We start from the raw sequence: 229,004 nt of genomic DNA on the forward strand, positions 1-229,004 counted from the left end.
TGCGCCAGCCCGAGCCCGGACAGCCACGCGCGCAGGCCCCGCTCCGAGGCGCCGCGGTGGTCGACCAGGGTGTCGTCCAGGTCGAGGAGCAGGGCCCGGAACGTCATGCGGAGCAGTCTGCCAGCGGCCACCGACACCCTCCGCATCCCCTGACAGCCCCTTCACAGCCCCATCGCGGCCCGGGCGGCGGCCAGCACCGGGGCGGTCACCTGGCGACACCGCTCGGCGCCGCGGCGGTACACCTCGCTCACGTGCACCGGGTCCGCTGCCAGCTCCCGGTACCGATCCTGGAGCGGCGCCAGCTCCGCGACCACTGCGTCGGTGACCGCCGACTTGAGCGCCCCGTAGGAGCCGATCCCGTCGGTCGACCCGCCACAGGCGGTGAGGATCTCGAGCAGGTTGGTCACGCCCGGCTTGGCCGTGCGGTCGGACCGTACCGCCGCCGGCCCGGTGTCGGAGTCGGTGACGGCGCGGGCGACCTTGCGTCGTACGACGTCGGGCGGGTCGAGCAGCGCGATCGATCCGGCGTCGGGCCCGGACTTGCTCATCTTGGCGGTGGGCTCGGACAGGTCCATGACCCGCGCGCCGGCCGCGGGCACGGTGATCTCGGGGATCGTGAACACCTCGCCGTAGGTCGTGTTGAACCGCAGGGCGAGGTCTCGGGTGAGCTCGATGTGCTGGCGCTGGTCGTCGCCGACCGGGACGTGGGTGGGGCGGTAGAGCAGGATGTCGGCGGCCATCAGCACCGGGTAGGTGAACAGCGAGGTCCGCACCGACTCCTGGCGCCGCGACTTCTCCTTGAACTGGATCATCCGGCCCAGCTCGCCGGTGCCGGCGACGCACTCGAGCAGGTACGACAGCTCGGCGTGCGCGGCCACCTGGCTCTGCCGGAACAGGGTGCTCGCGTCGAGACCGGCCGCGAGCAGGAGCGTCGACTGCTCGGTGATCGCGGCCCGCAGGTCGTCGGGGGAGCGGGGCGTGGTCAGGGCATGGAGGTCGGAGATGCCGTAGAAGCAGTCGGCCTCGGCCTGGGCGGCCCGCATCGGGCGCAGCGCGCCGAGGAGGTTGCCGAGGGTCAGCCGACCGCTCGGGGTGAGGAGGGAGAGACGTCGGGGCGGGACGGACATGGCAGGGCTCCTGGGATGAGGCCCACGGGCGCCGGACCGGTCCGGAGAAGCACGACGGCCGCCCGTGGGCGGCCGGTGGTGGGGTGTGTCGAGGCGGCCGCCGTCAGGCGGGCCACCAGGCGAAGGTCATCGAGGTCGACACACCCCGATCATCGCACGCGTCAGTGCACGGCGCGCAACGCGTCGAGGTCCGGGACCACCTGACCGGGCGGGGTCAGCAGCCCGAGCATGGTGGCCGCGATCGCCCGGGCGCCCTGCTCGGCGGCCAGGTCGCCGGCGTAGACGGACGTCGCGGCCGCATGGGTCACCGTGTGCATGGTCGTCACCAGCCAGGAGACCGGGAGGTCGGCGCGGAACCGGCCGGCGTCGCGCCCGCGCTCCAGGAGCCGTTCGACGCGCTCGCGCGGCTCGTCGTGGGCGGCGGCCAGGTCGGCCGCGGGCAGGCTCCTCTCGGCCGCGACCACCAGGGCGCCGTACCGCAGTGTCACCTGCCAGGTCGCCTCGACCAGCCGGACCAGGGCGGCCGCCGGGTCGCCGGACAGGTCGACGCCGCGCAGCGAGGCGTCCGACTCGTGCATGGCACGCGCCACGACGGCCGCCACCAGCCCGCCGCGGTTCTCGAAGTGGCCGTAGAGGGTCACCCGGCCGACCCCGGCCGCCTTCGCGATGTCGTTGACGCTGGCGTCCGGGTCGCGGGCCAGGGTCGCGGTGGCCGCGTCGAGGATGGCCTCGACGTTGCGGCGGGCGTCGGCGCGCAGGGGGCGGGCGGGACTGGTCGTCACGACGCCATCATGGTCGCTGCCCGGTCGTGGCGGTGCGGGTCGTGGCATCCGGCGTACACCTCCCAGCGCCAGGCCATCGCGGCCAGCATCAGCACGAACATCGCCACGTGGCCGACCAGCATCAGGCCGGCGGCGTCGAGGACCCCGGTCCAGTAGAGGGGCAGCGCCACGGCGAACCCGGCGTACATGACGGCGCACATCTCGACGATCGGCGCCCAGCGATGGCCGCGCACGCGCATCCACCCGGCCATCGGCAGCGCCATGGTGGTCGCCATCACGAGCGTCTCGACGCTCTGCGAGCGCAGCCACGACGTGTCGGCGGCGGCGCCCGTGGCGAGTGACCACACCGGCCAGAGCGCCATCATGCCGATCAGCATGGCGGCGACCATCTCGCCGTAGTGGAGCGCGAACCTGCGGATCTGTCGGCCGTTCATCGGTCTCACCTCCGGAACTAAGTCGTACAAGAATGTTCAAGATCATAAGTTGAACATAGGTGTACGACAAGAGGTTCAGGACATCGTCCTCGAAGAAGGGGCGGTCAAGCCGACACGCCGATGCGGGAAAGTTTCAATGGTCCATCTCTTCCCCACGAGTCACATCTGGCCCTATTCTCACGCAAGTGGCGTCCGGCGGATCACAGCTGGGGAAGGCGGTGACCCCGGACGCGGAAAGTTGGTGTGTCATGGCTCCTTCGTCGCGCGAGCGCGCCGAGTCCCTACCGGACCCGAAGTTCCTCACGATCGCCGAGGTCGCCTCGGTCATGCGCGTGTCCAAGATGACCGTCTACCGCCTGGTCCACGGCGGCGAGCTCCCGGCCGTCCGGGTGGGTCGCTCGTTCCGGGTCACCGAGGACGACGTCAACGACTACCTGCGCAAGTCCTTCTACTCCGCCGGCTGACGGCTGCGCCGCCCGCTCGGCGGCGGTGCGATCTTCATCCCATCTCCTGCGCTGATTCACTGCGCTCACGAGGCTCCGGATAGGCTGACCCGGTGCTCCGGGGTCCCCGGGGCGTCGTACGTCACGCCGAGCGCTGCCGCGCCCGGCGCTCTGGAGAGGTTCCACGTGGGTTCTGTCATCAAGAAGCGCCGCAAGCGCATGGCGAAGAAGAAGCACCGCAAGCTGCTGAAGAAGACGCGCGTCCAGCGTCGCAAGCTCGGCAAGTGACCCGAGCCGACCAGTAGCTTCCTGATTCCGAGGAGTCGGTGGAGATGGGTGCCGGACGCACGGTCCTGGTCACGGGGGTCTCGCGAGACCTCGGCCGCACCCTTGCGCGCACCCTGGCCACCGACCCCGGGATCGACCGGGTCATCGGTGTCGACGTCGTCCCCCCGCGGGGCGACCTCGGCGACGTCATGTTCGTGCGCGCCGACATCCGCAACCCGGTCATCGCGAAGGTCATCGCGAAGGAGGACGTCGACACCGTCGTCCACATGAGCGTGATCGCGACCCCCGGCTCCGCCGGTGCCCGCGGCACCATGAAGGAGCTCAACGTCATCGGGACGATGCAGCTCCTCGCCGCCTGCCAGAAGGCCGAGGGGCTGCGCGCCCTGGTCGTGAAGTCCTCGACGACGGCGTACGGCGCCAGCAGCCGCGACCCCGCCATGTTCACCGAGGACATGGAGCCGCGCCGGCCCGCGCGCACCGGGTACGCCAAGGACGTCGTCGAGGTCGAGCAGTACGTCCGCGGCTTCGCGCGCCGGCGTCCCGACGTCACGACCACCCTGCTGCGCTGCGCCAACGTCATCGGCCCGCGCGTGGTGAGCCCGCTGGCGTCGTACTTCCGGCTGCCGGTGATCCCGACCGTCCTCGGCTTCGACCCGCGCCTGCAGTTCCTGCACGAGACCGACCTCAACCGGGTGCTGCGCCACGCCGTCCACGAGGACGTCGGTGGCACCTTCAACGTCGCCGGCGACGGGCTGCTCATGCTCTCCCAGGCGCTGCGCCGCTCCGGACGGCCCAACGTCGCGGTTCCCGGCGTGGCCTTCGGCGGCCTCGGCTCGGTGCTCAGGTCGGTGCGCCGTGCCGACCTGTCGCCCGAGCTGGTCGCCTTCTTGACCTACGGCCGTGGCGTCGACACCACGCGGATGCGCAGCGAGCTCGGGTTCGAGCCGCACTACACGACGGCCTCGGCGTTCGCCGAGTTCGCCTCCTCGCTCCCGCCCGGCTCGCGCCGCACCGACCGGGTGCTCGGCTCGCTCGCCGAGCGCCTCCCTGCGGTCGACGACGACCGTCCCGCCCAGCTCACCCTCGCTGGAGGCACGGATGGCTGACGCCGAGATCATCCCGATCGGCACCCGCGGCCAGCCCGGCCGCGGCACCGGCAAGCGGCCCTCGGCCGCGGCTCGCGGGCTCGCGCCGAAGGGCAGCACCCCGCGCAAGGCGCCGGCGAAGAAGCCCGCCGAGCCGGCTCCGACCGAGGCCCCGGTCGCGGAGCCGCCGGTCGACGAGACCCCCGTGATCGAGACGCCGTCGCTGCTCGATGCGCCGGCCGACGTACCCACTGCGCCGCTGGTGGCGCCGGCACGCACCGAGGAGCGCGGCGCCGGCCCGCTCGCCGGCATCCCGGTCGGCGACTGGCTGGCGGGCTTCCAGGCCGCCAGCAAGGAGCTGTTCGGCGACCAGTGGGAGCCTCAGCTGGCCCGCTTCCTGGCGTTCCTGCGGCGCCGGGTGACCGGCGACTACACGGTCGACGAGTACGGCTTCGACGCCGAGGTCACCGAGCGCTTCTTCATGGCGGCGCTGCGACCTGTGGCGCAGAAGTGGTTCCGGATCGAGGTCCGCGGCGTCGAGAACATCCCGACCGAGGGCGGCGCCCTGGTCGTGTCCAACCACTCCGGCACCATCCCGGTCGACGGCCTGATGACGATGGTGTCGATCCACGACCACACCGGCCGCTTCCTGCGCCCGCTCGGCGCCGATCTGGTGTTCCGGCTGCCCGTGGTCGGCTCCGTGGCCCGCAAGGGCGGCGCGACCCTGGCCTGCAGCGAGGATGCCGAGCGGATGCTGCGCGGCGGCGAGCTGGTCGGCGTGTGGCCTGAGGGCTTCAAGGGCATCGGCAAGCCGTTCTCCGAGCGCTACAAGCTCCAGCGGTTCGGTCGCGGTGGCTTCGTGTCGGCGGCGCTGCGCACCGGCGTTCCGATCGTGCCGCTCTCGGTGGTCGGCGCCGAGGAGATCTACCCCCTCGTCGGCAACATCCCGTCGCTGGCCCGCCTGCTCGGCGTGCCGTACATCCCGATCACGCCGCTGTTCCCGCTGCTCGGGCCGCTCGGCCTGGTTCCGCTGCCGTCCAAGTGGCTGCTCGAGTTCGGCGAGCCGATCCGCACCGACGAGTACGACGACGGCGCGGCCGAGGACCCGATGCTGGTGTTCAACGTGACCGACCAGGTCCGCGAGACCATCCAGCAGACGCTCTACAGCCTGCTCATGCAGCGCGAGTCCGTCTTCCGCTGACGCAGAACTGACGGGGAGCCCGCGCTCGGGCTGCTACTGGCCGCCGAGCAGGCCGCCGAGGATGCCGGTCACCCCGTCGACCAGGTTGGGCACGAGGCCGGGGTCGGTCGTGGTGCCGTCGGTCGTCTGGCTGCCGCCGTCGATGCCGAGGGTTCCGGTGAGACCCTTCGTGACGTTGTCGACGGTCTCGCCCAGCGGCTTCGGGCTCTTCGTCGGGTTCGGCACCGACGGGAGCTCGATCGGAGGCAGCACCGGCGGGACCTGCGGTGCGGTCGCGCCGGGGGTGGCGGTGGTCTGCGGCGCCTTGTCCTTCTTCTTGGTCGTCAGCGGGGCCGCGTCGGTCACCGAGGCGGTCACGTTGCCGCTGAGCACCGCGCTGAGCGGCAGCGTCGCGAAGTCGGGCACCTCGGCCACCGCGCCCTCGGCGCAGCTCGGGCAGGCCTCCCAGGCGGCGGCGTCGATCTGGCGGATCGTCTGGGTCGCGGTGATCAGCAGCGAGCGGCTGTCGGACGGGACGATCGGGCCGAGCGCGGCGAGGGCGTCCATGCTGTCGCCGGCGAAGGCGCGCAGGTCGGCGATCCGGTCGGCCTTGCCGGTGGCCGTGTAGTCGTCGAGCGCGAACTCGGACGCCTGGCGGGCCTGGTCGGTGAAGTCCTGCAGGGTCGCGTTGACCTCGTCGGCGCTCCGGTCGCGCGCGACGAGCGACTGGAGCTCGTCGAGGCGGGCCTCGGCGTGGGAGATGAGGGCGTCGGCCTTGGCCGCGCCGTCGGGCTGCAGGTTGGTCTGGGCGTTCTCGATCGCACGCTTGACCGGGTAGAGCACGTCGCCCGGCAGGGCGTCCTGTGAGGCCATCGCCATCGAGCCGGTCGCGGAGACCACGGCGAAGCCGCCGATGACCGCGGCGAGACGACGCTCGCGGGAGCCACGGCGCTGGCGCGGGGTGAGGTGGACGGCCAGGGCGTGCTCGGCGCGCGCGGGCTCGCGCTCGGCGGCGGCGACCAGCTGGGTGCGCAGCGAGGAGACGAACTCGGGGCGGGCGGTGACCGGGGGGACGGCGCGCAGGGCGGCGACCAGCTCGAGCAGCTCGGCGTGAGCCTCCGAGTCACCGGCGCGGCCGGAGACCAGAGCGTCGAACTCCTCGGCGCCGCGCGACCAGGCGTTCCCGCGCATCACAACGTCCGTCCTCGTGTCGGGAGGGCGCGGGCTCCCGCGGAGCACGCCCTCGTGTTCTCTCGAACATCCAACGACAGGGAGCTGCGGCTGGTTACGGTCCGGAAGGCCACACCGGAGTAGTCCGAAAGGATCATCGGATTCCCTCCGGCATCAGCTTCGCGAGATTGCGCACGCCGCGCAGCTGGAGCTGCTTGATGGCCCCGTCGCTGCGCCCGAGGGCGGCGGCGGTCTCGGCGATGCTCATGCCCTGCAGGAAGCGCATGATCAGGCAGTCGCGCTGCTCGTTGGGGAGCTTGGTGAGCGACTCCAGCAGGATCTCGTTGGTGAGGCTGGCGAGGACGGCGTTCTCGGGGCCCTCGGTCGCGTCGTCGTGCTGGCCCATGTCCTCGGTGGTCAGCTCGAGGCGGGTCCGGCCGGCCTTGAAGTGGTCGGTGGCCAGGTTGCGGGCGATGGTCATCAGCCAGGCGCCGAAGTCCTTGCCCTGCCAGCGGAAGGACGACATGTTGCGCAGGGCCCGGAAGAAGGTCTCCGAGCACAGGTCCTCGGCCACCACGACCGAGCGCGTGCGGTAGTAGAGGAACCGGTAGACCGAGGGCTGGTAGTGGTCATAGAGCTGGCCGAACGCCTCGGCGTCGCCGCCGCGGGCCAGCTCGACGAGCGCGATCAGGCGCTCGCGCGCCTCGGGGGAGTCCTCAGAGGAGGTGGCGAGGGTCGAGTCGCCGAAGCCCGGCGAGCCGTCGCGGTCGAAGCTCTCGGTCTCCGCCTGGGCCTCGCTGAGCAGCCAGTGGTCGGCGGTACGACGTCGGCCGGCGGGCCCGCCCGCGAGCACCGGCTGCGGGGACAGGGCAGCGAGCACGGCCGCGCGCAGGGCCTCCAGCCCTCGCGACAGGTCAGTGCGCTGCCAGGTCATGCGGGTCCCCTCCCTAATGCCCCCGCAGGGGATCCTACGGCGGATCCTTCCGCAGTGGTACCGGAACGCGACAACCGATCGACCGGATCCCGGACCACCCGAACGGGTCAGGTTACCGTCCGGTAGGGACGGGTCAGGACATGTGCCGACGCAGCTGCCGCCGTACGACCGCCCCGGCGATCGCCGCGCCGGTGGCCGCCGATCCGGCGATCAGCCCGGCCCGGGCGGCCTTGCGGCCGGTCCGGTAGTCGCGGATCCGCCAGCCGTTGGCTCGGGCGTGGGCGCGCAGCTTCGCGTCCGGGTTGATGGCGCACGGGTCGCCGACGAGGCTCAGCATCGGCAGGTCGTTGCTGGAGTCGCTGTAGGCCGAGCACAGCGCGAGGTCGAGGCCCTCGCGCTCCGCGAGGGCGGTCACCGCGACCGCCTTGGCCGGGCCGTGCAGCATGTCGCCGACCAGCTTGCCGGTGTAGACGCCGTCGACGTGCTCGGCGACGGTGCCGAGGGCACCGGTGAGGCCGAGGCGGCGGGCGATCAGGCCGGCGATCTCGATCGGTGCCGCGGTCACCAGCCACACCCGCTGGCCCTGGTCGAGGTGCATCTGTGCCAGCGCGCGGGTGCCGGGCCAGATCCGGTGGGCCATCGCCTCGTCGAAGATCTCCTCGCCGATCTCCTCGAGCTCCTGCACGGTGTGCCCGGCGATGAAGGCCAGCGCGGAGTTGCGGGCCTCGGCGACGTGCTCGGGGTCCTCGACGCCGGCGATGCGGAAGTACGCCTGCTTGTACGCCGCCCCGACCAGGTCGCGCGTGGTGAAGAACTTGCGGCGGTACAGCCCCTTGGCCAGGTGGAAGATGCTGGCGCCCTGCATGACCGTGTTGTCGACGTCGAAGAAGGCTGCCGCCTTCGGGTCGACCGGGTGCGCGAGCGCGGTCTCGACCTCCGCGGCGGCGGCCGCGGCCTCGCCGGCGAGGCGCGAGCGCTGCTGCAGGTTGAGCCGGCGGGGGCGGTCGGCGGGCGGCACCATGCGCCCCAGCCTAGAAGAATCAGAGCGACGTAGGATCCCTCCATGTCGTTGCCGGACGCCGCCGCTGCTGTCCCCGACGTGGCCGCCCTCGTCGCGTCAGCCGCCGCCGAGCATCCCGAACGTCTCGCCGTGGTCGAAGCAGGAGGCCGAGGCCTGACCTGGGCCGAGCTCGAGGACGAGGTCGGCCGGATCGCCACCGGTCTGGGCCGCGCCGGCGTCGTCGCTGGTCACCGGGTGCTGCTGGCGCTCGGCAACCGGCTCGAGTTCGTGACCGGCTACCTCGGCGTGCTGCGCGCCCAGGCGGTCGCCGTACCGGTCAACCCGGGGTCGGTGCCCACCGAGCTTGCCGCGATGCTCGTCGACTGCGGTGCGCGGCTGGTCCTCGCCGACGGGCAGACGGCCGCCGCCGTCCGCGAAGCCGTGGCCCGCGCCGAGGTGGTCGCCGCCGCGCAGGACGAGAACCGGCCGGCCCCGCGGGTCGTGCTGGTCGGTGTCGAGGCCGACGAGGTCGGCCCGACCGAGGGCAGGTACGACGACCTGCGGGCCGAGCCCGCCGTCCCCGTCCCGCCGCTGCAGGACCCCGAGAAGCTCGCCGTGCTGCTCTACACGAGCGGCACGTCCGGGCGCCCGCGGGCGGCGATGCTCACCCACCGGGCGCTGCTCGCCAACGTCGACCAGGTCGCCGCCGTGCAACCGCCGATGATCCACTCCGACGACGTCGTGCTGGGCGTGCTGCCGCTCTTCCACGTCTACGGGCTCGGCGCGGTGCTCGGCGGCGTGATCCGGCACCGCGCGAAGCTGGTCCTCGCCGAGCGCTTCGACCCCGAGGGCACCCTGGACCTGGTGGAGGACGAGGCCTGCAGCGTCGTCCCCGTCGCACCGCCGGTGTTCGCGGCCTGGCAGGGCGTCGAGGCGCTCGCCGAGCGCCTCGGGCCGGTGCGGATGATCCTGTCCGGCTCGGCGCCGCTCGCGGCCGAGACGGTCGAGGAGTTCCACGCGCTGGCCCAGGTCCCGATCCACCAGGGCTACGGCCTCACCGAGGCCTCGCCGGTGGTCACCAGCACCCTGCGCTCGGCGCAGGTGAAGCCGGGCTCGGTCGGGGCCGCGCTCGACGGCATCGACCTGCGCCTGGTCGACGAGGAGGGCGTCCCGCTCGACGAGGCCGCCGTCGACGACCCCGGCGAGATCCAGATCCGCGGCCGCAACCTGTTCAGCGGCTACTGGCCCGACGGCCACGACGGACCTGCCGACGACGGCTGGTGGTCCACCGGCGACGTCGGCTTCCTGGACGCCGACGGCGACCTCTTCCTCGTCGACCGGGTCAAGGAGCTGGTCATCGTCTCCGGCTTCAACGTCTACCCGACCGAGGTCGAGGCGGTGCTCGAGGAGGTCGACGGCGTGCGCCAGGCCGCTGTGCTCGGCGTACCCGACGAGCAGACCGGCGAGGCCGTCGTCGCGTACGTCGTCCCCGACGCCGGCGAGGTCACCGGACCCGTCGCCGAGGCCGTCGTGAGCGCGGTGCGCTCCGCGGCCACCGAGCAGCTGGCGCCGTACAAGCGACCGGTGCGGGTCGAGGTCGTCACCGCCCTGCCGCGCACCGTGACCGGCAAGATCCGCAAGGGCGTGCTGCGCGGCGCCGAGCGGCGCAAGGCGCTGGGGATCTTGGAGTGAGCCGGTGAGCACCCCCCGGATCACCCTCTACAGCCGGCCCGGCTGCCACCTGTGCGACGACGCACGTGCGGTCATCGAGGCGGTGTGCGCCGAGCTCGGCGAGAGCTACGAGGAACTGTCGATCGACGACGACCCCGCCCTCGCCGACCGGTTCGCCAACGAGATCCCGGTCACCTTCGTCGACGGTCGCCAGCACGACTTCTGGCGGGTCAGCCCGGACCGCCTGCGGGCCGCCCTGCGCTGACCACGCGTCCCGGTCCGCCGGCGCCTACCACGGGGTGCGCCCGTACCCGATGCGGGGTGCTCCCGTCCATTTTGTTCCCACGTTCACAAACTCCTACAGTGATCGAGCCGCGTGGTCGACGCCTGATCGTGCGGCTGGAAAGTGGAGCTGTGACCACACGGAGTTCGACGGATGCCGCCCGGGTCATCCCGGAGGCCACGGTCGCCCGCCTGCCCGTCTACCTGCGGGCCCTGACGGCGCTGGCCGACAGCGGGATCCGCACCTGCTCGAGCGAGGACCTCGCCAGCGCCGCCGGCGTCAACAGCGCGAAGCTGCGCAAGGACCTCTCCTACCTCGGCAGCTACGGCACCCGCGGCGTCGGGTACGACGTCGACTACCTCCGCTACCAGATCGCCCGCGAGATCGGGGTGACCCAGGACTGGCCCGTCGTCATCGTCGGCATCGGCAACCTGGGGCACGCGCTGGCCAACTACTCCGGCTTCCGCAGCCGCGGCTTCCGGGTCGTCGCGCTGCTCGACGCCGACCCCGGGATCGTCGGGCGTGAGGTGGCGGGCGTCGTCGTCCGCCCGTTCGCCGACCTCGAGGAGATCGTCCGCGAGCACGACGTCGCGATCGGCGTCATCGCCACGCCGGCCGTCGCCGCGCAGGACGTCGCCGACCGGATGGTCGCGATCGGCATCACCAGCATCCTCAACTTCGCGCCGGCCGTGGTCGCGGTGCCCGAGGGCGTCGACGTACGCAAGGTCGACCTGTCGATCGAGCTGCAGATCCTCGCCTACCACGAGCAGCGCAAGGCCAACGGCGCCGACGCCGCCCCGTCGGCCGACGGAGGTGCCGCATGAGCGTGCTGGTGGTGGGCATCTCCCACAACTCCGCGCCCGTCTCCCTGCTCGAGCGGGTCGCGCTCGACCGTGACGGCGTGCAGAAGCTGATCACCGACGCCGCGTCGTGCGAGCACGTCAGCGAGGCGACGGTCATCGCGACCTGCAACCGCCTCGAGATCTACACCGAGGTCGAGCGCTTCCACGGCAGCATCGAGCAGATCTCCCGCCTCCTGGTCGACCGGGCCGGCGAGACGACCGAGGCGATGCTCCCGCACCTCTACGTCCACTACGACGACGGTGCGATCTCCCACCTGTTCCAGGTGGCCGCCGGCCTCGACTCGATGGCGGTCGGCGAGGGCCAGATCCTCGGCCAGACCCGCGAGGCGCTGCGCCGCGGCCAGGAGCTCGGCACCGTGGGTCCCAACCTCAACCTGCTCTTCCAGCAGGCGCTCCGGGTCGGCAAGCGCACCCGCGCCGAGACCGAGATCGACCAGGTCGCGCCGACGCTGGTCAGCGCGGCGCTCGACGAGACGGCCCAGGTCGTCGGTGCGGTCGAGGGCAAGCACGTCGTCGTGGTCGGCGCCGGCGCGATGGCCGGTCTCGCGACCGCCACCGCCAGCCGCCTCGGTGCCGGGCGCCTCTCGATCGTGAACCGGTCCGTGGACCGGGCGGTCCGGTTGGCCGTGCAGTACTCCGGCGAGGCGGTCCGGCTGGCCGACCTCGGCGACGAGCTGGCCAGGGCCGACATCGTGATCAGCTGCACCGGCTCGTCCGGCACGATCATCGACCGGGCGCTGCTGACCCGCGTGCGCGGCGAGGTCGAGCGGCCGCTGGCGCTGATCGACCTCGCGCTGCCCCACGACATCGCGCCCGACGTGGCCGACCTGCCCGGCGTACGACGCGTCGGGCTGGCCGAGCTCGCCGACCTGCTCCACGGCGGCGCCACCGGCCGCGAGGTCCAGGAGGTGCGCCGGATCCTCGGTGAGGAGGTCACCGCCTTCCTCGCCGCCCGCCGGCAGGCCAGCGTCACCCCGACGGTGGTCGCGCTCCGCTCGATGGCCACCAATGTCGTCGACGCCGAGATGACCCGCCTCGAGGGCCGGTTGCCCGAGCTCGACGAGGCGGTCCGCGACGAGATCCGGCAGACCGTGCGCCGGGTCGCCGACAAGCTGCTCCACGAGCCGACCGTCCGGGTCAAGGAGCTCGCCAACGAGCAGGGCGCCGTCTCGTACGCCGCCGCGCTCGCCGAGCTGTTCGCGCTCGACCCCGACGCGGTCGACGCCGTCACCCGTCCCGTCGTCAGCGAGGAGGGCCGGTCATGACGAGACTGCGCATCGGCACCCGCCGCAGCCTGCTGGCCACGACCCAGTCCGGCCACGTCGCCGACGCCCTCGCGGCGCTCGGCACCCCGACCGAGCTGGTCGAGATCACCACCGACGGCGACCGCAGCCAGGCCAGCGGCGTCTCGCTCGTCGGCGCGCCCTCGACCGGGGTCTTCGTCAGCGCACTGCGTGACGCGCTGCTCGCCGGCGAGGTCGACGTCGCCGTCCACTCGCTCAAGGACCTCCCGACGTACGCCACCGAGGGGATCGCGCTGGCCGCCGTACCTCCTCGCGAGGATCCGCGCGACGTCGTCGTCGCCCGCGACGGCCTCACCCTCGGCGAGCTGCCGCAGGGCAGCAAGGTCGCCACCGGCTCCCCGCGCCGGGTCGCGCAGATCGAGGCCCTCGGCCTCGGTGTCGAGCTGGTCGCGGTCCGCGGCAACGTCGACACCCGCATCGGCCGCATCGCCGAGGGCACCTACGACGCCGTGGTGCTCGCCCGCGCCGGCCTGGCCCGGCTCGGCCGGCTCGACGAGGTCACCGAGGTGCTCGACCCGCTGCAGGTGCTGCCGGCCCCCGGGCAGGGTGCGCTGGCGGTCGAGTGCCGGGCCGACGACACCGCGACCCTCGCGCTGCTCGCCCGCCTCGACGATCCCGCCAGCCACGCCGCCGTTGCCGCCGAGCGCACCCTGATGGCCACGCTCGAGGGCGGTTGCGCCGCCCCGATCGGCGCGCTCGCCGAGGTCGCCGAGGGCGAGGACGGACCCGAGCTGTGGCTGCGGGCCGTCGTGCTGTCCGAGGACGGCGCGCTCGCCGTACGTCGCTCCGCGTCGGCCGAGCTCGGCACCGACCCCACGTCCTGGCCCGAAGCCGCCGCCAAGCTCGGCGGCGACCTCGGCGCCGAGATGCTGGCCGACGGTGGCGACGAGCTGATGGCCCAGCTGCGGGACCAGTCCCGCACCCCCGAACCGAACGACCCCCCGTCCGCACGATCTGCAGAGGTGCACAACCCATGACGCGAGCCACGACAGCCAAGGCTGCTTCGACTCCCGCCGCCGCCCAGGTCCACCCCGGAGGCCCCGGCTTCACGGCCTTCGTCGGCACCGGCCCCGGCGACCCCGACCTGCTCACCGTGCGGGCCGTCCGGTTGATCGAGGACGCCGACGTGGTCATCACCGAGGAACCGGGTCATGCCGACCTGGTCGCGGTGGTGCGCGCCCGCGCCGAGCAGGTCGGCGACGAGCCGGCCCCGGACCCGGAGATCATCGACGGCGGCTTCGGCGAGGACGGCCAGCCGCTCACCCACGCCGCCCGCGCGAAGGTCGTCGTGAAGCAGTCCAAGCGCGGCCTGCGCGTGGTCCGCCTCCTCGGCGGCGACCCGTTCCTCTACGCGTCCGGTCCGGAGGAGGCCCAGGCGGTCGCCAAGGCCGGGCTCGCGTTCGAGGTCGTCCCGGGTGTCTCCTCGGTCGGCGCCGTCCCGGCGTACGCCGGCATCCCGCTGACCACCAAGGATCACCGCGAGGTGGCCGTGGTGACCTGTGGCGACAAGGTCGACTGGACCCGGTACGCCGACACCCCGACCCTGGTGCTGCTCTCCGCCGTCGGCCAGATCGGCGACATCGCCAAGCAGCTCATCGCGATCGGCCGCTCGCCGCAGACCCCGGTCGCCATGACCCGGGTCGGCACGACCACCGAGCAGGAGACGATCACCTCCACGCTCGAGCACATCGCCGCCGACGCGCGCGCCGCGCGGATCGCCCCGCCGGCGATCACCGTCATCGGCGCCGTCGTCGACCTGCGCGAGAAGCTGTCCTGGTTCGAGACCAAGCCGCTGTTCGGCTGGCGGGTGCTGGTGCCGCGCACCAAGGAGCAGTCCGCGTCGCTGTCCAACCGGATCCGCGAGTTCGGCGGCGTCCCGGAGGAGGTCCCCACGATCTCCGTCGAGCCGCCGCGCAACCCGCAGCAGATGGACAAGGCCGTCCGCGGACTCGTCGAGGGTCGCTACGAGTGGATCGCGTTCACCTCCGTGAACGCTGTCAAGGCGGTCCGCGAGAAGTTCGAGGAGTACGGCCTCGACGCCCGCGCCTTCTCCGGCCTCAAGATCGCCGCCGTCGGTGAGAAGACCGCCCAGGCGATCGCCGACTGGGGCCTGCGCGCCGACCTCGTCCCCTCGGGCGAGCAGTCCGCCGCCGGTCTCCTCGAGGACTGGCCCGAGTACGACGAGCAGCTGGACCCGATCAACCGGGTGTTCCTGCCGCGCGCCGACATCGCGACCGAGAACCTCGTCGCCGGCCTGATCGACCTCGGCTGGGAGTGCGACGACGTCACGGCGTACCGCACCGTCCGGGCCGCTCCGCCGCCGGCGCCGACCCGCGACGCGATCAAGACCGGCAAGTTCGACGCCGTCGTGTTCACGTCGTCCTCGACGGTGCGCAACCTGGTCGGCATCGCCGGCAAGCCGCACCCGTCGACGATCATCGCGGTGATCGGGCCCGCCACGGCCAAGACCGCCGAGGAGCACGGCCTGCGGGTCGACGTGCTGGCCCCCAAGCCGGACGTCGAGCTGCTCGTCGAGGCGCTCGCCGGCTTCGGCGCCAGCCGCCGGGCCGCGATGCTCGAGGCCGGCGAGCCGGTCACCAAGCCGAGCGACCGCAAGCCCTCGGCTCGTCGTCGCAAGGCCTGACCCGGCCCGAACAGGCTCGAATTTCTCGCCGACCCGGCAGAAAGTGGCTCGTACGCAGGCCACTTTCTGCCGGGTCGGCGCAATTCCGGAGCTACTTTGTGCCGGGTCGGTGCAACCTGGGTGGGTGGTCACCACGTTGGGTGCGTCATGGAGCGGATGACCGATGCGTGACGAGGACGAGTTCGTCGCCTTCGCCCAGGGGGCGCGCGACCGGCTGCGCCGTACGGCGTACCTGCTGTGCGGCGACTGGGACCGGGCGGCGGACCACGTCCAGGACACGCTGATCCGGGTGTACGTCGCGTGGCCGCGGCTGACCCGGGCCGGGCGCGAGTACGCCTATGCCCGCAGGGCGCTGGTCAGCGTGGTGCTCGACCACGCCCGGCGCCGGTCGAGCACGGAGCTGGTGGTCGAGCCCGACCACCAGCGGCCCGACGGCGTCGACGTCGCCGAGCTGGTCAGCGCCCGGGAGACCCTGCTGCAGGTGCTGGCCGGGCTGCCGCCGCGGCAGCGGGCCTGCGTGGTGCTGCGGTACTTCGACGACCTCAGCGTCGCCGACACCGCGAAGGCGCTGGGCTGCAGCGAGGGCACCGTGAAGAGCCAGACCGCGCGTGCGCTGGACCGGCTCCGCTCCGTGTTCGAGGACTCGTCGCTCGGCGAGCTGACCCTGGGAGCTGGAACATGGTGAACGACGTTCGCGCACTGCTGCACGACGCGGCGGCGACCCCGCCGGGTGACGACATCGACCTGGCCGCGGTCCTCGACGGCGGCCGCCGACAGGTACGACGACGCCAGGCCCGGTTCGCGGGCGGGCTCGCCGTGGCGGTGGCCGGTGCCGTCGCCGCCGGCGCCCTGGTGGGCCAGGGGACCGACGGCCGGGACGCGCCGGAGGCGAGCCTGGTGCCGCGCCCCGACGGGCCGGTGGTCCGGCTCTCCGATGCGCGGCCGGCGAAGGAGGGCACCGACTACGAGGTGCTGGCGTCCTACACCAACGAGGACCTCGACGCCGCCAACGGGCAGTACTACGACGGCGTCACCGAGGACGGGAGGCTCCTGTTCCGCGACGGCCCCCACGGGCCCGACAACGCGGTCCGCTACGCGCTCCTCGATCCCGCCACCGGCGCGAAGGACTGGCTGCCGGACTTCCCAGAGCACCAGCAGGTGTTCCCGCTCGAGCTCGGAGCCGACCGGATCGTGCTGCTCACCTTCCGCACCGGGAGCGGCAACGGCGTCCGGGCGTGGACCTACGACCGCACCTCGCGTGCGTGGTCGTCGGTGCAGTGGCCCGGACTGCCGCGCAAGGCGGACGTCTTCCAGGCCGACCTCGGCCCCGACGGCCGGCTGTACCTCGGGGTGCCGGCCACCGCCGGGTCGCCGCCTCCCGGCGGCTGGCCCACGGGCCCCGACGGCGAGGCGGAGGACGCCGGCGCCGAGGGGGAGACCTACGACGTGTGGTCGGTCTCGTTGACCGACCCGGCCGACGTCCGCGACGAGCACCTGCGGGCCGGCGACCTCGCCTTCACCGACGACGCGATGATCTGGACCGCGGCCACCAACGGCATCAACCGGCGCATCCACGTCCGCGACCTCGCCACCGGCGCTGAGCACGACTTCGACCCCCACTCCGGCAAGCGGTGCAACCTGCTCGGCTTCGGCGCGAGCGGCGACCGGATCGTGCTCAGCCAGTACTGCGGCACCTACGACGACGGCCGCGACGACCGGGTCCAGGTGCTCGACCTCGACGGCCGGACGATCACCACCCTCCAGGACGACGACATCGGCGGCGGGGTGAACGGCGACCTGGTCCAGGTGACGTCCTACAAGCGCGATGCGGCCGGGACCTACGTCTACGAGCTCGACAGCGGCCGGTTCCTCCGGGTCAGCGAGGCGGTGTCCTCCTACTCCCTCGGCGGTCCGACGCCGGCGGGCTACGTGTTGTGGGACACCCCTGTCGGTACGGCGAGCGGCCCGCAGGAGCCGATCCCCGGGGCCACCCAGTGGCTGGCGCGCTGGCTTCCCTAGATGAGTAACTCCAAGGGGTCGCACGCTCCGCGACGCTCACCACGCACGCTGGCGGCGTTGCAGACGCTCGACGTGCGCCCAGCATGGCCGCAACCTAGGTCTGAACGAAGTGGCCTTTGCCAGCGCACGCGTCGAGCGCCGCTCGCGTGCACGATCCCTTGGAGTTACTCATCTAGCCCGCTCCTAGACTCGGAGGTGTGAACGAGATCCTGCGCCCCGTCGTCCGTCCCCGTCGCCTGCGGACCTCGGCGGCGATGCGCGACCTCGTCGCCGAGACCACGCTGCGGCCCGAGCAGCTGGTGCTGCCGGCGTTCGTGCGCGAGGGCGCGAGCGAGCCGACGCCGATCAGCTCGATGCCCGGTGTCGTCCAGCACACCCGCGACTCGCTGCGCAAGGCGGCGGCCGAGGCGGCGCAGGCGGGGCTGCGCGGGATCATGCTGTTCGGCGTACCGCAGGTCAAGGACGCCACCGGCTCCGGCGCCACCGACCCCGAGGGGATCCTCAACGTCGCGATCGCCGACGTCGCCAGCGAGGTGGGCGACGCGCTGGTCGTGATGGGCGACCTGTGCCTCGACGAGTTCACCGACCACGGCCACTGCGGGGTCCTCGACGCGGCCGGCCGGGTCGACAATGACGCCACCCTGGTGCGGTACGCCGACATGGCGGTCGTCCAGGCCGAGGCCGGCGCCGGCATGGTCGGCCCCAGCGGCATGATGGACGGCCAGGTCGCGGTGGTCCGCGACGCCCTCGACGCCGCCGGGTTCACCGACACCGGGATCCTCGCCTACTCCGCGAAGTACGCCTCCGCCTTCTTCGGACCCTTCCGCGAGGCGGTCGACAGCTCCCTGCAGGGCGATCGCCGCACCTACCAGCAGGACGGTCGTCGCAACGCCAACGAGGGCGTGCGCGAGGCGCTCCTCGACATCGAGGAGGGGGCCGACGTCGTCATGGTGAAGCCGGCCCTGGCCTACCTCGACGTGCTGCGCCGCGTGGCCGACGCCGCGAGCGAGCTCGGCGTGCCGACGGCGGCGTACAACATCTCGGGGGAGTACTCCATGCTCGAGGCGGCCGCGGCCCACGGCTGGATCGACCGCGAGGCGGCGATCCTCGAGACGCTCACCTCGATCCGGCGCGCCGGTGCGGACATCATCCTCACCTACTGGGCCACCGAGGCCGCCGGCCTGCTGAGCTGACCTTCAGCGCGGCCAGCTCCTCGGCCAGGGCCCGGTTGCGGGCCCGGAGCCGCCGGTTGGCCTTCCGCTTCCTCTCGAGCGCGGCGGAGGCGGCGTCGAACGCCCCGCGGGTCCCCTCGAGGTGGGTCCACAGGTCGGAGATCTGGGTGATGGCGCCCTGGTGGGCCGTCGCGACCTCCCGGGCGTACGTCGTCGTGACGCTCAGGCTGGCCCCCAGCTCGGCGAAGGCGCGGGCGCGGAAGTCGCGCTGGGCAGTGTCCGAGCCGAGCAGCGCGGCGGCGATCCGCCGGTTCTCGGCCGCTCGGTCGGCCAGGTCGACGTCGGTGCGCTCCGCGTCGGGCAGGCTGACGCCCTCGACCGCGTACCGGGTCGCCAGCTGCAGGCCCGGGGTGTCGAGGAAGGCGCGCCACATGTGCAGGTCGCTCCACACGTCGGCGGGGGCGGGCTGCCAGCCGTGGACCAGCCGGCGGTACGCCGCGAGCCGGTAGCCCGCGACGCTCGGCCCGAAGAGGTTGAACCTCTCGGTGCGCATCCGCTCCCGCGTCGCCGGGTCGGCCAGGTCGCCGAGGTGCACCGCGATCTCGCCCTCGGGCGTCAGTCGGACCTGGAGCAGGTTGCCGAAGTCGGCGTCGGCGAGCAGCTGCCGCAGCTCGGCGAGGTGTCCGGGGAACCAGAGGTCGTCGTCGGCGATCTGGGCCACCAGCGGGCGCGTCGCCTCGTCGACCTCCTCCAGCACCCGGTGACGGTGCGCCTCTCCGTGCCGCTCGCCCTTCGGCAGGTCGAGGACGCGGACCCGCGGGTCGCGCTCGGCGTACTCCTGCGCGAAGGCGGCGGTCTCCGGCGGCGCGCCGTCGCAGATCACGACCAGGTCGAGGTCGGTGACGCTCTGCGCCAGCACCGACTCGATCGCCGTCCCCAGCATCACCGGTGGGCGGTGCACCGGGAGCAGGACGGTGAACCCGGTCAACCGCTCGCGCCGGGCAGCCCGGCCATGGTCCGCAGGGTCGCGATGGCCCGGACCACCGCGAGGGCGTCGCTCGCGTCGGACCGGGGCGGCGGGCCGCCGGCCAGGTGGTCCAGGAAGGCCCGCAGCTCGGCCGCCAGGGGGAGCTCGGCGCCCACCGGCCGCTCGCGGGTCTCGGGCGTGATCTCGACCCCGTCGACGGTCCCGGCCAGCACGATCCGGTCGTCCCAGGAGTCGGCCAGCTGGCCGGAGCCGTGCTCGCCGACCACGACGACGGTACGACGGTTGACCGGGTGGTCGGCCGACACCTCGCAGGTGACCAGCGGTCCGTCGTCGTCGCGCAGGACGGCGAGCAGCCCGCTGCCCGAGGCGTCCGCCGCAGCCGCGAACCGCGGCTGCGGGACCCGGCCGAGGATCTCGACCGCGATCGACAGGTCGTGGGGGAGCAGGATCCACACGGCGTCGACGTCGCGGTGCGGGTTGCCCCAGCCCAGCCGGTGGCTGGTGATGCTGCGCAGCGGGCCGAAGGCGCCGCTGCGGGCGAGCCGGGCGAGCTCGAGGATCCCGGGGTGGTAGCGCCACTTGTCCATCACGAAGATCCGCTCGCCGGCGGCTGCGACCAGCTCGGCGGCACTCTCCGCGTCGGCGGTCAGCGGCTTCTCGACGAACATCGGCCGCTCGCGGGGGAGCAGTGCCCGCACGCACTCGGCATGCCGCACCGTGACCGGCGCGATGACGTAGCCGTCGGCATCGGGCAGGTCCGCGGCCGACGCCACCACGGAGGCGGCGCCGCCCCCGAGTGCGGCCTGCCGCGAGGCCTCCGACGGCACCGCGACGTGCACCTCGGCGCCCAGGGCGCGCAGGTCCCGGAAGATGAGCCGTCCCCAGCGGCCGAAGCCGACGAGGCCGACGACGGGTGCGCTCATTGGTGCACCATCCCTTCGGTAGCGGTGATGGATGGTGCGGGATGAGGCTTCCTGACGAACCGCCGGCCGGTGGCTGACCGCCCAGCGCGCTTGTCCCTCGAGGACCAGCGTGAGATCTGCGGCAGCCGCCGGGCCGGGAAGCCACAACCGGCGCTAGGGATATGCGGGTTGGACCGCCACGCAATGAGCATCCGGCACGGCTTCTCGACACCGACGGTGCCACATCCATCATCACCGGAAGGACCGGACGAATGTCCACACATCAAGGCCGGCTGTTCGCTGGCATCGACTGGGCCACCAAGACCCACGCAGTCTGCGTGGTCGACGATCAAGGCGCCATCAAGGTGCGTTTCGAGATCCCCAACACCAACAAGACCTTCACCGGGCTGGTCAAGCGCCTGAGCAAGCTCGATGTCGAAGGAGTCGCCATCGAACGCTGCGACGGGCCCTTGGTCGAGGCGTTCCTCGACGCAGGGCTGCGCGTCGTGGTCATCACCCCACGCCAGGTCAAAGGCCTGCGCAGCCGCTACACCGGCTCCGGCGCCAAGTCCGACGCCGGTGATGCCTACCTGCTGGCAGACGTGCTGCGCACCGACGGCCACCGCCTCACCCCGCTGACCCAAGACAGTGAAGCCACCCAGGTACTGCGATCCCTCTCGCGCACCCGCAAGCAGCTGGTCGAGTCCCGCGTCGGACTGGTCAACCAGCTCCATGCCCAGCTGGAACGCTGCTTCCCCGCAGCGATCGGACTGTTCTCGCGACTCGACAGCGACGTCACCATCGCCTTCCTGCGTCGCTACCCCACCCAGCATGCGGCCAGCCGGCTCACTCCGGCCCGGTTCGCTGCGTTCCTGCGCCGCATCGCCTATTGCGGCCGCAAGCCCGTTGACGAGCTCTACGCCCGCATCGCCGACGCCCCATCCGCAGGCCTGTCCGCGACCGAAGCCGAAGGACGAGCCGTGTGCGTGCTGGCCCTGCTGCGCACCATCGAGACCACCCGCCACGAGGAACGCGAACTCGAGGCCGAGATCATCGAACGCCTCGACGCCCACGCCGACGCGCACATCTTCACGTCCCTGCCCAAAGCCGGACACGGCGTCCGCGCAGCCCTGCTGCTGTCCGAGATCGGCGACGTCCGCGCCCGGTTCCCCGACGAGGAATCCCTCGCCGCCCTGGCCGGCGTCGCGCCCGTCACCAAGGCCAGCGGCAAGCTCCACACCGTCGGGTTCCGCTGGGCCGCGGACAAGAAGCTCCGCAACGCACTCATCGACTTCGCCGACGACTCCCGCAACGCGAGCCCATGGGCCGCGAAGATCTACGCCGACGCCATCGCCCGCGGCAAACGCCACCCCCACGCCGTGCGCATCCTGGCCCGCGCATGGGTCCGCGTGATCTGGCGCTGCTGGCAAGACCACACCGCCTACAACCCCGAACTCCACGGAGGCGCCATGCAACTTCAAGCCGCCTGAGGTTGACCTAGGGAATCTCACGCCTCGACCCCGGAGAGGTACGCCGCGCGCATGGTCGCGAAGTCCGGGGCGCCCCGGTCCCGCTCGGAGAGCAGCGGGTCGGGGTCCAGCCGCCAGTCGAGGCCGAGCGCGGGGTCGTCGTAGCGGCAGCCGAGCTCGTCGGCGACGTCCCAGTAGCTGTCGACGCCGTACAGGTGGACGCTCGGCACCGGGAACCAGAAGCCGTGGCACACGCCGGGCGGGATCGCGACGGCCGTGGGCGCGTCGGCGTCGATCGTCAGCACGGCGGAGCGTCCGGTCGTCGGGCTGTCGGGACGCAGGTCGTGCAGGCCGAGGACCAGGGTGCCGGCGAGGACGGTGAGGTAGTCGTGGTGGGTGACGTGCACGTGGACCCCGCGCAGCACCCCGGCCCGGGAGCGGACGGCGTTCCACTGCACCGGGCGCACGTCGAGCGGCCACTCGTCGCGGAACACCTCCACGAACTGTCCCCGCTCGTCGGCGTGGGCGGTGAGGTCCACGACCCGCACGCCTGCCAGCGCGGTGTCCTCGCCCGTGAGTGCCACGTCTCCTCCTCCGGGCCTCGGTGGAGGCCGCGGGAAACGGTAGTCGCTGGGTGGGCCCACGGCAGGAGAAACACGAGAGCCCCGGACCAGGGGGGCAGTTCCGGGGCTCTCGCGGGTCGTGCGTGGGCTACGGCTTGAGGCCGTAGCTGAGCAGGCAGTTCAGCAGCTGCACCGACTGGGTCAGCTTCGGGTACTCGGCCTGGCAGGCGCTCGCCGCCTGCTGGCTGGTCAGCAGGCCCAGGACGCCGCTGATCAGGTTCGAGGTGACCGCGCCGGCGCCCGTGTCGACGTCGTTGAGCGGGCCGGGCAGCTCCGGGAGGCTCGGCGCGGTGCCGCCGCCGCCGGTGCCGCCGCCACCGGTGCCACCGCCGCCGGTGCCGCCGCCGTTGTTGCCGCCGTTGCCGGCGTCCGCGGGCGGTGCCGGGAGGGTCGGGTCGGCGGACGGGGTGCCGGTGGTGGTGCCCTTGCCGCCCTTGTTGCTCTTGAACTTGCCGGGGCCGCTGACGTCGAAGCTCGGCGGCTCGGGGACGACGTAGCCCGCGGCGGTCGAGTTGTTCGGCACCGAGGTGAAGTCGCCCTCGAGGTAGGCGTTCATGATCTTGAGGACCAGGTCGACGTAGGCCTGGCTGTGGTTGTAGCGGTAGACCGCGGCCCGCTGGCCGACGACCGTGGAGAGGTCGCCGTCGCCGGAGCAGAGGTAGACGGCGGCGGCCAGCGCCGCGTCGTCGATGTCCTGCGGGTTGCGGGCGGCGTCGTCGTCGGCGTCCACGCCGACGACCTGCCAGGTCGAGGGGATGAACTGCATCGGGCCGACCGCGCGGTCCCACTGGGTGTCGTTGTCGTAGACGCCCGCGTCGGTGTCGGAGATGGCCTTGGTGTTGGCCTGGCCGTCGAGCGCCGGGCCGTAGATGCCGGGGGTGGCCACGCCGTCGTTGTCGAGGACGTTGCCGCCGTGGCGACCGTGGTTGGACTCCACGCGGCCGATCGCGGCGATGAGCTGCCAGGTGATGTTGCAGGACTCGTCGGCGGAGTTGATGACCGTCTCGGCGCGCTGGTAGGCGGCCAGGGCGGCGGCCGGGATCGCGTTGGTGGAGGCGGCGGAGACGATGCCCGCCTCGTTGCCGTCCTCGAGTCCCTCGATCGAGGCCGGGTCGGAGAGGCTCGCGGGGTCCTCGATGGACTCCTCCGGGACGCTGGTGCCGTCGGTCACCTGACCGGGCGTCTCGGCGGCCTGGACCGGCGAGCCGATGCCGCCGATGCCGGCGACCGAAGCGGTCCACGCTGCGGACAGCAAGGCGAGCGGGATGATGGTCGCGACGCGTTGCAGTCGCCCCAGACGCTTCCTCGACATGTGTAACTCTCTCCCCTGGCCACGAGTGGCCCCGTTCTCGCGGGCTCTCCCTCAGTGCCCACCTGTGCACCGAGTCAACGAATCGTGACACACCCGCGTTACGGGTGTCACATGATCCCGCACACAACGTCGCGCCCGTGCTATGGGCGCGGTGCACAAAACAGGTGGCCGGGATGAGGGCCATTGGGACCCATCGGCGACAATGGCGCGGTGTCCGCACCCCTGACCTCGACCTCCGAGGCCCTCTTCGCCCGGGCCCGTGAGGTGACCCCCGGCGGCGTCAACTCCCCGGTCCGTGCGTTCAACGCCGTCGGCGGTACGCCGCGGTTCATCCGCTCGGCCTCCGGGCCGTGGCTGACCGACGTCGACGGCAACGAGTACGTCGACCTGATCTGCTCCTGGGGGCCGATGCTCCTGGGCCACGGGCACCCCGCCGTGCTCGACGCCGTCCAGGCGGCGGTGGGCCGCGGGACGTCGTACGGCACGCCCACGGAGGGCGAGGTGGCGCTCGTGGAGGCGATCGTCGCGCGCACCCCGGTCGAGCGGCTGCGCCTGGTCACCTCCGGCACCGAGGCGACCATGTCGGCGATCCGGCTCGCCCGCGGCTTCACCGGCCGCGACGTGGTCGTGAAGTTCGCCGGCTGCTACCACGGCCACGTCGACTCGCTGCTCGCCGCGGCGGGCTCGGGCCTGACCACCTTCTCCATCCCCGGCACCCCGGGCGTGCCGGCCAGCTCCACCGAGCTGACCCTGGTGCTGCCCTACAACGACCGCGAGGCGGTCGCCGCGGTGTTCGCCGAGCACGGCGACCGGATCGCCTGCCTGATCACCGAGGCCGCGCCGGGCAACATGGGCGTCGTACCTCCCGCGCCGGGGTTCAACCGGTTCCTCGCCGAGACCTGCAAGGCTCACGGCGCGCTGTTCATCAGTGACGAGGTGATGACCGGCTTCCGGGTCTCGGAGGCCGGCCAGTGGGGAACCGACGGCGCCGTCGAGGGCTGGGCCCCCGACCTGATGACCTTCGGCAAGGTGATGGGCGGCGGCTTCCCGGCCGCCGCGTTCGGCGGCCGCGCCGACGTGATGGCCCACCTCGCTCCCGAGGGCCCCGTCTACCAGGCCGGCACCCTGGCCGGGAACCCGGTCGCGACCGCCGCCGGCCTCGCCACCCTCACCGCCGCGACCGACGAGGTCTACGCCCGGCTCGACGTCGTCGCCGACGCGCTGCGCGCCGGGGTCGCGGAGTCGTTCACCGCTGCCGGGTTGCCGCACGTCATCCAGTCGACCGGCTCGATGTTCTCGGTGTTCCTCACCGAGGCCCCGGTGACGAACTTCGCGCAGGCGCAGGGCACCAGCGTGCCGGCGTACGCCGCGCTCTTCCACTCGATGCTCGACCAGGGCGTGCACCTGCCGCCGTCGGCCTTCGAGGCGTGGTTCGTGTCCTCGTCCCACGACGACCGGGCCGTCCAGCAGGTCCTCGACGCCCTTCCGGTGGCTGCCCGCGCCGCCGCCACCGCCTTCGGAGCCGCGCTGTGAGCACCCCCGACACGATCGTCCACCTGGTCCGTCACGGCGAGGTCCACAACCCCGAGGGCGTGCTCTACGGCCGCCGCGACGGCTTCCACCTCTCCGACCGCGGGCGCGCGATGGCCGACCGGGTCGCCGAGGCGCTCAAGGGCAACGACATCACGGTGATCCGCTCCTCGCCGCTGGAGCGCGCCCAGGAGACCGCCGCGCCCCTGGCGTCCGCGCTCGGGCTCGAGGTCGGTCGCGAGGCGCGGGTGATCGAGTCCGCCAACCGGTTCGAGGGCCTGACCTTCGGCAAGGGCAACAACGCGCTGCGCAACCCGCTGCTGTGGCGCCACCTCTACAACCCGTTCAAACCGTCGTGGGGCGAGCCCTACCGGGCGATCGTCGAGCGGATGATGGCGGCCGTCCACGACGCGCGTCGCGACGCCGCCGGTCACGAGGCCGTCCTGGTCTCCCACCAGCTGCCGATCTGGACCACCCGCCTGGCCGCGGAGAAGCGCTCCTTCCTCCACGACCCGCGCAAGCGCCAGTGCACGCTGTGCTCGATCACCTCGTTCGGGTTCGCCGGCGAGGAGCTGGTCGAGATCTCGTACGCCGAGCCCGCCATCGACCTGATCCCGACCGGCGACATCGCCGCGCCGTTCTCCGCCGGTGACGCACCGGAGGAGAACCGGCCGGAGGGGACCCCTTCGGCATGAGACGTCGTGTCGTCGCCCTGATCGGGCTGGTCCTCCTCGCGTCCGGGTGCTCCCGGATCGGCGGCACCGGCGACCAGAACTACATCAACGGCGACCAGCAGCTCGTCCTGGTCAAGGCCGCCGACCGGCAGCAGCCCCTCGGCATCAGCGGTACGACGATCCAGGGCCAGCCGCTCGACATCGCCGACCTGCGCGGCAAGGTCGTCGTGCTCAACGTCTGGTGGTCCGGGTGCGGGCCGTGCCGCAGCGAGATGCCGATGCTGGTCGAGGCCGAGGACGAGCTGGCCAAGGACCAGCCCGACCAGGTCGCCTTCGTCGGCATCAACATCCGTGACCTCGCGCCGGAGACCGCGGCGGCGTTCGAGAGGGACCGCGGCGTCGACTACCCGTCGCTCTACGACCCGGGCAGCGAGACGCTGCTCGACATGGGCAAGTACGCGCCGTACGCGCCCCCGGCCACCCTGGTCCTCGACCGTGAGGGCCGGGTCGCGGCGCTGATCAACGGGCCGGTCCCGTCGAAGACCACGTTGACCACCGTCGTCGAGGACACCCTGGCGGAGTCCGATGGGTGACTGGTTCCGCGAGCAGGCGCTCGCCGGCGGGCTCGGGATCGCCGTCCCCGTCGCGATGGTCGCCGGGCTGGTCTCCTTCTTCTCCCCGTGCGTGCTGCCCCTGCTGCCGGGCTACCTGTCCTATGCGACCGGGCTCTCCGGCGCCGACCTGGCCGCCGGTGAGGCGAGCCACCGCCGAGGCCGGATGCTGCTCGGCTCGGTGCTCTTCGTGCTCGGCTTCGCGGTCGTCTTCGTGTTCGCCGGTACGGCGTTCGGCGGCCTCGCCTCCCAGCTGCAGCGCTGGCAGGACACCATCACCCTCGTGCTCGGCGGGATCCTCATCGTGCTCGGGCTGGTGTTCGCCGGGTTCGTCCCGTGGCTGCAGCGCGACGTGCGCATCCACAAGCTGCCGGGCGTCGGCCTCGGTGCCGCCCCGCTCATCGGTGCGCTGTTCGCGATCGGGTGGACGCCCTGCGTCGGCCCGACCTTCGGCGTCATCCTCAACCTCACCTACGCCGACGGCGGCACCGCAGCCCGCGGTGCGCTGCTCGCGCTCTGCTACGCGCTCGGCCTCGGCATCCCGTTCGTGATCGTGGCGCTGGCCTACAACCGCACCGTCGGCGCGCTGAAGTGGGTACGCCGCCACCAGGCCACCGTGATGCGGATCGGCGGGCTGTTCCTGGTCGCGATCGGCCTGCTGATGGTCACCGGCTGGTGGGACCACATCGTCCAGTGGGCGCAGCTGCGCACCGTCGACTTCGGGGAGACGCTCGTATGAGCGGCCCCGACGAGCGCCCTACCGAGCGCCGGTCCGGAGAGCTGACCGCGCGCGAGCTCGGCCGGTGGACGTGGCGCCAGATCACCTCGATGCGCACTGCGCTGATGCTGCTCCTGCTGCTCGCGCTGGCCGCCATCCCCGGCTCGGTGATCCCGCAGGCCGACGTCGACTCGCTCGCCGTGACCCGCTGGAAGGACGAGCACCCGAAGCTGACGCCGGTCTACGAGAAGCTCGACCTGTTCTCGGTCTACAGCTCGCCGTGGTTCTCGGCGGTCTACCTGCTGCTCGTGCTGTCCCTGGTGGGCTGCATCATCCCGCGCCTGTTCGTCTACTACCGGGCCCTGCGCGCCCAGCCGCCCGCGGCACCGCGCCACCTGACCCGCATGCCGGTCCAGGCGTCGTACGACACCGAGCAGGAGCCCGACGAGGTGCTGGCCCGGGCCCGCCGGGTGCTCGGCCGACGCCACCGGATCCGCAAGGCCGGCGAGGGCGACGACTTCGTGGCCGCCGAGCGGGGCTACGTCCGCGAGGCCGGCAACCTGGTCTTCCACCTGTCCCTGCTGATCGTGCTCGCCGGCGTCGCGATGGGTGGCCTGTGGGGCTACCAGGGCGGGGTGATCCTGGTGCAGGGCACCACCTTCAGCAACAACCTCACGCAGTACGACGACTTCAAGCCCGGTGGCCTGTTCCGGCAGAGCCAGATGGAGAACTTCCGGTTCAGCGTCGACAAGTTCTCCGTCGACTGGCTCAAGGAGGGCCCGCGCTTCGGCCAGGCCCGCAAGTTCCAGGCCGGGCTGACCTACCGCGTCGGCGACGGCGAGCCGGAGAAGTACGACCTCAAGGTCAACCACCCGCTCGAGATCGACGGCACCGACGTCTTCCTGATCGGGCACGGCTACGCCCCGGTCATCACGGTCCGCGACGGCACCGGCCAGGTCGTGTGCACCGGGCCGACGGTCTTCCTGCCACGCGACGCCAGCTTCTTGTCGTACGGCGTCGTGAAGTGCCCGACCGCGAAGCCGGGCCAGATCGGGCTCGACGGCCTGTTCTTCCCCAGCTTCGAGATGAAGGACGGCAACCCCGTCACCGTCTTCGGCGACGACCTCAACCCGACGCTGTCGATGCTCGCCTACACCGGCGACCTCGGGCTCGACGACGGTCGCTCGCAGTCGGTCTACGTCCTCGACAAGGCCAAGGCGACCCAGCTGAAGAAGGCCGACGGCAAGCCGCTGCGCGTCGACCTGCAGCCCGGTGACTCCGTCGAGCTGCCCGACGGGCTCGGCTCGGTGACCTTCGACCGGGTGGACCCGTGGATCCGGGTGCAGATCAGCCAGACGCCCGGCAAGGGGATCGCGCTGACCGGCGTGATCCTCGCCCTCATCGGCCTGTGCTGCTCGCTCTTCATCCGGCCGCGCCGGGTGTGGGTGCGGGCGGTGCCCGCCGGTGCTGACGGGGACGGCAGCGGCACCCGGGTCGAGGTGGCGGTCCTCGACAGATCCGGAAATGGTGAGATGGACGAGGTCCTCGCCGCCGTACTCGACAAGCTGCGGGACGAACCCGAGAACGTGAGGCAGTCATGAGCAACACCGCGTGGGAGACGCTGAGCAACCAGGCCGTCGCGACGGCCGGCGTCGTCTACTTCCTGGCCCTGGTGGTCTATCTGGCCGAATGGGCCTCGCTGCGTCAGCCGGCGGCCGACCGTGAGCTGGTGGGCGCCGGCGCCGCGGCGGACGCGCCGACGGCGGCGGAGCCCGAGCCCGAGGGCGCGCGGACAGCGTTCCTCGGCCGGCTCGGCATCCTGCTCACCTCGATCGCCTGTGCCGCCCACTTCGTGGCCCTGGCCGGCCGCGGCATGGCCGCGGACCCGAACCGGGTGCCCTGGGGCAACATGTACGAGTTCACGCTCTCCGGCACGTTCGTCGTGGCGCTGCTGTACGTCGTGCTCTACAAGAAGTTCGCCCTCGGCTGGATGGGCCCGCTCGTCGTCGGCTTCGTCGTCGCCACCCTCATGCTGGCCGTGATCTGGCTCTACGACGCCGTCGCGCCGCTCACCGAGGCGCTGAACTCGCCGTGGCTCGTGATCCACGTGGTGTCCGCGATCACCGCGACCGGCGCCTTCACCCTCGGCGGCATCGCGTCGGCCATGTACCTCGTCCGGATGCGCGCCGAGCGCCGCGCCGCCGCGACCGAGCGGCCGCTGAGCCGGTGGATCGGGCGGGTCCCCCAGCTCGACGCCCTCGACCGCCTCGCCTACCGGGTGCACGCCTTCGCGTTCCCGGTGTGGACCTTCGCGGTCCTGATCACCGGCCCGATCTGGGCGCACGAGGCCTGGTCGCGCTACTGGAACTGGGACCCCAAGGAGGTGTGGGCGTTCATCACCTGGGTCGTGTACGCCGGCTACCTCCACGCCCGTGCCACCGCCGGCTGGAAGGGCCGCAAGGCCGCCCTGCTCGCGCTGCTCGGCGTCGCGACGCTGTGGTTCAACTTCATCGGGATCAACTACTTCTCGACCACGAGCCAGCACTCCTACGCGGCCGAGCGTGTTGTCGACGCAACTACCGGACTTGTCGCCGAACTGCCGTTCCGGGGACGAATTCGGTAGTTGAACCGGAGGCCGGCCGGCTCAGGCGTCGGGGGAGTCCGGCGGCTGCGGTGTGTCGCGGTGTCGCTCCCGCTGGCGGCGACGCCACTCGAGGTCGCGCAGGAAGCCCTCGTCGTCGTCAGGGGCGACCGGACGGGTGGGCGGGTGCGGCTTCGGCGTCCGACGACGCGCCGGCTGGTCGCCGTCGCCGTGCTCCTGCAGCCAGCGGACCGCGAGGTAGGTCACGGCCGCGAAGACGAGGACGACGAGCAACAGCTTCACGTCTCCAGAGTAGGACCTGGGCGGTGAGATCGTTCCCCCTCCCGATGACCTTCTCCGCGCTTCTCCGGCCTAGGCTGGACAGGTGAAGGAGTTCTGGATCTACACGGCCCTGCGCGCGGGCCTGTTCATCGGCGCGTTCTGCGTGGTGGGCGGCGTGTGGCTGCTCGTCGCCGACACCGTCAACGTGCTGTGGGTCATCGTGATCGCCTTCCTGGTCAGCGGCGTCGCGTCGTACGTCCTGCTCGAGCGGCAGCGCTCGGCGTTCGCGGTGAAGGTCGAGAACCGCGCGGGCCGGATCACCGAGAAGTACGAGGAGATGCGGTCCAAGGAGGACACGGAGGACTGAGGCGAAGCCTCAGCCCACGACCAGGCCGACGCCGGCCAGCACGGCCCAGACCAGCTCGGCCACCCCGGTCTTCTGCAGCACCGGGATCAGCGCCGGGCCCTGGGCGCCGCCGAGGACGATCCGTGCCGCCGCCACGGCGGGCAGCAGGAAGCCCAGGCCGAGCAGTGCCCACCAGGTGGTGAGGGCCGCGAGCACGACGACGGCGGCGGCGGACAGGCCGACGAGGACGGCGTAGAAGCCCCGGGTACGACGGTCGCCGAGCCGCACGGCCAGTGTCATCTTGCCGGCGACCCTGTCGGTGGGGATGTCGCGCAGGTTGTTGGCGACCAGGATCGCGCAGGCCAGCGCGCCGACACCGGTGCCGGCGGCGAGGGCGGCCCAGCCGCTGGCGCCCCAGCGCTCGGTCTGCACCCAGGTGGTGCCGACGACGGCGACCAGGCCGAAGAACACGAACACCATGACCTCCCCGAGCCCGAGGTAGCCGTAGGGCTTCTTGCCACCGGTGTAGTACCAGGCGGCGAGCACGCAGAGCGCCCCGACGAGGACCAGCCACCACGAGGTGGTCGCCGCCAGGACCAGGCCGGCGACGCCGGCGACGCCGAAGGAGCCGAAGGCGGCGCGCTTCACCGCGCCGGGGCTGGCGAGCCCGGAGCCGACCAGGCGCAGCGGGCCGACCCGCTCGTCGTCGGTGCCACGGATGCCGTCGGAGTAGTCGTTGGCGTAGTTGACGCCGACCTGGAGGGCCAGGCTCACCACGGCGGCGAGCAGCGCCTTCCACCAGACCCCGCGGTCGTCGTACACGGCGACGGCGGTGCCGACGACGACCGGCGCGACCGCCGCCGGGAGGGTGCGGACGCGGGCGCCCGCGATCCAGTGCGCTGCAGTGGCCATAGCCGTCGATTCAAGCAGGCGCGGCCGCGGCGTCGTCCAGCCGGGTCAGGTGGCGCTCGGCGGCGCGTGCTGCCGGGTGGATGAGGACGGCCGCGACGAGGACGATCCCGGCGATCACGAACCATCCCGGGGTGCCCCACTCCATGGCGAGGAAGGTGTACGCCGCCGGCGCCCAGACCGTGCCGAGGGTATAGCCGAGCTGGGAGACGCCCTGGTACTCGCCGCGGCGCGCGGGGTCGGACAGCTCGGCCTGCAGGCCCCACTCCCCGGCGGACTGGAACAGCTCGGCGCCGGTGACGGTGACGTGCCCGATCCAGACCAGCGCGATGGTCACCCAGCCGACGGTGTCGTGGGTGACCAGCACGATCCCGCAGGACAGGACGAAGAAGAACGCACCCCGGCGCTGGGCGCGCAGCGAGTCGCCGACGGTGGTGACGCCGCGGGCCGCCGCCACCTGGAGCAGCACCGCCATCACCGTGTTGGTGCCGAACAGCCAGGCCAGCAGCACCCGCGGCGCGTCGGTCTCCTCGACGAGCCACAGCGGGATGACGACGTTGAGCAGCACCTGGTGGGTGCCGAGGATGCCGCCGCAGACCGCCATCGCGACGTACCCCTTGTTGCGCAGCGCACTGCGCCGGTCGCCGTCCCGTCCGTCGGTCACCGCCTCCAGGGCCTCCTCGAGCGGCGCCTCCTCGGCGTGGTGCGCGACCGAGGGCAGCCGGGAGACGAGGGCGGCGTTGAGGACGAGCAGGGTGGCCGTCGCGAGCGGTACGGCGCGGATCACGTGGTCGTCGTTGGTGGCCAGCGCGATGCCGGCCAGCAGGGCGCCCAGGGTGTAGCCGACGTTGCGGGCGGCGCGGAAGTAGGCGTTGGACGACACTCGCTCCTCGCGCGGGAAGACGTCGAAACGGTAGGCGTTGCGCGCCGACCGGCTCGCCGACGTGACGTTCTCCAGCACGATCATCATCGCGACGAACGTGAGCAGCCCACCGACGGCCAGCCACGCCAGGTAGAGCAGCGCCTCGACCAGCGAGGCGAGCGCCCAGACCCGCTTGGCGCCGTAGCGGTCGGAGAGCTTGCCCAGGGGTACGGCGAGCAGGAAGGTCACCAGGCCCGCGATGGACAGGCCCAGGCCGACCTGGGCCGCGGACAGCCCGACGATCTGGGTGAAGAACACCGCGCTCCCGGTGAGGAACACCCCGTCGCCGAAGGCGGAGAGCACGGACTGGCCGGACAGACGGCGGACGAGAGGAGTGGGGCCGGCGAGGCGGGTGACCCGGTCCGAGAGGAGGTTGGGCATCGAGAGGAGAACCTATGCCCGGCGCCGGCCGGCTGTCGAAGGACTTCCGGGGGATCCGGGTCACATCGCGACGAGCGCCGTCACCCCGAGCGCGATGCCGGACAGGTAGGTGAACATCGCCCCGGAGTCGCGGACCGGGCCGTGCGCGGCCAGCGTCCTCGACCTGAGCATGCCGAAGGCGTGCCCGAAGCGGGCCGCGGTGGCGACCACGGCGAGCACGTCGAGCCACCAGCCGGCGGTCAGCGTGGAGCAGACGACGAGGAGGACGACGAGCGTCGGGACGTACTCGGCCGCGTTGCCGTGCGCGCGCTGCGCGATGAGCAGGCGGTCGGCCGGGTCGGTGGGCATCTGCGGTCCGTCCCCGCCGCGGATCGCCCTGTGCCGGGTGACGTTGGCGCCGAGGACGAACAGCAGCATGCCCATCAGGGCGATGCAGGTGATCACGATGGTGCTCATGCGAAGGCCTCTTCTCTCGGGAGGACGGTCGGGAGGACGGTCGGGAGGAGCCGGCGCAGGGTCGCACCGGCCAGGTCGGTGCCCAGCAGGGCGTCGGTCTTGCTCGTGCCGCCGGGGCAGGTCACGTTGACCTCGATCAGGCGGCCGTCGATGACGTCGAGGCCGGCGGTCGCGATGCCGTGGCGGGCGAGCAGGGGAGCGACGGCGGCGACGATGCGCCGGTCGGCGGCGTCGACGCTCGCAGGGGCGGAGGGCGGCCCGATCCGGAAGTCGCCGGGCTCGAGGTGACGCAGGACGGCGCCGACGATCTCGCCGTCGACGAGGAACAGCCGCTTGTTGCCGTCGGCGACGGCGCTGAGGTGGGCCTGCGCGATCACGTGCCGCCGGCCGCCGGCGGTCGCCGACTCGGCCAGCGCTCGCGCGGCCGCGTCGTCGTGCAGCAGCCACACGTCGAGGCCGCCGAACCCGTCGACCGGCTTCACGACGGCCGCGCCGTGCTCGGCCACGAATCGGCGCACCTGCGCGGGATCGGGGGTCACCAGCGTCGGTGGACAGAGCTCGGGGAAGCGCAGCGCGACCAGCTTCTCGTGCAGCGCGCGCACGCCCGCGGGGTGGTTGACCACCCGGGTGCCGGCGGCCTCGACCAGGTCGAGGAGGTACGTCGTGTGCAGGTACCGCGCGTCGACCGGCGGGTCGATCCGCAGCAGCACGAGCTGCACCGTCGCGGCCACGTCGACGGTCTCCGGGAGCCCGACGTGGCACCACGGCGTGCTGACGAGCCAGCGGTGGTCGTCGCCGCGGACGCGCGGACCGAGCGTCACCGGCGTGGCTCGTGCCAGCAGGCGCCCCGCGACCACCGTGAGGTCCTCGGGCGTGCAGACCCGGACGGCGACGCCGAGGTCCTGGGCCGCGGCGACCAGCCCGACGGTCGAGTCGACTGCCGGGTCCAGCCCGGCCCACGGGTCGGCCACGACCAGGACGCTCATGCCGCGACCCTCCGGCGCGAGCCGGTCAGGAGAGCGAGCCCGCGGTCCGCGTCGCAGCAGCCCGCCGCAGCGTCTGCCCAGTGCTCGGCCAGCCGGGCCCGCTCTCCCGAGAGGGAGGCGAGGGCCGCACGCCGGCGCTCGTCGTCGTACAGGAGCGCGGCGAGGCCGTGCAGCAGGTCGCCGACCTCGCGGGCAGGGCGGGCGTCGGGGAAGCGGACCTCGAGGTAGCGCCCGCGCGGGCGGACCGGCGGGAACAGCGTGCTGAGGTGCGCCTCGGCGCTCGCTCCGAGGAAGTCGGTGGCGCCGGCGGCGAAGGAGGCGTAGGCGGCGACCGGGTCGTCGCCGTGGAGCAGCCGGTCGTCGAAGGCGGTCCGCGCGGGGTCGACCGCGAGCCAGGTGGTGAGCCGGCCGTCGGGTCCGGTGCTGCGCGCGGTCGCGGCGGCGAGGAACGGGCCGGCCAGCAGCAGCACCCGCCACTGTTCGATCCCGGCGGCGCCCGGCCACCAGTCGAGGCAGGCCTGAGTGGAGGCGGTGGAGCGCATCATCCGGCGGCCGGCGGGGCCGATCGTGTCGAGGTGGTGCTCCATGGCGTCGTACCGCGGGGTGCGCAGGTGGCGCGGCGTGGCCGGGTCACAGCGGCGGACGGGGCGGGCGTCGAGCACCACCGAGTGCGGCTGCAGGTCGCGGCCGAGGGCGGCGGTGACCTCGACGAGGTGGCGGGCCGCGGCATCGGGCGACGGTGCGGACGGGAGGCTGATCTCGACCTGGCCGCCGGGCTCGAAGCTCAGCCAGGGTGCGTACCAGCGACCGGCGCTCGCCTCGCGGACCCGCTCGGGCGCGACGCTTGCGCCGCTGAAGAGGCCCATGGCGAACAGCTCCTGCTCGACCGCCACCCGGACCGTGCGGGTGCTGCCGGGGAGCTGCGGTCGGAACAGCCGGGCGACGGCGGGCCGAAGGGTTCGTACGTCCATGGCATCTCCTGATAAAGTAAGGCTGCCTGTCAATAATGGAAGGTAGCCTGTCGATATGTCAAGAGAGCTGAACCGCCCCGATCGCGAGCCGTTGATCGCGCTCGTGGAGAAGACGGCCCGGGCGCTGCGGGCCGACATGATCGCCAGCGCGCACCGCGCCGGCTTCCCCGAGGTCGCGCTCGCGCACTCGGCGGTGTTCGCGACCCTGCCGCCCGAGGGGGCCCGCGCCGCCGACATGGCCGCCCGTGCGGAGATCACCCGGCAGTCGATGGGCGAGGCGGTCCGCGACCTGGTCCGGCTCGGGATCCTCGAGATGGTGCCGGACCCCTCCGACGGGCGCGCGAAGCTGGTGACCTACACGGCGTACGGCAAGGAGGTCGCCCAGGCCGGCTTCGACCACATCACCGATCTCGACCGCCGGTTCCGCGCTGAGCTCGGCGACGAGGAGTACGACGCCGCCCGTCGTGTCCTCGAACGGGTGCGGACCCTGCTCACGCCGTGACGGTGGGTGCGCTCTCCCCGGCGGCGACGGGCCGGAAGTTCCGCTCGGCGAAGCGCCGTGCCGCCCGCACGGACGGACCGAGCCCGATCGTGGCGACGAGGATGATGCCCGCGATCACCAGCCAGCCCTCGGCGCCCCAGGTCAGGGCGAGGAAGGTGTAGACGGCCGGCGACCACTGGAAGCCCAGCGCGCCGGCGACCTCCTGGACGCCCTGGTACTCGCCGCGCCGGTCCGGGTCGGACAGCTCGGCCTCGAAGGACCAGCTGGCGCCGGAGATGGCGAGCTCGGCGCCGGTGACCGTGACGTGACCCAGCCAGACGAGCAGCACCGTGATCAGGCCGACCGTCGAGTGGGTGATCATCGTGATGACGCAGGAGGTCACGAAGAAGGCGGACGAGATCCAGACGTAGCGCAGGGCGTCGTCGAGGTTGCGCACCCCCTTCGAGGTGTAGGCCGGCAGGAAGATGCACAGCACCGTGTTGGTGCCGAACAGCCAGGCCAGCAGGACCTGCGGCGCGTCGGTGGCCTCGACCAGCCACAGCGGGATCACGACGTTGAGCAGGATCTGGTTGGTCCACATCACGCCGAGGAAGAAGGTCGTGAACATCCAGCCGATGTTGCGCAGCGGGCCGGGACCGGTCGGGCGGACGCGGGCCTCGCCGCTCGAGACGCGCAGGTCGTGCGGGGCGGCGGGCAGCCGGGTGATGCCCACGGCGTTGGCCACCATCAGCACGGCCGTGACCACGGGCGTCCACCGGATCACCTCGAGGCTGCCGGTGGCGAGCGCCAGACCGCCCACGAGGGCGCCCAGGGTGTGGCCGATGTTGAGCCAGGAGTACATGTAGGACTGCGTCTGCACGCGCGTCGCGGGCGGCAGCACGTCGTAGACGTAGGCCTGGTGGCTCGACCGTCCGAAGGCGGTGAAGGCGCCCATCAGGGCGGCCGCGACGACGTACTGCCCGAAGCCCTCGATGAACGGGAGCGCGAGGAACACCAGGGCGCGGGCCACGGCCTGGGCCGCCCAGATCCGCTTGGGGCCGACCCGGTCGATGATCCGGCCCGCGGGATAGGAGAACGCGAACTGGGCGATGCCCATGATCGTCAGTGCCAGGCCGGCGCGGCCCGCGGACATGCCCACGACCTTGGTCAGGAAGACCGCGCTGCCCGTCATGAAGGCGCTCTCGCCGACGGCGAAGACCATGCCCTGCGTGGCGAGTCGTCGCGGCAGGCCGGCAGGAGGCATCAGGCGGGCGAAGAACCCGCGTGGATCGCCCGGGAGAGGAGTGCTCATCGGCAGTCATTCTCGCCGGGCCCGCTAGCGTCTGTCGCGTGGATTTCTGGTCGCCCGAGGGCTCGCCCGACAGCGTGGTGGCGCAGGCGCGCGCCTGGCTCGACGGCCCCGACGACGTCGACCTGGTCGTCGCCACGTCCGGGTCGACCGGGCAGCCCAAGCGGGTCCGGGTCCCACGGGCCGCGGTGCTCGCGTCGGTGCGGGCCTCGGCGGCCCGGCTGGGGGCGAGCGGACCGTGGGTGCTGGCGCTGCCGCCGTCGTACGTCGCCGGGGTGCAGGTCGTGGTCCGCTCGCTGGTCGCCGGGCACGCGCCGACCGTGCTGGACGGTGACGGCTGGCCCGACGGCGACGGGTGGTTCGTCTCGCTGGTGCCGACGCAGCTGACGCGGATGCTGTCGTCGCAGCCCGACCTGGAGGCGCTGCGCCGCGCGCACACGGTGCTGCTCGGTGGCGGTCCGATCGGTGCGTCCCTGCGACTCCGGGCCGCGGAGCTGGGGGTCCGGGTGGTCGCGACGTACGGATCGGCGGAGACCGCCGGAGGCTGCGTGTACGACGGGATGCCGCTCGACGGGGTCGCCGTCGCGCTGGGGGAGGGTGGCCGGATCCGGATCGCCGGGCCGACCCTGTTCACCGGGTACGACGGCCGGCCGGACCTGAGTGCCGAGGTGCTCGTCGACGGCTGGTTCCTGACCTCCGACGCCGGCCGGTTCGACGAGGACGGGCGGCTGGCCGTGATCGGGCGGGTCGACGACGTGATCGTGACGGGCGGGCTCAACGTGCCGGGGCCGGCGGTGGCCGAGCGGCTGCGCGGGCATGCGGGTGTGGATGCCGCCGAGGTGCTCGGCGTACCTGATCCGGAGTGGGGCAACCGGGTCGTGGCCTTCGTCGTGGGGACGGCCGGGCTGGAAGAGCTGCGGGACTGGGTGGGCGCCGCGCACCCCCGGGCCTGGGCGCCGCGCCAGCTGGTGCTGCTGGACGCGATCCCGCTGCTGGCCAACGGGAAGCCCGACCGGCAGGCGCTGCTGCACCACCCGGAGGTCGAGGAGGTTGCGCAGCAACCGTCTCGAGACCAGGAGGTGCGATGAGGGTCGTCTCGATCCCGATGCGGACCCGCTTCCGCGGCATCACGGTGCGTGAGGCCGTGCTGCTGCCCGGGCCTGCCGGGTGGGGGGAGTGGAGCCCGTTCCTGGAGTACCCGCCCGAGGTGGCCGAGCCGTGGCTGCGCTGCGCGGAGGAGGCCGCCGCCGGGACGTGGCCCGCGCCGGTGCGCGACCGGGTGCCGGTCAACGTGACCGTGCCCGCTGTCGGACCCGAGCGAGCGCACGAGATAGTGCTCGCCGGTGGCTGCGCGACCGCCAAGGTCAAGGTCGCCGAGCCGGGGCAGGGCCTCGCCGAGGAGGAGGCCAGGCTGGAGGCGGTGCGCGACGCGCTCGACACCCTCGGTCCGGGCGGCCGGATCCGGGTCGACGCCAACGGTGGCTGGTCGGTCGACGACGCGGTCGCCGCGATCGGCCGGCTGGACCGGGCCGCCGGCGGCCTGGAGTACGTCGAACAGCCGGTCACGTCCGTCGAGGACCTCGCGCTCGTGCGGCGCCGGGTCTCGGTGCCGGTCGCGGCCGACGAGTCGATCCGCCGTGCGGAGGACCCCTACCGGGTCCGCGAGCTCGACGCCGCCGACATCGCGGTGCTCAAGGTGCAGCCGCTCGGCGGGGTCCACGCGTGCCTCGAGATCGCCGAGCGGATCGGCCTGCCCGTCGTGGTGTCCAGCGCGCTGGAGACCTCGGTCGGCATCGCCGCGGGGGTCGCGCTCGCGGCCGCCCTGCCCGAGCTGCCGTACGCCTGCGGGCTGGCCACGGTGCAGCTGCTCACCGGCGACGTCGTGGGCGAGTCGTTGCTGCCGGTCGGCGGTGCGCTGCCCGTCGTACGACCTGCCGTGGAGGAGGCGCGCCTCGACGCCCTCGCCGCCACGCCGGACCGGGTGGCGCACTGGGAGGCCCGGCTCACGCAGGTGCGGGCGGTGCGGAAGGATCAGCGTCCATGACGGACAGCTCGTTCGCGCTCGCGGACGCCCTCGTCGACCGGCTGCGGCGAGCCGGCGTGAGCGAGGTCGTGGTCGCCCCCGGCTCCCGCAACGCGCCCTTGGCGATGGCGCTGTGGGCCGCCGCGCAGGCCGGCGCGCTCCGGCTGCACACCCGCATCGACGAGCGCACCGCCGGCTTCCTCGCCCTCGGCCTGACCAAGTCCGGCGCCCGCGCCGCCGTCCTCACCACCTCCGGCACGGCCGTCGCCAACCTGCACCCCGCCGTCCTGGAGGCGGTGCACGCCGGCGTCGGGCTGGTCGTCGTCTCGGCCGACCGCCCCGCCCGGCTGCGCGGCACCGGCGCCAACCAGACCACCGACCAGGTGGGCATCTTCGGCGGCTTCGTGCCGACGTACGACATCGACTCGGTGGCCGACCTCGCCGCCGTCCCCGCCCCGTGGGACTCCGTCGTCCACCTCAACCTCCAGCTCGACACCCCGCTCGTGCCTGATGTGTCCCGCGCCCCATGCGAATTGGCTGCGATCGAGCCGGATTCGCGACCAATTCGTACGGGGCGCGGTCACGACCCGCTCACGGAGGGGCCGCGGACCGTCGTGGTGGCGGGGGACGACGCGAGCCAGCGGGCGCGGCAGCTGGCCGAGGCCGCCGGCTGGCCGCTGTTCGCGGAGCCGTCCAGCGGCTCGCGGACCGGCGAGAACGCGCTGCGCACCTACCGCCTGCTGCTCGCCGGACCGCTGGGGGCGCGGATCGAGCGGGTCGTCGTGTTCGGGCGCCCGACCCTGTCCCGGCCGGTGACCCGGCTGCTCGAGCGCGCCGACGTCGAGGTCCTCGTGGTGCCGGGGCCGGGTGTGTGGCCGGTTCGGCCCGACGGGTCCCGCACGATCGACGGACCGGTGTGGACCGCGGACCAGCCCGACGACCCGGCCTGGCTCGACGCCTGGCGTACGGCGGACCGCGAGCTCGGCCGGCGCATCGACCGGCTGCTCGCGGAGCAGCCCGCCCTGACGCCGTACGACGTCGCGGCGGCCACCCACGCCGCCCTCCCCGCCGGCGGCCTGCTGGTCGTGGGGGCGTCGAGCCCGATCCGCGACCTCGACATCATGGCCCGCCCGCCCGCGGTCGGCACCCACCGCAAGGTGATCGCGAACCGCGGCCTCGCCGGCATCGACGGCACCATCAGCACCGCCGTCGGCGCCGCACTGGGCCGCCCCGACGGCACCCGGAACCTCGCCCTGATGGGCGACCTGACCTTCCTGCACGACCAGACCGCGCTGGTCCTGGGACCCGACGAGCCGCGCCCGGACCTGACGATCGTCGTACCCAACGACGACGGAGGCGCGATCTTCTCCATGCTCGAGCAGGGCGCCCCCGAGCACGCTGCGTCTTTCGAGCGGCTCTTCGGCACCCCCCACGGCCACGACCTCGCCGGGCTCTGCGCGGCTGCCCGGGTCCCGCACCTGCGGGTCACCTCGCGCCCCGAGCTGGACCAGGCGCTGGCCAGTCCCAACGGCGGCATCGAGGTGGTCGAGGCCGTCGTGTCGCGGGAGGGCCGGCGCGAGCTGGACCTGCGGATCCGGGCGCTCGCGACCGAAGGAGACTGACGTGGAGATCGCCTTCCTGCTCATCGCCATCGCGGCCACGGTCCTGACGGTCACCGCGATCTCGGAGCGCTTCGAGGTCCCGGCGCCGTTGACCCTGGTCGTGGTGGGCGTCGCGGCGTCGTACGTCCCGGGGGTGCCGGAGCTGCGCCTCGAACCCGAGGTCGTGCTCCTCGGCCTGCTCCCACCGCTGCTCTACTCGGCCGCGGTCAACACCTCGCTCGTCGACTTCAACGCCAACCGGCGTCCGATCCTGCTGCTGTCCGTGGGCCTGGTCGCGTTCACGACGTTCGGCGTCGCCGCCGTCATCCGCCTCGTCATCCCGGACGTCGAGTGGCCGCTGGCGCTCGCGATCGGCGCGGTCGTCGCGCCGCCCGACGCGGTCGCCGCGACCGCGATCGGCCGCCGGATCGGGCTGCCCCGGCGCATCGTCACGATCCTCGAGGGCGAGTCGCTGTTCAACGACGCGAGCGCGCTGGTCGCGCTGCGCGCCGCCGTCACCGCCATCGGTACGACGGTCACCGCCTGGCAGGTCGGGCGCGACTTCGTCATCGCCGCCGGGGGCGGGGTGGCGATCGGGGCACTGACGTTCGTGGTCGTCGGCTTCTTGCGCAAGAAGGTCACCGATCCGCTGATGGACACCGCGATCTCGCTGGTGATCCCGTTCGCGGCGTACATCGTCGCCGAGCGGATCCACGCCTCGGGCGTGGTCGCGGTCGTGGTGGCGGGCCTGGCGCTCGGGCACGTGGCGCCGGTGCTGCAGACCGCGCAGTCGCGGATCGCGGAGCGGATGAACTGGCGCACCATCGCCTACGTCCTGGAGAACACGGTCTTCCTCCTCATCGGGCTGCAGGCCGACTGGCTGCTGGCCGAGGTCGGCGAGAGCGAGTTCGGTGTCGGCACCGTCGCCGTCGCCTGTGCCGCCGTGTTCGTGGCCGTGGTGGTGCTGCGGATGGTGTGGGTGTTCGCCGGCCAGGCCTTCCTGCTGCGCCACGGCCCGGACCCGGTGACCGGGGAGCAGCGCTCGTGGCGCTACTCCTTCCTCATCGGCTGGGCGGGCATGCGCGGCGTGGTCACCCTGGCCGCCGCGTTCACCGTCCCCGAGGACACCGCGCACCGCGAGGTGCTGCTGATCGTCGCCTTCACGGTCGTGGCCGGCACCCTTCTCGGTCAGGGCCTGACCCTGCCCCTCCTGGCCCGCAGGCTCCACGTGCCCTCGCCCGACCCGCACGACGACGCCCTCGCCCGGGCCACCCTGCTCCAGCAGGCGGCCAAGGCCGGCATCCACCGGCTCGACGAGCTCGCGGTCGACTGCGACGACCCGCACCAGGTCCGCGCGCTGATCATCCAGCGCATCGAGCAGCGCAACTTCGCCGCCTGGGAGCGCCTCGGCACCACCGAGGGCGAGGAGAGCCCGAGCGACCTGTACTCACGCTGGCGCGGCGAGATGATCGAGGCCGAGCGCCGCCGGGTGCTGGAGATCCGCTCCACCGGGTCGGTGCCCTCGGAGATCGTCAGCGAGGTGCTGGCCATGCTCGACGTCGAGGAGTCGATGCTCGACGCCGCGGAGGCCGCCCGCGCGGACCTGCGCGCCACCAGCCGGATGCAGCGCAACGACGGCTGCGAGCACCTCGCCGACGCGCCGCTGCTCGACCCGCCGGACGACCCGGTCTGCACCGAGTGTCTCGCCGAGGGCACCCGCTGGGTCGCACTGCGGATGTGCCTGTCCTGCGGCGAGGTCGGCTGCTGCGACTCCTCCCCGAGCCGGCACGCCACGGCCCACTTCCGCGCCACCCAGCACCCCGTCATGCGCTCGGTCGAGCCGGACGAGGACTGGCGCTGGTGCTACGTGCACCACCAGACCGGCTGAGCCAGGCTGAGCCTGGAGCCGCCGCTAACGTGGACGGCATGCGCCTCACCAAGTTCGGTCATTCCGCGGTCCGGCTCGAGCACGGCCCTACGACGATCGTCCTCGACCCCGGCGTGTGGAGCCAGCGCGAGTCCGTCGAGGGCGTCGACGCGGTGCTGGTCACCCACGAGCACCCCGACCACTACGCGCCCGACCACCTGCGGGCCACGGACGCGCCGATCTTCACCATCGACGCCGTCGCCGCCCAGATCCGCGAGCACGCGCCGGACCTGCTCGAGCGGGTCACCGTGGTCGCCCCCGACGAGGCCTGGACGATCGGCGGGTTCGCGATCCGGGCGGTGGGCGAGCTGCACGCGGTGATCCACCCGGAGCTGCCGCGCTTCCACAACAGCGGCTACCTGCTGACCGCGGGGGAGAGCACGGTGTTCCACCCCGGCGACGCGCTGGTCGCGCCGGAGGCGGCGGTCGACGTACTGCTGGCGCCGGTGTGCGCGCCCTGGATGCGGGTCTCCGAGGGCGTCGACTTCGCCCGGGAGGTCGGTGCGCCGCGCAATGTCGCCATCCACGACCGGGTGTTCTCCGCCGAGGGGCTCGGTGTCGCCGACGCGCAGTTCGGCCGGTTCCTCGAGGCCGCGGGCCAGGAGTACGCCCGGCTGGCCGACGGCGCCGACCTCTGATCCGCCGGCGGTCGCTGGACGGGCCGGTCAGCACACGCTCAGGTCGACCCGGCATGATGGCCTGATGCCGATCGCTCGATCCACAGTCGTGGGCGCCACCTCCGGCGTCCTCCTCCTCGCCGGAGCCGTGGGCTTCGGCGTCGGCCTCCCGAAGGTCGTCGACGACCCGGCCGCGGTGCCCACGCTGCCGACCAAGCTCGACGACCGCTTCGTCGCGCTCCAGGCGATCACGCCGGAGCAGGCCGGCGCGACCTCGCCCGACCAGGCGGCCCAGATCAAGACCTTCACCGACCGCGCCGCGAAGTCGGAGGAGGAGACCCGCAAGATCCTCGCCGAGCAGTACGACGAGGCCGCCGTCCGCGCCTACATCGACGTGCCCGCCGCCTCCTCCTCGTCCCAGTCCATCCCGGCGCAGATCGCGGTGACGGTCGTCCCCGGCAACGCCGGGCTGGTCAACCCGAGCGGTCCGTTCGTCGTCGACGAGTCGGGTTCGCACTACACGCTCGAGGTGATCGACGGCAGCCACTGCGCGATCGCATGGAACGAGCCGGTCGACCAGACCACCGGCACGCCGACCGACCAGAAGCCCACCGGCGCCGACTACCGCGTGCAGTGCCGCAAGGAGGTCGACGGCCTCACCTACGACCTCTACACCAACGGCCTGACGCCCGACGAGGTCGCGTCGTACGTCGACAAGGTGCTCGAGCTCACCGGAAGGGCCTGACGCCGCGTGGCCCGTGCAGAGCTCGACAAGCAGCCCGCCGACGTCCGACGGATGTTCGACACCGTCGCTCGGCGCTACGACCTGACCAACGACATCCTGTCCTTCGGGCAGGACCGTCGCTGGCGGCGCGACGTCCTCGCCGCGGTCGACCCGTCGTACGGCGACCGGGTGCTCGACCTCGCTGCCGGCACCGGCACCTCCAGCCAGCCGTTCCTCGACGCCGGCGCCGAGGTGGTGCCGTGCGACTTCTCGATCGGCATGCTCCAGGTGGGCAAGAAGCAGCTGCCCCACCTGCCGTTCACCGCCGGTGACGGCACGAAGCTGCCGTTCCGCGACGCGACCTTCGACGCGGTCACGATCTCGTTCGGCCTGCGCAACATCGTGGACCCGCTGGCCGGGCTCGCCGAGATGCGCCGGGTCACCAAGCCCGGCGGCCGGCTGGTGGTCTGCGAGTTCAGCCACCCCACGTGGAGCCCGTGGCGCACGGTCTACATCGAGTACCTCATGAAGGCGCTGCCCGCCGTCGCCCGCACCGTCTCCTCGGCCCCCGACGCCTACGTCTACCTGGCCGAGTCGATCCGCGCCTGGCCCGACCAGCGCGGGCTGGCCGACCTGATCGGCGAGGCGGGCTGGAGCAGGCCCGAGTGGCGCAACCTGTCGGGCGGCATCGTCGCCCTGCACCGCGCGACGGCCTGACCGGCCCGTGGAGTCGTCCGTGGACCGCGTCGAGTGGACGGTCACGGAGGCCGAGCAGGCTGCGCTGGTCCGTACGTCGACCTGGCAGCTGTGGCGCCGGCTCGCGCTCTACCTCGTGGTGCTCGCCGCCTGTGCGATGGCGGTGTTCGGCTCGGCTCGCTGGGGCACGCCCGGACTCCTCCTGGGTCCGGTGTTCGGGGTCGCGATGGGAGCCTGGCTCTGGGTGAGCGCGCGCCGCTCCGTGCGCCGGATGCTGCTGGCCGCCTACCCGGTCGGCGCCACGGCGGCGGCGGAGGCCACGGACGAGGCGCTGCGCCTCGAGACGGCGGCCGGCGCCAGCGAGCTGCCCTGGGCGCGACTGGCCCGCGTCGTACCGGGATCCGTCGTCGTCCTGGCACGCGACGAGGCCAGCCGGCAGTGGCTCACCATCCCGCGCCAGCTGTTCCCGGACACGTGGGTCCAGCGCATCCCGAGACCCTGAATTACGCAACCCTCTCGTGCGTTAAATCCGCAGGTCAGGGCCGGTTTCGGCGTCGCCGGGCGCATCGGACGCCCCCGATGACCACCCCCCTGTGACGAGGCCTCCGGGCAGTGGCAGGATGTGTGGCACGCCACTAGTGATTCTGTTCACAAGATCACGAGAGGGAGGCTCATGGAGCTCTACACGCCGGTGCTGGTGCTGGCGGCTTTGGCCGCGTTGTTCGCGGTCGGGTCGGTCGTCATGAGCACGTTGGTCGGGCCGAAGCGCTACAACCGCGCGAAGTACGACTCCTACGAGTGCGGCATCGAGCCGACCCCCCAGGCGCTGACGGGGCGCTTCCCGGTGAAGTACTACATCACCGCGATGCTCTTCATCGTCTTCGACATCGAGATCGTCTTCCTCTACCCGTGGGCCGTTCGCTTCGACGCCATGGCCTGGTACGGACTGATCGAGATGGTGCTGTTCATCGCCACGGTCTTCGTGGCCTACGCCTACGTCTGGCGTCGCGGCGGATTGGATTGGGACTGACCATGGGTGTCGAGGAGAAGCTCCCGAGCGGAGTCCTGCTGAGCACGGTCGAGGGCCTGGCCGGCTACATGCGCAAGGCCAGCTTCTGGCCGGCGACCTTCGGGCTCGCGTGCTGCGCGATCGAGATGATGACCAGCGGCGGCCCGAAGTACGACCTCGCCCGGTTCGGCATGGAGGTCTTCCGCGCCAGCCCGCGCCAGGCCGACCTGATGATCGTGGCCGGCCGGGTCAGCCAGAAGATGGCCCCGGTCCTGCGCCAGATCTACGACCAGATGGCCGAGCCCAAGTGGGTGCTCGCGATGGGCGTGTGCGCCAGCAGCGGCGGCATGTTCAACAACTACGCGATCGTCCAGGGCGTCGACCACGTCGTCCCCGTCGACATGTACCTCCCGGGTTGCCCGCCTCGCCCCGAGATGCTCATCGACGCGATCCTCAAGCTCCACGACAAGGTCCAGCACACCCCGCTCGGCGCCAACCGCCAGGCGCAGATCCGTGAGCTCGAGGCCGAGGGCCTGGTCGCCCTTCCCACCAGCGACATGAGGGGGATGCTCCGGTGAGCGACGACAAGCCCGCCGGTCCCGAGAAGGCGGTCGAGCAGCCCGCGGTCGAGCAGTCCCCGGAGAACGCTCCCGAGGCGCTCGGCGAGCCGGGCCTCGAGGTCCGTGCGGTCGGCGAGCGCCACGGCATGTTCGGCGTCAAGGGCTCCGGCGACACCAGCGGGTACGGCGGCCTGGTGGCTCCCGTGGTCCTACCCGGTGCGGCGCAGCGCCCCTACGGCGGCTGGTTCGACAAGGTCGCCGACGTGCTCGACCCGCTGATCGAGCAGGTCGTGATCCACCGCGGCGAGATCACCTTCCACGTCCACCGCGACCACCTGAGCGAGGTGGCGAAGAAGCTCCGCGACGACCCGAGCCTGCGCTTCGAACTGCTCTCGGGGGTCAGCGGCGTGCACTACCCGGGTGACACCGGCCGCGAGCTGCACGCGGTCTACCACCTGATGTCGTTCACCTGGAACCGCCGGGTCCGCGTCGAGGTCGCCGTACCCGACGCCGATCCGCACCTGCCGTCCCTCGTCCCGGTCTACCCCGCGGCCGACTGGCACGAGCGCGAGACGTGGGACATGTTCGGCCTGCGGTTCGACGGCCACCCGGCGCTGACCCGGATCCTGATGCCCGACGACTGGCCGGGCCACCCGCAGCGCAAGGACTACCCGCTCGGCGGCATCCCCGTCGAGTACAAGGGCGCCAGCGTGCCACCGCCGGACCAGCGGAGGAGCTACAACTGATGAGCACCGACTTCTACGCCGACGGCACCGACACCGCCGAGGGCAAGGTCTTCACCGTCACCGGCCAGGACTGGGACGAGATCGCCGCCGACATGGGCGAGGGCGATGCCGCCGAGCGGATCGTCGTCAACATGGGCCCGCAGCACCCGTCGACCCACGGCGTGCTCCGGTTGATCCTCGAGATCGAGGGCGAGACGGTCACCGAGGCCCGTTGCGGCATCGGCTACCTGCACACCGGCATCGAGAAGAACATGGAGTTCCGCTCCTGGACCCAGGGCGTCACGTTCTGCACCCGGATGGACTACCTCTCGCCGTTCTACAACGAGATGACCTACGTCCTGGGCGTCGAGCGGCTGCTCGACATCGAGGACGACATCCCCGAGAAGGCCCAGATCATGCGGGTCCTGCTCATGGAGCTCAACCGGATCTCCTCCCACCTGGTGTGCATCGCCACCGGCGGCATGGAGATCGGCGCGCTGACGGTGATGACGATCGGCTTCCGCGAGCGCGAGCTGGTCCTCGACCTGTTCGAGCTGATCACCGGCCTGCGGATGAACCACGCGTTCATCCGCCCCGGCGGCGTCGCGCAGGACCTGCCGCCGGGCGCGCTCGACGAGATCCGCTCGTTCGTCGCGCTGATGAAGAAGCGCCTGCCCGAGTACGCCGCGCTGTGCAACGCGAACCCGATCTTCAAGGCCCGCCTCGAGAACGTCGGCCACCTCGACCTCGAGGGCTGCATGGCGCTCGGCCTCACCGGCCCGGTCCTGCGCAGCACCGGCTACGGCTTCGACCTGCGCAAGGCGCAGCCCTACTGCGGCTACGAGACCTACGACTTCGACGTACAGACCTGGGACACCTCCGACTCCTACGGCCGGTTCCGGGTGCGCCTCAACGAGATGCACGAGTCCCTCAAGATCATCGAGCAGGCCGCCGACCGGCTGGCCCGGCTCGAGGGCGCACCGGTCATGGTCGCCGACAAGAAGATCGCCTGGCCCAGCCAGCTCTCGATCGGCAGCGACGGCATGGGCAACAGCCTCGATCACATCCGCCACATCATGGGCGAGTCGATGGAGGCCCTGATCCACCACTTCAAGCTGGTGACCGAGGGCTTCCGGGTCCCGGCCGGGCAGGCCTACGTGCCGGTCGAGTCGCCGCGCGGCGAGCTCGGCGCCCACGTCGTCTCCGACGGCGGCACCCGTCCCTTCCGGGCGCACTTCCGCGACCCGTCGTTCAACAACCTCCAGGCGATGGGCGTGATGAGCGAGGGCGGCCAGATCGCCGACGTCATCGTCGCCATCGCGAGCATCGACCCGGTCATGGGAGGCGTCGACCGATGAGCACCCAGCCCAGCGCCAACCAGCTGGACGACAAGACGATCGCCGAGCTGCGCGAGATCGCCGAGCGCTACCCCGAGCCGCGCTCGGGCCTGCTGCCGATGCTGCACCTCGTGCAGTCGGTACAGGGCCGGATCACCCCCGAGGGCATCGAGGCCTGCGCCGCGATCCTGGAGATCAGCGCTGCCGACGTCAACGGCGTCGCCACCTTCTACACGATGTACAAGCGCCACGGCGTCGGCGACTACCACGTCGGTGTGTGCACCAACACGCTGTGCGCGGTGATGGGCGGCGACGCGATCCTCCAGCGGCTCGAGGACCACCTCGAGATCGGCAACGACGAGGTCGCAGTCCAGCGCCAGGGCGACTCGCGCACGGTCAGCCTCGAGCACATCGAGTGCAACGCGGCCTGCGACTACGCGCCGGTGGTGATGGTCAACTGGGAGTTCATGGACAACCAGACCCCCGAGTCGGCGGTCCAGATGGTCGAGGCACTGCGCGCCGGCCACGAGGTCAGCTCGACCCGAGGACCCAAGCTCTGCACCTGGCGCGAGGCCGAGCGGGTCCTCGCCGGGTTCCCCGACGGCCGCGTCGACGAGGGCCCCTCCGCGGGCTCCGCGTCGCTCGCCGGCCTCGAGATCGCCCGCCAGCGCGGCTGGCACGCCCCCGATCCGGCGGCCACGCCCGCCGTCGAGGCCGCACAGAAGTCGGAGAGCGACGCATGAGCGTGTTTCGAGACGCTCGCTGGCGCTCGCTCCTCAACAACCGGGAGAGGACACTCCGTGGCTGACATTCTGACCCCGGTCCTCACCGACATCTGGGACGCCGAGCAGTCCTGGAAGCTCGCGACGTACGCAGGCAAGGGCGGCTACTCCGCCCTCGACGTCGCCTTCGCGATGAGCCCCGACGACGTCATCGCCGCCGTCAAGGACAGCGGCCTGCGCGGCCGGGGCGGCGCCGGCTTCCCCACCGGCATGAAGTGGTCGTTCATCCCGCAGGACAACCCGAAGCCGAAGTACCTCGTCGTCAACGCCGACGAGTCCGAGCCGGGCACCTGCAAGGACATCCCGCTGATGATGGGCAACCCCCACGTCCTCGTCGAGGGCGTCATCATCAGCTCCTACGCCATCCGCGCCAACAAGGCGTTCATCTACATCCGCGGCGAGGTTGTCCACGTCATTCGCCGGGTCCAGGCCGCCGTCGCCGAGGCGTACGCCGCCGGCCACCTCGGCAAGGACATCCACGGCTCCGGCTACGACCTCGACGTCGTCGTCCACGCCGGTGCCGGGGCCTACATCTGCGGCGAGGAGACCGCCCTCCTCGAGGGCCTCGAGGGCCGCCGCGGCCAGCCGCGACTGCGCCCGCCCTTCCCCGCGGTCGCCGGCCTGTACGCCAGCCCGACGGTCATCAACAACGTCGAGTCCATCGCGTCCGTGCCGGCGATCGTCAAGAACGGCGCGGCCTGGTTCGGCTCGATGGGCACCGAGAAGTCCAAGGGCCACGGCATCTTCTCGCTGTCCGGGCACGTGCGGACTCCGGGCCAGTATGAAGCGCCGCTCGGCATCACCCTGCGCGAGCTGCTCGACCTCGCCGGCGGCATCCGCGAGGGCCACCAGCTGAAGTTCTGGACCCCTGGCGGATCGAGCACCCCGCTGCTCACGGCCGAGCACCTCGACGTCCCCCTCGACTTCGAGGGCGTCGGAGCCGTCGGCTCGATGCTCGGCACCCGCGCGCTGCAGATCTTCGACGAGACGGTCTGCGTGGTCCGTGCGGTGCTGCGCTGGACGGAGTTCTACAAGCACGAGTCGTGCGGCAAGTGCACCCCGTGCCGCGAGGGCACGTGGTGGCTGGTGCAGGCGCTGACCCGCCTCGAGAACGGCCAGGGCAGCGAGGCCGACCTCGACCAGCTGCTCGACCAGTGCGACAACATCCTCGGACGCTCCTTCTGCGCGCTCGGCGACGGCGCGACCAGTCCGGTGTCCAGCTCGATCCAGCACTTCCGCGACGAGTACCTCGCCCACCTCGAGCAGGGCGGCTGCCCGTTCGACCCGGCGCGGTCCACCGCGTGGTCCGGAACGGAGGTCTCGGCATGACGACCGGGGAAGTCGAGAAGACCGATCTCGTCACCGTCACCATCGACGGCGTCCAGGTCAGCGTCCCCAAGGACACCCTGGTGATCCGGGCCGCCGAGCAGGTCGGCGTACAGATCCCGAGGTTCTGCGACCACCCGCTGCTCGCGCCCGTCGGCGCCTGCCGCCAGTGCCTGGTCGACGTCCCCGACGCCGGCAACGGCCGCGGCTTCCCCAAGCCGCAGGCCTCGTGCACGCTGCCGGTCGCCGAGGGCATGGTCGTCAGCACCCAGGTCACCAGCCCGGTCGCCGACAAGGCGCAGCAGGGCGTGATGGAGCTGCTGCTCATCAACCACCCGCTCGACTGCCCGGTCTGCGACAAGGGCGGCGAGTGCCCGCTGCAGAACCAGGCGATGTCCAACGGCCGCGGCGAGTCCCGCTTCTCCGACGACCGCAACCGCGGCGTGAAGCGCACCTTCCCCAAGCCGATCAACCTCTCGCCGACGGTGCTGCTCGACCGCGAGCGCTGCATCGTGTGCCAGCGCTGCACCCGGTTCGCCGACGAGATCGCCGGCGACCCGTTCATCGCGCTGGTCGAGCGCGGCGCCCAGCAGCAGATCGGCATCGCCGAGGACGCACCGTTCCTGTCGTACTTCTCCGGCAACGTCATCCAGATCTGTCCCGTCGGCGCGCTCACCTCCGAGCAGTACCGGTTCCGGTCCCGCCCCTTCGACCTGGTCTCGACGCCGGGCATCGCCGAGCACGACGCCTGCGGCTCCGCGATCCGCGTCGACCACCGCCGTGGCGCCGTGCTGCGCCGCCAGGCCGGCAACGACCCCGCGGTCAACGAGGAGTGGATCAGCGACAAGGACCGGTTCGCGTTCGCCTACACGCAGGGTGACGACCGGATCACCTACCCGCAGGTCCGCGACGAGGACGGCTCACTGCGCCCGGCCTCGTGGCCCGAGGCGTTCACCGTCGCCGCCCGCGGTCTCGCCGCCGCGAAGGCGGCCGGCGGCGTCGGCGTACTGACCGGCGGCCGGCTGACGGCCGAGGACGCCTACGCCTACAGCAAGCTCGCCCGAGTCGCGCTCGGCACCAACGACGTCGACTTCAGGGCCCGCCCCCACTCCGCCGAGGAGGCGGCCTTCCTCGCCGCGTCGGTGGTGCTGACCGGACCCGGCAACGGCGGTGTCACCTACGACGACCTCGAGTCCGCGGCGTCGGTCGTCCTCGTGGGCCTGGAGCCCGAGGACGAGGCGGCCGCGATCTTCCTGCGGCTGCGCAAGTCGGTCCGCGCCGGCGGCACCGAGGTGATCAGCCTCGCGCCGTTCACGACCCGCGGCCTCGACAAGCTGTCCGCCCGCGTGGTCCCGACCGCGCCCGGCGACGAGCCGGCCGCGCTGCGGGCGCTGGCCGGCGAGCTGGACGCCACGTCGGTCCTCCTGGTGGGGGAGCGGCTGGCCACCGTGCCCGGCGCGCTCACCGCCGCCGCCGAGGTCGCCGCGTCCACGGGTGCCCGGCTGGCCTGGGTCCCGCGCCGCGCGGGTGACCGCGGGGCGCTCGAGGCCGGCTGCCTGCCGACCCTGCTGCCCGGCGGCCGTCCGGTCGGCGACACCGGCGCCCGGATCGACGTCGCCGCCGCCTGGGGCGTCGAGCACCTGCCCGAGACCGAGGGCCGCAGCGCCGACGCGATCGTCGCCGCCCTCGGCGCCGGCGAGCTCGGCGGCCTGGTCATCGCCGGCGTCGACCCCGACGACACCAGCGACCCCGCCGCCACCCGCGCCGCCATCGACGCCGCCGGCTTCCTGGTCGCGCTCGACCTGCGTCGTACCGAGGTCACCGAGCGCGCCGACGTCGTCTTCCCGGTCGCACCGACCACCGACAAGGCCGGCACCTTCGTCAACTGGGAGGGCCGGGTCCGCACGTGGGAGGCCGCCCTGCACAACCCGGCCTCGCTGCCGGACCTGCGCGCCCTCGCCGGCATCGCCGACGAGATGGGCACCCCGCTCGGGTTCCGCACCGTCGACGAGGTCCGAGCCGAGATGGCTCAGCTCGGGCCGTGGGACGGCGAGCGCGTCGGCCTGCCGGCGGCCCCGGGCGAGTCTGCGGCAACTCAACAGCGAGAAGGCGGCAACTCGACGGTCCGGCTGGCCACGTGGAAGCAGCTGCTCGACAACGGCTCGCTGCAGGACGGCGACAAGTTCCTCAAGGCCACCGCCCGCACGCCGGTCGCCCTGGTCACGCCGGCCGACTTCGACCGCTACGGCCCGACGGTCACCGTGACCGGTGACCGCGGCTCGATGACGCTGCCGGCCGAGATCTGCGACGACCTCGTCGAGGGCGTGGTCTGGGTGCCGGCCAACTCGGTCGGCAACGGCGTCCTCGCCGACCTGGCGTCCCCGGGCGCCACGGTCACCATCACGGGAGCGGAAGGGGTGCACGGGTGAGCGAGTCGCTCGGTCTGTTCGGCAAGGATCCCTGGTGGGTCGTCGGGCTGAAGACCCTCCTGATCTTCGTCATCCTGGTCCTGCTCACGCTGTTCAACATCTGGTGGGAGCGCCGGGTCGTCGCCCGGATGCAGCACCGGATCGGCCCCAACGTGCACGGTCCCTTCGGCCTGCTGCAGTCGCTGGCCGACGGCGTGAAGCTGGCCTTCAAGGAGGACCTGATCCCCAAGGCCGCCGACAAGGTGGTCTTCGTGCTCGCGCCGGTGATCGTCGTGGTGCCGGCGTTCGTGACGTTCAGCGTGATCCCGTTCGGGCCCGAGGTGAGCTTCTTCGGGCACCAGACCCCGCTGCAGCTCACCGACATGCCGGTCGCCGTGCTCTTCGTGATGGCGATCGCGTCGATCGGCATCTACGGCATCGTCCTCGGCGGCTGGTCCAGCGGCTCGACGTACTCCCTGCTGGGCGGGCTGCGCTCGAGTGCGCAGATGATCTCCTACGAGGTCGCGATGGGCCTCGCCCTGGTCGCGGTGTTCATGTACGCCGGCTCGATGTCCACCAGCGAGATCGTCGCCGCGCAGGACGACCTGTGGTTCGGGCTGATCCTGCTGCCGTCGTTCGTGATCTACACGATCGCCATGGTCGGTGAGACCAACCGTGCGCCGTTCGACCTCCCCGAGGCCGAGGGCGAGCTGGTCGGCGGCTTCCACACCGAGTACTCCAGCCTGAAGTTCGCGCTGTTCTTCCTCGCCGAGTACATCAACATGGCCACCGTCTCCGCACTGGCGACCACCCTCTTCCTGGGCGGCTGGCACGCGCCGTTCTGGATCGACCACGTGTGGGCGGGCGCCAACGAGGGCTACTGGCCGGTGCTGTGGTTCTTCGGCAAGGTGCTGTTCTTCATCTTCATCTTCATCTGGCTGCGCGGCTCGCTGCCGCGGCTGCGCTACGACCAGTTCATGGCGTTCGGCTGGAAGCGGCTGATCCCCGTCTCGCTGGTGTGGATCGTCGCCGTCGCCACCATGCGCGCGGCCCGCAACGAGGGCGTGTTCGACGAGGGCTTCGGCAGCAACCCCCAGTTCTGGCTGATCATCGGCGGCGTGGTGCTCGCCGTGCTGCTGCTGACCTTCTTCGTCCCGGAGAAGGACGACGAGGCGACCGCCGAGCCCGTCGAGCCACGCGCCGGGGGCTTCCCGGTGCCGCCCATGCCGGCGGGTGGCGCCGTCCGCGGTGCCGCCGCGCCGCTGGTGTTCCGCACCGATGCCACCGTCAGTGAGACCGTCCGCGATTCAGGGGTGAGCAATGGCTGACCAGCCGCGCGATGCGCAGCAGCGGGGAAGCGAAGCGACCGACCGCACAAAGGGGCCCTCCCTCAAGGAGCAGCTCTGGGACCCGGTGGCCGGGTTCGGGGTCACCTTCCGGACCATGTTCCGCAAGGTCGTCACCGAGCAGTACCCCAAGGAGAAGCTGCCCACCGCGCCGCGCTTCCACGGCCGCCACCAGCTCAACCGCTGGCCCGACGGCCTCGAGAAGTGCGTCGGGTGCGAGCTGTGCGCCTGGGCCTGCCCCGCCGACGCGATCTACGTCGAGGGCGCCGAGAACGACGACACCCTCGACGCGGACGGGAGGTCCCAGCGCTACAGCGCCGGTGAGCGCTACGGCCGCGTCTACCAGATCAACTACCTGCGCTGCATCCTGTGCGGCCTGTGCATCGAGGCCTGCCCGACCCGGGCGCTGACGATGACCAACGAGTACGAGCTCGCCGACGACAGCCGGGCCAGCCTGATCTACGAGAAGTCCGACCTGCTGGCGCCGCTGCTGCCCGGCATGGAGCAGCCGCCGCACCCGCAGCTGCTCGGCTCCGACGACGACTACTACCGCGGCGACTTCAAGGGGGCCGAGCAGTGACCGCCTTCTGGATCCTCGCGCCGATCATGGTGCTGGCCGCGCTCGGCATCCTGTTCGTGCGCAAGGCCGTCCACGCGGCGCTGCTGCTGGCGGTCGTGATGATCAGCCTCGCGGTGCTGTACGCCGTCCTCGAGGCGCCGTTCCTGTTCGCGGTCCAGATCATCGTCTACACCGGCGCGATCCTGATGCTGTTCCTCTTCGTGCTGATGCTGGTCGGCGTCGACGCCTCCGACTCCACGGTCGAGACGATCAAGGGCCAGCGGCCGCTGGCCTGGCTGGTCGGCCTGGCCTTCGTCGTGGTGATGGTGGTTGCGCTGACCCAGCTGACCTTCGGCACCGCGGTCGGCCTCGACGAGGCCAACGCCGGTGGCAACGTCCAGGCGCTGGCCGACCTGCTGTTCTCCCGCTACGTCTTCATCTTCGAGGCCACCAGCGCCCTGCTCATCACCGCCGCCGTCGGCGCGATGGTGCTGGCCCACCGCGAGCGGCTCACCCCGAAGCGCACCCAGGCGAGCATCGCCGCCGACAAGGTCCGGGCGTACGCCGAGAGCGGCGCCCACCTCGGCCCGCTGCCGCCACCGGGCGTCTACGCCCGCCACAACGCGGTCGACACCCCGGCCCTGCTGCCCGACGGCAGCCCGGCGCCCGCGTCTGTCTCCCGGGTCCTCGCGGCCCGCGGCACCATGCAGAAGGCCGGCCTCAAGGACATCGAGGTGATCAAGGACCAGCTCGGCGTCGACCCCACGGAGAAGCCTGAGACGGCGGGCAAGAGCGCTGCGACCGGCTCGAGTGAGGAGAACGAGGCGTGACCGAATACGTGGTGCTCAGCGCCATCCTGTTCACGATCGGGTCGATCGGGGTGCTCACCCGCCGCAACGCGATCGTCGTGTTCATGTGCGTCGAGCTGATGCTCAACGCCTGCAACCTCGCGTTCGTCGCCTTCGCCCGCCAGCACGGCAACCTCGACGGCCAGATCGCCGCCTTCTTCGTGATGGTGGTGGCCGCGGCCGAGGTCGTGGTCGGGCTCGCGATCATCATGACCATCTTCCGGACCCGTCGCTCGGCCTCGGTCGACGACGCGAGCCTGCTGAAGTTCTGAGGACGAGATGATGCACGCACTCACCGCGCTGACCCTCAAGGCCAGCGAGACGCACATCCCCGTGGTCTCGCCGACCGACGCCGACGGACCCTTCACCCTGTTGTGGCTGATCATCGCGCTGCCGCTGCTCGGCGCCGCGATCCTGCTGCTCGGCGGCCGCTACACCGACAAGTGGGGCCACCTGCTCGGTACGGCGACCGCGGCCACCTCCTTCGTGATCAGCCTCGTTCTGTTCGTGAGCCTGCTCGGGCGCGAGGAGGGCGACCGCCAGGTCGCGCAGCACCTCTACGACTGGATCGACTCCGGCCGGCTGCACATCGGCATGGACCTGCTCTACGACCCGCTGTCGGCGCTCTTCCTGCTGCTGATCACCGGCGTCGGCTCGCTGATCCACGTCTACTCGATCGGCTACATGGCCCACGACCCGCGCCGGCGCCGGTTCTTCGCCTACCTGAACCTCTTCGTCGCGGCCATGCTCATGCTGGTCCTCTCGGAGAACTACGTGGGCCTGTTCCTGGGCTGGGAGGGCGTCGGCCTCGCGTCGTACCTCCTCATCGGGTTCTGGCAGCACAAGCCGTCGGCGGCCGCCGCGGCCAAGAAGGCGTTCGTCATCAACCGGGTCGGCGACGTGGGCATGGGCCTGGCGATCTTCTTGATGATCGTCACGTTCGGCACCGCGAGCTTCAGCGGCGTCAGCGCCCTGGCCGGCAGCGCCACCGAGACCACGCTCAACTGGATCGGCGTGCTGCTGCTCGTCGGCGCCTGCGGCAAGTCGGCCCAGGTCCCGCTCCAGGCCTGGCTCCTCGACGCGATGGAGGGCCCGACCCCGGTCTCGGCCCTCATCCACGCGGCGACCATGGTCACCGCCGGCGTCTACCTGATCACCCGCTCCAACTTCGTCTTCGAGCTCGCGCCGACCGCCCAGACCGCGGTGGTCATCGTGGCGACGGTGACGCTGCTGTGGGGCGCGATCATCGGATGCGCGAAGGACGACATCAAGAAGGGTCTCGCTGGCTCCACGATGAGCCAGATCGGCTACATGATGCTCGGTGCCGGCCTCGGCGTCGCGGGCTACGCGTTCGCGATCTTCCACCTGCTGACCCACGGCTTCTTCAAGGCCAACATGTTCCTCGGGGCCGGCTCGGTGATGCACGCGATGGACGACGACGTCGACATGCGCCACTACGGCGCGCTGCAGAAGGCGCTGCCCATCACGTTCGCGACCTTCGCCCTCGGCTTCCTCGCCATCATCGGCATCCCGCCGTTCGCCGGCTTCTGGTCGAAGGACAAGATCATCGAGGTCGCGCTGACCGAGAACCCGGTCGTCGGTATCTGCGCGCTGCTCGGTGCCGGCATCACCGGCTTCTACATGACGCGGATGATGCTGATGACCTTCTTCACCAAGAAGCGCTGGGAGAAGGACGTCCACCCCCACGAGAGCCCGCTCGTGATGACCATTCCGCTGATGGTGCTGGCCGCGCTCTCCGCGCTCGGCGGCCTGATGCTCGCCGGCAACTGGATCGTCGACTTCCTCGGCCCGGTCGTCGGCCACGCCGAGCACGAGGAGCCGCCGCTGCCGGTCATCGTGCTCACCCTGATCACGATCGCCGTGGTCGCCGTCGGTGTGGCACTGGCCTGGGTGCTGGTCGGCCAGCGCGACGTCCCGCGCACCGCGCCGGCCGACGTCTCGTTCGCCACGAGGGCCGCCCGCGCCGACCTCTACGGCGACGCGATCAACGAGGGCCTGGTCGTCAACCCGGGCCGCGCCACGGTGCGCGCGCTCACCGACGGTGACCGCACCCTCGTCGACGGGCTCTTCATGGGCGGCACGACGGTCCTCGCCGGCACCGGTGAGCTGCTCCGGCGGCTCCAGAACGGCTACGTCCGGTCCTACGCCCTCGGCATCCTCGGCGGCGCACTGCTCCTCGTCCTGACCCTGGTGGTGGTGAACTGATGTTGCTCAGCCTGCTCGTCTGGCTGCCGATCGCCGGTGCGGTCGCCGTCGCGTTCCTCCCGCGCACGGTCAGCAAGACCGCCGGCCTCGGCGTCGCGCTGGCGACGCTGGTCGTCGGCGTGGTCGTCGCGGCGTCGTACGACGCCGACGGCGGCCGCCAGCTGAAGGAGGAGCACGAGTGGATCGAGGCGTTCGGGGTGCACTACGCCCTCGGCGTCGACGGTCTCGGCCTGCTGCTGGTCCTGCTGACGGTCCTCCTGGTCCCGCTGGTGCTCGGCGCGGAGTGGTTCAAGGCCGACGCCGCGGGCTCGGCCGGCGCCCGCGCGTTCGTCGCCTGGACGCTGGCGCTCGAGGGCCTCTCGCTCGCCGTGTTCTGCGCGACCGACGTGTTCCTCTTCTACGTGGTTTTCGAGGCGACGCTGATCCCGGCGTACTTCCTGGTCGGCGGCTTCGGCCGCGAGGGCCGGGGCGCGGCGGCGCTGAAGTTCCTGATGTTCCAGCTCGCGGGCGGCCTGATCCTGCTCGCCGCGGTGATCGGGCTCTACGTCGTCTCCGCCCAGCAGGGCGAGCCGTCGTACCTCCTCGCCGACCTCGAGAAGCTCGACATCGGCACCGAGGCCGGCCGCTGGCTGTTCTTCGGCTTCTTCATCGCCTTCGCGATCAAGGCGCCGTTGTTCCCGCTGCACACCTGGCTTGCCGACACCACCGAGAAGGCGACGCCCGGCACCGGCGTGCTGCTGGTCTGCATCCTCGACAAGATCGGCACCTTCGGGATGATGAGGTTCTGCCTCGGCATCTTCCCGGAGGCCTCGCAGTGGGCGACCCCGCTGGTCATCACGCTGGCGCTGATCTCCGTGGTCTACGGCGCGTTCATCGCGATCGGCCAGGACGACATCTTCCGCCTGATCGGCCTCACCTCGCTGAGCCACTTCGGCCTGATCACGCTGGGCGTCTTCACGATGACCAGCCAGGGTGGCACCGGCGCGATCCTCTACATGGTCAACCATGGCCTCGGCACCGCCGCGCTGTTCCTGGTCGCGGGCTACCTCTACGACCGCAGCGGCACGTCCTCGATCCGCGAGATGCGCGGCGTCGAGAAGGTCGCGCCGGTCCTGGCCGGGCTGCTGCTCGTCGCCGGCCTGGCCACGCTCGGCCTGCCGGGCCTCTCGCCGTTCGTCAGCGAGTTCCTCGTGTTCGTGGCGGCCTTCGACTACGGGTGGTACGTCGGCGCGATCGCGGTGACCGCGGTGGTGCTGTCCGCGATCTACGTGCTGTGGATGTACCAGCGCACGATGACCGGCCCCACGCCGCCCGAGGTCGAGGGCACCAAGGACCTCGGCGTGCGCGAGATCGTCGCCGTCGCCCCGCTCATGGCCGCGCTGGTGTTCTTCGGGTTCTATCCCGCACCGCTGCTCGACGTGAGCAACCCGATGGTGGGTGACCTGATGCACCAGATGGGGATCCAGGACGACCAGCCGACGGTCGTGCAGACGGAGGAGGCGCACTGATGGAGTTCGTGAAGCCCGAGCTCGAGTACGCCGAGCTGCTGCCGATCCTCATCGTCCTCGGCGGCGCCTGCGTCGGCGTAGCGCTGGAGGCCTTCCTGCCGCGCGGCACCCGCCGCCTGCCCCAGGTCGGCCTCGCCGCGGTCACCGTGATCGCCGCCCTGGTGGCCACCGTCGTCGTCGGCATGGACCTCGACACCCACAAGGGCGCCGACGGCGCCGAGGGACGGGGCCTGGTCGGCGCGATGGGCAGCGTCGTGGTCGACGGCCCCACCGTCTACCTGTGGGGCCTGCTCCTCGTCTTCGCCCTCGGTGGCGTCGCGCTCTTCGCCGAGCAGCGACTCGAGGGCGGCGTCTCGGCCTTCACCGGCCAGGCGGCCGCACTGCCCGGCACCGAGAGCGAGCGCGAGGCCTCGACCCGCGGCCTGGAGCACACCGAGGTCTACCCGCTGCTCCTGTTCGCCGTCAGCGGCATGCTGCTCTTCCCGGCCTCCGGCGACCTGCTCACCATGTTCGTGGCCCTGGAGATCCTCTCCCTGCCGCTCTACCTGCTCTGCGGCCTGGCGCGCCGTCGCCGCCTGCTGAGTCAGGAGGCCGCGATGAAGTACTTCCTCCTCGGCGCCTTCGCCTCCGGCTTCTTCCTGTACGGCGCCGCGCTGGTCTACGGCTACGCGGGTTCGGTCTCCTTCGCCGGCATCAACGAGGCGGTCCGCGCCGGCACGGCCAACCACGGCCTGCTGCTCGCCGGCATCGGCCTGCTCGCGGTCGGCCTGCTCTTCAAGATCGGCGCCGCGCCCTTCCAGGCCTGGACCCCCGACGTCTACCAGGGCGCGCCCACCGCGGTGACCGCGTTCATGGCCGCCGGCACCAAGGTCGCCGCCTTCGGCGCCCTGCTGCGCCTGCTGTACGTCGCCTTCGGCGGCGAGCGCTGGAGCTGGCAGCCGATGCTGTGGGTGATCGCGATCGCCTCGATGGTCCTCGGCGCGGTGCTGGCCATCGTCCAGAACGACGTCAAGCGGATGCTGGCCTACTCCTCGGTCGCCCACACCGGCTTCATCCTGGTCGGCGTGCTGGGCGTGCAGAGCGCCGGCGAGCTCGCCAAGGGCCAGTACACCTCGCTCGAGGGCGTGCTCTTCTACCTGACCACCTACGGCTTCGCCATGATCGGCGCATTCGCGATCGTGACGCTGGTCCGCGACGCGGGCGGCGAGGCGACGGCGTACGAGCGCTGGGCCGGCCTGGGCCGGACCTCCCCGCTGGTGGCAGGCGCGTTCGCGTTCTTCCTGCTCTCGATGGCCGGGATCCCGCTCACCGCCGGCTTCATCGGCAAGTGGGCCGTGTTCACCTCGGCGCTGTCTGCGGGGGCCTGGCCCGTGGTGCTGGTGGCGATCGCGTGCAGCATCCTGGCGATCACGTTCTACGTGCGGCACATCCGGCTGATGTTCTTCACCGAGCCCAGTGCCGACGGCGCGGGTGTGGTCACCAGGTCCTCGCTGCTGACCTCCGGCACCATCGCGGTGTGCCTGGTCGCGACCCTGGTCCTGGGCGTCGTGCCGGGCCCGGTTCTCGATCTCGTGACCCGTACGGGAGACTTCATCAGGTGAACACACCTGGGGCCGAGCTTGCGCTGCCGATCGACGACACCGAACTCGCCGACCGCCTGCGGGCGCGGATGGCGACGGTCGAGGAGGCCCTCTACGGCCACGCGTCCAGCCGCGCGCCGTACGTCACCGAGGCGGCGCGCCACCTGCTCGCCGCCGGTGGCAAGCGGTTCCGCCCGCTCCTGGTCCTGCTGGCCGCCGAGGCCGGCCCGCGCCCGGACGCCGACGAGGTGCTCACCGCGGCCTGCGTCGTGGAGATCACCCACGTCGGCTCGCTCTACCACGACGACGTCATGGACGAGGCCGCGCTGCGCCGCGGCGAGGACTCGGCCAACGCCCGCTACGACAACCTGGTCGCGATCCTCACCGGCGACTGGCTGTTCGCGAAGTCCTCGGAGCTGACCGCCGAGCTGGGCCCGGACGCCGTACGCATCCAGGCGGAGACGTTCACCCGCCTCGTCGAGGGCCAGATCCTCGAGACCGTGAAGCCGGGCCCCGACGAGGACGCCCTGGCCCACTACCTCCAGGTCGTCGCCGGCAAGACCGGCTCCCTGATCGCGACCTCGGCCCACTACGGCGCCCTGTTCTCCGGCGCGGACCCGGCGGTGGTCGAGGCGCTGACGGCGTACGGCGAGCTCGTCGGCACCGCCTTCCAGCTCTCCGACGACATCCTCGACATCGCCTCCGAGAGCGAGGAGTCGGGCAAGACCCCCGGCACCGACCTCAAGGAGGGCGTGCCCACCCTGCCGGTGCTCCTGGCCCGCTCTTCCACCGACCCGGCCGACGCACGCCTGCTCGAGCTTCTCGACCCGTCGCGATCCGACCTCGCCGGCGACGCGCAGCTGCACGCCGAGGCGCTCGACCTGCTCCGCAAGCACCCCGCGATGGGCCAGGCGCAGGCGTACGTCGTCGCGCGCGCCCAGGAGGCCAAGGAGCTGCTCCGGGCGCTGCCCGAGGGCTCGGTCCGCACCGCGCTCGAGGCGTTCGCCGACGTCGTTGCGGTCCGCTCCGCCTGACGCACGCGCGGAGTGATCGGCAGCACCTGTCACGGGTTCGGCCGAACCGTGGTGGCGCGGGCTCGTTGAATGCCAGTAAGTCAGTTAACTTTTCTGGCGTCTCGTGCGGCGGCGACGTGCACCCCGTCCGCCGCCGCACGAGGCCTCGGGCGCTTGTAACTACGCGTTACTGCACGAATTTCGGTGCTCTAACGCCCGGGTACTAGCAAGAGTGCCGAGGTAGATGCGGCGGGTCGACGGCGACCCAGGCGGGCACTGAGCCGTTGCCGCAGTCGGTGCCCGCACCTGACTACCCGGGCGTTATGGCACCTACCTCGGTGCTCTGGCGGCTGTTTTCGTGCTGTAACCCTTAGTTACAAGCGGCTCAGACCGCGCAGGCCTCGGCGGCCGCCGCGAGCTGGCGGCGGTGGTGGCGCAGCGCCTCGGCGGTGAGCACGACCAGCGCCAGCCACACCAGCGCGAACCCGATCCAGCGGCCGGCGGGCATGTGCTCGCCGAGCAGGGTGACGCCGAGGGCGAACTGGATCGACGGGGTGAGGTACTGCAGCAGGCCCAGGGTCGTCATCGAGACCCGGGTGGCCGCGCCACCGAAGCAGAGCAGGGGGATGGCGGTGACGACTCCGCTCGCGACGAGCAGGAAGACGTGGCCGGGGCCCTCACCGGCGAAGTGGGCGCGGCCGCTGGCGCCGAGCCAGACCAGGTAGCCGAGGGCGAAGGGGGCGATCACGGCGGTCTCGAAGGCGAGGCTCTCGATCGCGCCGACGCCGGCGGACTTCTTGGCGAGGCCGTACGTGCCGAACGATAAGGCGAGGACGAGCGCGATGACAGGCGGCCGGCCGTAGTCGACCGTGAGGAGCACGACGGCGGCGAACCCGATGGCCAGGGCGGTCCATTGCACGGGCCGGAGACGCTCGCCGAGGACGAGCACGCCCATCAGCACGGTGACCAGCGGGTTGATGAAGTAGCCGAGGGAGGTCTCGACGACGCGCTCGCTGTTGACGCCGTAGATGTAGGTGCCCCAGTTGGCCGTGATGGTGGCGGCGGCGACCACGAGCAGGAGCGTCGTGCGACGATCGCGGAGCACGTCACGCAGCGCGCCCAGCCGCCGCAGCGCGACGACGAGCACGCCCATAGCGACCAACGACCAGACCATGCGGTGGGCGAGGATCTCGACGGCGCCGCTGGGTTTGAGCAGGGGCCAGTACAGGGGAAACGCACCCCACATCAGGTACGCGAGGAACCCGAGGACGAAGCCACGGCGCTGGTCCGACACACTGGGACCTTAGCGACGTGTTGCCACGACCCGCGGGGCCGGTGGTTTCAGGTCGTGTCCAGGTGGGCACGAAGGCCGTGTCCACGAACGATCCCGATCTCGAGGGGGAGTCCCTGATGCGATTCACTCGCACGATCTCTGTCCTGGTCGCGGCCTTCACCGCCGCGCTCCTCGGCCTGACGCTGGCGCCGACCGGTGCCCAGGCCGCCGATTCGATCCAGGTCCAGCCGGCGACCAGCAAGGTCGTCGCCGCCAAGGGCGTCACGCCGCGCGCTGTCGGCATCGGCGACTGCGGCCCCAACCCGCCGAACTGCTACGGCAAGCGCCTGTGGGCCAAGTTCGCGACCAACCCGCTCGCGCCGGGCGTCAAGATCAAGGTCTACGTCAAGCGCAGCGGCAAGTGGGTCCGGGTTGCCAAGGTCAAGACCAAGGCCAGCGGCCTGACCAAGAAGGTCTTCGTCAAGGCCGAGCGTCGCAAGACCACCCGCTACAAGGTCGTCGCCAAGGGTGACGCCGTCTACGCCAAGGCGATCTTCAAGTTCAAGGTCTACCCGCGCAGCTGACGGACCCCGTCCCGCGCAACGCAACGCGCCGCCGAGCTCAGCTCGGCGGCGCGTTGCGATTTCGTACGGCGGGGGACCGGGTCAGTCGATGGTCCAGGTGTCGCCCGCGTTGATGAGGGCGGTGAGCCGCTCCTCGGGGCTGCCCTGCGCCGCCGCGGCCTCGCTGGCGGTGGCGACCTGGGCACGGGCCTGGTCGTCGTACGTCGGGCGCTCGACCTGGCGGAAGATGCCGATCGGGCTCCGGTTGAGGTAGCCCGCGTCGGTGAGCCGCGAGATCGCGAACGCGGTCGACGGGTCGGGGCTCTGCGCGTCGTGGACGATGATCGCCTCGGTCGCCACGGACGCGGTGTCGGCGACCTCGACGCCGCCACCGGCGCCGCGCACCAGCGCCTTGTCGCCCAGGCCCGTGGCCTCGTCCCGCACGCCTAAGGTGATCGGCTCGCCGTGGGTGAGCGGGATCAGGGCGTGCGCGTTGTCGCGGTCCTTGATCGCGTCGAACGCGCCGTCGTTGAAGATCGGGCAGTTCTGGTAGATCTCGACGAGGCTGGTGCCGCGGTGGGCGGCTGCGGCGGCGAGGACGGCGGTGAGGTGCTTGCGGTCGGAGTCGATGGTGCGGGCCACGAAGGTGGCTTCGGCGCCGAGGGCGAGCGAGACCGGGTTGAAGGGGTGGTCGAGGGAGCCGACGGGGGTGGACTTGGTGACCTTGCCGACTTCGCTGGTGGGGGAGTACTGGCCCTTGGTGAGGCCGTAGATGCGGTTGTTGAACAGCAGGATCGTCATGTTGACGTTGCGGCGCAGGGCGTGGATGAGGTGGTTGCCGCCGATGGAGAGTGCGTCGCCGTCGCCGGTGACGACCCAGACCGAGAGGTCTTCGCGGGCGGTGGCGATGCCGGTCGCGATGGAGGGTGCGCGGCCGTGGATCGAGTGCATGCCGTAGGTGTCGAGGTAGTAGGGGAAGCGCGAGCTGCAGCCGATGCCGGAGACGAAGACGATGTTCTCGCGTCGTAGTCCGAGGTCGGGCAGGAAGGACTGGACGGCCTTGAGGACGGCGTAGTCGCCGCAGCCGGGGCACCAGCGGACCTCCTGGTCGCTGGAGAAGTCCTTCGCGGTCTGGGTCTCGCCCTCGGCCAGGGTGGGGACGAGCGCGGTGCCCACAGAATGACGCGTGGGCATGGGGAGATCGGTGCTTGTGGTGGGGGTGCTCATCGGACCGGAGCCTCCTCGTGGTCGGCAGGAAGGTTGAGGCCGTGCTCGCCGAGGTCGACCTCGCGACCCTCGGCGTCGCCGACCAGGACGCCGATGGCCTCGGCCAGCTCGGCGGCCTTGAGCGGCAGGCCGTAGACGTGGTTGTAGCCCTGGGCGTCGACGAGGTACTCCGCGCGCAGCATCTTGGAGAGCTGGCCGAGGTTCATCTCGGGGACGAGGACCTTGTCGTAGCCCTTCAGGATCTCGCCGAGGTCCTTGGGGAACGGGTTGAGGTGGCGCAGGTGGACCTGTGCGACGTTGTAGCCGGCGCGGCGGACGCGGCGGCAGGCGGCGCCGATCGGGCCGTAGGTCGAGCCCCAGCCGATCACCAGGACCTTCGCCTCGTCCGAGGGGTCGTCGACCTCGAGCGGCGGCAGGGAGTCGGCGATGCGCTGGATCTTCTCCTGGCGCAGCCGGACCATCTGGTCGTGGTTGGCCGGGTCGTAGGAGATGTTGCCGTGGCCGGTCTGAGGCGTGCCGGCCTTCTCGAGGCCGCCGATGCGGTGCTCCAGGCCGGCGGTGCCGGGGATGGCCCACGGGCGCGCCAGGGTGTCCTTGTCGCGGGCGTAGGGCCAGAACTCCTCGACCTGCTCGCCCTTGGCGTTGGTGGAGGTGTGGTTGGGCTCGGTGGCGAAGTTCGCCTCGATCTTCGGCAGCTCGTCGATCGACGGGATCGCCCACGGCTCGGAGCCGTTGGCGAGGTAGCCGTCGGAGAGCAGGAAGACGGGGGTGCGGTAGGTGATCGCGATCCGGGCGGCCTCGACCGCGGCGGCGAAGCAGTCGCCGGGCGACTGCGGCGCGACGATCGGGACCGGCGCCTCGCCGTTGCGGCCGTACATCGCCTGCAGCAGGTCGGCCTGCTCGGTCTTGGTCGGCAGGCCGGTGCTCGGCCCACCACGCTGGACGTTGACGACGACCAGCGGCAGCTCGGTCATCACGGCCAGGCCGATCGCCTCGGACTTGAGCGCGATGCCCGGGCCCGAGGTGGTGGTGATCGCGAGCTGGCCGGCGAAGGAGGCGCCGATCGCGGCGCCGATGCCGGCGATCTCGTCCTCGGCCTGCAGCGTGGTCACGCCGAACGCCTTGTGCTTCGACAGCTCGTGGAGGATGTCGGAGGCGGGGGTGATCGGGTACGAGCCGAGGAACACCGGCAGCTCGGAGCGCACGCCGGCGGCGACCAGGCCGTAGGACAGGGCCAGGTTGCCGGTGATGTTGCGGTAGGTCCCGGCGTGCATGCGGGCCGGCTTGATCTCGTACTGGACGACGAAGGTCTCGGTGGTCTCGCCGTAGTTCCAGCCGGCCTTGAAGGCCGCGATGTTGGCGCCGAGGATGTCGGGGACCTTGGCGAACTTCTTCTCGAGGAACGCGATGGTCGGCTCGGTCGGGCGGCCGTACATCCAGGACAGCAGGCCCAGCGCGAACATGTTCTTGGCGCGGGCGGCGTCCTTGCGGGACAGGCCGAACTCCTTGACCGCCTCGACGGTGATGCCGGTCAGGTCGACCGGCTGGACCTGGAAGCCGGCGAGGAGGTCGTCGACCTCGCCCAGCTTGTCGAGCGGGTTGGAGGTGTAGCCCGCCTTGTCGAGGTTGCGCTTGGAGAAGTCGTGCGTGTCGACGATGATCGTCGCCCCGCGCGGCAGGTCGCCCAGGTTGGCCTTGAGGGCGGCCGGGTTCATCGCGACCAGTACGTCGGGCCGGTCGCCCGCGGTGAGGATGTCGTGGTCGGCGAAGTGGATCTGGAACGACGAGACACCGGGGATGGTGCCCTGGGGCGCCCGGATCTCGGCGGGGAAGTTGGGCAGCGTCACCAGGTCGTTGCCGAACACGGCCGACTCCTGGGTGAACCGGTCACCGGTCAGCTGCATGCCGTCACCGGAGTCACCGGCGAACCGGATGATGACCCGGTCCAGCTGCTTGACCTGCTTGGTCTGGCTCACACCTGCTCCACTTCTCTCGACATCGACGTCGGCCGTGGGGAAGCGGCGACGGCGTCAGGTGGGTCGATTCTAGGATCAAACTAGAACACGTTCCACCTTTCGGTGAATGTCTTTCGTCGTCCCCTGCGGCCGGCGTGCGGCGCGGTTCTCGAAAACTCCTCACCACGATAGTCCGCCCTGCTCGCGTGCTCGGCCCCGTGCCGCCTGATGGGCCGTTCCTGGCGGCCAGGGGGCGTGTGACCTCTGTCATGTCGTCGATTTGTCTACGACCGAGTCGCTTAACTCGCTAATGTGTATTATTCCGATCTAGTTTGATGGAACCGGCCACCCGAGAGGCCGGCCCGAGCAAGCAAGGAATGGGTGCGATGAAGCGAGTTCTCAAGGCTGCGGCCCTGGCGATGACCGGCGCTCTGGCGCTGACCGCCTGCGCCAGCGCCGACGGCGGCAGCGGCGACGACAAGGGCTCGACGGTCAACATCGTCGGGTTCGCCGTCCCGGAGGCCGGCAACAAGGCCGCCGCGGCGGAGTTCAACAAGACCGAGGCCGGCAAGGACGTCACGTTCTCCGGCTCCTACGGCCCGTCGGGCGACCAGAGCCGCAAGGTCGCGGACACCAAGGGCAAGGACGTCGACTACGTCGTCTTCTCGCTCGAGCCCGACATGACCCGCCTGGTCGACGCCGGCCTCGTGGCCGACGACTGGAACGCCGGCCCCAACAAGGGCATCGTCTCCGAGTCGGTCGCTGTGATCGCCACCCAGAAGGGCAACCCGCTCGGCATCGAGGACTGGGACGACCTGACCCGCGACGACGTCAAGATCGTCACGCCCGACCCGGCCAGCTCCGGCTCGGCGAAGTGGAACATCCTGGCGCTCTACACCTACGCCAAGCAGAACGGCGCCACCGAGGAGCAGGCGGACGCCTTCCTCGAGAAGGTCTTCAAGAACGTCACCACCTGGGCCGCCAGCGGCCGTGAGGCGACCGAGGCGTTCAAGAAGGGTGTCGGCAATGTCTTGCTCACCTACGAGAACGAGGCGATCCTGGCCCGCCAGAACGGCGAGGACCTGGACTACATCGTCCCGCCGCACACCTTCCTCATCGAGAACCCGGGCGCAGTCCTGGAGAAGTCCGACCCGGCGGCCAAGGACTGGCTGGACTTCCTCCTCAGCGACGCCGGCCAGACCGCGTTCGTGGAGAAGGGCTTCCGCCCCGTCGGCGACCTCGACATCTCCGGCATCCAGGTCGAGGGTGCGAACGACCCGGGCAACCCCTTCCCGGCCCCGGCCTCGCTGAGCACCGCTGCCGACCTCGGCGGCTGGAGCGCCATCAACGCGGAGTGGTTCGGCAAGGACGGTGAGAAGCTCCGCTTCGACAAGCTGTACGCCGAAGCGACCAAGCAGTGACCGACACACTCGTCGCACCCCCTGGGCCGGCTCGCACGACGAGCCGGCCCAGCGGGCTGTTCCGCCTCACCCCCGCCTCGGGGGTGGGCCTGGGCGTGGCACTGGTCTGGTTCAGCGTCCTCGTCCTGCTGCCGCTCGCGGCGGTGGTGGGGGCCGCTGCCGCCGGCGGCTGGGAGGCGTTCTGGAACACGCTGACCGACGCGCAGACCTTCGCCGCGCTGCGCCTGACCGTCCTCGAGGCCCTGGGCGTCACCGTCGTCAACGCCGTCATCGGCACCGTCGTCGCCTGGGTGCTGGTCCGCGACCAGTTCTTCGGAAAGCGGATCCTCGACGTCGTCATCGACATCCCGTTCGCGCTGCCGACGATCGTCGCCGGCCTGGTCCTGCTCAGCCTGTGGGGCCCGGAGAGCCCGGTGGGGGTGAACATCGTGAACACCCGCCAGGGAATCTTCCTGGCGCTGCTCTTCGTCACGCTGCCCTTCGTCGTGCGCACGGTGCAGCCGGTCCTGCTCGAGCTCGACGCCGACGTCGAGGAGGCGGCGGCGTCGCTGGGCGCCTCGCGGCTCACCACCTTCCGCCGGGTCATCCTCCCGAGCCTGGTGCCGGCGATCGCGGCCGGCTCCTCGCTGGGCTTCGCGCGCGCGATCAGCGAGTTCGGCTCCCTGGTCCTCATCTCGGGCAACACGCCCTACGAGACCGAGGTCGCGTCGTTGAAGATCCTCAAGTTCCTCGAGGGGGACAACCAGGCCGGCGCGGCCGCGGTCGCCGTACTGCTGCTCGTCGTGGCGGTGCTGACGATCGTGGCCCTCGACGTCATCTCGCGGAGGGTGGCGCGCCGTGGCTGACACCCGACAGATCCGGGCCCGGCGCGGTCCGGTGGCCTACCTCCTGCGCACGCTGGTGATCGTCTACCTGGCGGTGCTGGTCATCTGGCCGCTCTACGAGGTCGGCAAGCAGACGTTCGCGCCGAGCAAGGTCGGTGCGGAGGGCGGCCTGTCCGCCTTCCTCGACCGGCTCAGCGACCCGTCGGTGACCTACGCCTTCAACCTCACCGGAACCGTCGCGTTCTGGGCGGTCCTGATCAACACCCTGTTCGGGGTGGGCATCTCGCTGCTCATCGTGCGCTACCAGTTCCCGGGCCGGCGCATCCTCTCGGTGCTCGTCGACCTGCCGATGTCGGTCTCGCCGGTGGTCGTCGGCCTCGCGCTGGTGCTGGCCTACAGCACCGGCAAGGGCTGGTTCGGTGAGGCACTCGAGTCGGTCGGCTTCTACGTCATCGGCACCACGCCGGGCCTGATCATGGCGACCGCCTTCGTCAGCCTGCCGCTGGTGATCCGGGAGATCGTGCCCGTGCTCGAGGAGATCGGCACCGACGCCGAGATGGCCGCCAGCAGCCTCGGGGCCAACGGCTGGCAGACCTTCCGGCGGATCACGCTGCCCAGCATCAAGTGGGCGGTCGTGTACGGCGTCGTGCTCAGTATGGCCCGCTCGCTCGGGGAGTTCGGCGCGGTCAAGATCGTCAGTCCCGGAGCCGAGTTCCGCGGCGAGACCGCCACCCTTCTCATCCAGAACCGTTACAACAACTACGAGGAGCCCACGGCGTACGCCGCCGCGTTCGTGCTCGTGCTCGCCTCCGTGCTGGCCCTCGTCGTCGTCTCCCTGATCCGCAAGGAGGATCACGCATGAGCATCGAAGTGAGGGGTGTCGGCAAGCGCTACGGCGACTTCGTCGCCCTCGAGGACATCAACGTCTCCCTGCCGACCGGCCAGCTGACCGCCCTGCTCGGGCCCAGCGGTGGTGGCAAGTCCACCCTGCTGCGCATCATCGCCGGCCTCGAGAGCGCCGACTCCGGCTCGGTCGAGATCGAGGGCACCGACGCCACGAGGCTGCCCCCGCAGAAGCGCAACGTCGGCTTCGTGTTTCAGCACTACGCCGTCTTCAAGCACATGACGGTCGCCAAGAACGTCGCCTTCGGCCTGGAGATCCGCAAGCGTCCCAAGGCCGAGGTGAAGGCGAAGGTCGCCGAGCTGCTCGAGCTCGTGCACCTCTCGCAGTTCGCGCACCGGCTGCCCTCCCAGCTCTCCGGTGGTCAGCGGCAGCGCCTCGCGCTGGCCCGCGCCCTCGCCGTCGAGCCCTCGGTGCTGCTGCTCGACGAGCCGTTCGGCGCCCTCGACGCGAAGGTCCGCAAGGAGCTGCGTGACTGGCTGCGCCGCCTGCACGACGAGGTCCACGTGACGACCGTGTTCGTGACCCACGACCAGGAGGAGGCCCTCGAGGTCGCCGACGAGATCGTGGTCATCAACGAAGGCCGGATCGAGCAGATCGGCAGCCCCGACCAGCTGTACGACGAGCCGGCCAACGACTTCGTGATGGGCTTCCTCGGCGCGGTGACCCGGCTCGGGCCGCTGGTCCTGCGGCCCCACGACATCGAGGTCGCGGTCGCGCCCGGCGTACCCGGCTCCTCGGCGGGCGTGGTCCAGCGCGCGCTGCGCGTCGGCTTCGAGGTGCGCCTCACCGTCGACGTCGAGGGGCAGGACGAGCCGGTCCTGGTCGTGCTCTCCCGCACCCACGCACGCGCGCTCGACCTGGAGCTCGGCAGCAGGGTCTGGCTGAGCCCGACGACCGGCGCGACGACGGTCCCGGTGCTCGGGGTTCCGCGGGAGGCGGTGGCCTCCGCCTGAGATGACCGGGCCGGCGCCAGCGCGCGTGCGTCGCGGCGCGTAGCAGGCGGCGTCGGCCCGGTCATCTCATAGTCTGGGCGCGTGAGCTATCTGCGGGCGACGCGGGTCCTGTGCTGGCTGCTCGGGATCGCGGTACTGGTGTCGGTCGTCCACTACGTCGACAACTACGTCAACTACGACGACTACCCGGTGCCGCCGGACGACGCGACCCTGCCGACCGTGACCAAGGCCCTGGTCGCGATCGGCTGGTTCGCCTTCACCGCGCTCGGGGCGGTCGGGCTGCTGCTGTGGTTCCGGCGCCACATCACCACCGCCGCGGTGTTCCTGACCGGCTACTCGGTCTCGGGACTGATCGGCATCGGCCACTACACGGTCCCCGGCGCCACCGACATGGTCTGGTGGCGCCAGGCACACGTGGTCGCCGACATCGTGTGCGGCGCCGCTGTGTTCGGTTTCGCGCTCTGGGCGGCGAAGAACTCCGACGAGCTCATCCCTCCCGGCGCGAGGAAGCCTCCCGCTCCGCCCGCTGCCTGAGCCCCTCGGCGTGGCGGCGGAAGCCGTCGGCCACCCGGCCGGGACCGGCGAGGCGGACGAGTGGTCCGCTGAACTCCTCGACGGTGTCGTACGTCGTGGGCCCGCCCGGGTGCTGCGTGAGGCGCTGGTGGCGCACCCCCCTGACCAGCCCGAGCCGCGCCGGCAGGCCCTCGTAGACGTAGGACATCAGCGCGGTCGTCGTACCGCTGACGGGGTCGGTGGTGGGGCCGTCCAGGGCGGTGATCCGCTCAGGTGAGCGGGTGCGGCGGCCGTTGGCCCACACGACGTGGAGCACGATCGGGTTGCCGACGGCGGCGGGCTGCGCGGTCTCGGCGCGCTCGACGAAGGGGTTCCACTCGCCGTAGCGCCCGGTGTCGGTCATGACGTCCCACACGACGGCGAGCGGGGCGTCGATGTCGATCTGCGCGGAGGGGTTCACGGGGTCATCATGGCCGAACCCGTGAACCCCTGCGCGCGCCAGAACATCTAGTCGATCAGCTTCAGGTAGGCCAGGCTGCGGTACCGGTACCGCCCACTCCCGTCGAGAGCCCAGCGGTTGCAGGTGGTCAGCACCAGCTGGGACGGGCCGAGGTTGCTCTGCAGCTCGGCCATCCGCTTCTCGGAGAGATTCAGCGGGGCCCGGGCGATCGACCGGGTCACCCGGTAGGTCAGCACCTTGCCCGACCCCAGCTCCACCTGCACGGTCGCGCCCTTGCGGAGCTTCGGCAGCCGGTTGCCCGCGGCCCAGCCGCTGCGGTTGGAGTGCAGCGCCACGAGGACCGAGCCGGGGCCACCGGGCTCGCCGTCGCCCCGCCAGAAGAAGGCCTGGCCGAGGGCGTTCCGGTTCAGCGGGACCCGCGGCGTCGCGGTCGCGCGCAGCTGGGCGGAGATCCCGGTCGACGGCACGCTCAGCCGGCCTCCGTCCCAGGCGGCCTGCCGCACACCGGTGGTCGGTGCCACCGCCTTGACCTTGCAACCGCCCTTCACCTTCGCCTTCGCCAGGACGGCGCCACCGTCCATGACGACCCGCACGACCTTGCCGATCCGCAGTCCGGTGAGGTGGATCTCGCGGGTCTGGCCGGGCTGCACCTGCGCGGTGCCGCGGACCTTCTTGCCCACCCGGACCCGGACCGTGCCCGGGATCGAGGAGGTGATCGGGTTGACCGCCGTCACGAGCGCCTCGCCGTACCGCCTGGTCACGCAGGCGGTCTTGACCGAGGCCTGCATCGACAGCTCGATGCCGCCGACCTGACCCGGCATGCAGACCTGAACCTGCTCGCCCGCGGACTGCTTGGTCTCCACGATGGTGGCGGTGTTGGTCCAGGTCTGGCACTGGCCGGGGACCGCCGACAGGGGCAGCGTGTAGTCGAACAGGGTCGGCTGGCCGCCGGCGTTCCAGTCCGCGGTGCCCAGCGTCGCCGGGGCGCCGACGGTGCCGGCCTTGTCGTCGGTGACGGTGACGGTCCGGTTCGTCTCGGTGTCCAGCACGAAGGCGACCGGCACCTGGGTCACGACCGGCGAGCCGGCGGCCCAGGCGATCGACACGGTGGCCGTGCCGTCGGCGTACCCGCTGTCGGGGAACGTGCAGGTGATCGGTACGGCGACCGTCTGGCCCGCCGGCACCGTCACCGGCGAGCCCGTCGCGACACAGGTGGCCGGGGCGTCGACGTCCAGCGTCACCGAGACGCCGGCGGACACGTCCTTGAAGTCGTTCGGGTTGGTCACCTGCACCGAGCCCGAGGCGGTCCAGCCGCTGTCGGTCGCCGCTCCCGGGATCGCCGCGACGACGTAGTGGGCGTTGGCCTTCCCGTCGACCCCGGCCTGGAGCTGGGTCTGGTCCGCCTCCTTGGTGATCGCCCAGGCGTAGGACCGGTCGAAGTCGCCGGCGAACGCGGCGGCGGCGGCCGGCGTCCTCACCACGCACAGCTCGACCGACTCGTCGGCGGACTGCTCGGCCTGCACGATCGTCGCGGTGTTGTCGTAGGTCGTGCACGTCCCGGCCACGCCCGACTTGGTGACGGTGTAGGTGTAGGAGAACGGACCGGCGTCCCAGGTGCTGGTGCCGAGCGGGTGGCTCGCCCCGGGCTCGGTCTTGTCGTCGACCACGTCGATCGACTTGTCGATCTCGTCGTCGACCTGGAGGGTCAGCGGCGCGGTGCCGGTGGCCGTCGCGTCCTCGTCGTCAGGGTCGGTCCAGCTCGCGGTCGCCGTGTTGGTGCCGGTGTACGCCGCGGGCTCGGCCCCGAAGGTGCAGGCGTAGCCGAGCTCCTCGGTCGCGCCTGGCGCGAGCTCGACGTCGGTGCCGCCGGTGACGGTGCAGACGCCGCCGGTCACGCCGGAGAGATCGTCGGTGACGTCGGCGACGATGGCCCCGTCGGCGTACGCGTTGGGGTTGTGCACGGTGATGGTGCCGTGCGCCTCCCAGCCGGAGTCGGCGTAGCCGTCCTTGGTGACGTCGACGGTGTAGTGGAAGTCGTGGCTCTGGCCGTCGCGGATCTCGACGGACGTCTCGTCGGCCGCCTTCGCGATCTTCCAGTGGTAGGTGCGGTCGTAGGAGCCGGCCGCGGTCTTGGTCACCTCGAGCGGCGCCTCCCGGCACACCTCCACCTTTTCGGTGGCGTTCTGGCCGGTCTCGGTGATGGTGGCGGTGTTGTCGTAGGTCTCGCAGACCCCGAGCGTGCCCGCGGGAGCCGTCCAGTCGTACTCGAAGGTGGTCGCCTGGGTGCCGTCGCCCCAGTCGGCGTTGCCGAGCGTGGTGTTCGGGGCCTTCGGATCGGTCACCGTGATCGTCTTGTCGACGTCGGTGACCTTGGCGAAGGACACCGGGACCTCGGTGGTGACGGTCTTGCCGCCGAAGGTCGCCGTGGCGGTGTTCGTACCGCTCGGGTGGGTGGTCACGTCACCGGCGCAGGTGTAGGGGACGACGGTGGTGTCGCCCGGGTCGACGGTGACGGCGGGGTCGCCCGTGATCGTGCAGGTCCAGCCGGCGACCCCCGAGACGTCGGTGATCGTCGTGTCCAGCGCCTTCGTGGCCGAGGGGTTCTCGACCGTGATGGTGCCGGTCCAGGACGCCGTTCCGTCGGTGAACCCGTCGGGGGTCGCGGTCACGCCGTAGTGGAAGGTCGCCGAGCCGTCGGGACCGATCTCGACGGAGTCCTCGTCGACGGTCTTGTCGAGCGTCCACCTGTAGGTGCGGCCGTACTCCGCCTTCACCGTCTTGGTGATCTCCGGGCGGCACACCTCGGTGGTGGCGGTGTCGGAGATCTGGGTCCCGGTGATGGAGACGACGTTGTCGTACGTCGTGCACGCGCCCGCCGCGAGCCCGGTGTCCAGCTGCACCTGGGCGTCGATCGTGACGGTGTGGCCTGTCTCGTTCCAGACGTCGACCCAGTTCAGGCTGGACGGGCTGAGGGTGACGGCCACCGGGTTGCCGCCCGCCTCGGTGATCGCGTCGACCAGGTCGATGTCCTTGTGGGCCGGCGTCTCGGTGGTCTCGCTGTCCTCGACCGCGTTGTCGTACGTCGCGGATCCGGTCGGCGAGAAGTACGTGGCCTTGTCCCAGGTGACGGTGACCCGGTTGGTGCCGTGGTAGTTGTCGGGCCAGGAGCCTGCGTCGATCGTGCAGGTGTAGTCGAGGTCGAGCGTGCCGTTCTTCGGGACCACGGCGTCGTCGCCTCCGGTGACGGTGCAGGTCACGTCGTCGCCGTTGAGGGTGAAGACGTCGGCCACGTCGGCGGTCACGTCCCAGTCGTTGGGGTTCTCGACGGTGATCGTGCCGTCGAGGATCGGGGCGGAGTCGGTGGTCGGCAGCGCCTGGACGTCGATCTGGTAGTCGACCGTGGTCTTGCCGTCGTCCCCGACGAAGACGCTCGCCGGGCCGGTCTTGTCCAGCGACCAGTTGTAGGTGCGGTCGTAGGCCACGGCGACGGTCTTCTCGACGGTCAGGTCGAGGCCCACGCAGACCTCGACCGACGCGTCGTCGTCGCGCGTCGTCGGCGTGTCCTTCTCGGTGAGCGCCGCGGTGTTGTCGTAGGTCGTGCACTCGCCCGGCTCGCCGGCGAGCTCGAGCTGGTAGGTGAACACCTTCTGGTGGTCGGTCATCGCCCAGACGTCGTCCCACGACAGGGTGCCGAGGGCGCCCTGGCGCGTGTCCGTCACGTCGACGGTCTCGTCGGTGCGGCTGGTGCGCGCGAAGGTGTAGTCCTTCGTCGCCACCGCGCTGCCCTGGGGTGCGTTGGCGGGGTCGTTGGCGTCGCTCTGCTGCTGCGGGTAGTCCGCGCGGCTCCAGGTGAGCGTCGCGGTGTTGGTGCCGCTCGGGCTGCCCGGTGCCTGCGCGTACGTGCAGGTGTAGCCGAGCGTGGTCGGCCCGGCTGCGAGGGTGCGCTGCTCACCGGGCGCGCCGGCGTCCGCGTCGGTGCCGGCGACCGTGCAGGCCGTGTTGTCGGCGAGCAGGTCGGTGACCGTGACGACCATCGGGCGGGGGTTGGGGTTGGTGATGCTCAGCTCACCGACGACCCGGTAGTCGCTGGTCTGCTCGGGGCCGGCGGTCACGGTGACCGTGTAGGTCGGCTTCGCGGTCGTGCCGTCGGGCACGTGCCACGCGGCCTGGTCGACGGTCTTGGTGATCGTCCAGTCGTAACGGGCGGCGTAAGACGCCTCGGCGGTCTTCGTGAGGGTCGGCGGCAGCCACTTGTGCGGGTCGGCGAAGTTGACCGTGACGCTCTCCGCCTCGTCGACGGTGACCTGCTGGGTCCGGTCGGCGGGTGGCGGAAGGAGCATGCCGGTCGGCGGCGCCGTCTCGGTCACGGTGTAGGTGCCGGGCTCGACCGGGTCGATCACGATCACGCCGTCGGCCGCGCCGTCGTCGTCGCCGGCCCCGCCGTCGGTCACCGTCAGCGTCGCCGCGGCGCTGCCCGGCGTCGGGTCCGGCGAGATCTGGAAGGTGGCGCCGGGGGCCGGGGCGCCCTGCGGGTCCCGCTTGTTGATGGTCAGCTTGCCGCAGGTGGACGGGACAGAGACGTCGGCAGCGACGTAGTCCTTGAGCGAGGCGTTGGGGGAGTCGGAGGTACGCGAGCGCATGTTGATGGTGCCGTAGTCGTTCGAGCAGGTGCCCGCGGGGAAGAGCATCGAGAGGTTCAGGGACCCTTCGCCGAAGATCTTGTCGCCGCTGATCGCGCCCTCGAACGCGCTCGCCGGCACGGGGACCTCGCACCAGCCGGCGCCCGGCGAGTAGCCGGACACCTCCGTGCAGTTGGCGCCCCAGTCGGGGCTGCTCTTCAGCGTCCACAGGTAGGCGTGCACGATCTGGAAGTCGCCGTTGCCGCCCTGCTGGACGTCGAGCATCAGGTCGTTGACCGAGCGGACCGGACGCGCCGGCAGCCCAGGCATGTTGTCGAGCTGGTTGAACTCGATGTCGTAGTTCACGGTGCCCTGGGTGGCTGCGCGCTGGAAGGCGAAGTAGGCGAACACCTCGCCGTTGAGGGTCGCGGTGTGGACCCAGGCGTCGGTGAAGTCGTCCTTCTGGGGAGCGACCGCGTCGGCGGCCTGCCAGGTCGACGGGTGGTTGTCGAAGTCCTTCGGGTTCTTGTACTGGGTCGGGTCGTCGGCGCCGTCGACGAGATGCTGACCGGTGGTGTCCCAGTCGAGCCCGGTGCCGTCGACGGTGGTGTTGCCGTCGATCTCGAACCCACCGAACAGGCCCATCGCCACGGTCGACGCCACGCGCGCGGACGCCGGTGCCGCGGCCGCTGCAGGTGCTGTGGCCGGTGCCACGGCCGCCGGGAAGGCGACCGAGACGCAGGCCATGGTCGTCGCGACTACCAGTCCTCGCCGGAAAAACGACATGCCGATCGTCCCCCACGACACATCGGCCCGAGAACGGCGCCAGGACCGCTCCGACGGTCGAACCTGAGCCACCGGTCCCTCCGGCGACGGTTCCCCGTGCGACGCAACCTCCGATCGGGTGCGTCAGCTGGGACCTTAGGCCCGGGTCCGACCGCGTCGTGTCGATTTGTCGACAGTGCTGAGTTAAATCTCGCGCTCACGCTGGCGCGGAGCGCGCGGCGTACACGTTGGCCAGGTCGGCGATGTCGGTGACGTAGGCGTCGGAGTGGTTGAAGCTGAAGATCGCGCGCCGCCAGGTGTCGGGGTCGGCGAGGTCGCCCGCGTGGCACAGGTAGCGCGCGGCCGCGAGCGCCGCGTCGTCGATCTGGTTCGGGTCGGCGACCCCGTCGCCGTTGCCGTCGGCGCCCCACGTCGCCCAGGTCGAGGGGATGAACTGCAGCGGTCCGATCGCGCGGTCCCAGGTGGCGTCGCCGTCCATCGCGCCGCCGTCGGTGTCGTGGACGGCGCCGAACGCGCCCCCGTCGAGCACCGGCCCGAGGACCTGCGGACGTGGCACGCCGTCCTCGCCCAGCACCGAGCCGTGCACGCTGCCATGGGTGGACTCGATGCCGCCGATCGCGGCGATGCTGTTCCACGCGACCCGGCAGCCCGGCTGCTCGGCCGCGACCTGCAGGTGCGCTCGTGCGTACGCCGCCAACGCCCGCGCCGGGATGCCGGTCTGCGCCGCCACCCGGGCCAGCCAGGCGGCGTCGGGCCGGTACGGGTCCGGCGCGGTCGCGGGCGCGGCGGGGGCGGCGGGGGCCGGCGGGACCCCGGTGAGCGCCGGCGCCGGGGCCTGCGCCGCCGGGTCCGGCAGCGGTGGGCGACGCGAGCCGGCGTCGTACGCGAACGCCACGCCGACGCCGATCACCAGCGCGATCGTGACGACCGCGAGGGAGACCGCGCCGACCAGGTAGCGGTCCGGCCGGGGCATCGGGTCAGCGGTAGTTGGTGAACTGCACCGCGAAGTCGTAGTCCTGCGCCTTGACCAGGGCCTGCACGGCCTGCAGGTCGTCGCGCTTCTTGGACGAGACGCGCAGCTCGTCGCCCTGGATCTGCGCCTTGACGCCCTTCGGGCCCTCGTCGCGGATCAGCTTGGACACCTTCTTGGCGTCCTCGGAGCTGATCCCCTCCTTGAGGGTGATCCCGATCTTGGAGACCTGGCCGGACTGGCGCGGCTCGGAGGCGTCGAGGATCTTCAGCGACTGGTTGCGCTTGATCAGCTTGTCCTGGAAGACGCTGAGCACGGCGCTGGCCCGGTCGTCGGCGGACGCGCTGATCTCGATCGCGTGCTCGCCCTTCCACTCGATGGTGGCGCCGGTGCCCTTGAAGTCGAAGCGGGTCGAGATCTCGCGCGCCGTCTGCCCGAGCGCGTTGTCGACCTCCTGGCGGTCGATCTTGGAGACGATGTCGAACGAGGAGTCGGCCATGGGTGTCACCTGCTGATTCGGAGGGGTCAGTCCTGCTGCGCTATTGTTCCGCGTAGAGGTCCGGTCGCCAAAAGCGGTCCGGATCGCACCGAGGCAGGTTGCCCGAGCGGCCAATGGGAGCGGACTGTAAATCCGTCGGCTTTGCCTTCGAAGGTTCGAATCCTTCACCTGCCACGGCACGAACCGCCCCTGGCCCGCGGAGACGCGGACCGGGGGCGGTTTGCTTTACTCGCCGTCGTGACAGACGCCGACCGCCGCGACATCCACGACACCGTGCTCCGCTACTGCCGCGCGGTCGACAGGCTCGACTACGCCGGCATCCGGGCGGTGTACGCCGAGGACGGCGTCGACCACCACACCGGGTTCAGCGGGCCGGCCGACGACTACGTCGCCTGGCTGCGCGAGGTGCTGCCCCGGCTCGACGGCACCATGCACGTCATCGGCAACCACCTCGCCGAGGTGGCGGGCGACGAGGCGGTCGCCGAGACGTACGGCACCGCCGTGCACTGGGGGACGCCGTCGAGCGACGCGCGGCGCAACTTCACCACCGGCTTCCGGTACGTCGACCACTTCGTCCGCACCCCCGCCGGCTGGCGGATCCGGGAGCGGTACGCCGTGCGGGAGTGGACGCGCAGCGACGCGGGCCGGCTGCTCGCGCCGGAGGGCGCCGGCCCCCGCGGCAGCCGCGACGGGAGCGATCCGCTCGCCGTCGTGCGGCAGGCCGTGCTCGGGGACCGCGCCGTCCGCTGATGGCTACGGCCGTGCCTGGAACGGGAACAGCGCTCGTGACGCCCAGCCCGACCCGGACGGTGCGATAGGGGTGGCGGTCCCGGCGACCGCTCCGGTGGGCGTCCAGTCGGCCCGCGTCAGCGAGCCGTTGGTGCCGGCGAACCAGAGCTTCCCGTCGGCGACGAAGGCGCCCCGCATGCCGCTGTAGCTGGCGCCGGTGACCGACGGGAAGGTGTACAGCTGCTGGCCGACCACGCCGGACTCGATCTCGAAGCCGCGGCGGAACAGCTGGGACGAGCCGGCCTTGGTGAAGTAGATCCAGCCGCGGTCGTAGAAGAGGCTGGTGAGGTTGGGGACGTCGCCGTTGTGCCAGTCGGACTGGGGGACGAGCTGGTCGGCGGCGTTGATCGTGACCGGTGCGCCGTACGTCGTCCCGTCGAAGGTACGACGCGTCAGCGTGCCGTTGGCGTAGGCCGTGTAGAGGTCGCCGTTGACCATGAACGCGCCGACCGTCGTGCCCCAGCCGGTGCCATTGGGGGCGTCGGTGGGGACCGTGGCCGTGGTCCCGTCGAATCCGACGCTGACCAGCTGGGAGCCCCCGCTGGCGACCCGGTAGATGGTGGCAGGCAGCGTCGCGACCTGACGGACCGGCAGGGTCGCGCCGGAGGAGAGCGGCACGAAGGCGACCTTGCGGTGGGTCTCGTTGGCGAACACGTCGGTGTCCGAGCCCACGAAGAGGCCCTCGGGCGTGGCGACCATGTCCTTGACGCCGACGCCGAGGGTGCGGGTCGGGTTCCAGGAGTACGGCATACCGTTGGCGACGTCGAGGGCTCCGATGCCGGGTCGGGACACGGCGCCCTGACCGGCGGCGTCACCGCGGGTGGGGTTGTTCTGCCAACGCATGTGGCCGCCGACGTAGACGACGTCGGCCGTCACCTCGGTGTCCCAGGTGGTGTCGCCACCGGTGTAGGCCACCCAGGTGGGGCGGACGTTCGTGCCGGTGGCGGCGGACTCGTAGCGGGCAACCAGGTCGCAGCCGCTGGTGCCGGCGACACTTGCGGAGCCGCCGTACGCGCCGGTGGTCGAGACGATGAAGAAGCTGCCGTCGGGTGAGAACTCGACGTCGGTCATGTAGGTCTCGAACGAGGAGCTGCACGCGGACTCGTACTGCGTCGTGTAGTAGTTCGCGAGCGCCATGCTCGGTCCGCCGATGTCGAGGACGGCGAGCTGGTGGCGGCGCACGCCGTTGACCGTGTTGAAGTTGCCGACCAGGACCAGCCTGCTGTTGGCCGGGTCGGTCGCGATCTTCTGGACGTTGGTGATGCCGCCGTTGTGAACGCCGGCGATCACGCCGGTGTAGTAGGGATCGCGGGCTCCGGTGGTGGCATTGAGCGTGCCGAGAGCGGCGCTCGGCCGACCCTGCAGGTGCGTGAACTTCCCAGCCACCCACAGTCGGTTGCCGGTGACCGAGAGGTCGCGCACCTGGCCGTTGATGGTGCCCGGCTGGAAGGTCGCGATCCGGGTGCCCGTGGCGACGTCTGCCTCGTAGAGCCGGCTGACCGAGACGCTCGCGCCGCCGGACCTCACGCTCGTGAAGGCGCCGCCGACGTAGACCGACGTCCCGTCGGCCGCCGGTGCGAGTGTGTAGACGCGGTCGTTGGGGTTGGGGACGAAGGAGGTGGACACCTGTCCCGTGAACGCGTTGAAGGCGAACAGGTTCACCCGCGCGATGTCGGTCGAGCTGCCCGCGTTGCGGACCCGGGTGAACGTGCCACCGACCAGCACCATGTCACCGACCCGGGCCATCGCGTAGACGGCGCCGTCCATGACGTGCGGGGTGAAGGCGACCGGGTCGGCGTCGACGATCCGACCTGTCTGCGGTGCCGCGTTGCCGGTGTCGGCGGCGCGGGCAGCGGGTGCGATCGGCCCCGTCAGGTAGGTGATGACGACGATCCCCACGGCAAGCAGCAGGGTGGTCGTCCTGCGAGCGGTCCCAGTTCCCATCGGACGTTCTTCCTCTCGACTCTCAGTAGGCGCCTCGGCCGCCGAGGACGGCTCCGGCAGTGCGGAGCAGGATCCGGACGTCCAGCAGCAGCGACCAGTTGTCGACGTACTGCTGGTCCAAGCGCACCGTCTCTTCCCACGAGAGGTCGGAGCGGCCGGAGACCTGCCACAGACCGGTGATCCCGGGACGTACGACCAGCCGGTGCCGGACGTCGGGGAGGTACGCCGCCACCTCGGCCGGCAGCGCCGGGCGCGGCCCGACGAGCGACATCTGGCCGAGCACCACGTTGATCAGCTGTGGGAGCTCGTCGAGCGACGTACGACGCAACCACCGGCCTACGCGGGTGATCCGCGGGTCCCGGTGGATCTTGAACAGGGGGCCGCTGGCCTCGTTGAGCTCGACCAGGTCGGGCGCCGCTGTCGCGGCGTCGCAGCCCATGGTGCGCAGCTTCCACATCGTGAAGGGCGCGTCGTTCCGGCCGATCCGGGTCTGCCTGAAGAAGGCGGGGCCGGGTGAGTCGAGCCGGATCGCCAGTGCCAGCGCCAGCAGGACGGGCGACAGCACGAGCAGGGCGAGCGCGGCGACGGCCCGGTCGAGCACGTGCTTCACGATGTGGGAGGGGCCCAGGCGACGGGGCGCGCCGAGGTGGAGCAGCGGCAGCTGCTCGCCCAGGTCGAGCCGGGTGCGCCCGGCCGGGGAGGTGAGCAACCCGGTCCACACGAAGATCGCGACGCCGTCGTCCTCCAGGCTCCAGCACAGGCGTTGCAGGTCGGCGGCGGGGACGTTCGGGTCCGGCGCGAGGATCACTGCGTCGGCGCTGGTGTCCCGGGCGGTCCCGGCGCAGGTGGCGAGGTCGCCCGCCCCGACCACGTCGAAGCGGTGGGTCAGCGACGTCCCGAGCCGCTCGAGCAGGCGGGGCAGGGTGTCCGGGGTGCCGGCGACGACGACGCGGTGGCTCACGCCGCTGAGCCGGACGCCGCTGCGGGCCGCGACGGCCATCGCCCCGCGGGCGACCGCGCCGAGTCCCGCGCTGGTCAGGCAGACCACGGCGACGATGCCGGCGGACAGGGGGTAGCCGACCAGGTCGGCGACCAGCAGGGCGCCGGTCGGCAGCACCAGCGCGGCCACTACGACCCGGCGGCAGCGGGCGCCGAGGTGCCCGGGCAGCTGGTAGTCGCCCGTGGCGCACACCGCGACCACCCACATCGGAACGAACAGGAAGGCCGGACCTACGCGGGAGATCGCGTCGGGAACCAGGCTCGCGACGAGGACGACGACCAGCGCGGCCACCGCGTCGGCAGCGGCGAGCAGGCGCCCGGCGCGGTGCAGCGGGGCCGTCGCCCGGGACACCCCGTGCTCGGTCGTCACCACCGCCGTCGTGCGGGTACCCAGGACAGTCATCGGTGCACGAGGTCCTCGACCAGCGCCTCGAAGCGGGCGAGCGTGGGGGAGACCCGGTGCTCCGTCGGGACGTGGTGACCGGTCAGCACCGCGAGCGAGAGCCGGGTCGCGAGCTCGTCCTCGTCGTACGCCGTCACGACCAGGCCGGTCCGCGAGACGAAGCGCGCGAACCGCTGCTGGTGGTCGTCGACGTGCTCACCCTGGTACGGGTCACGCGGTACGACGACGGGAAGGTGCCCGTGCTCGCGGGCATCCATGATCGAGCCGGGCCCGCCGTGGGTCACCACCGCGTCAGCCCGGTCGAGCAGGTCGGCCATCGCGCCCGGGCCGAGGAGGGACGTGCCTGTCAGTCCGTCGGGCAGTGCTGTCGAGCCGTGCTGCACGTGGAAGCGGAACATCCGCTGCTCGGCCAGGCTGCCGACCCAGCGCAGCAAACGGTCGAACGGGTGGTGGTCGGTGCCGAGGAAGACCGCGACCAGCGGCGGCTGGTCGGGCGTCACCACAGCTCTCCGACCAGGACCGAGGAGCGGTAGAGGTGCTGCTGCTCGGGCCACTGCACGAGGAACAGGTCGGTGGCCGGCCGGCACAGCTTGCCGGTCAGCGTGCGGGTCTCGACCCGGTCGTAGACCTCGAGGTAGATCGACGACGTCTGCCGCCGGTGGCGCAGCCAGAAGTAGGGCACGGCCACCGCGGCACCGGTGGAGACCACCACGTCGGGGCCGAAGTCGTCGAGCACGTGGTGCGCCTGGACGGAGTTGCGCGCGAGGTTGACCAGGTTGCGGGTCGTCGGGTGGTGCGCCCAGGTCACGCTCTCGCCCTCGAGCTTCGCGACGGCGTCGGCGGTGTCGAAGGTGACCCAGTGCCGGTCGTGCTTCTCCCACCACGGGCGCAGGCACATCAGCTGGGCGAGATGACCTCCTGAGGAGGAGACGAGAAGCACCCGCATGACGCACTCCCGGAGCTTGGTGGCTGACGGCGATGCCCCGACCTTAGGGAGGTGCCGAGGGGCTGACATGCCCCAAATACGGCATGTCTGGGGCTTCGCTCGGTCGGCGTCAGGCGGCGTAGTCGTCGGCGAGGACGATCGCCTGCTGGGCGTGCGCCTGGTACTCGGCCTGGGTGATGGGTCGGGTGCCGCCGCCGGTGACGAGGCGGTAGAGGCCGTGGGGTGTGCCCCAGATCCACTTGTCGGGTCCGAGCTGCAGCACCGTGTAGCCGGGCACGTGGGTCTTGGCTCGGTGGTGGTGCCGGGTGAGTGGGGTGTCGTTGTGATCACCGGTCTGGCCGGGTGGTCCGTGCTTGTCGTAGGCGACGGTGTGGTCGTGGTCCGGTTGCCGGCCGTTGCGCGTGAAGAGGCTGGTGGCGTGGGGGAACACGTCTCCGACGGTGCGTAGCTGGGTGCGGTGCTTGACGTCGGTGGGGTGTTCGTAGCCGTTGACCGACCGTCCGGTGTGGAGGTCGATGACGGGCTGCACTCTGATGGTCGCGTGGCGACCCAGGAGGTCGCTCACCTGGGTGAGGAGTCGTGGGCCGAGGCTCTCGACGCGGGCGAGGGGTCCGAGGGCGCCGGTGTCGTCGAGCGCGACGTGCACGACGATCTCCGCGGACCGGCGGGGGTCTCGTGACGGTTGCTGCGCAACCTCCTCGACCTCCGAGGTGCCCGGGGTGTCGTCGATGCCGTTCAGGAACGCGAGCACGGCGGCCGGGTCGGCGAGCATCGCGAACGCCTCGGCCCGCCAGTGATCCATGCCCAGCGGCTCGGCACCCTCAGGCACGTCGGCGTGCTCGGCCAGAGCGGCAGCGAGGTCCTCGACCGCTTCCTGGTGGGCCAGGGCATCGGCCTCGTCGAGCCGCGCGAACACCGTCCCCACACCAGCCTGATCGCTGTCCTCGCCGACCTGGGCCCCGGGACGGGGCTTGGGGTACCAGACACCCTTCTGGTTCTGGTTCTCCTTGACCCGCGCGGCGTGGGCGACCGGGTCGGCCTCGATCACCTTGGCCTCCGCGATGGCGAGGATCCGCGACGGCGCCTGGTCCAACGCGGCAGCGACAGCCTCGTCGACGATCCGGATCTGGTTGCGGTCGAGGGTGCGGGACATCCGTGCGACCCGCCGCACCACCCACACCTCGCACCGTCCCTCGCGGATCCCGGCCCAGGTCTGCGGGAGGCGGTGGCGCAGGTCGAACGCGTCGGCCAGGGCGCCACGGGTCGCGAGCACGTGCTCGTGCCGGGCGATCGCCATCTCCACCAGTGCGAGGTCGGCGACCTCCGGAGTCCCGTCCCCACCCAGGGTGATGAGCCGCGGACCGCCGTACCGGACCAGTACCGCACCGGGCTCGGCCTGCGGGTCACCCGAGTGCAGGTCGGCCCAGGCGAGCAGCAGCTCCAGCTTGCGGACCTCGAGAAGCCTGGCCTCCCGGACACTGTCCTCGGCCGCGTGGAGCAGCTGCTCCGGCGTGGCATCCGAGAGGTCCGAGATCATGCGCCGATTCTATCGCACATATGTTCGAATAACGAGGCCCGTCGCGGACTTTCCCCTTGTTTCTACGGGGTTTTCGACCACGCGCGAACTCTGACCCGACCGCCGAACCCGGCCATCTCCCGACCGTCCTCGTTGCGGCCTTTCGGAACGCAACCGGCTACGCACCCGAAGGCCCGCGGACAGTTCGCGCAAACGGCCCAGGTGGTTTCGAGGCTCGTCGCTGGCGCTCCTCGCACCTCGACCATCGGACGAGGTCGGTTGCGGTGGTCTCGTGACGGTCGCTGCGCGACCTCCTCGACCTCCAGGCGTGGACCGTCGCCCGACCGCGGAACCCAGTCACCACCCGACCCTCCTCGTCGCTGTCTTTCGGAACGCAACCACTGACGCAACCGAAGCCCACGGACAGTTCACACGAATAGCCCAGGTGGTTTCGAGACTCGTCGCTGGCGCTCCTCGCACGTCAACCACCGCGAGACCCTCAGCCCTGCGGCGGGTGCCAGCCGACCTTGTACGCCGCACCGACGGCGGCGAGCTGGGAGCTCATCTCCAGCTTGGCCAGGATCGACTTCACCTGGGTGCGGACGGTGGCCTCGGACACCACGCTGGTGCGGGCGATCTCGCGGACCGGTGCGCCGCGCATGAGGGCGCCGAGCACCTCCATCTCGCGCCGGGTCAGCCGGTCGAGCCGGGTCCGGATGTCGCGGACCTCGTCGCGGTCGTGAAGGGCGATCTCGATCAGGGAGCCGCGTTCCTGGGCGTTCATCAGGGGCAGGCCGTCGCGGGCCCGGCGGACCGTGGCGACGACCTCGTGCAGCGGACAGGTCTTCACGAGCACCGCCTTGGCGCCGCGGCGCAGGCACTCGCCGCGGCGGGCGCTCTCACCGCTGCCGGTCACCACGACGACGGCGATCCCGGCGGCGGCCAGCGGCGTGATCAGCCGCATGCCGTCGCCGACGCGTCCCAGGTCGAGGTCGAGCAGGATCACCCGGGGCGCGCTGCGCAGGGCGGTCGCGAGCACGGTGGCCAGGGTGGTGTGCTCGTCGGTCAGGTCGATCCGGCGTACGCCGTACCCCTCGGCCTCGAGGGTCAGCGAGACCGACTCCGCGAACAGCGCGTGGTCGTCGATGATAGTGATCCGCATGGGGCGCGGGCGTCCGGTCGACATGGCCGTCAGCCCGCTGCCAGGGCCGTCGGGACAGACGGCTCCGGAGGTACGGCGGGCCGGACGTGCGGCGTCCGCGCGAGGTCCGCGTCGGTGTCGGCGCTGCGCAGGGTGACCACGAAGGTCGCGCCGCCGAGCGTGGCGGCTGCCGGGTCGTGGTGGAGCGAGCCGCCGAGCTCGAGCATCAGCCGGTGGGCGCGTTGCAGGCCGATGCCCTGCCCGGTCGAGCCGGTGCCGCGCGCTCCCCACTGGAACAGCCGCTCCTCGAGGCCGGGCTCGAGGCCGGGGCCGCGGTCGCACACGCGGATCTCGACGTGCTCCCCGACCCGTCGCGAGGAGATGGTCGTGGCGTGTCCGTGGGCATGACGGTGGGCGTTGGTGAGCAGCACGTTGAGGACCTCCGCGAGGGTGTCGTGACGGGCGAGCACGCGGTGCCCGTCGGGATGCCAGTGCACCCGGTGGCCGAGCGCCTCCTGGGCGATGACGAGCGGTTCGACGACGTGGTCGACCGCGAGTGCGGCGAGCTGGTCGGGACCGTCGTCGGTACAGGTCCGGCCGAGGCGGGCCGCCTCGACGTCGACCATGTGCTTGAGCGCCAGGCGACGCGGTCCCGGCGGCAGCTGGTCGCTGGCGAGCAGGTGGACGCCGGCGACGATGCCGGCCGTGGCGGCGCGCATCTCGTGGACCACCTCGCGATCGTGCTGGACGGTCGCCTCCGCCTCGGCGGCCCGCAGCACCAGGCTGGCCTCCCGGGTGGTGTGCTCGCGCAGCGAGGAGACGAGCATGCCGATCGCGGTGGTGGCGACCAGGGAGGCGCACAGCACCACGCCCGCCATCGCCACCGGGGGCGGCGAGGTGGCCTCGGTGAGCGTCGCCCAGACCCGGGCCGCGAAGATCACGAAGATGCCGCATGCGATGCGCTGTGCGGCCCAGGCCGGCAGCGCCGAGCGCAGCAGGCGCAGGGCGACCAGCACGGTGACGACGGCGATCGCCGCGAGCACCAGCTGGTCCTGCCACCGGTGGACCGACAGGAACGGCGACGGGTCGGTGAGGATCAGGCCCAACCGCGCGGCCAGCACGCCGAGGCCCAGCAGCAGCCCGCCGAGCATCGGGTTCAGCCGCGGCGGGCGCTGGTCGCGAGCACCGACGGAGAAGACGCCGTACAGGACGACGACCGTCACCAGGTGCCCGGCGGTGAGCCGGTAGCTGTGGCCGCCGTGCGCGGCATCGCCGAGCGACATCACCACGAGCGGCAGGTCCTGGACGGCCACCAGCGTGATCGCCGTCGCCATCCTGGCCTTGACCAGGCTCTGCCCGATGCTCACGTCGAAGGTGAGGACCAGGGCACTGGCGATCAGGACCAGGTCCGCCAGGACCATGCACAGGTGCCCGGCGGCGGCCAGGGACTGGGCGGACGGTGCCTCGAGAAGCAGGACGCCGTACGGGTGGAGCATCAGACACGCGAGGAGCAGGGCCCACCACAGGGGCGCGCGGTCAGCAGCTCTCAGGGAGGGGAGAGACGACCGACCAGTGACCGCCCGAGAGAGCGCCCTGCGTGAGCGCCGGGACTGACGGTCCGGGTGCGGACTCGTCATGCTGGCGATTATGCGCGGGTCTCCGGTCCGTCGTCGAGGAAGGCCTCAACGTACCCAATTTTTGGCCGATCGGTCGGGCGTGTTGGTACGGCGTCACCATCCTCAGGGTGTCGACACGGTCACGGAGCGGGTGGTCGTGGTCGCCACTCCCCAGCCGTCGGTCACGGTCAGCTCCACGGTGTAGCTGCCGGCCGCCGGGAAGGTGTGGGACGCCGAGCTCGTCGTCGAGTTGGCGGTGCCGTCGCCCCAGACCCAGCGGTAGGTGATCGTGTCGCCCGTGTCGGGGTCGCTCGAGCCGACGGCCGAGAAGTTGCAGACCAGGCCCGAGCAGGCCGGCGGGTTGAGCACGGCGACCGGCGCCCGGTTGCCGGGCGGGATGGCGATCGTGACGGTCTGCGTCGCCGTGCCGGTGTCGCCCCACTCGTCCTTCGCGGTGAGCGTGACCGTGTAGGTCCCGGCCGCCGTGTAGGTGCGGGTCGGGAGCGGGCCACTGCCGCTGCCGTTGCCGAAGTTCCACGCGTACGTCAGCGTCGCGGCGTTCTCGTCCGTCGAGCCGCGCGCGTCGAAGGTGCACACGTTGTTGGTGCAGCTGACGGTGAAGCTCGCCACCGGCGGGTTGTTCGGCGGGTGGGTGACCGTCGCGTGCCGCTCGTAGACCGCACTGATGAAGTTGTGCTGGTCGATCGCCCGCACCTGCACGGTGTAGTCACCGGCCGGGATCACCGGTGTGGTGTAGGAGAAGTTCGAGCCGGGCGTTCCGGGGCTGTTCAGGAACGCCGTGCGCCAGCTCGCGGTCGTGCTGGTGAAGGTGCCCGACGAGCTCATGTACTGCCCGGCCGAGTTCACGATCCCGACCTGCACCTGCTGCATCGCCTGGTCGTCCTCGGCGCGCCCGCTCACGAAGATCTTGCCGTCCGGGAACACGGTGCCCTCGGTCGGGCTGAGCAGGTCCTCGGTCAGCACCGGGGGCTGGTCACCGGGGTAGATCGGGTAGCGAGACGTCGCTCCGCTGGTCGACGGGTCCTGCTGACCCGCACTGTCCCAGGCGTACGCCGTCACGTTCCAGTCGCCCTGGGTGGGCAGCGCCCGGTTCAGCGACCAGGTCGTGCTCGTCGCGCCGGGACTGGCCAGGGTGGCGTCCAGGTAGGCGAGCGAGGCGGACATGGTGCCGTCCGGCTGGAGGTAGCGGCTGGTGTCGGCGTCGCGGAGCGACACGGCGACGCGGGCGACGCCCTTGTCGTCGGTGGCGGAGCCGGTGAGGTTCAGCAGCAGCACCTGCTGGCCGGTGATCGTGCCGGTCGGGGTGATGGTCGCATTGGGTGGGCTGTCGCCGGGGATCGTGGCGTTGAGCGTCAACCGGCCCTGGTTGGCCGAGGACGTCGAGAGCCCGATGTTGTCGTCGGCGCTGACGGTGAAGGTATAGGTGCCGGGACTGAGGCTGAAGGGCGTCGTGTAGCTCCAGTTGTAGCTCGCCTGGTTGATGTTGACCGGCGAGATCCGGTACGAGCCCGCGATCACATTGGTGCCCCACGAGCCGTCGGCGGCGAGCCGCTCACCGGTCGAGGTGTTGCGCAGCGTCACCCACACCTGGTGCAACGACTGGTCGTCGGTCGCCGAGCCGGCGAAGGTGATCGGGCTGCCGGGAGTCACCGTCACCGGCTGGACCGTCGTCGGCGGCACCATCGGGACCGGTTGCGTGATCGACACCGCGGGTGCCTGTCCGTTGGCCGTGACGATCCAGCGCCGGTCGGCGGTGTCGAGCGAGGACTGGCCGCCCGTGTCGGAGGAGCGGGCCTGGCCCCACCACTCGTCCTCGAAGGGCACGGTCACCTCGTAGGACCAGGTCGTGGTCGTCGCGCCGACGACGTCGGGCGTGATCTGGAAGGAGTTGTAGGTGAAGGACACCGTGCCGTCGTCCTGCAGGTAGCGGTTCTGGGTGTCGCGCAGGGTCAGGCTCACCCCGTTGACGCCGATGTCGTCGGACGCGCTGCCGGTGATGGTGAAGGTCGTCTGGGCCTGCGGGCTCGACGGTCCGGTGATGCTCGTCGTCGGTGGTGCGTCGGACGTCCCGAAGGTCTCGTACTTCTTCGACGCCTTGGTGTTGTCGCCCGTGCCGTTGCCGGCCACCGCGCGAGCCCGGACGAGCAGCTCGCGGTTGTTGGTCATCGTGACCGGGAGCCGCCAGGTGCGGGTCGGCCCGGTGCCCGGGTCGAGCGTCGCGTTGAAGGTGTTGAGCGTCGTGGTGCCCCACGTGGTGAGGTCGTCGTTGAGGTAGCGGTTGGAGTTGCGGTCCTGGATCTCGACCTCGACCCGGTTGATGCCGGTGGCGGCGGTCGCCGTGCCGGTGATCTCGTACGGCGTGTTCACGGGCTCGATCCGGCCCTCGATGGGAGCGGTGATCGTGGTCTGGGTGCCGTTCTGGGCCGGCACGCTGTTGAAGTCGAGGAAGGCGATCCGGCCGACGTTGTAGCCGCCCTTGGTGTTGCCGTCACCGCCCACGAACAGGCCGCGCGGCGTCGCCTCGAGGTGCTTGTCGCCCTCGTTGGAGTTGGACGACACGAACCACTCCAGGGCGTGACCGTCCACCGGGTCGAGCGCCGCGAGGTGGGCGCGCTTGACCACCGCGTCGCCCAGGGCGTACGCCGACAGCCCCTGGCCGGTGCCGTAGCCGACGTCGTCGAGACCGGGCCAGGGCAGCGGTGCGGTCGCCGACTCGGACCACTGGAAGTGGCCGCCGACGTAGATGCCGGCCTCGGTGATCGCCACCGAGTACGTCGAGTCGAACTGGCGTGTGATCCAGACCGGCTGCGCGTCCGGGTCCTCGTCGAGGTTGAACCGGACCACCGTGTCGTTGATCGGCGGTCGGTCGCCGCCGGAGCCGCTGGTGACGATGAAGTAGGAGTCGTCGGGCGAGATGTCGCCGCCGTAGGCGCGCTGGATGCCACCCACGAACTGCAGGTTGTCCTGCCACAGCGTCGTCTTCCACGGGGTCAGCTTGTTGGTGCGGGTGTTGATGATCGCGACGCCGTACCGGTCCTGGCCGTTGACCTGGCGCCCGGTGTGGACCACGAGCAGACGACCCTCGTCGTGGCTCAGCTTGAGCCGCTGCACCGCCAGGTCGCCGTTGGTGCCGATGCCGCCGGAGATGTTGTTGACGAAGTCGCCGCGGACAGCGCCGGTCACGCCGTCGAGGGCGGCGAGCGCGCCGCGTGGCACGTTGTTGATGGTGCTGAAGCGGCCGCCGGCGTACACGGTCGTGTTGGTGACCGCGAGCTCGTTGACCTTGCCGTTGGCGTTGGCGGTGAAGCCGGCGATCGGCGCGCCGGTCGCGGGATCGATCCGCGCGATCGCCTTCCTGGTCTGGCCGTTGACCGTGCCGAAGGTGCCGGAGATGTAGAGCTTGGTGCCGTCGGGCGTGGCCTCGACCGCGTCCACGCCGCCGTTGGTGAAGGTCGGCCGGAAGCCGGTGTCGACCTGCCCCGTGCTCCAGTTGTACGCCGCGAGGCCGGCCTGGTTGATGATCGCGCCGTTGTTGGGCTGGCGGATCGAGGTGAACGTGCCGGCGATGTAGACGCGGTTGCCGACGACCTCGATGTCCCAGATCTCACCGTCGGTGATGGTCGGCTGGTTGGTGCGCGGCGTGTCGGGCACGAGCGCGGTGTGGCCCGGCGTCGGGTCGGACGGCACCGCGGTGGCGGTGCCGGTGGCCTGGTCGGTGTGGCCGTTGCCGTCGTTCACGGTGAGCGTGACCGTCCGGGTGCCGGTGGTCGCGTAGGTGTGCGACGGCTTGACGCCCGTCCCGGTCTGCCCGTCGCCGAACTGCCAGGTGTAGGTCAGCGCGTCCTTGTCGAGGTCGTAGGAGTGCGAGGCGTCGAACTCACAGGTCATGCCCGCGCAGCCGGTCGAGAAGTCGGCGACCGGTGGCTCGTTGGTGGACGTCGCGTCGACGCCGGGGTCGATGACGACCGAGAGGAGCATGTCGCGCGAGACGGACGTGCTGGTGGTGGCGGTCCGCCCGGGGACCGGGCCGACGGGTACGGAGCCGTCGGAGTCGCCGAGGATCGCGCTCACCTTGCCGGTCCCCGAAGCAGCGGCCTGGGTCCGCGCCTTCTCGCTGGCGGGCAGGGTCCAGACGGTCTCGGTGGAGGACTTCTCGCTCCACACGTTGACCAGCCACGAGTTCGCGTGGGCCGCGGTGACGGCCGGTGCGGTGTGGCTGGTGGCCGGGGCGTCCACACCCCCCAGAGCAGACGCCCCGACCACGGCAGGTCCCGTGCTGCGGTAGGCAGCGACGGTCATCGCGGACTTCACGTACGTCGTCCCGCTCGACACGGTGACGTCGCGGCCGGCGTCGGCCGCGGTCGCGCTGCGGGTCCAGGCCCGACCGCGGATCCCGTTGCCGTCACGGGTCTGGATCAACGTCCACCCTGCGGGGTCGTCGATCGCGACGGTCGTGGTGTTCGTGACGAAGAAGAGGACGAGCCGGTCGCCGGGCTCGACGGCGCCCGGGATGCTCACCGAGCGCCCGGGTGCGTTGCCGGCCGTGCTGGCAGCGCCGACGTACTGGATCTCGCCGGCGGTGACCGTCACGTCCGGGCTGACCTGACGGGTGGTGACGTCCTGATGGCTGCCGTCGCTCACGGTCAGGGTCACCGTGCGCGGGCCGGCGGTGGCGTAGGTGTGGGTGGGCGTGCGACCGGTACCGGTCTGTCCGTCGCCGAAGGCCCACGCGTAGGTGAGGGTGTCGCCGTCCGCGTCGAGCGAGCCGGACGCGTCGAAGGAGCAGGTGAGCCCGCTGCAGCCCGCGGTGAAGGAGGCCTGCGGCGCGGTGTCGCTGAGCTGCCCGGGGCTGATCACGACCGAGAACGTGGCGCTGCGTGAGGCGGCCGAGGAGAGGGTCGCGGTGCGGGCGGGCGCCGTACCGGTGGCGACGGGGCCGTTGGAGTCGCCCCACACGCCGCTGATCTTGCCGCTGCCGGTTGTGGCGGCGGTGGTGCGGCTGGAGGTGCCGGCCGGCAGCGTCCAGGTGCTGTCGGTCGAGGACTTCTCGGTCCACACGCCGACCAGCCAGGAGCCGGCGTCGGTGACGTCGATCGCCGGGGCGTCGACGTTGGTGCTGGAGGAGTCCGACCCGCCGGCGACGGCGACGGCCGACGGGGTGACGCCCGAGCTGCGGTAGGCGGCGACCGCGATCACCGACTTGGCCGCGGCGCTGGTCGTGACAGAGACGTTGACGCCCGCGTCTGCGGCGACCGCGGTCCGGCTCCACAGCCGGCTCAGGATGCCGTTGCCGTCGCGGGTGGCCATCAGGTTCCAGCCCGGGAGGTCGGCGATCGTGGCGGCGGTGTTGTTGGTGGTGAGCTCCAGGAGGAGCACGTCGCCGGCCTGGACGGTGCTCGGGATCCGGACGACGTGCGAGGTCCGGTTTCCGGCGGTGCTCGCCGCGTCGACGTACGAGACGACGCCGGGCGCGGCCTGGGCCGGCGGGGCGAGCGGGCTGAGTGGCGCGAGTGCGGGGACGACCACGAAGGCGGTGATGATGGGGACGACCGCCCGGGCGACGCGCCGCCATCGTCGGCTAGGGACCGGTTGACGCCGACTGGTGGTGGTTGTGCGCATCTGCCTCACCGTCCCCGCACTCGCATGTTCCCTCGGTCCTTGAGGGCGGTGTGATCGTGTCAACCGGCGCCGGTCGGCGGCATGACCGATATTGGGCAGGATTCGCCCGTACTTTCGGGGGTCTCGGCCGCTGTGAGCCGACCCGTCCCACAAATTGGGGGTATCTGCCGACTCCGTGCTCCCCGGCCTCCGGGGGCGCCCATGATGAACCGGTCATCGAGCGGACCGGCTCGGTCGACCCCGACCGATCTGCCGGACCTGGACCGGGGAGGTGGACGTGGAGCAGCGTCGTGTGTTTCCACTGCGAGTCGTCGTGCTCGCGCTCCTCGCGGGGCTGCTCGCGGGTGCCGCCGCCTGGGGCTGGGCACAGCGCCGCTCCCAGGAGCACGTCGCGACCGCCACGATCATGCTCCACCCGCTGGAGGGCAACGCCTACAGCCCCGGCGGCCGGGGGGACGACCTGGTCAACCTCGAGACCGAGGCACAGGTGCTGCGCTCGGACACGGTGGCCCGCGCCGTCCTCGACCAGCTCCACGAGACCGGTACGCCGGCCGACCTGCTCGCCGCCGTCACCGTCACGGTGCCGCCCAACACCCAGCTGCTCCAGATCACCGCACGCGGCCACGACGACGCGACCGCGGTGGCCCGGGCGTCGGCCTTCGGCGACGTCTACCTCGAGTTCCGCCGCTCGCGCACCGAGTCGGCCGTCTACGAGCAGACCTCGCGCCTCGAGGAGCTGGTCAAGCAGCGCGAGGACGAGCGGGACGCGGCCGTCGCCCATCTCGACCAGCTCAAGAGCGACGCACCCGAGCGGGCGCTGATCCAGCAGCAGGTGCAGGAGGTCGTCGTCCAGATCAGCTCGTTGCGTGCCCAGCTCGCCGCGGCCCAGGCCGTCGCGCTCGACCCCGGCCAGGTGGTCACCCCGGGGCAGGTCGTCGGCGCCGGGCTGTGGGCCTCCCCGGCGCGGGTCGGTGGGATCGCGGGTCTCCTCGCCGCCCTCGTGGCGCTGGGGATCGCGGTGGTCCGCCGCACCAGCGCGGCACCGGACGTCGTACGGCACCTGGACGACCTCGCCGACGCCGGCCCGACCGTCCTCGGCGAGCTCTGGACCCCGGTCCGGGCCGACAGCGACGTGATCGCCCACGCGCGATCCGTGGTGCTCGCTGTCGGTTCGGACCGGCCTCCCGTCGTCGCCGTGGGCGCGGTCGCTGCCGGTCCCTCGATCGCCTTCCCCGCGCTCGTCGACTCGTTCGTGCGCGCCCGCTACGAGGTCGTCGCCGTCGACCTGACCCGCCGCGCGGACCGGCAGGCGATGGCCGAGCTGGTGCTGCAGGACGCCGTCGTCAGTGACGTCCTCGTCGAGGACGGCCACTTCCGCAGCCGGCTGCGTCCCCTCGTGCCCGGTGCGGAGGACGCGCCATCGCCACCCGACAACCTCGACGACCTCGCGGCCTCCGCCGAGATGCGCCGCAGCCTCGCCGAACTCGCCAAGCGCGCCGACCTGGTGCTGCTCCGCTCGCCCGGACTCGGTACGACGGTCGGGCGGGCCGTGCTCGCCGCGTCGACCGTCGTGGTGGCCGAGATCGCGCAGGGGACGGCGACCGAGGCCGACCTCGCGGTCCTCGCCGACGAGGCCGAGCGGGCCGGCGCCGTCGTCGCCGGGCTGATCCTCACCCACGGCCGCGAGGACGAGTCGTGACCGATACCTCCGAGCACCTGCGTGCCGTCGCACGGGGCAGCACGGCGACCCTGCTCGGCGCCGTGCTCAGCACCGTCGCCGGCTTCGGGCTGGTGCTGGTGGTGACCCGGGGCGTCGACCCGGACCCGGCCGGCCGGTTCTTCGCCGCGTCGGCGCTGTTCGTCGTCGCGCTCGCGGCCGCCGGGCTCGGGACGGACACCGGGCTGGCCCGGTTCGTGCTGCGAACCGACGAGCCGACCGCCGTACGACGACTGGTCGTGATGGCGGCCGTCCCCGTGCTGGTGGCGGCGGGCGGGCTGGCCCTGGCCCTGGCGACCTGGTGGCCCGACACCCGGTGGCTGGTCTGGGCGCTGCCGCTCGCCGCCACCTCCGACCTGTGCCTGGCCGCGGTCCAGGCCCACGCCAGGTTCCGGGCCGCCGTGCTCATCGAGCGGATCGTGCGCCCCGCGGCGCAGATCGTGCTGGTGACCGCCGTCGTCGTGGCCGGCCTGCCGGGCGCGGCGCTGGCGCTGGCCTGGGGGGCGGCGTACCTGCTGAGCGCGGTGCTCGCGGTCCGCGCCCTGCACCGCGTGCTGCGCACCCCTCGGCCCGCGGTGGGCGGGGGAGAGGCGGTGACGCCCCGCGCGTTCTGGCGGTTCACCTGGGCCCGCGGGGCCGCCCGGATCGCGCAGGTCGGCGTGCAACGTCTCGACATCGTGCTGGTGGCGTGGCTGCTGTCGCCCACGGACGCCGCGATCTACACCGTGGCGACCCGGTTCGTGGTCTTCGGTCAGCTGGCGAACCAGGCGGTGTCCTCGGTGGTGCAGCCGCGGTTCACGCTGATCCTGGCCGGCGCCGAGGGGGACGCGAGCGCACGGCGCGCGCTGCTCAGCCGGGTGTTCGCGGTGACGACCGGTTGGAGCGTGCTGCTGGCGTGGCCGGTCTACCTGTGTGTGGCGGCGTCGCCGCTGGCCTACCTCGGGTGGTTCGGGCCGGCGTACACCACCGACGACGCGCGCACCGTCGCCCTCGTGATGGCCGGCGGGATGCTGGTCGCGGTCGCCTCCGGCCCCGTCGACACCCTGCTCCTGATGACCGGGCGCAGCACCCGCAGCCTCGCCAACACCCTCGTCGCGCTGGTCATCGACGTCGGCGGGTGCCTGCTGCTGGTGCCCCGGATGGGCATCGCCGGCGCCGCGCTGGCCTGGGCGGTCGCGGTCGTCGTGCGGTGCACGCTCGCCGTGGTCCAGGTCCGGGGCGACATCGGGCTGCTGCCCGGGCGCCGTCTCCTGCTCCTCGCCGCAGCCGTTCCCCTCGGCTGCGTCGGCCTGCCGCTCGCCGCGCTCCAGCTGCTCGGCGGCCTGTCGCCGGCGACCTGGCTGCTGGCCGCGGCGGTCGTCGCGGTCGGGTACGCCGCCGTGGTGTGGAGGCTGCGTGCCCGGCTGGCCGTCGACCTCTTCCTCCCGGCGCGCCGCGAGCTGGTGCCGGCATGAGCGGCCTGCGCGCGGTCGCGGGCCGGGCCCGGCGCCGGCTGCCCGAGCCCGCGGTCCGTGCGGCGCGGGCGGTCCTCCTCGGGTGGGGCTGGCTGACCGCCGACCTGCGCGAGGAGCCGGCGGTCATCGTCGTCGGCGCCCAGCGGGCCGGGACGACCACCCTGTTCCGCCTGCTCAGCGAGCACCCGCACCTGCGTCGCCCCACCGTCGACAAGGGCACCGGCTACTTCGACGACGGCTACCGGCACGGCCGGCGCTGGTACCGCGCCCACTTCCCGCTACGCCGACCGGGCCGGTGGCGTCGGACCAGCTTCGAGTGCAGCGGCTACTACCTCTTCCACCCGCTCGCGGCCGAGCGGATCGCCCGCGAGCTGCCGGGCGTCCAGGTCGTGGCGATGGTCCGCGACCCCGTCGCACGCGCCCACTCGGCCCACCGCCACGAGCTGGCCCGCGGGTTCGACACGCTGCCGTTCGCCGAGGCCGTCGACCGCGAGAGGGAGCGGACGGCGGGTGCCGCCGCACTGCTGGTCGCCGATCCGGGCGCCGTCAGCTTCGAGCACCGGCACCACGCCTACCTCCAACGCGGTGAGTACGCCGCGCAGCTGGACCGCTTCGTCGCAGCGCTCGGTCCCGAGCGCGTGCACGTCGTCGAGGCCGACGAGCTCTTCGCCGACCCGGTCCCGGTGTACGTCGACCTGCAGCGCCGACTCGGCCTGCCGGTGCACCGCCCGGACGAGGTCGGCCGATGGAACGAGCGGCCGGGCGAGCCGCTGCCACCCGACCTCGAGGCCCGCCTGCGGCGGCACTTCGACGAGCACGACGCCCGCCTCACCGAGGTTCTCGGCCGGGTGCCCAGCTGGCGAAAGGAATCATCGCGATGACCGTTCTCTCCGCACCCGTCCGACACCGGTTGGCCCGGGGCACCAGGTGGCACGCCGGGACCCGTGAGGTCCGCCTGTCGCACCTGCTCCTCGGGGGGCAGAACGGGATGACCGGACACGAGTTCGCGACGGCCATGATCGACCCGCTGTGGCCCTCGCGCCGGGTCGTCGAGGGGCCGCACGCGCACCTGCTGGAACGCGGCCCCGAGCAGTCCGACCGGGACATCCTCAGGTCCTCCTACGCGCGGATGGCACGAGCCTGCATCCGACACACCGGGGTCTACTTCGACGCGACCGACGACGCCGGGATCGTGGCCCAGGCCCGGCAGGTCCTCGCCCGCGCGGCGGGTCGGTCCGCCGACGTGCCGACGGGGGTGATGCACTCGCCGCCGGGCCAGCCGGTGCTCGTCGTACCGATCGCGGACTCGAGCTGCTTCCAGGTGATCGACGGCCACCACCGGATCGCGCTGGCCGCCGCGGCCGGGGCGACCACGATGCCCGTGCGGGTTCGCCGCGGCAAGGTGACCACGCCGCTGCAGGACCTGCTCCACGAGATGTCGTGGCTCGAGGGCGGCCGGGAGCTCTACCAGCCGGTCGACTCACCCGAGCTCACGGCGATGTGGCCGATCGTGCGCTGCTGCATCGACCGGCTCGAGGCGATGGAGGCCTTCCTGCGCGCGCGGGGCCTGCTCGAGGGGAGCTACCTCGACGTGGCCAGCTGCTACGGCTGGTTCGTCGGCCAGATGGCGGAGCGCGGGATGGCGGCCGAGGGCATCGAGCGCGACCCGCTCGGCGCCACCCTGGGCCGGCTGGTCTACGGCGTCGACCCGGACCGGATCCGGATCGGTGACGTCGTTGACGCCCTGCGCGGGACCCGGGAGCAGTGGGACGTGGTGTCGTGCTTCAGCCTGCTGCACCACTTCGTCCTCGGCCGCGGTGCCTGCGACGAGGTCGAGCTGATCCGGCTGCTCGACAGGTCGACGCGGCGGGTGCTCTTCTTCGACACCGGGCAGGAGCACGAGCGCTGGTTCCACAAGTCGCTGCGCGGCTGGAACCCCGAGCACATCCGCGAGTTCCTGCTGACCAACACCACCTTCGACCAGGTCCTCGACCTCGGCCCCGACCGCGACGCGGTCGGCCCGTACGCCGAGAACTACGGGCGGCACCTGTTCGTGTGCACCCGCGGGGACCGGTGAGCGCGGTGACCAGCGAGCTCCTCGAGACGGTCGCCGAGCTGTGGCCCGGCGCCGACGTCGTCCCGGCCGGTACGGCGGGCGACGGCCGGCCGGTCCGTGCCCGCTACGCCCTGCTCAGCCGTGGCGAGGACCCCACCGTCCTCGTGCCGGTGGAGTCGGCGACGGCCGCCGGCGCCTCGCTGCGCCGGTTCAGCACCGCCTCCTCGTGGTGGGAGACGACGACCCGGGTGGCCGCGGGTGCCGCCGTGCGCGCCGTCCCCGGCCTGCTGCGGCAGCGGGTCGAGATCCGCGGCGGCCACGACGGGCTGGCCGAGCACCTCTCGGAGGTCCTCGGGACCAGGGTCAGCTTCAGCATCAGCATCGGCACCGCCCGGGTGAACCGGAAGCCGGTGCTGCAGGTCTTCGACGAGGACGGCCGTTGCCGGGCGTTCGCCAAGGTCGGCTGGTCGGAGAACACCTGCGCCGACGTCACCGCGGAGGGCCGGGCCCTGGCGACCGTGACGGCGCTCTCGTACGAGCACGTGGTCCCACCCCCCTTGCTGGCCCGTACGTCGTGGGCCGGGCGGCCGGTCCTCGTGATCGGACCGCTGCAGCCCTCGCCCTGGCGTCGGCACCGGCGGTCCTGGACGCCCCCCGAGGAGGCGATGACCGAGCTCGCGTCGTCCTTCGCCTCGCCGGACGGGCGGCTCGCCGACTCCGCGTGGTGGCACCGCCAGTGGGAGGCGACCGGCGCGCTGACGGACCCGGTGCTGCGCGGCCGCTTCGGGCGGGCGATGGAGCGCGTCGACTCGATCGTCGGCCGCCGGGAGCTGAGCTGGGGTGCCTGGCACGGCGACTGGACCCCGTGGAACATGGCGATCGCCGGCGACGCCGTCCTGCTGTGGGACTGGGAGCGGTTCGAGACCGGCGTGCCGATGGGCCTGGACCCGCTGCACTACGTCGTGAACTCGTTCAACGCCGGCGTGCCGACGTCACCGGAGGGCGTGCTGCGCGCACTGTGCTTCGCGTCGTACCGCGACCGCAGCCTCGGTGGCGAGCCGCACGTGACGAGCCTGCTCTACCTGGTCGCGATCCTGACCCGCTACCTGCGCCTGGTGGAGGTGCCCGGCGGCGAGCACATCTCGCCGCGCGCGATGCAGACCCTGATCGCACTCGAGCGCCTGACCCAGGTGTGAACCCGGGGCAGGCGCTCGAGAGGGGATCTCGGCCTACGCTCAGCGCAGGTGCGGCGATCCGGCCAGCACCTGGGCGAACTCGTTGAGCTTCTCCGGGGTGCCGAGCGTCCACGGAGCGGTGCTGTTGAGCTCGCTGTCGAAGTAGGAGTAGGCGATCCCGCCGAAGTCCTCCATGCTCTGCACGGTGTTGGCGATCTCGGTCGGCCGGTCGACGGCCGCCTTGTCGGTGATCCCGGTCTCGCCGAGCGCCCAGTCGACGTCGACGGTGCGAGCCCAGGCCGCGATCTTCTGGAAGTAGCCGGGCATGTCGACCCAGCGCAGGTCCATCTTGCCGTCCTTGACCGCGCCGTACTCCTGGTAGATGTCGAAGCCCGCGACGTCGATCTTCACGCCCCGCGGCCAGATGTTCGCCAGGCTGTACTGCGGGTCGCCGTAGAACTGGTGCCAGCCGGTCACGATCACGGTGAACGCCACGTTCGGGGCGATGCCGCGGATGATCGGCGCGAGGTGCTCCTGCATCCGGCGCCACTCCTGGATGTCGCCGTCGTTCTCCGGCTCGTGGTGGAAGGCCACCCAGACCGGGCCGTCGAGCGCGGCCAGGCGCTGCGCGAGGTCACTCGCCCAGGCGTCGCCCTTGCCGTCGGCCATCTCGGTCCAGCTGTACGGCGGCTTGAAGCTGATCCACGGCAGCCGGCCGGCGGCCAGGTCGGTCGTGGCGGTCTTGACGGCGCTGGAGACGCCGGTGCCGGTGTAATAGGTACGGCGCACCGCGAGCTTGCTGCCGAGCTGCTGCTCGAGCGCGGTGGGGTCCGTGTTGCCGCCGTGGGCCGCGCCGATGTACGTGCCGCACGCGGGGATGCCGCGCGCGTCCCGGCTGCAGCCGTTGGTCAGCGTGCCCGCCGCGCCCTTGCCGCCACGGGGGGTGACCCGCAGGTCGTCGACCAGCAGGCGCTGCCCCGAGGTGAGCGACGGCGTACGGAATCGGAGCTTGAACACCGAGTTCGCCGCCTTCGCGGTCATCTTGACCTTCACCCGGGTCCAGGCCCGGCCCTTGGCGTTCACGGTCCTCGTCTTGGTCTGCAGGGTGTGTCCCTTGACCTCACGGACCCGCAGCGCGACGGCGCGCTGGCCGGTCGATCGGACCCAGGCCCGCACGACGTACGCCGTGCCCTTGGCGTGGGCGCCGCCGAACTTGCGCTTGCTCACGGCCGCGGCCGGCCCGTGCTTCTTGGTCCGGACGACCAGCGCCCGGCTGTGGTTGCGTCCCGCGCCGGTGCGCGAGAGCTTCACCCGGCTGCCGCCGACACCGGCGAACCCGTCCAGGTGCGACTCGAAGGTGCCGGTCGGGACCGTCTCCTTCGCTGCCGTGCCGGGCTGCGCCGACGTCGGCACCGCCGCGACGGCGCTGGCCATCAGCACCGCAGCCAGGACCGGTAGCCAGAGCCACCGCACGAGGCCGTTCTTGTTCTTTGTCTTCTCGGCGTCCTGCACGACGCCACCTCCCCGGATCTCCGGGGCCGTGGGAGCGGGATTACGGCCCTCGTTCTCTCTTGTCATCGGCTCGATTGGAACCGGAAGGAGAGTTCGGGGCCAATATCCTCCCCCATTTGAGGTACGGCGCATGCGGTGGTCGAGGTCCGAGGAGCGCCAGCGACGGGCCCTGCGGTGGTTGAGGTGCGAGGAGCGCCAGCGACGAGCCTCGAAACCACCCGACCAACCTCGAAACCGTCCTGGACGACAAGGGAAGGTCGTCGAGAAGACCTGTTCGTTCCAGCATGTGCGCGACGGGATCGAGTCATGATCCTGCACCTCTCGGACGGCATGCCGCAGGTGGTCGACCCGTGCTTGCTGGGGATGGCGATCGCCCGTCACGAAACCATGATGACGCCTCGTCCGGTGGTTGAGGTGCGAGGAGCGCTAGCGACGAGCCTCGAAACCACCGGGGCCATCCGTGCCAACTGTCCGCGGGCTTCGGTGGCGTCGGTGGTTGAGATCCGAAAGGCAGCAACGAGGACAGTGCGGAGATGGTCGGGTTCCGCGGTCGGGCCGCGGTCCGCGTCCGGAGGTCGAGGAGGTCGCGCAGCGACCGTCACGAGACCACCGCAACCAATCCTCGTCCGGTGGTTGAGGTGCGAGGAGCGCCAGCGACGAGCCTCGAAACCACCGGGGCCGTTTGCGCGAACTGTCCGCGGGCCTTCGGGTGCGTAGCCGGTTGCGTTCCGAAAGGCAGCGACGAGGAAGGTCGGGAGGTGGCTGGGTTCCGCGGTCGGGCTGCGGTTCGCGCGCGGTCGAAAACCCCTAGAAACAAGGAGAAAGTCCCCGACAGGCCCCGTCATTCGAACATGTGTGCGATAGAATCGAGGCATGATCTCGGACCTTCGGATGCCACGCCGGAGCAGTTGCTCCACGCGGCCGACGACGGCGTCCGGATCCGCCGGCTCCACGAGGTCCAGCAGCTGGAACTGCCGCTGGCCTGGGCCGATCTGCACTCCGGTGACCCGCAGGCCGAACCTGGCGCGGTCCCGGTCCGGTTCGGTGGGCCGCGGCTCATCGCCCTGGGTGGCGACGGGACTCCGGAGGTGGCCGACCTCGCGCTGGTCGAGATGGCGATCGCCCGTCACGAGCACGTGCTCGTGACCCGTGGCGCGTTGGCCGATGCGTTCGACCTGCGTCACCGCCTCCCGTCCGTGTGGGTCGGGGTCCGCGAGGGACGTTGTGAGGTGTGGGTGGTGCGGCGGGTTGTACGGATGTCCCGCAGCCTCGACCGCCACCAGGTACGGGTCGTCGACACCGCGGTGGCTGCTGCTCTGGACGAGGCACCGTCGCGGATTCTCGCGATCGCTGAAGCCAAGGTGATCGAGGCCGACCCCGTCGCCCACCAGGCCCGGATCAGCAAGAATCAGAACGACAAGGGCGTCTGGTACCCCAAGCCCCGCCCCGGATCCCAGGTCGACGACACCGACGGCACTGCGGGGATCGGGACGGTGTTCGCGCGGCTCGACGAGGCCGACGCCCTCGCCCACCAACACACCGTCGACGACCTCGCAGCTGCCCTCGCCGAGCACGCCGACGTCCCCGACGGTGCCGAACCATTCTCGTTGGACCACTGGCGGGCCGAGGCGTTCGCCATGCTCGCCGACCCCGCCGCCGTCCTCGCCTTCCTGAACAGCATCGACGACACCTCGCAGGCAGAGGAGGTCGAGGAGGCTGCGCAGCAACCGTCAACCCCGGAGGTCGAGGAGGTTGCGCAGCAACCGTCACGAGACCACCGCAGCCCGACCGCCGAGCTCATCGTCCACATCTCCCTGACCGACACCGGCGAGTTCGGACCCCTCGCCCGCATCGAGAACCTCGGCCCGAGGCTCCTCGCCCAGGTCCGCAACCTCCTGCGCCGGCACGCGACCATCACCGTCCAACCGGTCATCGACCTGCACACCGGACGGTCGGTCAACGGCTACGAGCACCCCACCGACGTCAAACGTCGCACCCAGCTACGCACGGTCGGGGACGTGTTCCCCCACGCCACCAACCTCTTCACGAAACAAGGTCGGGCACCGGACCACGACCACACCACGCCGTACGACAAGCACGGCCCACCCGGCCAGACCGGTGATCACAACGACACGCCCCTCACCCGGCCCCACCATCGCGCCAAGACGCATGTCTCCGGCTATACCGTCCTGCAGCTCGGGCCCGACCGATGGATCTGGGGCACACCCCACGGTCTCTACCGCCTCGTCACCGGCGGCGGCACCCGACCCATCACCCGAGCCGAGTACCACCTGCTCGCGCAGCAGTCGGTCGAGCTCGCCGGAGCCTTCGCGGCCTGACGGCTCAGATCCCGTGCCCCCGCCGATGAGCCAGGTGCAACAGCCGCTCGGCGCTCACCAGGTGCAGCGCGACCGCCGCGGCCAGGTACGCACGCGGCTCGAGCGGTGAGCTCCAGGCGGTCCGGGCGGCCCAGGGGAGGGCGTCGCGGCGGCCGAGGGCGGCGAGGGCGAACGCCTTGCGACCGGTCTCGCGGGCCAGGGCCCGCCGGTCGTCGAAGAAGACCGGATGCTTGGCCAGGCCGTAGTCGATCGCGGCCGCGATGGTCGCCCACTGCTGGGAGAACTGGGACCCGCCCCACCGCACCCGCACCAGCGGCGCCTCCACGAGCGCGAAGCCGCCGTGCTGTGCGGCGCGGATCATCCAGTCGAAGTCCTCGCCGTAGCTGCCGGGGATCTCCTCGTCGACGAGCCCGATCCGGTGCACGAGGTCGTGCCGCCGTACGACGACCGAGGACGGGTGCGCGGCCATCGTCCGGTGCCGGACCAGGTGGCGCAGCTCGAGCTCGGCCGGCGCCGGCACCCGGCGGGTGGTGGTGCCGTCGTAGGTCACCTCGATGCCGGTGACCGACGTCGGGGCGGTGCTGCCGGCGAGTGCGCGCACCTGGCGGCGCAGCTTGTCGGGGAGCCAGAGGTCGTCGTCGTCGCAGAAGGCGACCAGGTCGCCGCGGCCGGCGAGGATCCCGGTGTTGCGGGCGCCCGCGAGCCCGGGACTGCGGGTGTTGCGGACCACGTCGACCTGCCGCTCGACCGTGGTCCGCACGAGCAGCGGGTCGGGCTCGGAGCGGTCGAAGACGACGATCACGCGGATGCGACCGGGATACTCCTGCTCGAGCACCGCCGCGATCGCCTCGCGCACCATGACGGGGCGGTCGTGGGTCGCGATCACGACGTCGACCTCGGGCCAGATGTCATCCTGCATGGACCAGCACCTCCTCGGCCCTCGCCGGCGGACCGGCCGGGGGCTCTCTTGTTGTTCGGGTCTTGCTGCGCCTGCGCCGGGGCAGGCGTACGCCGATCAGTCCCGCGAGACCGCCGAGCGCGAGTCCGCTGGTCACCGGTACGCCGCGGTCCGCGCCGACGGGGCGCGCGGGCGTGAGCCGGATCAGGGTCCCGGCGTCGGGCCGGTGGGTCGTGAGGTGGTCGATCGCGGCGCGCAGGTAGGTCCGGGTGGCGGCCCACGCGGGATCGGTCGGGTCGATGGCGGCCAGCCGCTCCTGGAGCCGCGCGACGAGCGTGGTGCGCCGGTCCTCCAGGTAGGTGCGCCGTTCGGCGAGGTACTCCTCGGCGACGGCCCGCGCGGCGGCCTCGGGGTCGTGCGGTGCCGCCGTGGTCAGGGTCAGCTGCAGCACCGTCGACAGCGGGGGCGCCGTGACGCTGATGTCGTCGCGCAGCTCGCGGGGTGACATCGCGACCCGCTGCCCGGCGCGGGCGAGCGCCCGCTGGGAGCGGACCAGCGCGGCCTCGGTGTCGATGGTCGCGGCGACCGGCTGGACCACCGGCTGGTCGACCAGCGCCCCCACGGTCACCTCGCGGGCGAAGTCGCCCACGTCCAGGTACGTCGGCGACGGGGTGAGCGCGACGGTGACCGTGCTGGTGCGGTGCGGGTCGTGGCGGAGCGTGGTGGCCGCACCGAGGAGCCCGCCGAGCGCCGCCGTACCGGCCACGACCACCGCGGCCCGCCGGCCGGGGGACCGCAGCCGGCTGCCGCCGCCCTGCTCGCGCCAGGCCAGGCCGATGGCGGTCATCACCAGCATCATCGGGAGCTCCATCGTGTCGTAGACCGACAGCTGGAGCAGGAAGACGCCGATCACGAACGTCGCGACGGTCTGGTTCAGCGTCCGACATCGCCAGGTCCGTCGCAGCGCGAGCACGAAGAACGCCAGGAAGAACACGGTCCCCACCCAGCCCTGGGAGAACAGCACCAGCCACAGCTGGCCCTGGGTGCCGAGCGGGGGCACGCCACAGGCGGGGCAGTCCGGCTTCGCGCCACCGGCGATCGAGGTGAAGGTGCCCGCCACGTTGCGGGTGCTGCCGAAGCCCACGACGGGCGAGCCGCGGGTCATCGAGTCGACCGTCGCGACCAGCAGCTGGGAGCGGCGCTCGTTGCTGTGCGGATGGCTGAGGCGCTCGGAGATCGTCGTACCGAGCGGGGTGCTGGTCAGCGCGAAGCCGCCGAGGACGACCACCACCGCCAGCCCGGCGAGCGCCGTGTGGTTGCGGCGGGTCGCCAGCAGCACGAGCAGGCCGATGCAGCAGCTGCCGACCGCCAGCCACAGCCCGCGGTTGAGGCTCCACACGACGGGGATCGCGGCCAGCGCCAGCACGACCGGCGCGAGCAGGCGCAACCGGGAGCGCGAGCGCGCGACGGTCGCGACGAAGTAGACCAGGCCCAGCGACATCACGCTGCCCCACGTGTTCGTGTAGGGGAACGGGGCCTTGGGCCGGGGCTCCGGGACGCCGAGGACGGTCTGCACGTCCGAGGCCCGCGCCGAGACCAGCGTGCTCACGAAGCCGTTGCTGCGCAGGCCGTGAGGGAGCACCCGCTCGGCCAGCGTCGTGATCGACAGGTCCGGTGCCACCAGACCGAGCAGCCCGCCGGCCACGGCGACGACGAACACCGCCGCCATCATCCGGTGCACGACCCGGTCGGAGATCCGGTCCGGCGGGGTGTTGCCGAGCCAGACCAGCACGACGGTGGACGCGACGTACCAGCACAGCCGGTAGCCGAACACCATCAGCCGCCCCGCTCCGCCGTCGTCGACGGCACCCGGGGCCGCGGCCCACAGCGTGCCGACGCCGAGCGCGACCCAGGCCAGGAAGAGCAGCCACCACCCGAACCCGGACGGCACCACGACCCGCCGGCGGCGCCGCAGGTCCAGCAGCAGCGGTACGGCGACCAGCAGGGGCACGACGGACGCCAACCCCAGCACCCACCACAGGGGCAGGCCGACGATCCCGACGACGAAGCAGCGCTCGGCTCGCCCTGTCGGTCCCCGTCCGGGCCGGTCCCCCGGTGACGTGGCGGACGTCATGGAGCAAGCGAACCCGGCCTCCGCTCGTGGCGGCTCACCAATTTTGGGGGACTAACGGCGCACCCGCCATGGCTCCGGTTGGACCGTCCTACTGTCGCCAGTGACCACGTGAACCCGTTCATCGGACCGGTGGGGAGGGGAGGTCGCCATGACACGGATCGCTGCAGTCGTGCTCTGCTGCGTCACCCTCCTGGGGTCGGCGCTGCTGGTCGCGCCGGCCTCGGCGGGCTCCGAGAGCGGCGGCTCCCTGGTCGGTGAGCAGCCGGTCGCCGGCACCCCGCAGGTGCTCGACGGCGAGGTCCTCGCCGTCGTGCAGGTGGGTGGCACGGTGATCCTCGGCGGCAGCTTCACCCGGGCGAGCGACGACGGCAGCGACGTGGTGCTCCCGCGCCGCGGTCTGCTCTCCTTCGACGCCGCGACCGGCCGGATCGACCCGGGCTTCCACCCCGACCCGGACGGAGCGGTCAACGCCGTCGCGGTCGGCCGTGACGGGACGGTGTACGTCGGCGGAGAGTTCGCCCGGATCGGCGGGCTGCCGCGGCCGGGGGTCGCGCAGGTCGCGCTCGCCGGCGGCTCGGTGGTGCCGGGCTTCGACGCAGGTCGGGTCGACGGCCCGGTCCGGGACCTGCGCCTGGTCCGCAACAGGCTCTGGGTCGCGGGCGCGTTCTCCCGCATCGGCGGGCACAATCGGCGCGCGCTCGCGGTGCTCGCGCCGCGGACCGGGCGGGCTCGGAGCAACCCGGACCTGGCAGTCGCCGGACGGGCCCGGCGCGGCCTCGGCCGCACCTCGGTCTCGCGGATCGACGTCAGCGCGAACGGGCGCTACCTGGCGCTGATCGGCAACTTCCGCTCGGTCCAGGGCGAGCGGCGTTCGCAGCTCGCCGTGCTCGACCTGCGGCACGGCGCGCGGGCCACGTCCTTCCACACCCGCTTCTACGCAGCCACCTGTGTGGACATCTACTACAGCTACGTCCGCGACGTCGCCTTCGCACCGGACGGCTCGTACTTCGTCGTCGCCACCTCCGGAGGTCCCGGTGGTCCCGGATCGCCGTGCGACAGCGTCGCGCGCTTCGAGACCCGTGGCACCGACCGTGCCGCTCGACCGTCGTGGATCTCGTCGACCGGGGGCGACACCCTCCAGTCGGTCGAGGTCACCGCGGGAGCGGTGTACGTCGGCGGCCACCAGCGTTGGCTCAACAACCCGTTCGGCTCCAACACCGCCGGCCCGGGGGCCGTGAGCCGCGAGGGCATCGCCGCGCTCAGCCCCGTGAACGGCCTTCCGTTCAGCTGGAATCCGGGTCGCTCCAAGGGGATCGGCGTCGGCGACCTGCTCGCGACGGGCGCCGGGCTGTGGGTCGGCTCCGACACGGACCGGATCGGTGACCAGGTGCGCGCCCGGATCGCGCTGCTCCCGACCGGCGGGGCGTCGTACCCGGCGCTCGCGACGCCGCGCAGCCCCGCGACCGTCTACAACGGCCGCGGCAGCGACCTGCTCCGCCGCAGCCACCGGGGTGGCCGGGCCGGACCCGCGTCGGCGGTGCCCGGCGGGCCGGACTGGGGAGCGGTCGCCGGTGCGTTCCTGCTCGACGGCCGGCTGTACGTCGCCGGGCGGGACGGGTCCTTCACCCGGCGTGCCTTCGACGGCAGCGGCTACGGCCCGGCCGAGCCCGTCGACGCAGCCGATGCAGTGACGCCGCTGCTGGCCTGGCGGGCCGAGCTGGCGAGTGTGACCGGGATGTTCTACGACCGCGGACGGATCTACTTCACCCTCGCCGGCTCCCGGGCCCTCCACTACCGCTACTTCAACCCCGAGAGCGGCATCGTCGGTGCCCAGCGACTGGTGGCGTCGCGACGGGTCGGTGGCTTCGCGCCGCGCCGGGTGCGGGGCATGTTCGTCGCCGGCAAGCACCTGTACTGGGTCACCGGGTCGGGGCGCCTGCGGCGCACCGGCTGGACCCAGACCGCGCAGTCCGGCCGCCCGAGCGGCGAAGTGGCCGCGGTCCGCGGCACCTGGACGCCGGGCGTGGTGTTCGCCGGTCCTCCGGTGCAGGGCGGCTGAGTCATGTCGGCCCCGGCCCTGGTGGTCGTCCTGCTCGCGATCGGTGCCGCGGGCGGATGCGCGGTGAGTGGTGACGCTGCGACACCGACGGCCGCACCGCCGTCCGGGCCGCCGGCCAAGGGCCTCGTCAAGGTGGACCTCGGGCTCGGCTTCGACCAGGTGGTCGTCCCCGGTGACATGGTCCCGGGGACCGTCAACAGCGGCACCGCCCGGGTCGACGTCACCGTCGTCACCCAGGCCGGCGGCCGCCTCACCTGGACGCCCGGCCGCGGCGGAGGCTCGGCCATCCGGACCCCGGCCTACGCCGCCGAGGGCCCGGTCCCGGCGGCCGCGCTCCTCGTGCGCACCGACCCGTCGGCCGCCGACCCGCTCGACCCCGGCACCGCCGACCTGCTGGTGGCGGTGGACTTCCGTGCCGACCCGGCGACGGCCGGGCGCCCGGAGGACGACGGCGACAACCTCGTGCAGCGGGGGCGGTTCGGCCAGGCTGCGCAGCTCAAGGTCCAGCTCGACCACGGCGTCCCGTCCTGCCGGCTCGCGGGGACCCTCGGGGAGGTGTTCGTCACGGCGGAGCAGCCGGTGACGCCCGATCGCTGGTACCGGCTGACCTGCACCCGGACCGGCCCGTCGGTGCGGCTGCGGCTGGTCGACCTCGACGGCGAGACCGACCCCCAGGAGTGGACCGTCGCCGGCGACCCCGGCGCGATCACCTTCGACCACGCCCCTCTGTCCGTCGGAGCCAAGGTCGCCGACCGCGGCCGGATCGCTCAGGGCTCCTCCGACCAGTTCCACGGAACGATCGACCGTGTCGTCCTCGATGTCCGTTGAGGAGCCGGTCCGGCGCGTGGCGCTGGTCGCCGAGCGACGTCTCGTCGGCCAGGCGATCGCCGCGGCCCTGCGCGGTCGCGGCCTGGCACCGGTCCTCTTCGAGTGGCCCGAGCGCGGCGGCCGCCTCTCCTTCCGCCAGGGCCTGGCCCGCAGCGGTGCGTCGGTCGGCGTGATCCTCTGCGACCTGCGCACCCCCGACCTCCTCCACGACGTCGAGCTGCTCGTCAGCCGCGGCCCGATCCGCTGGCTGGTCCTCACCGACAGCGAGTTCGGGCCCCGCTGGGGCACCGTCCTCGGCGCCGGGGCGACCGGCGTACTCCCCACGACGACCACCACCGCCGGGCTCGCCAAGGCCGTCCGCGACACCCTCGCCGGCGGCTCGCCCACGCCCGACGTCCTGCGCGAGCGCGCCCTGCGCGAGTGGGAGAGCGTCGCGGAGGAGCAGCGCGAGCTGGTACGCCGCATGGAGCTGCTCACCCACCGTGAGTACGAGGTCCTCGGCGCTCTCTACGACGGCCTGTCCGTACGCCGGATCGCCGACGCGTCCGGTGTCGCCGAGGCCACCGTCCGCAGCCAGGTGAAGTCGCTGCGGCGCAAGCTCGGGGTGGACTCGCAGCTCGCGGCGGTGGCGTTGTACCGGCGGTCGCTGGAGGTGTTCCCCCGGGCCCGGCAGTGATCTAGTCCTCCTCCGGTCCCCGCGCCCGTGGCAGCCGGATGACGAACGTCGTACCACCGCCGTCGGGCCGCTCGCCCAGCTCGAGGGTCCCGCCCTGCTCGTGCAGGATCCGGCGGGCCCGGTGCAGCCCGATGCCCTGACCGCCGGACGCCCGCCCGTGGCTGCCCCACGAGAACAGCCGCTCGCGCAGCGCGGGCTCGAGGCCGGGGCCGTCGTCGGAGACCAGGATCTCGACGTGCTCGCCGACCCGGCGCGAGGTGATGGTGGTGCCCTGGCCGCCGGCGTGGTCGGCGGCGTTCTTGACCAGGGTGCCCAGGGCCTCGGCGAGCGCGTCGTGCCGGGCACGCACCCGGTGGCCGCCGCGAGTCCAGGCGACGACGTGGCCGAGGGTGGCCTGGGCGACGACGAACGAGGAGACGACGGCGTCGACGTCGACGATGGTCATCGGACCCGGCTGGGCGGCGACGGTACGACGCAGCCGGGCCGCCTCGATGTCGACCATCTTCTCCAGCGCGTCGCGTCGCGGCCCGGGAGGGATCTGCCCGCTGGCCAGCAGCCGCGCGCCGGCAGCGAGTCCGGCGGCTGCCGACCTGACCTCGTGCGCGACCTCGCGGTCCTGCTTGACCTCGGCCTCGGCCTCGGCGGCGAGATGGGCGTAGCGGGTGACCCGGGCGTCCAGGTGCTCCAGCGCGATCCGCAGCAGGGAGGCCGCAGTCGTGGCGGTGAGGGCGCTGAACAGCGCGACGCCGACGACGGCGATGGGCGGGGGCGTCATCGCGTCGACGACGGTCGAGTACAGCCGGGCCGTGAAGATCGCGAGCATGCCGACGCCGATGCGGGCAGTGGCCCATCCCGGCAGCGCGGAGGTCGCCAGCTGGAGGCCGATCGCCACCAGGACCAGGCCGACCAGCGCCATGATCGCGATGTCGACGGGATCCCGGGTGCCGAGGACCCCCGAGTCGTGGATGTAGGCCTTCACCAGCCGATGCAGGCCGAGCGTCGCCGTCGAGGCGGTCAGACCGAGCACGACGCCGGTCACCATCAGGTACTTGCCCGGGACGGCGGCGCGGCGTCCCCGATGGATCACGACGACCACGATCAGCACCGTGACCAGGTGTCCACTCGTCAGCCGGAAGGCGAGCGGGCTCAGTGACCGGTCGATCATCCCGAGCACCTCCAGCGGTGCGTCCTGGAGTGCCACCACGGCAGCGGCGACGGCCATGCTGCCGCGCAGGCCGTCGTACATCAGGCGTGCGTCGACGGCGAGCGCCACGCTCGCGCCGAGCACCAGCAGGTCGGACAGCAGCATCACCGCGTGCCCGGCGAGGATCACCCGCTCGCCGTCGGGGTCGCCGATCATCGCGACGACGAGGTACGGGTACAGCAGCAGGCCGGCGACGGCAGCACTCCACCACCACGACGAGTGCCTTGCTCTGTGCCCGTCGCGGCGGATCCACCGCCGGGTGGGCGACCCGGCGGGGTCACGGTCCCGACGGCCCCCCAGGTGCGCCGTCACCCTCCCATTGTCGGCAGCGCTGCCCGGTTCCGGGCGGGATCGGCCGGATTCGGTACGCCGGTCCCGGTCCGACCCGTGCTTGGCTGGCTCCATGACCCGTGCTCCGGCCCACCCGCCCAAGGCCCGACCCGGCGACAAGGTCGCGGTGCTGTCGCCGTCCTTCGCCGCGCCGGGGTTCGCGCCGGCCGTGCACGAGCAGGCGATGCGGCGGCTGGCGGAGGTGACCGAGCTGGTGCCGGTGGAGTACCCGACCACCCGTGTGCTGGGGGCGTCGCCGGAGCAGCGGGCAGCCGACGTCAACGCCGCCCTCGCGGACCCGGAGGTGCGCGCGATCGTCGCCACGATCGGCGGCGAGGACCAGGTCACCGTCGTGCCCCACCTCGACGCGGCGGCGGCTCGTCGCGACCCCAAGCCGTTCCTCGGCACCAGCGACAACACCAACCTGCACCAGTGGCTGTGGTCGCTCGGCATCGCCAGTTTCTACGGCGGCTCCACCCAGGTGCACCTCGGCCCGGGGCCCGGCCTCGATCCCGTGCACGAAGCCTCCCTGCGGGCGGCCCTGCTCGACGGCGGGCGGCTGGAGGTGACCGACCCGGGCGAGTCCGAGGACGTCGGCCGGGACTGGAACGACCCCCGTGCCCTCACGGAGTACGGCGACCGGGAGCCCACCGAGCCGTGGGCCTGGTCGGGCCCCGCCCGGTCGGTGACGGGGCCGACCTGGGGCGGCTGTCTCGAGGTGCTCCAGTGGGTGCTGACCGCGGGCCGGTTCCGCGAGGAGCCGGACGCCCTGGCCGGCGGCGTGCTGCTGCTCGAGACCTCGGAGGAGCTGCTCCCCGCCCGTGAGGTCGGCTGGATCGTGCGTGCCCTGGGGGAGCGCGGTCTCATCGCCGCAGCCGACGCGGTGCTGGTGGCGCGACCACCGGTCTCCGACTTCGAGCGACGGCCGGACCCGGCCGAGCGGGCTGCCCTGCGCGCCGCCCAGCGTGACGTCGTCCTCGAGCAGGTGAGCCGCTACAACCCCGACGCCGTCGTCTGCGTCGGCATCCCCTTCGGGCACACCCGACCGCAGTGGATCCTCCCCCACGGAGGAGCCGTCACGGTCGACGGCGCCGCCCGGCGGGTGTGGGCCGACTTCGGCTGACCCGACCCACACCCGGGCCCGACCGAGATCAGATGCCGTGGTTGGCCACGAGCAGCCGCTCGGGGTCGACGGCGTCGCGCACGCGGCACAGCCGGACCCAGTCCTCGCCGTCGTAGAACCTGCTCGGGTCGACGCGGGTCTCGGCGAATGTCGGCACCAGGCTGGTCCGCGACCACGCGCCCAGCGCCCGCACGACCGTGAAGGCCGCCGCCCGGCCGGCGACCGCGGCCTGCGGGGTGGGGGCCATGGCGACACAGAGGAGCGCGTACTCGCCGGGCACGTGCGACAGCACGCCCCCGTCCGCATCCGGTACGGCGAACGCCCCGCCCAGGTGCCGCAGCTCGGCGAACATCAGCCCGCCGCGGGTGCCTGGACCGACCTGCTCGAGGAAGACCTCGACCGCGGCGTCGTCCAGGGAGCCCAGCACGCTGTGGTCGGCGACTGCCGGCGACGGGCCCGGCGGGTCCATGTGGACCTGCAGCAGCGCCGTCGTCGGGATCCGTCCGAAGGTGTCCAGCTCCGGCTGGAGCGCCCGCAGGGGCGCCAGCACGGCGGCCGCGTCCTCGTCGGACTCGAGCACGGCGCCGTCGACGACGACGATGTCGCGCCCGGACAGGAACGGGGGCAGCTCGGGCAGCGGCGGGAAGCTCATCACCCGTAGCGACGTGGTCGCCGACTCCGGTGCGGAGCGGGTCCACTCGACCCAGGCCCGGACCACCTCGGGAGCCCGCTCGCGGTCCCACAGCAGCATGCCGGCGTACACGTCGGCGTACGGCAGCAGCTCGAGCTCGACGGCGACGACGACGCCGACGTTGCCTCCCGCGCCGCGCACGGCCCAGAACAGGTCCGGCTCCTCGGTGGCGCTCAGCCGCCTCAGCGCGCCGTCGGCGGTGACGACCTCGACGGCCCGGATCGAGCCGGATGCCAGGCCGTGCCGGCGACCGTAGAAGGACAGCCCGCCGGCCAGCGCGAAGCCGGCGACGGCCACGTCAGGAGCCGAGCCGTGCAGCGCGGTCAGCCCGTGCGCGGCCGCCGTGGTGACGACGTCCTCCCACAGGGTCCCGCCGAGGACCCGTGCGGTGCGGGTCGCCGGGTCGACACTGACACCGGTCAGGGCGTGCAGCCGGAGCAGGACGACGTCGTCGAGGGCGCCCTCGCCGAGGGGCGCGGCACCGTGGCCGGTGCTCTGCGGGGCGACCCGCAGGTCGGCGGCTGCCGCGGCCCGGACGACCGCCTGCACCTCGGCGACGGTGCGCGGGACGGCGACCGCGGCCGGCCGCAGGTCGACGGCCAGGTTCCACGGTGTGCGGGCGACGTCGTACCCGTCGTCGCCGGGCAGGTGGAGCTCGCAACCGGCGCCGAGCCGGGTCAGGGACGTGAGGTCAGGAGTGGTGGTCATGGCGCCCACCCTGCGGTCGCGCGACGGGTCCGGACCATCCCTGTTCCGGGTGGTGCTGCGCGTACTGGCGACTGGGATCGGGACTTCCCCAGAAAAGTGGGATACGCACCCCCGGATGCATCCGCCACACTGCTGGCATGGCCCGAGGACTGACCGCTGAGCGCGTGCGCCAGGACGTGGACGTCGTCGCGCGCGCCGGCCTCGACCTCGAGACCTTCCTCGAGGAGGCGATGACCTCCCTACGCCGGGCCGTCCCCTGGGAGAGCGCCTGCGTGGCGACCCACGACCCCGGCACCCACCTGCTCACCAGCGGCCGCAAGTACGGTGCCCTCGCGGGCGAGAGCGAGCACGATCACGAGTTCGCGCTGATCGAGTACGGCGACATCGAGGCCACCGCGTTCACCGAGCTGGTCCGCACCCAGACCGATGCCGCCGGCGTGCACCTCGTGCACGGCGGGGAGGTCGAGCGTTCGCCCCGGATGGAGCGGTTCATGGTGCCGCGCTTCGGTATCGGCGACGAGGCCCGGGTGGCCTTCCGTGACGGCCGGGAGATGTGGGGCGCCGCGGCGCTGTTCCGCGGCCCCGACGACCGGCCGTTCGACGCCGGGGAGATCGACTTCCTCGCCTCGCTGACCGGCATGTTCGCCCGCGGCGTCCGCGCCGGCGTGCTCACCCGGATGGCAGACGTCGTCGCGCCGGCTCCCGGTCCCGGTCCCGCCGTGATCATCGTCGGCCCCGACGACCGGGCCACCCAGATGACGCCGACCGCTGAGCAGTGGCTCGGCGAGCTGGCCGGCAGCCCCACCCACCCTGACCCGGTCTCCCCGGTCGCCGCGCTCATCGCGTCGGCCCGCCGCTACGCACGCGGCGAGATCCCCGCGCCCCCGCGCTGCCGGCTGCGCACCGCAGGTGGCATGTGGTTGGTCCTCCAGGCCGGTCCACTCAGCACCTTCCGCGACCGTGAGGGCGACGTCGTGATCACCATCGAGGAGGCGCGTCCGCCGGAGATCGTGGCGCTTGTCGTCGCCGCCTTCGGCCTGACCCCGCGCGAGCGCGACGTCACCCAGCTGGTGCTGCAGGGCGTCGACACCAAGGAGATCGCGAGCACGCTGCACCTGTCGGCGTACACCGTCCAGGACCACCTCAAGGCCGTCTTCGACAAAGCAGGCGTGCGGTCACGACGCGAGCTGATCTCGCGGGTCTACTTCGACCAGTACGTCCCTCGCATGGGCAGCGAGCTGGCCCCGTCCGGTTGGTTCTCCTGATGGCCTCGACGCTGACCCGCGAGCGCGTGCGGCAAGACGTCGGGGTGGTGGCACAGGCCGGCCTCGACCTCGACTCCTTCCTGGTGGAGGCCGTGGAGTCGCTGCGTCGAGCGGTGCCGTGGGTGAGTGCCTGCGTCGGCACCCACGACCCGCGGACCCTCCTCCTGACAAGCGACCGCAAGTTCGGGCACCTGCTGACCCAGGACCCGCGTGACGACGAGTTCGGCCTGCTCGAGTACGGCAGCCCGGAAGCGACCTCGTTCACTGAGCTCGCGACGGCGGAGCGTCCGGCCGCGGGCGTCTTCCTGCAGACCGGCGGCGACGTCGAGCGTTCGATGCGGATCGCGTCCTACCACCTGCTCCACTTCGGCCACGCCGACGAGGCCCGCCTGGTCTTCCGCGAGGGCACCGAGGTGTGGGGCGGCATGGGTCTGATGCGCGGCGCCGACGACCGGCCCTTCGACAATGCCGAGATCGACTTCCTCGCCTCCCTCGCGCCCGCCTTCGCTCGTGGCGTGCGCGCCGGCCTGATGGCCCGGCTGGCCGAGGTCGACGAACCCGAGGACGGGGGCACCGAGCTCCCCGGCCCGGCCGTCGTCATCATCGGCGCCGGGTACCGGATCGCCCAGATGACGCCCACCGCTGAGCACCGGCTCCGCGAGCTCGCCCGCGCCCCCCAGGGCGGGATCCCCGTCGCTCTGCTCTCTGGCCTGGTCGGCGCAGCGCGCCGCTATGCCCGGGGCGAGTCCACCGTGCTGCCCCGCTGCCGCGCCCGCACCCGGCTCGGCCGCTGGCTGATCCTCCAGGCAGGACCGCTCAGCAGCACCGGCGACCACGACGGCGATGTCGTGATCACCATCGAGGAGGCCCGTCCGCCCGAGATCGTCGGCCTCGTCGTCGCCGCCTTCGGCCTGACCCCGCGCGAGCGCGACGTCACCCAGCTGGTGCTGCAGGGCGTCGGCACCCAAGAGATCGGCCGCACCCTGCATCTGTCGGCGTACACCGTCCAGGACCACCTCAAGGCCGTCTTCGACAAGGCGGGCGTGCGGTCACGACGCGAGCTGATCGCGCGGGTGTTCTTCGACCAGTACGTGCCGCGGATGGGTGGGGAGATCGGGCCCGCCGGCTGGTACGTGGGCTAGGCGCGGGGGCCGGTGGATCAGTCGGCGAACGCGATCACGTCGCCGACGACCACGACGCGCACCTGGTCCCCGGCGGCCGGCACCGAGTCGGCCGGCGTACGTGCGGTGACCTGCTCGCCCGACGCGAGCCGCACTCGGATAGTGGCGTCGTGGCCGAAGAAGCTGACGTCGACGACCTCGCCGGGGACGCCGTCGGCGGAGCCGGAGGGCCGCACCTGCAGCTGCTCGGACCGTACGGCGAACCGTGCCGTGCCCGCCGAGCCACCGGACCGCAGCGTCACCTCGCCGAGCGCGCACCGCCCGCGACCCTCGCCGAGCACCTCGCCCGGCAGCAGCGACGCGTGGCCGATGAACGCCGCGACCCGGGGGTCGGCGGGGGACAGGTAGACCGAGGCGGGGGCGGCGACCTGCAGGAACTGGCCGGCGACCATCACGGCCACCTGGTCGGCCAGGGAGAGCGCCTCGCCCTGGTCGTGCGTGACGAGTACGGCGGCCGCTCCGGCTGCGCGCAGCGCCCGGACCACCGCGCGACCGGTCTCCTCGCGCAGGGAGGCGTCGAGCGAGGAGAACGGCTCGTCGAGCAGCACCAGCGCGGGCCGCGGGGCCAGCGCCCGGGCCAGGGCGACCCGCTGCTGCTGGCCGCCGGACAGCTCGTGGGGGTAGCGCTCGGCCAGGGCGGGGTCGAGCTCGACCAGCTGCAGCGCCTCGGCGACGACCGCACCGGCATCGCGGCGGCGGGACCGGGGCAGGCCGAAGGCGACGTTGCGGGCCACGCTCAGGTGCGGGAAGAGCGCACCTTCCTGGGGGACGTACCCGATCCCGCGATCACGCGCCGGGACCGGGCGCGGGCCGCCGACGACCGGTCGCCCGGCGACCGCGATGGTGCCGGCGGTGGGCTCGACGAAGCCCGCGACCGCCCGCAGCAGCGTGGTCTTGCCGCAGCCCGACGAGCCAAGGATCGCGGTGACGCCGGAGCCGACGTGGAGGTCGACCCCTTGGAGCACGGTGGTGCGGCCGTAGCCGGCCGTCAGGCCGCGGATCTCGAGTGCGGTCATCAGCGGCTCCTGATCGACAGTCGGGCCAGCAGCCACGTGGACGGGACGGACAAGACGATGAGGGCGAGGGCGTACGGCGCCGCGGCGCCGTAGGCGATCGAGGACGCGTCGGACCAGAACTTCGTCGCGAGCGTCTCGGTGCCGAGCGGCGCGAGCAGCAGGGTCGCGGTCAGCTCGGTGGACACGGCGAGGGCGACGAGGGCGGCGCCCGACGCCAGGCCGGGTACGACGAGCGGCAGGGTCACCCGGCGTGCGACCTCGGGCCCGGAGCAGCCCAGGCTGCGAGCCACCTCCTCGAGGCCGGGCGGCACCAGCTCGAAGGTGCCGCGCACGCTGACCACGGCCCGCGGCAGGAACAGGATGAGGTAGCCGACCAGGAGGAGCAGCAGGGTCTGGTAGAGGTCCGGCACCACCCGGATCGAGACCGTCACCAGGGCCAGTGCGATCACGATGCCCGGCATCGCACTCGCGGTATAGACGCTGCGCTCGATGGCGGTCGTGACCCAGCCGCGGTGCCGGACGGCCAGCCACACCACGGGGATCGCGGCGGCCGTGGTCAGCGCGCCGGCGAGCACCGCGAGCAGCAGTGTGTTGCCGAGCGCGCCGGCCAGCTCGCCGGTCTCGAGCCCGGTCGAGGTGCCGCGGACCAGCCAGCGCACCAGGGCGGCGAGGGGGACGCCGAGCGCCCAGAGCGCGAGCCCGGCCAGACCCGCGACGACCAGCGGCCGCCGCCGGCCGAGCCGGACCCGGGAGAACTCCCGGCTGGTGCCGGCACCCACGCGCGAACGTGGCCGTCGGCCCCGCAGCAGCAGCTCGATGCCCAGCAGGAGCAGGCAGAAGGTGACGAGGACGAGTGCCAGCAGGGTCGCCTCGGGGCCGTTGAAGACGGTGGCGTACTGCTGCAGGATCGCCGTGGTCAGGGTCGGGTAGTTGAGCAGCTGCAGGGCGCCGTACTCCGCCAGCAGGTGCAGCCCGACCAGCAGCGCACCGCCCAGCACCGCCGGGCTGATCGCCGGGAGGGTGACCCGGAGGAACACCTGCCAGGGCCCCTTGCCGAGCGCCGTCGCGACCTCCTCGACCGCCGGGTCCAGCCGCCGAAGCGCGGCGACCGTGGGCAGGTAGACGAGGGGGTAGTAGGACAGCGTCACCACCATCACCGCACCCGGGTACGACTGCACCGCGTGCGTCGTCGAGACCCAGCCGAAGCCGTTGACGAACGCGGGTACGGCGAGCGGCGCGCACAGCAGGCCGTGCCACCATCCGCGACCCGGTACGTCGGTCCGCTCGACCACCCACGCTCCGGCCACGCCGACCACGACGCTCGTGAGCACCCCCACGACCAGCAGCCGCGACGTGTTCCATAGCAGCTCCCCGATCCGGGGGCGCCACAAGAAGTCGACGGCCTCCGTCCGGCCGAGCTCGGCCGTGGTCCACAGGACGTAGCCGAGTGGAACCAGCGCCAGGGCGGCGATCGCCAGCCCGACGAGGAGGAGAGCGGGGGTCGAGCGGCTCGACGTACGGACGATCAGAGGAAGCCGACCTCCTCGAGGAGGTCGACGACCTTCTCGGCGTCCAGGTCGGACACGTTGACCTGCGGCGGCTGCAGCTCGCTGAACGGCTTGGTGACGCCCTCGAGCTGGACGTCCGGGTTGAGCGGGTACTCCAGCGCGTAGCTGTCGGCGAGGATCTGCTGGCCCTTGCGGTCCACCAGGAACTTCACGAACTTGCGGGCCTCGGGCTTCATGTCGCTCGACTTGAGGACGCCGGCGCCGGAGACGCTCACGAATGCGCCGGGGTCGCCGCCGGTGAAGTAGTGCTGCGCCGAGTGGTCGCTGACGTCGCCGTTCTCCTTGCGGTCACGCTCCCAGTAGTAGTGGTAGACGATGCCGACCTCGACCTGGCCGGAGTCCACCGCCTCGAGCACGAGGTTGTTGCCGTCGTACACCTTGCCGTTGGCCTTGATCCCCTCGAGCCACGCCTTGGTGGCCTCCTCGCCCTCGAGCTCGAGGACGGCGGCGACGATGGCCTGGAAGTCCGCTCCGGTGGGGGAGAACGAGATCCGCCCCTTCCACTCCGGCTTGGCGAGGTCGAGCAGCGAGGCGGGCAGCTGCGAGTCCTGGACCTGGTCGGTGTTGTAGACCAGGACCGTCGAGCGGGCCACGAAGCCGGTCCACAGGCCGCTGTGCGGGCGGTACTGCTCGGGGATCACGCCGAGGACGTCGGCGGGCAGCTTGTCGAACAGGCCGGCGGCCTCGACCTGCGACATGGCGGGGGAGTTCTCGGTGAGGAACACGTCGGCGGGCGAGGCCTTGCCCTCGGCGATGATCTGGTTCGACATCTCCAGGTCCTTGCCGTTGCGCAGCTCGACCTTGATGCCGGTCTCCTTGGTGAACTCCGGCGCGAGCTCCTTGAGCAGCGGCTCGTGCTGGGCGTTGTAGACCACCAGCGTCGGCTCGTCGTCGCCGCAGGCCGCCAGGAACGGGGCGACCAGGGTCAGGCCCGCGATGGCGAGACCCGTGCGGAGGAGCTTGTTCTTCATCGGACTTCCTCATCGATCGGATGGACGGGAGCGTAGTGAGACGGTCGGCGCAGGGGCGCGGAGACCCGGGCGGAGGCGCGGTTGACGACCTGCCACGCCACGACGCCGACAGCGAGCGAGGCGAGCAGCCCGCCCAGCGGCCAGCGGGTCTCGAACCAGGGATAGACCTGCCAGTGGGTCAGGTAGACGTACAGTGACGCGCTCGCGACCACGCCGGTCGGGCCGACCAGCAGTCGCGGCCACGGCACCGTCCGGACCCACACCAGGACGACCACGCCCGCGATGATCAGCAGGTCCCGCGCGGTGTCGCCGGTGAAGCCCCAGCAGCCCGCGAGCAGCACCGCGGTGACCACCGCGCGGTCGCGGGGGCCGCGCGCGACGGCGGCGGCCCAGCCGGCGAGGAAGAGCCAGGCGACGAAGAGCGTGGAGTGGATGACGTCGCCGTCGTACGACGCCAGCGTGGCCGCGTGGCGCGGGACGAGTGCGACGGCGGCCAGGACCAGCGCCAGCGGGAACCGGTGGCGGCGCTCGAACGCCATGACCCGCGGCACGGCGGTGAGCAGCCCGGCGCCGACGGTGAGGATCAGGACCACCTCGACGAACCAGTAGTACCAGGCGGGCTCGGACCAGTCGCGCGAGCCGAGCAGGTCGTTGAGCAGGAACACGGTGCGCCACCCGGGCTCGCCGGTCAGCAGCGCCACCGCACCGATCCACAGCACCGACGGGACGGCGACCCGCGCCGCGGCCCGGGTGACCCGCCCCACGCGCTCGCGCGGGCCGTCGTCGGCGAGGTGGAAGCGGGCGAAGTTCACGCCGGCGACGGCGAGCAGCACGTGCGCGCCGCCGAGCACCACCCACAGGTTCGTGTGGGAGCCGACGATGAGCACGATCGCCAGCGCGCGCAGCACGATCGTGACGTCGACCCGCGCCCAGACCCGATGGCGACGAGGCGCGGGAGCGCCGGGTGCCAGGCGGGCGGCGAGCTCGGCCACGGTCCGGTTCGGCCAGTCGGCGGGCAGCCGGCCCAGGCGGCTCTCCAGGCGCAGCGAGAGCTCGACGTACGACAGCGAGTCGCCACCGAGCCCGACGAAGGACTGGTCCGGGCCGACGTGGGGGTGGCCGAGGACGCGGGCGTAGAGCCGCGCGATCGACGCCTCGGGCGGGTCGGCGACCGGCGTCGGCGCGTTCTCGAGCCGGGCGACGGCCTGCTGGTCGAGCTTGCCGTTGGGCAGCCGCGGGAGCTCGGCGACCGCGACGACGCGGACCGCGTGCGCGGGAAGCCCGGTCGCGGCGGTGGTCGCCGCGGCGACGTCGGCCAGGTGGTCGCCGTCCGGGCGGCCGGGTACGGCGACCACGAGCTGTCGCCCGTCGACCGACTCCGCGCACCCGACGTCGTGGCCGCCCAGGCCGAGCAGCGTCTGCACCCGGTCGAGGTCGATCCGCTGGCCGAACAGCTTGGCGAAGCGCGAGCGCCGCCCCACGATCTCGACCAGGCCCTCGGGGGTGAAGCGGGCGAGGTCGCCGGTGCGCAGTTCGCCGGGGCCGGAGCCGAGCGCGAGGTCGGCCGGCGCCTCGGCGTACCCCATCATCACGTTGGGTCCGCGGTAGACGAGCTCGCCGACGCCGTCCCCGGCGCCCGCGACCGGGTCGATCCGGAACGCCCCGCCGGGCACCGCGACGCCCACGGTGCCGGGGTGGGTCGTGGCCCGCTCGGGCGGCAGGTACGCCATCCGGGCGGTGGCCTCGGTCTGGCCGTACATCACGACCAGCTCCCAGCCCTCGCGCGCGCCCTGGCGGGCCAGCGCACGCACCCGGTCCGGCGCGAGCCGGCCGCCGGCCTGGGTGACCTGGCGCAGCGTCGGCAGCTCGGGCCAGCCGGCGGTGCCGAGCAGGTCGAAGGTGTGGGGCACGCCCGCGAAGGACGTCACGCCCTCCGCCCGGGCCCGCTCCCACAGGGCCGGGTCGGTCACCGAGCGGTCGTCGAGCACCACGCTCGCGCCGGCCAGCAGGTGGCTGTGCAGCACGGACAGTCCGTAGCAGTAGTCGAGCGGCAGCGTCGTCAGCGCGACGTCGTCGCCGGTGAGCCCGAGGTAGGAGGCGATGGCGGTGGCGTTGGCGTCGAGGTTGTCCGCGGACAGCCGCACCAGCTTGGGGGACCCGGTCGAGCCCGAGGTGCTCAGCAGCAGCCGCAGGTCGGGGTGCAGCCCCGGCGCGGTGGCTCCGGTCGGCTGCCAGTGGCCGGCGGCGTGCTCGACCGAGACGCCGTACGCACGGGCCAGGCCGTCGTCGTGGGTGAGCAGCGTGGCGTGCCCGCCGGTGAGGGCCGCCAGCCAGGCCACCACGAACTCAGCCGTCGGAGCCGGCCTGAGCCGCACCAGGTGGGCCTCGCCGAGGGCGGCCAGCTGGTCGCGGGACGTCGCGACCCGGCGGTCGAGGTCGGCGTACGTCAGGGTTCGGGTGGGCGTGCGCAGCGCGGGGTGGTCGCCGTGGCGAGCGAGGTCGCCGGCGATGCGCGCCGCGACCTGTGCCCCTCCTGTGCCGACCCCCATGAGGGAAGGCTAAAGCAAGGCTGCCCTTCCTGCGGAAAGCCTGCCCTTACTGAGATGGGGTGAGGAGGAAGACCGGGATCACCCGGTCGGTCCACTCGACGTACTTGTCGTAGTTGGGCCAGATGGTCACCATGTGCGCCCAGGCCCTGACCTTCTCCTCGCCGGTCAGCTCGCGCCAGGCGCAGGTGTGGTGGCGGCGCCGGTAGTCGACCTCCACCGTGTCCGCCGCGCGCAGGTTCGCCGACCAGACCGGCGGCTTCGGGGCGCCGAAGGATGAGCCGGCGATCAGCCAGCCGCCCTGCCAGGGCACGCACAGCAGCGGCGTGGAGCGGGGGATGCCCGACTTTCGGCCCTTCACGGTGAGCAGCAGGCTCGGCAGGCCGGCGAGCCCGACCAGGCTCACCCGGCGGCCGGTGAGCCGCTGCAGGTGTTTGTCGGTCCAGGTGATCTGGGGGAGCAGCCCCGGCATCCACGGCTGGGAGCCGAGCTTGATCGCGACGGGGGTGAACAGGCCCATGGGCGAACCCTAGAACCTGTTCTCCCCCGGTGCGACGATCGGGTCAGCCGACCTGCATGACGCGGGTGCCGCCCGCGAACTTGTCGTGCCAGCCCTGGTGGTTGGGCTGGTCGTTGTTGAGTGTGATCGCGATGTAGATCACCGCGGCGAGCGGGACCGCCCAGCCCAGGAAGAACCACCCGATGAACGGGATGATGCTGAGCAGGCCCAGCGCCGAGTAGGCGTTGCGCTTGATCGCCTGCTCCATGGTCGGCTTGCTGACGCCGTCGGGGCCGTAGGTCCGCAGCTTCAGCACCATCTTGCCGACGGTCTGCCCGGAGTTGGACTCCATGAAGGCGAAGTAGCCGAGGTAGATGGCGGCCTGGAGGATCGCGGTCACGGTCCAGAACAGGAAGTACTCGCCGAAGGAGTGGATGAAGCCGGTCAGGAAGATCCCGCTGAACACCGCGTAGATGATCGCGTAGACCACGCCGAGCAGCACGTGGTCGATCAGGCGGGCCAGGAACCGGTTGAGCAGCTCGCCCGGACGCGGCACGCCGGCGGCGGTGCCGCCCGGCTGGGGCTGCGGCGGGCCGCCGTACCCACCCGGCGGGGGCGGCGGCGTACCGCCCGGCGGGGGCGGCGGGGGCGGCTGGTTCTGGGACATGCGAGCTCCTCGGGTCATGGGGTGCGCGTGCGCACCCGGGGGTGGCAGCAATGTAGTGCGGAAAGGCGCCTCCGAGTCGGCATTGCGAGCGTTCTTGCCCCGTTGTCCCGACGTTCAACCCACTGCCGTCGCGCGCCCCTACCTTGCGACCGTGATCGCTCGCGGAACGCTCGGCAGCCTGCTCGTGCTGCTCGGCGGACTCGTCACCGCCACCCTCCCCGCCTCCACCCCGGTGCTGCGCATCGGCACCCTCGAGGCGCTGCGGGCACACGAGGTGGGCCGGATGACCGGCCTGGTGGTGGTCCTGGTCGGCCTCGGCCTGCTCGCCAACGCCTGGCTGCGGCTGTGCCGCACGGTCGCGGTGGGCGAGCGCGAGACCACCGACCCGGTCGAGGGCGTGGCCCTCGCGCGCTTCGCCGCGATCGTGTGGACCGCGCCGCTGATGCTCGCCCCGCCGCTGTTCTCCCGCGACGGCTGGTCGTACGCCGCGCAGGGCAAGCTCGCGGAGGTGGGGCTCTCGCCGTACGTCGTCGGGCCGGGGGCGCTGGCCCCCGACACCTTCCTCCCGCTACCGGGCTGGATCACCGGCCCGCCGATCGTCCAGGCCGTCGACCCGCTGTGGTGGGACACCGCCACGCCGTACGGGCCGGTGCCGGTGTTCCTCGGCGCGATCGTCGCGGGCATCACCGGCAACCCGTGGATCCTGGTGATCGCGCACCGCGGGTTCGCACTGATCGGCCTCGTGCTGCTGGCCTGGGCGGTCCCGCGGCTGGCGGCGTGGGGCGGCGCCAACCCGGCCGTCGCGACCGCGCTGGTCATTGTGTCGCCGCTGATGATGGCCAACGGTGTCGCGGGCCTGCACAACGACCTGCTCATGGTCGGTCTGATGGCCGCCGCCCTCGTCGTGGCCGTCGAGCGCGGCTGGGCCTGGGGCGCGGTGCTCGCCGGCGTGGCGGCGGGCGTCAAGGTGCCCGGAGGCCTGGTGGCGGTGGGGATCGTGCTGGTCTCGCTGCCCGTCGGCGCCGACCTGGTCGCCCGGCTGCGGCGGCTCGGCGCCGTCGGCGCGGTGTCCGTCGGCACCCTGGTCGGGCTCGGCGTCGCCACCGGCATCGGCAACGGCTGGCTGCGCGCGCTCACCGTCCCCGGCGAGGTCAACACCCCGCTGTCCGCCACCACCCTGGTCGGCGGCGTCCTCGACTGGCTGGCCCTGCATCTCGGCCTCGGCACCGAGCCCGCCCTGTTCCGCGACCTGGTCCGTGCCCTCGGCCTGCTCGCCTCGCTGGGCGTCGGCGCCTTGGTCGGGCTGCGCTGGCCGACCGGCTCCCGGCGTACGGCGCTCGCGGCCGTCGCCACCGTGGGCTCTGCGTTCGTGCTGCTCTCGCCGGTCGTCCACCTCTGGTACTTCCTGCTGCTGCCGCCCTTCCTCGCCACCCAGCGCCTCCCGCGCCACGCCACCGGAGCCCTCGTCGCCGTCTCGGTCCTGCTCGGCCTGGTCGCGCCGCTCGACTCCTCGCTGCACGGCGCCTACTACGCGATCGTGATCGGCTGCATGACCGTCGCTCTGCTCCTGCCGGTCCTGCTGCTCACCCCGCCCGCGCGCGAACGCCTGGCCCGCATCGTCGCGCCGCTCGCCCCTCCGCTTGTAACTAAGGGTTACAGCACGAAAACCGGTGCGGGAACGCCCGGGTAGTAGCCGCAGCGCCCGGGTGGTGATGGGACGTCATGTCGGATCGAGCGCCCGTCGTACACGGTCATCCACAGGCGCCGATTGCCGATGTGTCGACAACGAGGTCGGCGGCAACCGTGCCCAGTCATGCACCCTCGAGCCCTGGCGGCGATGGCCGCGAACGGTGGTCTGATCACTCGGCACCAACTCCACGACCTGGGCATCGGCCCGGGCCAGATCCGGTCGATGCTGCGCCGCCGCCGAGGCGAGCTGGAACCCCGTCTGCGCGTTCTCCGTCGCGGCATCTACACGACCACCGAGATCTGGAATGCTCTCGATGCGTACGTCGGCCAGCCGCTGCTCCTCGCGCGTGCAGCCGGGCTCGCCGCCAAGCGCGACTGGGTGCTGAGCCACGACTCGTCCTGCCACCTCCAGAAGCTTCCGATGCTTCGTCCGGAGGTGCCGCTGGTCCATCTCACCCGCCCCGGCTGGACGAATGCCTGGACGGAGTACGGCATCAAGCACCACCTGGCGAGGTTCGCTGGCGAGCAGGTGGTCGTCGTGGACGGACTCCGCGCCCTCGACCTTCCCCGCACTGCCGTCGACGTCGCCCGGGAGCACGGGTTCCGCCACGGCCTGGTGGCCTGTGACGCGGCGATGAGGCGGGGAGTCAGCCGTGCCGAGTTCTGGAGTGCGGTCGAGATCATGACGAACTGGCCCGGCGTGAAGGACGCACGACTCGCTGTGGCCCTGGCCGATCCGGGTGCGGAGAGCGTCCTGGAGACCTTGGCGCGCGAACTGGTGATCGAGTCCGGGATCGGTGATCCGGAGACGCAGTTCCCGGTGCGTACGACGCGAGGCGTGGCGTGGTGCGACCTGCGGGTCGGCAACCTGATGATCGAGGCAGATGGTGAGGTCAAGTACCTCGACCAGGAGGACGGCGGGCTGTCGAGCGACCCGCGGCAGACGTGGTTCGACGAGAAGGTCAGGGAGCGGGCGGTCACCGACCGTGGGCTCGTCGTGGTGCGGGTCGTGAACGACGACATCTGGAAGGGGCGCCGCCGCGCGGAGGCGATCGACCGGATCCGACGCGCGAATGCCGAGGCGGTCCAGCGGTTCGGTGCTGAGATCCGCCCGGAGCTGGCTCGGGAGGCGGAAGAGCTCCGGCGGCAGTACGGCGATCGCCGTTCGGCCTGAAGCGACTACCCGGGCGCTCTGACACCTACCCGGGCGTTGTTGCACCGGTTTTCGCGACGTAACACGTAGTTACAAGGGCTCAGGCGCTGAGCACCCCGACCCGGTCGCCGGCATGCAGCGCCAGCATCCGGGCGACGGTGCGGTCCCAGCCGAACTGCTCGGCCCGCACCCGGGCAGCGGTACGACGACGCGACTCGGGCAGCGAGAGGAGCCGCAGCACGGCGTCGGCCAGCGCCTCGGGCGTCGGCGCACCCCACGCGCCGCACGAGGCGTCGACGAGCTCGCGGGCGCCGCCGCGGTCGGCGGTCACGACGGGGGTGCCGCAGGCGAGGGCCTCGAGGACGGCGAGGCCGAAGGTCTCGCCGGGGCACACGGACAAGGACACGTCCGCGGCGGCGAGCCGGTCGCGCAGGGCGGCCCGGCCGTCGACGTACCCGTGGAAGTGGACGGGCGCCCCGGCGGCGAGGGCCTCGAGCTCGTCGCGGTGCGGGCCCTCGCCGTACACGTCGAGGCGCAGCGGGATCCCGCGCCGGTGCAGCTCCACGGCCGTCGCGACGGCCAGGTGCGGGGACTTCTCCCGGGACAGCCGGCCGGCGTGGACCAGTCGCAGCTCCCCACTGCCGCCGACCGGACGAGGAACGGGCCGGAAGGTCGCCAGGTCGACCCCGAGCGGCACCCGCGACACCGGGCAGCCGGCAGCGTCGGCGACCGAGCGGAACTCACCCTCGGCGTACGCCGACGTGACGACCACCGTGTCGAAGCTGCGCACGATCAGCCGGTTGAGCAGCCCGATCGAGACCTTCGAGGTGGTCTCGAGACCGGTGCGCATCGCGAACATGTCGCCCATCCGCTCGTGCGACAGCAGCACCGAGCGCACGCCGTTGCGTCGCGCCCACCACGCGACCGGAAGCAGGGTCAGCTTGTCGCTCCACTCGACGCTGGTCGGCGCGAACCGCTCCAGGACCTCGGTGACCCGCCACGGCTCGACGATCAGCCGGTACCCGCCGCCCACTCGCGGCGCGCGCACCTGGACGACGTCCCCCAACGGCGTCGTCCGTACGGCGTCGACCGGTCCCGGGATGACGAGGAGACGCTCGGCACCGGCGGCGACGTACCCCTGGCCGAGCTGCTCGATCGCAGTCCGCATGCCTCCCGAGGTCGCGCCGACGAAGTTGGCCAGCTGGGCGATCCGCACGGGCACACCATCGCCGGAACGGGTGAACCCTCGCCCACCTGCCGGTTGACGGGGGCGGAAGGATGGACGCATGAGCAACCCGGAAGCCAAGCCCGACGAGGTGATCTGCGAGGGCCGGCAGGCCGCCGGCATCGAGCTGATGGAGCCGCGGGAGGTGCCGCTGGGCGGACCCCGCGCGATGCCGGTACGACGCACGCTGCCGCAGCGGCACCGCTCGCTGATCGGGGCCTGGTGCTTCCTCGACCACTACGGCCCGGACCTGGTCAGCGAGAGCGGCGGCATGGAGGTCGCCCCGCACCCGCACACCGGCCTGCAGACCGTGAGCTGGCTGTTCACCGGCGAGATCGAGCACCGTGACAGCGCGGGCAACGTGGCGATGGTGCGGCCCCAGGAGGTCAACCTGATGACCGCCGGCCAGGGCATCAGCCACTCCGAGGTGTCGACGCCGGGCACGACGGTGCTGCACGGCGCCCAGCTCTGGGTGGCGCTGCCGGACGCCGCTCGCGACACCGACCCCGGGTTCCAGCACTACGCACCGGCCGAGGTCGCCGGCGACGGCTGGCGGGCCCATGTCTTCCTCGGCTCGCTGCTCGGCGACAGCTCACCGGTCACCACCTTCACGCCGCTGCTCGGCGCCGAGCTGGTCCTCGACCCGGGCACCACGCTGCGCGTGCCCGTCGACCCGGCCTTCGAGCTCGGCGTCCTCGTCGACCTCGGGTCGGTGTCGGTGGGTGAGGTGGACGCGAAGGTCGCCGACCTCGCCTTCGTCCCGCCCGGCGGCGACGAGCTGGTCCTGGTCGCCGGCGACGAGGGGGCGCGGCTGCTGGTGCTCGGCGGGCCGCCGTTCGGCGAGTCGATCGTGATGTGGTGGAACTTCGTGGGCCGCACCCACGAGGAGATCGTCGCGTACCGCGCCGCCTGGCAGCAGCAGATCACCGGCCCCGACGGCAACCTCGTCCCCGACAGCCGCCAGGTCGCGCCGGGCCGGTTCGGCGTCGTACCCGACCAGCCCCTGCGCCCGATCCCCGCACCCGGGCTGCCCAACGCCCGGTTGAGGGAACGCCGGTGATCGCAGGCCTCACCTGGCTGGTCGCGTTCCAGGTGCTCGGGGAGGTCGTCGTCCGCGTCCTCGACGTCACGGTGCCGGGTCCGGTCGCCGGGATGCTGCTGCTGTTCGTGTTCCTGCGCGTGCGCCGGTACGGCGACGACGGCGCCATCGTCCGCGCCGGCACCGCGCTGCTGCGGCACCTGCAGCTGTTCTTCGTCCCCGCGGGCGTCGGCATCGTCGTCTACCTCGCGGTGCTGCGAGACGACGCGCTGCCGATCGCGGCCGCGGTCCTGGGCTCCTGGCTGCTCGGGCTCGTGGTGGTCGCCTGGACGGCGGTCGGCCTGGAGCGGTTGCTCGGCAAGCCCCGCGACGACCTCGGCGCCCGCCCGGACGGTGCGGGGGAGGCGGTGTGAGGGACGACCTGCTCGACCTCGCCCGCTCGCCGGTGACGCTGCTGCTGGTCACCCTGGTCGGCTACCAGGCCGGCCGCTGGCTGCGGACCCGCACCGGCGGGCACGCCCTGGCCCAGCCGGTGCTGCCCGCGATCGCTGTGGCGGCGGTGGCGATCACCGTCCTCGACGTCGACTACGCCGACTACCGCAGCGCCACCGAGCTGATCGCGTTCTGGCTCGGCCCGGCGACGGTGGCGCTGGCGATCCCGCTGCACCGCCAGGCCGACCGGCTCGCTGGTTTCGTCGTCCCCCTGCTCGTGGCGGTCGTCGCCGGGGCGGTGACCTCGATCGTCACCGCGGTCCTGATCGCCCGCGCGCTGGGCGCCGACGAGGTCCTCGAGAAGACCCTCGCCACCAAGGCCGCGACCACGCCGGTCGCGATCGCGCTCACCCAGACCCTCGGCGGGATCCCGCCACTGGCGGCGGTGTTCGCGATCGGCATCGGCATCGTCAGCGCCGTCATCGCGCCGGCGACCCTGAACCTGCTGCGCATCCGCGACCGGCGGGCCCGGGGGCTCGCCGTCGGCGCGGTGTCGCACGGCATCGGTGCCTCCCGGATGCTGAGGGAGGACGAGACGGAGGGCGCCTTCGCCGGCCTCGGCATGGGGCTCTCGGCGCTCGCGATCAGCATGCTCGTCCCGCTGCTGGCGCTGGTCCTGTTCTGATGGGGCTGCGCAGGCTCGGGGCGGCGGTCGCCGGCGTCGTGCTCCTCGGCCTCGTTGCGGCGTGTGGGACGGCCGGTCCGCCCGGCCCGGCGTCCGACCTGCGCGACCTCCCCGGGGTGCGGGACGTCGCACTCGAGCGGGTCGCGCTCGACACCGACTACTACGGCTACCACGGCGTCGTCGACATGGAGCCGGATGCGACACCCGACCAGGTCGCCGACGTCCTCGACGAGCTGGGCCGCTGGAAGAGCACCCGCGACGCCGAGGAGGTCACCACCGCGGTGTTCCTCGGCGCCGGCACGACCGAGCTCCACGACGCCGCCTGGCTCGACGGCTCCGCCGCCGGCGTCGGCCGGGTCCGCGACCACGCCGGCAACCGGGCCGACGCCGAGCTGCTGGTCCGGGCCACCGCCGCGCTGGGGCTGCCGGTCACGATCGAGGAGGGCGAGTGGGACGTGGTCACCCCCACGCCCCGCGAGACCGCCGCCGCCATCGTGACCATGCCCGACCTCGCCGCGGTCCCCGACCTGGTGGTCCGTCGGCCGTACCCGCCGCCCGACACGGACTGGTGGGGGCGGACCGGCTCGATCGGTGCGTCGCCCCGGCTCACCCCCGAGGTGCTGACGGCCTACGACCGCGTCGTCGACAGCACCCGCCTGGTCCCCGAGGGCGAGGCCTCCCTGCTGTTCGTCGGCAACCCCAGCCGCCGCGCGCTGGGGGAGGAGTACGACGAGGCCGGCAATGTCGTCGAGCAGCCCGTCGGGACCTTCCAGGTGCAGGTCGACGTCCGGCTCCCCGACGGTGCCGGTCCACGCACCCGGCAGCCGCGGCTCTCCGACGACCCGCTGTGGCCGATGGTCCGCGCCCAGCTCGACGTGCTGCGCGACCAGCCGGCCGGCTCGCACCTGTGGATCACCCTGCAGTTCACCCGCCCCGGCGGGATCGCGTACGACGAGAGCCGCCCGCTCGTCGAGGTGACCCGCGGGGAGCACCTCCCGAAGCGGGCCCGGACGCCGTGGAACCTCGAGGCGTCGGCGTACCTCAACGGCTGAGCGGACTTACGACCCTGGTCGGACGTTCGGCGCCCGACGAAGCGCTAGGTTCCCTGCATGCGCGTGCACGCCTTCACCGACGACGCCCTCGCCGACCTCGACGCGGTCGGCCTCGCCGAGCACCTCGCCGCCGGGAAGGTCTCCGCGGCGGAGGCCACAGAGGCCGCGATCGCCCGGATCGAGGCGGTCAACCCGGAGCTCAACGCGATGGCGTACGCCGCCTTCGACCGCGCCCGCAGCGACGCCCGGGACCCGCGCCCGGGCTTCCTGTCCGGCGTGCCGACGCTGGTGAAGGACAACGTCGACGTCGCCGGCATGCCGACCCGGTCGGGCACCGACGCGTGGGAGCCGCGGCCGGCCAGGCGCAACGGCGACTTCGCCGACATGTTCCTCGCGACCGGGCTGGTGCCGCTCGGCAAGAGCCAGCTCTCGGAGTACGGCTTCAGCGCCTCCGCGGAGCACCCGCGCCTGGGTGCCGTCCGCAGCCCCTGGGACACCGAGCGGACCGCCGGTGCCTCCAGCTCCGGCTCCGCGGCGCTGGTGGCCGCGGGTGCCGTACCCATCGCGCACGCCAACGACGGCGGCGGGTCCATCCGGATCCCCGCCGCGGTCAACGGCCTGGTCGGGCTCAAGCCCACCCGCGGCCGGCTGGCGCAGGACAAGATGTTCCGCGACATGCCGATCCGGATCATCTCCGACGGCGTCGTGACCCGCTCCGTGCGCGACACGGCCGTGTTCTACCGCGAGGCAGAGCGCCACTACCGCAACCTGCACCTGCCGCCGATCGGCGACCTGACCCGGCCGATCAAGCGCCGACTGCGGGTCGCGCTCAACACCAGCGGCGTGGGCCGCAGCGCCGACGCCGAGACCCGGGCGCTGACCGAGCAGACCGCGAGCCTGCTCGAGGACCTGGGCCACACGGTGACCGAGACCGACGCCCCGGTCGCCCCGAGCTTCGTCGACGACTTCCTGCTCTACTGGGCGCTGCTCGCGCAGGTCATGCTCACGACGGGGCGCGCGTTCCACGGCCGCACCTGGGACGCGTCGAAGCACGACAACCTCACCCTCGGCCTGGCCCGGCACGCCCGACGCAACCTGCACAAGGTGCCCGGTGCGATCACCCGGCTCAAGCGCGCCAACGCGCAGGCCGAGCTCTACTACGACAAGTACGACGTCGCGCTCACCCCCACCCTCGCCACCGCGACGCCGAAGGTCGGTCACCTCGACCCGACCCAGGACTACGCGACGATCATCGACCGGCTGCTCGACTGGGTGGCCTTCACCCCGTGGCAGAACGTCACCGGAGCGCCGGCGATCTCGCTGCCCCTTGCGACCACCGCCGCGGGGCTCCCGCAGGGCATGATGCTGGGGGCCGCCCCGGGCCAGGAGGCGGTGCTCATCGAGCTCGCCTACGAGCTCGAGCAGGCCTCTCCGTTCGCCCGGATCCAGGGCTGATCCAGGTCGGCAACACCGAAATGCGGCGCCGATTTCTGACCGTACGGGAGCGCGTGTATCGTTCTCCGTCGTTGCCCCTTTAGCTCAGTCGGCAGAGCGTCTCCATGGTAAGGAGAAGGTCTACGGTTCGATTCCGTAAAGGGGCTCTGAGATGGGGCGCCGCCCGCGGGAGACGCGGAAGGCGCCCTCCTCACGTGGCGGGATAGCTCAGACGGTTAGAGCGCACGACTCATAATCGTGAGGTCACGGGTTCGATCCCCGTTCCCGCTACCGAGTACCCCGGCACCACCACCAGCAACTGAAGGACTTCCTGTGGCCAGCAAGAGCAGCGACGTTCGCCCCAAGATCACGCTCGCGTGCGTGGACTGCAAGGAGCGCAACTACATCACCAAGAAGAACCGGCGCAACGACCCCGACCGCATCGAGCTGTCGAAGTTCTGCCCGCGGTGCCGCAAGCACACCGCGCACCGCGAGACCCGCTGACGCTGCGCCGTCGACCGCCCGCCGTCCCCCCAGGGGACCGCGGGCTGTTGTCGTTTTCCGGCCAGTAGTGTTGAGCCATGCCGATCGACGCTGACCTGGTCGGGCGGGCCTTCCCGCCGACCGCGCCCGTGGAGGTGACCGCGGACTCCGTGGCCGCCTTCGCCACCTCCGTCGGTGGTCGGGCCGACGGACCGGTCCCGCCGACGTACCCCATCGTGGTCACCTTCGCCGCCCTCCAGGACTTCCTGGCGGCCGAGCAGATCGAGCTGTCGCGGATCGTCCACGGTGACCAGCGCTTCCGCTACGCGCGCCCGGTCGTCGTCGGCGACGAGCTGACCGCCACCCTCACCGTCACCGGGGTCCGCTCCATCGGCGGCAACGACATCATCGCCACGTCGAGCGACATCACCGACGCGACCGGCGCCGTGGTCGCCACCGCCACCGCCACCCTCGTCCACCGCGGAGGTGCCGCATGAGTGACCTGACCCCCGGTGCCCCGCTCGAGCCGCTCACCTACGAGATCACCCGCGCCGACCTCGTCGCGTACGCCGGCGCGAGCGGCGACCACAACCCGATCCACCAGGACGAGGAGATCGCCCTCGCGGTCGGCCTTCCCGGCGTGATCGCCCACGGCATGTACACCCTCGCCCTGGTCGGCCGCGCGGTCGCGAACTGGACCGACGAGGCCGAGGTAATCGAGCTCGGCGCGAAGTTCGTCGCTCCGGTCGTCGTACCTGCTGAGGGGGCGGCGCGGGTCACCGTCGCCGGCACCGTCGGCGAGCGCACCGACGCCGGACTGACCCTCGCCCTGGAGATCACCGCCGACGGCACCAAGGTGCTGGGCGCACCCAAGGTCCTGGTCCGTGCCTGATCCCGCTCTCGCGGACCTCACCACCCTCCGCCTCGGCGGACCCGCGCGCCGCTACGTCGCCGCGTCCGACGCCGAGTCGCTGGTCGCCGCGGTCACCGAGGCCGACCTGGCCGGCGAGCCGGTGCTCCTCGTGGGTGGTGGCAGCAACCTCGTCGTCGCCGACGAGGGCTTCGCCGGGACCGTCGTCCACCTGACCGGTGGCGGCGTCCGGGTCGAGGAGTCCGCCCAGGGCGTGTCCGTGACCGTCGCCGCCGGCGAACCGTGGGACGCCTTCGTCGCGCGCGCCGTGGCCGAGGGTTGGGTCGGCATCGAGGCGCTGTCCGGCATCCCCGGTACGACGGGGGCCACCCCCGTCCAGAACGTCGGCGCCTACGGTCAGGAGGTCTCCCGCACGATCACCTCGGTCACCGTGTGGGACCGGGTGCTGCGCGGGTCGCGGACCTTCTCCGGCGAGGAGTGCCGCTTCTCCTACCGCCACTCCCGCTTCAAGGCCGACCCCGGCCGCCACCTCGTGCTCGACGTGACCTTCGGCTTCGACCGCGGCGAGCTGTCCGCGCCGGTCGCGTACGCCGAGCTGGCCCGCACGCTCGGCGTCAAGGTGGGGGAGCGGGCCCCGCTCGCCGCCGTCCGCGACGCCGTGCTGGGGCTGCGCCGCGGCAAGGGGATGGTCCTCGACGCCGCCGACCACGACACGTGGAGCGCCGGCTCGTTCTTCACCAACCCGTTCGTCGACCCCGAGCGGGTCCCCGGCGGCGCGCCGTCGTACCCCCAGCCGGACGGCAGCGTGAAGACCAGCGCCGCCTGGCTGATCGAGCACGCCGGCTTCGGCAAGGGGTTCGGCCTCGACCGCGACGGAGCCCGGGTCTCCCTGTCGACCAAGCACACGCTCGCCCTCACCAACCGGGGCGGCGCCACCACCGCGGAACTGCTCGACCTCGCGCGCGAGGTGCGTGCCGGCGTCCGTGAGCGGTACGGGATCGAGCTCGTCAACGAGCCGGTACTGGTCGGCTGCTCGCTCTGACGTCGCGCCCGGGTGAAGGCCCGGGCGACAAAACTGCCAAACCATCCACGAGAGCGGGACTTTGGTCCTAGCCTGCGAACTACGAGGCGGTGCTCCCCCCGTGCCGTCGTGTTTTCGAGGAGTGTCTCGGATGAAGAATGTCTCTGCTCGGCGCGTGGTCGCCGGCATCTCGCTCGGCGCGCTGGCGGGCCTCGGTCTCGTCAGCGTCCCCTCTGCCGCCCACGCGAAGGTCGAGGAGCCGCAGATCGGCGGCCAGTACAGCATCTACTCGTACAACTGCGAAGGCGAGGGCGAGGGCGACTGGAACGACCAGGACATCGCCTCGTGGGCCGACGACAACGTCCCGGTGTCGAAGTCCACGTCGGCTTCGGGGACCTTCACCGCCGGTGAGGGCGACTCCGTCGCCGCGAAGACGTCGACGAACGCCTCGATCACCGCCTCCCCGCTCGGCAGCGGCCCGGCGACCATCACCGGCACGGCCACCGCGACCGCCTCCGCCCTGCCGTCCGGGGCGGAGACCGAGTGCGAGGTCACCACGCAGGCACTCGCGATGGCCACCGGCGTCTTCACGCTCACCCAGCCGACCTGGATCACCGTGAGCGCCACTGGTCAGGGCCAGCACCAGGGGCAGTCCGTCGGCACCAGCATCGTCGGCATCGGCAGCGTCGACTCCTTCTTCGGCTCGTGGGAGGGCCTGTTCGGCGGCTTCGGCGGCGACGGTCTCTCGGTGTCGGCGGGCGACCGCGGCACCGCGACCTCGAGCACGCTGCTCCCGGCCGGCGACTACGGCGTGCTCTTCGGCTCCCTCGCCTTCGCCGGGACCGACAGCGACCTGCCCGTGCGGAAGGTCCCGGGCCTGCAGCCCGCCGCGACCGACGCGGTCGGCGGCAGCGCAACGTCCACCGGCAGCTTCAAGATCGAGTTCTCCAAGCCCGGCACGGCCACCCCGGCCACCGGGAAGGGCGCGTCCAAGGTCCAGTTCGGTGAGCGCGACTGCGCCACCGGCAACATCGCGGTCAACCTCAGCAAGAAGACCGTGAAGAAGGCCAAGCGCGTGGCGGTCCGCATCAACGGCGCCAAGGGCCCGGTCCTCAAGGGCAAGAAGCTCAAGGGCAAGCACCCGAAGGCCAAGACGATCACGGTCCCGACCTCTCTCACCGGCACGGTCAAGGTGAAGGTCAAGATCACGCTCGCCAACGGCCGGCGGGTGCAGGCGACGAGGTCGTACCTCCCCTGCAAGTGAGCGGGTGATTCGCCGGGCGACATCCGGCGTTCCAGCGGGCCCGGTCGAGACCGACCGGGCCCGCTTCCGCCCACGCCGCCCTCGACTGGGGCCAGGTCGGCGACGGCCCGCAGCCGTGGAGCGGCGCCGCGACCGGCGCCAAGCTCAAGGGTAGGAAGCTCAAGCCCCGCACGCTCGTCGTACCCGCCGCCCGCGGCGCCGCCGTCGAGGTCACCGTCCAGGTCAAGCTCGAGAACGGCAAGAAGGCCACGATCAAGCGGTCGTACCAGGCCTGCTCCTCACCTGCTCATGTTCACCAGCACCCTCGGATCCGAGGGTGCCGATGAAAGTAAAGAAAGCGCGAATGGTCCGTCGCCGGCTCGCGCAGATCACTAGCGTCCCGAGATGACTCCCTGACGACGCCGACCGAGGCGCCGTCGAACCCCTCTCGAGGAGCTATTGATGAAGCGACTTCTCGTCCGACGCAGCGCCGTCGGACTCGCCCTGGGCGCGCTGGCGGCCGCGGGCATGGCCAGCATCCCGGCGCCCGCACATGCGGTGATCGCCGACCCGACCGTCGGCGCCAGCGTGAACTCCTACTCGGAGTACTACGACGACGACGTCGACCACTGGGTCAACTGTGACGAGACCGGCGTGGTGGACGTCGACGACTCAGTCGTGTGGAGCGACAACGGCGTTCCCGTCAGTCGCAGCGTGAGCGCCGCAGGCACCTACACTGACCCGAACAACGCGGCGGACAAGGTCAACGTGAGCGCAAGCGGCTCTGCGACCGTGTCGTCCACCCCATTCACGGGCGGAACGGCTCCCACGACCATCACCGGCTCGGCGCAGGCGACGGCGTCGGCGATCTCGCAGGGCGCTTCGACGAAGTGTGACACCAACGTCAACAGCGAGGCCGGCGCTTCCGGTGGACTCGTGTTGACCCAGCCGATGTGGGTGACGCTGACCGTCAACGGCGATGGCAGTGGCTACGGCGGCGTCTCCTTCGGCGGCTCGGACGGCGGAGCACAGATCGCCGCGGGCAAGCGAGGCTCGGCCAGTGCCAGCGCGCTGATCCCCGCGGGCGAGGCCTACTTCTACTTCTCCGCGTCGGCGAGCGCGGAGGCCGACGGTGCCGACGAGGGTTCGCGGTCGTACGCTGCGACCTTCAAGATCGAGCTGCAGCCGCTCGGCTCGGCCACCGTGCTCACCGGGAAGGGCAAGGGCTACGCCCAGTTCGCAGCCCGTGACTGCGCGACCGGCAACGTGACTGCAGCCATCACGAAGAAGGCCAAGAAGAAGGCCAAGCAGGTCCTGATCAACGTCAACGGTGCCAAGGTGGCGAAGCTCAAGGGCAAGAAGCTGAAGAAGCGCACCCTCGTTCTTCCGGCTGCGCCGTCCTCTGCCGCCGAGGTGGTCGCGACGATCACCCTGAAGAACGGCAAGAAGGTCACGGTCACCAGGTCCTACCTGGCCTGCTCCTGATCCTCGCCTGAGACGTCTGCGGGCCCGGCCATCGGCCGGGCCCGCAGTGCGTCCAGGTCAGCGCTCCGACTCCCCGGCGAGCCACGCGTCGATGCCGGCCAGCCCTGCGTCCGCGACGTCCTTCGGCGCCCGGCTGGCGCGGAACGACATCCGCGCGAGCTCGGCGAGCCGCTCGTCGTCGAGGTCGTGCGCGGCACGCATCGTGGCGTACTGCCCCGCGAGGCGCGAGCCGAACAGCAGCGGGTCGTCGGCGCCGAGGGCGATCGTGGCGCCAGCGTCCAGCAAGGTGGGCAGCGGGACCGAGGTCAGGTCGCTGTAGACGCCGAGGGCCACGTTGGACACCGGGCAGACCTCGAGGGCCACGCCGGCGTCGACGATGCGGGCCAGCAGGGCGGGGTCCTCGGCCGCGCGTACGCCGTGCCCGAGGCGGCCCGCATGCAGGTCGTCGAGGCACACCCGGATGTGCTCGGGCCCGCGCAGCTCGCCGCCGTGGGGCGCGAGCAGCAGGCCGGCGCGCTCGGCGATGGCGAAGGCGGCCGCGAAGTCGGAGGTACGGCCGCGGCGCTCGTCGTTGGAGAGCCCGAAGCCGACGACGCCGCGGTCGACGTACTGGCTCGCGAGGCGGGCCAGGGTGCGGGCGTCGAGCGGGTGGCGGGTCCGGTTGGCGGCGATGACCACCGCGATCCCGAGGCCGGTGCGGGCCGACGCGTCGTGCACGGCGTCGAGCACCAGGTCAGTGAAGGCGGTGATGCCGCCGAAGCGGGCGGCGTACCCGCTCGGGTCGACCTGGATCTCCAGCCACCGGCCGCCGTCGGCCACGTCGTCCTCGGCGGCCTCGAGCACGAGCCGGCGTACGTCGGCCTCGGTGCGCAGCACGGACCGCGCGACGTCGTAGAGCCGCTGGAAGCGGAACCAGCCCTTCTCGTCGGCCGCGGTCAGCTGCGGCGGCCACTCCTCGACGAGCGCGTCGGGCAGGTGGATCCGGTCGCGGGCGGCCAGCTCCAGGAGGGTCGCGTGGCGCATCGAGCCGGTGAAGTGCAGGTGGAGGTGCGCCTTGGGCAACGCCTTGAGATCCCGCACGCGGACATCCTAGGAGGACGCCTGTCTGGGCCGTCCGGAGGGAAGACTTGAACACGTTCAAAACATGACCTAGAGTCCATCCCGTCAGGGTTTTGAACACGTTCAAGAAAGGGGTCCGCCATGAGCTGGACCATCGCCGGCTACGTCGGCTACCTCGTCATCACCGTCCCGCTGACCATCTGGGTCGCGAGCACGCTCTCGCGCAACGGCCGGGTGTTCCTGGCCGACGTCTTCGGTGGAGACGACGCCCTCGCCGACGCGGTCAACCGGCTGCTCGTCGTCGGCTTCTACCTGCTCAACCTGGGCTTCGTCTCCCTCTACCTGCGCAGCGGCGTCTCGAACAGCGCCGAGGACGTGTTCGACGTGCTGAGCGTCAAGGTCGGCGTGGTGCTGCTGACCCTCGGCGTGCTGCACTTCTTCAACGTCTACGTCTTCAACCGGCTGCGCCGCCGGCACCGCCTGGACCAGATGACGCCGATGCCCCCGACGACGCAGTACGGCGTCCCGGCGTACCCCATGTCCCCGCGCTGAGGTCTCTAGGGTGGGCATCGTGCCGGACTCCCCGCTGACGCCCAAGGCGGCCCAGACCCGCGCGACGATCCTCGCGACGGCGCTGCAGCTCTTCCGCGAGGACGGCTACGACCGCACCACGATGCGGGCCGTCGCCAAGGGCGCGGGCGTCTCGCTCGGCAGCGCGTACTACTACTTCGCCTCCAAGGAGCACCTCGTCCAAGCGTTCTACGACGAGCTCTTGGCCGAGCACGAGGCGGCCGTCGAGGCGGTGCTGGCGAAGGAGTCCGGCTTCGCGGGCCGGCTCCGGGGCAGCCTCGAGGCCTGGCTCGACATCGCGGAGCCGCACCACGCCTTCGCGGCGCAGTTCTTCCGCAACGCGGCCGACCCCGCCAGCCCGCTGTCCCCGTTCAGTCCCGAGTCCGCGCCGGCCCGCGACGGCAGCATCGCCCTGATGCGCCGCCTGCTGGCGGGCTCGGACGCGAAGGTGTCGCGCCGCCTCGAGGGTCGCCTGCCCGAGCTGCTCTGGCTGCTGCAGATGGGCGTCGTCCTGTTCTGGGTGTACGACGGCAGCCCGGGCCAGCAGCGCTCGCGGACGCTGGCCCGGGGCGTCGTACCGCTCGTCGACCGACTGGTCCGGATGAGCCGGCTGCCGGTGCTGCGCGGCGTCGTCGACGACGTCCTCGGACTGCTCGACGCGATCCGGGGCCCGGGCCCCGGTTAGGAACCGGTCCGTACTTTGGTCGGCACCCGGTGCATCTGTAGAGTGCTCCCCGGTGGATCTTTCCCCCATGCTCGGTCGCGCCCTTCGGCCGGACGGCGTGGGCGGGGAGAAGCCGCGGAGGGCACTAGCTCAACTGGCAGAGCATCGGTCTCCAAAACCGAAGGTTGGGGGTTCAAGTCCCTCGTGCCCTGCAAGACGTGACGACCAGCCGGCCGGACGGTCGGCTGCTGACAAGGAGAAGGTGAGCAGCGTGGCGGATGCTCCGGCAGTCCGTGGAGGCCGCAAGGACTCCTCGGGTGGCAAGCAGCCCGAGAACCGCACCGGGCCGGTGACCTTCTACCGCCAGGTCGTGGCCGAGCTCCGCAAGGTCGTCTGGCCGACGCGGGAGCAGCTCGGCACCTACTTCGTAGTCGTCATCGCCTTCGTCCTCGTGATGATCGCCCTCGTGTCGGTCCTCGATCTCGCGCTCGGAAAGCTCGCGTTCGAGATCTTCACCGGCGCCGACGACATCTGAGCGCCGGCGCGCACCCGCGTCGGCTGACCTGATTTTTCTCTCAACTGATGGAGCAGCACGTGTCCGAGCAGTACGACCCGGCCCAGGCTGACGAGGCGCTCGCCGAGGCGGCCCACGACGTCGCCGACGTCGAGGACGCGGAGGACACCGCCCTCGAGGAGACCGTCGAGGCCGACCTGGCCGACGACGCCGACGACGCCGACGAGGACGACGCCGACGACGCCGACGAGGACGAGCCCGCCGAGGAGCAGGCCGACGAGGACCCGCTCGAGGCGTTCCGTCGTGAGCTGTGGGCCAAGCCCGGTGACTGGTTCGTGGTGCACACCTACTCCGGCATGGAGAACCGGGTGAAGCAGAACCTCGAGAACCGGATCCACTCCCTCAACATGGAGGACTACATCCACGAGATCGTGGTCCCCACCGAGGAGGTCGCCGAGATCAAGAACGGCCAGCGCAAGATGGTCAAGCGCACCGTTCTCCCCGGCTACGTCCTGGTCCGGATGGACCTCACCGACGAGTCCTGGGCCGCTGTACGGCACACCCCGTCGGTCACCGGCTTCGTCGGTCACAGCCACCAGCCGGTGCCGCTGAGCATGGACGAGGTCGAGAAGATGCTCGCCCCGGCCGTGGTCACCGCTGCTGCCGCCGAGGCCGAGGCCGCCGCGGCCAGCACCCCCGGCTCCGCTGTGACGCCGGCCAAGAAGCCGATCGAGGTCGCCGACTTCGACGTCAACGACTCCGTCCTCATCGTCGACGGCGCGTTCGCCACGCTCCACGCGACGATCACCGAGATCAACGCCGAGGCCCAGCGGGTCAAGGCGCTCGTCGAGATCTTCGGCCGCGAGACCCCGGTCGAGCTCTCGTTCTCCCAGATCCAGCGGGTCTGAATTTCGCCGTCCCCGCCTCGGCGGGGAAGAATGTCTGGGTTGCCCGGTCGACGCGCCGGCAGCGCAGGTGGCAGAGACGTACGACGTGCGTCTCGTCATGACCACGAGAAGAAAGAGATAGAGGAATGCCTCCCAAGAAGAAGATCGCCGCACTGGTCAAGGTGCAGCTGCAGGCCGGTTCGGCCACCCCGGCTCCGCCGGTCGGTACCGCGCTCGGTCCGCACGGCGTCAACATCATGGACTTCTGCAAGGCGTACAACGCCCAGACCGAGTCCATGCGCGGCAACGTCATCCCCGTCGAGATCACCATCTACGAGGACCGGACGTTCGACTTCATCACGAAGACCCCGCCGGCCGCGGAGCTGATCAAGAAGGCCGCCGGCCTCCAGAAGGGCTCGGGCGTCCCGCACAAGGAGAAGGTCGGCAAGCTGACCAAGGACCAGGTGCGCGAGATCGCGACGACCAAGCTCCCCGACCTCAACGCCAACGACATCGACGCCGCGATGAAGATCGTGGAGGGCACTGCGCGCTCCATGGGCGTCACCGTCGACTGAAAGACCGTGGAAGGGCCGCGCTGGCCCGCTGACCACACCTCCTCTCCGACTTAAGGAATCACCATGCAGCGCAGCAAGACCTACCGCGCGGCTGCCGAGACGTTCGACAAGAACGAGCTCTACGCGCCGCTGGCCGCGATCAAGATCGCCAAGGCCGCCAGCAAGAAGAAGTTCGACGAGACCGTCGACGTCGTCATGCGCCTGGGTGTCGACCCGCGCAAGGCCGACCAGATGGTCCGCGGCACCGTCAACCTGCCCCACGGCACCGGCAAGACCGCTCGCGTCCTCGTGTTCGCGAACGGCGACAAGGCCGACGCCGCCCGCGAGGCCGGCGCCGACTTCGTCGGCAGCGACGACCTGATCGACAAGGTCGCCGGCGGCTGGACCGACTTCGACGCCGTGGTCGCCACCCCGGACCTGATGGGCAAGGTCGGCCGTCTCGGCCGCGTGCTCGGTCCCCGTGGCCTCATGCCGAACCCGAAGGTCGGCACCGTGACGCCGGACCCGGCCAAGGCCGTGACCGACATCAAGGGCGGCAAGATCGAGTTCCGCGTCGACCGCCACGCCAACCTCCACTTCATCGTGGGCAAGGCCTCGTTCTCCGAGCAGCAGCTCGCCGAGAACTACGCCGCCGCCCTCGACGAGGTGCTGCGGCTCAAGCCGGCCAGCTCCAAGGGCCGCTACCTGAAGAAGGTCACCGTCTCCACGACCATGGGCCCCGGCGTCCAGGTCGACCCCAACCGCGTCAAGAACGTCGCGGTCGAGGACGAGGCCTGATTCCTCTCTGAGACTCGGTGGTCGAGGAGGTCGCGCAGCGACCGTCTCGAGACCCGACGCCCGCCGCTCCCCTCGGGGGACGGCGGGCGTCGGCATTTCCGGTGCCGGCCTAGGGTGTGCGGCGTGAGGCGTGTTCTCGGGTCGCTCGCGTTCGCGGCCGTGCTGTCGGTCCTCTCCGCCTGCACCCTCGAGCCCGGGGCCGAGGCCGATCCGGTGCCCGGGACGACCCGCGCGCCGGTGCCGGAACCCTCCGCGACGACCGCCGCGCCGGGGCACGAGGAGCTCGCGCCTGGCTGGGACGAGAGCCCCGACGGGCCCACGCCGACGCCCGACGTCGAGCTCGACGACGCGGCGCTCACGGCACTGTTGCGCACCCTGGCCACGGCCGCCGGGCCGGACCACTGCACCGCCGACCGGGTTGCGGTCACCCTCGAGGGCTTCGACCAGGCGGCGGGCCACCGCTACAGCCGGCTCGTGGTGCGCAACAGCGGCCACGAGCCGTGCGTGGTCGAGGGCGTGCCCGGCGTCGGCGCCCGCGGTGCGTGGGGCACGACCTTCGTCAACGAGATCGGGCCGGGCGCCTCCGGCGCGCCGGCCGACCCGGTCCGGCTGGCGCCGGGGGAGCAGGCGACCAGCGACCTCGAGTGGACCGGTGACCTGGCCGGTGCCGAGTCCGAGCACGTGTCGCTGCTCGTCCTCCAGCTGGCGCGCGGTCAGGTACCGGTCGCGTTGCCCGCGCGTCTCGCCGGGGACGCCGCCGACGCTCCGCCGCTCGACATCGGGCCGCTGACGACCGTGCGGCTGACCCCGTTCAGGCGGTGAGCTTCTCCAGCGCGGCCAGCTCGACGCACACGGCCACCCCGGCCATCGCGGCCTCGACCTCGTCGAGGACGGGGAAGGTCGGCGCGAGGCGGATGTTGCGGTCTCGCGGGTCGTTGCCGTGGGGGAACGCCGAGCCGGCGGGCGTCAACGCGATGCCGGCTTCCTTGGCGAGCTGGACCACGCGGGTCGCCGTACCGTCGAGGACGTCGAGGTTCACGAAGTAGCCGCCCGTGGGGACGGTCCACTCGGCGATCCCCAGGCCGCCCAGCCGCGAGGACAGGGCGTCCTCGACCGCCGCGAACTTCGGCGCGATCAGGTCGCGGTGCTTGCGCATGTGGGCGCGCACGCCGTCGGCGTCGCCGAAGAACTCGACGTGGCGCAGGTGGTTGACCTTGTCGGGGCCGATGGCGGCGAAGCCGAGCCGCTCGAGGTACCACGCCTTGTTCTCGGGCGAGGCCGCGAGCGCGGCCACGCCCGCGCCGGCGAAGGTGATCTTCGAGGTCGAGGCGAACATGATCGGCCGGTTCGGGTGACCCGAGGCGGCGGCCAGCCCCAGCGCGTCGGCGCTCTTGGTCTCCTCGTCGGTGAGGTGGTGCACGGCGTACGCGTTGTCCCACAGGATCCGGAAGTCGGGCGCCGCGGTCGGCATCGCCATCAGCTCGGCGGCGACCTCGGCCGAGCAGACCGCCCCCGTCGGGTTGGCGTACGTCGGCACGATCCACATGCCCTTGACGGCCGGGTCGTCGACGAGGGCGCGCACGGCCTGCACGTCGGGGCCGTCGGCGTTCATCGGGACGCTCAGCATCTCGATGCCGAGCTCGGCCAGCATCGTGAAGTGACGGTCGTAGCCGGGCACCGGGCAGATGAACTTCACGACCGGCTCCTGCGACCACGGCCGCGGCGAGTCGGGGCCGCCCTTGAGCAGCAGCGCGGTGAGCACCTGGTACATCATCGTGAGGCTGGAGTTGCCACCGCACACGACGCTCGCGACGTCGACGCCCAGCAGGTCGGCGAAGATCTCGCGCATCTCCACCAGGCCCTCGAGCCCGCCGTAGTTGCGCACGTCCGCGCCCGAGCGGTCGCGGTACGACGACGGCAGGCCGAGCAGGTCGTTGGACAGGTCGAGCTGGTCGGCGCCGGGCTTGCCCCGGGTGAGGTCGAGCTTGAGACCCCGCGCCTTCAGCTCGTCGTAGGCGGCGCGCACCGTCGTCAGGCGCGCGGCGAGGTCGTCGGCGGACAGGGCGGACAGCGGCGTCGCGGAGGAGGTCACGGGACCATCGTGCCAAGTCCGCGCGCGACACGCGCGCCCGGTCCGCGACTCAAGCCCCGCGGTGCACGTCGGCCGGCGACCAGAACGCCCGCATGCTCGTGATCAGGCCGTCCTCGGAGAAGGTCATCACGTCGATCGGCTCGATCACCGACTGCTCCGCGCCGGCGCCCGACACGACCCGGAAGGTGAACGCCGCCTCGCTGCCGGCGACCCGGATCGCGAGCAGCTCGGTGCTGCGCTGCCGGGTGGTCAGCACCTCGTAGAACGCCGCGATCTCGTCGGTGCCCTTGCGAGCCGGCGAGCCCACCGGGTCCTCGAGGGTGGCGTCGGCGGCGTACAGGGCGGCGATCTGCGCGCCACTGGTCGCGTTCGCGACCAGGTCGAGGTAGCGGACGACGGTGGCGCGGATGTCTGCGGTCATGCCCGCATCGTCGGCCGAGCACGGTGGAGGACGGGCGGCCGGTCCCGATCGCCGGGACCACTCCCCGATTTGGCCGCGGGCGGGCTGCCGCCGTACCGTTGTCCACTGAAACCTTTAGACCGCCGGTCGTCCGGGCTCCGAGCCCTGACCGAAGGTTCCGCCGAGAGGCGGACGGCCTGCGCAGGGGATCAGAGCAACACCGAGCGCGTCACGCGCGAGGTCCACGCCCTGAGCGCCTGCGCTCGGGGCGTCCGTCATTTGGCGGAGACTTCGCAGCGGTCTTCCATCCGGAAGGAGACCCATGGCGCGGGCAGACAAGCAGGCCGCCGTCGCGGAGATCGCTGAGTCCTTCAGCGAGTCCGCAGGCGCTGTGCTGACCGAGTACCGCGGTCTCACCGTCAAGGAGCTGCAGGACCTTCGCCGCTCCCTCGGTGCGAACGCCAACTACGCCGTGGTCAAGAACACGCTGGCCAAGCTCGCCGCCAAGGAGGCGGGCATCGAGGGCTTCGACGAGCTCCTCACCGGTCCGACCGCGATCGCCTTCATCAAGGGCGACGTCGTCGAGGCCGCCAAGGGTCTGCGTGACTTTGCCAAGGCGAACCCCACCCTGGTCATCAAGGGTGGCGTTCTCGACGGCGCGCTCCTCGACGCGAAGGAGATCGCCAAGCTGGCCGATCTCGAGTCGCGCGAGGTGCTCCTGGGCAAGCTCGCGGGCGCCATGCTCGCTTCGCTCAGCCAGGCCGTCTACCTCCTCAACGCCCCGCTCGCCCAGGCTGCCCGGCTCGCCGGTGCCCTGGAGGCGAAGGCCCAGGAGGACCCCTCGATCCTCGCAGGTGGTGCCGGTACGCCGGTCGCCGCCGAGGAGGCTCCGGCCGCTGAGGCCGAGGCCCCCGCTGACGAGGCACCCGCCGAGGAGGCGGCTCCTGAGGAGCCCGCCGCCGAGGCCGCCTCTGACGAGGGCGACACCGCCGAGGCCTGAGGCCCCGGCGTCACCACCACCTGAAACCCGGCCGGCGCGCGACGTACGCACGCCGACCACCTGAGAAAGGAACCGCCACCATGGCGAAGCTCACCACCGACGAGCTCCTCGACGCGTTCAAGGAGATGACCCTCATCGAGCTCTCCGAGTTCGTGAAGCAGTTCGAGGAGACCTTCGGCGTCACCGCCGCTGCCCCCGTTGCCGTTGCCGCTGCCCCCGCCGCCGGCGGTGCCGCGGGCGGTGCCGAGGAGGCCGCCGCGCAGGACGAGTTCGACGTCATCCTCGAGGCCGCTGGTGACAAGAAGATCAACGTCATCAAGGAGGTCCGCGCGCTGACCTCCCTCGGCCTCAAGGAGGCCAAGGACCTCGTCGAGGGCGCCCCGAAGGCGATCCTGGAGAAGGTCAACAAGGAGGCCGCTGACAAGGCCAAGGAGGCCCTCGAGGGCGCCGGCGCCACCGTCACCCTCAAGTGACCCGTCCCTGAGACGACTCACTCCGGTCACGAGGCCGGCAGAGCAGCTGCTCTGCCGGCCTCGTGCCATTTCTCGTCCGTGCGGACCGCCCCGCTACCACTACTCGCGAGTTGGACGCTAGGTGCTACTCGCCAGTACCTTTCGGGTCTCGGTGTCCGGGTACGCGTGACGCATGCCACGGTTGCCGCGTAACGTGCGCCACGCGGTTGCGTTGTTCCTTCGCAGCCGGGGCCGGCGAGCGGACGTAGGGAGAGGGTTCAACATGGGCGTCGACGTACAGGTCACCAACCTGACGAAGCAGTTCGGGAAGCAGCTGATCTGGAAGGGTGTGACGCTGACCCTTCCGGCAGGCGAGATCTCCGTGATGCTGGGCCCGTCGGGCACTGGAAAGTCCGTCTTCCTCAAGGCCCTGATCGGCCTGATCAAGCCCGACGAGGGCTCGATCGTCATCGAGGGCACCGACATCGCCTCCTGCTCCGAGAAGGAGCTCTACGAGATCCGTAAGCTGTTCGGCGTGCTGTTCCAGGACGGCGCGATGTTCGGCTCGATGAACCTCTACGACAACGTCGCCTTCCCGCTGCGCGAGCACACCAAGAAGAGCGAGTCCCAGATCCGTGACATCGTCATGGAGAAGATGGACATGGTCGGTCTGCTCGGCGCGGAGATGAAGCTCCCGGGCGAGATCTCCGGCGGTATGCGCAAGCGTGCCGGCCTGGCCCGCGCGCTGGTCCTCGACCCCGAGATCCTGCTGATCGACGAGCCCGACTCCGGCCTGGACCCCGTGCGCACGTCGTTCATCAACCAGCTCTTCGTCGACCTCAACGCCCAGATCGACGCGACCTTCCTGATCGTCACGCACGACATCCACAGCGTCCGCGTGGTCCCCGACCAGATCGGCCTGCTCTACCACAAGCACCTGGCCATGTACGGCCCGCGCGAGATGCTCCTGTCCTCGGACGAGCCCGTCGTGCGCCAGTTCCTCAACGCGCAGACGATCGGGCCGATCGGCATGTCGGAGGAGAAGGACGCCGACCAGCTGGCAGCCGAGAAGGACATGGACCTGCCGCCGCTGCCGCCGATCCCGCTGCAGATGGAGCCCTCCAACGGCATCCCACGCCGTGCGCAGGCCGCGCCCGGCGCCTGGTGCCGGGCCAACGGCGTCACCCCGCCCCCCGGTTCGTTCACCCGCGAGGCCGAGCACGCGTCGGGCAGCCAGCAGCACTGAACGAGCAGCACACCCGGAGGAACGGCACACAAGGACAAGGAAAGGGGCGGTAGGTGTCGCTCACTGCTGCGCGCGTGGTCGCCCCGCTCGGGACCGCCGGCAAGCTGTTCGCCTTCGCGCTCGACGTGGGCCGCGGGCTGTTCCGTCGTCCGTTCCAGGGCCGGGAGTTCATCCAGCAGGCCTGGTTCATCGCGTCGGTCACGATCATCCCGACCGCCCTCGTCGCGATCCCGTTCGGTGCTGTCATCGCACTGCAGGTCGGTGGCCTGATCAAGCAGTTCGGCGCCCAGTCCTTCACCGGATCCGCCTCGGTCCTCGCGGTCATCCAGCAGGCCGGCCCGATCGCGACCGCACTGCTGATCGCGGGAGCCGGCGGCTCGGCCATCGCGGCCGACCTCGGCGCGCGCAAGATCCGCGAGGAGCTCGACGCCATGATGGTGCTGGGCATCGACCCGATCCAGCGCCTCGTGGTGCCTCGGGTGCTCGCCTGCATGCTCGTCGCCGTGTTCCTCAACGGCATGGTCAGCGTCGTCGGCGTCGCCGGCGGCTACGTCTTCAACGTCATCCTGCAGGACGGCACGCCCGGCGCCTACGTCTCGAGCTTCACCGCCCTGGCCCAGCTGCCCGACGTGTGGATCGGCATGATCAAGGCGCTGGTCTTCGGCCTCATCGCCGCGGTAGTGGCCGCCTACAAGGGCATGAACGCCGGCGGCGGACCGAAGGGCGTCGGTGACGCCGTCAACGAGTCCGTCGTCATCACCTTCCTGCTTCTGTTCGTCGTCAACTTCACCCTGAGCACGATCTACCTGCAGGTCGTGCCCCCGAAGACGGGTTAGGGGGCGGACATGGCGAGCATCAAGGCGATCTACGACAAGCCCATGAAGGGCCTGGACAACCTCGGTCACGAGCTGTCCTTCTACATCAAGGTGCTGCTGGCACTGCCGCGCTCGGTCAAGCGCTACCCGCGCGAGATCCTGCGGATCCTGGCCGAGGTCACCCTCGGGTCGGGCGCGCTGGCGGTCATCGGCGGCACCGTCGGCGTCATCATCGGCATGACCTTCTTCACCGGCGCCCAGGTCGGCCTGTCCGGCTACGCCGCGCTCAACCAGCTCGGCACGGCCGCGTTCGCCGGCTTCGTGTCCGCCTACTTCAACACCCGTGAGATCGCCCCCCTGGTCGCCGGCATCGCGCTCGCGGCCACGGTCGGCTGCGGCTTCACCGCCCAGCTCGGCGCCATGCGGATCTCGGAGGAGATCGACGCCGTCGAGGTGATGGCGATCCCCTCGATGCAGTTCCTCGTGACCACCCGCGTCGTCGGCGGCCTGATCGCGATCGTGCCGCTGTACGTCGTGGGCCTGCTGTCGTCGTACGTCGCCAGCAGGCTCGTGGTGACGAAGTTCTACGGCCAGTCGTCGGGCACCTACGACCACTACTTCAACCAGTTCCTGCCACCCGGCGACGTGCTGTGGTCCTTCGGCAAGGTGCTGGTGTTCGCGGTGGTCGTGATCCTGATCCACTGCTACCACGGCTACACCGCCTCGGGCGGGCCCGCGGGCGTGGGCGTCGCGGTCGGCAAGGCGGTGCGGACCAGCATCGTGGCGATCAACGTGATCGACCTGTTCCTGTCGATGGCCATCTGGGGCGCCTCGACCACCGTCAGGCTCGCGGGGTGATCGGCTGATGGACAAGATCCTCTCCGCCCACAAGGCGCTCGGCGTCATCTTCGTGGCGCTGCTGGTGCTCGGCGTGTGGCTCACCTACGCGACCTTCACCAAGAAGTTCACCGACTACGACGAGGTCACCCTCAAGACGTCGTCGATCGGCCTCCAGCTCCCCACGCGCGCGGACGTCAAGGTCCGTGGCGTGATCGTCGGCGAGGTGCTCGACGCCAGCTCCGGTGTGGACGGCGCGGAGCTCAAGCTCGGCATCTACCCCGACAAGATCGGCGTGATCCCGGCCAACGTGACCGGCTCGATCGTGCCGAAGACGCTGTTCGGCGAGAAGTACGTCTCGCTCGTCGTCCCCGACACCGGCCCCAGCGGCACGATGCGCGCCGGCGCGACCATCGACCGCACCGAGGTGTCGACCGAGCTCGAGGAGGTCCTCTCCGACCTCTACCCGCTGCTGCGGACCGTTCAGCCGGCCGACCTCAACGCGACGCTGACCGCGATCGCCACCGCGCTCGAGGGCCGGGGCGAGCTGCTCGGCAAGAACCTCGAGACCCTCGACGGCTACCTCAAGCGGCTCAACCCGCAGATCCCGGCCCTGCTCGAGGACCTCAAGCTGACCGCCGAGGTGTCCGACACGTACGCCGACATCCTTCCCCAGGTGGCCCAGATCCTCGACGACACCGTGAAGACCACCGGCACCATCGAGGAGCGCGAGGCGGCGCTGACCGCCACGCTGCGCGACATCCGCAGCTTCTCCGACACCGCGCGCTCCTTCCTCGACGCCAACGCCGAGCGCCTCAAGCGGGCCGGCGAGCTGAGCACGCAGGTTCTCACGGTCGTCGCCCGCTACGCGCCGACCATCCCCTGCATGTCGGCCGGCATCGTCAAGGCCCAGGGCCGCCTGGCCGAGGCGTTCCGTGGCTTCGAGCTCCACATCGTGCTCGAGACGCTGCAGGACCAGCCGCGCAAGTACACGCCGGCGGACCGGCCGATCTTCGGCGACGACCGCGGTCCCAACTGCCTGGGCCTGCCGGACATCCCGTGGAGCCAGGACAACCCGTTCCCGCCGCTGCCGCACCTCAACGACGGCATGAACGGCAACACCGGCAAGGGCAACCTGCGCCCGGCGCCGACCGGCTACACCGGCAGCCCCGACGACGTGACCGCCCTGCGCGGCGCGCTCGACCAGGAGTACGGCACCGACGCCGACCTCACCGTCCTGCTGACCGGTCCGCTCGTCGCGGGAGGCGCCCGATGAGCGTGCGCGGCCTCGACAAGAAGACCAGCGGCGACCTGATCCGCCTGGTCGTGTTCATGGTGACCACGGCGCTCGCGACGAGCGTCCTCATCATCACCATCGGCAACCTGTCCTTCGGCTCCACGAAGGAGTACGCCGCCGACTTCGTCGACGCCACCGGCGTCAACAAGGGCGACGACATCCGGATCGCGGGCGTCAAGGTCGGCACAGTGCAGAAGGTCGCGATCGTCGACGCCGACCGCGCCCGGGTCACCTTCACCGTCGACGCCGACACCAAGCTCGACGACGCGACGCACGCCACGGTCAAGTACCGCAACCTGATCGGGCAGCGCTACATCTCGCTGACCCAGGAGGGCGACGGCGGGGCGCAGCTCAAGGAGGATGCCGCGATCCCGGTCGACCGCACCAAGCCGGCGCTCGACCTGACCGTGCTGTTCAACGGCTTCAAGCCGCTCTTCCAGGCGCTCTCGCCCGACGACATCAACAAGCTGTCCTACGAGATCGTCCAGGTCTTCCAGGGCGAGGGCGGCACCGTCGAGGGCCTGCTGTCGAGCACCGCGTCGGTCACCCAGACCCTCGCGGACCGCGACAAGGTGATCGGCGAGCTGCTGAGCAACCTCGACTACGTCCTCGACCACGTGGCCGACCGCGACAAGCAGCTCACCAACCTGATCGACAGCTTCCGCAGCCTGGTCGGCGGCCTCAACGACGACCGCGAGGCGATCCTCGGCTCGCTCGACTCGATCTCGGACCTTTCGGTGCAGACCGCCGCGCTGGTCACCGACATCAAGGACCCGTTCGTCAAGGACATCAAGGAGCTGCGGAAGGTCGCCGGCACGCTCGACGACAACCGCCAGGAGATCGACCGCGCGCTCCAGGTACTGCCGATCAAGCTCACCAAGATCGGCCGCACGGCGACCTACGGCTCCTGGTTCAACTTCTACCTGTGCCACTTCAAGGCCACCATCAAGGTCCCCGGACTCAACAACCCGGTCAGCGCCACCTACGGCGCGACCGCCGACCGCTGCACGCTCGGATGAGGGGAGGACACTGATGAAGCCCTTCCGCGAGCGCAACCCCGTGGTGATCGGTGCCGTGAGCATCGCCGTGCTCCTGCTCGGCCTGGTCGCGGCCTTCCGGGCCAACGACCTCCCGCTGATCGGCGGCGGCGACACCTACTACGCCTCCTTCTCCGAGGCCGGTGGGCTCAAGCCGAAGGACGAGGTCCGCATCGCCGGTGTCCGCGTCGGCCAGGTGACCTCGATGGAGCTCGACGGCAACTCGGTCAAGGTCGCCTTCAAGATCAAGACCGACACGCCCTTCGGCGACGAGACCCGCGCCGACATCAAGGTCAAGACGATCCTCGGCTCGATGTTCCTGGCACTCGACCCGGCCGGTCAGGGCCAGCTGGCCGAGGGCTCGGTCATCCCGGTCGACCGCACCAGCTCGCCGTACGACGTCGTCGACGCGTTCTCCGGCCTCGCCGAGACCTCGGCCGACATCGACACCGACCAGCTCGCCGGCGCGCTGACCACGCTGGCCGACCTGACCCGCAACACGCCCGAGGAGTTCCGCTCGGCGCTCGACGGCCTCTCGGCGCTCGCCAAGACGGTGGCCTCGCGCGACGACGAGATCAACTCGCTGCTCAAGAACCTCAACCGGGTCTCCACGGTGCTCGACTCGCGCGACGAGGACATCGTGGCGCTGATGAAGGACGCCGACACGCTGTTCACCGCGCTGCTGCAGCGCAAGGAGCAGATCCACCGGCTGCTGGTGTCGACGAGCACGCTCAGCACCAAGTTGACCGGCCTGATCAAGGAGAGCCGCGCCGACCTCAAGCCCGCGCTCGACCACCTCGACTCGGTGCTGCAGGTCGTGAAGAAGAACGAGGACAACCTTGAGGACTCGATCCACCTGATGGCGCCGTTCTACCGCGTGTTCGCGAGCACGCTCGGCAACGGGCCGTGGTTCGACACCTACATCTTCAACCTGCCGCCGGTGCCCGGGACGGTGGGCCAGTGAACGGGCTGCGGCGCTGGCTGCCGCTCGCCGTCATCGGGGTCCTGGTCGTCACCGGCCTGGTCTGGATGCTCGGCAGCGGCAGCAACGACAAGACCGTGACGGCGTACTTCCCGCGGGCCGTGTCGGTCTACGAGGGCAGCGAGGTCCGGATCCTCGGCATCCCGGTCGGCCAGGTCCGCGAGGTGGTGCCCGAGGGCACCAAGGTCAAGGTCGTGATGGCCTACAAGTCCGACATCAAGGTGCCGGCCGACGCCGACGCCGTCATCGTGTCGCCCTCCGTGGTCGGCGACCGCTACATCCAGCTCTCGCCGGCCTTCGAGGACGGCGACAAGGTGATGGCCGACAACACGGTCATCGACGCGACCAAGACCGCGATCCCGCTGGAGCTCGACGAGATCTACGGCAGCATCGACAAGCTGACCGTCGCGCTCGGTCCCGAGGGCGCCAACAAGGACGGTGCGCTCAGCGACCTCCTCGAGCAGACCGCCAAGAACTTCGGCGGCCAGGGTGCCCAGTTCCACCAGACGATCGAGGACTTCGGGCGCCTGAGCGAGACGCTCGACAACAACAAGGACGACCTGTTCGAGTCGGCCAAGCAGCTCGAGTCCTTCCTCAAGACGCTCGCCGACAACGACACCACGGTGCGCGACTTCAGCAAGTCGCTCGGCGACGTCTCGACGCTGCTGGCCGACGAGCGCCAGGAGCTGACCACCGCCCTGTCCAACCTCGGTACGGCGCTCGACCAGGTCGCCCGGTTCGTCAAGCGCAACCGCGCGGTGCTGGGCCGCAACATCCGCGACGTCAACCGGGTCGCCAAGGTGCTGGTCCGCCAGCGCGGCGCCCTCGACGAGCTGCTGCAGGCCGGTCCGCTGGCGATCACGAACCTGTACCACACGTACAACCCCAAGGACGCCACGCTCGACACCAACGCCAACCTCGGCAACATCCTGCACGAGCTGACGTCCAACCCGTCGGCGGTGGTGTGCGCCCTGGTGTCGGGTGCCGACGCCAACGGCAACATCTGCGACCTGGTCGAGAAGCTGCTGCCGCGCAGCGCTCCGTTCGGCACCGGCTCCTGGTACGGCCAGGCGTACGATCCGACGCTCAACGGACTGGTGGAGGTGGACCGATGACCCGCCGCTCCGGCCTCCGCGCCCGCCTGCGGGCCGGTGTCGCGCTGCTCGCGGGCGCGCTGCTGCTCACCGGCTGCGACTTCGACGTCTACGAGCTGCCGCTACCCGGTGGCGCCGACACCGGCAAGGACCCGATCACGGTCAGCGTCCGCTTCGACGACGTCCTCGACCTGGTCCCGAAGTCGTCGGTCAAGGTCAACGACGTCGCGGTGGGCCAGGTGACCGAGGTCCGCCTCGACGGCTACCAGGCCGTGGTCACCCTCGAGCTGCGCAAGGACGTCGACCTTCCCGACAACCCCGTCGCCTCGATCCGCCAGACCAGCCTCCTGGGCGAGAAGTTCGTCTCCCTCGCGCCCCCGACCACGGGCGCGCAGGGTCGCCTCTCCGACGGCGACGTGATCAAGGACGGCGGACGCAACCCGGAGGTCGAGGAGGTGCTCGGCGCGCTCAGCCTGGTCCTCAACGGCGGCGGCATCGCCCAGCTCAAGACCATCTCGACCGAGCTCAACCTCGCCCTCGAGGGCCGGGAGGACTCCGCCAAGTCGGTGCTCACCCAGGTCTCGTCGCTGATGGGCCAGCTCGACCAGCGCAAGCAGGACATCGTCCGCGCCATCGAGTCGGTCAACCGGCTCGCGGTCACCGCCAAGCAGCACCAGGCGAGCATCGACCGGGCGTTGGACGAGCTGCCCAGCGCGCTCGAGTCGCTCGACCGGCAGCGCGCCGACCTGGTCAAGATGCTCGACGGCCTCACCCAGCTCAGCGACGTCGGCGTCCGGGTCATCAAGACCACGAAGACCGCCACCGTCGACACCCTCAAGATGCTCGACCCGGTGCTCTTCCAGATCTCCCAGGCCGGCGACGACTTCGCCAAGGGCTTCAGCACCTTCCTGACCTACCCGTTCATCGACGAGTCCGTCGGCCGTGACCCGCAGGTCGCCCGCAACCTCCACATGGGCGACTACGTCAACCTGTCGATCGACCTCGCGCTCGACGTCGGCAACCTGAAGCTGCCCGACCTCGCGTGCATCCCGATCAACGAGCTCCCGGACCTGCCGCTCGACGTCCTGATCGACCTGAAGACGCTGTGTGCCGGTGCCACGCAGACGTTGCAGAGCTGCCTGCAGACGCCGCCGAACCCGTCGGCCTGCCTTCAGCTGCCCGGTGCGCTGATCGACAACGTCTGCCAGGCCGTCAAGCTGCTCTGCCGCCAGGCCGCCGATGCCAAGACCGGTGCCACCGCCGGCAGCCCGGCCGCGGCCGGCGACCCGCTCGGCACCCTGCTCTCGAGCGTGCTCACCGGAGGTGGCCTCGGTCGAGCGGCCCCGGGCGGGCACAGCGAGGCCGACGACATGTGGCGCGACTTCGACACGACGTACGACGCCAGCCTGGTCGGCCTGTACGCCGCGCCCCTGGTCGCGAGCCGGCAGACCGAGCTGCAGCAGAAGGGGAGGCCGGCGAAGTGATCACCCGTCGTACCCGCATCCAGCTCATCGTCTTCGCGATCATCACGCTGCTGGGCGTCTCGTTCGTGGGCGCCCGCTATGCCAAGCTCGACCGGATGGTCGTCGACGGCGACTACACGGTCACCGCCCACTACCCGGTGTCCGGCGGCATCTTCACCGGCGCTGAGGTGACCTACCGCGGCGTCGGCATCGGCACGGTCGGCGACCTCGTGCTCACCGACGAGGGCGTCGACGTGAAGCTCGACATCGACAAGAAGTGGGACAAGATCCCCAGCGACACCCGCGCGCTGGTCGGCAACCGCTCCGCCGTCGGTGAGCAGTACGTCGAGCTGCAGCCGCAGAAGGACGGCGGGCCCTACCTGCGCGAGGGCTCCCAGATCACCGACGTCGCGACCCCGATCGCGACCGAGAAGCTCCTCGGCGACCTGTCCGCCACCGTCTCCAGCGTCGACCGCGAGGCCCTGAGCACCACGGTCCACGAGCTCGGCGAGGCGTTCGCCGGCACCGGCCCCGACCTCCAGCGGATCATCGACACCGGCAACTCGTTCATCGAGACCGCCGACGAGAACTTCGACCTGACCACCGCCCTGATCAAGGACAGCAACACCGTCCTGCAGGGCCAGGTGGCCTCCGAGTCGTCGCTGCGGACCTTCGCCCAGCAGCTCTCGCTGTTCAGCTCGGCGCTCGCCGACGCGGACCCCGCGCTGCGCAAGGTGATCGACTCCGGCTCGGTCGCCGCGACCCAGCTGCGGACCTTCCTGGAGCAGAACGGCGTCGAGCTCAGTGAGCTGCTCGCCAACCTGGTCGCCACCGGCGAGGTCGTCGTCCAGCACCTCGACGCGCTCAAGCAGATGCTGGTCGTCTACCCGTACGCCGTCGGCGCGGGCCAGGTCGTCGTGGGTCGCAAGTCCAAGCAGGACGGCGGCAGCGGCTTCTGGGACGCCCACTTCGGCCTGATCCTGTCGCCGACCAGCACCCCCTGCTACGCCGGCTACCTCAAGACCCGCCGCAACCCGGAGTCCGACCGCGGCAACGCCCCGATGCCCGACGACGTCGGCTGCACCGAGCCGATCACCAAGAGCAACCCGCGTGGACCGCAGAACCTGCCCCGGGTCGCCCCGGGCGTGCAGGGCTACGACGTGGGCGTGCGGGTGGACCCCACAACCGGTGAGCTGGAGTGGGGCGTGACGGCCCAGGACCAGGCGTGGTCCGACGCGCGCGGTAACGTGGCGCCGCCGTCGCTGGGGAAGGATTCGTGGAAGTGGCTCTACCTCCAACCGCTGCTCGACCCGTCCACCCGGTGAGCACGTCGAGGCGCATCGCGTGAAGGGCACCAGTGCCACGCTCCGCTGGAGCGTGATCGGGCTGCTGCTCGGCGTCGTCGTCGCCGCGCTCGGCGTCAGCGTGTGGACGCTCGCCGACAAGGGCGTCGCCGGCAACCCCGGCAAGAAGCTCGACTCGCTGCTCGACCCGCCCCGCGACGAGACGGCCGACCGCGAGAAGGTGCTGGCCGCCGGGCGCACCTTCGTGCAGCGATTCAACACCTACGGCCCCGACCTGCTCGACAGCGCCGGCAAGATGCCCGAGTACGCCGCCGTCGGCAAGCTGATGACCGCGAAGTTCCGCACCGTGTTCGACAAGAACGTCGGCTACGCCGAGGAGACGGTCAAGCAGACCCAGATCGACCGCAAGGGCACGCCCTACGCCGTCGGCGTGGCCAGCATCGACGAGGACTCCGCGCAGCTGCTCGTCGCCGGCGTCGTGCAGTTCGCCTACCCCTCACCCGCCGACGGCAGCGAGAAGGTCCAGCTCGAGCCGCTGCGGTTCCGCTACGAGGTGTCGCTGGTCAAGCAGCACGGCACCTGGCTGGTCGATGACCTCGACGACCTCGACGACCAGCTCCCGTCCTTCGGCGAGGCCTCGATCCCCGAGGGCGGCGCCACCGGCGGCCAGCCGTCGGGCCAGCCGTCGGGGCAGCCGTCGGGCCAGCCGTCGGGCCAGCCGTCGCCGAGCACGGGGGAGGGCCAGTGAGCACCAACCTCTACGACCTCCTCGACGTCGAGGAGGACGCCACCGAGGACCAGATCCGCGCCGCGTGGAAGACCGCGATCGCCGACCTGGACCCGACCGAGCGCCGCTTCCGTGCCTTCAACGACGCGGCCGGAGTGCTGCTCGACGCCGACAAGCGGGCGGCGTACGACGCAGACCTGGCCGCCGAGCGCGCCGCCGCCGAGACGGTCGCCGCCGAGACGGTCGCCGCCGAGACGGTCGCCGCCGAGGAGGTCGCGGACAAGCCTGGACGAGAAAACTCGCGCTTGGACGAGGATGCTTCCTCGTCCAACCATGAGTTTCACCGGCCGGCCGGTGAAACTCCCGCTCGGGCCGCAACCGCCACCCGCGGGGACGGCCCGGGCGGGGTCGCCCTGGTCGCGGCCGCCGTCGCCGCGGTGCTCTCCGTCGCCCTGGCGGTCGTCCTCGTGCTGACGCCCGGCGCGCGCGGCGAGCACTCGGCCAAGCAGCTGGCGCAGGGCAACGTGCGCGTCGAGCGGGCCGCGGTCGACGCCGAGGCGGCGGCCGAGCAGATGGTCGCGCCGGTGCTGTCGTACAGCCACAAGTCGATGGCCGCCGACCTCGACCGGCGGGCGCAGTACATGACCAAGGCGTTCCAGGCGAAGACCGAGCGCAGCTGGCCGGAGATCACCAAGGAGGCCGAGACCCAGAAGGTCGAGGTCGAGGCCAAGTCGGCCGGCGCCGCGCTGACCCGGGTGAGCTCGAACGGCAAGCGGGCGACGGTCGTGGTCTTCATCGACCAGTACGTCACCAAGGCCGGCCAGGAGCCGTTCGTGCTGCGGATGTGGGCCACGTTCCTGCTGGTCAGGGCCGCGGGGAGCGACTCGAAGTGGCTCCTCGACGACCTGTGCACCGACGACCGCTGCGACAAGTGACCGACCGGTGGTCGAGGAGGTCGCGCCGCGACCGTCTCGAGACCCCCGACCATGCTCTCGCCACCCGTCCACCGACGGTCCCGGCGCACCACGCCTGGTCTCGTGACGCGCCACGACCTCGCTGGCCTCGCTGCGCGAGGTCGTCGGCGTTCCTCGACCTGCGACCTTCATCCGCGCGTTCGCTTCGCTCACGCGCGGCGGCCTTGACCTCGGCGCCCGCGCCGAGCATGATCGGCGCACCGGATTCCGCCGGCCTCCGACGGTGCCGCTCCTCGGCTGTGTGAAGTTGCGCAGCCGACATTGTGGAGCGCTCGTGTGTCGTGTATCGTGGCTCCTTGCGCCTGCCCTCAGATGCGCTTCGGCCTGCCCGGTGGCCGATGACGTGGTGGGTCAGGGCGCTCTCGAAGAGTCGAACCCGTCGAAGGACAACTCTTGGCCGCGCGCACCACCCCCGGTAAGTCCCGCATCTCCTTTGCGAAGATCACCGAGCCGCTGGAACTCCCGCAGCTCCTCTCGCTCCAGACCGACAGCTTCGACTGGCTGGTCGGCAACGAGGCCCACAAGGCTCGCATCGAGGCCCGGATCGCATCCGGCATCGACGCCACCTTCAAGTCCGGCCTCGAGGAGATCTTCGAGGAGATCTCCCCGATCGAGGACTTCTCCGAGACCATGTCGCTCTCGTTCGAGAGCCCGGTCTTCTACGACCCGAAGTACACCGTCGACGAGTGCAAGGAGAAGGACCTCACCTACTCCGCTCCGCTCTACGTCTCCGCCGAGTTCACCAACAACGAGACCGGTGAGATCAAGGGCCAGACGGTCTTCATGGGCGACTTCCCGCTCATGACCCCCAAGGGCACCTTCGTCATCAACGGCACCGAGCGCGTCGTCGTCTCGCAGCTCGTCCGTTCGCCGGGTGTCTACTTCGAGCGCACCGCCGACAAGACGTCCGACAAGGACATCTTCACGGCCAAGCTGATCCCGAGCCGCGGCGCGTGGCTGGAGTTCGAGATCGACAAGCGCGACATGGTCGGCGTCCGCCTCGACCGCAAGCGCAAGCAGAACGTCACGGTCCTGCTCAAGGCGCTCCAGGCCATCGCCGAGGACACCGGCGAGGAGTACGACTACGAGGCCGTCATGGCCGACCTGCGTCAGTACGAGTCGATCCAGCTGACCGAGGAGAAGGACAACACCCAGGGTCCTGACGACGCGCTGCTCGACATCTACCGCAAGCTCCGCCCGGGCGAGCCGCCGACGCGCGAGGCCGCGCTGACGCTTCTGAAGAACTACTACTTCAACCCGAAGCGCTACGACCTGGCCAAGGTCGGCCGCTACAAGGTCAACAAGAAGCTCGGCTCGCACGAGGCCTTCGACCAGCAGACGATGACGATCGCCGACATGGTCGCGACCATCAAGTACATCGTTCAGCTGCACAACGGCGACGAGTTCGTCACCGCCATCGGTGGCGAGATCCGCAAGGACGCCGACGGCAAGGACCTCCCGGTCTCCGCCGACGACATCGACCACTTCGGCAACCGCCGCATGCGCACGGTCGGCGAGCTGATCCAGAACCAGCTCCGCACCGGCCTGGCCCGCATGGAGCGCGTGGTCCGCGAGCGGATGACGACCCAGGACGTCGAGGCGATCACGCCGCAGTCCCTGATCAACATCCGTCCCGTGGTCGCGGCGCTGAAGGAGTTCTTCGGCACCTCGCAGCTCTCGCAGTTCATGGACCAGACCAACCCGATCGCGGGCCTGACGCACAAGCGTCGCCTCTCCGCGCTCGGCCCGGGTGGTCTCTCCCGTGACCGCGCCGGCATGGAGGTCCGTGACGTCCACCCGTCGCACTACGGCCGCATGTGCCCGATCGAGACGCCGGAAGGCCCCAACATCGGTCTGATCGGCTCGCTGGCCTCCTACGGCCGGATCAACCCGTTCGGCTTCGTGGAGACGCCGTACCGCAAGGTCGAGGGTGGCCGGGTCACCGACCAGATCGACTACCTCACGGCCGACGACGAGGACCGCTACGTCATCGCGCAGGCCAACGCCGTGCTCGACGCCAACGGCAAGTTCGTCGAGGACCGGGTGCTGGTGCGCCTGCGCCAGGGCGAGGTCTCCGAGATCCCGGGCGACGAGGTCGACTACATGGACGTCTCGCCGCGCCAGATGGTGTCGGTCGCGACGGCCCTGATCCCGTTCCTCGAGCACGACGACGCCAACCGCGCGCTCATGGGCGCCAACATGCAGCGTCAGGCCGTGCCGCTCATCAAGAGCGACTCGCCCGTGGTCGGCACCGGCATCGAGTACCGCGCCGCCGTCGACGCCGGTGACGTGGTCGTGGCCGACAAGGCCGGTGTGGTCAAGGAGGTCTCCGCGGACCTCGTCGAGACCATGAACGACGACGGCACCTACTCGTCGTACCGCCTCGCGAAGTTCAAGCGCTCCAACCAGGGCACCTGCATCAACCAGCGCCCGCTGGTCGAGGCCGGCGACCGGGTCGAGGTCGGCTCGCCGATCGCCGACGGACCGTGCACCGACATGGCCGAGATGGCGCTGGGCACCAACCTGCTCGTGGCGTTCATGCCGTGGGAGGGCCACAACTACGAGGACGCGATCATCCTCAGCCAGCGCCTGGTGCAGGAGGACGTCCTCACCTCGATCCACATCGAGGAGCACGAGGTCGACGCCCGCGACACCAAGCTGGGCCCGGAGGAGATCACCCGCGACATCCCGAACGTCAGCGAGGAGATGCTCGCCGACCTCGACGAGCGCGGCATCATCCGCATCGGCGCCGAGGTCTCGACCGGTGACATCCTGGTCGGCAAGGTCACGCCCAAGGGCGAGACCGAGCTGACCCCCGAGGAGCGGCTGCTCCGTGCGATCTTCGGTGAGAAGGCGCGCGAGGTCCGCGACACCTCGATGAAGGTGCCGCACGGTGAGTCCGGCACGGTCATCGGCGTGCGCGTCTTCGACCGGGAGGAGGGCGACGAGCTGCCGCCGGGCGTCAACCAGCTGGTCCGCGTCTACGTCGCGCAGAAGCGCAAGATCTCCGTGGGTGACAAGCTCGCCGGCCGTCACGGCAACAAGGGTGTCATCGCCAAGATCCTGCCGATCGAGGACATGCCGTTCATGGAGGACGGCACGCCGGTCGACGTCGTGCTCAACCCGCTGGGTGTGCCGCGACGCATGAACATCGGCCAGATCCTCGAGCTGCACCTCGGCTGGCTCGGCAAGCAGGGCTGGCACCTCGGTGCCGACGTCGCCGACGAGGACTGGGCCAAGCGCCTGACCGCGATCGGCGCCGACAAGGCCGAGCCGAACACGAAGCTGGCCACGCCGGTCTTCGACGGTGCCCGCGAGGACGAGATCACCGGCCTGCTCGGCCAGACCCTGCCCAACCGCGACGGTGTCCGGATGGTCAAGGAGACCGGCAAGGCGAGCCTGTTCGACGGCCGCTCCGGCGAGCCGTTCAAGAGCCCGGTCTCGGTCGGCTACATGTACATCCTCAAGCTCCACCACCTGGTCGACGACAAGATCCACGCGCGTTCGACCGGCCCCTACTCGATGATCACGCAGCAGCCGCTGGGCGGTAAGGCCCAGTTCGGTGGCCAGCGGTTCGGTGAGATGGAGGTCTGGGCGATGGAGGCGTACGGCGCCGCCTACGCCCTGCAGGAGCTGCTGACCATCAAGTCCGACGACGTGCCCGGTCGCGTCAAGGTCTACGAGGCGATCGTCAAGGGCGAGAACATCCCCGACTCGGGCATCCCGGAGTCGTTCAAGGTTCTCGTCAAGGAGATGCAGTCGCTGTGCCTCAACGTGGAGGTGCTGTCCCAGGACGGCTCCACCATCGAGATGCGCGACGCCGACGAGGACGTCTTCCGCGCTGCGGAGGAGCTGGGCATCGACCTGTCCCGTCGCGAGAACCCCTCCGTCGAAGAAGTCTGAGCGTCCCCGCCGGGGGTCTCGTGACGGTTGCTGCGCAACCTCCTCGACCTCCGGCGGCCCTCAGTCCCCAGCCTCACCTTTCACAGAACTAACGAAGGACAGCAGCCATCGTGCTCGACGTTAACTTCTTCGACCAGCTTCAGATCGGCCTGGCCACCGCGGACGACATCCGCACGTGGAGCCACGGCGAGGTCAAGAAGCCGGAGACCATCAACTACCGCACGCTCAAGCCCGAGCGTGACGGCCTCTTCTGCGAGAAGATCTTCGGTCCCACCCGGGACTGGGAGTGCTACTGCGGCAAGTACAAGCGCGTCCGCTTCAAGGGCATCATCTGCGAGCGCTGCGGCGTCGAGGTGACCCGCTCGAAGGTCCGCCGTGAGCGGATGGGCCACATCGAGCTGGCCGCGCCGGTCACCCACATCTGGTACTTCAAGGGTGTCCCGAGCCGCCTCGGCTACCTGCTCGACCTCGCCCCGAAGGACCTCGAGAAGGTCATCTACTTCGCGGCGTACATGATCACCGCCGTCGACGAGGACGCCCGCCACCGCGACCTGTCCTCGCTCGAGGGCAAGATCCAGCTCCAGCGCGAGTCGATCGAGAAGCGCCGCGACGCCGGCCTCGAGGACCGCACCAAGAAGCTCGAGGACGACCTGGCCACGCTCGAGGCCGAGGGCGCCAAGGCCGACCAGCGCCGCAAGGTGCGCGACGGCGCCGAGCGCGAGCTCAAGCAGCTGCGCGACCGCGCCCAGCGCGAGCTGGACCGCCTCGACGAGGTCTGGGACACGTTCAAGAGCCTCAAGGTCCAGGACCTCATGGGTGACGAGGTCCTCTACCGCGAGATGAAGAACTGGTTCGGCAAGTACTTCGAGGGCCACATGGGCGCCGCGGCGATCCAGAAGCGCCTGCAGTCCTTCGACCTCGACGCCGAGGTCGAGAGCCTGCGCGAGACCATCGCCACCGGCAAGGGCCAGCGCAAGGTCCGCGCCCTCAAGCGGCTCAAGGTCGTCGAGGCCTTCCGCAAGACGGGCAACAAGCCCGAGGGCATGGTCCTCGACGCCGTCCCGGTCATCCCGCCGGACCTGCGCCCGATGGTGCAGCTCGACGGTGGCCGGTTCGCGACCTCCGACCTCAACGACCTGTACCGCCGCGTCATCAACCGCAACAACCGCCTCAAGCGGCTGCTGGACCTGGGCGCGCCGGAGATCATCGTCAACAACGAGAAGCGGATGCTCCAGGAGGCCGTCGACTCGCTGTTCGACAACGGCCGTCGTGGTCGTCCCGTCACCGGCCCGGGCAACCGGCCGCTGAAGTCGCTGTCCGACATGCTCAAGGGCAAGCAGGGTCGCTTCCGCCAGAACCTGCTCGGCAAGCGCGTCGACTACTCGGGCCGGTCGGTCATCGTGTCGGGTCCGCAGCTCAAGCTGCACCAGTGCGGTCTGCCCAAGCAGATGGCGCTCGAGCTCTTCAAGCCGTTCGTCATGAAGCGGCTCGTCGACCTCTCGCACGCGCAGAACATCAAGTCCGCCAAGCGGATGGTCGAGCGCGCGCGCCCGGTCGTGTGGGACGTCCTCGAAGAGGTCATCACCGAGCACCCGGTGCTCCTCAACCGTGCGCCCACCCTGCACCGCCTCGGCATCCAGGCCTTCGAGCCGCAGCTGATCGAGGGCAAGGCCATCCAGCTCCACCCGCTCGTGTGCACCGCCTTCAACGCGGACTTCGACGGTGACCAGATGGCCGTGCACCTGCCGCTGTCCGCCGAGGCCCAGGCCGAGGCGCGGATCCTGATGCTGTCGACCAACAACATCCTCAAGCCGTCCGACGGCCGCCCGGTGACCATGCCGACCCAGGACATGATCATCGGCCTGTTCTTCCTCACCACCGAGCGTGGCGAGGCGACGGTCGAGATCGACGGTGAGACCCGTCTGCGCACCTTCACGTCCCCGGCCGAGGCGATCATGGCCTACGACCGTGGCGAGATCACGCTGCAGGACCGGGTGCGGATCCGCCTGACCAACGTCGCGCTCGAGGGCGTCGAGGAGGGTGTGACCACCCTGGTCGAGACCACGCTGGGCCGCACGATCTTCAACGACGCGCTTCCGGCCGACTACCCGTACGTCAACGAGGAGGTCGGCAAGAAGCGCCTCGGCTCCATCGTCAACGACCTCGCCGAGCGCTACCCCAAGGTCGTCGTCGCGGCGTCCCTGGACGCCCTCAAGGACAACGGCTTCCACTGGGCGACCCGCTCCGGTGTGACCGTCTCGATCGACGACGTCATCACGCCTCCCAACAAGGCCGAGATCCTGGCCGTGCACGAGGCGTCGGCGGCCAAGATCCAGAAGCAGTACGAGCGTGGTCTGGTCACCGACGAGGAGCGCCGCCAGGAGCTCATCGAGATCTGGACGAAGGCGAGCCAGGAGGTCGGCAAGGCCCTGCGCGCCACCTTCGAGGCCAACCCGACCAACCCGATCTACGTGCAGGTGCACTCGGGCGCCTCGGGTAACTTCAACCAGATCAACCAGGTCGGCGCCATGCGTGGTCTGGTGGCCAACCCGAAGGGCGAGATCATCCCGCGGCCGATCAAGGCCAACTTCCGCGAGGGTCTCTCCGTGCTGGAGTACTTCATCTCCACCCACGGTGCCCGCAAGGGTCTGGCGGACACCGCGCTGCGGACCGCCGACTCGGGCTACCTGACCCGTCGTCTGGTCGACGTGTCGCAGGACGTCATCATCCGCGAGGAGGACTGCGGCACCGAGCGCGGCCTGCCCAAGGTGATCGGCGTCGACGACGAGAACGGTGTGGTCGTCAAGGACGAGAACGCCGAGACCGCGGCGTACGCCCGCTCGGCCGCCAAGGAGATCACCCACCCGGAGACGGGCGCCGTGCTCGCCGCCGCGGGTGAGGACCTCGGTGACGTCAAGATCGCCGAGCTCATCGAGGCCGGCATCAAGGAGGTCACGGTCCGCTCGGTCCTGACCTGCGACGCGCGCACCGGCACCTGCGCGAAGTGCTACGGCCGCTCGCTGGCCACCGGCAAGCTCGTCGACATCGGTGAGGCCGTCGGCATCATCGCGGCGCAGTCCATCGGTGAGCCCGGCACGCAGCTGACGATGCGTACCTTCCACACCGGTGGTGTGGCCTCGGCCGACGACATCACGCAGGGTCTGCCCCGCGTCGTCGAGCTCTTCGAGGCCCGCACCCCCAAGGGTCACGCCCAGATCTCCGAGGCCGCCGGCCGCGTGCAGATCGAGGAGACCGACAAGGCCCGCATCATCGTCGTCACCCCCGACGACGGCAGCGAGGTCAAGGAGTACCCCGTGTCCCGGCGCTCCCGCCTCCTCGTGGAGGACGGCGGCCGGGTCGAGGTGGGCGACAAGTTCACCGCCGGTACGGAGGACCCGAAGGAGGTGCTGCGCATCCTGGGCGTTCGCAAGACCCAGCAGCACCTCGTCGACCAGGTCCAGGAGGTCTACCGGTCGCAGGGTGTGTCGATCCACGACAAGCACATCGAGATCATCGTGCGGCAGATGCTGCGCCGGATCACGGTGCTCGAGTCGGGTGACACCAACCTGCTCCCGTCCGACCTCGTCGACCGGGTCCGCTTCGAGGAGGAGAACCGCCGCGTTGTGTCCGAGGGCGGCAAGCCGGCCTCGGGTCGTCCCGAGCTCATGGGCATCACCAAGGCCTCGCTCGCGACGGAGTCGTGGCTCTCGGCGGCCTCCTTCCAGGAGACCACCCGGGTCCTCACCGACGCCGCGATCAACGGCCGCTCCGACAGCCTGCGTGGCCTGAAGGAGAACGTGATCATCGGCAAGCTGATCCCGGCCGGCACCGGCCTGGAGCGCTACCGGAACATCCGGGTCGAGCCGACCGAGGAGGCGCGCGCGGCGGCGTACGCCGTCACGGGCTACGAGTCCTACGACTACGAGTTCGGCAACCAGGGCCAGGCCGTGGCGCTGGACGACTTCGACTTTGGCTCGTACCAGAACTGAGCGAAGCGAAGTTCTGGTGTAAGAGCCAGATCGAGTAGACGAAGGCCCCTGCGAGCTTGCTCGCGGGGGCCTTCGGCGTATCGAGATCCGGTCGTGAAGCAACCACACCGACCTGCCGTTCGTCCTACAAGGTGTGAACAGGTTCCTGCTTCTGCCCGCTGTCGCGCTCATCGTGGCGGCGGGGTCGTTCTCCGTGCCGGTTCTCGCCGGCACCCCGTCCGCGGCCGCAGCGTCGGCCGTCCCGCGCTGCCACAACGCCGACCTGCACGCCCGCTACCGCGCCACCGACAACGGCGCCGGGCACCGGTTCGGGAGGATCGTGCTGCGCAACGTGTCCGGGCACCGGTGCCGCACGGGCGGCTTCGGCGGCCTGTCGTACGTCGGTGACGGCAACGGCACCCAGATCGGCGCGCCCGCGGATCGCCAGGGCTCCGGAGGCTCGTTCGTCCTGCGACCCGGGCAACGCGCTGTGAGCCGCGTCGACGAGACCGTCGCCGAGAACTACGACGCCGCGGCCTGCCGGCCGCACGCCGTCGACGGCTTCCGGATCTACGTCCCGAACGCGACCCGGTCGCAGTTCGTGGCGCACCCGACCACCGGCTGCCTGGACCCGGCGGTCCACCTGATCTCGCACACGGCGTACCGGAAGCGGGGATGAGTCGGGTCGCCTGAGAGAATCACGGGGTGAGCGCACCCCTGCAGACCGACGTCCTCGTCGTCGGTGCCGGTCCCGCCGGCTCCGCGGCCGCCGCCTGGGCGGCCCGCGCCGGCCTCGACGTCGTCCTGGCCGACGCAGCGGTGTTCCCGCGCGACAAGACCTGTGGTGACGGACTGACGCCGCGCGCGATCGGTGAGCTGGAGCGGCTGGGGCTGCGCGACTGGGTCCGCTCGCACACCGTCAACCAGGGGCTCCGGGCGCACGGGTTCGGCCAGACCCTGCACCTGCCGTGGCCCGGCGGCAACCTGCCCGACTGGGGCAGCGCCATCGCGCGCACCGAGCTCGACGACCACCTGCGCACCACCGCGATCAAGGCGGGCGCGACCGCGCTCGACGGGGCCCGCGCGGTCGACGTACGCATGGAGGGGGAGCGGGTCGCCGCGGTCGTGCTCAAGGACGGCCGCGAGATCGCCTGCAGGCGGCTGGTCGTGGCCGACGGCGTGCGCTCGCCGCTGGGCAAGGTGCTCGGGCGGGAGTGGCACCGCGACACGGTCTACGGCGTCGCCGGGCGCTCCTACGTCACCTCGACCCGCGCCGACGACCCGTGGATCAGCTCGCACCTCGAGCTGCGCGGCGAGCAGGACGAGATCCTGTCCGGCTACGGCTGGATCTTCCCGCTCGGCGCCGGCACCGGCGAGGTCAACCTCGGCGCCGGCACGCTCGCGACCGCGAAGCGGCCCGCGGACGTGGCGATCAAGCCCCTCATGAAGCTGTACGCCGACCGGTTGCGCGAGGAGTTCGGCCTGGGTGACGAGCTGCGCGCCCCGACCTCCGCGCTGCTGCCGATGGGCGGCGCGGTGTCCCACGTCGCCGGCCGCAACTGGGCGCTGATCGGCGACGCCGCCGCGTGCGTCAACCCGCTCAACGGCGAGGGCATCGACTACGGCCTGGAGACCGGCCGGGTGGTCGCCGAGCTGCTCGCCACGACACCTGAGGCCGACCTCGCCGTGGTGTGGCCCGCGATCCTGCGCGAGCACTACGGCGAGTCCTTCTCGATCGCGCGCCGGCTCGCCGGCCTGGTCACCGTGCCGCGGCTGCTGCCGGCCCTCGGCCCGGTCGGGATGCGCTCGGACCTGCTGATGACCCTCGCCCTGCGCTGGATGGGCAACCTGGTCACCGACGAGGACCGGGACCGCTCCGCACGCGTCTGGCGCTGGGCCGGACGCCACTCGCTGGCCCGCGACAGCCGCCCGCCCTTCAGTTGAGTTTCCCCATCCTCACCGTTGAGTTTCCCCATCCTTGCCCTTGAGTTGCCGGGCCTCCCACTGGTTCGCGAAGCCGTGCGACGGCATAGGCTCGGACCACGGCCTCATCCGTGACGGACCGGCAACTCGAAGGTGAGCATGCGGCAACTCAACGGTGAGGATGGGGCAACTCAACGGATGGGGCAGGCGATGGGGCAGCGGGTGCAGCGGCTGGCGGCGTACGCCGTCATCGTCCGCGGCGACCAGATCCTGCTCTCCCGGCTGGCCGAGCGGGTGACCAAGCGCGAGCTGTGGTCCCTGCCCGGCGGCGGTGTCGACCACGGGGAGGATCCGCGCGACGCGGTGGTGCGCGAGGTCTACGAGGAGACCGGACTGCACGCCGAGGTCGGCGAGACCGCCCACGTGCACTCCCTCCACGTCGCCGACTCGTGGCGCCGCGGGCGCCGGGTCGACGCCCACTCGGTACGGATCGTCTACGAGGGCTGGGTGCCGGCCGACGCGCCCGAGCCGCACGTCACCGAGGTCGACGGCTCGACCGCCGAGGCGGCATGGAAGCCGATCGCGGCCGTGCTCGACGGGACCGTGCCGACGGTGAGCCTGGTGAGCGACGCGCTGGCGTCGTACGCCGTGCGCCAGCGGCAGCGCACCGCCGCCTACGCCTATGTCGTCAGGGACGGCGCGATCCTGCTGACCCGCACCTCCGACCTCGCGCCCGATCCCGGGACCTGGCACCTGCCGGGCGGCGGGATCGACCACGGCGAGTCGCCGGCCGACACGATCCGCCGCGAGCTGTGGGAGGAGTGCGGGCTCGAGGGGGAGGCGGGCGACCTGCTGACCGTGCTCGACCACCACTTCACCGGCACCGCCCCCAACGGCCGCGAGGAGGACTTCCACGCGATCGGGATCATCTACCGCGCCGAGGTCGGGCCGGGGGAGCCGCGCGTCGTCGAGGAGGGCGGCACGACCGACGACGTCGCGTGGGTGCCGCTCGCCGACGTCGCCGAGCGCAGGCTCAAGGTCTACGGCTCGGTCAGGGCCGCCATCGAGGCAGCCGGCGATACTGTCGACGCGTGACTGAGACCGTCTTCACGTACGCCGCGCCCGCCCTCAAGTTCGGACGGGGTGCCGCCGCCGAGGTCGGGTACGACGTCCGCGGCTGGGGCGCGCGCCGGGCCCTGCTGGTCACCGACCCGGGCGTGCTGGCCGCCGGCCACGCCGAGACCGTCGCCGCCTCCCTGCGCAGCCACGGCGTCGAGGTGGTGACCTACGCCGGCGCGCGGGTCGAGCCGACCGATGCCTCGCTGGAGGAGGCGGTCGCCTTCGCCCGCGGCGAGGGCCCGTTCGACGCGGTGGTCGCCGTCGGCGGCGGCTCGTCGATCGACACCGCGAAGGCGGTGGCGCTGCTGGTGACCAACCCGGGCGAGCTGATGGACTACGTCAACGCGCCCATCGGCAAGGCGCGGGGACCCGAGCAGCCCGTGCTGCCGCTGGCCGCCGTACCGACGACGACGGGGACGGGTGCGGAGTCCACCACGATCTGCGTGATGGACGTGCTGGCGCTCAAGGTGAAGACCGGCATCAGCCACCCCGCGCTGCGTCCGCGGCTGGCCGTCGTGGACCCCGCGCTGTCGGCGACCCAGCCCGCGGGCGTGATCGCGGCGGCCGGGATGGACATCCTGTGCCACGCGCTGGAGAGCTACACCGCCCGCTGGTACGGCGAGTTCCCGGCCAAGGAGCCGCAACAGCGGGTGCCGTACTGCGGCTCGAACCCGATCGCGGACCTGTGGTCGGAGAAGGCGATGGGGATGCTCTCCGGGGCGTTCCGGGCCGCCGTACGCGCGGCGCGGGAGGGCGACGACGGCGGCGAGGCGGCCGAGCAGATGGCGCTCGCGGCGACCTTCGCCGGGCTCGGGTTCGGCAATGCCGGCGTGCACATCCCGCACGCCAACGCGTACCCGATCGCCGGCCGGGTCCGCGACTTCCGTCCCGCCGACTACCCGCAGGACGAGGCGATGGTGCCGCACGGCATGGCCGTGGCGCTGACCGCTCCCGAGGCCTTCCGGTTCACCTTCGACGCGGCGCCCGAGCGACACCTGCGGGCCGCGCGGCTGCTCTCGCCCGGCGTCTCCGGCTCCGACGCGTCCGTGCTGCCCGGGGTGATCGCGTCGCTGATGCGCGACATCGGGATCCCGAACGGCCTGGCCGAGGTCGGGTACGGCGCCGGCGACGTCGACGCGCTCGTCGACGGTGCGCTGCAGCAGCAGCGGCTGCTCGCCACCGCGCCCAAGGACGTGGCCGGCGAGGACCTGGCCACGATCATGACCGCCTCGCTCGAGCACTGGTGATCGCGGCCGGCGGAGCGGGCCACCGTAGGATTGCCGGGTGAACCCCCGCCACCGCCGCCTGATCATCCCGGCCGCGTTGGTGGCACTCCTGCTCATCGTGATCGTGGCGGCCCTGGTCAAGTGAGCACGCTCGCGCTGGAGGACGGGTTGGCGCGGGTCCGGGTGGACCTGCTGGCCGACGAGCGCCTGGTGCGGGCCGTCGCGTCGGGCCGCCGCAGGGCCGCCGTACCTCCGTGGCGGCGGGTCGAGCTGCGCTGGGTGGACCTCAAGGCGGGACGGCACCTCCAGGTCGTGCGGTACGACGCCACCCAGGCCCACACCGCCAACCACGCGCGCGGGTCGGCGGCCGAGGAGGCCGTCGACGCGCTGTTGGCCGAGCCGTTCGGCAACTGGACCGTGGAGACCGACGAGCAGCAGCTGAGCCTGCGGGTGACCAAGAAGGGCTCCGCGGTGGTGCACACGGCGGCGCGGTCGGGGGAGGCGCCGGCGGACCGGAGCCACGACCGCGCCAAGGACCGGCTGCTGCCGGAGGACGACCCGGTGTTCGCCGCGCTCGGTCTCGCCGACGCACAAGGGCGGATCAAGCCGAGCCGGATGGCGAAGTACCGCCAGGTCGAGGACTTCCTGCGGATCCTGGACCGGTCGGTCACCGAGGCGATCGCCAAGAGCCGCCTGCGCAAGCCGACGGCCGAGGACCCGCTGCGGGTGGTCGACCTCGGCTGCGGCAACGGCTACCTCACCTTCGCCGCGCAGCGCTACCTCAGCGAGCGCCGCGGCCTGCCGGTGCGGCTGACCGGCGTCGACGTGAAGGAGCAGTCGCGCGACCACAACGCCTCCGTGGCCCGGGAGCTGGGGATCGACGCGACCTTCGTCGCCGGCACCATCGGTGCCGCCGAGCTGGAGCAGGCGCCCGACGTCGTGCTCGCCCTGCACGCCTGCGACACCGCCACCGACGACGCGCTCGCCCGCGCGGTCGGCTGGTCCGCGCCGCTGGTGCTGGCCGCCCCCTGCTGCCACCACGACATCGCGGCGCAGCTGCGCGGCGCGCAGCCGCCGGCGCCGTACGCCTCGCTCGTGCGCGACGGCATCCTGCGCGAGCGGTTCGCCGACACCCTGACCGACACGCTGCGCGCGCTGCTGCTGCGGCGGGCCGGCTACCGGGTCGACGTGATGGAGTTCGTCGACAGCCAGCACACGCCGCGCAACACGCTGCTGCGGGCGGTGCGGACCGGCACCGTCGCCGACGAGGGGGAGTACGACGCCCTCGTGGCCGCGTGGGAGATCCGCCCGCGGCTCGGGGAGCTGCTCGGGTGAGGAAGGTCCTGGCGCTGGTGCTGCTGGCGCCCTTCGCGATCGGCTTCCTCTCGCCGGGCGCCGCGGTCGAGCCGCCTGCTCCCGACCCGGTCTTCGCCTTCACCGACCCCGAGATCACCGAGTCCAGCGGCCTGGTCGCCCGCGACGGCCTGGTGGTCACCATGAACGACTCCGGCGACCGCAACCGGGTCTTCACCGTCGACCCGGCCACCGGGGGCACCGTCGGCGTCACCCGCTGGCAGGGCGACGCCACCGACATCGAGGCGCTCGCCCCGGCGGGCGACCACGAGGTGTGGGTCGGCGACATCGGCGACAACCTGGGCTCGCGCGACCACGTCGAGGTCGCGCGGGTGCCGTTCGGCCGCGGCGACCGCGAGGTCCACGCGCCGACGTACCGGCTCGTCTATCCCGACGGCCCGCACGACGCCGAGACGCTGCTCGCCGACCCCGCGACCGGCCGGCTGTACGTCGTCGCCAAGGAGTTCATCGGCCGCCTGTACGCCGCGCCCGAGCACCTCGACCCCGACGGACCGAACCGGCTGACCCTCGTCGACGAGGTGCTCGGCATCGCCACCGACGGCTCGTTCACCCCCGACGGCGCGCACCTGGTGCTGCGCAACTACGGGCAGGCGGCCGTCTACACGTGGCCGGGGCTGGAGCGGGTCGCGCAGGTCGACCTGCCGCAGCAGCCGCAGGGGGAGGGGCTCGCGATCAGCGAGTCCGGGGAGGTGCTGGTCGGCTCGGAGGGGGCGGGCGCGGAGGTGCTGCGGGTGGACCTGCCGCTGCCCGCGCCGGAGGCGACGCCCGGGCCGGTGCAGGACACCGACGACGACAGCGGGCGGGCGCCTGTCGAGGTCGAGCGGTCGTGGTGGCCGTGGGCGCTCGGTGGCGTGGCCGGCCTGGTGGTCGTGGGCGTGCTGCTGCGCTCGCTGCGGCCGCGGGACTGATCGGGTCTGATCCGGCGGGTTGCGGGCACCTGACCGACGTGGCCCGGCTGCGTCGTACCTCTCCCGATGAGCCGGGCTGGACCCGGCGCCGGGCCGGGCGCGGCTTCGTCCACCTCGGGCTCGACGGCCGTCCGCTCGGGGCCGAGGACGCGGCCCGGTGCAAGGCGCTGGTGATCCCGCCGGCCTGGACCGACGTGTGGATCTGCCCGCGACCCAACGGGCACCTGCAGGCGGTGGGCACCGACGCGGCCGGACGACGGCAGTACCTCTACCACCCGGACTGGGTCGAGCAGCGGGCCGCGCAGAAGCACGAGCGCGTCATGACGCTGGGACGGCGGCTGCCCCGGATCCGCAAGCGGGTGCTCGCCGATCTCGACGACGACGTCGGACCGCAGGCGAGCTGCGCCCTGGCGGTCCGGCTGATCGACCTGGGCTGCTTCCGGATCGGCAACGACGTGTACGCCGAGGAGTACGGCTCGTTCGGGCTGACGACCCTCGAGCGGCAGCACGTGCACCGGTCCGGGGATGTGCTCGTCTTCGAGTTCACCGGGAAGTCGGGGATCGAGCACCACGTGGAGATCGACGACCCGGTCGCGGTGCGCGCCCTCGAACGGCGGCGGCGCCGGCGCCGGAAGGACCCGCGGCTGCTCGACGTCACCGGCACCGACGTCAACGACTACCTGCGCGAGGTGAGCGGGCTGGAGATCACCGCGAAGGACTTCCGTACCTGGCACGGCACCGTCCTCGCGGCAGCGGCGCTCGCGCAGGCGCCCGGCCCGGAGGCGTCGAAGACGGCGCGGAAGCGTGCCGTCGCGGCGGCGATGCGGGAGGTGGCCGAGTTCCTCGGCAACACGCCCGCCCTGGCCCGGTCGGCGTACGTCGACCCGCGGGTGGTCGACGCCTACGCCGAGGGTCGCACCATCCGGGTCCGCGCCGGCGCGACCCGCGAGCAGCTGGAGCGGGCGACGCTGCGGCTTGTCGGCGGTCGGTGACACGATCGGGGCGTGAGCGAGCACGAGTTCACCGCCGAGCTGTGGCGCTGGCAGGCACGCGACGAGGAGTCCGGCGGCGCCTGGTTCTTCGTCAGCCTGCCGTTCGAGGTCTCCGACCTCATCGACGAGACCGCGCCCAGCAAGGGATTCGGGAGCGTCCGGGTCGAGGTCACGGTGGGGTCCAGCACGTGGCGCACGTCGGTGTTCCCGAGTGCTGCGGAGAAGACCTTCGTGCTGCCGGTCAAGAAGGCGGTCCGCACCGCCGAGGGGCTGGTCGAGGGTGGACCCTGCACGGTGCGGCTGCGTACGGTCGAGTGATGCAGATCGAGGTCGTCGAGGGCGACATCACCGCACAGCAGGTCGATGCGATCGTCAACGCCGCCAACCGCCGGATGCGCGGAGGCGGTGGGGTCGACGGGGCGATCCACGCGGCCGGTGGGCCGGAGGTGCTCGCCGACTGCGTGCGCCGCTTCCCCGACGGCCTGGCGACCGGCGACGCCGGCTGGACCACCGCCGGCCTGATGCCCGCGCGCTGGGTCATCCACGTCGTCGGCCCCAACCGCAACGCCGGCGAGACCGACCGGACCCTGCTGACCTCCTGCTACCGCCGCGCGCTCGAGGTGGCCGACGAGCTCGGCGCCCGCTCGGTCGCCTTCCCGCTGGTGAGCGCCGGGGTCTACGGCTGGCCGAAGGACGACGCCGTCGACGCGGCGCTCGAGACGCTGCGCTCGACGCCCACCGAGGTCGAGCTGGCGCGGCTGGTGGCGTTCGGGCGCTCGGCGTACGAGCTCATCGCGGGCCGGCTGTAGGGCGCACCCAGCGCCGCCAGTCGTCCTGGCGGGCGTAGCCGGCAGCGCGCCAGATGGTCTGGCCGAGGTCGTTGTGCTCGAGGACCATGGCGTCGATCCGGGACGCGCCGAGCGCGACCAGGCGCGCGGTCGCCGCGTCGACCAGCAGAGAGCCGATGCCGCACCGGCGCGCGTCGGGGTGGACCGCCAGGCGGTAGAGGTGCGCCCGCCAGCCGTCCCAGCCGGCGATGACCGAGCCGAGCAGCCGGCCGGCTTCGTCGGCTGCCTCAGCTTGCTCGGCGACCAGACAGGCCTCCGGGTCCCGGGTGAGGAGGCGTCGTACGGCGTCCGCGCTGTCCGTCGGCCGTGCGTCGTTCTCGGCCGCGACCGCCCACAGGGCGAGCAGCGCGTCGACGTCGGCAGGGGTCGCGGCGCGTACGTGGGGCACCGCCCCATCATCGCGGAGACGGCCTGGGACCCGGTCCCGATTTCGAGCCGAGGTCGTCACCCGTCGTACCCGACGTCGTTGGTCAGGCACCGAACCACCCGACCGACGAGGAGGAGACGACGATGTCGATGGAGCTCACCACCGCAGCCCTGTTGATGGCGTTCGCCCTCCTGTGCGCGGGCTGGTTGGCGCGGTCGCGCGGCGCGGCCGCCTCGATGCCGGGCATGGGGCCGGACATCGAGGAGTGGCGTTCCGCGGCGATGCGGCACTTCCAGGAGCACCGGGACCTCGAGCGCGCCGTCGCCGAGGTGCTGGCCACCCCGGGTGCCGTGCGTGGTCCCGGCCGCACCGAGCTGTTCGTGGCGCTCGGTGCGAGCCGGGTCGACCTCTACGCGTGAAGCCTCAGAGCGCCTCGACCACGTAGTCGATCGACCGCGTCAGGGCCTCGACGTCGGCCGGGTCGATCGCGGGGTACATCGCGATCCGCAGCTGGTTGCGGCCGAGCTTGCGGTAGGGCTCGGTGTCGACGATGCCGTTGGCGCGCAGCACCTTCGCGATCTGGGCGGCGTCGATCGCGTCGTCGAAGTCGATCGTGCCGATGACCAGCGAGCGGTGGCTCGGGTCGGCGACATAGGGCGTGGTGTAGGACGTCCGCTCGGCCCAGCCGTAGAGCGCGTCCGACGACGCGGTGGTGCGCTCGACCATGCCCTTGAGGCCGCCCTCGCCGTTCATCCAGTCCAGCTGCTCGGCCATGAGGAACAGCGTCGCGACCGACGGGGTGTTGTAGGTCTGGTTGAGCCGGCTGTTGTCGATGGCCGTCTTGAGGTTGAAGAACGGCGGGATGTAGCGGTCCGACGCGGCGATCCGCTCGGCTCGCTCGATCGCGGCGGGGCTGAAGATGCCGAACCACAGGCCGCCGTCCGAGGCGAAGCACTTCTGCGGGGCGAAGTAGTAGACGTCGGTCTCGGCCAGGTCGACCGGCAGGCCGCCGGCGCCCGAGGTGGCGTCGACGAGCACCAGGGCACCGTCGGTGCCGGCCGGGCGGACGACCGGCGCCATCACGGCGGTCGAGGTCTCGTTGTGGGCCCAGGCGTAGACGTCGACACCGGCCTCCGCGACGGCGTCGGGCCGCGAGCCCGGGTCGGCCGCGATGATCGACGGCGCGTCCAGCCATGGGGCAGCCTTGACCGACGAGGCGAACTTGCCGGAGAACTCGCCGAAGGTCAGGTGCTGCGACTTCGTCTCGATCAGGCCGAAGGCCGCGATGTCCCAGAACGCCGTCGCGCCGCCGTTGCCGACCACGACCTCGTAGCCCTCCAGCAGTGTGAACAGGTCGCCCAGGCCCTGCAGCACCCGGCCCACCACGTTGCGCACGGGGGCCTGGCGGTGCGACGTACCCATCAGCTGGTCCCCGGTCGCGGCCAGCGCGGCGAGGTGGCTGGGCTGGATCTTCGAGGGCCCGGCGCCGAAGCGGCCGTCGGCGGGCTTGAGCTCGGCGGGGATCTGGATGTCGGTCACGTGGTCAACCTTCCGGCACGGGCAGAGAGGACAGGCTGACGACGCTGTCAGAGATGTCCCCATTGTGACAGGCCCCTCATGGCCCTGTTCAATCGGTTTCGCCATGCAAGCCTCCCTCGACCTGCGCCCCCTCGGCTACCTCCACCCCGACGCCGCGACCCTGGTCGCCCGCGTCCAGCAGGAGTACGTCGAGCGCTACGGCAATCCCGACGAGAGCCCCGTCGACCCGGCTGTGTTCGACCTCCCGGAGGGCGTCTTCCTGGTCGGGTACGACGACGCCGGGTCGCCCGTCGCCACCGGCGCCTGGCGCCGCTCGACCGTGCAGGTGCTCGGCGGCAGCAGCGCGGTCGAGGTCAAGCGGATGTTCGTGGTCGCCGAGCAGCGCGGGCGCGGCTTCGCGCGTGCCGTGCTCGCTGCCCTCGAGGAGTCGGCCAGGGAGGCCGGTCACGACCTGGCCGTCCTCGAGACCGGGCTGCGGCAGCCCGAGGCGATCGGGCTGTACCGCAGCGCCGGCTACGAGGAGATCCCCGGCTTCGGGTTCTACAAGGACGCGCCGCTCTCGCGGTGCTTCGGCAAGCTGCTGTGAGCGGCCGCGCTCACCGGAACCGGGCCGAGCGCTTCCAGAGCAGCCGGGTGAGCAGCCAGTAGACCGACGCGCCGTCGGGCCATTGGGTGACGACGCGGCCTGACGGCGAGCGGAAGTAGTTCGGGGTCTGGGCGAACGAGCTCGCGTCGAGCCGGCGCTTCAGCCAGCGGTTGAGCGCAACGACGTACGACGCCTTCACCTCGACCGAGCGGGCGCCGCGCCGGCGCAGCTCGTCGAGCGTGCGACCGACGAACAGCGCCTGCTTCTCCATGCCGAACACGGGGGCGTACCAGTTGGTGTTGGGGCCGTAGAGCAGGAACAGGTTCGGCATCTCGTCGACGGTGATGCCGAGGAAGGCCATCGGGTCGTCGCCCCACTTGTCGGCCAACACGGTGCCGCCCCGCCCGACGACCTCGATGCCGCCGAGGAACTCCGCGGCCCGGAAGCCGGTGGCGGTGAGGACGACCTCCGCGACGTGCTCCTCGCCGCTCGCGTCGATGAGACCCTTCTCGTGCATGCCGACCACGGCGCGCGGCACCAGGGTGACGTCCTCGCGCAGCAGCGCTGGGTAGAAGGTCGAGGAGTGCACCGCGCGCTTGCCGAGGTACGCCGAGGTCGGGGTCAGCTGCGCCTTGAGCTCGGGATGCTCGGCGAAGACCTCGTCGAGGTAGCTCCGGCAGGCGTCGACCAGGGAGGTGTCGACGTCGCTGCCTGGCCGGATGATCCGGCCGCCGAGCCAGCGCCGCTCCAGGGCGAGGAACAGCCGCCAGCGGGCGATCCGGCGGTGAACGGGGTGGCGAAGCCGGGCCCGGTCGGCGTCGTCGTACACGCGGCCGACCTTGGGATCCACCCAGCCGGGCTGGCGCTGGAAGACGGTGAGCTGGCTGGCCACGCCGGCGAGCTCGGCGACCACCTGGGCGGCGGTGGAGCCGGTGCCGACCACGGCCACCCGACGTCCGGTCAGGTCCAGGCCGGACGGCCACTCGGCGGTGTGGAAGATCTCGCCGGTGTACGTCGAGCGGCCAGGCCACTGGGGGTGGCGCGGCACGTTGAGCAGACCGACCGCGGAGACGACCGCACGGAACCGCTCGGTCTCCTCGTCGCCGGTCGCGACATCGCGCACGGTGACCGACCACTCTGCGGCGGACTCGTCCCAGTGCAGCCGGGTGACCCGGTGGCCGTACCGGAACAGCGGCAGCAGACCGGCCTCGCGGGCCACCCGCCCGAGGTAGGCGTGCAGCTCGGCGCCGCCGGGGAACTCGCGGCTCCACTCGCCGGGCGCGAACGAGTAGGAGTACATGACTGCGGGGGTGTCGACCTCAACGCCGGGGAAGCGGTTGACGCGCCAGGTCCCGCCCGGGCTGTCGCCGGACTCGAAGACGGTGACGGCGTAGCCGCGGCGGTGCAGCTCGCGGGCGGCGGCGATCCCGGCGAAACCGCCGCCGATCACGGCGACCCGGAAGCCGGTGGGGGTGGATGAGGGCATGCTCGCGCCTCCCGATGACATGGGTTGGTGCCTCTCTGGCTGAAGGGGAAGGGTCAGAGGACCTTGCTGAGGAAGTCCCGGGTGGCGGGGTGCTCGGCGCCCTCGGTGAGCCGGCGGGCCGGCCCCTCCTCGACGATCCGGCCGTCCTGGAGGAACACGAAGCGGTCGCAGACCTCGCGCGCGAAGCCGACCTCGTGGGTGACGATGATCGTCGTCATCCCGTCGACCACGAGGTCCCGGATCACCTGGAGCACCTCGTTGACCATCTCCGGATCGAGCGCGGACGTCGGCTCGTCGAAGAGCAGTGCCTTCGGGCGCATCGCCAGTGCCCGCGCGATCGCGACCCGCTGCTGCTGGCCGCCCGAGAGCTGGCCCGGGTAGGCGCCGACCTTCTCGGCCAGCCCGACCCGCTCCAGCAGCTCGAGGGCGTGCGCGCTCGCCTCGCGCCGCGAGCGGCCGGCCACCTTCACCGGTGCCTCGATCACGTTCTCCAGCACGGTCTTGTGGGCGAACAGGTTGAACTGCTGGAACACCATGCCGAGGTGCTGGCGCTGGGCGGCCTCCCGGCGGGCGGGCAGCCGGTGGATCCGGCTGCGGCGCACGTGATGGCCGAGCAGCTCGCCGTCGAGCATCACGATGCCCTCCTCGGCGCGCTCCAGCAGGTTGAGGCAGCGCAGGAAGGTGCTCTTGCCGCTGCCGGAGCGACCGAGCAGGCAGACCGCCTCGCCCCGGCGTACGTCGAGCGACACGTCGTGCAGCACCTGGTGGCCACCGAAGGACTTGCTGATCCCTCGGGCGCTGATGAGCGGCCCGTCGAGCTGTCGGCCGACCGGGGGCGTCGCCAGGGTGGTCATGTCGTGCTCCTCCCGGCTCGACCACGCGGACTCACCCGCGCGGCAGCCGATCGCCCGAGCCATCGCTCGAGGTAGAACTGGCCCAGCGAGAGGATGCTGACCAGGATCATGTACCAGACCGTGGCCACCATGAGCAGGGGCACGACCTCGAAGGTCCGGTTGTAGATCTGCTGCACGGAGTAGAGAAGGTCCGGCACCGAGATGAACGCGACCAGCGCGGTCGCCTTGAGCAGGTTGATCAGGTCGTTGCTCACCGGCGGGACGGCGATCTTCATCGCCTGGGGGAAGACGATCCGCCGGAAGATCCGTCCGGGCGGCATGCCCAGGGCGAGCGCCGCCTCACGCTGGCCGGCCGGCACCGCGAGCAGCGAGGCGCGGATGATCTCCGAGGTGTAGGCCGCCTGCTGGAGCCCGAACGCCAGCACCGCCGACCAGTACGCCGTCATCAGGTCCCGGGTCTCCCACGTCCAGCCGCCGCCCGGCAATGGGATGCTGAAGGTCGGGTAGATCAGCGAGATGTTGAACCAGAGGATCAGCAGTACCAGCAGCGGGACCGACCGGAAGAACCACACGTAGGCGCCGGCCGCGGCGCGCAGCACCGGGTTGTCGGACAGACGCAGGTTGGCGATCAGTACCGAGACCACGAGGGCCAGGCCCATCGACAGCGCGGTCAGCGTGATCGTGTTCTTCAGCCCGGTCAGCACCGGGTCGGAGAAGAAGTACGAGCGCACAGTGGCCCACTCGAAGGCCGGGTTCTCCACGATGCTCCACCCGAGCCGCCCGGCGGCGGCGACCAGGACGACGGCGAGCAGAATCCGGAGCAGATGGAGTCGTCGCGCGTGGGGGATCGCAGCGAGATGCGCAAGGTGATCGTCCCACGCGGCGTCGTCGGCGCTGTCCGCGGTGCGGTCCGCCATCGTCTCGGTCACGACGCCGGCTCGGGGTTGAGCACCGACTTGTCGACGGCCATCTTCTCGGCTCCGTACTTGGCGAGGATGTCGGCGTACGTGCCGTTCGCAATGATGTCGTCGGTCGCCTCGACCAGCTTCTCGGCCATGTCGTCGCCCTTCATGACGGCGAACCCGATGTCGATCGCCTGGTAGATCGGGCCGGTGATCTTCCAGACGCCGGGTTCGGTGGTCACCTGGTAGGCGAGTCCGCTGCTGGTGGCGGTGACCGCGTCGGCCCGGCCGCTCTTGACGGCGAGGTCGGCGGTGGCCTGGTCGGCGAAGGTCTGGACGTCGATAGCGCCCTCGCCGTCGCTCTTGCAGGTCTTCGACAGGTCCTGCAGCACCGGCACCGGGCTGGAGCCCGCGGTCACCGCGATCGAGAGGCCGCACAGGTCGTCCATCGAGTCGCCGATGTCGATCCCGCCGTCCTTGACCCGGAAGCCGTAGCTCTCGACGAGGTTGGTGGCGAAGTCGAACTTCTCCAGCCGCTCGGCGGTCACGTCGACGCCGGGCACCCATTCGTAGGTTCCGCGCTGCAGCCCGAGCAGGCCGTTCTCGAAGGAGGCCTGCTCGTTGTCGACCTTGAGCCCCATCGCCTCACCGAGGGCGGTGGACAGGTCGGGGAGCAGGCCGGTCAGCTCGCCCTTGTCGTCGAGATAGCTGTACGGCGGCACGCCGACCTGCTGCGGGATGACCAGGGTCTTGGCGTCGCCGCCGGCGCCCTTCCCGGCGTCGTCGCCGGAGGAGCACGCCGTCAGTGTCGTGGTCGCGGCGAGCGCGACGAGCGCGATCCCACTGATCCGGCGGCGCAGGCTGGGGGTGTTCGACATGGCGGGCTCCCGTGGGTCTCGGTCCGGCGTCGGGCTGGCCGGGTGCCCCAACCGTAGGGAGCGCCGGCGAGCGGAGTCGATGTAGGATCCTTCAAAGAACTGACAGATTCCTTTGAGGATTGTCCATGCCCGTATCGGACGTGTTTCCGAAGGCCGGTGAGCCGTCCGCGACGATGTCGGCCACGTTGCGCGACCTCGTCCACGCCCTGCGGCTGATCACCGACGTGCGGCTGCTCGGAGCGGCCGACCCCGAGCTCGCGGTGCGCACCCACGTCATCCTCGACGCCGCGTCGCTGGCCGCGGAGGCGCTGCCCGAGGAGGTCGGTGCCGGCCTGGTCGTGCTCACCGGCGATGCGCCCGGACAGCTGGTCGCGTTGGCCGACGATCTCGCCGCCCGGTCGCCCGGCGCGATCCTGCTCCGCGACCCGGGGGTCCCGGTCCCCGAGGTGCTGCTCGCGGGGGCGGTGGTCGTCGTACCTCGGGGACCGGAGTGGTCCGCGCTGCTCGCCGAGGCGCTCCGGGTCGTGGTCGAGCCGCGCCGGCACGACGTCGGCAGCGCCCGGCTCAACCGCGCCCTCGCTGAGCACACCGACCTCTTCGACGTCGCCAAGGCGCTCGGAGTCGCGACCGGCACGCTGATCTCGATCGAGGACGAGCGGGCCCGGGTGATGGCATTCTCGCCCTACAGCGACCAGGCGGACCCGATCCGCCGGCTGGCCATCCTCGGCAGGGAGCCACCCCAGTGGCATGTCGAGCAGCTGCGCTCAGAGCGGGTCTATGACCGGCTCCGGGTGCCCGGCGCCACGGTCGAGCTGCCCGAGGCCGGCGAGGTGCGCCGCCGGTTGGGGATCGGCATGGCTGACCCGACCACCGGGGTCTACCTCGGCACCATCTGGGCGCAGGAGACCGACGTCCCGTTCGGGCCCGAGCTGGAGGACCACCTGGTCGGCGCGGCGCGCTACGCCGCCCGCCTGGTCAGCCAGGCCCGGCAGATCCACTCGGTGAGCACCGAGCTGGTGCAGCGACTGCTCGCGCCCGAGGGGCCCGGGTCCGGTGACGACGTCCCTCAGCTGCGGGTGCGGGAGCCGGCCAGCTTCGCCCTGATCGGCATCGAGGCCGTCGACGACGACCGTGCCGCCGAGTGGCTGCTGTCCTCCGAGGCTGTCGCGCTGCTGAGCATGCGCGCAGTGTCGCTGGCCGAGCAGGCCCTGGTCGCGCCGTACGGTGCTCGGCTGTACGTGCTCGCACCCGGCCCCGCGGATCCGGCCCGCGACGTCGCCTGGGCGGAGCGGACCGTGGCCCACCTGCAGGCCCAGCGGCACGCCGGGTTCCGGGCCGCCGTGAGCTCCTCGGCCTCGGCGGGCTCGGTGCGCGCCGCCCGGGCCGAGATCGAGCGGGTCTGCGCCCGGACCGCACCCTCGGCCGCGCGCCCGGTGGTCACCCTCGACAGCGACCGGACCGCCGTCCTGCTGGCGGAGTGCCTCGAGGCGCTGCCCCGCGCCGCCCTGCTCGACGACGAGCGCTTCCGCACCCTGGTCGAGTACGACGGCCGGAGCAGCATCGACCTCTTGGAGACCGCCCGGGTCTGGCTGCGTGTGCATGGTGAGTTCGGCCCCGCCGCCCAGGCGCTGACCACCCATCAGAACACGGTCCGCTACCGGATCGGCCGGCTGGAGTCGCTCGCCGGCTACGACCTCGCCGACCCCGACGACCGGCTCCTGCTGGCACTGCAGCTGCGCCTCCACGACCAGTCCTGAGACTCGGGTTGTGCGCCGAGCCGGCAGAAGCCAGCGCTGAATCGCGTCCGACCCGGCGCGAGATCGCTCCTCAGTGGGTCAGTTCGCGCCGGGTCGGCCTGAATTCCGGGCCAGTTTCTGCCGGGTCGGCGGGTTGCGGGAGCCTTTCCGGGCCGGGTCGGCGTCAGGTCACATCCCGCCGCCGGACCAGCGCGATGCTGCCGAGGACGGCGAGGGCGACGTAGACGGCGACGGTGATCGCGGCCTGGGTGCCGGGCACGGTGTCGACGACGCCGGGGGTGCCGTCGCCGACCCCGACGCCCACGATCGAGCCGATCAACGAGCCGGCGGAGGTGCCGGGCAGCACTTCGGTGAGGCTCTCGACCCAGCCGAGGAGCTGGCCGACGCCGCGCAGCAGGTTCTCGACGACCAGCGCCCACACCAGGCCGAGGCCGACCGACAGGGCCGGGCCGCGGGCCAGGGTGCCGAGCAGGAAGCCGAGGAGGGCCCACATCTCCAGCACCAGGAAGCCGGCGCCGAACGCCTCGCCGACCGAGCCCAGCGAGGGCATCACGACGTCCTGGGACTCGGTGGTCGCGATCAGCACGGAGATGCCGAGGTCGAGCGCGAAGGTGACCACGAGGGTGCCGACGACGATCGCGGTGAGGGAGAGGACCGAGCCGACGAGCGCCGGCGTACGACGCACGCCCTGCGAGAACAGCGTCTTCCAGGTGCCCCAGCCGTAGCCGTTGCCGGCGACCAGCGCGCCGAGCACCATCATCAGCGCGCCGCCGAACATCGGCATGCCCTGCAAGAAGACGTCGGGTACGGCGTCCGGCATCATCTGCGCGAGCTGCTGGGCCTGGGTGGTGCCCTCGTCGGTGAAGCCGGGGTCGCCGCTGGTGTAGGACAAGTAGGTGAACAGGTAGCCGAACAGCATGCTCAGCACCAGCCAGGCGCCGAGGGTGATCCACACGGCCGGCCAGGCGCGCAGGCGCATCAGCTCGGCGCGGGTGCTGCGGGTGGTGGACAGGACGGTGCTCATCGGACCGACTCCTTCTGGCTCGTCATCTCGAAGAAGACCTCCTCGAGGCTGCGCTCGGCAGCGGTGATCTCGTGGACGTCGACGCCGGCACCGACCAGCGCACGGGTGACGTCGGGGGCGCGGTCGGCGGGCAGCGTGAGCAGCAGGCCGCCGTCGGAGTCGCGTCGTACGCCGTCGTCGCCGGCCAGCCGCATCGCCACGGCGAGAGCCTCGGGCTCGGGCGTGGCCCGGATCCGCAGCGAGACGCCGCCGCGCAGGTCGGCGACGGTCGACTCGCGCAGCAGCACGCCGTCGTTGATGACGCCGACGCGGTGGCAGATCTCCTGCACCTCGGCGAGCAGGTGGCTCGACAGGAGCACGGTCTGGCCGCCGCGGGCGAGGTCGACGACCAGCGCCCGCATGTCGGCCATGCCGGCCGGGTCGAGGCCGTTGGTCGGCTCGTCGAGGACGATCAGCTCGGGGTCGCCCATCAGTGCGGCGGCGACGCCGAGGCGCTGCTTCATGCCGAGCGAGTAGCCCTTGAACCGGTCGTCCCCGCGGTTCGCCAGGTCGACCCGCTCGAGGACCCGCTCGACCTCCGCGTCGGACAGGCCGCGGTGCCGGGCCAGCACGCGCAGGTTCGCGCGCCCGGACAGGTAGGGGAAGAAGCCGGGTCCCTCGATCAGCGCGCCCACCGAGGCAGTGGCGTACGTCGTGCCCGAGGTCGGCCGGATCAGGCCGAGCAGCATCCGCAGCGTCGTCGTCTTCCCGGCGCCGTTGGGGCCGAGGAAGCCGTAGACCTCGCCGCGCCGCACGGTCATCGTGACCTTGTCGACGGCGACCCGGTCGCCGTAGACCTTCGTGAGGTTGTCGGTGGAGGCCACCGTCGTTCCCTGTGCGTTCATGGGCTCCACGCTCGCGCCTCGACGCCCGATGCGCGTCCGCTCCAGCGCGGCTGCGGCATACGCAGAACTGCGTACGCCGGAGGCTCCCGTCGTCGTACGACGAGGACCGTGCGCTCACCTAGGTTCGGGGCATGAACACGAACATGTGGCTCGCGAAGCGCTGGTGGCTGATCCCGGTCGCGGTGATCATCATCGGCGGCTCCTTCGCCGTGAACCTCGGGCACGTCGGGGAGGTCGAGGCCGGCGTGGTCGGGCGGGTGCTGTCCGTGGTGCTCGCCGCGGGCGCCGCGCTCTCGCTGCTGCTGCTCGACCGGTTCCCCGTGCTCCTGGTCGCGACCGGCGCGTTGAGCGGCGGCTACTTCGCGGTCGGCGGCGAGAACGGCCCGATCTTCTTCGCGCTGATCGTCGCGTCCTTCGTGCTGGCGACCCGACGCCCGTTCCCCACCTGGTTCCCGCTGCTGCTGGTCGCGGCCGTGCTGATCTGGGCCGGCCTGCTGGTGCGCGGCCTGCGCTGGGACCACCTCGCGGTCGGCGCCTGGCAGGCGATCGGCATCGGGGCGCTCGTGTCCGCGGCCGCCGCGATCGGCACCATGCTCCAACAGGGCCGGGCCGCCTGGGTGGACCGTACGTCGCGCGCCGCCGCCGAGGAGCGGCTGCGGATGGCGCAGGACCTCCACGACGGCGTCGGCCACGGCCTGGCGGTGATCGCGATGCAGGCCGGGGTCGCCCTGCACGTCCTCGACCGCGACCCGGGTGCCGCCCGCACCAGCCTCGAGGCGATCCGCACCACCAGCCGCGAGGCGCTGGACGCGCTGCGCACTGAGCTGGCGACGATCGCCGGTGAGCCGGCTCCGCGCCGTCCCGCGGCGGGCGTCGAGGCGATCCCGGCCCTCGTCGAGCGGGTCCGCTCCGCCGGGCTGCGGCTGGAGGTGATCGGCGAGCCGGGCGAGCTGACCCCGCCGAGTGGCGCGGCGGCGTACGCCGTGCTGCAGGAGGCGCTGACGAATGTGCTGCGGCATGCCGCCGCCTCGACCGCCACCGTGGTCTGGGAGCGGGGCACCGACACGGTCGCGCTGCGGGTCTCGGACGACGGGCACGGCGGCGCGGTGCAGGATGAGGGCATGGGCATCAGCGGCATGCGCTCCCGCGTCGAGGCGCTGGGCGGCAGCTTCCGTGCGGGGCCGGTGCAGGCGGGCGGGTTCGAGGTCAGCGCGGTGCTGCCCGGATGAGCCACCCCGAGACCGCTCCCGTCCGGGTCGCGCTCGTCGACGACCAGCCGCTGGTCCGGATGGGCCTGGCCACCCTCGTCGCCGCCGAACCGGACCTCGAGCTCGCCGGAGAGGCGGGCGACGGGCGCGAGGGGCTCGCCCTGCTGCGTCGTACGACGCCCGAGGTGGTGCTCTGCGACATCCGGATGCCCGTCCTCGATGGCCTCGGCATGCTCGCCGAGGTCGCCGCCGACCCGGCCCTGGCCGCGGTGAAGGTGGTCATGCTGACCACCTTCGAGCTCGACGAGTACGTCTTCGAGGCGCTGCGGGCCGGCGCCAGCGGCTTCCTGCTCAAGGACGCCGAGCCGACCACGATCCTCGACGCGGTCCGGGTGGTCGCCGAGGGCGGGTCGCTGCTCGCGCCATCGGTGACCCGGACCGTGATCGACCACTTCGGCGCGAGCCGCGCCGAGAGGCCGCACCCGCGGATCGGCGACCTCACCGACCGGGAGCGCGAGATCCTCGGCTGGGTGGCGACCGGAATGTCGAACGGCGAGATCGCCGAGGCGCTCGTGGTCAGCCCCGACACGGTCCGCACCCACGTCAGCCGGGCGATGGTCAAGCTGCAGGCCCGGGACCGGGCGCAGCTGGTCGTCTTCGCCATCGAGTCCGGGCTGCGGAGGACCTGACGCGCCGACCCGGCGCCAACTGGCTCCCCGATTCCGCCGACCCGGCAGAAAGTGGCCCCGGTTTCGTGTCGACCCGGCAGGAAGTGGCCCCGGATTCGTGTCGACCCGGCAGGAAGTGGCGTCGGTGCGTTGCACCTTCTGCCGGGTCGGCTGATCCTGCGCGCACTTTCGTGCCGGGCCGGCGGGATCTCAGAGCTACTTCGCGCCGGGTCGGCGTCAGGAGGTGCGGGCGCGCACGTCCTCGGGTACGTCGACCCCGGGCAGGTTGTCGCCCGCGGCGACCGGGTCCTCGAGCACGCGCCGGAGCGGGATGTGGCCGCCCCAGATGCCGGCCGCGACGTCCTCCGGCTCGTCGACCGGGTCGCCGGCGCGGGCCTTCATCGACGCCTCGGCCAGCGGTACGGCGAGCACGGCCGTCGCGGCCATCTCCTTGCGGGTGCTGGGGCGCAGGGTCGCGGAGCGTCCGGGGATCATGTGGTCGACGATCAGGTCGAGGGCGTGCTGCCGCTCGGCGGCGTCCTCCACCACCCGAGCGCGCCCGATGACGACGGCGGAGCGGTAGTTCATCGAGTGGTGGAACGCCGAGCGGCCGGCGACCAGCCCGTCGAGCTCGGTGACGGTGACGCACACGGTCGTGTCGGCGGACTCGCGCAGCCACCGGGCGGCCACGGAGCCGTGGACGTAGAGCGTGCCGCCCTCGTCCGGGCCGTGCACGTCGACCGCGAAGGCCGTCGGCAGCACCACCGGGTGGTCGCCGACGCCCACGCCCAGGTGGGCGACGAGGGCGTCGGTCAGCAGCGCCAGCAGGTCGGTGCGCTCGGCGACGGCGCGGTTGCGCCCGCGGCGGATCCGGGTGCGGTCGGTCGGCTCCATGACAACGCTCATGGGTCTATCGTGGGCCGGAAGTGGCCTGTGCGCACGGGCCAGTTCCGAGCCAATCAGACAGGCCAATTCCGATGTTGCCCGTTCGCCTCGACCGCACCGACCCACGCCCTCTCGGCACCCAGCTCGCCGACCAGGTCCGCCGGCTGGTGCACGACGGGGTGCTCGCCAGGGACGACCGGATGCCGGCCAGCCGGCGGCTCGCGGCCGACCTCGGCGTCTCCCGTTCGGTCGTGGAGCAGGCCTTCGACCAGCTGCTCGCCGAGGGCTGGCTCGAGGCCCGCCAGGGCTCGGGCACCTGGGTCGCCCGCGGCACGACCGGCCGCCCGACGGTGCCCCGGCGCCGTCGTACGCCTGCCGTGGAACAGCCGCTCGTCATGCTCGACGCGGGCACCCCGTGGATCGACCCACGGCACCAGGCGGTGTGGCGGCGGGCCTGGCGGGAGGTGTCGGTGGCGACGCCGCCGCGCGGGTACGACGACCCGCGCGGCCTGCCCGAGCTCCGCGCGCTCCTGGCCGAGCGGCTCGGGCGCACCCGCGGGCTGGCGGTCGACGCCGAGCGGGTGCGGGTCACCGGCGGCACGGGGGCGGGCCTGCGGCACCTGCTCGCTGTCCTGCCGCGGGAAGCGGTGGCGGTCGAGGACCCCGGGTACCGCGCCGCCGTGGCGACCGTGCGCGAGTCGGGGCGCAAGGTGCTTGATCTTCCCGCTCTCGAGCCCGTCACGGACCTGCGCGGCTGCGGCGCCGCCTACGTGACCCCCGCCCACCAGCACCCGCTCGGCCGGGTCATGCCCGCCGCCGACCGGCTCACCCTGCTCGCCACCGCGCGCCGCGACGGAGCGCTGGTGCTCGAGGACGACTACGACTCCGAGTTCCGCTACGACGTCGCACCGGTGCCCGCACTCGCCTCGCTCGACCGCGACCGGGTCGCCTACCTGGGCACCGCGTCGAAGGCGATCCTGCCGTCCCTGCGGCTCGGCTGGTCCGTCGTACCCGACCGGCTGCTCGACGCCTATGACGCCCACAGCTCACTCACCCACGACGCGCCGCCGTGGCCGGTGCAGCGGGCGCTGGTGACGCTGCTGCGCGACGGGTACGTCGACGCGGTGGTCCGCTCGGCCCGTCGGGTCTACGCCGAGCGGGCGCCGAAGGTGGTCGAGGCGCTGGCGCCGTACGCCGAGCTGGCGGGGCCCGTCGCCGGCATGTACTCCACCTGGCTACTGCCCCAGGTTCGCGCGGTGCGGGTTCGGGCGGCGGCCGAGGAGGCCGGCTTCCGGGTGAACCTGCTGCGCGACTACTGCCGCACGGCCCGGCTCAGCGGCCTGGTCGTCGGCTTCGGCGGCCCGACCGACGACGAGCTCGACCGGGCCTTGGCGGTGCTGGTGGCAGCCCTCAGCCGCTTGTAACTAAGTGTTACGTACTCAAGTTGGGGCTGGTGGGGCTCGTGTGGTGGATAACCGCGCTGTAACACTTAGTTACAAGCGGTCGGCGATCCTGACCGGCCGGCCCGCGACGTACCCGACCGCGACCTGGACCGCGGCGGTGCCGAGCAGCAGGGTGTAGGCCAGCGTCCAGCTGTCCGTGGCGTCGTGGAGGACGCCGACGAGGAACGGGCCGCCGGCGGCGAGCAGGTAGCCGACGCTCTGCGCCATGGTCGACATCGAGGCGGTCTGGGCGGTGGAGGTCGTGCGCAGCGCGAACATCGCCAGGGCCACCGGGAACACCGCGCCGCCGGCGCCGAGCAGGGCGGCCCACAGCCAGGCGCCGTCGACCGGGGCGATCCACAGGCCCGTCCAGCCGAGCGCGGTGAACACGGTCAGGGCGAGGACCAGGTGGCCCTGGTGCCCCATCCGGACCGCGATCATCGGCGCGACGAAGAAGAACGGGAGGCCGATGAGGATGCTCGTGGCCAGGAGCAGGCCCGCCTTCGCGTCGCTGAAGCCGGCGTCGGCGTACACGCTCGGCAGCCAGCTCATCATCACGTAGGCGTTCAGCGACTGGGTCGCGAAGAGCAGGGTGACCGCCCACGCGATCGGGCTGCGCCACAGCGGTGCGTGCCGCACCTGGACGCGCTGCGGGTCGCGACGGCGGCAGTACGGCGCCCAGGCGATCCCCGCGGCGACGGCGGCCAGGGCCCAGACGCCGAGCCCGACCCGCCAGGAGCCGGCGGCGTCGGCGATCGGGACGGTGGTCGCGGCGCCGACGGCCGAGCCGAGGGAGAGCACGGCGGAGTAGGCGCCGGTCATGGTGCCGATCCGGTGGGGGAAGTGCTCCTTGACGATCGCGGGGATGAGCACGTTGCCCAGCGCGATGCCGGAGCAGGCGACCGCCGTACCGGCGATCAGGGCGGGGGTGCCGTCGAGGACGCGGAGCACGAGTCCGACCGCGACCAGGGCCAGCGCCGCGATCAGGCCGCGGTCGACGCCGATGCGCCGGGTGACGACCATCGCGGTCGCGCCGACGGCGGCGAAGCACAGCACGGGGACCGAGGTCAGCACGCCCTGGGTGGTGGCGGAGACGCCGAGGTCGCCGAGGTGGTCGAGCAGGGCGCCCAGCGAGGTGATCGCCAGGCGCAGGTTGAACGCGACGAGCAGGACGGCGACGGCGAGGCCCAGGCTCGCGCGGCCCCGCGCGCCTTCGGATGCGGGCGGCGACGGTGCGGCGGCATCATGGACCACGGCGGACATGCCGACTAGCATAGACAGACATCCGATCATTGGACGAATAGCCGGAAGGATTCCCATGCCCCTCGCCCCCACCGCACCCGCCTCGCTGGTCGACCAGGCCATCGCGGGGATGCGTGCGCTGCTGGAGAGTGGTGAGTGGGAGGTCGGCACCCGGGTCCCGCCCGAGCCAGCCCTCGCCGCGGCTCTCGGCGTCAGCCGCAACACCGTGCGCGAGGCGGTCAAGGCGCTCGCACACCTCGGCCTGCTGCAGGTCCGGCGTGGCGACGGCACGTACGTCGCGGCCACCACCGACATGCAGGCGCTGATGCGCAAGCAGCTCGACCGGGTCGACATCGCCCACCTGTTGGAGGTCCGGCACGCGATCGAGGTGCGCGCTGCGGCGCTCGCCGCGGATCGTCGTACCACCGCGGACCTGGTGGCCCTGGACGCGATCATGGACCGCCGTCGCCAAGCGGTGCTGGACGGCGACGGCCCGGCGTTCATCGACGCCGACGTCGACTTCCACTGCGCGGTCGTCGCCGCCGCACACAACCCGCTCCTCGTCGAGCTGTACGACGGCCTGGTCGAGACCCTGCGCGCCAGCATCGAGCACCCGGGCGCCGCCGACGTGCTCGCCGACGAGCACGACGCCGTCCTCGACGCGGTCCGCGCCGGCGACCCGGCACTCGCCGCCACGGTCAGCGCCGACCTGCTCGACCACGTGGTGCCTAGCGACGGGTGAGCTGCCCGCCGAGGATCGCCGCCAGCGCCAGCGCGAATCCGGCCAGCTGGACCGGCCGCAGCGCCTCGCCCAGGACCAGCCACCCGAGCGCGGCCGCCACGATGGGGGAGAGCAGGCCGAGCAGCGCGGTCGCCACGACGGGAAGCGAGCCGAGGCCGCGGAACCAGAGGAGGTACGCCGCCAGCCCGCCGACCGCGCCCAGCCACAGGTAGCCACCGGCTGCCGGGGCGTCGACGACGGGCGGGGTGCCCTCGATCAGGAAGGTCGTCGGCAGCAGGACCAGGCCGCCGGCCGTCAGCAGCCAGCTCACCAGCACCGGGGAGCTGACGCTCTCCGGCCGGCCCCAGCGTCGGGTCAGCACGACGCCCGTGGCCATCGAGAGGGCGCCGCCGAGGCCGGCGAGCAGGCCGACCGGGTCGAGGCCCGCGTCGGGGCCGAGCACGACCAGGGCGACTCCGCCGACGCCGGCGAGCGCCCAGCCCACGCGCGCCGCGGTCGGGTGCTCGCCGAGGAGCGGGAGTGCCAGTGCGATCACGAGCAGCGGCTGGACCGCGCCGACCGTGGCGGCGACGCCGCCGGGCAGGCGCTCGGCGGCGATGAAGAGCAGGGGGAAGAAGGCGCCGATGTTGAGCGTGCCGAGGGCGAGAGCGCGCCACCACCACGCACCGTGGGGGAGCCGGCGGAAGATCGCGAGGAGCAGCAGGCCCGCGGGCAGGGCGCGGAGCAGGCCGGCGAACAGTGGGTGGCCGGGCGGGAGCAGCTCGGTGGTCACCAGGTAGGTCGTGCCCCACACGGCCGGGGCGAGGGCGGTGAGGGCGGTCAGCCCTGCCGTGCTCGTGGTGGTGGTGGTGGTCGTCTGGGGCGCCGGGCGGTCGAGCGTGGTGGTCATGAGTCCAGCGTCTGCCTGTCTGGTCCATGAGTCCAACACATGCTTTTCATCGGATCGATCGTGGATCAAGATGGATGTGTGGAGCTGCAGCAGATGAGGTACGTCGTGGCCATCGCCGAGCACGGATCCTTCACCCGGGCGGCCGAGGCCTGCTTCGTCGTGCAGTCCGCGCTCAGCCACCAGGTGGCCCGGCTGGAGCAGGAGCTCGGCGTGCGGCTGTTCCACCGCACCAGCCGCCAGGTCCGGCTCAGTGCCGCGGGCCAGGCCTTCCTGCCGGTCGCCCGCCAGTGCCTCGACGCCGCCGACCGCGCCCGGGCCGAGGTCGCGGCCGCGACGGGGGAGGTGCGGGGGCCGCTGTCGATCGGTGTCATCCCGACGGTGGCCGCGGTCGACGTACCCGAGGCGTTGCGGACCTTCCGCGAGCGCTACCCGCAGGTCCAGGTCCGGCTGACCAGCGGCAACAGCGACACCCACGTGCAGCAGGTGGCCGACGGGACGCTCGACCTGGCCTTCCTCGGCCTGCCCGACGGTTGGGAGATCGCCGGGGTCGCCGGCCGGCAGCTGGCCCGCGACCAGCACCGTGCCGTGATGGCGCCCGACCATCCGCTCGCCGGGCGGTCGCGGCTGACCCTCGCCCGGATCGCCGGTGAGGCCTTCGTCGACTTCCCGGCGGGCACCACCGGCCGGCTGCAGGCCGACACCGCCTTCGCCGACGCCGGCCTGCGCCGCGAGGTCAGCTTCGAGACCACCGACATGCTGCTGATGGGGCGGCTGCTGCGGGCGGGCCTGGCGGTCGCGCTGCTGGCGTCCACGTTCGTGGAGCAGCTGCCCGGGCTGGTCGCCGTACCCGTGACGCGGGCGCCGGTGCGCACGGAGCACGTCGTGTGGAGTCCCTTCGGCCCTGCGCCCGCCGCGGCGGCCTTCCTCGAGCAGGTCGGCGTCGAGGTCTGATCCTCAGGTCGTCGTGGTGGCCGCCGATGGACCGGCGTGTCCGTCGTGCGCGCCCTGCTCGCCGTCGCCCTGCTGGCGACGGCGCTCATGCTGCCTGCGTCGGTGGCCTCGGCCGACCCTGGGCCGATCGAGGACTACGCGCCGTACGAGCCGCCCACCCGCTGCTCGCCGCACGACCGGATCGGCACGATCGCCGTCGGCCGCTGGGTCGTGCGTCGCTTCGGCGGCGCCGCGGGCGGCATCTCCCGCGCGTGCGGCGGCAGCCCGTCGGAGCACAACGAGGGCCGCGCGTTCGACTGGTCGGTCGACGTACGCCGCCCCGCCGACCGGCGCCGGGTCCGTCGTCTGCTGGCTGCCCTGTTCGCACCCGACGCCGCCGGCAATCCCGCCGCACTGGCCCGGCGGATGGGCGTCATGTACGTGATCTGGGACGACACCACCTGGTCCTCCTGGCGCCGGTTCGCCCCCGCGCCGTACCTCAACGCCGGGTGCCCCTCCAAGCGCGAGTGCTCCCGCACCCTGCGGCACCGCGACCACGTGCACATCTCGCTCACCCGGGAAGGCGCTCGGGGCAGGCTGTCCTGGTACGTCGGCCGGGTCTGACCGCTCCGGACGCACCGCACCCCATACGTTCTGGTCGGGAATTCGGCGATTCCTCGACCAATTCGCATGGGGTGCGGTGCGGATCCGGCTGAGGCTCACTTCCCCCAGGCGGGGTTCCAGCCCTCGATGTCGCTGGCGGGACGGGTGGAGGGGCCGGTGTAGATCGCCGAGGGGCGGATCAGGCGGCCGGTCCTCTTCTGCTCGAGGATGTGGGCCGACCAGCCGCCGGTGCGGGCGCAGGTGAACATCGAGGTGAACATGTTGGCCGGGACCTCGGCGAAGTCGAGGACGATCGCGGCCCAGAACTCGACGTTGGTCTCGAGGACGCGGTCGGGACGGCGGGCGCGGAGCTCGGCGAGGGCGGCCTTCTCGAGGGCCTCGGCGACCTCGTAGCGGGGGGCGTCGAGCTCGCGGGCGGTACGTCGCAGCACTCGCGCGCGGGGATCCTCGGCACGGTAGACGCGGTGGCCGAAGCCCATCAGCCGCTCGCCGGAGTCGAGCAGGCCCTTGACGTAGCCCTCGGCGTCGCCGGACTTCTCGACCTCCTCGATCATGTGCAGCACGCGCGAGGGGGCACCGCCGTGGAGCGGCCCGCTCATCGCGCCGATCGCGCCGGAGAAGGCGGCCGCGACGTCGGCGCCGGTGGAGGTGATGACGCGGGCGGTGAAGGTGGAGGCGTTCATGCCGTGCTCGGCCGCCGACGACCAGTACGCGTCGATCGCGTGGGCATGCTTCGGGTCGGCCTCGCCGCGCCAGCGGATGAGGAACTTCTCGGCGAGGGTCGTGCCCTCGTCGACCAGCTTCTGAGGTACGACGGGCAGGTGGATGTCGCGAGCCGACTGGCCGGCGTACGACAGCACCATGACGGCCACCCGGGCGAGGTCCGCGCGGGCCTGCTCGTCGGAGATGTCGTAGGTCTGGCCGAAGCCGAAGGCCGGCGCGAGCATCGCGATCGCGGCCTGGACGTCGACGCGGACGTCGCCGGTGTGGACGGGGAGGCTGAACGCCTCGGCCGGCGGCAGGCCGGGGGTGAAGGAGCCGTCGATCAGCAGGCCCCAGACGTTCTCGAAGGGGACCCGGCCGGCCAGGTCCTCGATGTCGACACCGCGGTAGCGCAGCGCCGAGCCTTCCTTGTCGGGCTCCGCGATCTGGGTCTCGAAGGCGACGACGCCCTCCAGTCCGTGGTGTACCTCAGGCATCGGCGTGCTCCTTCGTCAGACGGTGCGGACGCTCCGAGCCGGGCGGTCCGCGGGCCACCCGGCATTCTGCCCCACGGCCGTTCGGGGCTCGCTCGTGCGGTTCCCTAGGGTGGATCCATGACCATCGGACCCCGCCTGGCAGCCCTGCGCCGCGAGTACGGCGAGCAGGGGCTCGTCGAGGCTGACGTACCGCCCTCGCCGTGGCCGCTGTGGCAGGACTGGTTCGACGCCGTGTCGGACGCGGGCGTGCACGAGCCCAACGCGATGGTGGTCGCGACCGTCGACCCCGACGGCGCGCCCTCGGCCCGGATGGTGCTGCTCAAGGGGGTGGCGGCCGAGGGGCCCGACGACGGGTTCACGTTCTTCACCAACACCGCCTCCCGCAAGGGCGAGGCGCTGGCGGCCGAGCCGCGTTGTGCGCTGCTGTTCCCGTGGCACCCGCTCGAGCGGCAGGTCCGGGTCGAGGGGACGGCACACCCGCTGGGCGCGGAGCAGGTCGCGGCGTACTTCGCCACCCGCCCGCGCGGCGCCCAGGTCGGCGCCTGGGCCTCACCCCAGTCGCGGGTCGTCGACGGGCGGGGCGAGCTGGACCAGCGGTACGCCGAGGCACAGGACCGCTTCGCCGACGCCGAGGTACCGGTGCCGCCGGCGTGGGGCGGCTACCGCGTGCAGCCGGCGTCCTTCGAGTTCTGGCAGGGCCGGTCGGGCCGGATGCACGACCGGCTGCGCTACGCCCGGACGTCGAGCGGCTGGGAGCTGACCCGGCTGGCACCCTGACGCAGCCCGCTGTCGGAGGGCTGGTCCGCCTTCTGGGCGGCCGCGTAGATCGCCGCCAGCGCGATCAGCACCGCCAGCACCGCGACCAGGATGAAGGTCTCGCGGCGGCCGGTACCGGCCGTGGGGGACGGGGTCTCCGGTGCCGCCTTCGGTGCTGACTTCGGTGCTGGGTTGGGAGCCGCTTCGGGAGCCGGCTCGGGGGCCGGCTCGGGCCGGCGGGTGCGGTGGGTGTGGTGGTGGGAGCGGCGCCGGCTGCTGCGCCGGCGCCGGACGATCTCCTCGCCCAGGCCGGGCACCTGACCGGCGCCCTCGAGGGGCTCGAACCGCGGGATGGCGTGCTCGGTCACCACGACCCGACGCAGCGCCTCGTGCTCGTCATCGGGCAGGTCGGCCGCGAAGGCTTGGTCCTCGGCGTGGTCTTCGACGTCGTCCTCGGCGTGGTCCTCGGCGTGGTCCTCGTCGGCCTCCTCGACAAGGGGCACCTCGCGGTTCGGGATGAGCAGCGAGCGGAACTCGGCGTGCTCGCGCGCCCGCTCGTCGGAGCGGAGGGCGTCGCGGGGGTCGGTACGGTCGTCGGCCACGACGACATCTTCGCGCATCCGGACCCGGCATCGGGGTCGTGTGCCCGAGAACGCGTCATTCCGGGCGGGGGTGGAGGCGGGCCAGCACCTCGGCGGCGATCGTCTCGACGGCGGGCCGGCGGGCGATGGTGGCGGCGAGGGCCTGCGCCCGGAGGCGGTACGACGACTCGTCGAGCACCCGCCGCAGGGCCGGTGCGAGGTCGCCCGGCCGGCGTACCCGCACCGCGACGCCGGCGTCGACCAGCCGCACCGCGTGGTCGAACTGGTCGTAGTCGACGGGCCACACCACCGAGGGCAGGCCGGCGGCGAGGGCATGGCCGAGCACGCCGGCGCCGCCGTGGTGGACGACCGCGTCGAAGCGCGGCAGGTCGCGGGCATAGTCGACGTAGTCGTGGACCACGACGCCCGGCGGCGGGGCTACGGACCCCGTCCCGCCGAGGCTGACGTGCACCTCGACGTCGGGCAGCGCGGCGGCGGCGTCGGCGGCCCAGGCGACCAGGGTCGCCTTGTGCCACGGCAGGTGGGTCCCCGCGGTGACCAGCACCGCTCGCCTTCCAGCAGCCAGGACCGGCGCCGACGTGCCCGACGGCGGGGTGTGCAACACCGGGCCGACGTACCGGACGGCGGCGGGCAGCGACCGCGGGTACTCCACCGCCTCCGGGGTCAGCGCGAACACCCGCTCGGCGGAGTAGATCGACTCCGAGCCGTCCGGGCGGTACTGCCGGGTGACGCCGACATCGGCCAGCCGCACCCGCGCCAGCCGCGGCGCGAGCCGCTTGAACCCGCGCACCCAAGAACGCCCGACGGCGTCGCGGCCCCGGCCCAGCGCAGAGCGACCGGGGCGCCAGCCCCCGACGTACGACGGCGGCCCGGTGCGCCCCTCGATGGCGCACGGCGACGGGTGGGTGGTCCACCAGGGCACGCCGAGCTCGTCGGCCGCCGTACCGACCGCGCCCATGGTGAAGTCCGCGATCACCAGGTCCGGGCGGTGATCGGCCCACGCGAGCAGCAGCTCGCGGCGGAAGTCCGCCTGCAGCGCGACCGCCGCGCGGAACTGGCGCAGGAGCAGGCGCGGGTTGCTGCCGATCCGGTACGACGGGTTCACCACCGTCTCGATCACCTCGTCGGCGCCGTCCAGCAGCGCCAGCCCGGTCACGCCGGAGGCGGCGATCGCCGGGAGCGCGGCCGCGGTGCTGATCACCCGGACGTCGAGGCTGGGCTCGGTGGCGAGCCGGGCGGCGATACCGAGGATCGGGTGGAGGTGGCCCGCCATCGGCGGCGTGACCAGGTCGACGCGCATCAGGACAGCTCCGTCGCGAGGTCGCGGCACAGTGCGGCCAGCTCGGGCGCCGCCAGGTAGTCGAGGTGCCCCGCATCGACGCTCACCTCGTGCGGCCACCACCGTGCCAGGTGGTCGCCCCGGCTGCCGACCCGGACCGTGCGGCAGGCGGGCGGCCGGGTGGCGACCGCGCCGTACGCGACGACGGTGAGGCGGTCCAGGACCTCGGTGGGAAGCGAGAGCCGGCCCAGGAGGTCCAGCCCGATCGACCCGGCCAGCACCAGGGTCCGGTCGGCCGTCCGCAGCCGCGCCTCGACCAGCGGCCGGTGCCGCCGCGCCCACCGGCCGCGCAGCAGCCGGATCCGCCAGAACAGCACCAGGTGGCGCAGGCTCCCGAGCCACAGGGGCACGGGTCGCCAGGCTGGTCCGAGGGGAGGCGCCAGCCGGTCGTCGTACGGGAAGTTCAGCCGGACCTTGGCGGACTCCGCCAGCGGCAGCGCGTCGAGGAAGGCGTCCTGGACCGGGGAGAGCGCGCAGGACCGCGGGTCGCTCTGGCCGGTGAGGTGGAGGACCTGCAGGTTCATCGCACCGGCGAGAAGTCGTCGTCGGAGCGCACCCGGTAGGTGCGGGTGCGCCAGCGGATCGTGCGCTGCACCGCGCCGTGCCCGAGGTGCGCCGGCTGTACCAGCTCGGAGACCAGCGAGGGCAGCGGGGCGTGCAGGGAACGCCCGTAGATGCGGCGGTGTACGACCTGCAGCAGCAGCCAGCGCCCACTGAGCAGCGCCACGAGCGGACCGGGCCGGCGCGAGCGGACCGAGCCGGCGAGCACCGCCCAGAGGAGGTTCGGGTGGGTCCCGTGCAGGACGCTGATCGCAGCGACGGTGCGCAGCGGCTGGCGGCGCAGCAGCAGGTTGGCGAAGAGCATCCAGCGGTGCATCAGCCGCACGTAGTGGCCGGGCGACTCCACGGTCGTGGTGATCCACTGCGGCGACGCGGTCTGGCAGATCGTCCCGCCGCCGCGCCGGACCGCCCCCGCGACCGCGAGGTCGTCGGTGAGGTTGTGCAGGATCGGCGTGAACCCGCCGATCGCGCGCAGGTCGGCGACCCGCATCGCCCAGCACATCCCGTTGATCGTCACGGGCGCCATCGGCAGGTACGTCAACGCCGCGTTGTTGTCGACGAACTGCTCCACGAGCCGGGCCCACGGCGTCCTCCCGGGGAGGTACGCCGGCAGCCCGGTCGCGAGCGTCGCCCGCTCGAGCCCGCCGAGGAGCGCGCCCAGGCTGGCGCGGGGGAGCCGGGTGTCGTCGTCGAGGACGAGGAACACCTCGTCGTCGGCGCAGTCGTCGAGTGCCGGCTGCAGCTTGGCCAGCTTGGGGTTCACGCCGTCGGGCGCGGGCGGGCAGAGTCGTAGCTCCACGCGTGGCAACCGGTCCCCCAAACCGTTCGATCGAACGGTTCGAGCGAGGTTCGGGGCCGAGAAGTCCCCCGAACCGTTCGATCGAACGATCCGGTGGGCGACGCGCCGGGCCTCGACGTCGTCCTCGTCGACCAGCCAGACGAACCGCGCACCGGCCAGGGAGAGCAGGTTGTCGCGCAGTGCGTCCTCGAGGCCCGGGTCGCCGGACAGGATCGGCTGCACCACGACGACCTTCGCGACGGCCGGGTCCGCGGGCGGCACAGCCGGCGGCGCGGCCGATGCGGCCCGCAGCGACGCCACGGTCTTCCCGGCCTGCAGCGCGAGGTAGCCCGCGGCGGCGCCCCACCCCCACCGGCTCACAGCTGCTCCCTCTGCCAGGCCACGAACTCCTCGACCCCCTGCGCCACCGACACCGCCGGCGCTCCGAGGTCCTGCAGCATCCTGTCGGGCACGAAGGTCTTGGACCACGAGAGCACCCCGACGCCGTACGGCGTGATCGGCGGCTCGCCCGGCAGGTGCAGGATCCGCCAGGTCCGCTCCAGCACGGTCGCGGCCCGCATCGCCGTGGTCAGGCTGACGTCGCGGGTGGGCGGGGCGAACCCGAGGCGTCCGATCACGTCGAGCAGCATCGCCTGGATCTCCACCGGCTCGGCGTTGGTGAGGTTGTAGACGCCGCCGAGCTCGGGCCGGCCGGCCAGCTGGAGCAGGTAGTCGGCGAGGTTGTCGACGTAGATCAGGTCTCCCACCGCCGGCGTCGTGCGCCCGGTCAGCCGTGGTACCCGCCCCGCCTTCGCGGCCGCGATGATCCGCGGGAAGAGCACGGTGTCGCCGGGGCCGAACACCGCGCGCGGTCGCGCGATCACCCAGGAACCCCCGTAGGTGCGGACGATCCGCTCCGACGCGGCCTTGGTGCGGGCATAGTCGTTGGCGAACTCGCCGGGCAGCGGGGTGTCCTCGGTGAGGTCGAGCTGGTCGCCGTCGCGGTAGAGCACCGAGGACGACGAGACGTGCACCAGGCGCGGCTCGCCGAGCCGCGCGCACCAGTCGACGACCGTCTGGGTGGCGATCATGTTGTCGCGCTCGTAGGCCTTGCGGGGCGCGTACGGCGTGGCCCGGGCAGCGCAGTGGATCACCGCGTCCGGCCGCCACGGCAGGTCCGGCAGGTCCTCGGCACCCACGACGCCGAGGTCGACGCTGAGGTAGTCGGGCCGGTCCAACCGGCGCCGCCCGAGCCCGACCACCTCGTGCCCGGCTGGACTCGCCCGCTCCCACAGCCGTCCGCCCACGAACCCGGACGCCCCGGTCACCAGCAGCCTCATCGGGTGGGTCATGACACCTTCCTGATCCGTCGTCGCTTCGCGTCGGGCGCCTCCGCCGGCCACGCCATCGGTACGACGGCCGGTGCCGTCGCGCCCAACCGGCGCGCCAGTCGCCCGACCTCCGTGGCCACCCGCTCCGTCGTACCTGACGAGCCGGTCGTGGTCGCCAGCCGCCACTCGGCGCCGTGCTGCTCGATCCGGTAGTCGCCGAGCTCCCCGGCCAGCGCCACCGCATGGCGCAGCACGTCGGGGTAGACGGGCACGTCGCCGAGGGTCAGCACGTCGTCCGCCCGGCCCAGCACGGCATGGATCGAGCGGCCGGGGCGCCCGCACGGGCAGGGGCCGGGCGCGGCGAGCAGGACGTCGTCGAGCCGGTGCCGGACGACGTACTGCGTGGTCCGGGTGAAGTCGGTGACGACCGGGTGGAAGCGCTGGTGGTCGATCCACTCGGGCTCGACGTGCACGTGCGCCTCGTTGAGGTGCAACCGGCCGGCGGGACAGCTGACCGCCAGCAGGCCCTCGGTGGCCTGGTAGATCTGCTCGACCGGCCGCCCGAAGGCCTCCCGGATCACCGCCTCGTCGTCGGGCTCGAGGGTCTCCGCGACCGAGACGACCTGGAGCGGCCGCAACCCCGCCGGCTTCGTGGTGGCGATCTGCCGCAGCACGCTCGCCGGGGCGACCAGGACGTCCGTGCCCGGCAGCGACGGCAGGTGGGCGGCGACGGGCATCGTCAGGTCGTGCCACGAGAAGGAGACCCGCCGGCTCTCGAGCGTCTCGTAGAGGTTGCTGTTGGCCCGCAGGAAGAGCGCGACCCGCAAGGGTCGTCGGGTCAGCACGCGCAGGGACCGCGGGGACATGAGCTGTCCCATCAGGATGCCCGCCCACAGGCGGCTCTCCGCCTCCGAGACGAGGAAGACGCCTCGGGTGCCGGAGGTTCCCGAGGACAGCCCGACGGTCACCCCGCCGGGCAGCCGGTCGGTGAAGGAGCGGGACCGCTCGGCCGCCTCGGCGAGCGCCAGTGCGTGGTCGAGCGTGATGCCGTGCCGGTTGAACGCGGCGAAGTCGGCGAGCACGGTCCGCTTGTCGACGACCGGCAACGAGGAGAGGGGCCGGCCCGCGAGAGGCGCGTAGAAACGGGCTTTCGGCAGCTCGACGCGCAGGAACCGCTCGAGCGCCCGGGCCCGCGCGGCGTCGTAGCGACGGGGGAGGAGCCAGCGCTCACGGGCGAACGCCGCAGCGACCGCCGCCTGACCGGACGGCATCAGAGCCCGGCGTACCAGGCCGCGTGGCCCTCCGGGCAGTGCGCCGGGAGGATCAGCAGGTCGTCGTGCGAGGCGTCGAGGACGTGCAGCACGCCGAGGGTGCGGACCGTCGCGTCCCAGTCGTGCATGACGCCCTTCGCCAGCCGGGACGGCGGCTTGAGGTCTCGGAAGGAACGCGAGGTCCAGGCGGCGTCGCCGACCAGCAGCACCTGCCGGCCGCCGGAGGTGAACAGCTGGCCGAGGTGGCCGGGCATGTGGCCGGGCAGGTCCACGGCGAGCAGGCTGCGGTCGCCGAGCAGGTCCCAGGTGCGCAGCCCGCCGACCTGGACGGCCGGGAAGGCGTCGATCGGGTCGAGCCGGTCGCGCAGGTCGTCGGGAAGCAGGGCCGGCAGGATCGCGTGGCGCACGGCGTTGATCCCGCGCAGGGACAGGGCGTGCGTCGCTCCCGAAGCACCGGCGATGATCCGGGCCCGCGGGTGGTCGAGCAGCCCGCCGACGTGGTCGCCGTGGAAGTGCGAGACCACGATCCGGCGTACGTCGGCGGGGTCGACGTCGAGCGCCGCGAGCTGTCGCGGCAGGTGCTCCTCGGGCCGCAGCGTCACGGGGAGGGTGTTGCGGTAGAGCAGCTCGGGCAGCCGGCTGGTGGCGTCCATGAAGTGCTGGGAGTAGCCGGTGTCGAACAGGGTCCAGCCGTGGTCGGGGTGGTGCAGTGCGCCGACGTATGACGGGAACTCGATGACCTTGAGCCGTCCGCCCTGACGGGCCATCGCCTCGGGGCCCTTGCAGTGGCCGACGCGCAGCCAGTGGAAGCCGACCTCGGGCTGGTCGTTCAGTAGCACAGCACGACCCCGCCCATGCTGAGCCCGGCGCCGGTGCCGAGCAGCAGCGCGTGGTCGCCGCGCCGCAGGCGGCCGGACTCGATCGCGGCGTGCAGGGCCGACGGCAGCGACGCACCGACCTGGTTGCCGTGGTCGGCGTAGATGTCCACGAGCCGCCCCTCCTCGATGCCGAAACGGTGGCGGAGCCAGGCCAGCGCGTGGTGGCTGGCCTGGTGCGGTACGACGACCGGCAGGTCGGCCATCGTCGTGCCGGCCGTGGTCAGCAGCCGGTCGACGAACGGCGGCAGGTGCTTGACCGCGAGCCGGAACACGGCGCCGCCCTCCATCCGGAACCGGCCCCAGTCGGCGTACTCGCCCTCGACCCGGTCGGGCGCGAACCGCGAGCCGCCACCGCGGATCTCGCAGGTGTGGGCGCCCTCGCTGTGGGTGGCGAAGTCGGCGGCGAGGACGGCCGACCCGGTCTCGCCCGCGTGCCCGACGACCGCCGCCGCGGCGCCGTCGCCGAAGATCCCGGACGCCCCGAGGTCGGACCAGTCGAGGCCGACCGAGGCCAGGTCGCTGGAGACGATGAGGATCCGCTGGTGGCGGCCCGCGTCGACCAGGGTGGCGGCGAGGTCGAGCGCGACCAGGAAGCTCAGGCAGCTCGCGTTGACGTCCCACGCCGCGATCGGCCGGCCCGGCGCGAGCTCCTCGTGCAGCAGCGCGGCGTTGCACGGCAGCGGCTGGTCGGGCGTCGCGCTGGCGCCGATGATCACCTCGATGTCGTCGAGGGTGAGGCCGGCCGCCGCGAGGGCCTTGCGGGCCGCGCGGGCGCCCAGCTCGGCGGCGGAGCCACGCTCGACGTACCGCACCCGTACGCCGGTCCGCTCCTCGACGGTGCCGGGCGGGAGCCCGAGGCGCTCGTCCATCGCGGCGCTGGTGACGGCCTCGTCGGGGCGCACGGCACCCGTGCCGAGGATCCGCAGTGCGCGGGGTCCGAGAGCAGGCATGGCGACGAGGATAGTCACCGCCCGGCGTCGTCGAGCGCGGCTTTCGTCAGGGTCCGGCCGAGGTCGACCAGCTCGTCGGCCCGGTGGAAGTCGATGGTGCGGGCGGCGCTGAGCGGGACCGTGACCAGGACGTCGGGGGGCAGGGTCGCCAGCCGGTAGCGGGTGATCAGGCTCTGCATCGCGTCGAAGGACAGCGAGACGACCTCGGCGGTCCGTACGTCGGGGCGTGCGTCGACCGCCTCGGCCGGCGGTGCCTCGGCAGGTGCCTCGGGTGCCGCGGTCGCGCCCAGCTCCTCCTCCCCGCGCCGGAACCGGCGGCGCAGGTCGGCCGCCCACTCCGCGCGGCGTACCGAGAAGCCACGGGCGGGGGAGGTCGGCTCGTGCGGCTCGCGCGGGCCCTGCAGCGAGACCGCGACGGTGAAGTCGGCGGTCGCCGCCGCGGTGGGCTCGAGCGGTAGCGGGTTGAGCAGGCCGCCGTCGACGAGCACCCGGCCGTCGACCACCGCGGGCGTGAACAGGCCGGGGATCGCGAAGGACGCGCGCATCGCGGGGATCAGCGGGCCGCGCTGGAACCACACCTCGCGGCGGGCGGCCAGGTCGGTGGCGACCGCGGTGTAGGGGATCGGCAGCGACTCGATGAGCACGTCGCCGACGATCTCGTCGAGCGCGGCCATCAGCCTCTCGGCGCTCGCGGCGCCGCCGCCGGCCCAGGTCGGGTCGGCCAGTCGTACGACGCGGCGTCCGGTCAGCGTCGAGGCCCAGGCGGCGAACTCGTCGTCCTTGCCGGCGGCGACCAGGCCGCCGACGACAGCGCCCATCGACGTACCGGAGACGGCGACGATGTCGTGCCCGCGCTCGCGCAGCTCCTGGACCGCGCCGAGGTGGGCGTACCCGCGGGCGCCGCCGGAACCGAGGACCAGAGCGACGCGTGCCATGACTCCATTGTGTGTCGGGACGCCTCGCATAGCCCGGGAACGGGGGTGTCGTTGTGCTCACATGGGTCGTCTCGTCCTCGCTCTGTGCCTCGCTGCCGCCGGCCTGGCGTCCGTACCGAGCGCGGCGCGAGCCGACGATCCGGTGCCCGTGGTCGTCGACCAGCGCTTCACCACCTCCGACGGCGTGGAGCTGCAGACCACGCTGACCAGCAGCGGACCCGTCGCCGCGAAGCCGACGGTCGTGGAGTTCTCGCCGTACGGCGACAACAGCCAGACCCTCGCCGTGACGCCCGACTACAACTACCTCCTGGTCCAGATCCGCGGCACCGGCGACAGCGACGGCGGGTTCGACGCGCTCGGCCCGCAGAGCCAGCGCGACGTCGTCGAGGTGCTGCAGTGGGCGTGCAGCCAGCCGTTCAGCGACGGCCGGCTCGCCCTCAACGGCTTCTCCGCGAGCGCGATCGTGCTCTACAACTCCTGGCACCACGAGCTGCCGTGCGTGAAGGCCGCGATCATGCGGTCCGGCACCCACGAGCTGTACCGCGACCTGCTCGTGCCCGGCGGCATCCTCAACCTCGCCCCCGGCGCCGGCGTGCTCGCGATGATCGGTGCCCCGGCCCTGCTGCAGGGCGCCGACCGCCTCCAGCGGGACCCGGCGTCCTCGCTCGACGTGCTGGGCGGCCTGTTCGCCAGCGGCACCGGCGTGCTCGCGCATCCGAGCCTCGACGCGTGGTGGGCCGAGCGCGGCTGGCGCGGCGACGCCAACGACATCCCCGTGCTGATGCTCGACGGGTTCTACGACGTGGAGTCGCGCGGCGCCTTCCAGGCCTTCCAGGCGTTGCGTGCCGACGGCGCCCACCTGGTGATGGAGGGCGGGCACGACGGCACTCCCGCAGGCACCGACGGCGGAGTGGGCGAGGCGCACGCCTGGCTCGACCACTACGTGCGCGGCGTCGACAACGGCATCGAGGACACCCCCGAGGTCAGCCTGCTGCTCGCGAAGGGCGACCGCGCCGCGTACCTCGCCGGCGAGCACGTCCGGTACGACGCCACGGACTGGCCGGTGCCCGGCACCACCTGGACCGAGCTCGCGCTGGCCACCGGCAAGCGCCTCGCCACGGCCCCGGACGCGACGCGCTCCACGGCGTCGTACCTCACCGTGCCGACGTTGCCGACCATGTCCGACGTCCCGACCTGGTCGCTGCTGGAGGCCGGTGGCGCGAAGGCGCTGACCGGCGCGCTGCCGCTCCTCGGCCGCACGGACGCGGTCGCCATCGACCACCTGACCGGCCTGACCTACACGACCGCGGCGCTGTCCGACGACGTCGCCCTCGCCGGGCCGGTGGCGCTCGACGTACCGCTGGCGACCTCGACCCCCGGCTCCGGGATCTGGGCGATCCTCTCCGACGTCGCACCCGACGGCTCCTCCCACCCGCTCACCGTCGGGCGGCTGTCCACGAGCTACCCGGACCTCGTCCCCGGCAGGTCCCTGACCGACGGCGGCGGCGCGGTCGTGCAGCCGTACGGCGACTACAGCGCCGCCGACCGCCCACGAGCGGGCGAGATGCGGCGCTACCAGGTCGAGCTGTGGCCGGTCGGCAACGTCTTCCGCGCCGGTCACCGGCTGCGAATCCAGCTTGTCGGGACCTCCCTGTTCTCGCCTCTGTCCCTCCCCGCGCTGCACACGATCCGGGTCGGCGGCGCGGACGGCGCCCGGCTCCGCGTGCCCGTGCTTCCCGGAAGCGACCTCGCCTCCGCACTCCGTTGAGTTGCCGCATCCTCACCGTTGACTTGCCGAACTCGATGGCGAGGATGCGGCAACTCAACGGTTGGCTTGCGGCAACTCAACGGTGAGGATGCGGCAAGTCAACGATAAAACCAGTTGTGAGTGAGTACTCACTCACTTAGTCTGGTCGGCATGCCACCCCGTGCCGCCCCGCTGTCCGCCGAGGATCGCCGCGAGATGTTGATCCGGGCGACCCGGCCGCTGCTCTACGAGCACGGGCGGGGGGTGACCACGCGGCTGATCGCCGAGGCGGCGGGAGTCGCGGAGGGCACGATCTTCCGGGTCTTCGACTCCAAGGACGACCTGGTCGACGCGACCATCGCGCGCGCCTTCGAGCCGGGCGACGTGCTGCGCCGGCTCGACGAGATCGACCCCCGGTTGCCGCTGCGGGACAGGATGGTGGCGATGACCTCGATCCTGCAGCAGCGGTTCCTGGCGATCTTCGAGCTGATGCGGGCCCTGGGGGCGGTCGGCCCGCCGCACCACCTGCGCGATCGGCCCGAGATCGTCGAGGGCCTCGAGGACGTACGCCGCCGGCTGCTCGCGCTGATCGAGCCCGACGCGGACCGGCTCACCCTGCCGCCCGAGCAGGTGCTTCACGTGTGGCGCCTGCTGACCTTCGCCGGCTCCCACCGGGAGATCGCCGACAACGACCTGCTCACCCCCACCCGGATCGTCGACACCGTGCTCCACGGTGTCGAGAGGAGGGAGCCCTGATGCTCCGACAGCTGCTGCGCAGCTACCTGCGCCCCTACAAGGGCTGGCTCTCGGCGATCGTCGTGCTCCAGTTCACCGGCACCGCCGCGATGCTCTACCTGCCCAGCCTCAACGCCGACATCATCGACCAGGGCGTCGCCCGCGGCGACACCGGCAAGGTCGTCCAGCTCGGCGCCATCATGCTCGCCGTGGCGCTCGTGCAGGCCGCCTGCTCGATGACCTCGGCCTGGTTCGGCGGCCAGGCCGCGATGGCCTTCGGCCGCGACCTGCGCAAGGCCGTGTTCGGCCGGATCGGCAGCTTCTCGGCGCGTGAGGTCTCCACCTTCGGGGCCCCGTCGCTGATCACCCGCGCCACCAACGACGTCCAGCAGGTGCAGATGCTGGCGATGATGACCTGCCTGATGGCGGTGACGATCCCGATCATGATGGTCGGCGGCATCATCATGGCGATGCGCGAGGACTTCGGGCTGTCCTGGCTGGTGGTCGCGGTCGTGCCGGTCCTCTTCGTCTGCATCGGCGTCGTCGTCTCGCAGATGGTGCCGGCCTTCCGGCAGGTACAGGAGCGGCTCGACGACGTCAACCGCGTTCTGCGCGAGCAGATCACCGGCATCCGGGTGGTGCGGGCCTTCGTCCGCGAGCCGCAGGAGGTGCGCCGCTTCGAGCAGTCCAACGAGGACCTCACCGTCGTCTCGCTGCGCGCGGGCCGCTGGATGGCGGTCATGTTCCCGCTCGTCATGGGCGTCTCGAACGTCGCCAGCGTCGGCGTGATCTGGTTCGGCGGCCACCGCGTCGACGGCGGTCAGATGGAGGTAGGTGCGCTGACGGCGTTCCTGTCCTACCTGATGCAGATCCTGATGTCGGTGATGATGGGCACCTTCATGCTGATGATGATCCCGCGGGCCTCGGTCAGCGCGGACCGGATCGGCGAGGTGCTCGACACCGGCACCAGCGTCGTACCGCCCACGAACCCGATCACCGAGGTCTCGGTCGCGGGCCACCTCGACCTCGAGGGTGTCGGCCTCACCTACCCCGGCGCCGAGGCGCCGGTGCTGCGCGACGTCACCTTCTCGGCACGCCCCGGCCAGACCATCGCGGTGATCGGCTCCACCGGCGCCGGCAAGACCACGCTGGTCAACCTGGTGCCGCGCCTGCTCGACGCCACCGCCGGGGTGGTGCGCGTCGACGGCGTCGACGTCCGCGAGCTCGACCCCGAGCTGCTCTGGTCCCGGATCGGGCTGGTGCCGCAGCGCGCCTTCCTGTTCTCCGGCACCGTCGCCTCCAACCTGCGCTACGGACGGCCCGACGCGACCGACGACGAGCTGTGGGAGGCCCTCGAGATCGCCCAGGGCGCCGACTTCGTGCGCCAGATGCCCGAGCAGCTCGAGACGGCCGTCGCCCAAGGCGGTACGACGGTCTCCGGCGGCCAGCGCCAGCGCCTGGCCATCGCCCGGGCCTTGGTACGACGACCCGAGATCTACCTCTTCGACGACGCCTTCTCGGCGCTGGACGTCGCCACCGACGCCCGGCTGCGGGCCGCGCTGAAGCCGGTGACCCGCGACGCGACGGTGCTCATCGTCGCGCAGCGCATCGCCACCATCCGCGACGCCGACGTGATCCTCGTGCTCGAGGACGGCGAGGTCGTCGGGCAGGGCACCCACGACGAGCTGTTGCGGGACAACCCGACGTACCAGGAGATCGCCGCCTCGCAGGGCATCAAGGGAGAGGAGGTCATGGCATGAGCGAGACCCCGAAGAACGGCACCATGAAGCAGACCGAGCGGATCGTCCAGCAGGGCGGACCCGGCCGGGGCCCGATGGGAGGCATGGTCGGCCAGAAGGCCGACGACTTCGGCAGCTCCGCACGCCGCCTGCTCGCACGCCTGCGACCGGCCCGCGGCCGGGCGATCGCCGTACTCCTGCTCGGCATCGGCAGCGTCGCCTCGGTCGTCGTCGGCCCCTACCTCCTCGGCAAGGCGACGGACGCGGTGTTCAACGGCTTCATCGGCGGCCGCCTGCCCGAGGGCAGCACCAAGGCGGACGCCGTCGCCCGGGCGGAGGCGTCCGGCAACGACGGCCTCGCCGACTTCCTGCGCGGCCTCGACATCACACCGGGGCAGGGCGTCGACTTCGACAAGGTCGGCCACATCCTGCTCATCACGCTGCTGGTGTACGTCGGCGGGCAGGTGCTCGGCTGGCTGCAGGGCTACCTGGTCAACGACATCGTCCAGGCGACGGTCAAGCAGATGCGCACCGACGTGGAGGAGAAGATCCACCGGCTGCCGCTCGCGTACTTCGACAAGCAGCCGCGCGGCGAGCTGCTCAGCCGGGTCACCAACGACATCGACAACGTCGCGCAGAACCTGCAGCAGACGATGAGCCAGCTGCTCACCTCGCTGCTCATGGTCGTCGGCGTGCTCGGCGCGATGTTCTGGGTCTCCCCGCTGCTCGCGGTGATCGCGCTGGTGTCGGTCCCGATCGCGATGTTCGTGACCGGGCGGATCATGAAGCGCTCGCAGAGCCAGTTCATCAACCAGTGGCGCCAGACCGGCCGGCTCAACGCACAGGTGGAGGAGTCCATCTCGGGTCACGCGCTGGTGACCGTGTTCGGCCGCCGCAGTGCCGTGGAGGACGAGTTCGACTCCGCCAACGAGGAGCTGTACCAGTCGTCGTACCGTGCCCAGTTCATCAGCGGTCTCGTGATGCCGCTGATGATGCTGGTCGGCAACCTCAACTACGTCGTGATCGCGGTCGTCGGCGGGCTCCGGGTCACCTCGGGCGCGCTGTCGCTCGGTGACGTGCAGGCCTTCATCCAGTACTCCCGGATGTTCACCCAGCCGATCACCCAGATCGCGTCGATGGCCAACCTGCTCCAGTCCGGCGTCGCTTCGGCCGAGCGGGTCTTCGAGCTCCTCGACGCCGACGAGGAGGTCGCGCCGTCGTCGCTCTCCGCGACGCCCGAGCGGGTCGACACCCGCGGCGAGGTCGCCTTCGACGACGTGTCGTTCTCCTACGACCCTGACGAGCCGCTGATCGAGGACCTCTCGCTGGTCGCGCACCCCGGGCAGATGGTCGCGATCGTGGGGCCGACCGGCGCGGGCAAGACCACCCTGGTCAACCTGATCATGCGCTTCTACGAGCTCGACAGCGGCCGGATCACGCTCGACGGCACCGACATCGCCACGATGACCCGCGGCGAGCTGCGCAGCCGGATCGGGATGGTGCTCCAGGACACCTGGCTGTTCGAGGGCACCATCCGCGACAACATCGCCTACGGACGGCCGGACGCGACGGAGGAGGAGATCCGGGAGGCGGCGCGGGCGACGTACGTCGACCGGTTCGTGCACTCCCTGCCGGAGGGCTACGACACCAGGGTCGACGACGAGGGCTCGAACCTGTCGGCCGGCGAGCGGCAGCTGATCACCATCGCCCGCGCCTTCCTGGCCCAGCCGGCGCTGCTGATCCTCGACGAGGCGACCTCGTCGGTGGACACCCGCACGGAGCTGCTGCTGCAGCAGGCGATGGCGGCGCTGCGCACCGACCGGACGTCGTTCGTCATCGCGCACCGGCTCTCCACCATCCGCGATGCCGACCTGATCCTGGTCATGGAGCACGGCCGGATCGTCGAGCAGGGCTCGCACGCCGAGCTCCTCGAGCGCGACGGCGCGTTCGCCCGGCTGCACGCCGCGCAGTTCGCGGCCGCGACGGTATGACCCGGTGAGCCCGCGGGGAGCCCTTCTCGGGGCGGCGCTCCTCGTCCCGCTGCTGGTGGGGTGCAGTGGCTCGGAACCGGTTCTCGACCCGGACCTCCCGGCCGTCGAGGTGCGGGCGGTCCCGGGGCCGTCGTACGCCGAGCAGGTGCTGCTCGGCCGCCAGCACCTGCTGATCCACGTGCCCGGCCACACCACCAGGGTCGACCGCGGCTGGGAGGCGGTGTGGCGTCCCGACGGCTCGGTGGTCGTGCTCGGCTCACGCTGGGCCCGCGTGCTGGACCCAGCGACCGGGGAGTGGCGCTCGGGACGCGTCCGGATCGGCGAGTACGGCATCACCCCGGAGGCGCTGACCACGCTCGGCGGCCGTCGCCGCGGGGAGGGCCGGGTCGTCGTTCACGACGCGGCACTCGCCGCCTCCCGCAAGATCGTGATCCCGGAGTCGGCGGCCGAGTCCGACCAGATCGACGGCCCCGACGCGGAGTTCCAGCTGCACGGGAGGCCGTACACGCTGGGCGGCGTCACCTTCGTCGAGTGGGGCGTCAACAGCGAGTCCGACACCGTGACCGACCACGGGCTGTTCCGGGTCGAGGGGGAGCGGATCACCCAGGCGCTGCGCAACGAGCCGCTGGTGCGGCTGTGGCCCAGCCTCGACGGGTCGGCGCTGCTCGCGGTCATGCAGGACAACGGCGAGGACGAGGACTGCGGCGGCTGCCAGGTCGAGCAGAAGGTCGTCGAGCTCGACCCGGACACCGGGGGGATCGCCGCCGACTACGGCACGCCGCCCGGCTACACCCGGGACTGGCGGATCAGCTCCCTCGACAAGGTCGGCCGGGTCCTGGCGGTGCAGTACGTCGTGCGCGAGGGCGAGTCCGGCGGTCGCTACCAGACCTGGACGTACGACGGCTCGTGGCACCGCCAGGCCGCCTCGGGAGACACCCGCACCCGGTTCCAGGCCGGCGGGACGCTCACCTGGGCCGGCGACACCGGTGAGCCGAACCAGCCCTACGACCTGGTCTGGCACCCGTCCTCGGGGCCGGCCGAGGTGATCCGCGACCGGGCGACCCCGTGCCCGACCGACGACACGGACTGGACGGCCTGCCCGACCGTCTCGCTGCCCGGTTCGCTGTTGCCGCTCGAGTGACGGGCTCTGCCTCGGCTCAGCAGTCGAACTGGAAATAGGCAGGCTCACCGCCGGTGACGGCGATGGCACTGATCGGGGTGTCGTCGGTGACCTCGGCGGCGGGCGCGTCGAGCAGGAAGCCGAAGTAGGGGAGCCCGTCCTCCTCGCCCGGCGGGTAGACCGACGACTGGTCGTAGCCGTCCTCGACCGGCTTGGTGAGGGGCGAGAACGCGGCCTTGAGGTCGCCGTACGTCGAGCCGACCTGGATCCCGCCGTGCTCGGTCGCCGGGCCGGGCGCGGTCACCCAGAGCTGGGTGATCGTCGCGTCCTCGTCGGTGAGCACCCGCAGCCCCGCGCCGTCCGGGTCGTCCTTCCAGTGGATCAGCTCGCCCTCGCAGATCGCCGCACCGTCGGCGAACAGTCCGGTGGCCGCCCACTCCTCGCGGGTCATCCCCACCTGCGCGTCGCCGATCGCGCCCGGCCGGATCACCAGGGCCGGGAGCGCGGTGCTGGGCGCCGGGGTGGTCGGCGCCGGGGTGGTGGGCGCCGGGGTGGTCGGCGTCGCGGTCGGGGTGCTCTTCCGCGTCGGCGTCGTGTCCAGCGGGGGATCGTCGGACGAGCACCCGGTGAGGGCGATCAGCAGGGCGGCGGCGGCGATGAGCAGGCGGACCATGCTTCGTGCCTACCCGCGTGGACGGCGCCCCATGCGATCTGGCGGAGAATCCGCCGGATCGGCGACCAAGAGGTATGGGGTGCGCCAACAGTCAGCGGCGCAGCACCTTGCGTGCCAGCAGGTTCCCGCCGAGCTGGATGACCATCACGAACGCGACGAGGACCAGGATCGAGGCCCACATCACCACGTCGTCGAACTGGCGGAAGCCGAATCGCTGGGCGAACGAGCCCAGGCCCCCGCCGGCCACGACACCGGCGATGGCGGTCATGTCGACGATCGCGACGAACGCGAAGGTGAAGCCCAGGACCAGCGGCCCGAGGGCCTCCGGGACGAGGACCGTGAACGTGATCCGCGAGCGGCTGGCGCCCATGGCGCGGGCGGCCTCGATGACGCCGGGGTTCACGGTGACCAGGTTCTGCTCGACGATCCGGCTGATCCCGAAGGTCGCGGCGACGACGATCGCGAAGGTGGCGGCCGGCGTACCGATGCCGGTGCCGACGACCACCCGCGCCAAGGGCTGCAGCGCGGCCACGAAGATGACGAACGGGATCGGGCGGAAGAAGTTGACCGCCACGTTGAGCACGACCTGCAGCGGGCGGTTGGCGTAGAGGCCGCCCTTGCGGGTGAGGTAGAGACCGAGACCGAGCGCGAGCCCGAGCAGGCCGCCGAGCAGGAGCGCGGTGGTGGCCATGACCAGGGTCTCCCCGGCCGCCTGCCAGAACTCCGGCTGCAGGTCGCCGAGGCGGGTGTCGATCGCGTACGTCGTCATCAGGCGACCTCCGTCCACTCGATGAGGGGAGCGACCTCGGCCAGCGCCCGGTCGACCGCGGCGGGCTCGCCGGACAGGGCCAGGGTCAGGTTGCCGAAGGTGGTGCCCTGGACCTCCTCGATGCCGCCGTAGACCAGCTCGAAGGCCACGTCGTGGCGCAGGAAGGTCGCGAACACCTCGGACTGGCGCACGTCCTGCTGCCGGAACGCAAGCCGGACGAACCGGCCGTCGTGGCGCTCGCGCAGCGCCGCGACCACGTCGGGGGCGGGCAGGTCGTCGACGACGGTGCCGACGAAGCGCTTCGTCACCGGGTGCTGCGGGTCGGCGAACAGGTCGACCGCGCGGCCCTGCTCGACCACCCTGCCGTCCTCCATCACCGCGACCCGGTGCGCGATGCGTCGTACGACGTCCATCTCGTGGGTGATCAGCAGGATCGTGATGCCGAGCTCGCGGTTGACCCGCGCGAGCAGGTCGAGAACGTCGCGGGTGGTGTCGGGGTCGAGGGCACTGGTGGCCTCGTCGCCGAGCAGCAGCCGCGGCTCGGTCGCGAGCGCACGGGCGATGCCGACCCGCTGCTTCTGGCCGCCGGACAGCTCGCTGACCCGGGCGTGCGCCTTGTCGGCGAGGCCGACGAAGTGGAGCAGCTCGGAGATCCGCCGCTGCTGGTCCTTGCGGGGGATTCCGGCGACGGTCAGCGGGAACGCGAGGTTGCCCCACACCGTGCGCGACTCCATCAGGTTGAACTGCTGGAACACCATGCCGATGCCGCGGCGCAGGTCGCGCAGGCCCTTCTCGGGAAGCGTGGTGACGTCGACGCCGTCGACCACCACGCTGCCCGAGGTCACCGGCTCCAGCGCGTTGACGAGGCGGACCAGCGTCGACTTGCCGGCGCCGGAGTAGCCGATGATCGCGAAGATCTCGCCCGCCTCGACCCGCAGGTCGACGCCGTCGACCGCACGGTGCGCCGGGTCGCCGCGGCGGGCGCCGGGGAACTCCTTGACGACGCCGCGCAGCTCGACGAGCGGCTCGACCTGCGGCTCGCTCACTTCTGCTCGCGGATCTGCTTCTCGACGTCGTGCAGGCTCTTCTCGAGGTCGGCCTGGCCGATCGTGACGAACTCGGCGGTGCCGCCGGCGGCCTCGTCGACGCCGTCGAGCACTCCTTGCGTCTGCTGGTAGACCTCGACCAGCTTCTTCAGCGCCGGGTTGTCCTTGTCCTCGGCGCGCACGGCGAAGATGTTGACGTACGGGATCGCCTTGGGGTCGCTCGCGTCGTCCACGGCGATGGCGTCGTCGAACTGCAGCCCGGCGTCCTCGACGAAGTCGTTGTTGACGATCGCGGCCGCGACGTCGGGCAGGGAGGTCAGCGTCAGGTCGGCCTGCAGCGCCTTGACCTTGACCCGCGAGGCGGACTCGTCGACGTCGGCGACGGTCGAGAAGATCGAGCCGCCGTCCTTGAGCTTGATCAGGCCGGCCGACTGCAGCACGAGCAGGCCGCGGGCCTGGTTGGAGTCGTCGTCGGGGACGATCACGGTCTCGCCGTCGGGGATGTCCGCGACGTCGTCGTACTTCTGCGAGTAGAGGCCGAGGGGGTAGATCGCGGTCGCGCCGAGCGGCACCAGGTCGTCGTCGTTGGCGACGTTGTACTCGGCGAGGTAGACGATGTGCTGGAACTGGTTGGCGTCCAGCTCGCCCTCGGCCAGCGCCGGGTTCGGCAGCGGGTACTCCGCGAAGTCGCGGATCTCCAGCTCGATGCCCGCCTCCTTCGCGGCCTTCTCGAACGTCTTCCAGTACGGGTCGCTCGCGCCGACGGTGCCGAGCACCACCTTCACCGGGTCGCTCTTCGACAGCTCGGCAGTGCCGTCACCGCCGGTCGCGCGCCGGGTGTCGTCACCGTCGCGGGTGAGGAGGAAGATCGCCGCCGCGATGACGGCGAGCACGGCCACGGCCGCACCGATCACCAGCGGTAGCCGGGACTTCGGGGCCTCGATGAGGGGAGTCTGGTCGGACATGCCTGCCTTAATGCAACCAAACTGCTAGACATTCCCGGGGCGGGCGTTGCCTCCGTCACAGCTCGGTCGGGAGGCGGCCTGGGCCGCCAGCCGGACGTGGGTGTTGGCGGCGCCGTAGCCGTCGTACCCGCCCCGGCGCTCGAGCAGCTCGACGCAGAAGCCCTGGGGGAGCACGGGTGTGTAGGCGTGCAGCAGCTCGCCGTCGCCGGCGCGGTCGTAGAGGACGCCGTGCTCCCGCAGCTCCGCGAGCAGCGCGGGATCCAGGTCGAAGCGGGCGCCGAGGTCGGCGTAGTAGTTGTCCGGTACCGGCATGAGGGGTACGCCGGCCGCCCGCAGCCGGCGTACCTCCGCCAGCAGGTCGGCGCACCGGAAGGCGACCTGGACGACGCCCGACGGGAGCCGGGGGGCGGCGACGTCGGGCACGTTGACGACCAGTCGCAGGTCGCCTGTCGCGGGTCGGAAGGCGCGGCTGCGGACCCGGCCGTGCGGGTCGATGAACTCCTCGAGGGCCGCCGGTTCGAGGCCGAGCAGGGTGCGCAGGAAGGCGACCTCTTCGTTCAGCGCGCGGGCGGGTACGGCGACCCCGACGTGGTCGATGCCGAGCCAGCCGCGCTCCTCCGGCGGGGCCGCGCCGAAGTCGTGGCGCCAGTCGTCGGCCTCGCCCGCGGGGCCGCTGACGAAGACGGGCACACCCGCCGGGGAGGTGATGCCGGGCAGGCGGGTGTCGCCGGTGGTCCGCGCCACGGAGACGCTCGGCCAGAGCAGGGCGGCCGCGCGCTCGGCCACCTGGGCGACCGGTGCTGTGGCGATGCCGAGCGCGGGGCCGGTGGCGCCCGCGTCGACCAGCACCTCGGCGGCGCCGTGGCGCCAGCGGGCGACCGGCTTGTGGTGGTGCCAGCCGGCCAGCGTGAAGCCGAGCCGGGCGAGCAGGTCGTCGGTCGCGGGGCCGGCGGGGAGCTCGAGGAAGGCGGCGTCGGCACGCTCGGGTGCCGGCGGCGCGACGGGTACGGCGGTCGGGTCGCGGCGGGCCAGGTCGTCCTCGAGGTGGACCAGCGAGCGCAGCGCGTCGCGGGCGGTGGTGGCCGCAGGGGACTCCCGCACGACGTCGCTGAAGACCTCGAGGGACAGCGGGCCGTCGTACCCCGCGGCGAGGACGGCCTCGACCACTCCGGTCACGTCCATCGTCCCCTGGCCCGGGAAGCAGCGGTGGTGCCGGCTCCACTCGAGCACGTCCATGTCGAGCAGCGGGGCGTCGGCGACCTGGAGGAAGCCGATCCGGGCGCCGGGTACGCCGGCCAGCGCGCCGGCGTCGTCGCCGCGCGAGAGCAGGTGGAAGGTGTCGACCGCGAGGGTGACGGCGGGGTGGCCGGCCCGCTCGACGATGTCCCAGGCCCGGCCGACCCGGTCGACGTGACGGCCCCAGGCGAGCGCCTCGAAGGCGAGGACCTGCCCGCGCTCGGCGGCCAGGTCGCCCAGGACCGCCAGCTGGGCGGCCGACAGGGCGGGGTCGTCGATCGCGTCCGGCTGGACGTTGGAGCACAGCAGCACGACCGGTGCGCCCAGGGCAGCGGCGACGTCGAGCTTGCGGGCGACGCGTCGTACGACGGCCGGGAAGTCCGCAGGCCGCACGCCCTCGACGTCGCGCACCGGCTGGAACAGCTCGATCCGCAGGCCGAGGTCGGCGCACCTCCTCGCCACGTCCTCGGGACCCAACGGCGAGGCGACCAGGTCGTTGTCGAAGATCTCGACACCGTCGAAACCCGCCGCCGCGATGGTCTCGAGCTTGTCGGCGAGCAGGCCGGACAGGGAGACCGTTGCGATGCTGCGGCGCTTGGTCATGACGTCAGGTCCGCGAAGTGGCGGGCCATCCGGTCCGCGTCGGCCTGCCTGCCGGTGAACAGCTCGAAGGCGTCGACGGCCTGGCCGACCGCCATCCCACCACCGGGGACGACCCGGCAGCCACGCGAGCGGGCGAGCGCGATCAGCTCGGTCTCGAGCGGGAAGTAGACGACATCGGCCACCCACAAGCGCGGGTTCACCAGCGCCGGCGCGACGGGCAGCCCGGCGTGGCCGTGCATCCCGATCGGGGTCGCGTTGACCAGGCCCTGCGCCTCGGTGAGGGCCGTGGCGACGTCGTCGACCGGCGTGATCCGCTCGGCCGCGAACCTCTTGCCGAGCCGGATCGCGGCCGTCTCGGCCCGCTCGGCGTCGGCGTCGTGGATCGCGACGTGCGCGGCACCCTGGTCGAGCAACGCGTAGGCGACGGCGAGGCCGGCGCCCCCGGCGCCGACGACGACGGCGTGGTCGGTGACCGCGTCGGGCAGGGCCGAGCGGAACGCCCGCCCCCAGCCGGACCAGTCGGTGTTGTGGCCGACGAGCCGGCCGTCGCGGATCTGGACGGTGTTCACCGCGCCGAGGTCGTCGGCAGCCTGCGAGATGTCGTCCAGCAGCGGCAGCACCGCCTGCTTGAAGGGGTGGGTGAAGTTGAGCCCGTCGAAGCCGAACGCATGCGCCCACCGGATCAGCTCGGGCAGGTCCTCGACGCCGAACCCGCGCACCTCCGCGTCGATGCGCCGGTAGGTCAGCGCCACGCCGTGCGCCCGGCCCTCGCGCTCCTGCATCGCCGGGGTCAGCGAGCCGCCGATGCCGGCGCCGACCAGGCCGAGGGAGTACGACGCGCTCATCGCTGCTCCGCCAGGCGGTCTTCGGCCAGGTGCGCCACGTGCTCGACCGCCATCGCGTAGCCGCGGGCACCGCAGCCGGTGACGATCCCGTCGGCCACCTCGGCGACGTACGAGTGGTGCCGGAAGGCCTCGCGGCGGTGGATGTTGCTCAGGTGCACCTCCACGACCGGGCCGTCGACCACGGCGAGGGCGTCGCGGACCCCGACCGAGGTGTGGGAGAGGGCGGCCGCGTTGACGACCACGCCGGCCGCGCTGTGGCGCAGCTCGTGGATCGCGTCGACGAGAACGCCCTCGTGGTTGGTCTGGCGGAAGTCGAGGTCGTAGCCGAGCCGGTCGGCGGCCGCGTGGCAGAGCTTCTCGATCTCGGGGAGGGTGGTCGTGCCGTAGGCCCTCGGGTCGCGCTCGCCGAGCAGGTTGAGGTTGGGGCCGTTGAGGACGGCGATCACGCGTCGTGCGCTCATCGGGCCGGCTCCGGCACCGGGAGGGCGGCGCCGCGGGTCGTCGTACGGCCGACTTCGGCGGTGGGGACGCGGTGCGTGCCGGACGGGCCGGTGAGCACGGCGATAGCGGAGACGGCGCAGGCGGCGACCACGAAGCCGGCGACGCGGTACCAGTTGTCGGCGTCGCCGTCGAGCAGCCAGCCGGCGATCGTGGGTGTGAACCCGGCGAGGGCGAAGCCGAACTGGGTGCCGATCGCCATGCCGGACAGGCGGACCGACGTGGGGAAGTACTCGGCGTACGTCGCGGGCCACACGGCGTTGGGCATGCTGTAGACGACGCCGGCCAGGGCGATGCCGCTGATCAGGACGAGCGGCACGTCGTGCTGCGTGATCGACCAGAGGAAGAGCGTCACCAGGACGCTGCTGCCGATCAGGCCGGTGACGAAGACCGGCTTGCGGCCGATCCGGTCGGACACCGAGGCCCACAGCGGGATGGTGCCGACGGCGACGACGTTGGCGACGATCGCGAGCCAGAGCATGGTGGTCTTGCTGATCTCGATGCCGTAGTCCTCGGAGGTCGCGAGGTTGAGCGCGAGGACGGCGAACATGGTGTTCACGACCGCGACGAAGGCCGCGAAGAAGACCCGGACGACACCGGCCCAGTGGTCGCGGAAGAGCACCCCGAGCGGCGCCTTGGGCGTCTCATCGCGGGCGGCCTCGCGGTGGAACTCGGGCGTCTCGTCGAGGGTGCGGCGGATCAGGAAGCCGATCAGCACGACCGCGGCGCTCAGCCAGAACGGCACCCGCCAGCCCCAGCTGAGCAGCGCGTCCTCGGGGAGCACGGCGGCCAGCGGCAGGAACACGGCCGGGGCGAGGATCTGTCCGCCCTGGGTGCCGCTCAATGTGAAGCTCGTGAAGAACCCGCGCCGGTCGTCGGGTGCGTGCTCGAAGGACATCGAGTTGGCGCCGGCCTGCTCGCCCGCGGCGGAGAGGCCCTGCAGCAGGCGGAGCACGACGAGCAGCGCCGGGGCGAGCATCCCGACCTGGCCGTACGTCGGCAGGCAGCCGACCAGGAAGGTGGAGACGCCCATCAGCAGCAGCGTCCCGATCAGGATCCGCTTGCGACCGAGCCGGTCGCCGACGTGGCCCATGAAGAACGAGCCGATCGGGCGGGCGACGTACGCGACGCCGAAGGTCGCGAAGGAGGCGATGCTGGCCGCGGTCTCGTTGCCCTCGGGGAAGAAGATCTTGGGGAACACCAGGGCGGCGGCGGTGCCGTAGATCGCGAAGTCGTAGTACTCGAGCGCGCTGCCGCACCATGCCGCGAGTGCGGCCTTCCGCGGGGTGCGGACCGGGGCGAGGTCCTGGGCCATCTCGAACTGCCTTTCTCCGTCGCCTCCACTGTGGACGCGAACTGCGCAGGACGCTACGAGTGGCGCCGGTCACATGGCAATCGGTTGCCATTTCTTGCCATAGACTGCTGCCGTGGCAGTTCCGAAGCGGGTCACCATCACCGACGTCGCCGAGTCCGCGGGTGTCGCGACCTCCACCGTGTCGCGCGCGCTGAGCACCCCGGGCCGCGTCAACGCGACCACGCGCGAGCACATCCTCGAGGTCGCCGCCCGCCTCGGCTACGTGCCGAACCCGAGCGCCCGCGCGATGAGCTCGGGCCGCACCCACACCTACGCACTGCTCGTCCCCGACATCACCAACCCCTACTTCGCCGGCGCGATCAAGGGTGCGGAGCGCGCGGCCGCGGCGGCCGGCAAGACGCTGGTTCTCGGCGACACCCAGGAGAGCGCGGCCAAGGAGGGCGAGCTGATCGCCCGGCTGGGGCCGGCGGTCGACGGGATCGTGGTCGCGGCCGCCCGTGGCACCGACGACGACCTCGCCGCGGCGGGGGCGCGAAACCGCCTCGCTCTGGTGAACCGCACCCTCCCTGGGGTGCCCTCGGTCGTCGCCGACTACGACGCCGGCACCCGGCAGATCGTCGATCACCTGGTCTCGCTGGGGCACCGGTCCCTGGTGTTCCTCGGCGGGCCGCACGAGTCCTGGTCCGGCGCCCGGCGCTGGGCCGGCCTGCAGGCCGCCGCCGCGGACGCGGGCGTCGGCGCGCGCCGACTGGGCCCGTACCTGCCCACGCTCCAGGGTGGTCCCGCCGCCGCGGACGCGGCCCTCGCCGCCGGCGCGCACGCCGTCGTGTGCCACAACGACATGCTCGCCATCGGCGTGCTCCGGCGGCTGGCTGCGCGTCGTGTGCGCGTGCCCGAGGAGGTCAGCGTGGTCGGCTTCGACGACATGTTCGGCGCCGACTTCTGCCAGCCCGCGCTCACCACGCTCGCCGAGCGCACCGAGGACGCCGGCGCCTGCGCCGTCGAGCTGCTGCTTCGCCCGCCCTCCGGTACGCCGGCCTCGGTCGTCGTACCCACGCAGCTGCGGGTGCGCGAGTCGACCGGCCCGCGCCCTGGATCGCCTTCGTAAATGCCGTTGTGCGCGGCGGATCGGCGACCTACCGTTGTCGCACACGGGAAAGGAGGTGGTCCGAAGAATGAGTTCTTCCAGGACGCGTGAGGTGGCTGCCCGCTAGCAGCCCATGCAGTTCCGACGGGCTGCGCGCGAAACCAACGCAGCCACCCGACCCGCAGGTGAAACCGGGATCGTCCCCCGGCCCGGTCCGAGGACCGCACCTGCGGGTCGCTGCATTTTTGTCGCCCTCGCTGTCTCCCGCGTCACAGAAAGTTGCCGTCGTCAACCATCTGGCATATGGTTGATCTACGACAACCATTCGGGTGATGACGAGAAGAGATGACGACTCGATGACGAACGCTCCGTCGGCCACCGCCGAACCGGGCCAGATGACCCACCGCGAGATCCTGGAGGCCCTGACCGGGCTGCTGCTCGCGATGTTCGTGGCGATGCTCTCCAGCACCGTGGTGAGCAACGCCCTCCCCGCGATCGTGACCGACCTGCACGGCAGCCAGACCGGCTACACGTGGGTCGTGGTCGCGACGCTGCTGACCATGACGGCGACCACCCCGATCTGGGGCAAGCTCGCCGACCTGTTCAGCAAGAAGCTGCTGGTGCAGGTCGCACTGGTGATCTTCTCGGCCGGCTCGGTCGTCGCCGCGGTGGCGCCCAGCATGGGCGTGCTGATCGGCGCGCGCGCCTTCCAGGGACTCGGCGTCGGCGGTCTGACCGCACTGGTCCAGGTCGTTATCGCCTCGATGGTCTCGCCGCGTGAGCGCGGCCGCTACAGCGGCTACATCGGCGCCGTCTTCGCGACCGCGACGGTCAGCGGCCCGCTGCTCGGCGGCCTGATCGTGGACAGCCCGATGGGCTGGCGCGGCTGCTTCATCGTCGGCATCCCGATCGCCGCGATCGCCTTCGTCGTCCTCCAGAAGACCCTGCACCTGCCGACCATCAAGCGCGACGTCAAGATCGACTACCTCGGAGCCACCCTGATCATGGCCGGCATCAGCCTGATCCTGGTCTGGGTCAGCCTCGCCGGCACCAACTTCGACTGGATCTCCGGGATGTCCGCGGGGCTCGTCGTCGGCAGCCTGGCCCTGATCGGCGGCGCGCTGTGGGTCGAGGCCAAGGTCGCCAGCGAGCCCGTGATCCCGCTGCGCCTGTTCCGTGACCGCACCACCGCGCTGGCCACCGCCGCCTCGGTGATGATCGGTGTCGCGATGTTCGGCGCGACCGTCTACCTGAGCCAGTACTTCCAGCTCGCCCGCGGCATGAGCCCCACCGAGGCCGGTCTGATGTCGGTCTGCATGGTCGGCGGCCTGCTCGTCTCCAGCATCGTCAGCGGCCGGATCATCACCCAGACCGGTCTGTGGAAGCGCTGGCTGGTCGGCGGCATGATCTTCGTCATCGCCGGCATCGCCCTGCTCGGCACCATCGACGTCGACACCCCGCTGGTCGTCGTCGGCAGCTACATGGCGCTGGTCGGCATCGGCCTCGGCGCCACCATGCAGAACCTGGTCCTGTCGGTGCAGAACAACGTCGCCGTCGAGGACCTCGGCGCGGCCAGCTCGGTCGTCGCGATGTTCCGCTCCATCGGCGGTTCCGCCGGTGTCGCGGCCCTCGGCGCGGTGCTCGCCCACCAGGTCACCAGCGGCGTCACGAACGGCATCGAGGCACTCGTCCGGGCCGGGAAGATCAGCCAGGAGCAGCTCGCCGCGATGCAGCACTCCACCGGCGACATCCCCAAGCTGGCCGACCTCCCGGCCCCGATCCGGTCCCTCTACGAGGCCTCCTTCGGCGACGCGGTCGGTCACCTGTTCCTGGTCGCCGTGCCGTTCGCCGTGGTCGCCTTCCTGTGCATCCTGTTCATCAAGGAGGTCCCGCTGCGGACCTCCACCGGCCCGAGCGTCGCCGAGTCGGAGGTCGAGGCCGCCCTGGTCGCCAGCGGCGAGCCGGTCGACTACCCGGGCTACGAGGTGGAGGGTGCGGCCGCGAAGGGCGAGCGGCGATGACCGCGACGCTCGCCCGCGGCGAGGCGCTCAAGGACCTCGAGATCGAGGTCGGCGTGCTGATCCGCCGGGTACGCCGGGTGATCGGCGAGCGGGCCCGGGCGGTCCATCCCGACCTGCTGCCGTCGTCGTACCTCATGCTCAGCTACGTCCGTGACCACGGGCCGCTGCGCGCCTCGGCGATGTGCGCGGTCTTCGAGATCGACAAGGGCGCGATCAGCCGGCAGGTGCAGCACCTGATCGACCTCGGCCTGGTCGACCGGGCGCCCGACCCGGAGGACGGCCGGGCGACGCTGCTCAGCGTCAGCGAGGAGGGCGTACGACGCCTCGAGGCGGTCGCCGAGCAGCGCCGCGAGCAGCTCGCCGAGCGGTTGGGGGAGTGGCCGGTCGAGGAGCTCCAGGAGTTCGCGGTGTCCCTGCGGCGCTACAACGACGCGCTCGGCATCCCCGCCGATCGCTGACCTTCCAGGCCCGCGGCGGGCTCAGCGGATCCAGGCGGCGGTGTCCGGCGGCAGCACGCCGCCGGGCAGCGGCCCGCTGCTGATGAGCACCTCGCCCTCGGGCAGGGCGGCGGGGTAGGTCCCGGCGTTGAGGACGACGCTCACCCCCGCCCGTCGTACGACGAGCACGTCGCCGTCCACGTGCGCGACCGTCTCCTCGTCGGCGCCGGCGAAGACCTCGCGTCGCGCGGTGAGTGCGCGCTTGTAGAACGCCAGGGTCGAGTCGGGGTCGGCGTCCTGGGCCGCGACCGTCAGCGGCGCCCAGTCGGCGGGCTGGGGGATCCACGGCTGGGTGCCGGCCGGCCCGCCGAAGCCGTACGGCGGCGCGTCGCCCGACCACGGCAGCGGCACCCGACAGCCGTCGCGGCCGGGCTTGCCGGTGCGGAACCAGGACGGGTCCTGCCGCGCCTCGGGCGGCACGTCGACCTGCTCGAGGCCGAGCTCCTCCCCCTGGTAGAGGTACGCCGACCCGGGCAGCGCCAGCATCGCCAGCGTGGCCGCGCGGCCGCGGGCGAGGCCGACCGGACCGCCGCCGTACCGGGTCGGGTGCCGCTCCACGTCGTGGTTCGACAGCACCCAGGTGGGCGCCGATGCGGCCGCGGCGACGGCGGCGATCGAGTCGTTGACGACCTCGGCGAACGCCTCGGCCGACCACGGGGTGCCGAGCCAGCCGAAGTTGAACGCCTGGTGCAGCTCGTCGGGACGGATGAACATCGCCATCGACGCGGCGGTCTGGGTCCACGCCTCGGCGACGGCCATCCGGTCGCCGGGGTAGGAGTCGAGCACCTCGCGCCAGCGCCGGTAGACGTCGTGCACCTCGGGCTGGTCCCACATCGGCTCGTCGTTGAGGACCCGCTCGACCATGGACTCAGCCGACTTCTTCGCCTTCTTCGGCCGGACCTGGTCGCGCAGCGAGGCCTCCTTGTAGAGCCCGTGCGCGACATCGACCCGGAACCCGTCGACCCCGCGGTCGAGCCAGAACCGCAGCACCCCCTCGAACATGTCGCCAACCTCCGGGTTGCGCCAGTCGAGGTCGGGCTGGGAGGTGTCGAAGAGGTGGAGGTACCACTCGCCGTCCGGCACCCGCGTCCACGCGGGCCCGCCGAAGATCGAGTCCCAGTTGTTGGGCGGCTCGGCGCCGTCCTTCCCCCGTCCCGGGCGGAAGATGTAGCGGGCCCGCTCCTTCGATCCCGGAGCCGCGGCCAGCGCGGCTCGGAACCAGGCGTGCTGGTCGGAGGTGTGGTTCGGGACCAGGTCGACGATCACCCGCAGGCCGAGCCCGTGGGCGGTCTCCAGCAGCCGGTCGATGTCATCGAGGGTGCCGAAGAGCGGGTCGACGTCGGTGTAGTCGGCGACGTCGTAGCCGTGGTCCTTCTGCGGTGAGGTGTAGAACGGCGTGATCCACAGCGCGTCGACGCCGAGCTCGCGCAGGTACGGCAACCGCGAGGTGATGCCGGGCAGGTCGCCGATCCCGTCGCCGGGCGCCGGCATCGCGTCGGCGAAGCTGCGGACGTACACCTGGTAGACGACGGCGTCGTACCACCACGGGTGGCTCCGCTCGGGGCCGCTCACCGGAAGGCCTCCGGGTCGACGGTGATCCAGGTGTGCTCGGCGGTCGCGACCACCTCGTCGTGGGGGCCGTAGATGGTCGCCGCGGTGAACGTCCTGCGGCCGTCGATGCCGCGCAGCTCGCCGACGACGACGTACCGCTCCGAGGTCCGCGGCAGGCTGAGCAGCTCGGCGGTCATCTGGCCGAGCACGGACGGCCGGCCCTCGAGGTCGCTGGCCCAGCCGCCCGGGCAGTCGAGCGCGGCCCAGGCGATCGGCACCGCGCTCTCGTACGGCGTCCAGGTGGCCGCGACCCGCTGGTCGTCGGCGTCGCCCGGGGCGACCGTTCCGGCGAAGATCCGCAGCCCGTCGCCGACCCGGCGGTCCGGCCCGCAGGCGAAACAGGTGGGGAAGGGGTGCGAGCGGTGGCCCAGGTAACGGGTCTCGGCCTCCGCGGCGGCCGCGGCCGAGACCGGCGCGACCGGGACCGGCCGGGTCTCGGCGTACACCGCCTCGGCGACGGCCTGCCCGTCGCGGGTGAGCGTCGCCCCGGCCGCGGTCGCGAGCACCGGCATCGGTACGTCGAGCGGTGGGGGCAGGCGCAACGTGACGGTGACCGCCGTACCGATGCCCTGGGCCGGCAGCGTGGCGGCGAGGGCTCCGCAGGTCCAGCCGCCGTTGCCGGAGCGGGGCGGTCCGTTGAAGCGGTGGGGGACGATCAGGGGCGGCAGCGAGGAGGACGCGGTCACCGGTCCAGCATTGCAGGCCGCTGGTTCGCGGCCTTTCTCTTAATGGGTCAGAATAGGCGGGTGAGCGATCTCATCGACACCACCGAGATGTACCTCCGCACGATCTACGAGCTGATCGAGGAGGGCATCGTCCCGCTGCGGGCGCGCATCGCCGAGCGCCTGCACCAGAGCGGGCCGACGGTGTCGCAGACGGTGGCCCGCATGGAGCGTGACGGCCTGCTGACCGTCGAGGGCGACCGGCACCTGGAGCTCACCGACGAGGGCACCCGCCTCGCGACCCGCGTGATGCGCAAGCACCGCCTGGCCGAGCGCCTGCTCACCGACGTGATCGGCCTCGACTGGGAGCTGGTCCACGAGGAGGCGTGCCGCTGGGAGCACGTCATGTCCGAGACCGTCGAGCGCCGCCTGATCGAGCTGCTCGGCCATCCGACCGAGTCGCCCTACGGCAACCCGATCCCGGGCCTCGGCGAGCTCGGCCAGGACGCCCTCGGCGAGAACTTCATGGCCGACGTCGAGCCGCTCTCCAAGGCTGCCGGGCCCGAGACCGCCCGCGCCGTCGTACGCCGCATCTCCGAGGAGATGCAGAAGGACGACTCGCTGATGAGTGCGATGCGCCGGGTCGGCGCGCTGCCCGACAAGACGATCACGATCCAGGCCACCGCCGACGGCGTGCTCGTGGGTGCCGGCGGAGAGACCGCCGAGATCTTCCCGGAGGCGGCCGACCACATCTTCGTCAAGAAGCTCTGAGCCGCACGTCGGCGAGCGCGGTCAGCCACTCGCTCGTCCCCGCCTCCACCTTGTGGGTGGCCAGGTCGTCGCCGCGGGTCGCGCCGCGGTTGAGGATGACGATGTCGATGCCGCGCTGCGCGGCCCGGCGCACGAACCGCAGCCCGCTCATCACGGTCAGGCTCGACCCGGCGACGAGCAGCGTGCCGCCGGTCGCGGCGAGGGCCTCGACCGCGGCGTAGCAGCGCTCGACCCGCGGCTTCGGGACGTTCTCGCCGAAGAACACGACGTCCGGCTTGAGCGGGCCGCCGCAGTCCGCGCAGGCGGGGACGACGAAGTCCGCGGTCTCCTCGAGGTCGACGTCGCCGTCGGGGCGCACGGTGACGTCCGCGTGCCGGGCGGCCCAGCCGGGATTGGCGTCCTCGAGCCGCTGCTGGAGCGTGGCCCGGGGCGTCGTACGACGGCACGCCAGGCAGACCACGTCGGCGATCCGGCCGTGCAGTGCGACGAGGTCACGGGTACCGGCCGCCTCGTGGAGGCCGTCGACGTTCTGGGTGACGACCAGGTCGGCCCCGAGCGCGGCGACGGCGCGGTGCCCGGCATTGGGCTCGGCGCGGCGCATCCGGGACCAGCCGAGGTGGCTGCGTGCCCAGTACCGCTGCTGTGCCGCCGGCCCGGACACGAACTCCTGGTAGGTCATCGGCATCCGCGCCGGCGCGCCCGGGCCGCGGTAGTCGGGGATGCCCGAATCGGTGGACAGGCCGGCACCGGTCAGCACGACGAGTGGGCCGGACGCGCAGCGCTCGAGCGCGGGGTCGCGTCGGCCGACGAGCGTCACCGCTCCATCGTAGAGACCACCCGGGTGAAGGGCGGCGTCGCGAGCGTCGCGAGGCGCGTGCGATGGCAAGGCGGCGGAGCGAAGACGTGCTCGGCCGCCCATCGAGCGACGTCAACGTAGCCAGCGTGCGTGCATCGCGGCGCGCAGCAGTCGGGCTTCACCCGGGTGGTCTCTGCAGGAGCGGCACGAACACGTAGCGGCCGTGCCGCTCCACCCGCAGCATCTCGCCCGCGACCGGCCCGACCAGGACCCCATCCGGCCGGACCTGGCGGACCAGCGCGTTGGGGAGGGTGGCGGCATCGGCCGACACCAGGACCCGGTCGTACGGCGCCTGCGCGGGCCAGCCGAGCACCGCGGGGTCGGCGAGGTGCAGCTCGACGTTCGGGCGACGGGGACGCAGGTTGCCGAGCGCCATGGCCAGCACCTCGGGCACCAGCTCGACCCCGACGACGTACCCCGTCGGCCCGGTCAGGTGGGCGAGCAGCGCCGTCGACCATCCGGACCCGCACCCCACGTCGAGCACCCGGTCCCCGGGCTGGACGCCGAGCAGCGTGAGCATGTCGCGGACCGTGGTCGGCTGGGAGTTCGTGACGTCGTACCCCAGCGGCAGGGCCCGGTCGACCGCCGCGAACCGCCGTTGGTCGGGCGGCAGGAAGCGCTCGCGCGGGACCGCCGCGAACGCGTCGTCGATACGGCGATCAGCCGTAGCGGAGCCGGGCACGCGCACGCGCCTTCTCGGCCTCGGCCTCCCGGTTCTTCGGCGGCGCCGTCGTCACCAGGTCGTCGAGGAGGTGCTGGGTGATGTGGGCGATCTCCGCGACCGCCTGGTCGAACGCCGCCTGGTTGACCTGGCTGGGCTTCGTCGTACCGCTCACCTTGCGGACGAACTGCAGCGCCGCCGCGGTCACCTCGTCGCGGGTGGCCGGAGGCTCGAAGTTGTTGAGCGGGCGGATGTTGCGGCACATGGCTCCACCGTACGCCGAGGCCTGGCCGGGGATCACAGCTCGAGGAACTGCGCGTCCTCCCCGGTGACCAGCACGACCCGCCCGTCGGGCAGGGGGACCGTGCGCACCTGGTCGACGTCGCCGCCGTACTCCACCTTGATCCGACGCTCGTGCAGCTTCCCGCCGGCGAGCTTGAGCACCGACACGTAGCCCACGCGACGGCTGCTCCACTTCTCGACGACCGTCAGCACGGTGCGGTGGTCGGGCAGCCAGGTGAAGGCGCGGGGGTCGGCGCCGGCGAGGGCCGAGGTGTTGCGGCCGTACGACAGCACGTCGAGGCGGGAGACCCGGGTGGTGTCGCGGACGTCGAAGAGGCCGACCTGGGCGCCCCAGCCGCCGGGGCCAGGGCCCTCGCCGACGCCGATCAGGCGGGCCCGCCCCAGCGGGTGGAGGTACGACGAGAAGCCGGGGATCTTGAGCGCGCCGAGCAGGCGGGGAGCGGCGGTGTCGGTGAGGTCGACGGCGTACAGCGGGTCCCGGCGGCGGAAGGTCACCACGATGGCGAGGTCGTCGAACCAGCGCACCGACTGGATCTCCTCGTTGCGGCCCAGGCCGTCGAGGCGACCGCGCTCGACCAGCTCCTTGCCCTGCCGGGCCAAGGTGAGCACCGAGCTGAAGTTGCCGGTCTCGCTGGTCGGCCCGACGGCGACCCGGAGCACGCCG

210 protein-coding genes and 4 tRNA genes (2 of these 214 running past the window's edge) are annotated in these 229,004 nt (G+C 72.0%); 131 read left to right on the top strand and 83 right to left on the bottom strand.

Annotated elements, in window-relative coordinates; all coding sequences use genetic code 11:
- The 4 genes from QI633_RS02405 to QI633_RS02420 all read right to left on the bottom strand — a co-directional run.
- A protein-coding gene (locus QI633_RS02405) for an HAD family hydrolase (RefSeq protein ID WP_282427973.1) crosses the window boundary here: on the bottom strand, positions 1-107 show its start. 586 nt of this gene lie to the left of the window's left edge; only the first 107 of its 693 coding nucleotides appear in the window; the start codon lies at positions 105-107; the stop codon falls past the left edge of the window.
- 54 nt (positions 108-161) lie between these two features.
- Positions 162-1,127 carry a tryptophan--tRNA ligase gene (gene trpS, locus QI633_RS02410; protein ID WP_282427974.1) on the bottom strand — a complete coding sequence of 322 codons (966 nt, stop codon included), beginning with the start codon at positions 1,125-1,127 and terminating at the stop codon, positions 162-164.
- Positions 1,128-1,288: 161 nt separating this feature from the next.
- Positions 1,289-1,909: a TetR/AcrR family transcriptional regulator gene (locus QI633_RS02415; protein WP_282427975.1), complete on the bottom strand. Its 621-nt coding sequence runs from the start codon at positions 1,907-1,909 to the stop codon at positions 1,289-1,291.
- Positions 1,906-2,343, bottom strand: coding sequence for a hypothetical protein (locus QI633_RS02420; protein WP_282427976.1), 438 nt, complete (start codon positions 2,341-2,343; stop codon positions 1,906-1,908). The genes QI633_RS02415 and QI633_RS02420 overlap by 4 nt, the downstream gene beginning before the upstream one ends.
- Positions 2,344-2,591: 248 nt before the next feature.
- On the opposite strand from QI633_RS02420, the gene QI633_RS02425 reads away from it, so the two are divergent.
- From QI633_RS02425 to QI633_RS02440, 4 genes are all read left to right on the top strand, one after another.
- Complete coding sequence (locus tag QI633_RS02425) at positions 2,592-2,807, top strand: helix-turn-helix domain-containing protein (RefSeq protein ID WP_141800551.1); 216 nt, start codon at positions 2,592-2,594, stop codon at positions 2,805-2,807.
- 165 nt (positions 2,808-2,972) lie between these two features.
- The gene (locus tag QI633_RS02430; RefSeq protein WP_008356322.1) at positions 2,973-3,074 is read left to right on the top strand and encodes an AURKAIP1/COX24 domain-containing protein; all 102 of its coding nucleotides are present in this window, start codon (positions 2,973-2,975) and stop codon (positions 3,072-3,074) included.
- Between the two features lie 44 nt (positions 3,075-3,118).
- The gene (locus QI633_RS02435; protein WP_282427977.1) at positions 3,119-4,180 is read left to right on the top strand and encodes an NAD-dependent epimerase/dehydratase family protein; all 1,062 of its coding nucleotides are present in this window, start codon (positions 3,119-3,121) and stop codon (positions 4,178-4,180) included.
- Entirely contained in the window at positions 4,173-5,360 is a 1,188-nt protein-coding gene (locus QI633_RS02440; protein WP_282427978.1) for a 1-acyl-sn-glycerol-3-phosphate acyltransferase, read from the top strand. Before QI633_RS02435 ends, QI633_RS02440 begins: the two co-directional genes overlap by 8 nt.
- Positions 5,361-5,393: 33 nt before the next feature.
- Here QI633_RS02440 and QI633_RS02445 read toward each other — a convergent pair whose 3' ends face one another.
- From QI633_RS02445 to QI633_RS02455, 3 genes are all read right to left on the bottom strand, one after another.
- Entirely contained in the window at positions 5,394-6,530 is a 1,137-nt protein-coding gene (locus QI633_RS02445; protein WP_282427979.1) for a DUF5667 domain-containing protein, read from the bottom strand.
- A gap of 133 nt (positions 6,531-6,663) precedes the next feature.
- The gene (locus tag QI633_RS02450; RefSeq protein ID WP_282427980.1) at positions 6,664-7,443 is read right to left on the bottom strand and encodes a sigma-70 family RNA polymerase sigma factor; all 780 of its coding nucleotides are present in this window, start codon (positions 7,441-7,443) and stop codon (positions 6,664-6,666) included.
- 133 nt (positions 7,444-7,576) lie between these two features.
- A complete protein-coding gene (locus tag QI633_RS02455; protein WP_141800546.1) occupies positions 7,577-8,464 on the bottom strand; it encodes an HAD-IB family hydrolase in 888 nt (295 codons plus the stop codon).
- Positions 8,465-8,506: 42 nt separating this feature from the next.
- Here QI633_RS02455 and QI633_RS02460 point away from each other — a divergent pair, with 42 nt between their 5' ends.
- From QI633_RS02460 to hemB, 9 genes are all read left to right on the top strand, one after another.
- On the top strand, positions 8,507-10,135 hold the full coding sequence (locus tag QI633_RS02460; RefSeq protein WP_282427981.1) for an AMP-binding protein: 1,629 nt from the start codon (positions 8,507-8,509) through the stop codon (positions 10,133-10,135).
- Between the two features lie 4 nt (positions 10,136-10,139).
- Positions 10,140-10,379: a glutaredoxin family protein gene (locus tag QI633_RS02465; protein WP_141800544.1), complete on the top strand. Its 240-nt coding sequence runs from the start codon at positions 10,140-10,142 to the stop codon at positions 10,377-10,379.
- Between the two features lie 149 nt (positions 10,380-10,528).
- Complete coding sequence (locus tag QI633_RS02470) at positions 10,529-11,221, top strand: redox-sensing transcriptional repressor Rex (protein WP_260806536.1); 693 nt, start codon at positions 10,529-10,531, stop codon at positions 11,219-11,221.
- A complete protein-coding gene (locus QI633_RS02475) occupies positions 11,218-12,525 on the top strand; it encodes a glutamyl-tRNA reductase (RefSeq protein WP_141800543.1) in 1,308 nt (435 codons plus the stop codon). Before QI633_RS02470 ends, QI633_RS02475 begins: the two co-directional genes overlap by 4 nt.
- Positions 12,522-13,541, top strand: coding sequence for a hydroxymethylbilane synthase (gene hemC, locus QI633_RS02480; RefSeq protein ID WP_282427982.1), 1,020 nt, complete (start codon positions 12,522-12,524; stop codon positions 13,539-13,541). Before QI633_RS02475 ends, hemC begins: the two co-directional genes overlap by 4 nt.
- Complete coding sequence (locus QI633_RS02485) at positions 13,538-15,208, top strand: uroporphyrinogen-III synthase (RefSeq protein WP_141800541.1); 1,671 nt, start codon at positions 13,538-13,540, stop codon at positions 15,206-15,208. The genes hemC and QI633_RS02485 overlap by 4 nt, the downstream gene beginning before the upstream one ends.
- 163 nt (positions 15,209-15,371) lie before the next feature.
- Complete coding sequence (locus QI633_RS02490) at positions 15,372-15,893, top strand: SigE family RNA polymerase sigma factor (RefSeq protein WP_141800540.1); 522 nt, start codon at positions 15,372-15,374, stop codon at positions 15,891-15,893.
- The gene (locus tag QI633_RS02495; RefSeq protein WP_282427983.1) at positions 15,887-17,227 is read left to right on the top strand and encodes a hypothetical protein; all 1,341 of its coding nucleotides are present in this window, start codon (positions 15,887-15,889) and stop codon (positions 17,225-17,227) included. The genes QI633_RS02490 and QI633_RS02495 overlap by 7 nt, the downstream gene beginning before the upstream one ends.
- A 254-nt stretch (positions 17,228-17,481) precedes the next feature.
- Positions 17,482-18,420 carry a porphobilinogen synthase gene (hemB, locus tag QI633_RS02500; protein WP_260806606.1) on the top strand — a complete coding sequence of 313 codons (939 nt, stop codon included), beginning with the start codon at positions 17,482-17,484 and terminating at the stop codon, positions 18,418-18,420.
- Here the strand turns inward: hemB and QI633_RS02505 are convergent.
- Entirely contained in the window at positions 18,380-19,387 is a 1,008-nt protein-coding gene (locus QI633_RS02505; RefSeq protein ID WP_141800538.1) for a glycosyltransferase family 2 protein, read from the bottom strand. The genes hemB and QI633_RS02505 overlap by 41 nt on opposite strands.
- Positions 19,384-20,310 (bottom strand): Gfo/Idh/MocA family oxidoreductase, encoded by a 927-nt coding sequence (locus tag QI633_RS02510; RefSeq protein ID WP_160158363.1) that lies wholly within the window; start codon positions 20,308-20,310, stop codon positions 19,384-19,386. The genes QI633_RS02505 and QI633_RS02510 overlap by 4 nt, the downstream gene beginning before the upstream one ends.
- Before the next feature lie 251 nt (positions 20,311-20,561).
- Here QI633_RS02510 and QI633_RS02515 point away from each other — a divergent pair, with 251 nt between their 5' ends.
- Positions 20,562-21,779, top strand: a complete 1,218-nt coding sequence (locus tag QI633_RS02515) for an IS110 family transposase (protein ID WP_282426105.1) — start codon at positions 20,562-20,564, stop codon at positions 21,777-21,779.
- A gap of 17 nt (positions 21,780-21,796) precedes the next feature.
- Here the strand turns inward: QI633_RS02515 and rfbC are convergent, their stop codons facing one another.
- Positions 21,797-22,342 (bottom strand): dTDP-4-dehydrorhamnose 3,5-epimerase, encoded by a 546-nt coding sequence (gene rfbC / locus QI633_RS02520; protein ID WP_160158362.1) that lies wholly within the window; start codon positions 22,340-22,342, stop codon positions 21,797-21,799.
- A 127-nt stretch (positions 22,343-22,469) separates the two neighbouring features.
- Complete coding sequence (locus QI633_RS02525; protein ID WP_282427984.1) at positions 22,470-23,693, bottom strand: lytic transglycosylase domain-containing protein; 1,224 nt, start codon at positions 23,691-23,693, stop codon at positions 22,470-22,472.
- A gap of 210 nt (positions 23,694-23,903) precedes the next feature.
- On the opposite strand from QI633_RS02525, the gene hemL reads away from it, so the two are divergent.
- The 6 genes from hemL to ccsB are packed head-to-tail and all read left to right on the top strand — an operon-like array spanning position 23,904 to position 29,849.
- On the top strand, positions 23,904-25,226 hold the full coding sequence (hemL, locus tag QI633_RS02530) for a glutamate-1-semialdehyde 2,1-aminomutase (protein ID WP_282427985.1): 1,323 nt from the start codon (positions 23,904-23,906) through the stop codon (positions 25,224-25,226).
- Complete coding sequence (locus tag QI633_RS02535; RefSeq protein ID WP_141800533.1) at positions 25,223-25,918, top strand: histidine phosphatase family protein; 696 nt, start codon at positions 25,223-25,225, stop codon at positions 25,916-25,918. The genes hemL and QI633_RS02535 overlap by 4 nt, the downstream gene beginning before the upstream one ends.
- Positions 25,915-26,490: a TlpA disulfide reductase family protein gene (locus QI633_RS02540; RefSeq protein ID WP_282427986.1), complete on the top strand. Its 576-nt coding sequence runs from the start codon at positions 25,915-25,917 to the stop codon at positions 26,488-26,490. The genes QI633_RS02535 and QI633_RS02540 overlap by 4 nt, the downstream gene beginning before the upstream one ends.
- Positions 26,483-27,247: a cytochrome c biogenesis protein CcdA gene (locus QI633_RS02545; RefSeq protein WP_141800531.1), complete on the top strand. Its 765-nt coding sequence runs from the start codon at positions 26,483-26,485 to the stop codon at positions 27,245-27,247. Before QI633_RS02540 ends, QI633_RS02545 begins: the two co-directional genes overlap by 8 nt.
- Complete coding sequence (locus QI633_RS02550) at positions 27,244-28,827, top strand: cytochrome c biogenesis protein ResB (protein ID WP_282427987.1); 1,584 nt, start codon at positions 27,244-27,246, stop codon at positions 28,825-28,827. The genes QI633_RS02545 and QI633_RS02550 overlap by 4 nt, the downstream gene beginning before the upstream one ends.
- Positions 28,824-29,849: a c-type cytochrome biogenesis protein CcsB gene (gene ccsB / locus QI633_RS02555; protein ID WP_282427988.1), complete on the top strand. Its 1,026-nt coding sequence runs from the start codon at positions 28,824-28,826 to the stop codon at positions 29,847-29,849. Before QI633_RS02550 ends, ccsB begins: the two co-directional genes overlap by 4 nt.
- 21 nt (positions 29,850-29,870) lie before the next feature.
- Here the strand turns inward: ccsB and QI633_RS02560 are convergent, their stop codons facing one another.
- Complete coding sequence (locus QI633_RS02560) at positions 29,871-30,110, bottom strand: hypothetical protein (RefSeq protein ID WP_141800528.1); 240 nt, start codon at positions 30,108-30,110, stop codon at positions 29,871-29,873.
- Between the two features lie 82 nt (positions 30,111-30,192).
- On the opposite strand from QI633_RS02560, the gene QI633_RS02565 reads away from it, so the two are divergent.
- Entirely contained in the window at positions 30,193-30,456 is a 264-nt protein-coding gene (locus QI633_RS02565) for a DUF4229 domain-containing protein (protein WP_141800527.1), read from the top strand.
- 9 nt (positions 30,457-30,465) lie between these two features.
- On the opposite strand, the gene QI633_RS02570 is transcribed toward QI633_RS02565, so the two are convergent.
- From QI633_RS02570 to QI633_RS02590, 5 genes are read right to left on the bottom strand one after another with little or no spacing between them, the layout of a single operon-like run.
- On the bottom strand, positions 30,466-31,347 hold the full coding sequence (locus QI633_RS02570; protein ID WP_141800526.1) for a 1,4-dihydroxy-2-naphthoate polyprenyltransferase: 882 nt from the start codon (positions 31,345-31,347) through the stop codon (positions 30,466-30,468).
- 10 nt (positions 31,348-31,357) lie between these two features.
- The gene (locus QI633_RS02575) at positions 31,358-32,647 is read right to left on the bottom strand and encodes an MFS transporter (protein WP_282427989.1); all 1,290 of its coding nucleotides are present in this window, start codon (positions 32,645-32,647) and stop codon (positions 31,358-31,360) included.
- A gap of 60 nt (positions 32,648-32,707) precedes the next feature.
- Positions 32,708-33,103: an MAPEG family protein gene (locus QI633_RS02580; protein ID WP_282427990.1), complete on the bottom strand. Its 396-nt coding sequence runs from the start codon at positions 33,101-33,103 to the stop codon at positions 32,708-32,710.
- Complete coding sequence (locus tag QI633_RS02585) at positions 33,100-34,089, bottom strand: hypothetical protein (protein ID WP_282427991.1); 990 nt, start codon at positions 34,087-34,089, stop codon at positions 33,100-33,102. Before QI633_RS02585 ends, QI633_RS02580 begins: the two co-directional genes overlap by 4 nt.
- On the bottom strand, positions 34,086-35,060 hold the full coding sequence (locus QI633_RS02590; protein WP_282427992.1) for a glutamate-cysteine ligase family protein: 975 nt from the start codon (positions 35,058-35,060) through the stop codon (positions 34,086-34,088). Before QI633_RS02590 ends, QI633_RS02585 begins: the two co-directional genes overlap by 4 nt.
- A gap of 55 nt (positions 35,061-35,115) precedes the next feature.
- Here QI633_RS02590 and QI633_RS02595 point away from each other — a divergent pair, with 55 nt between their 5' ends.
- A complete protein-coding gene (locus QI633_RS02595; RefSeq protein ID WP_141800521.1) occupies positions 35,116-35,562 on the top strand; it encodes a MarR family winged helix-turn-helix transcriptional regulator in 447 nt (148 codons plus the stop codon).
- Here the strand turns inward: QI633_RS02595 and QI633_RS02600 are convergent.
- On the bottom strand, positions 35,552-36,853 hold the full coding sequence (locus QI633_RS02600; protein WP_282427993.1) for an MFS transporter: 1,302 nt from the start codon (positions 36,851-36,853) through the stop codon (positions 35,552-35,554). The two genes, QI633_RS02595 and QI633_RS02600, sit on opposite strands and share 11 nt — an antisense overlap.
- Positions 36,854-36,891: 38 nt before the next feature.
- On the opposite strand from QI633_RS02600, the gene QI633_RS02605 reads away from it, so the two are divergent.
- The 23 genes from QI633_RS02605 to QI633_RS02715 all read left to right on the top strand — a co-directional run bounded on the left by QI633_RS02605 (position 36,892) and on the right by QI633_RS02715 (position 61,686).
- Positions 36,892-37,938, top strand: a complete 1,047-nt coding sequence (locus QI633_RS02605; protein ID WP_260806535.1) for an AMP-binding protein — start codon at positions 36,892-36,894, stop codon at positions 37,936-37,938.
- Positions 37,935-38,894, top strand: a complete 960-nt coding sequence (locus tag QI633_RS02610; protein WP_141800519.1) for an o-succinylbenzoate synthase — start codon at positions 37,935-37,937, stop codon at positions 38,892-38,894. Before QI633_RS02605 ends, QI633_RS02610 begins: the two co-directional genes overlap by 4 nt.
- Positions 38,891-40,495: a 2-succinyl-5-enolpyruvyl-6-hydroxy-3-cyclohexene-1-carboxylic-acid synthase gene (gene menD / locus QI633_RS02615; protein ID WP_282427994.1), complete on the top strand. Its 1,605-nt coding sequence runs from the start codon at positions 38,891-38,893 to the stop codon at positions 40,493-40,495. The genes QI633_RS02610 and menD overlap by 4 nt, the downstream gene beginning before the upstream one ends.
- A gap of 1 nt (position 40,496) precedes the next feature.
- Positions 40,497-42,362 (top strand): Na+/H+ antiporter, encoded by a 1,866-nt coding sequence (locus tag QI633_RS02620; RefSeq protein ID WP_282427995.1) that lies wholly within the window; start codon positions 40,497-40,499, stop codon positions 42,360-42,362.
- 38 nt (positions 42,363-42,400) lie between these two features.
- Positions 42,401-43,039, top strand: coding sequence for an MBL fold metallo-hydrolase (locus QI633_RS02625; RefSeq protein ID WP_282427996.1), 639 nt, complete (start codon positions 42,401-42,403; stop codon positions 43,037-43,039).
- 64 nt (positions 43,040-43,103) lie between these two features.
- Positions 43,104-43,763, top strand: a complete 660-nt coding sequence (locus QI633_RS02630) for a hypothetical protein (RefSeq protein WP_282427997.1) — start codon at positions 43,104-43,106, stop codon at positions 43,761-43,763.
- A 6-nt stretch (positions 43,764-43,769) separates the two neighbouring features.
- On the top strand, positions 43,770-44,459 hold the full coding sequence (locus QI633_RS02635) for a demethylmenaquinone methyltransferase (RefSeq protein ID WP_141800514.1): 690 nt from the start codon (positions 43,770-43,772) through the stop codon (positions 44,457-44,459).
- A gap of 19 nt (positions 44,460-44,478) precedes the next feature.
- Complete coding sequence (locus tag QI633_RS02640; RefSeq protein WP_141800513.1) at positions 44,479-44,940, top strand: hypothetical protein; 462 nt, start codon at positions 44,479-44,481, stop codon at positions 44,938-44,940.
- A 171-nt stretch (positions 44,941-45,111) separates the two neighbouring features.
- Positions 45,112-45,468, top strand: coding sequence for an NADH-quinone oxidoreductase subunit A (locus tag QI633_RS02645; RefSeq protein ID WP_141800512.1), 357 nt, complete (start codon positions 45,112-45,114; stop codon positions 45,466-45,468).
- A 2-nt stretch (positions 45,469-45,470) separates the two neighbouring features.
- Positions 45,471-46,025 carry an NADH-quinone oxidoreductase subunit B gene (locus QI633_RS02650; protein WP_141800511.1) on the top strand — a complete coding sequence of 185 codons (555 nt, stop codon included), beginning with the start codon at positions 45,471-45,473 and terminating at the stop codon, positions 46,023-46,025.
- A complete protein-coding gene (locus QI633_RS02655) occupies positions 46,022-46,753 on the top strand; it encodes an NADH-quinone oxidoreductase subunit C (RefSeq protein WP_282427998.1) in 732 nt (243 codons plus the stop codon). Before QI633_RS02650 ends, QI633_RS02655 begins: the two co-directional genes overlap by 4 nt.
- Positions 46,753-48,090, top strand: a complete 1,338-nt coding sequence (locus tag QI633_RS02660; protein ID WP_141800509.1) for an NADH-quinone oxidoreductase subunit D — start codon at positions 46,753-46,755, stop codon at positions 48,088-48,090. The genes QI633_RS02655 and QI633_RS02660 overlap by 1 nt, the downstream gene beginning before the upstream one ends.
- Positions 48,087-48,812 (top strand): NADH-quinone oxidoreductase subunit NuoE, encoded by a 726-nt coding sequence (gene nuoE, locus QI633_RS02665; protein ID WP_141800508.1) that lies wholly within the window; start codon positions 48,087-48,089, stop codon positions 48,810-48,812. Before QI633_RS02660 ends, nuoE begins: the two co-directional genes overlap by 4 nt.
- Before the next feature lie 57 nt (positions 48,813-48,869).
- Positions 48,870-50,180 carry an NADH-quinone oxidoreductase subunit NuoF gene (gene nuoF / locus QI633_RS02670; protein WP_222117931.1) on the top strand — a complete coding sequence of 437 codons (1,311 nt, stop codon included), beginning with the start codon at positions 48,870-48,872 and terminating at the stop codon, positions 50,178-50,180.
- Positions 50,177-52,606 (top strand): NADH-quinone oxidoreductase subunit G, encoded by a 2,430-nt coding sequence (locus QI633_RS02675; protein WP_282427999.1) that lies wholly within the window; start codon positions 50,177-50,179, stop codon positions 52,604-52,606. The genes nuoF and QI633_RS02675 overlap by 4 nt, the downstream gene beginning before the upstream one ends.
- Positions 52,603-53,913 carry an NADH-quinone oxidoreductase subunit NuoH gene (nuoH, locus tag QI633_RS02680; protein WP_141800506.1) on the top strand — a complete coding sequence of 437 codons (1,311 nt, stop codon included), beginning with the start codon at positions 52,603-52,605 and terminating at the stop codon, positions 53,911-53,913. The genes QI633_RS02675 and nuoH overlap by 4 nt, the downstream gene beginning before the upstream one ends.
- Entirely contained in the window at positions 53,906-54,511 is a 606-nt protein-coding gene (gene nuoI / locus QI633_RS02685) for an NADH-quinone oxidoreductase subunit NuoI (RefSeq protein ID WP_282428000.1), read from the top strand. Before nuoH ends, nuoI begins: the two co-directional genes overlap by 8 nt.
- A 26-nt stretch (positions 54,512-54,537) precedes the next feature.
- Entirely contained in the window at positions 54,538-55,320 is a 783-nt protein-coding gene (locus QI633_RS02690; protein WP_260806605.1) for an NADH-quinone oxidoreductase subunit J, read from the top strand.
- The gene (nuoK, locus tag QI633_RS02695; RefSeq protein WP_141800503.1) at positions 55,317-55,610 is read left to right on the top strand and encodes an NADH-quinone oxidoreductase subunit NuoK; all 294 of its coding nucleotides are present in this window, start codon (positions 55,317-55,319) and stop codon (positions 55,608-55,610) included. Before QI633_RS02690 ends, nuoK begins: the two co-directional genes overlap by 4 nt.
- Before the next feature lie 10 nt (positions 55,611-55,620).
- On the top strand, positions 55,621-57,564 hold the full coding sequence (gene nuoL / locus QI633_RS02700; protein ID WP_141800502.1) for an NADH-quinone oxidoreductase subunit L: 1,944 nt from the start codon (positions 55,621-55,623) through the stop codon (positions 57,562-57,564).
- Positions 57,564-59,072, top strand: a complete 1,509-nt coding sequence (locus tag QI633_RS02705) for an NADH-quinone oxidoreductase subunit M (protein ID WP_282428001.1) — start codon at positions 57,564-57,566, stop codon at positions 59,070-59,072. Before nuoL ends, QI633_RS02705 begins: the two co-directional genes overlap by 1 nt.
- Positions 59,072-60,673, top strand: coding sequence for an NADH-quinone oxidoreductase subunit NuoN (gene nuoN, locus QI633_RS02710; RefSeq protein WP_282428002.1), 1,602 nt, complete (start codon positions 59,072-59,074; stop codon positions 60,671-60,673). The genes QI633_RS02705 and nuoN overlap by 1 nt, the downstream gene beginning before the upstream one ends.
- 68 nt (positions 60,674-60,741) lie before the next feature.
- Positions 60,742-61,686, top strand: a complete 945-nt coding sequence (locus tag QI633_RS02715; RefSeq protein ID WP_282429276.1) for a polyprenyl synthetase family protein — start codon at positions 60,742-60,744, stop codon at positions 61,684-61,686.
- Between the two features lie 364 nt (positions 61,687-62,050).
- Here the strand turns inward: QI633_RS02715 and rarD are convergent, their stop codons facing one another.
- The gene (gene rarD, locus QI633_RS02720) at positions 62,051-62,959 is read right to left on the bottom strand and encodes an EamA family transporter RarD (RefSeq protein ID WP_174245242.1); all 909 of its coding nucleotides are present in this window, start codon (positions 62,957-62,959) and stop codon (positions 62,051-62,053) included.
- A gap of 116 nt (positions 62,960-63,075) precedes the next feature.
- Between rarD and QI633_RS02725 the strand changes: the two genes are divergently transcribed.
- Positions 63,076-63,522, top strand: a complete 447-nt coding sequence (locus QI633_RS02725; RefSeq protein ID WP_141800499.1) for a hypothetical protein — start codon at positions 63,076-63,078, stop codon at positions 63,520-63,522.
- Positions 63,523-63,603: 81 nt separating this feature from the next.
- Here the strand turns inward: QI633_RS02725 and QI633_RS02730 are convergent, their stop codons facing one another.
- Entirely contained in the window at positions 63,604-64,728 is a 1,125-nt protein-coding gene (locus tag QI633_RS02730) for a 2-oxoacid:ferredoxin oxidoreductase subunit beta (RefSeq protein ID WP_282428003.1), read from the bottom strand.
- Entirely contained in the window at positions 64,725-66,704 is a 1,980-nt protein-coding gene (locus QI633_RS02735) for a 2-oxoacid:acceptor oxidoreductase subunit alpha (protein ID WP_141800497.1), read from the bottom strand. The genes QI633_RS02730 and QI633_RS02735 overlap by 4 nt, the downstream gene beginning before the upstream one ends.
- 365 nt (positions 66,705-67,069) lie before the next feature.
- Between QI633_RS02735 and QI633_RS02740 the strand changes: the two genes are divergently transcribed.
- The 5 genes from QI633_RS02740 to QI633_RS02760 all read left to right on the top strand — a co-directional run bounded on the left by QI633_RS02740 (position 67,070) and on the right by QI633_RS02760 (position 71,319).
- On the top strand, positions 67,070-68,104 hold the full coding sequence (locus QI633_RS02740; RefSeq protein WP_282428004.1) for an extracellular solute-binding protein: 1,035 nt from the start codon (positions 67,070-67,072) through the stop codon (positions 68,102-68,104).
- The gene (gene cysT, locus QI633_RS02745; protein WP_282428005.1) at positions 68,101-68,949 is read left to right on the top strand and encodes a sulfate ABC transporter permease subunit CysT; all 849 of its coding nucleotides are present in this window, start codon (positions 68,101-68,103) and stop codon (positions 68,947-68,949) included. Before QI633_RS02740 ends, cysT begins: the two co-directional genes overlap by 4 nt.
- On the top strand, positions 68,942-69,790 hold the full coding sequence (locus QI633_RS02750; RefSeq protein WP_141800494.1) for a sulfate ABC transporter permease subunit: 849 nt from the start codon (positions 68,942-68,944) through the stop codon (positions 69,788-69,790). Before cysT ends, QI633_RS02750 begins: the two co-directional genes overlap by 8 nt.
- Positions 69,787-70,785: a sulfate ABC transporter ATP-binding protein gene (locus QI633_RS02755; protein ID WP_141800493.1), complete on the top strand. Its 999-nt coding sequence runs from the start codon at positions 69,787-69,789 to the stop codon at positions 70,783-70,785. The genes QI633_RS02750 and QI633_RS02755 overlap by 4 nt, the downstream gene beginning before the upstream one ends.
- A gap of 81 nt (positions 70,786-70,866) precedes the next feature.
- Positions 70,867-71,319 carry a hypothetical protein gene (locus QI633_RS02760; protein WP_282428006.1) on the top strand — a complete coding sequence of 151 codons (453 nt, stop codon included), beginning with the start codon at positions 70,867-70,869 and terminating at the stop codon, positions 71,317-71,319.
- Here QI633_RS02760 and QI633_RS02765 read toward each other — a convergent pair.
- The 4 genes from QI633_RS02765 to QI633_RS02780 all read right to left on the bottom strand — a co-directional run bounded on the left by QI633_RS02765 (position 71,273) and on the right by QI633_RS02780 (position 78,632).
- The gene (locus QI633_RS02765) at positions 71,273-71,758 is read right to left on the bottom strand and encodes an SRPBCC domain-containing protein (protein WP_282428007.1); all 486 of its coding nucleotides are present in this window, start codon (positions 71,756-71,758) and stop codon (positions 71,273-71,275) included. The genes QI633_RS02760 and QI633_RS02765 overlap by 47 nt on opposite strands.
- 47 nt (positions 71,759-71,805) lie before the next feature.
- A complete protein-coding gene (locus QI633_RS02770; protein ID WP_282428008.1) occupies positions 71,806-77,124 on the bottom strand; it encodes a sortase in 5,319 nt (1,772 codons plus the stop codon).
- 235 nt (positions 77,125-77,359) lie between these two features.
- Entirely contained in the window at positions 77,360-78,136 is a 777-nt protein-coding gene (locus QI633_RS02775; protein ID WP_282428009.1) for a lytic murein transglycosylase, read from the bottom strand.
- Between the two features lie 4 nt (positions 78,137-78,140).
- A complete protein-coding gene (locus QI633_RS02780; RefSeq protein WP_141800489.1) occupies positions 78,141-78,632 on the bottom strand; it encodes a YajQ family cyclic di-GMP-binding protein in 492 nt (163 codons plus the stop codon).
- A gap of 92 nt (positions 78,633-78,724) precedes the next feature.
- On the opposite strand from QI633_RS02780, the gene QI633_RS02785 reads away from it, so the two are divergent.
- Both QI633_RS02785 and QI633_RS02790 read left to right on the top strand, forming a co-directional pair.
- Positions 78,725-78,806, top strand: a tRNA-Tyr gene (locus QI633_RS02785).
- A 63-nt stretch (positions 78,807-78,869) separates the two neighbouring features.
- The gene (locus tag QI633_RS02790) at positions 78,870-79,382 is read left to right on the top strand and encodes a nuclear transport factor 2 family protein (protein WP_282428010.1); all 513 of its coding nucleotides are present in this window, start codon (positions 78,870-78,872) and stop codon (positions 79,380-79,382) included.
- Positions 79,383-79,385: 3 nt separating this feature from the next.
- On the opposite strand, the gene QI633_RS02795 is transcribed toward QI633_RS02790, so the two are convergent.
- From QI633_RS02795 to QI633_RS02830, 8 genes are all read right to left on the bottom strand, one after another.
- Positions 79,386-81,365, bottom strand: a complete 1,980-nt coding sequence (locus tag QI633_RS02795) for a hypothetical protein (RefSeq protein WP_282428011.1) — start codon at positions 81,363-81,365, stop codon at positions 79,386-79,388.
- 22 nt (positions 81,366-81,387) lie between these two features.
- Positions 81,388-82,767: a sugar transferase gene (locus QI633_RS02800; protein ID WP_282428012.1), complete on the bottom strand. Its 1,380-nt coding sequence runs from the start codon at positions 82,765-82,767 to the stop codon at positions 81,388-81,390.
- Complete coding sequence (locus QI633_RS02805; protein ID WP_141800485.1) at positions 82,764-83,267, bottom strand: glycosyltransferase; 504 nt, start codon at positions 83,265-83,267, stop codon at positions 82,764-82,766. The genes QI633_RS02800 and QI633_RS02805 overlap by 4 nt, the downstream gene beginning before the upstream one ends.
- The gene (locus QI633_RS02810; protein ID WP_141800484.1) at positions 83,264-83,713 is read right to left on the bottom strand and encodes a UDP-N-acetylglucosamine--LPS N-acetylglucosamine transferase; all 450 of its coding nucleotides are present in this window, start codon (positions 83,711-83,713) and stop codon (positions 83,264-83,266) included. The genes QI633_RS02805 and QI633_RS02810 overlap by 4 nt, the downstream gene beginning before the upstream one ends.
- A gap of 109 nt (positions 83,714-83,822) precedes the next feature.
- Entirely contained in the window at positions 83,823-85,250 is a 1,428-nt protein-coding gene (locus QI633_RS02815) for a DUF222 domain-containing protein (protein WP_282428013.1), read from the bottom strand.
- Between the two features lie 478 nt (positions 85,251-85,728).
- Entirely contained in the window at positions 85,729-86,391 is a 663-nt protein-coding gene (locus QI633_RS02820; RefSeq protein WP_141801250.1) for a response regulator, read from the bottom strand.
- Between the two features lie 29 nt (positions 86,392-86,420).
- Positions 86,421-87,866, bottom strand: coding sequence for a HAMP domain-containing sensor histidine kinase (locus QI633_RS02825; RefSeq protein ID WP_282428014.1), 1,446 nt, complete (start codon positions 87,864-87,866; stop codon positions 86,421-86,423).
- Between the two features lie 243 nt (positions 87,867-88,109).
- Entirely contained in the window at positions 88,110-93,626 is a 5,517-nt protein-coding gene (locus QI633_RS02830; RefSeq protein WP_282428015.1) for a PKD domain-containing protein, read from the bottom strand.
- A gap of 292 nt (positions 93,627-93,918) precedes the next feature.
- On the opposite strand from QI633_RS02830, the gene QI633_RS02835 reads away from it, so the two are divergent.
- Genes QI633_RS02835 through QI633_RS02855 form a run of 5 tightly spaced genes read left to right on the top strand, consistent with a single transcriptional unit; the run spans position 93,919 to position 100,049 of the window.
- Positions 93,919-95,325, top strand: a complete 1,407-nt coding sequence (locus QI633_RS02835; RefSeq protein ID WP_282428016.1) for a hypothetical protein — start codon at positions 93,919-93,921, stop codon at positions 95,323-95,325.
- The gene (locus QI633_RS02840; protein WP_282428017.1) at positions 95,322-96,797 is read left to right on the top strand and encodes a polysaccharide biosynthesis C-terminal domain-containing protein; all 1,476 of its coding nucleotides are present in this window, start codon (positions 95,322-95,324) and stop codon (positions 96,795-96,797) included. The genes QI633_RS02835 and QI633_RS02840 overlap by 4 nt, the downstream gene beginning before the upstream one ends.
- Positions 96,794-97,678, top strand: coding sequence for a sulfotransferase domain-containing protein (locus QI633_RS02845; protein WP_141800478.1), 885 nt, complete (start codon positions 96,794-96,796; stop codon positions 97,676-97,678). The genes QI633_RS02840 and QI633_RS02845 overlap by 4 nt, the downstream gene beginning before the upstream one ends.
- Entirely contained in the window at positions 97,675-98,874 is a 1,200-nt protein-coding gene (locus QI633_RS02850; protein WP_282428018.1) for a ParB N-terminal domain-containing protein, read from the top strand. Before QI633_RS02845 ends, QI633_RS02850 begins: the two co-directional genes overlap by 4 nt.
- 5 nt (positions 98,875-98,879) lie before the next feature.
- The gene (locus tag QI633_RS02855; RefSeq protein WP_282428019.1) at positions 98,880-100,049 is read left to right on the top strand and encodes a hypothetical protein; all 1,170 of its coding nucleotides are present in this window, start codon (positions 98,880-98,882) and stop codon (positions 100,047-100,049) included.
- 39 nt (positions 100,050-100,088) lie between these two features.
- Here the strand turns inward: QI633_RS02855 and QI633_RS02860 are convergent, their stop codons facing one another.
- The gene (locus QI633_RS02860) at positions 100,089-101,606 is read right to left on the bottom strand and encodes a carbohydrate binding domain-containing protein (protein WP_282428020.1); all 1,518 of its coding nucleotides are present in this window, start codon (positions 101,604-101,606) and stop codon (positions 100,089-100,091) included.
- An 842-nt stretch (positions 101,607-102,448) separates the two neighbouring features.
- Between QI633_RS02860 and QI633_RS02865 the strand changes: the two genes are divergently transcribed.
- Positions 102,449-103,879 carry a hypothetical protein gene (locus tag QI633_RS02865; protein WP_282428021.1) on the top strand — a complete coding sequence of 477 codons (1,431 nt, stop codon included), beginning with the start codon at positions 102,449-102,451 and terminating at the stop codon, positions 103,877-103,879.
- Between the two features lie 4 nt (positions 103,880-103,883).
- Here QI633_RS02865 and QI633_RS02870 read toward each other — a convergent pair whose 3' ends face one another.
- Both QI633_RS02870 and QI633_RS02875 read right to left on the bottom strand, forming a co-directional pair.
- Positions 103,884-104,798: a glycosyltransferase family 2 protein gene (locus tag QI633_RS02870; RefSeq protein ID WP_282428022.1), complete on the bottom strand. Its 915-nt coding sequence runs from the start codon at positions 104,796-104,798 to the stop codon at positions 103,884-103,886.
- Positions 104,788-106,911, bottom strand: a complete 2,124-nt coding sequence (locus tag QI633_RS02875) for a hypothetical protein (protein ID WP_282428023.1) — start codon at positions 106,909-106,911, stop codon at positions 104,788-104,790. Before QI633_RS02875 ends, QI633_RS02870 begins: the two co-directional genes overlap by 11 nt.
- Before the next feature lie 148 nt (positions 106,912-107,059).
- Here QI633_RS02875 and QI633_RS02880 point away from each other — a divergent pair, with 148 nt between their 5' ends.
- The 3 genes from QI633_RS02880 to QI633_RS02890 are packed head-to-tail and all read left to right on the top strand — an operon-like array spanning position 107,060 to position 110,474.
- The gene (locus QI633_RS02880; protein ID WP_141800471.1) at positions 107,060-108,970 is read left to right on the top strand and encodes a hypothetical protein; all 1,911 of its coding nucleotides are present in this window, start codon (positions 107,060-107,062) and stop codon (positions 108,968-108,970) included.
- 3 nt (positions 108,971-108,973) lie between these two features.
- Positions 108,974-109,798 carry a hypothetical protein gene (locus QI633_RS02885; RefSeq protein ID WP_141800470.1) on the top strand — a complete coding sequence of 275 codons (825 nt, stop codon included), beginning with the start codon at positions 108,974-108,976 and terminating at the stop codon, positions 109,796-109,798.
- Positions 109,788-110,474 (top strand): response regulator transcription factor, encoded by a 687-nt coding sequence (locus QI633_RS02890; protein WP_141800469.1) that lies wholly within the window; start codon positions 109,788-109,790, stop codon positions 110,472-110,474. The genes QI633_RS02885 and QI633_RS02890 overlap by 11 nt, the downstream gene beginning before the upstream one ends.
- Position 110,475: 1 nt before the next feature.
- Here QI633_RS02890 and QI633_RS02895 read toward each other — a convergent pair whose 3' ends face one another.
- Complete coding sequence (locus tag QI633_RS02895; RefSeq protein WP_282428024.1) at positions 110,476-111,990, bottom strand: ATP-binding protein; 1,515 nt, start codon at positions 111,988-111,990, stop codon at positions 110,476-110,478.
- 91 nt (positions 111,991-112,081) lie between these two features.
- Here QI633_RS02895 and QI633_RS02900 point away from each other — a divergent pair, with 91 nt between their 5' ends.
- A complete protein-coding gene (locus QI633_RS02900; protein ID WP_141800467.1) occupies positions 112,082-113,131 on the top strand; it encodes an LD-carboxypeptidase in 1,050 nt (349 codons plus the stop codon).
- Positions 113,132-113,159: 28 nt separating this feature from the next.
- On the opposite strand, the gene QI633_RS02905 is transcribed toward QI633_RS02900, so the two are convergent.
- On the bottom strand, positions 113,160-114,530 hold the full coding sequence (locus QI633_RS02905; RefSeq protein WP_141800466.1) for an FAD-binding protein: 1,371 nt from the start codon (positions 114,528-114,530) through the stop codon (positions 113,160-113,162).
- A 137-nt stretch (positions 114,531-114,667) separates the two neighbouring features.
- Between QI633_RS02905 and QI633_RS02910 the strand changes: the two genes are divergently transcribed.
- On the top strand, positions 114,668-115,795 hold the full coding sequence (locus QI633_RS02910; RefSeq protein WP_141800465.1) for a LuxR C-terminal-related transcriptional regulator: 1,128 nt from the start codon (positions 114,668-114,670) through the stop codon (positions 115,793-115,795).
- On the top strand, positions 115,795-116,937 hold the full coding sequence (locus QI633_RS02915; RefSeq protein WP_141800464.1) for a helix-turn-helix transcriptional regulator: 1,143 nt from the start codon (positions 115,795-115,797) through the stop codon (positions 116,935-116,937). The genes QI633_RS02910 and QI633_RS02915 overlap by 1 nt, the downstream gene beginning before the upstream one ends.
- A gap of 17 nt (positions 116,938-116,954) precedes the next feature.
- Here QI633_RS02915 and QI633_RS02920 read toward each other — a convergent pair whose 3' ends face one another.
- The 6 genes from QI633_RS02920 to QI633_RS02945 form a co-directional block, all read right to left on the bottom strand.
- Complete coding sequence (locus tag QI633_RS02920; protein ID WP_141800463.1) at positions 116,955-117,992, bottom strand: ABC transporter ATP-binding protein; 1,038 nt, start codon at positions 117,990-117,992, stop codon at positions 116,955-116,957.
- Positions 117,992-119,329, bottom strand: a complete 1,338-nt coding sequence (locus tag QI633_RS02925; protein ID WP_260806530.1) for an iron ABC transporter permease — start codon at positions 119,327-119,329, stop codon at positions 117,992-117,994. Before QI633_RS02925 ends, QI633_RS02920 begins: the two co-directional genes overlap by 1 nt.
- Positions 119,330-119,517: 188 nt before the next feature.
- Positions 119,518-120,531, bottom strand: coding sequence for an iron ABC transporter substrate-binding protein (locus tag QI633_RS02930; RefSeq protein WP_141800461.1), 1,014 nt, complete (start codon positions 120,529-120,531; stop codon positions 119,518-119,520).
- Positions 120,528-123,080 (bottom strand): AMP-binding protein, encoded by a 2,553-nt coding sequence (locus tag QI633_RS02935; RefSeq protein ID WP_282428025.1) that lies wholly within the window; start codon positions 123,078-123,080, stop codon positions 120,528-120,530. The genes QI633_RS02930 and QI633_RS02935 overlap by 4 nt, the downstream gene beginning before the upstream one ends.
- 46 nt (positions 123,081-123,126) lie before the next feature.
- Complete coding sequence (locus QI633_RS02940) at positions 123,127-123,597, bottom strand: nitroreductase family deazaflavin-dependent oxidoreductase (RefSeq protein ID WP_282428026.1); 471 nt, start codon at positions 123,595-123,597, stop codon at positions 123,127-123,129.
- A gap of 43 nt (positions 123,598-123,640) precedes the next feature.
- Complete coding sequence (locus QI633_RS02945) at positions 123,641-124,243, bottom strand: RDD family protein (protein WP_141800458.1); 603 nt, start codon at positions 124,241-124,243, stop codon at positions 123,641-123,643.
- A gap of 151 nt (positions 124,244-124,394) precedes the next feature.
- On the opposite strand from QI633_RS02945, the gene mptB reads away from it, so the two are divergent.
- Both mptB and QI633_RS02955 read left to right on the top strand, forming a co-directional pair.
- Positions 124,395-125,933 carry a polyprenol phosphomannose-dependent alpha 1,6 mannosyltransferase MptB gene (gene mptB / locus QI633_RS02950; protein WP_282428027.1) on the top strand — a complete coding sequence of 513 codons (1,539 nt, stop codon included), beginning with the start codon at positions 124,395-124,397 and terminating at the stop codon, positions 125,931-125,933.
- A gap of 123 nt (positions 125,934-126,056) precedes the next feature.
- The gene (locus QI633_RS02955) at positions 126,057-127,106 is read left to right on the top strand and encodes a hypothetical protein (protein ID WP_282428028.1); all 1,050 of its coding nucleotides are present in this window, start codon (positions 126,057-126,059) and stop codon (positions 127,104-127,106) included.
- Between the two features lie 79 nt (positions 127,107-127,185).
- Here the strand turns inward: QI633_RS02955 and QI633_RS02960 are convergent, their stop codons facing one another.
- Positions 127,186-128,301: a glycosyltransferase gene (locus QI633_RS02960; protein ID WP_141800456.1), complete on the bottom strand. Its 1,116-nt coding sequence runs from the start codon at positions 128,299-128,301 to the stop codon at positions 127,186-127,188.
- 70 nt (positions 128,302-128,371) lie between these two features.
- Between QI633_RS02960 and QI633_RS02965 the strand changes: the two genes are divergently transcribed.
- The 13 genes from QI633_RS02965 (at position 128,372) to QI633_RS03025 (ending at position 138,055) form a co-directional block, all read left to right on the top strand.
- Positions 128,372-129,370 (top strand): pirin family protein, encoded by a 999-nt coding sequence (locus tag QI633_RS02965; RefSeq protein WP_282428029.1) that lies wholly within the window; start codon positions 128,372-128,374, stop codon positions 129,368-129,370.
- On the top strand, positions 129,367-129,762 hold the full coding sequence (locus QI633_RS02970) for a CidA/LrgA family protein (protein ID WP_141800454.1): 396 nt from the start codon (positions 129,367-129,369) through the stop codon (positions 129,760-129,762). Before QI633_RS02965 ends, QI633_RS02970 begins: the two co-directional genes overlap by 4 nt.
- Positions 129,759-130,466 (top strand): LrgB family protein, encoded by a 708-nt coding sequence (locus QI633_RS02975; RefSeq protein WP_141800453.1) that lies wholly within the window; start codon positions 129,759-129,761, stop codon positions 130,464-130,466. The genes QI633_RS02970 and QI633_RS02975 overlap by 4 nt, the downstream gene beginning before the upstream one ends.
- Positions 130,466-131,518, top strand: a complete 1,053-nt coding sequence (locus QI633_RS02980; RefSeq protein WP_282428030.1) for a hypothetical protein — start codon at positions 130,466-130,468, stop codon at positions 131,516-131,518. The genes QI633_RS02975 and QI633_RS02980 overlap by 1 nt, the downstream gene beginning before the upstream one ends.
- Before the next feature lie 57 nt (positions 131,519-131,575).
- On the top strand, positions 131,576-132,973 hold the full coding sequence (locus QI633_RS02985) for an amidase (RefSeq protein ID WP_141800451.1): 1,398 nt from the start codon (positions 131,576-131,578) through the stop codon (positions 132,971-132,973).
- Between the two features lie 73 nt (positions 132,974-133,046).
- Positions 133,047-133,119: transfer RNA gene (locus QI633_RS02990), tRNA-Thr, on the top strand.
- A gap of 50 nt (positions 133,120-133,169) precedes the next feature.
- Positions 133,170-133,243 (top strand) — tRNA-Met (locus QI633_RS02995).
- A 42-nt stretch (positions 133,244-133,285) separates the two neighbouring features.
- On the top strand, positions 133,286-133,456 hold the full coding sequence (rpmG, locus tag QI633_RS03000) for a 50S ribosomal protein L33 (RefSeq protein ID WP_028654832.1): 171 nt from the start codon (positions 133,286-133,288) through the stop codon (positions 133,454-133,456).
- Between the two features lie 77 nt (positions 133,457-133,533).
- Entirely contained in the window at positions 133,534-133,932 is a 399-nt protein-coding gene (locus tag QI633_RS03005; RefSeq protein WP_282428031.1) for a MaoC family dehydratase N-terminal domain-containing protein, read from the top strand.
- Entirely contained in the window at positions 133,929-134,327 is a 399-nt protein-coding gene (locus QI633_RS03010; RefSeq protein ID WP_141800449.1) for a MaoC/PaaZ C-terminal domain-containing protein, read from the top strand. Before QI633_RS03005 ends, QI633_RS03010 begins: the two co-directional genes overlap by 4 nt.
- Complete coding sequence (locus tag QI633_RS03015) at positions 134,320-135,348, top strand: UDP-N-acetylmuramate dehydrogenase (RefSeq protein WP_282428032.1); 1,029 nt, start codon at positions 134,320-134,322, stop codon at positions 135,346-135,348. Before QI633_RS03010 ends, QI633_RS03015 begins: the two co-directional genes overlap by 8 nt.
- A 130-nt stretch (positions 135,349-135,478) precedes the next feature.
- Positions 135,479-136,591 (top strand): hypothetical protein, encoded by a 1,113-nt coding sequence (locus QI633_RS03020; RefSeq protein ID WP_282428033.1) that lies wholly within the window; start codon positions 135,479-135,481, stop codon positions 136,589-136,591.
- A 441-nt stretch (positions 136,592-137,032) separates the two neighbouring features.
- Positions 137,033-138,055, top strand: coding sequence for a hypothetical protein (locus QI633_RS03025; RefSeq protein ID WP_282428034.1), 1,023 nt, complete (start codon positions 137,033-137,035; stop codon positions 138,053-138,055).
- 57 nt (positions 138,056-138,112) lie between these two features.
- Here the strand turns inward: QI633_RS03025 and QI633_RS03030 are convergent, their stop codons facing one another.
- Positions 138,113-139,135, bottom strand: coding sequence for an adenosine deaminase (locus QI633_RS03030; protein WP_282428035.1), 1,023 nt, complete (start codon positions 139,133-139,135; stop codon positions 138,113-138,115).
- A 120-nt stretch (positions 139,136-139,255) separates the two neighbouring features.
- Between QI633_RS03030 and QI633_RS03035 the strand changes: the two genes are divergently transcribed.
- The 8 genes from QI633_RS03035 (at position 139,256) to QI633_RS03070 (ending at position 143,923) form a co-directional block, all read left to right on the top strand.
- Positions 139,256-139,666: a hypothetical protein gene (locus tag QI633_RS03035; protein WP_282428036.1), complete on the top strand. Its 411-nt coding sequence runs from the start codon at positions 139,256-139,258 to the stop codon at positions 139,664-139,666.
- 19 nt (positions 139,667-139,685) lie between these two features.
- Positions 139,686-140,369 carry a TetR family transcriptional regulator gene (locus tag QI633_RS03040; protein ID WP_282428037.1) on the top strand — a complete coding sequence of 228 codons (684 nt, stop codon included), beginning with the start codon at positions 139,686-139,688 and terminating at the stop codon, positions 140,367-140,369.
- Positions 140,370-140,487: 118 nt separating this feature from the next.
- Positions 140,488-140,560: transfer RNA gene (locus QI633_RS03045), tRNA-Trp, on the top strand.
- A 59-nt stretch (positions 140,561-140,619) separates the two neighbouring features.
- Positions 140,620-140,883 (top strand): preprotein translocase subunit SecE, encoded by a 264-nt coding sequence (gene secE, locus QI633_RS03050; protein ID WP_160158354.1) that lies wholly within the window; start codon positions 140,620-140,622, stop codon positions 140,881-140,883.
- Positions 140,884-140,930: 47 nt separating this feature from the next.
- On the top strand, positions 140,931-141,770 hold the full coding sequence (gene nusG / locus QI633_RS03055) for a transcription termination/antitermination protein NusG (RefSeq protein WP_282428038.1): 840 nt from the start codon (positions 140,931-140,933) through the stop codon (positions 141,768-141,770).
- Positions 141,771-141,895: 125 nt separating this feature from the next.
- Positions 141,896-142,324, top strand: coding sequence for a 50S ribosomal protein L11 (gene rplK / locus QI633_RS03060; protein WP_141004427.1), 429 nt, complete (start codon positions 141,896-141,898; stop codon positions 142,322-142,324).
- A gap of 63 nt (positions 142,325-142,387) precedes the next feature.
- Positions 142,388-143,101 carry a 50S ribosomal protein L1 gene (rplA, locus tag QI633_RS03065; RefSeq protein ID WP_141800439.1) on the top strand — a complete coding sequence of 238 codons (714 nt, stop codon included), beginning with the start codon at positions 142,388-142,390 and terminating at the stop codon, positions 143,099-143,101.
- Between the two features lie 123 nt (positions 143,102-143,224).
- Entirely contained in the window at positions 143,225-143,923 is a 699-nt protein-coding gene (locus tag QI633_RS03070) for a DUF4232 domain-containing protein (RefSeq protein ID WP_282428039.1), read from the top strand.
- Here the strand turns inward: QI633_RS03070 and QI633_RS03075 are convergent.
- Positions 143,913-145,193, bottom strand: coding sequence for an aminotransferase (locus tag QI633_RS03075; RefSeq protein ID WP_141800437.1), 1,281 nt, complete (start codon positions 145,191-145,193; stop codon positions 143,913-143,915). The genes QI633_RS03070 and QI633_RS03075 overlap by 11 nt on opposite strands.
- A 49-nt stretch (positions 145,194-145,242) precedes the next feature.
- Positions 145,243-145,614, bottom strand: a complete 372-nt coding sequence (locus QI633_RS03080) for a nuclear transport factor 2 family protein (protein WP_141800436.1) — start codon at positions 145,612-145,614, stop codon at positions 145,243-145,245.
- 301 nt (positions 145,615-145,915) lie between these two features.
- On the opposite strand from QI633_RS03080, the gene rplJ reads away from it, so the two are divergent.
- The 24 genes from rplJ to QI633_RS03200 all read left to right on the top strand — a co-directional run bounded on the left by rplJ (position 145,916) and on the right by QI633_RS03200 (position 175,043).
- Entirely contained in the window at positions 145,916-146,593 is a 678-nt protein-coding gene (rplJ, locus tag QI633_RS03085) for a 50S ribosomal protein L10 (RefSeq protein ID WP_141800435.1), read from the top strand.
- A gap of 80 nt (positions 146,594-146,673) precedes the next feature.
- Positions 146,674-147,066 (top strand): 50S ribosomal protein L7/L12, encoded by a 393-nt coding sequence (rplL, locus tag QI633_RS03090; protein ID WP_038676935.1) that lies wholly within the window; start codon positions 146,674-146,676, stop codon positions 147,064-147,066.
- A 262-nt stretch (positions 147,067-147,328) separates the two neighbouring features.
- The gene (locus tag QI633_RS03095) at positions 147,329-148,291 is read left to right on the top strand and encodes an ABC transporter ATP-binding protein (protein ID WP_141800434.1); all 963 of its coding nucleotides are present in this window, start codon (positions 147,329-147,331) and stop codon (positions 148,289-148,291) included.
- Between the two features lie 53 nt (positions 148,292-148,344).
- Positions 148,345-149,127 (top strand): ABC transporter permease, encoded by a 783-nt coding sequence (locus QI633_RS03100; protein ID WP_141800433.1) that lies wholly within the window; start codon positions 148,345-148,347, stop codon positions 149,125-149,127.
- A gap of 9 nt (positions 149,128-149,136) precedes the next feature.
- Positions 149,137-149,964 (top strand): ABC transporter permease, encoded by an 828-nt coding sequence (locus QI633_RS03105; RefSeq protein ID WP_141800432.1) that lies wholly within the window; start codon positions 149,137-149,139, stop codon positions 149,962-149,964.
- A gap of 7 nt (positions 149,965-149,971) precedes the next feature.
- The gene (locus QI633_RS03110) at positions 149,972-151,219 is read left to right on the top strand and encodes an MCE family protein (RefSeq protein WP_141800431.1); all 1,248 of its coding nucleotides are present in this window, start codon (positions 149,972-149,974) and stop codon (positions 151,217-151,219) included.
- Positions 151,216-152,259: an MlaD family protein gene (locus QI633_RS03115; RefSeq protein WP_141800430.1), complete on the top strand. Its 1,044-nt coding sequence runs from the start codon at positions 151,216-151,218 to the stop codon at positions 152,257-152,259. Before QI633_RS03110 ends, QI633_RS03115 begins: the two co-directional genes overlap by 4 nt.
- Positions 152,260-152,272: 13 nt before the next feature.
- Positions 152,273-153,241 carry an MCE family protein gene (locus QI633_RS03120; protein ID WP_141800429.1) on the top strand — a complete coding sequence of 323 codons (969 nt, stop codon included), beginning with the start codon at positions 152,273-152,275 and terminating at the stop codon, positions 153,239-153,241.
- Positions 153,238-154,374, top strand: a complete 1,137-nt coding sequence (locus QI633_RS03125) for an MCE family protein (RefSeq protein ID WP_282428040.1) — start codon at positions 153,238-153,240, stop codon at positions 154,372-154,374. The genes QI633_RS03120 and QI633_RS03125 overlap by 4 nt, the downstream gene beginning before the upstream one ends.
- On the top strand, positions 154,371-155,837 hold the full coding sequence (locus tag QI633_RS03130) for an MCE family protein (RefSeq protein WP_141800428.1): 1,467 nt from the start codon (positions 154,371-154,373) through the stop codon (positions 155,835-155,837). Before QI633_RS03125 ends, QI633_RS03130 begins: the two co-directional genes overlap by 4 nt.
- The gene (locus QI633_RS03135) at positions 155,834-157,141 is read left to right on the top strand and encodes an MlaD family protein (protein WP_282428041.1); all 1,308 of its coding nucleotides are present in this window, start codon (positions 155,834-155,836) and stop codon (positions 157,139-157,141) included. The genes QI633_RS03130 and QI633_RS03135 overlap by 4 nt, the downstream gene beginning before the upstream one ends.
- 19 nt (positions 157,142-157,160) lie before the next feature.
- The gene (locus tag QI633_RS03140) at positions 157,161-157,868 is read left to right on the top strand and encodes a hypothetical protein (RefSeq protein ID WP_282428042.1); all 708 of its coding nucleotides are present in this window, start codon (positions 157,161-157,163) and stop codon (positions 157,866-157,868) included.
- Positions 157,865-158,782, top strand: coding sequence for a DnaJ domain-containing protein (locus QI633_RS03145; protein ID WP_282428043.1), 918 nt, complete (start codon positions 157,865-157,867; stop codon positions 158,780-158,782). The genes QI633_RS03140 and QI633_RS03145 overlap by 4 nt, the downstream gene beginning before the upstream one ends.
- 432 nt (positions 158,783-159,214) lie before the next feature.
- Positions 159,215-162,724, top strand: coding sequence for a DNA-directed RNA polymerase subunit beta (gene rpoB, locus QI633_RS03150; RefSeq protein WP_141800424.1), 3,510 nt, complete (start codon positions 159,215-159,217; stop codon positions 162,722-162,724).
- Positions 162,725-162,834: 110 nt separating this feature from the next.
- Complete coding sequence (locus tag QI633_RS03155; RefSeq protein WP_141800423.1) at positions 162,835-166,713, top strand: DNA-directed RNA polymerase subunit beta'; 3,879 nt, start codon at positions 162,835-162,837, stop codon at positions 166,711-166,713.
- A gap of 133 nt (positions 166,714-166,846) precedes the next feature.
- Positions 166,847-167,371: a DUF4232 domain-containing protein gene (locus QI633_RS03160; protein WP_282428044.1), complete on the top strand. Its 525-nt coding sequence runs from the start codon at positions 166,847-166,849 to the stop codon at positions 167,369-167,371.
- 26 nt (positions 167,372-167,397) lie between these two features.
- Positions 167,398-168,636, top strand: a complete 1,239-nt coding sequence (locus QI633_RS03165) for a geranylgeranyl reductase family protein (protein WP_141800421.1) — start codon at positions 167,398-167,400, stop codon at positions 168,634-168,636.
- Between the two features lie 189 nt (positions 168,637-168,825).
- On the top strand, positions 168,826-169,710 hold the full coding sequence (locus QI633_RS03170; protein ID WP_260806526.1) for an NUDIX domain-containing protein: 885 nt from the start codon (positions 168,826-168,828) through the stop codon (positions 169,708-169,710).
- Entirely contained in the window at positions 169,707-170,981 is a 1,275-nt protein-coding gene (locus tag QI633_RS03175; protein ID WP_282428045.1) for a hydroxyacid-oxoacid transhydrogenase, read from the top strand. Before QI633_RS03170 ends, QI633_RS03175 begins: the two co-directional genes overlap by 4 nt.
- Before the next feature lie 120 nt (positions 170,982-171,101).
- Complete coding sequence (locus QI633_RS03180) at positions 171,102-172,295, top strand: SAM-dependent methyltransferase (RefSeq protein WP_282428046.1); 1,194 nt, start codon at positions 171,102-171,104, stop codon at positions 172,293-172,295.
- On the top strand, positions 172,292-173,242 hold the full coding sequence (locus QI633_RS03185) for a hypothetical protein (RefSeq protein ID WP_282428047.1): 951 nt from the start codon (positions 172,292-172,294) through the stop codon (positions 173,240-173,242). Before QI633_RS03180 ends, QI633_RS03185 begins: the two co-directional genes overlap by 4 nt.
- Positions 173,243-173,280: 38 nt before the next feature.
- Entirely contained in the window at positions 173,281-174,234 is a 954-nt protein-coding gene (locus tag QI633_RS03190) for a DNA topoisomerase IB (protein WP_282428048.1), read from the top strand.
- Between the two features lie 12 nt (positions 174,235-174,246).
- On the top strand, positions 174,247-174,552 hold the full coding sequence (locus QI633_RS03195; RefSeq protein ID WP_141800415.1) for a DUF1905 domain-containing protein: 306 nt from the start codon (positions 174,247-174,249) through the stop codon (positions 174,550-174,552).
- The gene (locus QI633_RS03200) at positions 174,552-175,043 is read left to right on the top strand and encodes an O-acetyl-ADP-ribose deacetylase (RefSeq protein WP_174245241.1); all 492 of its coding nucleotides are present in this window, start codon (positions 174,552-174,554) and stop codon (positions 175,041-175,043) included. Before QI633_RS03195 ends, QI633_RS03200 begins: the two co-directional genes overlap by 1 nt.
- Here QI633_RS03200 and QI633_RS03205 read toward each other — a convergent pair.
- Positions 175,024-175,560 carry a GNAT family N-acetyltransferase gene (locus QI633_RS03205; protein ID WP_349016713.1) on the bottom strand — a complete coding sequence of 179 codons (537 nt, stop codon included), beginning with the start codon at positions 175,558-175,560 and terminating at the stop codon, positions 175,024-175,026. The genes QI633_RS03200 and QI633_RS03205 overlap by 20 nt on opposite strands.
- Positions 175,561-175,592: 32 nt before the next feature.
- Here QI633_RS03205 and QI633_RS03210 point away from each other — a divergent pair, with 32 nt between their 5' ends.
- Positions 175,593-175,868 carry a hypothetical protein gene (locus QI633_RS03210; RefSeq protein ID WP_141800413.1) on the top strand — a complete coding sequence of 92 codons (276 nt, stop codon included), beginning with the start codon at positions 175,593-175,595 and terminating at the stop codon, positions 175,866-175,868.
- 4 nt (positions 175,869-175,872) lie between these two features.
- Here the strand turns inward: QI633_RS03210 and serC are convergent, their stop codons facing one another.
- Positions 175,873-176,988: a phosphoserine transaminase gene (serC, locus tag QI633_RS03215; protein WP_282428049.1), complete on the bottom strand. Its 1,116-nt coding sequence runs from the start codon at positions 176,986-176,988 to the stop codon at positions 175,873-175,875.
- 103 nt (positions 176,989-177,091) lie between these two features.
- On the opposite strand from serC, the gene QI633_RS03220 reads away from it, so the two are divergent.
- Positions 177,092-177,574 carry a GNAT family N-acetyltransferase gene (locus tag QI633_RS03220; RefSeq protein WP_282428050.1) on the top strand — a complete coding sequence of 161 codons (483 nt, stop codon included), beginning with the start codon at positions 177,092-177,094 and terminating at the stop codon, positions 177,572-177,574.
- Between the two features lie 10 nt (positions 177,575-177,584).
- Here the strand turns inward: QI633_RS03220 and QI633_RS03225 are convergent, their stop codons facing one another.
- The 4 genes from QI633_RS03225 to QI633_RS03240 are packed head-to-tail and all read right to left on the bottom strand — an operon-like array spanning position 177,585 to position 181,694.
- On the bottom strand, positions 177,585-179,060 hold the full coding sequence (locus QI633_RS03225) for an NAD(P)/FAD-dependent oxidoreductase (protein ID WP_282428051.1): 1,476 nt from the start codon (positions 179,058-179,060) through the stop codon (positions 177,585-177,587).
- Positions 179,061-179,113: 53 nt separating this feature from the next.
- Positions 179,114-179,914 (bottom strand): amino acid ABC transporter ATP-binding protein, encoded by an 801-nt coding sequence (locus tag QI633_RS03230; protein ID WP_282428052.1) that lies wholly within the window; start codon positions 179,912-179,914, stop codon positions 179,114-179,116.
- Positions 179,911-180,843, bottom strand: a complete 933-nt coding sequence (locus QI633_RS03235; RefSeq protein WP_141800408.1) for an amino acid ABC transporter permease — start codon at positions 180,841-180,843, stop codon at positions 179,911-179,913. The genes QI633_RS03230 and QI633_RS03235 overlap by 4 nt, the downstream gene beginning before the upstream one ends.
- Positions 180,840-181,694: a transporter substrate-binding domain-containing protein gene (locus tag QI633_RS03240; RefSeq protein ID WP_282428053.1), complete on the bottom strand. Its 855-nt coding sequence runs from the start codon at positions 181,692-181,694 to the stop codon at positions 180,840-180,842. The genes QI633_RS03235 and QI633_RS03240 overlap by 4 nt, the downstream gene beginning before the upstream one ends.
- Positions 181,695-181,819: 125 nt before the next feature.
- Between QI633_RS03240 and QI633_RS03245 the strand changes: the two genes are divergently transcribed.
- Positions 181,820-183,451: a helix-turn-helix domain-containing protein gene (locus tag QI633_RS03245; RefSeq protein WP_141800406.1), complete on the top strand. Its 1,632-nt coding sequence runs from the start codon at positions 181,820-181,822 to the stop codon at positions 183,449-183,451.
- A 163-nt stretch (positions 183,452-183,614) separates the two neighbouring features.
- Here QI633_RS03245 and QI633_RS03250 read toward each other — a convergent pair whose 3' ends face one another.
- Both QI633_RS03250 and QI633_RS03255 read right to left on the bottom strand, forming a co-directional pair.
- Entirely contained in the window at positions 183,615-184,475 is an 861-nt protein-coding gene (locus QI633_RS03250) for an ABC transporter permease subunit (protein WP_141800405.1), read from the bottom strand.
- The gene (locus tag QI633_RS03255; protein ID WP_141800404.1) at positions 184,472-185,359 is read right to left on the bottom strand and encodes an ABC transporter ATP-binding protein; all 888 of its coding nucleotides are present in this window, start codon (positions 185,357-185,359) and stop codon (positions 184,472-184,474) included. The genes QI633_RS03250 and QI633_RS03255 overlap by 4 nt, the downstream gene beginning before the upstream one ends.
- A gap of 131 nt (positions 185,360-185,490) precedes the next feature.
- On the opposite strand from QI633_RS03255, the gene QI633_RS03260 reads away from it, so the two are divergent.
- Positions 185,491-186,588, top strand: a complete 1,098-nt coding sequence (locus QI633_RS03260; RefSeq protein ID WP_282428054.1) for a sensor histidine kinase — start codon at positions 185,491-185,493, stop codon at positions 186,586-186,588.
- A complete protein-coding gene (locus QI633_RS03265) occupies positions 186,585-187,256 on the top strand; it encodes a response regulator transcription factor (RefSeq protein WP_282428055.1) in 672 nt (223 codons plus the stop codon). The genes QI633_RS03260 and QI633_RS03265 overlap by 4 nt, the downstream gene beginning before the upstream one ends.
- A gap of 216 nt (positions 187,257-187,472) precedes the next feature.
- Here the strand turns inward: QI633_RS03265 and QI633_RS03270 are convergent, their stop codons facing one another.
- Positions 187,473-188,141, bottom strand: coding sequence for a pyridoxamine 5'-phosphate oxidase family protein (locus QI633_RS03270; protein WP_282428056.1), 669 nt, complete (start codon positions 188,139-188,141; stop codon positions 187,473-187,475).
- Between the two features lie 71 nt (positions 188,142-188,212).
- Here QI633_RS03270 and QI633_RS03275 point away from each other — a divergent pair, with 71 nt between their 5' ends.
- Entirely contained in the window at positions 188,213-189,544 is a 1,332-nt protein-coding gene (locus tag QI633_RS03275; RefSeq protein ID WP_282428057.1) for a PLP-dependent aminotransferase family protein, read from the top strand.
- A gap of 69 nt (positions 189,545-189,613) precedes the next feature.
- Here QI633_RS03275 and QI633_RS03280 read toward each other — a convergent pair whose 3' ends face one another.
- Positions 189,614-190,825: an MFS transporter gene (locus QI633_RS03280; RefSeq protein WP_282428058.1), complete on the bottom strand. Its 1,212-nt coding sequence runs from the start codon at positions 190,823-190,825 to the stop codon at positions 189,614-189,616.
- A gap of 55 nt (positions 190,826-190,880) precedes the next feature.
- On the opposite strand from QI633_RS03280, the gene QI633_RS03285 reads away from it, so the two are divergent.
- Positions 190,881-191,546 carry a FadR/GntR family transcriptional regulator gene (locus QI633_RS03285; protein ID WP_282428059.1) on the top strand — a complete coding sequence of 222 codons (666 nt, stop codon included), beginning with the start codon at positions 190,881-190,883 and terminating at the stop codon, positions 191,544-191,546.
- Here the strand turns inward: QI633_RS03285 and QI633_RS03290 are convergent.
- Entirely contained in the window at positions 191,533-192,435 is a 903-nt protein-coding gene (locus QI633_RS03290; protein ID WP_282428060.1) for an EamA family transporter, read from the bottom strand. The two genes, QI633_RS03285 and QI633_RS03290, sit on opposite strands and share 14 nt — an antisense overlap.
- Positions 192,436-192,513: 78 nt before the next feature.
- On the opposite strand from QI633_RS03290, the gene QI633_RS03295 reads away from it, so the two are divergent.
- Positions 192,514-193,386: a LysR substrate-binding domain-containing protein gene (locus tag QI633_RS03295; protein WP_282428061.1), complete on the top strand. Its 873-nt coding sequence runs from the start codon at positions 192,514-192,516 to the stop codon at positions 193,384-193,386.
- A gap of 36 nt (positions 193,387-193,422) precedes the next feature.
- On the top strand, positions 193,423-193,989 hold the full coding sequence (locus QI633_RS03300; RefSeq protein WP_282428062.1) for a hypothetical protein: 567 nt from the start codon (positions 193,423-193,425) through the stop codon (positions 193,987-193,989).
- A 95-nt stretch (positions 193,990-194,084) separates the two neighbouring features.
- Here QI633_RS03300 and QI633_RS03305 read toward each other — a convergent pair whose 3' ends face one another.
- Positions 194,085-195,188 carry a citrate synthase 2 gene (locus QI633_RS03305; protein ID WP_141800395.1) on the bottom strand — a complete coding sequence of 368 codons (1,104 nt, stop codon included), beginning with the start codon at positions 195,186-195,188 and terminating at the stop codon, positions 194,085-194,087.
- A gap of 117 nt (positions 195,189-195,305) precedes the next feature.
- Between QI633_RS03305 and pdxH the strand changes: the two genes are divergently transcribed.
- Entirely contained in the window at positions 195,306-195,965 is a 660-nt protein-coding gene (gene pdxH, locus QI633_RS03310) for a pyridoxamine 5'-phosphate oxidase (protein WP_282428063.1), read from the top strand.
- On the opposite strand, the gene QI633_RS03315 is transcribed toward pdxH, so the two are convergent.
- Genes QI633_RS03315 through QI633_RS03355 form a run of 9 tightly spaced genes read right to left on the bottom strand, consistent with a single transcriptional unit; the run spans position 195,917 to position 204,589 of the window.
- Entirely contained in the window at positions 195,917-196,546 is a 630-nt protein-coding gene (locus QI633_RS03315; RefSeq protein WP_282428064.1) for a hypothetical protein, read from the bottom strand. The genes pdxH and QI633_RS03315 overlap by 49 nt on opposite strands.
- A 55-nt stretch (positions 196,547-196,601) precedes the next feature.
- The gene (locus QI633_RS03320; protein WP_282428065.1) at positions 196,602-197,846 is read right to left on the bottom strand and encodes a glycosyltransferase; all 1,245 of its coding nucleotides are present in this window, start codon (positions 197,844-197,846) and stop codon (positions 196,602-196,604) included.
- Positions 197,846-198,409 (bottom strand): hypothetical protein, encoded by a 564-nt coding sequence (locus tag QI633_RS03325; RefSeq protein WP_141800392.1) that lies wholly within the window; start codon positions 198,407-198,409, stop codon positions 197,846-197,848. Before QI633_RS03325 ends, QI633_RS03320 begins: the two co-directional genes overlap by 1 nt.
- Complete coding sequence (locus tag QI633_RS03330) at positions 198,406-199,605, bottom strand: glycosyltransferase (protein ID WP_282428066.1); 1,200 nt, start codon at positions 199,603-199,605, stop codon at positions 198,406-198,408. Before QI633_RS03330 ends, QI633_RS03325 begins: the two co-directional genes overlap by 4 nt.
- Positions 199,602-200,576, bottom strand: coding sequence for an NAD(P)-dependent oxidoreductase (locus tag QI633_RS03335; protein WP_282428067.1), 975 nt, complete (start codon positions 200,574-200,576; stop codon positions 199,602-199,604). The genes QI633_RS03330 and QI633_RS03335 overlap by 4 nt, the downstream gene beginning before the upstream one ends.
- Positions 200,573-201,826, bottom strand: a complete 1,254-nt coding sequence (locus tag QI633_RS03340; protein WP_282428068.1) for a F390 synthetase-related protein — start codon at positions 201,824-201,826, stop codon at positions 200,573-200,575. Before QI633_RS03340 ends, QI633_RS03335 begins: the two co-directional genes overlap by 4 nt.
- Positions 201,826-202,665, bottom strand: coding sequence for an MBL fold metallo-hydrolase (locus QI633_RS03345; RefSeq protein WP_282428069.1), 840 nt, complete (start codon positions 202,663-202,665; stop codon positions 201,826-201,828). The genes QI633_RS03340 and QI633_RS03345 overlap by 1 nt, the downstream gene beginning before the upstream one ends.
- Positions 202,656-203,654 (bottom strand): 3-oxoacyl-[acyl-carrier-protein] synthase III C-terminal domain-containing protein, encoded by a 999-nt coding sequence (locus tag QI633_RS03350; protein WP_282428070.1) that lies wholly within the window; start codon positions 203,652-203,654, stop codon positions 202,656-202,658. The genes QI633_RS03345 and QI633_RS03350 overlap by 10 nt, the downstream gene beginning before the upstream one ends.
- Positions 203,655-203,668: 14 nt before the next feature.
- Positions 203,669-204,589, bottom strand: coding sequence for a patatin-like phospholipase family protein (locus QI633_RS03355; protein WP_141800386.1), 921 nt, complete (start codon positions 204,587-204,589; stop codon positions 203,669-203,671).
- Between the two features lie 61 nt (positions 204,590-204,650).
- On the opposite strand from QI633_RS03355, the gene QI633_RS03360 reads away from it, so the two are divergent.
- From QI633_RS03360 to QI633_RS03380, 5 genes are all read left to right on the top strand, one after another.
- The gene (locus tag QI633_RS03360; protein ID WP_282428071.1) at positions 204,651-206,357 is read left to right on the top strand and encodes a CocE/NonD family hydrolase; all 1,707 of its coding nucleotides are present in this window, start codon (positions 204,651-204,653) and stop codon (positions 206,355-206,357) included.
- 150 nt (positions 206,358-206,507) lie between these two features.
- Positions 206,508-207,092: a TetR/AcrR family transcriptional regulator gene (locus QI633_RS03365; RefSeq protein ID WP_282428072.1), complete on the top strand. Its 585-nt coding sequence runs from the start codon at positions 206,508-206,510 to the stop codon at positions 207,090-207,092.
- Positions 207,092-208,831: an ABC transporter ATP-binding protein gene (locus QI633_RS03370; protein WP_282428073.1), complete on the top strand. Its 1,740-nt coding sequence runs from the start codon at positions 207,092-207,094 to the stop codon at positions 208,829-208,831. Before QI633_RS03365 ends, QI633_RS03370 begins: the two co-directional genes overlap by 1 nt.
- Before the next feature lie 74 nt (positions 208,832-208,905).
- Complete coding sequence (locus QI633_RS03375; RefSeq protein ID WP_282429278.1) at positions 208,906-210,801, top strand: ABC transporter ATP-binding protein; 1,896 nt, start codon at positions 208,906-208,908, stop codon at positions 210,799-210,801.
- Between the two features lie 4 nt (positions 210,802-210,805).
- The gene (locus QI633_RS03380; protein ID WP_282428074.1) at positions 210,806-211,942 is read left to right on the top strand and encodes a hypothetical protein; all 1,137 of its coding nucleotides are present in this window, start codon (positions 210,806-210,808) and stop codon (positions 211,940-211,942) included.
- A gap of 16 nt (positions 211,943-211,958) precedes the next feature.
- Here the strand turns inward: QI633_RS03380 and QI633_RS03385 are convergent, their stop codons facing one another.
- The 8 genes from QI633_RS03385 to QI633_RS03420 form a co-directional block, all read right to left on the bottom strand.
- A complete protein-coding gene (locus tag QI633_RS03385; RefSeq protein WP_141800380.1) occupies positions 211,959-212,594 on the bottom strand; it encodes a hypothetical protein in 636 nt (211 codons plus the stop codon).
- Positions 212,595-212,685: 91 nt separating this feature from the next.
- On the bottom strand, positions 212,686-213,363 hold the full coding sequence (locus tag QI633_RS03390) for an ABC transporter permease subunit (protein ID WP_141800379.1): 678 nt from the start codon (positions 213,361-213,363) through the stop codon (positions 212,686-212,688).
- A complete protein-coding gene (locus QI633_RS03395; RefSeq protein ID WP_282428075.1) occupies positions 213,363-214,409 on the bottom strand; it encodes a methionine ABC transporter ATP-binding protein in 1,047 nt (348 codons plus the stop codon). Before QI633_RS03395 ends, QI633_RS03390 begins: the two co-directional genes overlap by 1 nt.
- Positions 214,406-215,374 (bottom strand): MetQ/NlpA family ABC transporter substrate-binding protein, encoded by a 969-nt coding sequence (locus QI633_RS03400; RefSeq protein ID WP_282428076.1) that lies wholly within the window; start codon positions 215,372-215,374, stop codon positions 214,406-214,408. Before QI633_RS03400 ends, QI633_RS03395 begins: the two co-directional genes overlap by 4 nt.
- Before the next feature lie 24 nt (positions 215,375-215,398).
- The gene (locus QI633_RS03405) at positions 215,399-217,213 is read right to left on the bottom strand and encodes a sugar phosphate isomerase/epimerase and 4-hydroxyphenylpyruvate domain-containing protein (protein WP_282428077.1); all 1,815 of its coding nucleotides are present in this window, start codon (positions 217,211-217,213) and stop codon (positions 215,399-215,401) included.
- The gene (locus tag QI633_RS03410) at positions 217,210-218,058 is read right to left on the bottom strand and encodes a shikimate dehydrogenase (RefSeq protein WP_282428078.1); all 849 of its coding nucleotides are present in this window, start codon (positions 218,056-218,058) and stop codon (positions 217,210-217,212) included. Before QI633_RS03410 ends, QI633_RS03405 begins: the two co-directional genes overlap by 4 nt.
- Entirely contained in the window at positions 218,055-218,519 is a 465-nt protein-coding gene (aroQ, locus tag QI633_RS03415) for a type II 3-dehydroquinate dehydratase (protein ID WP_282428079.1), read from the bottom strand. Before aroQ ends, QI633_RS03410 begins: the two co-directional genes overlap by 4 nt.
- On the bottom strand, positions 218,516-219,871 hold the full coding sequence (locus tag QI633_RS03420) for an MFS transporter (RefSeq protein WP_282428080.1): 1,356 nt from the start codon (positions 219,869-219,871) through the stop codon (positions 218,516-218,518). Before QI633_RS03420 ends, aroQ begins: the two co-directional genes overlap by 4 nt.
- 112 nt (positions 219,872-219,983) lie before the next feature.
- Between QI633_RS03420 and QI633_RS03425 the strand changes: the two genes are divergently transcribed.
- From QI633_RS03425 to QI633_RS03435, 3 genes are all read left to right on the top strand, one after another.
- Positions 219,984-220,979 carry a LacI family DNA-binding transcriptional regulator gene (locus QI633_RS03425; protein ID WP_282428081.1) on the top strand — a complete coding sequence of 332 codons (996 nt, stop codon included), beginning with the start codon at positions 219,984-219,986 and terminating at the stop codon, positions 220,977-220,979.
- A gap of 335 nt (positions 220,980-221,314) precedes the next feature.
- A complete protein-coding gene (locus tag QI633_RS03430) occupies positions 221,315-222,979 on the top strand; it encodes an MDR family MFS transporter (protein ID WP_260806524.1) in 1,665 nt (554 codons plus the stop codon).
- Positions 222,976-223,437, top strand: coding sequence for a MarR family transcriptional regulator (locus tag QI633_RS03435; protein WP_282428082.1), 462 nt, complete (start codon positions 222,976-222,978; stop codon positions 223,435-223,437). The genes QI633_RS03430 and QI633_RS03435 overlap by 4 nt, the downstream gene beginning before the upstream one ends.
- A 21-nt stretch (positions 223,438-223,458) precedes the next feature.
- Here the strand turns inward: QI633_RS03435 and QI633_RS03440 are convergent, their stop codons facing one another.
- Positions 223,459-225,048, bottom strand: a complete 1,590-nt coding sequence (locus QI633_RS03440; protein WP_349016714.1) for a glycoside hydrolase family 13 protein — start codon at positions 225,046-225,048, stop codon at positions 223,459-223,461.
- Complete coding sequence (locus tag QI633_RS03445; RefSeq protein WP_141800370.1) at positions 225,045-225,773, bottom strand: hypothetical protein; 729 nt, start codon at positions 225,771-225,773, stop codon at positions 225,045-225,047. Before QI633_RS03445 ends, QI633_RS03440 begins: the two co-directional genes overlap by 4 nt.
- Positions 225,774-225,833: 60 nt before the next feature.
- Here QI633_RS03445 and QI633_RS03450 point away from each other — a divergent pair, with 60 nt between their 5' ends.
- On the top strand, positions 225,834-226,520 hold the full coding sequence (locus QI633_RS03450) for a metal-dependent transcriptional regulator (RefSeq protein WP_141800369.1): 687 nt from the start codon (positions 225,834-225,836) through the stop codon (positions 226,518-226,520).
- On the opposite strand, the gene QI633_RS03455 is transcribed toward QI633_RS03450, so the two are convergent.
- From QI633_RS03455 to QI633_RS03470, 4 genes are all read right to left on the bottom strand, one after another.
- Positions 226,507-227,337 (bottom strand): Sir2 family NAD-dependent protein deacetylase, encoded by an 831-nt coding sequence (locus tag QI633_RS03455; RefSeq protein WP_282428083.1) that lies wholly within the window; start codon positions 227,335-227,337, stop codon positions 226,507-226,509. The two genes, QI633_RS03450 and QI633_RS03455, sit on opposite strands and share 14 nt — an antisense overlap.
- 157 nt (positions 227,338-227,494) lie before the next feature.
- On the bottom strand, positions 227,495-228,058 hold the full coding sequence (locus QI633_RS03460) for a protein-L-isoaspartate O-methyltransferase (protein ID WP_282428084.1): 564 nt from the start codon (positions 228,056-228,058) through the stop codon (positions 227,495-227,497).
- Complete coding sequence (locus QI633_RS03465; protein ID WP_282428085.1) at positions 228,036-228,302, bottom strand: DUF2277 domain-containing protein; 267 nt, start codon at positions 228,300-228,302, stop codon at positions 228,036-228,038. Before QI633_RS03465 ends, QI633_RS03460 begins: the two co-directional genes overlap by 23 nt.
- Before the next feature lie 32 nt (positions 228,303-228,334).
- Positions 228,335-229,004, bottom strand: partial view of a beta-propeller domain-containing protein gene (locus tag QI633_RS03470; RefSeq protein WP_282428086.1) — the end only. Its footprint extends 1,331 nt past the window's final position; only the last 670 of its 2,001 coding nucleotides appear in the window; its start codon lies off the right edge, out of view; its stop codon occupies positions 228,335-228,337.

Origin of the sequence: Nocardioides sp. QY071 (assembly GCF_029961765.1) — a bacterium.
Taxonomy (GTDB): Bacteria; Actinomycetota; Actinomycetes; order Propionibacteriales; family Nocardioidaceae; genus Nocardioides.

Excerpts from the sequence above, each read along its gene's own strand:
- trpS (WP_282427974.1), bottom strand. The coding sequence starts at position 1,127 with ATGTCCGTCCCGCCCCGACGTCTCTCCCTCCTCACCCCGAGCGGTCGG.
- QI633_RS02420 (WP_282427976.1), bottom strand. The coding sequence starts at position 2,343 with ATGAACGGCCGACAGATCCGCAGGTTCGCGCTCCACTACGGCGAGATG.
- QI633_RS02425 (WP_141800551.1), top strand. The coding sequence starts at position 2,592 with ATGGCTCCTTCGTCGCGCGAGCGCGCCGAGTCCCTACCGGACCCGAAG.
- QI633_RS02435 (WP_282427977.1), top strand. The coding sequence starts at position 3,119 with ATGGGTGCCGGACGCACGGTCCTGGTCACGGGGGTCTCGCGAGACCTC.
- QI633_RS02440 (WP_282427978.1), top strand. The coding sequence starts at position 4,173 with ATGGCTGACGCCGAGATCATCCCGATCGGCACCCGCGGCCAGCCCGGC.
- QI633_RS02445 (WP_282427979.1), bottom strand. The coding sequence starts at position 6,530 with ATGCGCGGGAACGCCTGGTCGCGCGGCGCCGAGGAGTTCGACGCTCTG.
- QI633_RS02450 (WP_282427980.1), bottom strand. The coding sequence starts at position 7,443 with ATGACCTGGCAGCGCACTGACCTGTCGCGAGGGCTGGAGGCCCTGCGC.
- QI633_RS02455 (WP_141800546.1), bottom strand. The coding sequence starts at position 8,464 with ATGGTGCCGCCCGCCGACCGCCCCCGCCGGCTCAACCTGCAGCAGCGC.
- QI633_RS02460 (WP_282427981.1), top strand. The coding sequence starts at position 8,507 with ATGTCGTTGCCGGACGCCGCCGCTGCTGTCCCCGACGTGGCCGCCCTC.
- QI633_RS02475 (WP_141800543.1), top strand. The coding sequence starts at position 11,218 with ATGAGCGTGCTGGTGGTGGGCATCTCCCACAACTCCGCGCCCGTCTCC.
- hemC (WP_282427982.1), top strand. The coding sequence starts at position 12,522 with ATGACGAGACTGCGCATCGGCACCCGCCGCAGCCTGCTGGCCACGACC.
- QI633_RS02485 (WP_141800541.1), top strand. The coding sequence starts at position 13,538 with ATGACGCGAGCCACGACAGCCAAGGCTGCTTCGACTCCCGCCGCCGCC.
- QI633_RS02490 (WP_141800540.1), top strand. The coding sequence starts at position 15,372 with ATGCGTGACGAGGACGAGTTCGTCGCCTTCGCCCAGGGGGCGCGCGAC.
- QI633_RS02495 (WP_282427983.1), top strand. The coding sequence starts at position 15,887 with ATGGTGAACGACGTTCGCGCACTGCTGCACGACGCGGCGGCGACCCCG.
- hemB (WP_260806606.1), top strand. The coding sequence starts at position 17,482 with ATGCGCGACCTCGTCGCCGAGACCACGCTGCGGCCCGAGCAGCTGGTG.
- QI633_RS02510 (WP_160158363.1), bottom strand. The coding sequence starts at position 20,310 with ATGAGCGCACCCGTCGTCGGCCTCGTCGGCTTCGGCCGCTGGGGACGG.
- QI633_RS02515 (WP_282426105.1), top strand. The coding sequence starts at position 20,562 with ATGTCCACACATCAAGGCCGGCTGTTCGCTGGCATCGACTGGGCCACC.
- QI633_RS02525 (WP_282427984.1), bottom strand. The coding sequence starts at position 23,693 with ATGTCGAGGAAGCGTCTGGGGCGACTGCAACGCGTCGCGACCATCATC.
- QI633_RS02540 (WP_282427986.1), top strand. The coding sequence starts at position 25,915 with ATGAGACGTCGTGTCGTCGCCCTGATCGGGCTGGTCCTCCTCGCGTCC.
- QI633_RS02545 (WP_141800531.1), top strand. The coding sequence starts at position 26,483 with ATGGGTGACTGGTTCCGCGAGCAGGCGCTCGCCGGCGGGCTCGGGATC.
- QI633_RS02550 (WP_282427987.1), top strand. The coding sequence starts at position 27,244 with ATGAGCGGCCCCGACGAGCGCCCTACCGAGCGCCGGTCCGGAGAGCTG.
- ccsB (WP_282427988.1), top strand. The coding sequence starts at position 28,824 with ATGAGCAACACCGCGTGGGAGACGCTGAGCAACCAGGCCGTCGCGACG.
- QI633_RS02570 (WP_141800526.1), bottom strand. The coding sequence starts at position 31,347 with ATGGCCACTGCAGCGCACTGGATCGCGGGCGCCCGCGTCCGCACCCTC.
- QI633_RS02575 (WP_282427989.1), bottom strand. The coding sequence starts at position 32,647 with ATGCCCAACCTCCTCTCGGACCGGGTCACCCGCCTCGCCGGCCCCACT.
- QI633_RS02580 (WP_282427990.1), bottom strand. The coding sequence starts at position 33,103 with ATGAGCACCATCGTGATCACCTGCATCGCCCTGATGGGCATGCTGCTG.
- QI633_RS02585 (WP_282427991.1), bottom strand. The coding sequence starts at position 34,089 with ATGAGCGTCCTGGTCGTGGCCGACCCGTGGGCCGGGCTGGACCCGGCA.
- QI633_RS02590 (WP_282427992.1), bottom strand. The coding sequence starts at position 35,060 with ATGGACGTACGAACCCTTCGGCCCGCCGTCGCCCGGCTGTTCCGACCG.
- QI633_RS02595 (WP_141800521.1), top strand. The coding sequence starts at position 35,116 with ATGTCAAGAGAGCTGAACCGCCCCGATCGCGAGCCGTTGATCGCGCTC.
- QI633_RS02600 (WP_282427993.1), bottom strand. The coding sequence starts at position 36,853 with ATGAGCACTCCTCTCCCGGGCGATCCACGCGGGTTCTTCGCCCGCCTG.
- QI633_RS02610 (WP_141800519.1), top strand. The coding sequence starts at position 37,935 with ATGAGGGTCGTCTCGATCCCGATGCGGACCCGCTTCCGCGGCATCACG.
- menD (WP_282427994.1), top strand. The coding sequence starts at position 38,891 with ATGACGGACAGCTCGTTCGCGCTCGCGGACGCCCTCGTCGACCGGCTG.
- QI633_RS02625 (WP_282427996.1), top strand. The coding sequence starts at position 42,401 with ATGCGCCTCACCAAGTTCGGTCATTCCGCGGTCCGGCTCGAGCACGGC.
- QI633_RS02630 (WP_282427997.1), top strand. The coding sequence starts at position 43,104 with ATGCCGATCGCTCGATCCACAGTCGTGGGCGCCACCTCCGGCGTCCTC.
- QI633_RS02645 (WP_141800512.1), top strand. The coding sequence starts at position 45,112 with ATGGAGCTCTACACGCCGGTGCTGGTGCTGGCGGCTTTGGCCGCGTTG.
- QI633_RS02650 (WP_141800511.1), top strand. The coding sequence starts at position 45,471 with ATGGGTGTCGAGGAGAAGCTCCCGAGCGGAGTCCTGCTGAGCACGGTC.
- QI633_RS02660 (WP_141800509.1), top strand. The coding sequence starts at position 46,753 with ATGAGCACCGACTTCTACGCCGACGGCACCGACACCGCCGAGGGCAAG.
- nuoE (WP_141800508.1), top strand. The coding sequence starts at position 48,087 with ATGAGCACCCAGCCCAGCGCCAACCAGCTGGACGACAAGACGATCGCC.
- QI633_RS02675 (WP_282427999.1), top strand. The coding sequence starts at position 50,177 with ATGACGACCGGGGAAGTCGAGAAGACCGATCTCGTCACCGTCACCATC.
- nuoI (WP_282428000.1), top strand. The coding sequence starts at position 53,906 with ATGGCTGACCAGCCGCGCGATGCGCAGCAGCGGGGAAGCGAAGCGACC.
- QI633_RS02690 (WP_260806605.1), top strand. The coding sequence starts at position 54,538 with ATGGTGCTGGCCGCGCTCGGCATCCTGTTCGTGCGCAAGGCCGTCCAC.
- nuoL (WP_141800502.1), top strand. The coding sequence starts at position 55,621 with ATGCACGCACTCACCGCGCTGACCCTCAAGGCCAGCGAGACGCACATC.
- QI633_RS02705 (WP_282428001.1), top strand. The coding sequence starts at position 57,564 with ATGTTGCTCAGCCTGCTCGTCTGGCTGCCGATCGCCGGTGCGGTCGCC.
- nuoN (WP_282428002.1), top strand. The coding sequence starts at position 59,072 with ATGGAGTTCGTGAAGCCCGAGCTCGAGTACGCCGAGCTGCTGCCGATC.
- QI633_RS02715 (WP_282429276.1), top strand. The coding sequence starts at position 60,742 with ATGGCGACGGTCGAGGAGGCCCTCTACGGCCACGCGTCCAGCCGCGCG.
- QI633_RS02725 (WP_141800499.1), top strand. The coding sequence starts at position 63,076 with ATGCGATTCACTCGCACGATCTCTGTCCTGGTCGCGGCCTTCACCGCC.
- QI633_RS02730 (WP_282428003.1), bottom strand. The coding sequence starts at position 64,728 with ATGAGCACCCCCACCACAAGCACCGATCTCCCCATGCCCACGCGTCAT.
- QI633_RS02740 (WP_282428004.1), top strand. The coding sequence starts at position 67,070 with ATGAAGCGAGTTCTCAAGGCTGCGGCCCTGGCGATGACCGGCGCTCTG.
- QI633_RS02755 (WP_141800493.1), top strand. The coding sequence starts at position 69,787 with ATGAGCATCGAAGTGAGGGGTGTCGGCAAGCGCTACGGCGACTTCGTC.
- QI633_RS02770 (WP_282428008.1), bottom strand. The coding sequence starts at position 77,124 with ATGGCCTGCGTCTCGGTCGCCTTCCCGGCGGCCGTGGCACCGGCCACA.
- QI633_RS02775 (WP_282428009.1), bottom strand. The coding sequence starts at position 78,136 with ATGCCCCGGCCGGACCGCTACCTGGTCGGCGCGGTCTCCCTCGCGGTC.
- QI633_RS02780 (WP_141800489.1), bottom strand. The coding sequence starts at position 78,632 with ATGGCCGACTCCTCGTTCGACATCGTCTCCAAGATCGACCGCCAGGAG.
- QI633_RS02795 (WP_282428011.1), bottom strand. The coding sequence starts at position 81,365 with ATGGGAACTGGGACCGCTCGCAGGACGACCACCCTGCTGCTTGCCGTG.
- QI633_RS02800 (WP_282428012.1), bottom strand. The coding sequence starts at position 82,767 with ATGACTGTCCTGGGTACCCGCACGACGGCGGTGGTGACGACCGAGCAC.
- QI633_RS02810 (WP_141800484.1), bottom strand. The coding sequence starts at position 83,713 with ATGCGGGTGCTTCTCGTCTCCTCCTCAGGAGGTCATCTCGCCCAGCTG.
- QI633_RS02815 (WP_282428013.1), bottom strand. The coding sequence starts at position 85,250 with ATGATCTCGGACCTCTCGGATGCCACGCCGGAGCAGCTGCTCCACGCG.
- QI633_RS02820 (WP_141801250.1), bottom strand. The coding sequence starts at position 86,391 with ATGCGGATCACTATCATCGACGACCACGCGCTGTTCGCGGAGTCGGTC.
- QI633_RS02825 (WP_282428014.1), bottom strand. The coding sequence starts at position 87,866 with ATGCTCCACCCGTACGGCGTCCTGCTTCTCGAGGCACCGTCCGCCCAG.
- QI633_RS02830 (WP_282428015.1), bottom strand. The coding sequence starts at position 93,626 with ATGCGCACAACCACCACCAGTCGGCGTCAACCGGTCCCTAGCCGACGA.
- QI633_RS02845 (WP_141800478.1), top strand. The coding sequence starts at position 96,794 with ATGAGCGGCCTGCGCGCGGTCGCGGGCCGGGCCCGGCGCCGGCTGCCC.
- QI633_RS02850 (WP_282428018.1), top strand. The coding sequence starts at position 97,675 with ATGACCGTTCTCTCCGCACCCGTCCGACACCGGTTGGCCCGGGGCACC.
- QI633_RS02860 (WP_282428020.1), bottom strand. The coding sequence starts at position 101,606 with ATGACAAGAGAGAACGAGGGCCGTAATCCCGCTCCCACGGCCCCGGAG.
- QI633_RS02870 (WP_282428022.1), bottom strand. The coding sequence starts at position 104,798 with ATGCAGGATGACATCTGGCCCGAGGTCGACGTCGTGATCGCGACCCAC.
- QI633_RS02875 (WP_282428023.1), bottom strand. The coding sequence starts at position 106,911 with ATGACGTCCGCCACGTCACCGGGGGACCGGCCCGGACGGGGACCGACA.
- QI633_RS02880 (WP_141800471.1), top strand. The coding sequence starts at position 107,060 with ATGACACGGATCGCTGCAGTCGTGCTCTGCTGCGTCACCCTCCTGGGG.
- QI633_RS02885 (WP_141800470.1), top strand. The coding sequence starts at position 108,974 with ATGTCGGCCCCGGCCCTGGTGGTCGTCCTGCTCGCGATCGGTGCCGCG.
- QI633_RS02890 (WP_141800469.1), top strand. The coding sequence starts at position 109,788 with ATGTCCGTTGAGGAGCCGGTCCGGCGCGTGGCGCTGGTCGCCGAGCGA.
- QI633_RS02900 (WP_141800467.1), top strand. The coding sequence starts at position 112,082 with ATGACCCGTGCTCCGGCCCACCCGCCCAAGGCCCGACCCGGCGACAAG.
- QI633_RS02905 (WP_141800466.1), bottom strand. The coding sequence starts at position 114,530 with ATGACCACCACTCCTGACCTCACGTCCCTGACCCGGCTCGGCGCCGGT.
- QI633_RS02910 (WP_141800465.1), top strand. The coding sequence starts at position 114,668 with ATGGCCCGAGGACTGACCGCTGAGCGCGTGCGCCAGGACGTGGACGTC.
- QI633_RS02915 (WP_141800464.1), top strand. The coding sequence starts at position 115,795 with ATGGCCTCGACGCTGACCCGCGAGCGCGTGCGGCAAGACGTCGGGGTG.
- QI633_RS02920 (WP_141800463.1), bottom strand. The coding sequence starts at position 117,992 with ATGACCGCACTCGAGATCCGCGGCCTGACGGCCGGCTACGGCCGCACC.
- QI633_RS02930 (WP_141800461.1), bottom strand. The coding sequence starts at position 120,531 with ATGAAGAACAAGCTCCTCCGCACGGGTCTCGCCATCGCGGGCCTGACC.
- QI633_RS02935 (WP_282428025.1), bottom strand. The coding sequence starts at position 123,080 with ATGGGGGTCGGCACAGGAGGGGCACAGGTCGCGGCGCGCATCGCCGGC.
- QI633_RS02940 (WP_282428026.1), bottom strand. The coding sequence starts at position 123,597 with ATGGGCCTGTTCACCCCCGTCGCGATCAAGCTCGGCTCCCAGCCGTGG.
- QI633_RS02945 (WP_141800458.1), bottom strand. The coding sequence starts at position 124,243 with ATGTCCCAGAACCAGCCGCCCCCGCCGCCCCCGCCGGGCGGTACGCCG.
- QI633_RS02955 (WP_282428028.1), top strand. The coding sequence starts at position 126,057 with ATGCACCCTCGAGCCCTGGCGGCGATGGCCGCGAACGGTGGTCTGATC.
- QI633_RS02965 (WP_282428029.1), top strand. The coding sequence starts at position 128,372 with ATGAGCAACCCGGAAGCCAAGCCCGACGAGGTGATCTGCGAGGGCCGG.
- QI633_RS02980 (WP_282428030.1), top strand. The coding sequence starts at position 130,466 with ATGGGGCTGCGCAGGCTCGGGGCGGCGGTCGCCGGCGTCGTGCTCCTC.
- QI633_RS02985 (WP_141800451.1), top strand. The coding sequence starts at position 131,576 with ATGCGCGTGCACGCCTTCACCGACGACGCCCTCGCCGACCTCGACGCG.
- QI633_RS03005 (WP_282428031.1), top strand. The coding sequence starts at position 133,534 with ATGCCGATCGACGCTGACCTGGTCGGGCGGGCCTTCCCGCCGACCGCG.
- QI633_RS03010 (WP_141800449.1), top strand. The coding sequence starts at position 133,929 with ATGAGTGACCTGACCCCCGGTGCCCCGCTCGAGCCGCTCACCTACGAG.
- QI633_RS03020 (WP_282428033.1), top strand. The coding sequence starts at position 135,479 with ATGAAGAATGTCTCTGCTCGGCGCGTGGTCGCCGGCATCTCGCTCGGC.
- QI633_RS03025 (WP_282428034.1), top strand. The coding sequence starts at position 137,033 with ATGAAGCGACTTCTCGTCCGACGCAGCGCCGTCGGACTCGCCCTGGGC.
- QI633_RS03035 (WP_282428036.1), top strand. The coding sequence starts at position 139,256 with ATGAGCTGGACCATCGCCGGCTACGTCGGCTACCTCGTCATCACCGTC.
- nusG (WP_282428038.1), top strand. The coding sequence starts at position 140,931 with ATGGAGCAGCACGTGTCCGAGCAGTACGACCCGGCCCAGGCTGACGAG.
- rplK (WP_141004427.1), top strand. The coding sequence starts at position 141,896 with ATGCCTCCCAAGAAGAAGATCGCCGCACTGGTCAAGGTGCAGCTGCAG.
- rplA (WP_141800439.1), top strand. The coding sequence starts at position 142,388 with ATGCAGCGCAGCAAGACCTACCGCGCGGCTGCCGAGACGTTCGACAAG.
- QI633_RS03080 (WP_141800436.1), bottom strand. The coding sequence starts at position 145,614 with ATGACCGCAGACATCCGCGCCACCGTCGTCCGCTACCTCGACCTGGTC.
- rplJ (WP_141800435.1), top strand. The coding sequence starts at position 145,916 with ATGGCGCGGGCAGACAAGCAGGCCGCCGTCGCGGAGATCGCTGAGTCC.
- rplL (WP_038676935.1), top strand. The coding sequence starts at position 146,674 with ATGGCGAAGCTCACCACCGACGAGCTCCTCGACGCGTTCAAGGAGATG.
- QI633_RS03095 (WP_141800434.1), top strand. The coding sequence starts at position 147,329 with ATGGGCGTCGACGTACAGGTCACCAACCTGACGAAGCAGTTCGGGAAG.
- QI633_RS03105 (WP_141800432.1), top strand. The coding sequence starts at position 149,137 with ATGGCGAGCATCAAGGCGATCTACGACAAGCCCATGAAGGGCCTGGAC.
- QI633_RS03110 (WP_141800431.1), top strand. The coding sequence starts at position 149,972 with ATGGACAAGATCCTCTCCGCCCACAAGGCGCTCGGCGTCATCTTCGTG.
- QI633_RS03115 (WP_141800430.1), top strand. The coding sequence starts at position 151,216 with ATGAGCGTGCGCGGCCTCGACAAGAAGACCAGCGGCGACCTGATCCGC.
- QI633_RS03120 (WP_141800429.1), top strand. The coding sequence starts at position 152,273 with ATGAAGCCCTTCCGCGAGCGCAACCCCGTGGTGATCGGTGCCGTGAGC.
- QI633_RS03130 (WP_141800428.1), top strand. The coding sequence starts at position 154,371 with ATGACCCGCCGCTCCGGCCTCCGCGCCCGCCTGCGGGCCGGTGTCGCG.
- QI633_RS03170 (WP_260806526.1), top strand. The coding sequence starts at position 168,826 with ATGGGGCAGCGGGTGCAGCGGCTGGCGGCGTACGCCGTCATCGTCCGC.
- QI633_RS03200 (WP_174245241.1), top strand. The coding sequence starts at position 174,552 with ATGCAGATCGAGGTCGTCGAGGGCGACATCACCGCACAGCAGGTCGAT.
- QI633_RS03210 (WP_141800413.1), top strand. The coding sequence starts at position 175,593 with ATGTCGATGGAGCTCACCACCGCAGCCCTGTTGATGGCGTTCGCCCTC.
- QI633_RS03220 (WP_282428050.1), top strand. The coding sequence starts at position 177,092 with ATGCAAGCCTCCCTCGACCTGCGCCCCCTCGGCTACCTCCACCCCGAC.
- QI633_RS03225 (WP_282428051.1), bottom strand. The coding sequence starts at position 179,060 with ATGCCCTCATCCACCCCCACCGGCTTCCGGGTCGCCGTGATCGGCGGC.
- QI633_RS03230 (WP_282428052.1), bottom strand. The coding sequence starts at position 179,914 with ATGACCACCCTGGCGACGCCCCCGGTCGGCCGACAGCTCGACGGGCCG.
- QI633_RS03240 (WP_282428053.1), bottom strand. The coding sequence starts at position 181,694 with ATGTCGAACACCCCCAGCCTGCGCCGCCGGATCAGTGGGATCGCGCTC.
- QI633_RS03245 (WP_141800406.1), top strand. The coding sequence starts at position 181,820 with ATGCCCGTATCGGACGTGTTTCCGAAGGCCGGTGAGCCGTCCGCGACG.
- QI633_RS03250 (WP_141800405.1), bottom strand. The coding sequence starts at position 184,475 with ATGAGCACCGTCCTGTCCACCACCCGCAGCACCCGCGCCGAGCTGATG.
- QI633_RS03255 (WP_141800404.1), bottom strand. The coding sequence starts at position 185,359 with ATGAACGCACAGGGAACGACGGTGGCCTCCACCGACAACCTCACGAAG.
- QI633_RS03260 (WP_282428054.1), top strand. The coding sequence starts at position 185,491 with ATGAACACGAACATGTGGCTCGCGAAGCGCTGGTGGCTGATCCCGGTC.
- QI633_RS03265 (WP_282428055.1), top strand. The coding sequence starts at position 186,585 with ATGAGCCACCCCGAGACCGCTCCCGTCCGGGTCGCGCTCGTCGACGAC.
- QI633_RS03270 (WP_282428056.1), bottom strand. The coding sequence starts at position 188,141 with ATGAGCGTTGTCATGGAGCCGACCGACCGCACCCGGATCCGCCGCGGG.
- QI633_RS03275 (WP_282428057.1), top strand. The coding sequence starts at position 188,213 with ATGTTGCCCGTTCGCCTCGACCGCACCGACCCACGCCCTCTCGGCACC.
- QI633_RS03280 (WP_282428058.1), bottom strand. The coding sequence starts at position 190,825 with ATGTCCGCCGTGGTCCATGATGCCGCCGCACCGTCGCCGCCCGCATCC.
- QI633_RS03285 (WP_282428059.1), top strand. The coding sequence starts at position 190,881 with ATGCCCCTCGCCCCCACCGCACCCGCCTCGCTGGTCGACCAGGCCATC.
- QI633_RS03290 (WP_282428060.1), bottom strand. The coding sequence starts at position 192,435 with ATGACCACCACGCTCGACCGCCCGGCGCCCCAGACGACCACCACCACC.
- QI633_RS03305 (WP_141800395.1), bottom strand. The coding sequence starts at position 195,188 with ATGCCTGAGGTACACCACGGACTGGAGGGCGTCGTCGCCTTCGAGACC.
- pdxH (WP_282428063.1), top strand. The coding sequence starts at position 195,306 with ATGACCATCGGACCCCGCCTGGCAGCCCTGCGCCGCGAGTACGGCGAG.
- QI633_RS03320 (WP_282428065.1), bottom strand. The coding sequence starts at position 197,846 with ATGCGCGTCGACCTGGTCACGCCGCCGATGGCGGGCCACCTCCACCCG.
- QI633_RS03325 (WP_141800392.1), bottom strand. The coding sequence starts at position 198,409 with ATGAACCTGCAGGTCCTCCACCTCACCGGCCAGAGCGACCCGCGGTCC.
- QI633_RS03335 (WP_282428067.1), bottom strand. The coding sequence starts at position 200,576 with ATGACCCACCCGATGAGGCTGCTGGTGACCGGGGCGTCCGGGTTCGTG.
- QI633_RS03340 (WP_282428068.1), bottom strand. The coding sequence starts at position 201,826 with ATGCCGTCCGGTCAGGCGGCGGTCGCTGCGGCGTTCGCCCGTGAGCGC.
- QI633_RS03350 (WP_282428070.1), bottom strand. The coding sequence starts at position 203,654 with ATGCCTGCTCTCGGACCCCGCGCACTGCGGATCCTCGGCACGGGTGCC.
- QI633_RS03355 (WP_141800386.1), bottom strand. The coding sequence starts at position 204,589 with ATGGCACGCGTCGCTCTGGTCCTCGGTTCCGGCGGCGCCCGCGGGTAC.
- QI633_RS03360 (WP_282428071.1), top strand. The coding sequence starts at position 204,651 with ATGGGTCGTCTCGTCCTCGCTCTGTGCCTCGCTGCCGCCGGCCTGGCG.
- QI633_RS03365 (WP_282428072.1), top strand. The coding sequence starts at position 206,508 with ATGCCACCCCGTGCCGCCCCGCTGTCCGCCGAGGATCGCCGCGAGATG.
- QI633_RS03370 (WP_282428073.1), top strand. The coding sequence starts at position 207,092 with ATGCTCCGACAGCTGCTGCGCAGCTACCTGCGCCCCTACAAGGGCTGG.
- QI633_RS03375 (WP_282429278.1), top strand. The coding sequence starts at position 208,906 with ATGGGAGGCATGGTCGGCCAGAAGGCCGACGACTTCGGCAGCTCCGCA.
- QI633_RS03385 (WP_141800380.1), bottom strand. The coding sequence starts at position 212,594 with ATGGTCCGCCTGCTCATCGCCGCCGCCGCCCTGCTGATCGCCCTCACC.
- QI633_RS03390 (WP_141800379.1), bottom strand. The coding sequence starts at position 213,363 with ATGACGACGTACGCGATCGACACCCGCCTCGGCGACCTGCAGCCGGAG.
- QI633_RS03400 (WP_282428076.1), bottom strand. The coding sequence starts at position 215,374 with ATGTCCGACCAGACTCCCCTCATCGAGGCCCCGAAGTCCCGGCTACCG.
- QI633_RS03405 (WP_282428077.1), bottom strand. The coding sequence starts at position 217,213 with ATGACCAAGCGCCGCAGCATCGCAACGGTCTCCCTGTCCGGCCTGCTC.
- QI633_RS03410 (WP_282428078.1), bottom strand. The coding sequence starts at position 218,058 with ATGAGCGCGTCGTACTCCCTCGGCCTGGTCGGCGCCGGCATCGGCGGC.
- aroQ (WP_282428079.1), bottom strand. The coding sequence starts at position 218,519 with ATGAGCGCACGACGCGTGATCGCCGTCCTCAACGGCCCCAACCTCAAC.
- QI633_RS03420 (WP_282428080.1), bottom strand. The coding sequence starts at position 219,871 with ATGGCCCAGGACCTCGCCCCGGTCCGCACCCCGCGGAAGGCCGCACTC.
- QI633_RS03430 (WP_260806524.1), top strand. The coding sequence starts at position 221,315 with ATGACGAACGCTCCGTCGGCCACCGCCGAACCGGGCCAGATGACCCAC.
- QI633_RS03435 (WP_282428082.1), top strand. The coding sequence starts at position 222,976 with ATGACCGCGACGCTCGCCCGCGGCGAGGCGCTCAAGGACCTCGAGATC.
- QI633_RS03465 (WP_282428085.1), bottom strand. The coding sequence starts at position 228,302 with ATGTGCCGCAACATCCGCCCGCTCAACAACTTCGAGCCTCCGGCCACC.